Origin of the sequence: Rhodococcus sp. KRD175 (assembly GCF_017168275.1) — a bacterium.
GTDB lineage: Bacteria > Actinomycetota > Actinomycetes > Mycobacteriales > Mycobacteriaceae > Rhodococcoides > Rhodococcoides fascians.
In genome coordinates this window covers 114897-326437 of the sequence record NZ_JABFAQ010000005.1, presented here as the reverse complement: position 1 = coordinate 326437, position 211541 = coordinate 114897, and the positions used below count along the sequence as shown (strand labels likewise).

General features: G+C 65.2%; 197 protein-coding genes, 2 tRNA genes and 1 other RNA gene (1 of these 200 only partly in view). 126 read left to right on the top strand and 74 right to left on the bottom strand.

Features of this window, described 5'->3' with window-relative positions; all coding sequences use genetic code 11:
- Window positions 1–164: 164 nt before the first annotated feature.
- Window positions 165–1586 carry an FAD-binding oxidoreductase gene (locus J1M81_RS09675; RefSeq protein ID WP_206497978.1) on the bottom strand — a complete coding sequence of 474 codons (1422 nt, stop codon included), beginning with the start codon at window positions 1584–1586 and terminating at the stop codon, window positions 165–167.
- On the bottom strand, window positions 1583–3085 hold the full coding sequence (locus J1M81_RS09670; protein ID WP_206497977.1) for a gamma-aminobutyraldehyde dehydrogenase: 1503 nt from the start codon (window positions 3083–3085) through the stop codon (window positions 1583–1585). The genes J1M81_RS09675 and J1M81_RS09670 overlap by 4 nt, the downstream gene beginning before the upstream one ends.
- A 142-nt stretch (window positions 3086–3227) precedes the next feature.
- On the opposite strand from J1M81_RS09670, the gene J1M81_RS09665 reads away from it, so the two are divergent.
- Window positions 3228–3692: an Lrp/AsnC family transcriptional regulator gene (locus J1M81_RS09665; protein ID WP_027496424.1), complete on the top strand. Its 465-nt coding sequence runs from the start codon at window positions 3228–3230 to the stop codon at window positions 3690–3692.
- Window positions 3689–5056: an aspartate aminotransferase family protein gene (locus tag J1M81_RS09660; protein WP_027496423.1), complete on the top strand. Its 1368-nt coding sequence runs from the start codon at window positions 3689–3691 to the stop codon at window positions 5054–5056. The genes J1M81_RS09665 and J1M81_RS09660 overlap by 4 nt, the downstream gene beginning before the upstream one ends.
- Window positions 5057–5065: 9 nt before the next feature.
- Here J1M81_RS09660 and J1M81_RS09655 read toward each other — a convergent pair whose 3' ends face one another.
- The gene (locus tag J1M81_RS09655) at window positions 5066–6349 is read right to left on the bottom strand and encodes a thymidine phosphorylase (RefSeq protein ID WP_032408072.1); all 1284 of its coding nucleotides are present in this window, start codon (window positions 6347–6349) and stop codon (window positions 5066–5068) included.
- Window positions 6342–6755, bottom strand: coding sequence for a cytidine deaminase (locus J1M81_RS09650; protein ID WP_027496421.1), 414 nt, complete (start codon window positions 6753–6755; stop codon window positions 6342–6344). The genes J1M81_RS09655 and J1M81_RS09650 overlap by 8 nt, the downstream gene beginning before the upstream one ends.
- A gap of 265 nt (window positions 6756–7020) precedes the next feature.
- Between J1M81_RS09650 and sdhC the strand changes: the two genes are divergently transcribed.
- From sdhC to J1M81_RS09630, 4 genes are read left to right on the top strand one after another with little or no spacing between them, the layout of a single operon-like run.
- Window positions 7021–7431 carry a succinate dehydrogenase, cytochrome b556 subunit gene (sdhC, locus tag J1M81_RS09645; RefSeq protein WP_072692119.1) on the top strand — a complete coding sequence of 137 codons (411 nt, stop codon included), beginning with the start codon at window positions 7021–7023 and terminating at the stop codon, window positions 7429–7431.
- A complete protein-coding gene (locus tag J1M81_RS09640; protein ID WP_027496419.1) occupies window positions 7431–7883 on the top strand; it encodes a succinate dehydrogenase hydrophobic membrane anchor subunit in 453 nt (150 codons plus the stop codon). The genes sdhC and J1M81_RS09640 overlap by 1 nt, the downstream gene beginning before the upstream one ends.
- 16 nt (window positions 7884–7899) lie before the next feature.
- Complete coding sequence (sdhA, locus tag J1M81_RS09635; RefSeq protein ID WP_027496418.1) at window positions 7900–9651, top strand: succinate dehydrogenase flavoprotein subunit; 1752 nt, start codon at window positions 7900–7902, stop codon at window positions 9649–9651.
- A 1-nt stretch (window position 9652) separates the two neighbouring features.
- Window positions 9653–10435: a succinate dehydrogenase iron-sulfur subunit gene (locus tag J1M81_RS09630; RefSeq protein ID WP_027496417.1), complete on the top strand. Its 783-nt coding sequence runs from the start codon at window positions 9653–9655 to the stop codon at window positions 10433–10435.
- A gap of 62 nt (window positions 10436–10497) precedes the next feature.
- Here the strand turns inward: J1M81_RS09630 and J1M81_RS09625 are convergent, their stop codons facing one another.
- The 4 genes from J1M81_RS09625 to J1M81_RS09610 all read right to left on the bottom strand — a co-directional run bounded on the left by J1M81_RS09625 (window position 10498) and on the right by J1M81_RS09610 (window position 14664).
- Window positions 10498–11736 carry an acyl-CoA dehydrogenase family protein gene (locus tag J1M81_RS09625; protein WP_206497976.1) on the bottom strand — a complete coding sequence of 413 codons (1239 nt, stop codon included), beginning with the start codon at window positions 11734–11736 and terminating at the stop codon, window positions 10498–10500.
- Between the two features lie 85 nt (window positions 11737–11821).
- On the bottom strand, window positions 11822–12625 hold the full coding sequence (locus tag J1M81_RS09620) for an ATP-binding cassette domain-containing protein (protein ID WP_032371015.1): 804 nt from the start codon (window positions 12623–12625) through the stop codon (window positions 11822–11824).
- Window positions 12626–12627: 2 nt separating this feature from the next.
- Window positions 12628–13686 (bottom strand): ABC transporter permease, encoded by a 1059-nt coding sequence (locus J1M81_RS09615; RefSeq protein ID WP_032366677.1) that lies wholly within the window; start codon window positions 13684–13686, stop codon window positions 12628–12630.
- Between the two features lie 27 nt (window positions 13687–13713).
- Window positions 13714–14664: a sugar ABC transporter substrate-binding protein gene (locus tag J1M81_RS09610; protein ID WP_032400171.1), complete on the bottom strand. Its 951-nt coding sequence runs from the start codon at window positions 14662–14664 to the stop codon at window positions 13714–13716.
- A 260-nt stretch (window positions 14665–14924) separates the two neighbouring features.
- On the opposite strand from J1M81_RS09610, the gene J1M81_RS09605 reads away from it, so the two are divergent.
- Window positions 14925–16241, top strand: coding sequence for a D-alanyl-D-alanine carboxypeptidase family protein (locus tag J1M81_RS09605; protein WP_032374652.1), 1317 nt, complete (start codon window positions 14925–14927; stop codon window positions 16239–16241).
- Window positions 16242–16284: 43 nt separating this feature from the next.
- Here the strand turns inward: J1M81_RS09605 and yhjD are convergent, their stop codons facing one another.
- The 8 genes from yhjD to cofD form a co-directional block, all read right to left on the bottom strand.
- On the bottom strand, window positions 16285–17304 hold the full coding sequence (gene yhjD, locus J1M81_RS09600) for an inner membrane protein YhjD (protein ID WP_027496411.1): 1020 nt from the start codon (window positions 17302–17304) through the stop codon (window positions 16285–16287).
- A gap of 86 nt (window positions 17305–17390) precedes the next feature.
- A complete protein-coding gene (trpS, locus tag J1M81_RS09595) occupies window positions 17391–18431 on the bottom strand; it encodes a tryptophan--tRNA ligase (RefSeq protein ID WP_032366680.1) in 1041 nt (346 codons plus the stop codon).
- Between the two features lie 139 nt (window positions 18432–18570).
- Entirely contained in the window at window positions 18571–19377 is an 807-nt protein-coding gene (locus tag J1M81_RS09590; RefSeq protein WP_206497975.1) for an exodeoxyribonuclease III, read from the bottom strand.
- A gap of 52 nt (window positions 19378–19429) precedes the next feature.
- Complete coding sequence (gene yidC / locus J1M81_RS09585; protein ID WP_052061439.1) at window positions 19430–20332, bottom strand: membrane protein insertase YidC; 903 nt, start codon at window positions 20330–20332, stop codon at window positions 19430–19432.
- Between the two features lie 63 nt (window positions 20333–20395).
- Window positions 20396–20785 carry a DUF6412 domain-containing protein gene (locus J1M81_RS09580; protein WP_052061440.1) on the bottom strand — a complete coding sequence of 130 codons (390 nt, stop codon included), beginning with the start codon at window positions 20783–20785 and terminating at the stop codon, window positions 20396–20398.
- Between the two features lie 61 nt (window positions 20786–20846).
- On the bottom strand, window positions 20847–21131 hold the full coding sequence (locus J1M81_RS09575) for a DUF6412 domain-containing protein (protein WP_032366681.1): 285 nt from the start codon (window positions 21129–21131) through the stop codon (window positions 20847–20849).
- A gap of 41 nt (window positions 21132–21172) precedes the next feature.
- Window positions 21173–23182: a coenzyme F420-0:L-glutamate ligase gene (locus J1M81_RS26800; protein ID WP_308051255.1), complete on the bottom strand. Its 2010-nt coding sequence runs from the start codon at window positions 23180–23182 to the stop codon at window positions 21173–21175.
- A 23-nt stretch (window positions 23183–23205) separates the two neighbouring features.
- Window positions 23206–24195, bottom strand: a complete 990-nt coding sequence (gene cofD / locus J1M81_RS09560; protein ID WP_032366289.1) for a 2-phospho-L-lactate transferase — start codon at window positions 24193–24195, stop codon at window positions 23206–23208.
- Window positions 24196–24988: 793 nt separating this feature from the next.
- On the opposite strand from cofD, the gene J1M81_RS09555 reads away from it, so the two are divergent.
- The gene (locus J1M81_RS09555; protein WP_027496498.1) at window positions 24989–25222 is read left to right on the top strand and encodes a WhiB family transcriptional regulator; all 234 of its coding nucleotides are present in this window, start codon (window positions 24989–24991) and stop codon (window positions 25220–25222) included.
- Window positions 25223–25265: 43 nt separating this feature from the next.
- Here J1M81_RS09555 and J1M81_RS09550 read toward each other — a convergent pair whose 3' ends face one another.
- Window positions 25266–25751 (bottom strand): metallopeptidase family protein, encoded by a 486-nt coding sequence (locus tag J1M81_RS09550; protein WP_027496499.1) that lies wholly within the window; start codon window positions 25749–25751, stop codon window positions 25266–25268.
- 72 nt (window positions 25752–25823) lie between these two features.
- Between J1M81_RS09550 and J1M81_RS09545 the strand changes: the two genes are divergently transcribed.
- The 14 genes from J1M81_RS09545 to secA all read left to right on the top strand — a co-directional run bounded on the left by J1M81_RS09545 (window position 25824) and on the right by secA (window position 44602).
- Window positions 25824–26234: a DUF3499 domain-containing protein gene (locus J1M81_RS09545; protein ID WP_027496500.1), complete on the top strand. Its 411-nt coding sequence runs from the start codon at window positions 25824–25826 to the stop codon at window positions 26232–26234.
- A 205-nt stretch (window positions 26235–26439) separates the two neighbouring features.
- Window positions 26440–27822, top strand: coding sequence for a phosphomannomutase/phosphoglucomutase (locus J1M81_RS09540; RefSeq protein WP_206497974.1), 1383 nt, complete (start codon window positions 26440–26442; stop codon window positions 27820–27822).
- 71 nt (window positions 27823–27893) lie between these two features.
- Complete coding sequence (locus tag J1M81_RS09535) at window positions 27894–29036, top strand: tobH protein (RefSeq protein ID WP_206497973.1); 1143 nt, start codon at window positions 27894–27896, stop codon at window positions 29034–29036.
- Window positions 29036–30271, top strand: coding sequence for a mannose-6-phosphate isomerase, class I (gene manA / locus J1M81_RS09530; RefSeq protein WP_027496503.1), 1236 nt, complete (start codon window positions 29036–29038; stop codon window positions 30269–30271). Before J1M81_RS09535 ends, manA begins: the two co-directional genes overlap by 1 nt.
- Window positions 30272–30408: 137 nt before the next feature.
- Entirely contained in the window at window positions 30409–31920 is a 1512-nt protein-coding gene (locus tag J1M81_RS09525) for an amino acid permease (protein WP_027496504.1), read from the top strand.
- 299 nt (window positions 31921–32219) lie between these two features.
- Entirely contained in the window at window positions 32220–33323 is a 1104-nt protein-coding gene (locus J1M81_RS09520) for an alkane 1-monooxygenase (protein ID WP_080729302.1), read from the top strand.
- Window positions 33324–33443: 120 nt separating this feature from the next.
- Window positions 33444–34928 (top strand): adenosylhomocysteinase, encoded by a 1485-nt coding sequence (gene ahcY, locus J1M81_RS09515; protein ID WP_027496506.1) that lies wholly within the window; start codon window positions 33444–33446, stop codon window positions 34926–34928.
- Window positions 34929–34945: 17 nt separating this feature from the next.
- A complete protein-coding gene (locus J1M81_RS09510) occupies window positions 34946–35611 on the top strand; it encodes a dTMP kinase (RefSeq protein ID WP_032370710.1) in 666 nt (221 codons plus the stop codon).
- 4 nt (window positions 35612–35615) lie between these two features.
- Window positions 35616–36293, top strand: a complete 678-nt coding sequence (gene mtrA / locus J1M81_RS09505; protein WP_206497972.1) for an MtrAB system response regulator MtrA — start codon at window positions 35616–35618, stop codon at window positions 36291–36293.
- Complete coding sequence (gene mtrB, locus J1M81_RS09500; RefSeq protein WP_032366296.1) at window positions 36290–37972, top strand: MtrAB system histidine kinase MtrB; 1683 nt, start codon at window positions 36290–36292, stop codon at window positions 37970–37972. The genes mtrA and mtrB overlap by 4 nt, the downstream gene beginning before the upstream one ends.
- A complete protein-coding gene (gene lpqB / locus J1M81_RS09495; RefSeq protein ID WP_371129014.1) occupies window positions 37969–39750 on the top strand; it encodes an MtrAB system accessory lipoprotein LpqB in 1782 nt (593 codons plus the stop codon). Before mtrB ends, lpqB begins: the two co-directional genes overlap by 4 nt.
- Window positions 39751–39791: 41 nt before the next feature.
- On the top strand, window positions 39792–40475 hold the full coding sequence (locus tag J1M81_RS09490) for a ComF family protein (protein ID WP_206497971.1): 684 nt from the start codon (window positions 39792–39794) through the stop codon (window positions 40473–40475).
- 233 nt (window positions 40476–40708) lie between these two features.
- Window positions 40709–41377, top strand: coding sequence for a ribosome hibernation-promoting factor, HPF/YfiA family (hpf, locus tag J1M81_RS09485; RefSeq protein WP_027496511.1), 669 nt, complete (start codon window positions 40709–40711; stop codon window positions 41375–41377).
- Between the two features lie 321 nt (window positions 41378–41698).
- A complete protein-coding gene (gene secA, locus J1M81_RS09480) occupies window positions 41699–44602 on the top strand; it encodes a preprotein translocase subunit SecA (RefSeq protein WP_206497970.1) in 2904 nt (967 codons plus the stop codon).
- A gap of 45 nt (window positions 44603–44647) precedes the next feature.
- Here secA and J1M81_RS09475 read toward each other — a convergent pair whose 3' ends face one another.
- A complete protein-coding gene (locus J1M81_RS09475; protein WP_141215098.1) occupies window positions 44648–45244 on the bottom strand; it encodes an Rv3235 family protein in 597 nt (198 codons plus the stop codon).
- A 174-nt stretch (window positions 45245–45418) separates the two neighbouring features.
- Between J1M81_RS09475 and J1M81_RS09470 the strand changes: the two genes are divergently transcribed.
- The 5 genes from J1M81_RS09470 (at window position 45419) to J1M81_RS09450 (ending at window position 51438) form a co-directional block, all read left to right on the top strand.
- A complete protein-coding gene (locus J1M81_RS09470; protein ID WP_027496513.1) occupies window positions 45419–46864 on the top strand; it encodes a wax ester/triacylglycerol synthase family O-acyltransferase in 1446 nt (481 codons plus the stop codon).
- 11 nt (window positions 46865–46875) lie between these two features.
- On the top strand, window positions 46876–47400 hold the full coding sequence (locus J1M81_RS09465; protein ID WP_032366300.1) for a hypothetical protein: 525 nt from the start codon (window positions 46876–46878) through the stop codon (window positions 47398–47400).
- Between the two features lie 138 nt (window positions 47401–47538).
- A complete protein-coding gene (locus J1M81_RS09460; RefSeq protein ID WP_206497969.1) occupies window positions 47539–48654 on the top strand; it encodes a ferredoxin reductase in 1116 nt (371 codons plus the stop codon).
- 108 nt (window positions 48655–48762) lie between these two features.
- Window positions 48763–50058 carry a fatty acid desaturase gene (locus J1M81_RS09455; RefSeq protein WP_027496516.1) on the top strand — a complete coding sequence of 432 codons (1296 nt, stop codon included), beginning with the start codon at window positions 48763–48765 and terminating at the stop codon, window positions 50056–50058.
- Window positions 50059–50187: 129 nt separating this feature from the next.
- Complete coding sequence (locus J1M81_RS09450) at window positions 50188–51438, top strand: fatty acid desaturase (protein ID WP_032372694.1); 1251 nt, start codon at window positions 50188–50190, stop codon at window positions 51436–51438.
- Between the two features lie 48 nt (window positions 51439–51486).
- On the opposite strand, the gene rsgA is transcribed toward J1M81_RS09450, so the two are convergent.
- Genes rsgA through ybaK form a run of 3 tightly spaced genes read right to left on the bottom strand, consistent with a single transcriptional unit; the run spans window position 51487 to window position 54287 of the window.
- Window positions 51487–52521 carry a ribosome small subunit-dependent GTPase A gene (gene rsgA / locus J1M81_RS09445; protein WP_027496518.1) on the bottom strand — a complete coding sequence of 345 codons (1035 nt, stop codon included), beginning with the start codon at window positions 52519–52521 and terminating at the stop codon, window positions 51487–51489.
- Window positions 52473–53789 (bottom strand): 3-phosphoshikimate 1-carboxyvinyltransferase, encoded by a 1317-nt coding sequence (gene aroA, locus J1M81_RS09440; protein WP_206497968.1) that lies wholly within the window; start codon window positions 53787–53789, stop codon window positions 52473–52475. The genes rsgA and aroA overlap by 49 nt, the downstream gene beginning before the upstream one ends.
- Before the next feature lie 6 nt (window positions 53790–53795).
- Entirely contained in the window at window positions 53796–54287 is a 492-nt protein-coding gene (ybaK, locus tag J1M81_RS09435) for a Cys-tRNA(Pro) deacylase (RefSeq protein WP_206497967.1), read from the bottom strand.
- Between the two features lie 91 nt (window positions 54288–54378).
- Here ybaK and J1M81_RS09430 point away from each other — a divergent pair, with 91 nt between their 5' ends.
- Window positions 54379–55155 carry a sigma-70 family RNA polymerase sigma factor gene (locus tag J1M81_RS09430; protein ID WP_230591196.1) on the top strand — a complete coding sequence of 259 codons (777 nt, stop codon included), beginning with the start codon at window positions 54379–54381 and terminating at the stop codon, window positions 55153–55155.
- Window positions 55156–55199: 44 nt separating this feature from the next.
- Entirely contained in the window at window positions 55200–55487 is a 288-nt protein-coding gene (rsrA, locus tag J1M81_RS09425; RefSeq protein ID WP_027496522.1) for a mycothiol system anti-sigma-R factor, read from the top strand.
- 69 nt (window positions 55488–55556) lie between these two features.
- Here the strand turns inward: rsrA and J1M81_RS27005 are convergent, their stop codons facing one another.
- Window positions 55557–55631 carry a 50S ribosomal protein bL37 gene (locus tag J1M81_RS27005; RefSeq protein ID WP_370878772.1) on the bottom strand — a complete coding sequence of 25 codons (75 nt, stop codon included), beginning with the start codon at window positions 55629–55631 and terminating at the stop codon, window positions 55557–55559.
- A 119-nt stretch (window positions 55632–55750) separates the two neighbouring features.
- Here J1M81_RS27005 and J1M81_RS09420 point away from each other — a divergent pair, with 119 nt between their 5' ends.
- Window positions 55751–55966, top strand: coding sequence for a biotin/lipoyl-binding carrier protein (locus J1M81_RS09420; RefSeq protein ID WP_027496523.1), 216 nt, complete (start codon window positions 55751–55753; stop codon window positions 55964–55966).
- A 21-nt stretch (window positions 55967–55987) separates the two neighbouring features.
- A complete protein-coding gene (locus J1M81_RS09415; RefSeq protein ID WP_027496524.1) occupies window positions 55988–57466 on the top strand; it encodes a sensor histidine kinase in 1479 nt (492 codons plus the stop codon).
- Between the two features lie 152 nt (window positions 57467–57618).
- Here J1M81_RS09415 and J1M81_RS09410 read toward each other — a convergent pair whose 3' ends face one another.
- Both J1M81_RS09410 and J1M81_RS09405 read right to left on the bottom strand, forming a co-directional pair.
- Complete coding sequence (locus tag J1M81_RS09410; protein ID WP_032366305.1) at window positions 57619–57873, bottom strand: WhiB family transcriptional regulator; 255 nt, start codon at window positions 57871–57873, stop codon at window positions 57619–57621.
- 266 nt (window positions 57874–58139) lie between these two features.
- A complete protein-coding gene (locus tag J1M81_RS09405) occupies window positions 58140–59093 on the bottom strand; it encodes a diacylglycerol kinase family protein (RefSeq protein WP_027496525.1) in 954 nt (317 codons plus the stop codon).
- Window positions 59094–59281: 188 nt separating this feature from the next.
- Here J1M81_RS09405 and J1M81_RS09400 point away from each other — a divergent pair, with 188 nt between their 5' ends.
- A complete protein-coding gene (locus J1M81_RS09400; protein ID WP_027496526.1) occupies window positions 59282–59713 on the top strand; it encodes a hypothetical protein in 432 nt (143 codons plus the stop codon).
- Here the strand turns inward: J1M81_RS09400 and J1M81_RS09395 are convergent.
- Together J1M81_RS09395 and J1M81_RS09390 are read right to left on the bottom strand one after the other, a co-directional pair.
- Complete coding sequence (locus tag J1M81_RS09395) at window positions 59710–60186, bottom strand: GNAT family N-acetyltransferase (RefSeq protein WP_206497966.1); 477 nt, start codon at window positions 60184–60186, stop codon at window positions 59710–59712. The genes J1M81_RS09400 and J1M81_RS09395 overlap by 4 nt on opposite strands.
- Window positions 60183–60842: an acid phosphatase gene (locus J1M81_RS09390; protein ID WP_048320261.1), complete on the bottom strand. Its 660-nt coding sequence runs from the start codon at window positions 60840–60842 to the stop codon at window positions 60183–60185. Before J1M81_RS09390 ends, J1M81_RS09395 begins: the two co-directional genes overlap by 4 nt.
- Window positions 60843–61038: 196 nt before the next feature.
- On the opposite strand from J1M81_RS09390, the gene J1M81_RS09385 reads away from it, so the two are divergent.
- Together J1M81_RS09385 and J1M81_RS09380 are read left to right on the top strand one after the other, a co-directional pair.
- Complete coding sequence (locus J1M81_RS09385; protein ID WP_206497965.1) at window positions 61039–62505, top strand: DHA2 family efflux MFS transporter permease subunit; 1467 nt, start codon at window positions 61039–61041, stop codon at window positions 62503–62505.
- Between the two features lie 56 nt (window positions 62506–62561).
- The gene (locus tag J1M81_RS09380) at window positions 62562–63356 is read left to right on the top strand and encodes a ParA family protein (RefSeq protein WP_027496529.1); all 795 of its coding nucleotides are present in this window, start codon (window positions 62562–62564) and stop codon (window positions 63354–63356) included.
- A 23-nt stretch (window positions 63357–63379) separates the two neighbouring features.
- On the opposite strand, the gene J1M81_RS09375 is transcribed toward J1M81_RS09380, so the two are convergent.
- Both J1M81_RS09375 and J1M81_RS09370 read right to left on the bottom strand, forming a co-directional pair.
- The gene (locus J1M81_RS09375) at window positions 63380–64633 is read right to left on the bottom strand and encodes a hypothetical protein (RefSeq protein WP_094622384.1); all 1254 of its coding nucleotides are present in this window, start codon (window positions 64631–64633) and stop codon (window positions 63380–63382) included.
- A 9-nt stretch (window positions 64634–64642) separates the two neighbouring features.
- Window positions 64643–66199, bottom strand: coding sequence for a DEAD/DEAH box helicase (locus J1M81_RS09370; RefSeq protein WP_230074291.1), 1557 nt, complete (start codon window positions 66197–66199; stop codon window positions 64643–64645).
- Window positions 66200–66612: 413 nt separating this feature from the next.
- On the opposite strand from J1M81_RS09370, the gene J1M81_RS09365 reads away from it, so the two are divergent.
- The gene (locus J1M81_RS09365) at window positions 66613–67347 is read left to right on the top strand and encodes a ferritin-like fold-containing protein (protein ID WP_241257832.1); all 735 of its coding nucleotides are present in this window, start codon (window positions 66613–66615) and stop codon (window positions 67345–67347) included.
- Window positions 67348–67485: 138 nt separating this feature from the next.
- Window positions 67486–67713 (top strand): DUF3107 domain-containing protein, encoded by a 228-nt coding sequence (locus J1M81_RS09360; RefSeq protein ID WP_027496533.1) that lies wholly within the window; start codon window positions 67486–67488, stop codon window positions 67711–67713.
- Window positions 67714–67796: 83 nt separating this feature from the next.
- Here J1M81_RS09360 and J1M81_RS09355 read toward each other — a convergent pair whose 3' ends face one another.
- Window positions 67797–68450, bottom strand: coding sequence for a TetR/AcrR family transcriptional regulator (locus tag J1M81_RS09355; RefSeq protein ID WP_027496534.1), 654 nt, complete (start codon window positions 68448–68450; stop codon window positions 67797–67799).
- Between the two features lie 336 nt (window positions 68451–68786).
- On the opposite strand from J1M81_RS09355, the gene J1M81_RS09350 reads away from it, so the two are divergent.
- From J1M81_RS09350 to J1M81_RS09340, 3 genes are all read left to right on the top strand, one after another.
- Window positions 68787–69815 (top strand): DUF3152 domain-containing protein, encoded by a 1029-nt coding sequence (locus J1M81_RS09350; protein WP_374223897.1) that lies wholly within the window; start codon window positions 68787–68789, stop codon window positions 69813–69815.
- Between the two features lie 76 nt (window positions 69816–69891).
- Entirely contained in the window at window positions 69892–71058 is a 1167-nt protein-coding gene (gene moeZ / locus J1M81_RS09345) for an adenylyltransferase/sulfurtransferase MoeZ (protein ID WP_080729269.1), read from the top strand.
- Between the two features lie 68 nt (window positions 71059–71126).
- Complete coding sequence (locus tag J1M81_RS09340; RefSeq protein WP_027496537.1) at window positions 71127–71981, top strand: TIGR02569 family protein; 855 nt, start codon at window positions 71127–71129, stop codon at window positions 71979–71981.
- On the opposite strand, the gene J1M81_RS09335 is transcribed toward J1M81_RS09340, so the two are convergent.
- Window positions 71971–72663, bottom strand: coding sequence for a FadR/GntR family transcriptional regulator (locus J1M81_RS09335; protein WP_027496538.1), 693 nt, complete (start codon window positions 72661–72663; stop codon window positions 71971–71973). The two genes, J1M81_RS09340 and J1M81_RS09335, sit on opposite strands and share 11 nt — an antisense overlap.
- A gap of 98 nt (window positions 72664–72761) precedes the next feature.
- Between J1M81_RS09335 and J1M81_RS09330 the strand changes: the two genes are divergently transcribed.
- The 6 genes from J1M81_RS09330 (at window position 72762) to J1M81_RS09305 (ending at window position 80625) form a co-directional block, all read left to right on the top strand.
- Window positions 72762–74003, top strand: coding sequence for an MFS transporter (locus J1M81_RS09330; RefSeq protein ID WP_308051245.1), 1242 nt, complete (start codon window positions 72762–72764; stop codon window positions 74001–74003).
- 224 nt (window positions 74004–74227) lie between these two features.
- Window positions 74228–75631, top strand: a complete 1404-nt coding sequence (locus tag J1M81_RS09325; protein ID WP_032407092.1) for a NarK/NasA family nitrate transporter — start codon at window positions 74228–74230, stop codon at window positions 75629–75631.
- A gap of 59 nt (window positions 75632–75690) precedes the next feature.
- Window positions 75691–78186, top strand: a complete 2496-nt coding sequence (gene nirB / locus J1M81_RS09320; protein ID WP_032366317.1) for a nitrite reductase large subunit NirB — start codon at window positions 75691–75693, stop codon at window positions 78184–78186.
- 128 nt (window positions 78187–78314) lie between these two features.
- Window positions 78315–78692 (top strand): nitrite reductase small subunit NirD, encoded by a 378-nt coding sequence (nirD, locus tag J1M81_RS09315; protein WP_027496542.1) that lies wholly within the window; start codon window positions 78315–78317, stop codon window positions 78690–78692.
- Between the two features lie 20 nt (window positions 78693–78712).
- Window positions 78713–79894 (top strand): uroporphyrinogen-III synthase, encoded by a 1182-nt coding sequence (locus tag J1M81_RS09310; protein WP_206498054.1) that lies wholly within the window; start codon window positions 78713–78715, stop codon window positions 79892–79894.
- Window positions 79891–80625, top strand: a complete 735-nt coding sequence (locus J1M81_RS09305; RefSeq protein WP_052067022.1) for a sirohydrochlorin chelatase — start codon at window positions 79891–79893, stop codon at window positions 80623–80625. Before J1M81_RS09310 ends, J1M81_RS09305 begins: the two co-directional genes overlap by 4 nt.
- Here J1M81_RS09305 and J1M81_RS09300 read toward each other — a convergent pair.
- The 6 genes from J1M81_RS09300 to J1M81_RS09275 are packed head-to-tail and all read right to left on the bottom strand — an operon-like array spanning window position 80582 to window position 85466.
- Window positions 80582–82363 (bottom strand): NTP transferase domain-containing protein, encoded by a 1782-nt coding sequence (locus J1M81_RS09300; RefSeq protein WP_308051244.1) that lies wholly within the window; start codon window positions 82361–82363, stop codon window positions 80582–80584. The two genes, J1M81_RS09305 and J1M81_RS09300, sit on opposite strands and share 44 nt — an antisense overlap.
- A gap of 13 nt (window positions 82364–82376) precedes the next feature.
- A complete protein-coding gene (locus tag J1M81_RS09295; protein ID WP_228139195.1) occupies window positions 82377–82823 on the bottom strand; it encodes a PaaI family thioesterase in 447 nt (148 codons plus the stop codon).
- Window positions 82820–83161 carry an MGMT family protein gene (locus tag J1M81_RS09290; RefSeq protein ID WP_206497962.1) on the bottom strand — a complete coding sequence of 114 codons (342 nt, stop codon included), beginning with the start codon at window positions 83159–83161 and terminating at the stop codon, window positions 82820–82822. The genes J1M81_RS09295 and J1M81_RS09290 overlap by 4 nt, the downstream gene beginning before the upstream one ends.
- Window positions 83162–83938 (bottom strand): alpha/beta hydrolase, encoded by a 777-nt coding sequence (locus J1M81_RS09285; RefSeq protein ID WP_236253823.1) that lies wholly within the window; start codon window positions 83936–83938, stop codon window positions 83162–83164. It abuts the gene before it with no gap.
- 23 nt (window positions 83939–83961) lie between these two features.
- Window positions 83962–84738: an ABC transporter permease gene (locus J1M81_RS09280; RefSeq protein ID WP_206497961.1), complete on the bottom strand. Its 777-nt coding sequence runs from the start codon at window positions 84736–84738 to the stop codon at window positions 83962–83964.
- Window positions 84735–85466, bottom strand: a complete 732-nt coding sequence (locus tag J1M81_RS09275; protein ID WP_094653065.1) for an ABC transporter ATP-binding protein — start codon at window positions 85464–85466, stop codon at window positions 84735–84737. The genes J1M81_RS09280 and J1M81_RS09275 overlap by 4 nt, the downstream gene beginning before the upstream one ends.
- Window positions 85467–85602: 136 nt before the next feature.
- On the opposite strand from J1M81_RS09275, the gene J1M81_RS09270 reads away from it, so the two are divergent.
- From J1M81_RS09270 to J1M81_RS09255, 4 genes are read left to right on the top strand one after another with little or no spacing between them, the layout of a single operon-like run.
- A complete protein-coding gene (locus J1M81_RS09270) occupies window positions 85603–86724 on the top strand; it encodes a sensor histidine kinase (protein WP_167328709.1) in 1122 nt (373 codons plus the stop codon).
- Window positions 86721–87365 carry a response regulator transcription factor gene (locus J1M81_RS09265; RefSeq protein WP_206497960.1) on the top strand — a complete coding sequence of 215 codons (645 nt, stop codon included), beginning with the start codon at window positions 86721–86723 and terminating at the stop codon, window positions 87363–87365. Before J1M81_RS09270 ends, J1M81_RS09265 begins: the two co-directional genes overlap by 4 nt.
- Before the next feature lie 55 nt (window positions 87366–87420).
- Window positions 87421–90747: an ATP-dependent helicase gene (locus tag J1M81_RS09260; protein WP_371831406.1), complete on the top strand. Its 3327-nt coding sequence runs from the start codon at window positions 87421–87423 to the stop codon at window positions 90745–90747.
- Window positions 90744–94151, top strand: coding sequence for an ATP-dependent DNA helicase (locus J1M81_RS09255; protein WP_206498066.1), 3408 nt, complete (start codon window positions 90744–90746; stop codon window positions 94149–94151). The genes J1M81_RS09260 and J1M81_RS09255 overlap by 4 nt, the downstream gene beginning before the upstream one ends.
- On the opposite strand, the gene J1M81_RS09250 is transcribed toward J1M81_RS09255, so the two are convergent.
- Entirely contained in the window at window positions 94114–94500 is a 387-nt protein-coding gene (locus J1M81_RS09250; protein WP_032370928.1) for a membrane protein, read from the bottom strand. The two genes, J1M81_RS09255 and J1M81_RS09250, sit on opposite strands and share 38 nt — an antisense overlap.
- A 139-nt stretch (window positions 94501–94639) precedes the next feature.
- On the opposite strand from J1M81_RS09250, the gene J1M81_RS09245 reads away from it, so the two are divergent.
- On the top strand, window positions 94640–95707 hold the full coding sequence (locus J1M81_RS09245) for a TrkA family potassium uptake protein (RefSeq protein WP_027496550.1): 1068 nt from the start codon (window positions 94640–94642) through the stop codon (window positions 95705–95707).
- Between the two features lie 23 nt (window positions 95708–95730).
- Window positions 95731–96633: an NAD(+) diphosphatase gene (nudC, locus tag J1M81_RS09240; RefSeq protein ID WP_032391659.1), complete on the top strand. Its 903-nt coding sequence runs from the start codon at window positions 95731–95733 to the stop codon at window positions 96631–96633.
- A 7-nt stretch (window positions 96634–96640) separates the two neighbouring features.
- On the opposite strand, the gene J1M81_RS09235 is transcribed toward nudC, so the two are convergent.
- Window positions 96641–96910 carry a mycoredoxin gene (locus J1M81_RS09235; protein ID WP_283348073.1) on the bottom strand — a complete coding sequence of 90 codons (270 nt, stop codon included), beginning with the start codon at window positions 96908–96910 and terminating at the stop codon, window positions 96641–96643.
- 122 nt (window positions 96911–97032) lie between these two features.
- On the opposite strand from J1M81_RS09235, the gene J1M81_RS09230 reads away from it, so the two are divergent.
- From J1M81_RS09230 to J1M81_RS26280, 3 genes are all read left to right on the top strand, one after another.
- The gene (locus tag J1M81_RS09230) at window positions 97033–99147 is read left to right on the top strand and encodes an ATP-dependent DNA helicase UvrD2 (protein ID WP_206497958.1); all 2115 of its coding nucleotides are present in this window, start codon (window positions 97033–97035) and stop codon (window positions 99145–99147) included.
- Between the two features lie 143 nt (window positions 99148–99290).
- On the top strand, window positions 99291–99602 hold the full coding sequence (locus tag J1M81_RS09225) for a hypothetical protein (protein WP_206497957.1): 312 nt from the start codon (window positions 99291–99293) through the stop codon (window positions 99600–99602).
- Between the two features lie 153 nt (window positions 99603–99755).
- Entirely contained in the window at window positions 99756–100076 is a 321-nt protein-coding gene (locus tag J1M81_RS26280; RefSeq protein WP_283348074.1) for a WhiB family transcriptional regulator, read from the top strand.
- Window positions 100077–100110: 34 nt separating this feature from the next.
- On the opposite strand, the gene J1M81_RS09215 is transcribed toward J1M81_RS26280, so the two are convergent.
- The 3 genes from J1M81_RS09215 to J1M81_RS09205 form a co-directional block, all read right to left on the bottom strand.
- A complete protein-coding gene (locus J1M81_RS09215; protein ID WP_032366327.1) occupies window positions 100111–101421 on the bottom strand; it encodes an AarF/ABC1/UbiB kinase family protein in 1311 nt (436 codons plus the stop codon).
- A gap of 94 nt (window positions 101422–101515) precedes the next feature.
- Complete coding sequence (locus J1M81_RS09210; protein ID WP_032372873.1) at window positions 101516–102403, bottom strand: hypothetical protein; 888 nt, start codon at window positions 102401–102403, stop codon at window positions 101516–101518.
- Window positions 102404–102526: 123 nt separating this feature from the next.
- Window positions 102527–103930 carry a zinc-dependent metalloprotease gene (locus tag J1M81_RS09205; protein WP_032366328.1) on the bottom strand — a complete coding sequence of 468 codons (1404 nt, stop codon included), beginning with the start codon at window positions 103928–103930 and terminating at the stop codon, window positions 102527–102529.
- 144 nt (window positions 103931–104074) lie between these two features.
- Between J1M81_RS09205 and J1M81_RS09200 the strand changes: the two genes are divergently transcribed.
- The gene (locus tag J1M81_RS09200; protein WP_032387460.1) at window positions 104075–105100 is read left to right on the top strand and encodes a PDZ domain-containing protein; all 1026 of its coding nucleotides are present in this window, start codon (window positions 104075–104077) and stop codon (window positions 105098–105100) included.
- 15 nt (window positions 105101–105115) lie between these two features.
- Here the strand turns inward: J1M81_RS09200 and J1M81_RS09195 are convergent, their stop codons facing one another.
- A complete protein-coding gene (locus J1M81_RS09195) occupies window positions 105116–105682 on the bottom strand; it encodes a PPA1309 family protein (protein WP_094653128.1) in 567 nt (188 codons plus the stop codon).
- Window positions 105683–105970: 288 nt separating this feature from the next.
- Here J1M81_RS09195 and J1M81_RS09190 point away from each other — a divergent pair, with 288 nt between their 5' ends.
- Window positions 105971–108931 (top strand): UPF0182 family protein, encoded by a 2961-nt coding sequence (locus tag J1M81_RS09190; protein ID WP_206497956.1) that lies wholly within the window; start codon window positions 105971–105973, stop codon window positions 108929–108931.
- A gap of 142 nt (window positions 108932–109073) precedes the next feature.
- On the opposite strand, the gene J1M81_RS09185 is transcribed toward J1M81_RS09190, so the two are convergent.
- On the bottom strand, window positions 109074–109637 hold the full coding sequence (locus J1M81_RS09185; protein ID WP_027496561.1) for a transglycosylase family protein: 564 nt from the start codon (window positions 109635–109637) through the stop codon (window positions 109074–109076).
- A gap of 501 nt (window positions 109638–110138) precedes the next feature.
- Between J1M81_RS09185 and J1M81_RS09180 the strand changes: the two genes are divergently transcribed.
- Both J1M81_RS09180 and J1M81_RS09175 read left to right on the top strand, forming a co-directional pair.
- Window positions 110139–110215 (top strand) — tRNA-Met (locus J1M81_RS09180).
- Between the two features lie 106 nt (window positions 110216–110321).
- The gene (locus J1M81_RS09175; RefSeq protein ID WP_206497955.1) at window positions 110322–110834 is read left to right on the top strand and encodes a putative immunity protein; all 513 of its coding nucleotides are present in this window, start codon (window positions 110322–110324) and stop codon (window positions 110832–110834) included.
- A 2-nt stretch (window positions 110835–110836) separates the two neighbouring features.
- Here the strand turns inward: J1M81_RS09175 and J1M81_RS09170 are convergent, their stop codons facing one another.
- The gene (locus J1M81_RS09170; protein WP_204879572.1) at window positions 110837–111457 is read right to left on the bottom strand and encodes a hypothetical protein; all 621 of its coding nucleotides are present in this window, start codon (window positions 111455–111457) and stop codon (window positions 110837–110839) included.
- Window positions 111458–111462: 5 nt separating this feature from the next.
- Entirely contained in the window at window positions 111463–111654 is a 192-nt protein-coding gene (locus tag J1M81_RS09165) for a hypothetical protein (RefSeq protein WP_206498065.1), read from the bottom strand.
- A 73-nt stretch (window positions 111655–111727) separates the two neighbouring features.
- Between J1M81_RS09165 and J1M81_RS09160 the strand changes: the two genes are divergently transcribed.
- Window positions 111728–112267: a GNAT family N-acetyltransferase gene (locus tag J1M81_RS09160; RefSeq protein ID WP_094663228.1), complete on the top strand. Its 540-nt coding sequence runs from the start codon at window positions 111728–111730 to the stop codon at window positions 112265–112267.
- Here the strand turns inward: J1M81_RS09160 and J1M81_RS09155 are convergent.
- From J1M81_RS09155 to J1M81_RS09140, 4 genes are all read right to left on the bottom strand, one after another.
- The gene (locus J1M81_RS09155) at window positions 112240–113520 is read right to left on the bottom strand and encodes an RNA polymerase sigma factor (RefSeq protein WP_283348075.1); all 1281 of its coding nucleotides are present in this window, start codon (window positions 113518–113520) and stop codon (window positions 112240–112242) included. The two genes, J1M81_RS09160 and J1M81_RS09155, sit on opposite strands and share 28 nt — an antisense overlap.
- A gap of 16 nt (window positions 113521–113536) precedes the next feature.
- The gene (locus J1M81_RS09150; protein WP_027496565.1) at window positions 113537–113881 is read right to left on the bottom strand and encodes a YciI family protein; all 345 of its coding nucleotides are present in this window, start codon (window positions 113879–113881) and stop codon (window positions 113537–113539) included.
- A 184-nt stretch (window positions 113882–114065) separates the two neighbouring features.
- Window positions 114066–115286: an acyl-CoA dehydrogenase family protein gene (locus J1M81_RS09145; protein WP_032366333.1), complete on the bottom strand. Its 1221-nt coding sequence runs from the start codon at window positions 115284–115286 to the stop codon at window positions 114066–114068.
- Between the two features lie 44 nt (window positions 115287–115330).
- Window positions 115331–116740: an acyl-CoA dehydrogenase family protein gene (locus J1M81_RS09140; protein ID WP_032366564.1), complete on the bottom strand. Its 1410-nt coding sequence runs from the start codon at window positions 116738–116740 to the stop codon at window positions 115331–115333.
- A 144-nt stretch (window positions 116741–116884) separates the two neighbouring features.
- Here J1M81_RS09140 and J1M81_RS09135 point away from each other — a divergent pair, with 144 nt between their 5' ends.
- Window positions 116885–117253, top strand: coding sequence for a DUF1304 domain-containing protein (locus J1M81_RS09135; RefSeq protein ID WP_206497953.1), 369 nt, complete (start codon window positions 116885–116887; stop codon window positions 117251–117253).
- Window positions 117254–117298: 45 nt separating this feature from the next.
- On the opposite strand, the gene J1M81_RS09130 is transcribed toward J1M81_RS09135, so the two are convergent.
- Complete coding sequence (locus J1M81_RS09130; RefSeq protein WP_206497952.1) at window positions 117299–118090, bottom strand: inositol monophosphatase family protein; 792 nt, start codon at window positions 118088–118090, stop codon at window positions 117299–117301.
- A 59-nt stretch (window positions 118091–118149) separates the two neighbouring features.
- Window positions 118150–118641, bottom strand: coding sequence for a carbonic anhydrase (locus tag J1M81_RS09125; protein ID WP_027496570.1), 492 nt, complete (start codon window positions 118639–118641; stop codon window positions 118150–118152).
- 202 nt (window positions 118642–118843) lie between these two features.
- On the opposite strand from J1M81_RS09125, the gene prfB reads away from it, so the two are divergent.
- The 19 genes from prfB to J1M81_RS09030 all read left to right on the top strand — a co-directional run bounded on the left by prfB (window position 118844) and on the right by J1M81_RS09030 (window position 136586).
- Window positions 118844–119956 carry a peptide chain release factor 2 gene (gene prfB, locus J1M81_RS09120; protein WP_027496571.1) on the top strand — a complete coding sequence of 371 codons (1113 nt, stop codon included), beginning with the start codon at window positions 118844–118846 and terminating at the stop codon, window positions 119954–119956.
- 3 nt (window positions 119957–119959) lie between these two features.
- A complete protein-coding gene (locus tag J1M81_RS09115) occupies window positions 119960–120859 on the top strand; it encodes a mechanosensitive ion channel family protein (protein WP_027496572.1) in 900 nt (299 codons plus the stop codon).
- Complete coding sequence (locus J1M81_RS09110; protein ID WP_206497951.1) at window positions 120856–121302, top strand: hypothetical protein; 447 nt, start codon at window positions 120856–120858, stop codon at window positions 121300–121302. The genes J1M81_RS09115 and J1M81_RS09110 overlap by 4 nt, the downstream gene beginning before the upstream one ends.
- Window positions 121303–121388: 86 nt before the next feature.
- Window positions 121389–122078 (top strand): cell division ATP-binding protein FtsE, encoded by a 690-nt coding sequence (gene ftsE, locus J1M81_RS09105; protein WP_027496574.1) that lies wholly within the window; start codon window positions 121389–121391, stop codon window positions 122076–122078.
- 66 nt (window positions 122079–122144) lie between these two features.
- Complete coding sequence (gene ftsX, locus J1M81_RS09100; RefSeq protein ID WP_032366335.1) at window positions 122145–123050, top strand: permease-like cell division protein FtsX; 906 nt, start codon at window positions 122145–122147, stop codon at window positions 123048–123050.
- 83 nt (window positions 123051–123133) lie between these two features.
- Window positions 123134–123607, top strand: a complete 474-nt coding sequence (smpB, locus tag J1M81_RS09095; protein ID WP_027496576.1) for an SsrA-binding protein SmpB — start codon at window positions 123134–123136, stop codon at window positions 123605–123607.
- 8 nt (window positions 123608–123615) lie between these two features.
- Complete coding sequence (locus tag J1M81_RS09090; RefSeq protein WP_072692108.1) at window positions 123616–124470, top strand: DMT family transporter; 855 nt, start codon at window positions 123616–123618, stop codon at window positions 124468–124470.
- Window positions 124471–124501: 31 nt separating this feature from the next.
- Window positions 124502–125962 carry an SDR family NAD(P)-dependent oxidoreductase gene (locus J1M81_RS09085; RefSeq protein WP_241257830.1) on the top strand — a complete coding sequence of 487 codons (1461 nt, stop codon included), beginning with the start codon at window positions 124502–124504 and terminating at the stop codon, window positions 125960–125962.
- A gap of 65 nt (window positions 125963–126027) precedes the next feature.
- Window positions 126028–126398: a transfer-messenger RNA gene (gene ssrA / locus J1M81_RS09080) on the top strand.
- 116 nt (window positions 126399–126514) lie between these two features.
- Window positions 126515–127207: an alpha/beta hydrolase gene (locus J1M81_RS09075; protein ID WP_206497949.1), complete on the top strand. Its 693-nt coding sequence runs from the start codon at window positions 126515–126517 to the stop codon at window positions 127205–127207.
- Window positions 127186–128472 carry an NAD(P)/FAD-dependent oxidoreductase gene (locus J1M81_RS09070; RefSeq protein WP_204857511.1) on the top strand — a complete coding sequence of 429 codons (1287 nt, stop codon included), beginning with the start codon at window positions 127186–127188 and terminating at the stop codon, window positions 128470–128472. The genes J1M81_RS09075 and J1M81_RS09070 overlap by 22 nt, the downstream gene beginning before the upstream one ends.
- Complete coding sequence (locus J1M81_RS09065) at window positions 128463–129242, top strand: DUF1365 domain-containing protein (protein WP_204857489.1); 780 nt, start codon at window positions 128463–128465, stop codon at window positions 129240–129242. The genes J1M81_RS09070 and J1M81_RS09065 overlap by 10 nt, the downstream gene beginning before the upstream one ends.
- On the top strand, window positions 129239–130540 hold the full coding sequence (locus J1M81_RS09060; RefSeq protein WP_204857490.1) for a cyclopropane-fatty-acyl-phospholipid synthase family protein: 1302 nt from the start codon (window positions 129239–129241) through the stop codon (window positions 130538–130540). The genes J1M81_RS09065 and J1M81_RS09060 overlap by 4 nt, the downstream gene beginning before the upstream one ends.
- The gene (locus J1M81_RS09055; protein WP_206497948.1) at window positions 130537–131862 is read left to right on the top strand and encodes a cyclopropane-fatty-acyl-phospholipid synthase family protein; all 1326 of its coding nucleotides are present in this window, start codon (window positions 130537–130539) and stop codon (window positions 131860–131862) included. The genes J1M81_RS09060 and J1M81_RS09055 overlap by 4 nt, the downstream gene beginning before the upstream one ends.
- Before the next feature lie 56 nt (window positions 131863–131918).
- Window positions 131919–132650: a DUF1295 domain-containing protein gene (locus J1M81_RS09050; RefSeq protein WP_094622506.1), complete on the top strand. Its 732-nt coding sequence runs from the start codon at window positions 131919–131921 to the stop codon at window positions 132648–132650.
- An 89-nt stretch (window positions 132651–132739) separates the two neighbouring features.
- Window positions 132740–134380, top strand: a complete 1641-nt coding sequence (pgm, locus tag J1M81_RS09045; protein ID WP_027496584.1) for a phosphoglucomutase (alpha-D-glucose-1,6-bisphosphate-dependent) — start codon at window positions 132740–132742, stop codon at window positions 134378–134380.
- Between the two features lie 77 nt (window positions 134381–134457).
- Window positions 134458–135615 (top strand): MFS transporter, encoded by a 1158-nt coding sequence (locus J1M81_RS09040; RefSeq protein WP_045841964.1) that lies wholly within the window; start codon window positions 134458–134460, stop codon window positions 135613–135615.
- A 25-nt stretch (window positions 135616–135640) separates the two neighbouring features.
- Window positions 135641–136387, top strand: a complete 747-nt coding sequence (locus J1M81_RS09035) for a DsbA family protein (protein ID WP_032372668.1) — start codon at window positions 135641–135643, stop codon at window positions 136385–136387.
- Window positions 136388–136513: 126 nt separating this feature from the next.
- Window positions 136514–136586, top strand: a tRNA-Ala gene (locus tag J1M81_RS09030).
- A 114-nt stretch (window positions 136587–136700) separates the two neighbouring features.
- Here J1M81_RS09030 and J1M81_RS09025 read toward each other — a convergent pair.
- Window positions 136701–137045, bottom strand: a complete 345-nt coding sequence (locus J1M81_RS09025) for an Lsr2 family protein (RefSeq protein ID WP_027496587.1) — start codon at window positions 137043–137045, stop codon at window positions 136701–136703.
- A 590-nt stretch (window positions 137046–137635) separates the two neighbouring features.
- Here J1M81_RS09025 and J1M81_RS09020 point away from each other — a divergent pair.
- Window positions 137636–138679 (top strand): N-acetylmuramoyl-L-alanine amidase, encoded by a 1044-nt coding sequence (locus tag J1M81_RS09020; protein WP_206498050.1) that lies wholly within the window; start codon window positions 137636–137638, stop codon window positions 138677–138679.
- An 11-nt stretch (window positions 138680–138690) separates the two neighbouring features.
- On the top strand, window positions 138691–139749 hold the full coding sequence (locus tag J1M81_RS09015; RefSeq protein ID WP_206497947.1) for a GTP-binding protein: 1059 nt from the start codon (window positions 138691–138693) through the stop codon (window positions 139747–139749).
- Between the two features lie 5 nt (window positions 139750–139754).
- Here J1M81_RS09015 and J1M81_RS09010 read toward each other — a convergent pair whose 3' ends face one another.
- From J1M81_RS09010 to glp, 3 genes are read right to left on the bottom strand one after another with little or no spacing between them, the layout of a single operon-like run.
- The gene (locus J1M81_RS09010) at window positions 139755–140168 is read right to left on the bottom strand and encodes a molybdenum cofactor biosynthesis protein MoaE (RefSeq protein ID WP_027496591.1); all 414 of its coding nucleotides are present in this window, start codon (window positions 140166–140168) and stop codon (window positions 139755–139757) included.
- Complete coding sequence (gene moaCB, locus J1M81_RS09005) at window positions 140161–141168, bottom strand: bifunctional molybdenum cofactor biosynthesis protein MoaC/MoaB (RefSeq protein ID WP_027496592.1); 1008 nt, start codon at window positions 141166–141168, stop codon at window positions 140161–140163. Before moaCB ends, J1M81_RS09010 begins: the two co-directional genes overlap by 8 nt.
- A complete protein-coding gene (gene glp, locus J1M81_RS09000) occupies window positions 141165–142355 on the bottom strand; it encodes a gephyrin-like molybdotransferase Glp (protein WP_032401384.1) in 1191 nt (396 codons plus the stop codon). Before glp ends, moaCB begins: the two co-directional genes overlap by 4 nt.
- A gap of 179 nt (window positions 142356–142534) precedes the next feature.
- On the opposite strand from glp, the gene moaA reads away from it, so the two are divergent.
- Both moaA and J1M81_RS08990 read left to right on the top strand, forming a co-directional pair.
- A complete protein-coding gene (gene moaA / locus J1M81_RS08995) occupies window positions 142535–143587 on the top strand; it encodes a GTP 3',8-cyclase MoaA (protein ID WP_230593582.1) in 1053 nt (350 codons plus the stop codon).
- Window positions 143588–143618: 31 nt separating this feature from the next.
- A complete protein-coding gene (locus J1M81_RS08990; RefSeq protein WP_032401382.1) occupies window positions 143619–143864 on the top strand; it encodes a MoaD/ThiS family protein in 246 nt (81 codons plus the stop codon).
- Between the two features lie 30 nt (window positions 143865–143894).
- Here J1M81_RS08990 and nadE read toward each other — a convergent pair whose 3' ends face one another.
- Window positions 143895–144740: an ammonia-dependent NAD(+) synthetase gene (nadE, locus tag J1M81_RS08985; protein ID WP_032366345.1), complete on the bottom strand. Its 846-nt coding sequence runs from the start codon at window positions 144738–144740 to the stop codon at window positions 143895–143897.
- A gap of 66 nt (window positions 144741–144806) precedes the next feature.
- Between nadE and J1M81_RS08980 the strand changes: the two genes are divergently transcribed.
- Window positions 144807–145589 carry a fructosamine kinase family protein gene (locus J1M81_RS08980; protein WP_283348076.1) on the top strand — a complete coding sequence of 261 codons (783 nt, stop codon included), beginning with the start codon at window positions 144807–144809 and terminating at the stop codon, window positions 145587–145589.
- A gap of 10 nt (window positions 145590–145599) precedes the next feature.
- Here J1M81_RS08980 and J1M81_RS08975 read toward each other — a convergent pair whose 3' ends face one another.
- Window positions 145600–146199 carry a TetR/AcrR family transcriptional regulator gene (locus J1M81_RS08975; RefSeq protein ID WP_027496598.1) on the bottom strand — a complete coding sequence of 200 codons (600 nt, stop codon included), beginning with the start codon at window positions 146197–146199 and terminating at the stop codon, window positions 145600–145602.
- 104 nt (window positions 146200–146303) lie between these two features.
- On the opposite strand from J1M81_RS08975, the gene J1M81_RS08970 reads away from it, so the two are divergent.
- From J1M81_RS08970 to nrdF, 7 genes are all read left to right on the top strand, one after another.
- Window positions 146304–146870, top strand: a complete 567-nt coding sequence (locus J1M81_RS08970; RefSeq protein ID WP_032366346.1) for an NAD(P)H-dependent oxidoreductase — start codon at window positions 146304–146306, stop codon at window positions 146868–146870.
- 43 nt (window positions 146871–146913) lie between these two features.
- A complete protein-coding gene (ykgO, locus tag J1M81_RS08965) occupies window positions 146914–147036 on the top strand; it encodes a type B 50S ribosomal protein L36 (RefSeq protein WP_027496600.1) in 123 nt (40 codons plus the stop codon).
- Window positions 147037–147438: 402 nt separating this feature from the next.
- Window positions 147439–147672 (top strand): redoxin NrdH, encoded by a 234-nt coding sequence (locus tag J1M81_RS08960; RefSeq protein ID WP_027496601.1) that lies wholly within the window; start codon window positions 147439–147441, stop codon window positions 147670–147672.
- Window positions 147673–147696: 24 nt separating this feature from the next.
- On the top strand, window positions 147697–148158 hold the full coding sequence (nrdI, locus tag J1M81_RS08955; protein ID WP_027496602.1) for a class Ib ribonucleoside-diphosphate reductase assembly flavoprotein NrdI: 462 nt from the start codon (window positions 147697–147699) through the stop codon (window positions 148156–148158).
- Window positions 148159–148192: 34 nt separating this feature from the next.
- Window positions 148193–150358 carry a class 1b ribonucleoside-diphosphate reductase subunit alpha gene (gene nrdE / locus J1M81_RS08950; protein WP_032370748.1) on the top strand — a complete coding sequence of 722 codons (2166 nt, stop codon included), beginning with the start codon at window positions 148193–148195 and terminating at the stop codon, window positions 150356–150358.
- Between the two features lie 91 nt (window positions 150359–150449).
- Complete coding sequence (locus J1M81_RS08945) at window positions 150450–151544, top strand: type IV toxin-antitoxin system AbiEi family antitoxin domain-containing protein (protein WP_206497945.1); 1095 nt, start codon at window positions 150450–150452, stop codon at window positions 151542–151544.
- 48 nt (window positions 151545–151592) lie between these two features.
- A complete protein-coding gene (gene nrdF, locus J1M81_RS08940; RefSeq protein WP_027496604.1) occupies window positions 151593–152558 on the top strand; it encodes a class 1b ribonucleoside-diphosphate reductase subunit beta in 966 nt (321 codons plus the stop codon).
- A gap of 24 nt (window positions 152559–152582) precedes the next feature.
- Here the strand turns inward: nrdF and J1M81_RS08935 are convergent, their stop codons facing one another.
- From J1M81_RS08935 to J1M81_RS08920, 4 genes are all read right to left on the bottom strand, one after another.
- The gene (locus J1M81_RS08935; RefSeq protein WP_027496605.1) at window positions 152583–152780 is read right to left on the bottom strand and encodes a hypothetical protein; all 198 of its coding nucleotides are present in this window, start codon (window positions 152778–152780) and stop codon (window positions 152583–152585) included.
- 3 nt (window positions 152781–152783) lie between these two features.
- On the bottom strand, window positions 152784–153701 hold the full coding sequence (locus J1M81_RS08930) for an SPFH domain-containing protein (RefSeq protein ID WP_032401381.1): 918 nt from the start codon (window positions 153699–153701) through the stop codon (window positions 152784–152786).
- A gap of 98 nt (window positions 153702–153799) precedes the next feature.
- Window positions 153800–154273, bottom strand: coding sequence for an NUDIX domain-containing protein (locus J1M81_RS08925; protein WP_032401380.1), 474 nt, complete (start codon window positions 154271–154273; stop codon window positions 153800–153802).
- A 4-nt stretch (window positions 154274–154277) separates the two neighbouring features.
- Entirely contained in the window at window positions 154278–155291 is a 1014-nt protein-coding gene (locus J1M81_RS08920; protein WP_052061728.1) for an iron-siderophore ABC transporter substrate-binding protein, read from the bottom strand.
- Window positions 155292–155664: 373 nt separating this feature from the next.
- Here J1M81_RS08920 and ctaD point away from each other — a divergent pair, with 373 nt between their 5' ends.
- The 3 genes from ctaD to J1M81_RS08905 all read left to right on the top strand — a co-directional run bounded on the left by ctaD (window position 155665) and on the right by J1M81_RS08905 (window position 159638).
- A complete protein-coding gene (ctaD, locus tag J1M81_RS08915; RefSeq protein WP_027496609.1) occupies window positions 155665–157455 on the top strand; it encodes a cytochrome c oxidase subunit I in 1791 nt (596 codons plus the stop codon).
- Between the two features lie 150 nt (window positions 157456–157605).
- Window positions 157606–158832: a phosphoserine phosphatase SerB gene (serB, locus tag J1M81_RS08910; protein ID WP_027496610.1), complete on the top strand. Its 1227-nt coding sequence runs from the start codon at window positions 157606–157608 to the stop codon at window positions 158830–158832.
- On the top strand, window positions 158829–159638 hold the full coding sequence (locus J1M81_RS08905) for an aminoacyl-tRNA hydrolase (protein WP_204879617.1): 810 nt from the start codon (window positions 158829–158831) through the stop codon (window positions 159636–159638). Before serB ends, J1M81_RS08905 begins: the two co-directional genes overlap by 4 nt.
- Before the next feature lie 665 nt (window positions 159639–160303).
- Here J1M81_RS08905 and glgX read toward each other — a convergent pair.
- On the bottom strand, window positions 160304–162409 hold the full coding sequence (glgX, locus tag J1M81_RS08900) for a glycogen debranching protein GlgX (RefSeq protein ID WP_308051243.1): 2106 nt from the start codon (window positions 162407–162409) through the stop codon (window positions 160304–160306).
- 112 nt (window positions 162410–162521) lie between these two features.
- Between glgX and J1M81_RS08895 the strand changes: the two genes are divergently transcribed.
- Genes J1M81_RS08895 through J1M81_RS08875 form a run of 5 tightly spaced genes read left to right on the top strand, consistent with a single transcriptional unit; the run spans window position 162522 to window position 167352 of the window.
- A complete protein-coding gene (locus J1M81_RS08895; RefSeq protein ID WP_027496614.1) occupies window positions 162522–163343 on the top strand; it encodes an ABC transporter ATP-binding protein in 822 nt (273 codons plus the stop codon).
- Between the two features lie 47 nt (window positions 163344–163390).
- Entirely contained in the window at window positions 163391–164206 is an 816-nt protein-coding gene (locus J1M81_RS08890; protein WP_032390078.1) for an NUDIX domain-containing protein, read from the top strand.
- Window positions 164207–164230: 24 nt separating this feature from the next.
- Window positions 164231–165010, top strand: a complete 780-nt coding sequence (locus J1M81_RS08885; protein ID WP_032366354.1) for an enoyl-CoA hydratase/isomerase family protein — start codon at window positions 164231–164233, stop codon at window positions 165008–165010.
- 56 nt (window positions 165011–165066) lie between these two features.
- A complete protein-coding gene (locus tag J1M81_RS08880) occupies window positions 165067–166125 on the top strand; it encodes a class I SAM-dependent methyltransferase (protein WP_032370757.1) in 1059 nt (352 codons plus the stop codon).
- A gap of 54 nt (window positions 166126–166179) precedes the next feature.
- Complete coding sequence (locus J1M81_RS08875) at window positions 166180–167352, top strand: class I SAM-dependent methyltransferase (protein ID WP_206497943.1); 1173 nt, start codon at window positions 166180–166182, stop codon at window positions 167350–167352.
- Here J1M81_RS08875 and J1M81_RS08870 read toward each other — a convergent pair.
- Window positions 167340–168668, bottom strand: a complete 1329-nt coding sequence (locus J1M81_RS08870) for a PQQ-binding-like beta-propeller repeat protein (protein WP_052068886.1) — start codon at window positions 168666–168668, stop codon at window positions 167340–167342. The two genes, J1M81_RS08875 and J1M81_RS08870, sit on opposite strands and share 13 nt — an antisense overlap.
- A 151-nt stretch (window positions 168669–168819) precedes the next feature.
- Between J1M81_RS08870 and J1M81_RS08865 the strand changes: the two genes are divergently transcribed.
- Complete coding sequence (locus J1M81_RS08865; protein WP_206497942.1) at window positions 168820–169581, top strand: acyltransferase; 762 nt, start codon at window positions 168820–168822, stop codon at window positions 169579–169581.
- A gap of 53 nt (window positions 169582–169634) precedes the next feature.
- On the opposite strand, the gene J1M81_RS08860 is transcribed toward J1M81_RS08865, so the two are convergent.
- Genes J1M81_RS08860 through J1M81_RS08850 form a run of 3 tightly spaced genes read right to left on the bottom strand, consistent with a single transcriptional unit; the run spans window position 169635 to window position 173257 of the window.
- Window positions 169635–170882 (bottom strand): glycosyltransferase family 4 protein, encoded by a 1248-nt coding sequence (locus tag J1M81_RS08860; RefSeq protein ID WP_032372654.1) that lies wholly within the window; start codon window positions 170880–170882, stop codon window positions 169635–169637.
- Window positions 170883–172394, bottom strand: a complete 1512-nt coding sequence (locus tag J1M81_RS08855; protein WP_052061558.1) for a glycoside hydrolase family 57 protein — start codon at window positions 172392–172394, stop codon at window positions 170883–170885.
- A gap of 23 nt (window positions 172395–172417) precedes the next feature.
- The gene (locus tag J1M81_RS08850; RefSeq protein ID WP_032366359.1) at window positions 172418–173257 is read right to left on the bottom strand and encodes a bifunctional 2-polyprenyl-6-hydroxyphenol methylase/3-demethylubiquinol 3-O-methyltransferase UbiG; all 840 of its coding nucleotides are present in this window, start codon (window positions 173255–173257) and stop codon (window positions 172418–172420) included.
- 173 nt (window positions 173258–173430) lie between these two features.
- On the opposite strand from J1M81_RS08850, the gene J1M81_RS08845 reads away from it, so the two are divergent.
- The 10 genes from J1M81_RS08845 (at window position 173431) to ligA (ending at window position 184304) form a co-directional block, all read left to right on the top strand.
- The gene (locus J1M81_RS08845; RefSeq protein ID WP_027496624.1) at window positions 173431–174231 is read left to right on the top strand and encodes an electron transfer flavoprotein subunit beta/FixA family protein; all 801 of its coding nucleotides are present in this window, start codon (window positions 173431–173433) and stop codon (window positions 174229–174231) included.
- 43 nt (window positions 174232–174274) lie between these two features.
- A complete protein-coding gene (locus J1M81_RS08840) occupies window positions 174275–175231 on the top strand; it encodes an electron transfer flavoprotein subunit alpha/FixB family protein (RefSeq protein WP_032370761.1) in 957 nt (318 codons plus the stop codon).
- 153 nt (window positions 175232–175384) lie between these two features.
- Window positions 175385–176203 carry a GNAT family N-acetyltransferase gene (locus J1M81_RS08835; RefSeq protein ID WP_206497941.1) on the top strand — a complete coding sequence of 273 codons (819 nt, stop codon included), beginning with the start codon at window positions 175385–175387 and terminating at the stop codon, window positions 176201–176203.
- Window positions 176200–177129 carry a 1-acyl-sn-glycerol-3-phosphate acyltransferase gene (locus J1M81_RS08830; protein ID WP_206497940.1) on the top strand — a complete coding sequence of 310 codons (930 nt, stop codon included), beginning with the start codon at window positions 176200–176202 and terminating at the stop codon, window positions 177127–177129. Before J1M81_RS08835 ends, J1M81_RS08830 begins: the two co-directional genes overlap by 4 nt.
- A gap of 82 nt (window positions 177130–177211) precedes the next feature.
- Window positions 177212–178450 (top strand): cysteine desulfurase family protein, encoded by a 1239-nt coding sequence (locus tag J1M81_RS08825; RefSeq protein WP_094653032.1) that lies wholly within the window; start codon window positions 177212–177214, stop codon window positions 178448–178450.
- Window positions 178450–179538 carry a tRNA 2-thiouridine(34) synthase MnmA gene (gene mnmA, locus J1M81_RS08820; RefSeq protein ID WP_048318234.1) on the top strand — a complete coding sequence of 363 codons (1089 nt, stop codon included), beginning with the start codon at window positions 178450–178452 and terminating at the stop codon, window positions 179536–179538. The genes J1M81_RS08825 and mnmA overlap by 1 nt, the downstream gene beginning before the upstream one ends.
- On the top strand, window positions 179535–180554 hold the full coding sequence (locus J1M81_RS08815; RefSeq protein WP_032407036.1) for a methionine synthase: 1020 nt from the start codon (window positions 179535–179537) through the stop codon (window positions 180552–180554). Before mnmA ends, J1M81_RS08815 begins: the two co-directional genes overlap by 4 nt.
- 155 nt (window positions 180555–180709) lie before the next feature.
- A complete protein-coding gene (locus tag J1M81_RS08810) occupies window positions 180710–181897 on the top strand; it encodes a GGDEF domain-containing protein (RefSeq protein WP_094643045.1) in 1188 nt (395 codons plus the stop codon).
- A 25-nt stretch (window positions 181898–181922) separates the two neighbouring features.
- The gene (locus J1M81_RS08805) at window positions 181923–182105 is read left to right on the top strand and encodes a hypothetical protein (RefSeq protein WP_027496631.1); all 183 of its coding nucleotides are present in this window, start codon (window positions 181923–181925) and stop codon (window positions 182103–182105) included.
- 54 nt (window positions 182106–182159) lie between these two features.
- Window positions 182160–184304, top strand: a complete 2145-nt coding sequence (gene ligA / locus J1M81_RS08800; RefSeq protein ID WP_370878680.1) for an NAD-dependent DNA ligase LigA — start codon at window positions 182160–182162, stop codon at window positions 184302–184304.
- Window positions 184305–184334: 30 nt separating this feature from the next.
- Here ligA and J1M81_RS08795 read toward each other — a convergent pair whose 3' ends face one another.
- On the bottom strand, window positions 184335–184985 hold the full coding sequence (locus tag J1M81_RS08795) for an amino acid-binding protein (protein ID WP_027496633.1): 651 nt from the start codon (window positions 184983–184985) through the stop codon (window positions 184335–184337).
- A 292-nt stretch (window positions 184986–185277) separates the two neighbouring features.
- Here J1M81_RS08795 and gatC point away from each other — a divergent pair, with 292 nt between their 5' ends.
- Genes gatC through J1M81_RS08780 form a run of 3 tightly spaced genes read left to right on the top strand, consistent with a single transcriptional unit; the run spans window position 185278 to window position 188135 of the window.
- Window positions 185278–185577, top strand: a complete 300-nt coding sequence (gatC, locus tag J1M81_RS08790; RefSeq protein WP_027496634.1) for an Asp-tRNA(Asn)/Glu-tRNA(Gln) amidotransferase subunit GatC — start codon at window positions 185278–185280, stop codon at window positions 185575–185577.
- Window positions 185574–187046: an Asp-tRNA(Asn)/Glu-tRNA(Gln) amidotransferase subunit GatA gene (gene gatA, locus J1M81_RS08785; RefSeq protein ID WP_206497939.1), complete on the top strand. Its 1473-nt coding sequence runs from the start codon at window positions 185574–185576 to the stop codon at window positions 187044–187046. Before gatC ends, gatA begins: the two co-directional genes overlap by 4 nt.
- A 6-nt stretch (window positions 187047–187052) precedes the next feature.
- Complete coding sequence (locus J1M81_RS08780) at window positions 187053–188135, top strand: esterase family protein (protein WP_206497938.1); 1083 nt, start codon at window positions 187053–187055, stop codon at window positions 188133–188135.
- Window positions 188136–188170: 35 nt separating this feature from the next.
- Here the strand turns inward: J1M81_RS08780 and J1M81_RS08775 are convergent, their stop codons facing one another.
- Both J1M81_RS08775 and J1M81_RS08770 read right to left on the bottom strand, forming a co-directional pair.
- The gene (locus J1M81_RS08775; protein WP_206497937.1) at window positions 188171–189565 is read right to left on the bottom strand and encodes an alpha/beta-hydrolase family protein; all 1395 of its coding nucleotides are present in this window, start codon (window positions 189563–189565) and stop codon (window positions 188171–188173) included.
- On the bottom strand, window positions 189565–190206 hold the full coding sequence (locus tag J1M81_RS08770) for a hypothetical protein (RefSeq protein WP_241257828.1): 642 nt from the start codon (window positions 190204–190206) through the stop codon (window positions 189565–189567). Before J1M81_RS08770 ends, J1M81_RS08775 begins: the two co-directional genes overlap by 1 nt.
- Before the next feature lie 220 nt (window positions 190207–190426).
- Here J1M81_RS08770 and J1M81_RS08765 point away from each other — a divergent pair, with 220 nt between their 5' ends.
- From J1M81_RS08765 to gatB, 4 genes are all read left to right on the top strand, one after another.
- A complete protein-coding gene (locus J1M81_RS08765; RefSeq protein WP_206498048.1) occupies window positions 190427–191614 on the top strand; it encodes a sensor histidine kinase in 1188 nt (395 codons plus the stop codon).
- A 10-nt stretch (window positions 191615–191624) separates the two neighbouring features.
- Complete coding sequence (locus J1M81_RS08760) at window positions 191625–192287, top strand: response regulator transcription factor (protein ID WP_027496637.1); 663 nt, start codon at window positions 191625–191627, stop codon at window positions 192285–192287.
- 101 nt (window positions 192288–192388) lie between these two features.
- Complete coding sequence (locus J1M81_RS08755) at window positions 192389–193420, top strand: ATP-dependent 6-phosphofructokinase (protein WP_032366581.1); 1032 nt, start codon at window positions 192389–192391, stop codon at window positions 193418–193420.
- A 70-nt stretch (window positions 193421–193490) separates the two neighbouring features.
- A complete protein-coding gene (gene gatB / locus J1M81_RS08750; protein WP_206497936.1) occupies window positions 193491–195002 on the top strand; it encodes an Asp-tRNA(Asn)/Glu-tRNA(Gln) amidotransferase subunit GatB in 1512 nt (503 codons plus the stop codon).
- A 72-nt stretch (window positions 195003–195074) separates the two neighbouring features.
- On the opposite strand, the gene J1M81_RS08745 is transcribed toward gatB, so the two are convergent.
- The gene (locus tag J1M81_RS08745; RefSeq protein WP_094717612.1) at window positions 195075–196223 is read right to left on the bottom strand and encodes a sorbosone dehydrogenase family protein; all 1149 of its coding nucleotides are present in this window, start codon (window positions 196221–196223) and stop codon (window positions 195075–195077) included.
- 93 nt (window positions 196224–196316) lie between these two features.
- Between J1M81_RS08745 and J1M81_RS08740 the strand changes: the two genes are divergently transcribed.
- A complete protein-coding gene (locus J1M81_RS08740; protein WP_032383431.1) occupies window positions 196317–197264 on the top strand; it encodes a DoxX family protein in 948 nt (315 codons plus the stop codon).
- Between the two features lie 73 nt (window positions 197265–197337).
- On the opposite strand, the gene ilvD is transcribed toward J1M81_RS08740, so the two are convergent.
- Complete coding sequence (gene ilvD / locus J1M81_RS08735) at window positions 197338–199179, bottom strand: dihydroxy-acid dehydratase (protein WP_032370767.1); 1842 nt, start codon at window positions 199177–199179, stop codon at window positions 197338–197340.
- 59 nt (window positions 199180–199238) lie between these two features.
- The gene (locus tag J1M81_RS08730) at window positions 199239–199778 is read right to left on the bottom strand and encodes a PH domain-containing protein (RefSeq protein ID WP_179274019.1); all 540 of its coding nucleotides are present in this window, start codon (window positions 199776–199778) and stop codon (window positions 199239–199241) included.
- 257 nt (window positions 199779–200035) lie between these two features.
- Between J1M81_RS08730 and J1M81_RS08725 the strand changes: the two genes are divergently transcribed.
- From J1M81_RS08725 to J1M81_RS08705, 5 genes are all read left to right on the top strand, one after another.
- A complete protein-coding gene (locus tag J1M81_RS08725) occupies window positions 200036–201994 on the top strand; it encodes an acetolactate synthase large subunit (RefSeq protein WP_032366369.1) in 1959 nt (652 codons plus the stop codon).
- On the top strand, window positions 201991–202494 hold the full coding sequence (gene ilvN, locus J1M81_RS08720) for an acetolactate synthase small subunit (RefSeq protein ID WP_008717436.1): 504 nt from the start codon (window positions 201991–201993) through the stop codon (window positions 202492–202494). The genes J1M81_RS08725 and ilvN overlap by 4 nt, the downstream gene beginning before the upstream one ends.
- Window positions 202495–202556: 62 nt before the next feature.
- Window positions 202557–203558, top strand: a complete 1002-nt coding sequence (gene ilvC / locus J1M81_RS08715) for a ketol-acid reductoisomerase (protein WP_170944858.1) — start codon at window positions 202557–202559, stop codon at window positions 203556–203558.
- A 184-nt stretch (window positions 203559–203742) separates the two neighbouring features.
- Complete coding sequence (gene serA, locus J1M81_RS08710) at window positions 203743–205338, top strand: phosphoglycerate dehydrogenase (protein ID WP_027496645.1); 1596 nt, start codon at window positions 203743–203745, stop codon at window positions 205336–205338.
- Between the two features lie 43 nt (window positions 205339–205381).
- On the top strand, window positions 205382–206392 hold the full coding sequence (locus J1M81_RS08705; RefSeq protein ID WP_032370768.1) for a 3-isopropylmalate dehydrogenase: 1011 nt from the start codon (window positions 205382–205384) through the stop codon (window positions 206390–206392).
- Window positions 206393–206475: 83 nt separating this feature from the next.
- Here the strand turns inward: J1M81_RS08705 and J1M81_RS08700 are convergent, their stop codons facing one another.
- Entirely contained in the window at window positions 206476–207711 is a 1236-nt protein-coding gene (locus tag J1M81_RS08700; protein WP_032372854.1) for an MFS transporter, read from the bottom strand.
- Window positions 207712–207843: 132 nt separating this feature from the next.
- On the opposite strand from J1M81_RS08700, the gene J1M81_RS08695 reads away from it, so the two are divergent.
- Genes J1M81_RS08695 through J1M81_RS08685 form a run of 3 tightly spaced genes read left to right on the top strand, consistent with a single transcriptional unit; the run spans window position 207844 to window position 211157 of the window.
- Window positions 207844–208617 carry a fumarylacetoacetate hydrolase family protein gene (locus J1M81_RS08695; protein WP_027496648.1) on the top strand — a complete coding sequence of 258 codons (774 nt, stop codon included), beginning with the start codon at window positions 207844–207846 and terminating at the stop codon, window positions 208615–208617.
- 7 nt (window positions 208618–208624) lie between these two features.
- Window positions 208625–210100 carry a glutamate--tRNA ligase gene (gltX, locus tag J1M81_RS08690; RefSeq protein ID WP_032390085.1) on the top strand — a complete coding sequence of 492 codons (1476 nt, stop codon included), beginning with the start codon at window positions 208625–208627 and terminating at the stop codon, window positions 210098–210100.
- A 46-nt stretch (window positions 210101–210146) separates the two neighbouring features.
- Entirely contained in the window at window positions 210147–211157 is a 1011-nt protein-coding gene (locus J1M81_RS08685) for a YihY/virulence factor BrkB family protein (RefSeq protein ID WP_179274248.1), read from the top strand.
- On the opposite strand, the gene J1M81_RS08680 is transcribed toward J1M81_RS08685, so the two are convergent.
- Window positions 211109–211541, bottom strand: partial view of a bifunctional 3'-5' exonuclease/DNA polymerase gene (locus J1M81_RS08680; RefSeq protein WP_032387212.1) — the 3' portion only. It continues 1139 nt past the right edge of the window; 433 of the gene's 1572 nt are visible here — the last part of the coding sequence; its start codon lies beyond the right edge, outside the window; it ends in the stop codon at window positions 211109–211111. The genes J1M81_RS08685 and J1M81_RS08680 overlap by 49 nt on opposite strands.

Sequence of the window (211541 nt, the reverse complement as noted above, 5' to 3'; positions counted from 1 at the left end):
TCGGCCACTTGCACCTGAACACCGACAAGCGCTACCAAGGACAACTCCACCGCCCCGCAGCCTAGAATCGTGTCTCACATGTATCGAGACACCCGTGTCCCACATGTATCAAGACAGCACACGTAGCAGAGCCCGAGTTTCCACTCACGTGCGGCGCAGCCGCTCTAACTGTCGAAGCCCAGACCCAACGCGTCCATTCCCTTCAGCCACAATCCCCGCCGTCCCTCGTTGCGGTCTGCACGAGCGAATTGCGCACGAGTGATGTTGATCCCGATCGACTTGAGGGGCTCGGGTGGAAACGGCAACGGCTTGGTACGCACCATCTTCAGGCGTGTCCGTTCGGTGTCCTTGCCGTCGAGTAGGTCGAGCGCGGTGCGGGCCCCGAAGTGCGACGCGCCTACGCCGAGGCCGGTGAACCCGGCCACCGACGCCACTCGCCCGTTCATACCCAGATCCCAGAAGGCACTGAACCGCGAGCACGTGTCGATCGATCCGCCCCACGCGTGGGTGGCACGGATTCCCTCGAGGGCTGGGAACATCTGCAGCAGATGTTCGGCGAGCAACGCGAACTCTTCTGGATGTTGGGTTCGGCGTGGGTCGGTGTCGCTACCGTAGAAGTAGTGCGCGTCCCACCCGCCGAACAGGATGCGATCGTCGGCCGTCAACCGGAAGTAGTGGAATCGATTGCCGGAGTCGGCCAATCCTTCGCGGCCGGACCAGCCGATTACGGCGAGCTGCGCAGACGTCAGTGGTTCGGTCATGATCACGTAGTCCCACACCGGGACTATCCAGTGACGGAGCTTGCGGCGCAACGATTTCGATGCCGAGGTGGCCAGCAGAACCTTGGCGGCCTCGATGGTGCCGTAGCCAGTCTTCACCCGAATACCGTTGCCGGACTTGTCGATCGACAAGGCCTGAGTGTTCTCGTGGATACGCACGCCGAGCGACTCCGCCGCGTCGGCCAGGCCCCAGGCCAATTTGGCAGGATCGATCATCGCGACGTCGGGGTCGAACAGGGCACCGCGCGCCATCGGTGAGGTGATTTTGGCTCTCACTGCAGCAGCGTCGAAGTATTCCATCGGTTGCGACAGTCGTCTCCCCTCGTCGCCGAGCTCACGCAGGTCGTCCACCTGCCAGTCGAAATTGGCGATGTCGAGCTCGCCCGTGCGTTCGATGTCGGCGTCGATTCCGTACTTCTTCGCAGCCGCGCAGATCGCGTCGAGCGTCTCGGTTCCCATCCGCAGCAACTCGGGTAGTTCGTCGGCATACCGGTCGAGTCCGTTGCCCAGTCCGTGCGTCAGGCTGGCCGCGCAGAAGCCGCCGTTGCGTCCGGTGGCGCCCTCGGCAATGCGGTCGCCTTCGAGCAACACGATCGATCTGTCGGGGTTCTCCTCTGCCGCCTGCAGAGCCGCCCACAATCCGGTGAACCCGCCGCCGACGATCACCAGATCCGCAGACGTCGAACCGGAGTGCCGCGGCCTGGGCGTCGGTCGTTCCGGTCGGTCGAGCCAGAAGGGCTGCGGCGCTGCTCCGAGAACCATCGCCACGCCGCGATCGGTGGGTTCGGTAGCCCAGGATGCGCTCATCGTCGTAGCTCCTGATCCTCGGGTCCTGCGCTAGCGAAAACGGTGCGATGCCAGGACTTTCGGGCCACACCGGTGATGTCGGTCATCACGTGTTTGACGGTGAGGTACTCGTCGAGCGAGTAGCTCGACATGTCCTTGCCGAACCCCGAGGCTCCGAATCCGCCGTGCGGCATCTCGCTGATGATCGGGATGTGGTCGTTGATCCACACACAACCGGCGGCGATCTCCCGCGACGCTCGGCCCGCGCGGTACACGTCGCGGGTCCACGCCGAGGCCGCCAGTCCGAACGCGGTGTCGTTGGCCCGCCGAATCGCATCGTCGTCGCCGTAGTGCCGCGACACCGTGAGCACCGGTCCGAACACCTCGTCGCGGTAGATCTCGTCCTGCTCACCCACATCGGCGATCAACGTCGGAGGGTAGAAAGCACCCCTACCGTCCGGGACACGGCCTCCGGTGACGATCCTCGCTCCGGTATCGCGAGCCCGATCCACCATGGCCGCAACCCGATCCCGATGCGCGATCGAGATCAGCGATCCCATGTCGGTCGCCGGATCCGTCGGATCTCCCATGACGACGCGTTCCATCACCTCGGCAACTCCGGCGACGAAATCGTCGTACAGCGAGTCCGCGACGATGGCGCGGGTGGCTGCCGTACAGTCCTGTCCGCCGTTGATCAACGAACCGGCGACGGCACCGTGAATCGCAGCCTCGAGGTCGGCATCGTCGAACACCACGAAGGGTGCCTTGCCGCCGAGTTCGAGCTGCACCCGGGTGCCGTGCACGGCTGCCTGCGACATCACCTGCCTCCCGACGGGAGTGGAACCGGTGAAAGTCATCAGGTCCAGGCCCGCATGCGAGGACAACGCGACTCCGGCCTCCGCTCCGGTTCCGGTGACCACGTTGAACACCCCGTCGGGCAGGCCGGCCTCCGAGGCGAGACGCGCCAGACGCAGCGTGGTCAGAGGCGTGAGTTCACTGGGCTTGAGCACGATGGAACACCCGGCCGCCAACGCCGGGATCGCCTTCCAGACGGCCATCTGCAGCGGATAGTTCCACGGCGTGATCGATCCGACCACGCCGACCGGGTCGCGTCGGATGGCCGAGGTGTGTTCGCGCGAGTACTCGGCCGCCGCCTTGCCGTCCAGATGTCGGGCAGCTCCGGCGAAGAACTCGATGTTGTCGACGCTGCCCGGAACGTCGAACTCCGTTGCCAGACGCACGCTTTTGCCGGTCTGGGCCACCTCTTCGGTTGCGAATTCGGCGTCGGCCGCCACCGATCGCGCCAAGTCGGCAAGCACCGCGCCGCGCTGGGCCGGCGTTGCGGTGGCCCACTGCGGTAGCGCCGAGCGCGCTCGAACGAGAGCCGCTTCGACGTCCTCTGCCGTGGCGAGACCGAACTCGGACACCACGGTTCCGGTCGCCGGGTTCTCGACGCCGCAGCGGTCGCCGCTGCCGTCCACTGCGCGTCCGTCGATCCAACAACCAGGAATGTTCGCCATGACTGCACGATACCGACCGATCCACGGATTCGCCCGGTTTCCGATCCCGCAACAACCGATTCTGTCGTCGAAACAGATATTTATTGCGAATTTCATCGCCTATCGCTTGTGTCGGCGGCGGTGTCGGTGACAAGATCGACCGATGCCGGATCAGTCACCCATCGCACTCGACGACGTCTCCAAGGCGATCATCGAACAACTTCAGGAGGACGGGCGACGCTCCTACGCCGCGATCGGCAAAGCCGTCGGGTTGTCGGAAGCTGCCGTGCGGCAACGTGTTCAACGCTTGACGGACTCCGGTGTCATGCAGATCGTCGCCGTCACCGATCCGGTACAGGTCGGATTCAAGCGGCAGGCCATGATCGGCATCAAGTGCACCGGAGACAGTCATGCACTGGCCGAGCAACTCTCGGCGATCGACGCGATCGACTACGTGGTCCTCACGGCAGGCTCCTTCGACATCGTTGTCGAAGTGGTGTGCGAGGACGACGAACAACTACTACGGATTCTCAACAAACAGATCCGCAGCCTCGACGCGGTCACCAGTACCGAAACCCTGGTCTATCTGAAACTCGTCAAGCAGCAATACAATTGGGGAACACGATGACGCGAACCACATCCGAGCTCGACGCCTCCGCGGCAAAGCATCTGTGGGGCCACTTCACCCGTCACGGCGGCGGGGTCACTCCCCCGATCATCACCCGCGGCGAGGGTTCGACCATCTGGGACTCGAACGGCAAGAGCTACATCGACGGACTGTCGGGCCTCTTCGTGGTGCAGGTGGGGCACGGCCGCGAAGAACTGGCCGAGGCCGCAGCGAAGCAGGCCAAGGAATTGGCGTTCTTCCCACTGTGGTCGTATGCCACCGAGCCTGCCATCGAACTCGCCGAACGGCTCGCCGGATACGCCCCTGGGGACCTCAATCGAGTTTTCTTCACCACCGGCGGTGGCGAAGCAGTCGAGAGCGCATGGAAGCTGGCCAAGCAGTATTTCAAGAAGGTCGGCAAACCAGGTAAGCACAAGGTGATCTCGCGTGCCATCGCGTACCACGGCACCCCGCAGGGCGCTCTGGCCATCACCGGTATCCCGGCACTCAAGGAACCGTTCGAACCGTTGACCCCGGGCGCATTTCGGGTGCCGAACACCAATATCTATCGGGCTGCGGCCCCCATGGACACCGATCCCAAGGCGTTCGGAATCTGGGCGGCCGACCGCATCGCCGAGGCCATCGAATTCGAGGGCCCCGACTCGGTGGCCGCGGTGTTCCTCGAACCGGTCCAGAATGCGGGTGGCTGCTTCCCTCCTCCACCCGGATACTTCGAGCGGGTCCGCGAGATCTGCGATCGCTACGACGTCCTGTTGGTCTCGGACGAGGTCATCTGCGCGTTCGGGCGCATCGGATCGATGTTCGCCTGCAACGACTTCGGCTACGTGCCCGACATCATCACCTGCGCCAAGGGAATGACCTCGGGCTACTCCCCCATCGGCGCGATGATCGCCTCCGACAAGCTCTTCGAGCCGTTCGACGACGGCACGTCGAGCTTCGCCCACGGCTACACCTTCGGCGGGCACCCCGTCTCCGCAGCCGTCGCGATGGCCAATCTCGACATCTTCGAACGCGAGGGGCTCAACGCCCACGTTGCGGACAACGCACCCGCGTTCCGCGCGACGCTCGAAAAACTGCACGATCTGCCCATCGTCGGCGATGTGCGCGGCGAAGGGTACTTCTACGGCATCGAGTTGGTGAAGGACAAGGCCACGAAGGAAACGTTCAGCGACGCCGAAGCAGAACGCATCCTCCGCGGGTTCCTGTCCACCGCCCTGTTCGACGCCGGGCTGTACTGCCGGGCCGACGATCGCGGCGACCCGGTGGTACAGCTGGCTCCGCCACTGATCTGCGGGCAGAAGGAGTTCGACGAGATGGAACAAATTCTGCGCAGCGTGCTGACCGAGGCGGGCAACCTGATCTGATCGCCGGTGCTACTGCCCGATACGGTCGATGACGAGGGGGGTCGGCTGCGCGGCGGTGGTGCCGATCTCCCAACTGCCCTCGAGGGCCTGCTGCGCGTAGTCGAACTTCTCCGGGGTGTCGGTGTACAGGGTTGCGAGCCGATCCCCGGCCCGCACCCGATCGCCCGGCTTGGCGTGCAGACGCACCCCGGCTGCGCTCTGTACCGGCTCGCCCTGCCGCTCCCGGCCCGCGCCGAGCCGCCACGCCGCGAGGCCGACTCCCATCGCGTCCAAGCCGGTGACGACGCCGTCCTGCGTCGCAGTGAATTCCTGGCTCTCACGGGCGACGGGCAGCGCGGCGTCGGGGTCGCCGCCCTGCGCGGCGATCATCGTGCGCCAACGGTCCATGGCGGACCCGTCGGCAAGCTTGTCGGCCGGATCGATGCCCTCGATCCCGGCCGCGGCGAGCATCGTGCGTGCCAGCGTGATCGTCAGCTCCACGATGTCCGCCGGCCCGCCGCCGGCCAGTACCTCCACCGACTCCTGCACTTCGAGCGCGTTGCCCGCGGTGAGGCCGAGCGGTGTGTCCATCGCCGTCAGCACCGCCAGGGTCCGTACGCCCGCATCCGTTCCGAGTTCGACCATCGCCGTTGCCAGTTCGCGTGCATCGTCGACGTTCTTCATGAACGCGCCCGCCCCGACCTTCACGTCGAGCACCAACGCGCCCGTGCCCTCGGCAATCTTCTTGCTCATGATCGAACTGGCGATCAACGGAATCGACTCGACGGTTCCGGTGACGTCGCGCAGGGCGTAGAGCTTCTTGTCGGCCGGAGCCAGATCTGCGCCTGCCGCGCAGACCACCGCGCCCACGGCCGGGTCGGCAAGAATCCGGTGCATCTCGTCGCCGCTGAGATCAGCTCGCCATCCGGGGATGGACTCGAGCTTGTCCAAAGTGCCCCCGGTATGTCCCAGCCCGCGGCCCGACAGTTGCGGCACCGCCGCTCCGCACGCAGCGACCAAGGGTGCGAGCGGCAGCGTGATCTTGTCTCCGACGCCACCGGTCGAGTGCTTGTCCACGGTAGGGAGCGGCAACGCGGAGAAGTCCATTCGCGTGCCCGACGCGATCATGGCGTTCGTCCATGTGCTCAACTCCCGGCGCGACAATCCGCGCAGCAGAATTGCCATCGCCAACGCCGACATCTGTTCCGGCGCGACGCTTCCGCGGGTGAACTCGGCGATCACCCACTCGATCTGCTCGTCGTCGAGAACGCGTCCGTCGCGTTTGGCGCTGATGATCGATACGGCGTCAGGCATGGTTGTTCACGCGTCCTTCGTCGAGGTTGTCGGGGCCGAATGCGTCCGGGAGCAACTCTGCCAGTCGACGCGGCCCGGTGGCGGTATCGACGAGCAGATCCGCGCCGCCGAACTCGTACAGCAACTGCCTGCACCGCCCGCACGGCATGAGGATCTCGCGTCGGGAATCGCAACAGGAAAAGGCAACGAGCCTGCCCCCGCCGGTCGAGTGCAGGTTCGACACCAACCCGCACTCGGCGCACAGGCCCAAACCGTATGAGACATTTTCCACATTGCACCCGGTGACAATGCGATTGTCGTCCACCAGAGCTGCCGCGCCCACCGGAAAATTGGAGTACGGGGCGTATGCGTGCCTCATGGCCCCATGGGCATTGTCGCGCAACGCATTCCAGTCGATTTCGTTCATGGTCACCCATCCAATCACGCTGTCTGAATTGATGCAGAAATCTACCCGAAACCGCCCGATTGAATTGGGAAGGCAAACCTAACACGGGATTTCGGCACCATACGAACCTCGAGTCGAATTAGTTCCGTGTTTCGAATGGGTTTACAGTTTCTATCAAGCGGCTAGTACAACCAGCACTAGGGCCGAATCGCGACAAATCGAGCCAGGTTAAGCCCGGCCACCGGGCTCGACGCGTCCACCAACGACGTTGGAGGCATTGCACTCGATGAGTAGCACGACGGAAGCCGCTCCGGTCAAGGAGCGCAAGCGGTCTCTGTACCGCGGGGACCCGGGAATGTGGTCCTGGGTCCTGCACCGCATCACAGGCGTGTTGACGTTCTTCTTCTTGTTCGTCCACGTTCTCGACACGGCGATGGTTCGGGTCAATCCCGAGACGTACGACGCCATCATCGAAACCTACAAGACCCCGCTCGTCGGACTGATGGAACTCGGCCTCGTCGCGGCAGTGCTGTACCACGCGTTGAACGGCATCCGAGTCATGCTGATCGACTTCTGGGCCAAGGGACCGCAGTACCAGAAGCTGATGCTCTGGGTCATCGCAGTCGTCTGGCTCGTCGTCATGATCCCGGGCGCGGGACGAATCTTCTACAACATGTTCACGGCGGGTGGTCACTGATGTCGACGCAGGGTCCCGAGGCGAAGGTCCTCGGCACGAACTACGACCGTCCGGCCAGCCTGGCCAACCCGCGTTCGCCGCGGCGTCAGAGCAAGGGCAACTTCGAGCTCTACGCGTGGCTGTTCATGCGGTTCTCCGGCCTGGCACTAGTCGTGCTGGTCCTGGGCCACATGTTCATCATGCTGATGCTCGACGACGGCGTGCACCGCATCAACTTCGCCTTCGTCGCCGGCCGTTGGGCCAGCCCGTTCTGGCAGTTCTGGGATCTGACGATGCTGTGGCTGGCACAGCTGCACGGCGGCAACGGTCTGCGCACCATCATCGCCGACTACTCCCGCAAGGACTCGACGCGATTCTGGCTGACGACCTTGCTGGTGCTGTCGATGATCCTCATCATGGGCGTCGGCACCTACGTCATCTTCACCTTCGATCCCAACATCTCGGCGAGCTAAGGACACTGACGCTTACATGCAGGAACATCGTTACGACGTACTGATCGTCGGCGCAGGCGGTGCCGGAATGCGTGCTGCGATCGAAGCCGGACCCCGTGCTCGGACAGCCGTATTGACCAAGCTCTACCCCACCCGCTCCCACACCGGAGCAGCTCAGGGCGGCATGTGTGCCGCCCTGGCCAACGTGGAGGAAGACAACTGGGAATGGCACACGTTCGACACTGTCAAGGGCGGCGACTACCTCGCCGACCAGGACGCGGTGGAGATCATGGCCAAGGAGGCCATCGACGCCGTCCTCGACCTCGAGAAGATGGGTCTTCCGTTCAACCGGACACCCGAAGGAAAGATCGATCAGCGACGCTTCGGCGGCCACACCCGTGACCACGGCAAGGCACCCGTTCGCCGCGCGTGCTACGCAGCCGACCGCACCGGTCACATGATTCTGCAGACGCTGTACCAGAACTGCGTCAAGCACGACGTCGAGTTCTACAACGAGTTCTACGCGCTCGATCTCTGCCTGACCGAGACGGACGACGGGCCGGTTGCCACCGGCATCATCGCCTACGAACTCGCCACCGGCGAACTGCACATCTTCCACGCCAAGTCGATCATCTTCGCGACCGGCGGCTCGGGACGTATCTACAAGACGACCTCCAACGCGCACACTCTGACCGGCGACGGCATGAGCATCGTGTTCCGCAAGGGACTTCCCTTGGAGGACATGGAGTTCCACCAGTTCCATCCGACCGGCCTCGCAGGCCTGGGCATCCTCATCTCCGAGGCCGTCCGCGGCGAAGGCGGCATTCTGCGCAACGAGTCGGGTGAACGCTTCATGGAGCGGTACGCCCCGACCATCAAGGACCTCGCTCCGCGCGACATCGTGGCGCGGTCGATGGTGCTCGAGGTTCTCGAGGGACGCGGCGGTGGTCCCAACAAGGATTACGTCTACATCGACGTCACCCACATTCCCGAGGAAGTTCTCGACGAGAAGCTCCCCGACATCATGGAGTTCTCGCGCACCTACCTCGGTGTCGACCCCGTCAAGGAGCCGGTGCCGGTCTACCCGACCTGTCACTACGTCATGGGCGGTATCCCCACCAAGATTCGCGGTGAGGTGCTGCGCAACAACGAGGACATCGTCCCCGGCCTGTACGCGGCAGGTGAGTGCGCCTGTGTGTCGGTGCACGGCGCAAACCGTCTGGGAACCAACTCGCTGCTCGACATCAACGTCTTCGGTCGTCGTGCGGGCATCGCCGCGGCCGAGTACGCCAACTCGGTGGACTTCACCCCGCTCCCCGAGGAGCCGGCGAAGATGGTGCAGGACTGGCTCGAGCTGATCCTGTCCGACCACGGTCACGAGCGGGTGGCCGACATCCGTTCCGAGATGCAGCAGTCGATGGACAACAACGCGTCGGTCTTCCGCACGCAGGAACGCCTCGAGACGGCGCTGAAGGATGTGCGTGCCCTCAAGGAGCGCTACAACCACATCACCGTCGCGGACAAGGGCAAGCGCTACAACAGCGACCTGCTCGAAGCCATCGAACTCGGCTTCCTGCTCGAGATGGCCGAGGTGACCGTCGTCGGAGCGCTCAATCGCAAGGAATCGCGCGGCGGACACGCTCGCGAGGACTTCCCCGATCGCAACGACGCCGAGTACATGAAGCACACCATGGCCTACAAGGAGGGCGAAGGTTTGCTCACCGAGATCCGCCTGGACTACAAGCCGGTAATCCAGACCCGCTACGAGCCGATGGAGCGGAAGTACTGACATGAGCGCACCCACACTGGACAAGAAGTCCGAACAGAACGATCTGCCTCCCGTGCCCGACGGCGCGGTCATGGTCACGCTCAAGATCGCTCGTTTCAACCCCGAGAGCGGCGACGGCCAGTACTGGGACACCTTCCAGGTCCCCACGCTGCCCACCGACCGTCTGCTCAACCTGCTGCACTACGTCAAGGGCTACCTCGACGGAACTCTGACGTTCCGTCGCTCGTGCGCCCACGGCGTCTGTGGCAGTGACGCGATGCGCATCAACGGCGTCAACCGTCTCGCCTGCAAGGTGCTGATGCGCGACATGCTGCCGAAGGATTCGTCGAAGACCCTCAACATCACCATCGAGCCCATCCGTGGCTTGCCGGTGGAGAAGGATCTCATCGTCAACATGGAGCCCTTCTTCGACGCGTTCCGCGCCGTGAAGCCGTTCCTCATGACGACGGGCAACGAGCCGACCCGCGAGCGCATTCAGTCGGCTGCGGACCGCGCCCGTTTCGACGACACCACCAAGTGCATCCTGTGTGCGTGCTGCACCACCTCGTGCCCGGTGTTCTGGAGCGACGGAAGCTACTTCGGTCCGGCGGCCATCGTCAACGCGCACCGGTTCATCTTCGACAGCCGTGACGAGGGTGCCACCGAGCGTCTGGACATCCTCAACGACGTCGAGGGTGTGTGGCGCTGCCGCACCACGTTCAACTGCACCGACGCATGCCCTCGTGGCATCCAGGTGACCAAGGCCATCCAGGAAGTCAAGCGCGCACTGCTGTTCGCTCGCTGAATCTCCACGGCTACGACGAAAGCGCCCCTTCGCAGACGCGAAGGGGCGCTTTCGTCTGTCCGTCACACGAACGCGCTGTAGCCCGTCACGCCGCGACCGACGATGAGATTGTTGATCTGAGCGGTGCCCTCGTACGAGTACAACGCCTCGGCATCGGAGAAGAACCTGATGACCTCGTGCTCGATGAGAATTCCGTTGCCGCCCATGATCTCTCGGGCCCATCCGACCACCTCGCGCAGACGCGTCGTGCAGAACGTTTTCGCGAGCGCCGCATGCTCGTCGTGATGGACGTCGTTGCCCTGCAGTTGTGCGACGCGAACGGCCATCCCGAGGGACGCAGTGATGTTCGCCGTCATACGCGCGATGAGATCGGCGATGAGCTGGAACGAGGCGATCGGGGCCCCGAACTGCTCCCGTTCGCGCGCGTAGGCGACGGCTCGCTCGTACGCGCCCATCATGACGCCGACGGCTTGGAACGCCACTCCCCCGCGGGTCAGCCGCAGCACCTTGGCGGTGTCGGCGAACGAGTTGGCCTCGGCCAGCTTGTTGGCGACCGGGACTCGGCAGTTCTCGAGATGGACGTCGGCGTTCTCCACGGCGCGAAGCGAGTACTTTCCTTCGATCTTCTCGGCCCGGAATCCCTCGAATTCCTTCTCGACCACGAAGCCCTTGACCTCGCCGTCGGCCTCGTCCTTGGCGAAGACGATCGTCAGGTCCGCGAAGGTCGCATTACCGATCCATCGCTTGCTTCCGTTGAGTATCCAGTGGTCTCCATCGAGGCGAGCCGTGGTCTCCAGCCCGCCGGCGACGTCCGATCCGCCGTGCGGTTCGGAGAGTCCGAACGCCCCGATCGTCTCCATCCGCCGCATGCTGGGCAACCAGCGCTGCCGTTGTTCCTCGGAGCCGAGGATGGAGATACTGCTCATGGCCAGCGAACTGTGCACGCTGAACATCGTTCCCGTCGATGGGTCGACCCGCGCGAACTCCATTTCGAGCCAGCCGGTGAGTAGCTTGCGGGAGGCCTTGCGGTCCACAGGAGTGGAGCCTGCGGAACGACCCGGTTCCTTGAAGGCGTATCCCAGACCCGCGATTTCGAGGTCGGCGATGGCCGGCATCAGGTGTACCGGTGAGACGGCCTTCTCCCAGAACTCGTTGGCTCGCGGCGCAACCTGCTCCTGGAGGAACCGGCGGGTACGCAGCACCACGTCGACTTCGGCCTCGTCGAGCAAGCCCTGATACCCGTAGAAATCCGATTCGAGGAAGTCCGGCGACAGTGGCCCGAGGGGCTCGTGCTTGCTCATGGTCGACTCCTTCGTCCGGTGCCGCGCTCGGGCACCACTACTGCTCTTCTACCCGCCGCGCCCCTGTCTCACCCATCGCGGGTCGTCAGCGACCGAGTTCGTGGGTGAGGGTTGCGAGCTCCTGGCCCCCGGCCATTTCGGTCGTGAGCTCGTCGAGCGAGATGTCGTCGTAGGTGCAATCCAATTTCTGGCGGCCGCGGTCGAGCAGGACGAAATGATCGCCCACCAGGTACGCGTGGTGAGGATTGTGGGTGATGAACACGACGCCCAGTCCCTGCTCTTTGGCGGCGGAGATGTAGCGCAGCACCATCCCGGATTGTTTGACTCCCAGCGCCGCGGTGGGCTCGTCGAGAATCAGCACACGGGCTCCGAAGAAGATCGCGCGCGCAATTGCCACGCATTGCCGCTGACCGCCGGACAGCGCCCCGATGGGGGCATCGACGTCGGGCAGATCGATGCCCATCTTGCGCAGCTCTTCGATGGTCGTCGCGCGCATGGCGTTCGTGTCCAGAGTCTTGAAGAATCTGCCCTTCGTGAGCTCCTGGCCGAGAAAGAAGTTGCGCCACACCGGCATCAGCGCGACCACGGCAAGATCCTGGTACACCGTCGCGATACCCAGGTCGAGAGCATCCCTCGGCGAGTCGAACGTCCTCGGTGTGCCGTCGACGAACAGCTCCCCCTCGGACTGCTTGTGCAGGCCCGCCATGATCTTGATCAACGTGGACTTGCCTGCGCCGTTGTCACCGAGAACTCCGGTGACCTCACCGGCACCGACGCGTAGGTCGATTCCGTGCAGCGCAACGATGTTGCCGTAGTTCTTACCGACGTTCTTCAGCTCGATGAGCGGCGCCGACGGCGACTGGACGGGCTGGTCCGAGGAGGTAGTCATGCTCACCTTTTCGCCGCGTAGTTACGGAAGGAGTTGTTGGCGATCACGGCGAAGAGAAGCATCGCGCCGAGAAAGAACTTGAACCAGTCGGGATTCCACCCGGCGTACACGATGCCTTGGTTGGTCATTCCGAAGATGAACGCACCGATGAAGGCTCCGACGGCGGTGCCGTACCCACCCGTGAGCAGACACCCTCCGATGACTGCCGCGATGATGTAGAGGAATTCGTTGCCGACGCCTTGGCCGGACTGCACGGTGTCGAACGCGAACAGCAGGTGCATCCCGACGAACCACGCGCAGAACCCTACGAACACGAACAGGCCGATCTTGACCTTGGTCACCGGAACACCGACGGCCCTGGCCGATTCCTGATCGCCGCCGACAGCGAAGATCCAATTACCGATGCGAGTTCTCATCAGCACCCACGTGGCCACGAGTGTGAACACGACCCACCACACGACGGTGATGCGGATGGAGACCCCGAACAGCGAGAACGACGAGGAGAACACTGCCTTCGCCGAATCGAAGCCCTGCATGTCCGAGATCGACGGGGTCGCAACCTGTCCGGTGACGAGTTTGGTGACGGCCAGATTGATGCCGGTGAGCATCAGGAACGACGCCAGCGTGATCAGGAACGACGGAATTCTCGTCTTCGTCACCAGATACCCGTTGACGAAGCCGACCGCCGATGCCAGGCCCAGCGCCAGCACAGCTCCGGTCCACACGTTGAGATGCAGGTTGTAGGCGAGCATCGAGGCCATGATCGAGGAGAACGTGACCGCGACCCCGGTGGACAGGTCGAACTCGCCGCCGATCATCAGCAGCGCGACACCGATCGCCATGATTCCGATCGTCGACGACGCGTACAGCACGGTCGCCAGTGCTTCGGGAGACCGAAACGGCGGCGCGACGATGCAGAAGAAGACGAAGATGGCGATCGCACCGAACAGGGCACCCATCTCTGGGCGGATCAGCAAGCGCTGCAACGGTTTCTGTTTCTTCACCCGCTCGTCCAGGATCACGGCGTGCGTTCCCGAAGCCGGGTCGGCCTGTGTTGGCATGATGTTCCTTCCGCGTCCGGACGACGCTCAGCGAGTTCCGTTGCGGGCGTACTCGGCGATGGCCTCGATGTTGGTCGAGTCGACGAAGGCCGGGCCGGTGAGCACCGGGGTGCCGCCGCCGATGGTGTTGCCGTTGTTGAGGTACAGCCACAGGGAGTCGATGGCGAGATAACCCTGCAGATAGGGCTGCTGATCGATGGCCCAGGCGACGTCGCCTGACTCGATCGCGTCGACGAGGGCCGCGTTGGTGTCGAACGTGACGACGGTGGCGTCGCTACCGGCATTGGTCTTCGATTGCACCGCGGTCAGTGCGATCGGGGCTGCGAGCGATACCACGTGATCGATGCTCGGGTCCTGCTGGAGCTTCGCGGTGATCGTCGCCTCGACCGACGGCATGTCCTTGCTGTTGACGTTCAGAATTTCGGTGCTGCCCCCGGTGAAGCCCTGTCGAACTCCTGCGCAGCGCGCTTCGAGCGCTACTGCACCCTGCTCCTGGATGATGCACAAGGTCTTTCGCGCACCGTCTTCGGTGAGCCGCGCCCCGGCAGCCCTACCCGCGATGGTTTCGTCCTGACCGAAGTACTGCTGCACCCCCATTGCGCTCCATGCGTCGTAGCCGGAATTGAAGGCGACGACCGGGATGCCCGCTGCGGTTGCCGCCTCGACAGCCGGAGCCATGGCCTCGGGCTTGGCCAGTGTCAGAGCGATGCCGTCCACCTTCGAGTCGATCGCGCTCTGAACGAGATTGGCTTGATTGGGTGCCTCCGGATCGGCCGAGTAGCGGAGCTCGATGTTGTCCTTGGCGGCTGCGGCCTCGGCTCCCTTTCGGATGAGATCCCAGAACGTGTCGCCCGGTACCTCGTGCGTGATCATCGCTACCGTCGCCGCAGGCGTGTTCGCCACTCCCGCATTGCTGCCGTTGTCGGTAGATCGTGGAGCCCCACCGGTGCTCGAACAGGCCGTCAGCGTCAGCACCATCACCAACCCGAGTGCGACACCCGCCCCACCGGCGCGGCGTCGAACCGAGCGGAGCGAGCCGGTACGGGCCGCCTGTCGAAATGTCATCCGGGTTCCTCTCGGGCGACCGAGCTGTCGGTAGTACAGCTCGGCGGATCACTGTCTGTACAACGTAATGCCGATCACAGACGATGGACGTAGTTTGGCAGGGCCTTCGAACCGGCCCGCTCCCCGGTGGGTCGCGGCCTCGGTGACCTCTGCAGCGCCTATGGTAATTCGCGATGAAAAGGACTCGAAAGTTCGTAGCCGTGTGGGCGACAGCTCTCGCTCTCGCCGGCGTCGGCGGCGGCCCGGCATCGGCGCAGCCGGCAGTCGAGCCACCCGTCGTATCGACGACGCCACCGTTCACGACGCCGAACACCGACGCGTGCCCGTTCGCGGCCTCGCCGCCCCCGGCGATCGATTCCTCGGATGTTCCGGCTCCGGGTAGCACTGCGCCACAACCGGTTCCGATCCCGGCGGACCCGGTGGGCGGATCCCGACTGGCCGAGTGCGGCGCGATCGTGCCGGACGGCGCGCCCCCACTGCCCGCGGACATCTCGGCAACCGGGTTCGTGGTGGCAGACCTCGATTCCGGATCGGTGGTAGCCGCCAAGGATCCACACGGTCGGCACCGACCGGCGAGCACGATCAAAATACTGCTCGCCCTCGTCGCTCTGGACGAGCTGGACCTCGGCAAACAGATCACCGCGACGGCCGAGGACGCCGACGCAGAAGGCAGCGCCGTCGGCATCGGGAAGAACGGTGTCTACACCAATCTGCAACTGTTGCAGGGCCTGGTCATGGCGTCGGGAAACGATGCCGCGCATGCCTTGTCGGCTCAGCTGGGAGGTGACGCCGCGACCGTCGAGAAGATGAATGCCAAGGCAGCAGAGTTGGGCGCGCTCGACACACGGACCGCGACCCCCTCCGGCCTGGACGGGCCCGGCATGGCGAGCTCGGCCTACGACCTGGCACTGTTCTACCGGGAGGCCATGCGCAATTCGACCTTCGCGCAACTGATTTCGACCGAGAACGTGCAGTTTCCCGGCTATCCGAAGGATCCCACGATCCCCGACGACCAAGACCGCCCCGGTTTCACGCTGTCCAACGACAACCAGCTGCTCTACAACTATCCGGGCGCTCTCGGCGGCAAGACCGGCTACACCGACGATGCCCGGCAGACCTTCGTGGCGGGTGCCGAACGCAACGGTCGCCGTCTGGTCGTGACGCTCATGAAGGGTGACGTACTACCGATCCGGCCGTGGGAACAGGCGGCTCGGCTGCTCGACTACGGGTTCGCCCTGGATACGAGCAGCAGCGTCGGCGATCTGGTCGAACCGGATTCCACGTCGCCGGTGACGAGTACACGTGCCACCAGCGCGGTGCCAACCCTTGCTCAACCCCCTGCGTCGGCGTCGAGTGCCGAATCGGGTACCCGACAATCCGATCTGCAGGCGCAGGGCGACACGGTCGTGCGCATCGCGATCGGGGTCATCGGTGCACTGGTCGTGGCCGGTTTGCTGTGGGGCGCACGCACACTGTCTCGCCGCCCCTGAACTCCCCCGCCGCCTCTCACATTCGCAAGTAGGTTGCCTCGGATCAGCGTCGCCGATTGCGAAGTCCAGCGATACCCAGAGCGGCCAGAGCGCCCGCGCCCACCAAGGCCAGACCACCCTTGACACCCGGGCCGTCGCTCACCTCGACCCGGGTGTTGATCACCGCGGGGTCCGGCGCCGGCACATGGGCGTCAGCAAGGCTCTCCCGAGTGGTGGCTGCGAACGCAGTCGAGAACAGCACCAACCGCGACGTCGTGAACACGAACACCAACAGACCGATGATGGGACCGAACACGACTCCGGCGGGCCCGCTCGTGACGGACGCGAGGTAGATCGCGCCGAGTTGCTTGAAGATCTCGAAACCGACTGCGGCCAACAGTGCACCTTTGGCCGCACTGCGCCACGACACCGGTTCGCGGGGCAGACGTGAGATCACCCAGGTGAACAGCGCCCAGGTTCCGGCAAGCGCGAGCAGTATCGAGAAGACCCGCAGCGCCACTCCGACGCCGGGAACGGAATCGAGGTTCAACCATTCGAGAATGCCACGCATGACGCCGCCCCCGGCCAACGCGGACAGCCCGAGAGAAAGCACCAGTGCTGCTCCCAGGCCGAGCAGAGCCGCGAGGTCCTTGGCCTTGGTCGCAAGGAATCCGCCCGACTCGTGCTGGCTCTCCCACATCGCGGTCAGGGCCTCACGCAGATTGGCCACCCAACCGAGCCCCGCGTACAGCGCGCCGAGCAGACCGATGACACCGACACCGGTACGGGACTCGATCGCGGTATCGATCAGCGAGCTGATCGTCTCACCGAAGCTGCCCGGGACATTCTCCGCGATCTGCGACTGAATCTCGGCAAGCCATTCGGGCTGATTCACCAGTACGAACCCGGCAACGGCGAATGCAACCATCAGCAGCGGAAACAACGCCAGCACACTGAAATACGTCATCCCCGCGGCGTAGTAATCACCCTTCTGCCCCTGATACCGCTGCGCGGCAACAACAGTGTGATCCAGCCACGGCCACCGAGCACGCCGATCGTCGAGCATGGCCTTGAAATCGGGCATGGCACTCACCTTTTCGCTGTCGTCGGCGGCTGTTCGGGCCGTGTCCTCGAAATGTCGTGTAGCGCGAATATCGTGTACTGACAGGGCTATGCGCCGGGAGGAAGGAACCCCACCCTGTCGTACACCTGAGCCAGCGTTCTGCTCGCGACCTCCCTGGCTCGATCCGCACCGACAGCGAGGAGGCGATCCAATTCGGCTACATCGGACATGAATCCGTCCATTCGTTCGCGCAGCGGAACCACGAACTCGGTCAGCACGTCGGCAGTGTCGGACTTGAGATCGCCGTAGCCCTTGCCTGCGTAACCGGCGACCAGATCATCGATGCTCTTCCCGGACAGAGCGGACTGAATCACCAGAAGATTGCTGACGCCTGCCTTGTTCTCCGGATCGAAGACGATATCGCGTTCGTTGTCCGTCACTGCCGAACGAATCTTCTTCGCGGACAGCTTCGGATCGTCCAGGATGTTGACGATGCCCGCCGGATTCGACGACGACTTGCTCATCTTCGCCGTCGGATCCTGCAGGTCGAAGATCTTGGCCGTGCCCTTGATGATGTGTGCATCGGGAACCACGAAGGTCTTCTTGAACCGCGAGTTGAACCTCTGCGCCAGATCGCGAGTCAACTCCAGATGCTGACGCTGATCCTCGCCCACCGGAACGAGATTCGGCCGGTACAGCAGGATGTCCGCGGCCTGCAGAATGGGATAGGTGAACAACCCGACGCTGGTGTGATCGCGACCCTGCTTGGCGGACTTGTCCTTGAACTGCGTCATCCGGCCGGCTTCGCCGAACCCGGTGATGCAGTTGAGAACCCACGCCAACTGCGCATGCTCGGGAACCTGGCTCTGCACGAACAACGTCGACTTCTCGGGATCGATACCCACCGCCAACAGTTGTGCGGCCGCTATCCGGGTGCGCCGACGCAATTCCTTCGGGTCCTGCGGAACCGTGATCGCATGGAGATCGGGAACGAAGTAGAACGCATCGAACTCCTCCTGCAACTCCACCCAGTTCCGCACAGCACCCAGGTAGTTACCGAGATGGAACGAATCCGCCGTCGGTTGGATGCCCGAGAGCACCCGACGACGCGGACCCTGCGACGTGTCGATCGAGTCAGGAGAAGACATGCGGCAATCTTTTCACGCCGTCCCCGACCCGTACCGATTGCCTTGCCACACCAGTCGCTCCGCAGGCTCCGCTCCTCACCACACCGGTCACTCCGCAGGCTCCACTCCTAACACCCCGGTCACTCCGCAGGCTCCGCTCCTAGCGGTAGCGCACCGTCACCGGCGCGTGATCGGACCACCGCTGGTCGTACGCCTCCGCTCTTTCGGTGACAGCTTCTTTCGCACGCTCGGCCAGATCACCGGTGGCGAGTTGGTAGTCGATGCGCCACCCGGCGTCGTTGTCGAACGCCTTACCGCGGTAGGACCACCAGCTGTACGGCCCCTCGACGCCGGGGTGCAGCTCACGCACGACGTCGGTCCACAGTGACTTCTCGGCGAGCAATCGCGATACCCACTCACGTTCTTCGGGCAGGAAACCCGACTTCTTGCGGTTGGTCTTCCACGACTTCAGATCTGCTTCGGTATGGGCGATGTTCCAGTCGCCGCAGACCACGACGTCGCGCTCGGCGGACGTCGTTGCCTTGGCGGTCTTGGCGAGATACTTCGCGAACGCAGCCATGAAGCGTTCCTTCTCGTCCTGTCGGTCGGTCCCCACCTCGCCCGACGGCAGGTACAGGCTCGCCACGGTGACGTCACCGTAGTCTCCTTCGATGTAGCGACCCGCGTCGGCGAATTCAGCGACGCCGATGCCGGTTCTGATCGCCTCCGGCGCGGCCCTCGACAGCAGGGCTACACCGTTGCGTCCCTTTGCCGACGGTTCCGCCGACGCCAGATGCCATCCCGCATCGAGGGCCGGGGCCAGTGCTGTGGTCAGCTCGCCGTCGTTGGCGCGTGTCTCCTGAAGACAGATGACGTCGGCATCGGTGGCCTCGAGCCACGGAAGCATGCCCTTGCGAACAGCCGCGCGGATCCCGTTGACGTTGACAGTGGAAATAGTGATCGGCACGCCGACGACCGTAGCGGAGGCCACCGACAACCGGCAGGTGGCCTCCGCAGGCTCACCTTCTCTTCGGTTTGGCTCTTGGCTTCGGAGCCGTCACCGCCGAAGTCATCGACGGCACCGCGACCGGCTCCCGGTCGATCCGTCGGTAGACGATGTGCTGCTGGGCGTAGGTCCAGATGTTGTTGCTCACCCAATAGAGCAGCACCGCAACGGGCAGCACCGGGCCACCGATCAGCACCCCGGCCGGGAAGACCCACAGCGCGAGTTTGTTCATGATCGCGGTCTGCGGGTTCGCCGCGGCGGCCGCATCCTGACGCGCGATCGATGCCCGGGAGTTCAGGTGGGTAGCCACCGCGGCAACGATCATCAACGGCACCGCGACGACCGCGATGCTCCACACCGACGGCACCCCACCGAACGGACCGAACGCTTCGAGAACATCTCGAGAGCTACTGACGGCAGCGGAGATCGGTGCGCCGAACAGCCGCGCGTCGAGAAACGACTGCACATCGCCCGCACCGAACACGTAGTTGGCTGTACTCGCATTCTCCTGCGCCGACATACCGAGATGCCCGAACCCGGTTCCCGTCCGGTTGAACGAGCGCAACACGTGCAGCAGACCGATGAACACCGGTGCTTGCGCGAGCAGCGGGAGGCAACCCATCAGTGGGTTCACCCCGTGTTCCTTTTGCACTGTGCGGATTTCCGTGGCCTGTCGAGCCCGGTCACCGGAGTACTTCTTCCGTACCTCCTCGAGCCTGGGTTGGAGTTTCTTCATGGCGAGCTGTGAACGAATCTGACCGACGAACGGTTTGATCAACAGCGTTCGTAGCGTGAAGACCAAAAATACGACGGCCAAGGCCCAGGCGACGCCGTTGTCGGGGCCGAGCACGAAACCGAACACCCGGTGCCAGAACCACAGCACCGCGGAGACGGGGTAATAGACGAAATCGAGCATGATGGAGTGCCTCACTGAGAGAGAAATCGGTCGGATGACGTCTCGACCGGATCTCGCAGTGGCTCAGCGGAACTGGAGCCACCGATCCGGTCCGTGAACCGATCCGGGTGCTCTCGGCATAGGGCGGCCTGGCGTGTCGGGTTGCTCTTGTCTGCGGTAGGCCCCGCGGAGTCTGCCGCCGTCGGATCCGGCGGTTGTGGACGCGGGCGGCACCACGACGAGGACGTCGGCCGATGCACCCGTCACCAGCAGTGCCGCAGCCACCAACGCACCGAACATCGCTATCTGGGCCGCGGGCTGGGCATCGACGACGGCGAAGACGACCAGCAGGACTGCCGCCACCCCGACAAGGGTGACCACTGCGGCTCGCCACGGCGACACCGCACGCCTGGAAATTACGTCGAATGCAGCCGTCGAACCGACACGGCGGGTGGCGTTGTCGATGGACAACATAGTGATTCTCCCGATGAACCTCGTGGACCAGGGGCGCGTGAGGTGTGGGAGAGCTGTCGAACTACAGCGCTCCCACCAGGAGACCGGGTGCTCGCGGCTGCGGGCGACCGGGTGCGTCGGGGCGATGTTGACGTCGGAACGAGCCACGAAGGTGGCGCTCCTCCGCATTCGGTCCGACGTTCGACGGACGGTACAGAAGGCTCAGCGCCCCGGCACGATGCGCGTAGAACACCGCCGCCGCCAGAGCAGCGACGATGATCAGCGCGAGATCCGCCGGTCCGGCCGGAGTAGTCAGCAGCAGCGTGAAGAACAGCACCGACGTGACGACGAGGTTCTGATAGCCCATCGTGCACCTCCGTCCTTCGTCACCGATCGTCGAGTCGTTGCTCAGGGTACAGATACCGTCGGGTCTGTGCACTGGTACCAGCTGTCTCCCCACGAGACCGGGCCTCGGGCCTGAACACACTCACGAACACGTTGGGGTAGGCGATCGAGTTCGGGATCTGCGTCTGCCGACAACCCGCCAAGGTAGAACACGTCGATCCGCCCCGTCTCCTCGAACCGTTCGACGTTCTGCCGCGCGATGTACGCGTCCGGGTTCACGGCCGCGAGCGCGAGAACGGTCAGCACTGCTCCCACGCCGACTGCTCGCGGAAGCCAGCGACCCGACATCCGTACGCCCGCGACGAGCAGCAGTACGAACACCGAACCCAACCACCATTCGACCGCGGTGACGAACAGCCGCAGGGTGGTGTAGCCGTACTGCTCCTCGTACAACGACATTCGATGCAACGCCGACGCCACGATCACCACCGACAGTGCGCACAGCGCGCCGAGCAGAACCCGCAATGCAAGTCGGTCGCGTAGGTCCGTTCGTTCGGCCTTGGTCACGGTGACCGCGATGACGAGCAAGGTCAATACCGTCACCGTCAGCAACTGCCAGAAGCCCTGCCGTGCGTACTCGGCGTTGGTCAAACCTTCGGTGCTCAGAACGTGTCCCTGGCCGCCGAACAAGCTCGGAATCTGAAAGGCGACGAACACGCCGAACAGGCCGACGACAGCGCCGAGCGGTATTGCCCACTCCCACAACCGAAGTGTGCGACGCGGTGTTGCCGCCAGGCGGTCGAAGCGCGGCGGATGCACGGCCACGTATGCGGCGGCGAGCGCACCTGCAGCCGTCAGTACGAATACGACCACTCGCCCGACGATCGATCCGAGATCGAACTGCGGAGTGACCGAGCCCAGAGCATCCGCGAAACGTCGATCCGCCGCCCCGAACAGCGCGGCGAACACCACACAGAGCGCGACGGTGACGGCGGCGACCACGCCGATTCGGATCGGCTTGGGCCCGTCGAGATCGATGGTTCCCGCCCCTCGTCGCGTCCACCGCACGACCCGCAAGGGCAGCAGCAGCGGCAGCACGGCGCCGAGAGCGATGCCCGTCCAAGTCCAGGCCCGCGAGAGAACGACCGACCCGACGACGACCGCAAGGGCAACGGACAGAGCGACGATCCACTCCGCCTCTCGTAGCGCCGCGACGCTGGACAAGGCGAGGACCCCCGCCACACAGTCCGGGTCGACTGCGTCGGGGGAGAACGATCGAACCGACCGCCGGCGGAGCAGGGCCTCACGTCGACCACGTTCGAGTGCCTCGGCGGTTCCCAGCCAGAACAGATCGTCTTCGCCGCCGCGCAGCAGCGTGGCGGCGGTGGAGCCGTCGTCGACCGGTGACAGGCCGCGGACGACGGCTATCGGAACGCCACCCAGCTTGCCCTTCACGAGATCGCCTGCCGCAGCGAGCTCGTCGGCGATGGCGACTTCGGTGACGATCAGTTCGTTGCCCTGGCCGTCTTCTGCCCCGGCGTATCGATGAACGACCGCCAGGCCGGCAGACCCGATCGCGGCATCGGTCTGACCGATCCGCCAGGCCCGGCCCATCGTGTCGGTGATCACGACAGCCACGGTGACTCCGGCCGACTCGTGCAGTGCTCGCCGAAGAGCCGCCGCGCTGGCGTCGGGATTCTCCGGGAGCAGCGCCAGTTCGCTGCCGTCGACGTTGGACCCGTCGATACCCGACGCGGCTTGCACGATGCCGAGGCGGTTCTCGGTGATGAGCGTCCGGCCTTTTCGGGCGACGACGCGAACGGCCTCCTGATCGACGAGGACCCGGCGGGCCGCGTCCCGCTCCTCGGGGTCCTGCGGTGCGGGCACCAGACGTCCCTCGACCTTGGAGACGATCTTGCTGGTGACCACGAGGACGTCTCCGTCGCGCAGCCAGGGCGCTCGGTCGACGATCGCTGCGGCGAGATCGTCGCCCGGACGAAACTCGGGAAGTCCCGTGACCGGCAGGATTTCGATCGATCCGCCCGGTGCGTGGTCACCGGGAGCCTCCGGCATCGACGCCACGTCGCGTGGGGCGGTCACAGTTCGAGTCCGGCTGCGCGCAGGGCGGTGCGGGCCATCACCGCTGTGGTCTCCGGGTCGGTCATCAGCAACGGAATCGACTGCACGTCGACTCCGTCGACCACCGCCGAGTCGGTGCTGTGCACCAGCCAGGCGTCGAGAATGCCGGTGCCGCTTCGGCTTCCGTAGAGGCGGCCGACGGCCTCGGCCGTCGTCTCGACGCCGATGACCGAGAGGCACTCGTCTGCCATGCCGCGCAACGGTTTACCGTCCACCACCGGGGACAGGCCGACGACCTTGGCGGCGGTGGTGCGGAGTGCGCCGCGGATGCCGGGTACGGCAAGAATTGCGCCGACACTGACCACCGGGTTGGACGGGGCCAGGATCACCGCGTCGGCCTCGGCGATCGCTTCGGCGACTCCCGGTGCGGCAGTGGCCTGTTCGGCACCGATATGAGCGAAACTGTGCGTGGGAATCTGCGCGCGGTAGCGAACCCACCACTCCTGGAAGTGGATTGCACGTTGCTGCTCGCCGCTGGGGTCGTCGGGGTCGGTGACCACGACGTGTGTTTCCGAGCGGTCGTCGGTGACCGGCAGCAATCGGACCCCGGGCTGCCATCGGTTGCACAGTGCCTCGGTGACGGCCGACAGCGGAAATCCGGTGCGCAGCATGCGACTGCGGATCAAGTGCGTGGCGATGTCCCTGTCGCCGAGGCCGAACCAGTCGGGATCTGCTCCGTAGGCGGCCAACTCGTCGCGGGCGTTCCATGTCTCCGCGACCCGGCCCCAGCCTCGCTCGGTGTCGATTCCGTTTCCGAGGGTGTACATGCACGTGTCGAGATCCGGGCAGATGCGAAGGCCGTGCATCCAGACGTCGTCGCCGACGTTGACCACCGCCGTGATCTCGTTCTCGGGTTCGTCGCCGAGAAGGGAGTCGCCGAACAGGGATTTGAGCCCCTGGAGGAACCGTGCGCCACCGACGCCACCGACCAGAACAGTAACTTTCACAACATGCGAGCCTAGTGCGGTTGCCGCCCGCCCGGGTGAGCGCCCACCCGGACCGTCCGCGGGGCCGGGATCCGAGCCCGAGAACCGCCGCGACACGCACGGGACGCGCTCCGATTCGGGGAGACAGCCGATTTCGGGCATGGGATGGTATTGGATTTGTGCGATCGGCTTGACCGCGACACACCTGTACGTGTCTAATCACAGGTATGTCATTCAGCGTTCGCGGCACGAGTTCGACTGCAGCGAACCTGGTTTCGAACACTCGTTCCCTTCCTGTTCGTCCCTGAGTGGACGTGGAGTAGAGGTCGAGAGTTGGACGGGTGGAGAGCCGGCTCGGACGTACCAGCTCGATCGAATACCGGCGCGGGGCAAGGTATTCGAGATTACGAGGACCGAAAGTATCTGCGCTACCACAGGTGAGGAGGCGGAAGCGATGTATGACCAGCACGTGACACGTGATCAGCGGGGCGGACCCACTGCACACCTCAGCGCTGTCGACGACGCGCCGCAAACCGAGTCCGATTCCGGCGTGGATTCGAGCGTCTCCGTCGACGCCGGTTCTGCGTACGTGACCCCGTCGAACGATGCAGTCGACGGCGAACTCTCGAGTGACGCCGTCCAAATCGATCAGGACATCGACAGCCCTGATGTCGACAGCCCCGATGTCGACAGCCCGGATGTCGACGACGTCGATAACGACGACTCGGACAACGACGCCGATTCGATGCCGTTCGTGGCCGAATCGGTTCCACCCGCCAAGCCGTTCCTCAGTCTCGTGGCGGGTTTCGACGAGATGTTCGAGGAGATCGAGGATCAGTGGCAGGAGCGCGCCCTGTGCGCTCAGACCGATCCCGAAGCCTTCTTTCCCGAAAAGGGCGGCTCCACCCGCGAAGCGAAGCGAATCTGTCTCGGCTGCGAGGTCAAGGACGAATGCCTCGAATACGCTCTCGCCAACGACGAGCGATTCGGAATCTGGGGCGGACTGTCCGAGCGTGAGCGTCGTCGGCTCAAGCGCGGGATCGGCTGAGCCGAACGCGCTCAGGAGGATCCACCCACGAGCCGACGCTGCATCACGGCTCGGCGCTGGCGGGGTCCACCTCGTCGGGATCGATCCCCAAATATGTCGCTACCTGCTCGACCAGGACCTCGAACAGTAGGTCCTCCAAATCTTCCGGATGCTTGGCGCGCCGCTCGAGCGGACGCCGGAACAGCACCACACGGGCGCGTGTCGTCTCTCCGCGCTTGTCGATCCCTGCGGGGACCAGTCGCGACAGGGGTACCGGTCCTTCTGCGACCACCTCGGGCGGCCACGTGACCGATTCCGGGTCCAACGCCCTGATCTTGGGCACGTCGTCGACGGCGATGTCGAGCTTCGAGAGCTTGTCGTGCCACCGGTGGTCGATGCGCGCGAACGCGTCGAGTACCAGCCGGTCGAACTTCTCTGCACGTGATCGCCGGGCAGGTAGGTCCTCGGGCAGCACCGGTCCGCGGATGCCGCGGCCGTGCCGCGCAACGGACCGCGACGTGATCCTGCGCGCGGAAGAGAACTGAGGCATGGGGGCAGGTTATCGCGGCTGTCCGGTGTGTCGGTCGTTCGGTCGGTTGCACGTACCGGATACTCTGCACTCGTGAGATCACTGCGTGGCTGCTGCAGGCCTGGTTGCAACCGTTCTGCCGTTGCGACGCTCACATATGTCTACTCCGACTCCACTGCGGTCGTCGGTCCGCTGGCCACCGTGGACGAGCCGCACTCCTGGGACCTGTGCGAGGTCCATGCCTCGACGACCACGGCACCCAAGGGCTGGGAGCTCGTGCGGTACGAGGGTGGTTACTCGACATCGACCCCCGACGAGGACGATCTGACCGCCCTGGCCGAGGCCGTACGCGAAGCCGGTCGGGGAGACCGGACGCGCTCCGAGGAGCGAGACAGCGGTGACCGGTCGCCGGCTCGCCACCAGGACACCGAGCGACGGGCCACGCCTGCCGTCCGAACCGGCCGGCGCGGACACCTCAGAGTTCTACCCGATCCCACGTCCTAGACCCCCTGCGCAGAACGCCGCGGCGGGGCGCTGCGCTGCGTCCGCCCGAATGAACGACGGGTCGACTGGCCCGCCCACCGGGCGTCTGGCAAGGTTTGCAGCAGTACCGAAACGGACAAGCCGGTCTGCCGAGCTTCGGTGTTGATCGCCCCGTACCCAACGCTGGATGTCCGACGCCGGACGACCGACAATCAGGAGAATCTTCGTGGCCCGAACCGCAGAGTCCGTCAACGCCGTCATCAAGGCCTACGACGTCCGTGGCGTCGTAGGTGAGCAGATCGACGAGACGTTCGTCCGTGACGTCGGTGCATCGTTCGCCCGGTTGGTACGCGACGAGGAGGGCGCAGCGCGGACCGTCGTCGTCGGACACGACATGCGCGACTCCTCGCCGGGCCTGTCCCGCGCTTTCGCGGACGGCGTCACCGCGCAGGGACTCGACGTCGTGCACATCGGTCTCGCCTCGACCGATCAGCTCTACTTCGCGTCGGGCCTGCTCGAATGCCCGGGTGCCATGTTCACCGCAAGCCACAATCCGGCGAAGTACAACGGAATCAAGCTGTGCCGCGCCGGTGCCAAGCCGGTGGGACAGGACACCGGGTTGGCCACGATCAAGTCGGAACTGATCGACGGGGTGCCGGACTTCGACGGCCCGGCCGGTACGGCAACGTCGCGAGACGTGTTGACCGACTACGCCGGGTTCGTCCGCGATCTGGTCGATCTATCCGGCATCGGATCCATGAAGATCGCCGTCGACGCGGGTAACGGCATGGGCGGGCACACGGTCCCCGCGGTGTTCGCTCCGCTCCCGGTGACGATCGAACCGTTGTTCTTCGAACTCGACGGCAGCTTCCCCAATCACGAGGCCAACCCACTGGATCCGGCGAACCTGGTGGATCTGCAGCGCTTCGTCGTCGAGACCGGTGCCGACATCGGGCTCGCGTTCGACGGAGACGCCGACCGGTGCTTCGTCGTCGACGAGAAGGGCGATCCGGTCTCGCCGTCGGCCGTGACCTGCTTGGTGGCAGAACGCGAGCTGGCCAAGGAGCCCGGTGCGTCGATCATTCACAATCTCATCACCTCGCGTGCGGTGCCGGAGCTGGTCACCGAGCTCGGCGGCAAGCCTGTCCGCACCCGAGTGGGGCACTCGTTCATCAAGCAGCAGATGGCCGATACCGGTGCGATCTTCGGCGGAGAACATTCCGCGCACTACTACTTCCGCGATTTCTGGGGTGCCGATTCCGGCATGCTCGCCGCGCTGCACGTTCTCGCTGCCCTCGGCGCCCAGGATCGACCGCTCTCGGAGATGATGGCCTCGTACGAGACGTACAGCGCGTCGGGTGAGATCAACTCGACGGTCGACGACGCAGCCGAACGCACCCAGGCCGTGCTCGACGCGTTCGCCGATCGGACCACCGGAATCGACCGTCTCGACGGCGTGACCGTCGACCTCGAGGGTGGTGCATGGTTCAACTTGCGTGCGTCCAACACCGAGCCCCTGTTGAGACTCAATGTCGAGGCGCGCACCCGCACCGAGGTCGACGCGTTGTCGACCGAGATATTGAGCATCGTTCGCTCCGGACTGGAATAGTGGTTACCTAGAGTTCACAAGTGGGTATGCAGGCATTTCGAGTCGGTGACGTAAGGGAAGGTGCCGAGGTCATGAGGGCAGTGACGTCTCTGGTCGATCTCGACGACGCCGGCGCGATCGTGGCCGCCGATCGGGAGGGCGCGCTCCGCAGCGCCGCGCTCGCGGGTGCTCAAGTACGCGCCGTCGCCACTGCGGTCGAAGAGTCGGTGCTGGCGCGCCTGGCCGACCTGCGACCTCGCAGCGTGGTGATCGTGACCGGCGACGGCCGCAGCAGTCGTGCGGCGTCTCTGCTTGTCGCTGCTCTCGGAAACCATTTGGGCGTTCCCCTGGTTCGTAGTACCGGAACTCCGCCGTGGATCGGGCCACTGGATGTCGTCGTGGTGGCCGGCGACGATGCAGGCGATCCGCGCTTGGCCGAATCGGTCGACGCGGCAGCGCGGCGCGGCGCGGAGGTCGTCGTCGTGGCACCGGACGAGGGTCCATTGCGTGCCGTGCGCGGTGCCAGGGTCATGTGGTTGCCGCCGCGCATAGCGGTGCGTGACCACAATGCGCTGATGCGCTACCTCGCGGCGTTCGTGGCCGTCCTCGGCGCGGTTGCCGGTGGTTCGTGGAAGGCGCTGCTGCCCAACCTTTCTCGGCTCGCAGATCTGCTCGATGCCGAGGCTGTGCGCAACAGCCCGTCCAACGAGGTGTTCCACAACCCTGCCAAAGCGCTTGCCAGTGGGTTCAGCGGCAAACGTGTGGTGCTCAGCGGTGCCGGGCCGGCTGCCGTCGAGGTGGCGCGGCACGGTAGCGAGGTGTTGCTGCGGGTGGCCGGTCTGATCGTGGCTGCGGGTGAGCTCGGCGATGTCATCGCTGCGTCCATCCGTGCGTCCATGGTCGAGTCATCGGGGCCGGTCAGCACCTTCGACTCGATCTTCCACGACGAGGAGCTCGACGGACCGGCTCCCGAACAGCCGATGCGGGTATTCGTCCTGGCGTCCGAATCCGATCGCGCGCTGACCGAACGACGCATTGCCGGTGTTCCGAATTCCGAACTGGTACTGACCGAGTCCGGTGAGGCGACGTCCGGCGGGGAGTTCGTGAGTTCGGGTTTCGAGGCCCGCGCGGCGTCACCCGATCCGGTTACACTCTCGATGCTCGACACGATGTCGGTGTTGGCAACGCGGTTGGACACCACTGCCGCGTACTTGTCGTTGATGGGCGGTAGCTAGTGCAACTCCTGCGAGGCGCAGTCCGGTCCTACGCTTGGGGTTCGCGCACTGCTCTGGCTCGTATCCAGGGTAGGCCGGTACCGTCCGATCATCCCGAGGCGGAGATCTGGCTGGGTGCACACCCGGCCGATTCTGCGCACGTGGTTCACGAGGGTGGCAGCACGCCGTTGCTCACCCTCATCGACGGGGATCCGGAAACACAGTTGGGCGGCTCTGCAGAGGACTTCTCGTCGCGGCTGCCGTACTTGCTGAAATTGCTTGCCGCAGAAGAACCTCTGTCGTTGCAGGCACATCCGAGCAGCGCGCAGGCGCGTGAGGGCTTCGCGCGGGAGAATGCCGCAGGTGTTGCGATCGATTCCCCGGTGCGCAATTACCGGGACGCCAATCACAAGCCCGAGCTGATCGTGGCACTCACCGAATTCGAAGCACTGGCAGGGTTTCGGCAACCGGCCGAGACGGTCGAGTTTCTCGATGCGTTGGCCGTGCCGTCCCTCGCGGGGTATCGCACGTTGCTCGCCGCTCAGCCCGACGCGTCGGGCCTCCGGACGGTGTTCACCTCGTGGATCACGTTGCCCGGGCAGTCCCTGGACGACCTGTTGCCTGCGGTCGCCCAGGGCTGCATCGATTATCTGTCGGGGCCTGCCCGCGCCGACGGCGGTCGATTCGCCGCCGAGGCACGGACGTTGCTCGAGCTGGGGGAGTCGTATCCCGGTGATGCTGGAGTACTGGCGGCCTTACTGCTCAATCGGGTCACCCTGACTCCCGGCCAGGGCCTGTACCTGGATGCGGGCAATCTCCATGCGTACCTGCGCGGAACCGGTGTGGAGATCATGGCCAACTCCGACAACGTTCTGCGTGGAGGGTTGACGCCCAAGCACGTCGACGTGCCGGAGTTGTTGCGCGTGCTGGACTTCGAGCCCGCCGACATCTCTCCGATCACGCCGGGTGAGAACGATCGGCCCACCTACCGATACCCGACGCCGGCCCCTGAATTCGTCCTCAGCCGGACGGCGGTCGGTCCGGGGGAGACCGTCGAGATTCCTGGAACCGGTCCGCGAATTCTGTTGTGCACCAGCGGTTCGGTGCTGGCGACGACCGGTGACACACACGCGGGGCTCACCGTGCCCCAAGGTAGTTCGGCGTGGATTCCCGCTGCCGACCGATCGGTCACCGTCACCGCGGACTCCGACGGTGCCGAAGTGTTCGTGGCGGCGGTCGGATCATTGCAGTCGTAAGGCGCGGCAAGTCGAGTGGCCGAAGTGTCCGACACGGGTGCCCGCTACCAATAAGGTGATGTCACAGTGAATTCTGGGACGGGTGGGTCCGATCGGATCGGCCGTCTGCAGAAGCGACGTGGCGATACGGAGGTCCGATGACCAAGGCAGACCGGCCCAGGAAGCCCCCGCGTACGACGGGGTGGTTCCGGACCAAGTCGATCGAACAATCGATCAAGGACACCGACGAACCGGACACCAAGTTGCGCAAGGAGCTCGGTTCGTGGGATCTGACCGTGTTCGGTGTCGCGGTGGCGGTCGGAGCCGGCATTTTCACGCTGACGGCGAGGACTGCCGGAAACGTTGCCGGACCGGCTGTTTCGGTGGCGTTCGTGTTGGCGGCCATCGCCTGCGGGCTCGCTGCCCTCTGTTACGCCGAGTTCGCCTCCACGGTTCCGGTCGCCGGTAGTGCCTACACGTTCTCCTACGCCGCATTCGGTGAGTTCATCGCCTGGATCATCGGCTGGGATCTGATCCTCGAATTCGGACTGGCCGCGGCGGTGGTGGCGAAGGCCTGGTCGCTCTATCTGGGAGACCTGCTCGGCACGTCGGCCCCGGTACTGCAGATCGGTTCGCTGAATTTCGACTGGGGCGCACTTCTCATCGTGGTGGTGTTGACGGTTCTCATCGCCTCGGGAACCAAGTTGTCCTCGCGCGTGTCGTTGGTGATCACAGCCATCAAGGTGATCGTCGTGCTGTTCGTTGTCGTGCTCGGTGCGTTCTACATCAAGGTCGCCAACTACGACCCGTACATTCCGCCGTCCGAGCCCGCGTCCACGGGTGAGGGGCTTCATCAGTCCTTGTTCTCCTTCGTCACCGGTGCGGGCGGTAGCACCTTCGGTTGGTACGGACTGCTGGCGGCGGCGTCGCTGGTGTTCTTCGCGTTCATCGGCTTCGACGTGGTCGCGACCACGGCCGAGGAGACGAAGGAGCCGCAGAAGGCATTGCCGCGCGGCATCCTCGGATCCTTGGCCATCGTGACCGTGCTCTACGTGGCGGTGACCCTGGTGCTGACCGGGATGGTCAAGTACACGGATCTGGCCGGCGACAGTGCCACGCTGGCAACGGCTTTCGAGCTGAACGGGCTGACGTGGGCCAAGAACATCATTTCGTTCGGCGCACTGGCCGGTCTGACGACGGTGGTCATGGTTCTCATGCTGGGGCAGACTCGCGTCCTGTTCGCCATGTCGCGAGACGGCCTGGTGCCGCGCGGTCTGGCCCACACCGGAAAGAAGGGCACGCCGGTTCGGACGACGATCCTGGTCGGTGTGGTGGTCGGACTGCTCGCCGCGTTCGTACCTCTCGGCACGCTCGAGGAGATGGTCAACATCGGCACGCTGTTCGCCTTCGTTCTGGTGTCGGCCGGTGTGCTCGTCCTCCGCAAGACGCGTCCCGATCTCGAGCGCGGGTTCCGCGTGCCCTGGGTTCCGCTGGTTCCGATCCTGGCAGTGGCCGCGTGCCTGTGGCTGATGCTCAACCTGTCGGTCGAGACCTGGTTGCGGTTCCTGGTGTGGATGGCAGCGGGTGTCGTCATCTACGTGCTGTACGGCCGCCGTCATTCGGTGATGGGTCTGCGCGAGGCGAAGAAAGTCGAGTCGCGACCCGAGTGAGACGCGGCTGAGTCGTCTTGCGAGGCCGGCCCCGACCGTCGATTGTGCGGGCGGGGCCGGTTTTCTCGGATCCGACGTGTCCGGGGTATCCGTCACACCCCTCGGTCCGAACGCCCGGCATGTTATACCCTCGAAAACAAACTGATAGGACCGCAAACATTCGGTGAGAGGGTGTGGCAACTGTGCGCGTGGACGGCCGAATCACCTCATCGGACGATTCGGGTGTCGCTTTCGGGGAGCGGAATTCGGCCGGGGCTGCACCTGCGGTTCGGCGGTGGGACAACAAGCGCTACCTGTGGATGCTGGGTCTGCTGGCACCGGCATCGGCACTGTTGCCGTCCCAATTGGTGTACTGGACCGGCATGCCGGTGTTCTGGTGGAGCGGCGTCCTGGTGTTCTTCGTGATCATTCCGATCATCGATCTGCTCGCGGGCGAGGACGGTCACAACCCGGACGCGTCTGCGGCCGACAAGCTGCAGAACGACCGCTATTACCGCTGGTGCACCTATCTGTTCCTGCCCATCCAATTCATCGGTCTGATCGTCGCCTGCTGGATGTGGGCGTACGGGGGCCTGAGCGTGGTGGACAAGATCGGGCTCGCGGTGACGGTGGGCCTGGTCGCGGGAACCGGAATCAACGCCGCCCACGAGCTGGGCCACCGCGTCGAGCAGCACGAACGCTGGTTGGCGAAGGTGGCCTTGTCGCAAACCCTGTACGGACACTTCTTCGTCGAGCACAACCGCGGCCATCACGTGCGGGTGGCCACTCCGGAGGATCCGGCCAGTGCCCGGTTGGGAGAGAGCGTGTGGACGTTCGTGCCGCGCAGCGCTGTTCTCGGGCTGGCCTCGGCCTGGAAGCTCGAGGCTCGGCGGCTGCGCCGCAAAGGCCACTCCGTGTTTCACCCGTCGAACGCCCTGTTGCACACGTGGCTGCTCAGCGCCGTTCTCTTCGTCACGCTGATGGTCGTCTTCGGCTGGGCGATCGCGCCGTATCTGCTGATACAAGCCGTCGTGGGATTCGTGCTCCTGGAGATGGTGAACTACGTGGAGCACTACGCACTGCTGCGTGAGACGAACGAGCGAGGCAGATACGTGCGATGCGCACCGCGGCACAGTTGGAACAGCGACCGGCTGTGCACCAACATCTTTCTCTACCACCTGCAGCGACACAGCGATCATCATGCCAATCCGGGGAAGCGATACCAGACTCTGCTCTCGTGCGACGAGGCCCCGCAATTGCCCGCCGGGTACGCGACGATGGTTCTACTGGCAGCGGTACCGCCGCTGTGGCGTCGGGTGATGGACCCGCGGGTGCTCGACCACTACGACGGTGATCTCGTCCGGGCCAACATTCTGCCCCGAAAGCGCGATCGGATTCTGGCGCGAGCCCAGCAACACGGGTGACCGCGGGACCACTCGACGAGCCGTCTGAAGGGCATCGGACCGATTCGCCGGGCAGACGGTCGCCGCGCGCCGCGACCCGATAGCCTGGACGAAGACATTCAAGTCAACAGGAGAGGCAAGATGACGACCTCAGTTACGTCAGGATCGGCACTCACCGTGGAACACCGCGGTGGAATCGACTTCAAGGTCGCAGACCTGTCACTCGCAGAATTCGGCCGCAAGGAAATACGGCTGGCAGAGCACGAGATGCCCGGCCTGATCGCGCTTCGTCGCGAGTACGCCGACGTTCAGCCGCTCAAGGGCGCACGAGTATCCGGATCGCTGCACATGACTGTGCAGACCGCCGTGTTGATCGAGACGCTGGTGGCACTCGGTGCCGAGGTGCGTTGGGCCTCGTGCAACATCTTCTCCACCCAGGATCACGCTGCCGCGGCCGTCGTCGTAGGCCCGTACGGCACCGTCGAAGAGCCCAAGGGCGTTCCGGTGTTCGCCTGGAAGGGTGAGACCCTCGAGGAGTACTGGTGGGCCGCCGAGCAGATGCTCACCTGGCCCGAGCAGCCTGCCAACATGATCCTCGACGACGGCGGTGACGCCACGATGCTGGTGCTGCGCGGCGCTCAGTTCGAGAAGGCAGGCGTCGTTCCGCCGACCGACGACGACCAGGATTCCGACGAGTACAAGGTGTTCCTCGGCCTGCTGCGTCGCTCCCTCGAGGCGTCGACGACCAAGTGGACCGAGATTGCCGCATCCGTGCAGGGTGTCACCGAGGAGACCACGACCGGTGTGCTGCGGTTGTACCAGTTCGCTGCTGCCGGTGAGCTGTCGTTCCCGGCCATCAACGTCAACGACTCGGTAACCAAGAGCAAGTTCGACAACAAGTACGGCACTCGCCATTCGCTGATCGACGGCATCAACCGTGGCACCGACGTTCTCATCGGCGGCAAGGCCGTGCTGGTCTGTGGCTACGGAGATGTGGGCAAGGGCTGCGCCGAGGCACTCAAGGGCCAGGGCGCTCGCGTGACGGTCACCGAAGCAGATCCCATCAACGCCCTGCAGGCACTGATGGACGGCTTCGACGTGCGCACGGTCGACGAGTTCATCGAGCAGGCCGACATCGTGATCACCTCGACGGGCAACCTGAAGATCATCACGTTCGAGCACATGCGCAAGATGAAGCACCAGGCGATCCTGGGCAACATCGGCCACTTCGACAACGAGATCGACATGGCCGGCCTCGAGAAGGCTGCCGACGTCACGCGGATCAACATCAAGCCGCAGGTCGACGAGTTCCAGTTCAAGGACGGGCACTCGATCATCGTGCTGTCCGAGGGCCGTTTGCTGAACCTCGGCAACGCCACCGGTCACCCGTCGTTCGTCATGAGCAACAGCTTCTCCAACCAGGTCATCGCGCAGATCGAACTGTGGACCAAGCCGAGTGAGTACGACAACGAGGTCTACCGGTTGCCCAAGCACCTCGACGAGAAGGTTGCTCGCATCCACGTCGAAGCGCTGGGCGGCTCGATCACCAAGCTCACCAAGGAGCAGGCCGAGTACATCGGCGTCGACGTCGAGGGCCCGTACAAGCCCGAGCACTACCGCTACTGACCGAGAGAGTTCGGTTGTTGGGAAAGCTCTTCGTCATCGAGGGAGTCGACGGAGCGGGCAAGAACACGCTCGCCCGTCGGCTCGTCTCGGCGTGGGAACGCGACGGCCTGGCCGTCGTCAGGGTCGGGTTTCCCCGGTACGGCAGGTCGGTTCATGCCGATCTGGCGGCCGAGGCGCTGCAGGGGGAACACGGAGACACCGCGGGCAGCGTGCACGCCATGGCGCTGCTGTTCGCACTCGACCGCAAGGATGCGGCCGACGAGATCCGAAACTTGTTGTCCCGCAACGATATCGTGTTGCTGGACCGGTACGTGGCGTCCAACGCCGCCTACACCGCGGCGCGGTTGGAGCAGTCCGTCGACGGAGCGGCCGTCGAGTGGATCCGGTCACTCGAATTCGAGCGGTTCGGTGTGCCCGTTCCGGACGTGCAGGTGCTGCTGGACGTACCGGTGGCTCTCGCTGCGGAGCGCGCCGCCGCGCGTGAGAGTGCGGACGCCGCGCGCACCCGGGATGCCTACGAACGCGACGGCTCGCTGCAGACCCGAACCTCGGCCGTCTACGGCCGTCTCGCAGAAACGAACTGGGCGTCGCCCTGGCGAGTCGTGCGCGCCGACGTCGACCCCGATCGACTCGCCGCCGACATGTTCAATCAGCCATCCGCCGAGCCGAAAGTGACACGATAGAGCGATGAAGCCTCGGATTCTGGTTGTGGACGACGATTCGGCTCTGGCGGAGATGCTCACCATCGTGTTGCGCGGTGAGGGATTCGAGCCGTTCGTCGTCGGAGACGGCACCCAAGCGCTGGCGGCCGTCCGCGAGAATCGACCCGATCTGGTGTTGCTCGACCTGATGCTTCCCGGAATGAACGGCATCGACGTCTGTCGCGTGCTGCGAGCCGACTCGGTCGTCCCGATCGTCATGCTGACGGCCAAGACCGACACCGTCGATGTGGTGCTCGGTCTCGAATCCGGGGCCGACGACTACATCATGAAGCCCTTCAAGCCGAAGGAGCTGGTGGCACGCGTCCGGGCACGACTGCGTCGAACCGAGGACGAGCCGGCCGAACTGTTGTCGATCGCCGACATCGTCATCGACGTTCCCGCCCACAAGGTCAGCCGCGGCGACGAGCTGGTCTCGCTCACTCCGCTCGAATTCGATCTGCTGGTCGCGTTGGCCCGCAAGCCCCGTCAGGTGTTCACCCGTGAGGTTCTGCTCGAACAGGTGTGGGGCTACCGGCACGCCGCCGACACCCGCCTGGTCAACGTCCACGTTCAGCGCCTGCGCGCCAAGGTCGAGAAGGATCCGGAGAACCCGGAGGTGGTGTTGACCGTGAGGGGGGTCGGGTACAAGGCCGGACCGCCGTGATCGGTTTTTCCCACTCTCGGCGACGAATCAACGGCAAGTTCTCCCCGCTCCTGCGTTGGTTCAGGTCGCTGAGCACTTCGCTGGGTCATGCCTGGCGAAGGTCACTGCAACTGCGCGTGGTCGTCTCGACCCTGACGTTGTCGCTCGTGGTGATCCTGATTCTCGGCGTCGTTCTGACCAGCCAGATCACCGATCGGTTGCTCGAAGCGAAGCTGTCCGCAGCCACCGAGGAACTGGACCGCTCGCGCACCACGGTGGAGGGCAACCTCGCCGGTGCCGATGATTCGAGCGGCCTGTCCACCCGTCTCGAACGGGCGAGAGCAGCGTTGACGAACCAGGACCTCGACGCCGCGTCGACCACCGGGTCGGCAGGGTCCTTCGACCCTGTTCTGATCGTCGAGGGCGACGCGACCCGCGCGGAAGCGTCGGTCGGTCCGGTCGACCAGATACCGGCCAGCTTGCGCGACTTCGTCAAGAAGGGCCTGATCAGCTCGCAGTACGCCACTGTGACCGACAGTGACGGCGGATATTCCGGATCGGCGCTCATCATGGGATCGCCCACCGGTTCCGACATATCGGCGCTGCAGCTGTATCTCATCTTCCCGCTCGCCAGCGAAGACCGAACGCTCTCTCTGGTCCGCGGCACGCTGTTCATCGGGGCCGTGGTGCTGCTGGTACTCCTTGCCGCGATCGCGATGCTCGTCGCGCGGCAGGTGGTGCTACCCATTCGATCGGCGTCCCGCATCGCAGTACGTTTCGCCGACGGCAGGCTCAAGGAGCGAATGCCGGTTCGCGGTGAGGACGACATGGCGAGGCTGGCGATGTCGTTCAACGAGATGGCCGAAAGTCTGTCCAAACAGATCACCCAGCTCGAGGAGTTCGGCAACCTGCAGCGCCGGTTCACCTCCGACGTCAGCCACGAACTGAGGACTCCGCTCACCACCGTGCGGATGGCCGCGGATCTCATTCACGACGCCAGTGACGATCTCGAACCTGCCCTCAAGCGTTCCTCCGAGCTGTTGGTCAACGAGCTGGACCGGTTCGAGACGTTGCTCGGTGATCTGCTCGAGATCAGCCGCCACGACGCCGGTGTCGCCGAACTGGCTGCCGAGCAACTCGACCTCCGGATGTGTGCACGCGCCGCGGTCTCCACGGTGCGTCACCTCGCCCGCGAAACCGGCACCGAGGTGATCGTCGACATGCCCGAGACGGCGGTCATCGCCGAGGTGGACCCGCGGCGCGTCGAACGTATCCTGCGCAACCTTCTGGCCAACGCCCTCGATCACGGGGAAGGCAAGCCGGTGCTGCTGCGCCTGAGATCGGATGCCGACGCGGCAGCCTTCGTGGTGCGCGACCAAGGAATCGGTCTGCGCCCCGGCGAGGAGAAGCTGGTGTTCAATCGGTTCTGGCGCTCGGACCCCTCCCGCGTCCGGCGCTCCGGCGGTACCGGCCTCGGGTTGGCGATCAGTGTCGAGGACGCCCGGCTGCACGACGGTAAGCTCGAGGCGTGGGGTGCAGTCGGCGAAGGCGCATGTTTCCGGCTCACGGTGCCACTGGTCCGTGGTCACAAGGTGATCGGCTCACCTCTGCCGTTGAAGCCGAGCACCAAGAAATACGCTCAGGGACAACCGATCCCGGCTATCGGTGCGCAGCGGGCCGCGTCGGAGTCGTCGACGTGATTCGCTCGTCTCGTCGGCTGTCTCGCTCGCTTGCAGTCTGCGCCCTGATCGCCGCCCTCGTCTCCGGTTGTGCCAGCCTGCCCGAGTCCTCGAGCCCCCAGGCCATCGGCACGTTGACCGACGGTGCCGCGCCCACCAGCGCCCCGGCCCCCGAACCCGGACGTGAGCCCGACCGGCTGCTCGATGACTTCTTCGAGGCCAGCGCAGTGTCGGCCAACCGCCACCAGGCCGCCCGACAGTTCCTGACCGAGGACGCGTCGAACACGTGGGACGACGGCGCTCGTACCGTCGTCGCAGATCGGATCGACACCCTGTCGGGGCCCCGAACTGCAGACTCTGCGCAATTCACGATTCGGTCGACGACAGCGGGAATCCTGGCTCCCGGCGGGGAATATCAGGCCGGATCGGACACGTTCGACATCGCGATCGACATGACGCGCGTCGACGGCCAATGGCGCATCTCGAAGCTGCCACCGGGTGTGGTCATCGATCGCTCGGCGTTCATGGACACCTATCAGCAGCGATCCATCTACTTCGTCGATCCGCTCGGTGGGGTGTTGGTGCCGGATGTTCGGTGGACGAGCGGATCGCAGGATCAGCTCGCAAACCAGCTCGTCCAGCTGTTGATCGATGGACCCAAGTCCGCGCTGTCCGCAGCGGTGAGCAACGAATTGTCCGACGACGTCAGTATCCGGGGGCCCATCACCAAGGCCGACGGACAGACCACACAGGTCGGAGTCGGTCTCGGCGGCATCAGAATCGACTTCGGTGGTTTGCAGAACAAGGGCGACCGCGACCGGGAATTGCTTGCCGCACAGGTGATCTGGACTCTGGCCTCGGCGGAGGTGGCCGGGCCCTACGTGCTGCTCGCCGACGGACAACCCATCGACACGACCAAGCCGGACGGGTGGACGACGGCCGGGGTCGACTCCTTCGATCCACAGAGCTCCACCAACGAATCGGTCGGCCTGCACGCACTGGCCTCCGGTCGACTGCTCCGCGTCGAGGAATCCGCGACCACACCCGCCCCCGGGTACTTCGGGCAGGCACGGAATCTGCGCTCGGTGGCGTTGTCGAACGACGGAACACTCGTGGCCGGCGTCGCGGACACCGGTAGACCCGCTCCGGCACCGTCGAGCACATTGATGGTCGGTAGCTACGACGGTGGCGCGTTCCCGGTGGCCGAGGGGCAGTCGATCACGCGTCCGACGTGGGGAGCCGATGACAACGCCGCCTGGGCGGTCATCGACGGCACCAACGTCATTCGCGCGGCCCGTGACCCCTCGACCGGTCAGGTATCGGTGATACCGGTCGATGCCCGCGCGGTCACCACCCTGGGAACTCGCATCACCGAACTCCGGCTGGCCCGCGACGGCGTTCGGGCCGCACTCATCGTCGACGGCGTGGTATACGTGGCCACCGTGGTACGCGATCCGTCGGGCGTCTATTCGCTGACGGCCCCGCGCGCGGTTGCGATCGGACTCGGCAGTGACGCCACCAGCCTGGACTGGAGCACCGGCGAGGCTATCGTGATCGCACGGGTTGCCACCGATACACCGGTGGTCCAGGTGACGGTCGACGGCTCGAGGATGGACGCCCTGCCGTCGCGCAATCTCACCAATCCTGTTCTGGCGGTCGATGCGTCACCGGAGACCGAGTACGTTGCCGACGCCCGCGCCGTGTTTGCACTCAACAATGCCGATCCGGTCGGCGACAGGTACTGGCGCGAGGTCACCGGTCTGGCCGGGGTGAAGGCCGTGCCGATCCTGCCCGGCTGATGTCCGGCGGGTGTCGGTGGCTACCGGCACACTTCACGATCATGAGAACGCTTCTCGACCTCGTCCTGCCCCTCGAATGTGCCGGGTGTGGGGTGCCGGGGGAGCAGTGGTGTCGCCGTTGTGAACAGGCGCTGTCGGTGCCGCCTGTCCGGGTGCGTCCGCGGGTCGATCCGGGGGTGCCCTGCTGGGCGCTGGGCACGTACACCGGTCCTCGGCGCAACGGGGTGATCGCACTGAAGGAACGGGGCCGACGGGCCGTGTCCGTGCCGTTCGGCCGGGCGCTGGCGGGTGCGGTGCGCCAACTGCGTGCTGCGGGCGAGATCGATCCACCGGAGCTGAGTCCCCTCGTTCTGGTGTGCGCTCCGTCCCGGGCGCGCGCAGCGCGAGCCCGAGGGGGCGATCCGGTGCTGCGGTGTGCGAGGAACGCAGCGACCGAGTTGGCACCGGAGCGAGTATCGGTTCCCCAGCTGCTGAAGATGGCCGGGGGAGTGCGGGATTCGGTCGGGCTCTCAGCAGGTCAGCGTCAGCACAACGTGGCGGGCCGAATCGACGTGATCGGACAGTCGCGCCCGGGTATCGGCCGGCCGCGGCCGCGAACCGACGAACTGACCGTTCTTCTCGTCGACGACGTGGTGACCACCGGGGCGACCCTGGCCGAATGTGCAAGAGTGCTAACCGATTTCGGGATCTCGTTGGCTGGTGCGATCGTGGTGGCCAGCGCGTGAACGCGAGTCGACGAGACACGCCGACAACCAATTCGGGGTGAACGGTGGCACACGCGTCGATGACCGACTAACGTCGCGGACACGCTCCATCACGACGGAGCGGACCGGTAGAACGACCCGTAGAAACACGGACGTGAGGTGATGCCCCGGACTCGAGATGCCGGAAGGTTCCCCATTCGGCATGCACACCTGCCACGTCCAACAGTGGGCGTGGCCGATATCGGGAGGTACACGTGACGACCCCTTCACAAGCCTCGGTTTTCTTCGACGAGAAGCCTTCGGAAGAACCCGCCAAGAGCAATGCCGACGTTGTGGTCAAGGGCCGCAACGTCGAGATACCGGACCATTTTCGGATATACGTGTCCGAGAAACTGGCTCGCCTCGAGCGCTTCGACCCCTCCATCTACTTGTTCGATGTCGAACTGCAGCACGAACGAAATCGCCGTCAGGCCAAAGCATGTCAACGCGTGGAGATCACCGCGAAGGGCAAAGGCCCGGTCGTTCGTGCCGAAGCGTGCGCAGACAGTTTCTATGCCGCACTCGAAGCAGTGACCTCGAAACTCGAAAGCAGACTCAGGCGTACCAAGGATCGGCGCAAGGTCCACTACGGCGAGAAGAGACCCGTATCCGTCGCCGAGGCCACCGCTGAACTCGCCGAAGACGACACACTTGCGCTCGATCCTGAGACCAAGCTGGATTCGTTCGAGGACGATCAGACCGGCCCCGGGCACATCGTTCGCACGAAGGTTCACTCGGCGGCACCGATGAGCGTCGACGATGCGCTGTACGAGATGGAACTGGTCGGCCACGACTTCTTCCTGTTCCACGACAGTGCCACCGACCGGCCTTCCGTGGTGTACCGACGGCATGCCTTCGACTACGGCCTGATCAGGCTCACCTGACCGAGCGTGACGGCGAACGGGTCGTTCGCCGTCCGTGAAATATCCGACCACTGCAGGCTCGACGCCGGAAGACACGATCCCCACGTCGAGCCTGCAGTGCTGTGTCGGGGTTGTCCGAATGCCGGCGTGGTGTCGTTCGGGGACCGACAGTGGGACTGCCGTACCCACAGCGAGACCGCCTACCATGGACGCGTTCGGGTTACTGCCGCGCGGACGTCACGGTGACGAACCCGTGCGCTCGTGCAGGTAGCAGTAACGCGTCGAGTAACAGATTTGTTCGTGTCAGTACCCGTGAACCGAGGATCGAGGACGAGAAAACCCGTGCCGTCGCTGTCGTTTTCCAAGCTGCTCCGTGTTGGTGAAGGTCGCATGGTCAAGCGGCTCAAGAACATCGCTGACCACGTCTCGACCCTGTCTTCGGACGTCGAGAATCTCTCCGACGACGAACTGCGGGGTAAGACCGCCGAGTTCAAGGAGAGGTACTCGTCCGGGGAGACCTTGGATCAGTTGCTGCCCGAGGCATTCGCGGTCGCCCGTGAGGCATCGTGGCGGGTGCTGTCCCAGCGGCACTTCGACGTGCAGGTGATGGGCGGAGCCGCCTTGCACTTCGGCAACATCGCCGAGATGAAGACCGGCGAGGGCAAGACCCTGACGTGTGTTCTGCCTGCCTACCTGAACGCCATCTCCGGCGACGGTGTGCACGTGGTGACGGTCAACGACTACCTCGCCAAGCGAGACTCGGAGTGGATGGGCCGTGTGCACCGCTTCCTGGGTCTGTCGGTGGACGTGATCCTGTCCGGGATGACGCCGGTCGAACGCCGTGCAGCGTATGCCGCCGACATCACCTACGGCACCAACAACGAGTTCGGGTTCGACTACCTACGCGACAACATGACGCACTCGCTCGACGATCTGGTGCAGCGCGGACACAACTTCGCCGTGGTCGACGAGGTCGACTCGATCCTCATCGACGAGGCGCGAACCCCACTGATCATCTCGGGCCCCGCCGACGCGTCGAGCAAGTGGTACGGCGAGTTCGCCCGGATCGCCCCCATGCTGAAGGTCGACACCCACTACGAGGTCGACATTCGCAAGCGAACCATCGGTGTGCACGAGGCCGGCGTCGAGCTGGTCGAAGATCAGCTCGGTATCGACAACCTGTACGAGGCGGCCAACTCGCCTCTGGTGAACTACCTGAACAACGCCATCAAGGCCAAAGAGCTCTACACCAAGGACAAGGACTACATCGTCCGCGACGGCGAGGTCATCATCGTCGACGAGTTCACCGGTCGCATCCTGGTGGGACGCCGCTACAATGAGGGCATGCACCAGGCGATCGAGGCCAAGGAGAAGGTGGAGATCAAGGCCGAGAACCAGACCCTCGCCACGATCACTCTGCAGAACTACTTCCGCCTGTACGACAAGCTCTCCGGCATGACCGGTACGGCCGAGACCGAGGCCGCGGAGCTGCATCAGATCTACGGATTGGGCGTCATTCCGATCCCGACGAACCGCCCGATGGTCCGCGTCGACAACGGCGACCTGATCTACAAGACGGAAGAAGCCAAGTTCGACGCGGTGGTCGACGATGTCGTCGAGCGGCACGAGAAGGGCCAGCCGGTTCTCATCGGCACCACGAGCGTGGAACGGTCGGAGTATCTGTCGAAGCAGTTCACCAAGCGCGGCGTCGCGCACAACGTGCTCAATGCGAAGTTCCACGAGCAGGAAGCGACGATCATCGCCGAGGCCGGGCGACAGGGCGCGGTGACGGTGGCGACCAACATGGCCGGCCGTGGCACCGACGTCGTGCTCGGCGGCAACCCGGACATCCTCGCCGACCTGAAGCTGCGTAAGCAGGGCTTGGACCCGGTGGAGACGCCCGAGGAGTACGAGGCCGCCTGGGAGCCTGCTCTGGAAGAGGTCAAGGCACAGGTCAAGGCCGACGCGGACACCGTGCGCGAGGCCGGTGGCCTGTACGTTCTCGGAACCGAGCGCCACGACTCCCGCCGTATCGACAACCAGCTCAGAGGGCGCTCCGGTCGTCAGGGTGATCCGGGCGAATCGCGGTTCTACCTCTCGCTCGGCGACGAGTTGATGCGTCGATTCAACGGCGGCGCACTCGAATCGATCATGACTCGGCTCAATTTGCCCGACGACGTCCCGATCGAGGCCAAGATGGTGTCCAAGGCCATCAAGAGCGCACAGACCCAGGTCGAGCAGCAGAACTTCGAGATCCGCAAGAACGTCCTCAAGTACGACGAGGTGATGAACCAGCAGCGCACCGTCATCTACGAGGAGCGCAGGCGCATCCTCGAAGGTGCCGACATGGAGGGCCAGGTCGAGGGCATGATCACCGACGTGATCACCGCCTACGTCGATGGTGCGACGAGCGAGGGCTATGTCGAGGACTGGGATCTGGAGCAGTTGTGGACGGCACTGAAGACTCTGTATCCGGTCGGTATCGACCACAAGGTTCTCTCGGGCGAGAACGAGGACGGCGAAAAGGGTGACCTGAGCCGCGACGAGCTGCGCGAGGCGCTGCTCGAGGACGCCCGCTCGGCCTACGCCGCTCGCGAGGCCGAGATCGACGGCATCGCAGGCGAGAACGGAATGCGGGAGCTCGAACGTCGGGTGCTGCTGTCCGTCCTCGATCGCAAGTGGCGCGAGCATCTCTACGAGATGGACTACCTCAAGGAGGGCATCGGACTGCGTGCGATGGCCCAGCGAGACCCACTGGTCGAGTACCAGCGGGAGGGCTACGACATGTTCCAGGGCATGCTCGACGGCCTCAAAGAGGAGTCGGTGGGCTTCCTGTTCAACCTCCAGGTCGAAGCAACCCCAGCCCCGTCAGGTCCGGCCGCGTCCGCAGGTCTCGCGGTTGCCCCCGGGTTGGCCTCACCCGTCGGATCCGGTCGCCCGGCACCTGCGGCAACGTCGGCACCTGCGGCCACGGGCGGTCAGCCTGCGGCCAAGGCGGCCCCGGCCCCTGCCGCTCCAGCTCAGGCAGCTCCCACAGCTCTGCGTGCCAAAGGACTCGACGAGCGGGACGAACAGAGATTGACGTTCTCCGGCCCGGCCGAGGGGGGCGGTACGGCTGTGCAGCGATCGGATGCTGCAGCGAGCGCGGAGTCGGCGGCCGAGGGAACCCGACGCGAGCGTCGCGAAGCAGCGCGAGCGCAGAACAAAGCACCGAAGAAGTCGGCGCGCTCCAAGCGCAAGAAGTAGTCGGCCGGGTCGATCCGGCGCGACCTAGCCGGGCGACCCGTGTTCTCAACCCACTCGCAACGAGGTGACCGTCCATCCTGGCCGCCGTGGGTCGACCGCCTGCTCGATTCGGCCCGCGAAGGCGAAGGTGCGTGGGCCGCGGGTGTACGAGCCGAATATCTCGGCCGACGTGTCCGATCTATAAGCGACGTGCACGCGACGCACCGCGGCGAATCCGAGTCGCCGTCCCGGTGGGGGCGTGCGGACGATGGTGCGAATCAGGTCGATCACGGGCGCAGTGAACAACGAGGACAGTTGCTCGGCACTGCGCCTGCGGTCGATCACCTCGATGAGCAACCGCATGGCGCGTTCGGCGCTCGCCCGCGCATCGGCGGGCACCACTTGCACGATCGGTCGATGGGGTGCCTCGGCCCGGCGGCGGGGGCGAGTGCTGCGTACCGATGCCGGATGGCGTTCCGGTGGCCTTTGCGGGCTCTCACCCCGTCCCCAGGTGTGCACCGCGCCTGCCGAGAGTGGCGGCTCGAACTGGGTCGGCCGCGACAGAAAGCAATGGTGCTCGGCGCGCAGCCGAGAGTCCGCCGGCGACGGTATCGGGCTGTCGTCCCCGGTGTCCGGCGGATCGTTGGATTCGATGACGCTCACACCGACATTGACGGTCGCGATCGAATTTCGGTTCCCGAGATCGGCGACACGTCGGTGCCCACCCGGCACTGGGACTCACGTCGCGAACCCACGTACTCTGAGTTCGAGCACACCGCGCAACAGGCGGTATCGATCGGGGCGCACCACGTGCGAGGACGGGGACCGAGACACGCGATGGCGACCAGACTGACGGCGCAGGATGCGTCGTTCTACTTTCTCGAGGCCGGCAGCAGTCCCATGCACCTCGGCTCGCTCGCCGTCTTTCGGACCCCGCGGAGCGGTTTCAGTTACGACCGACTGCTGTCGTTGGTCGAACAGCGACTGATGCTGGTTCCGCGCTACCGGCAGAAGGTCCGCGAAGTCGCGTTCGGTCTGGCGCGGCCGGTCTGGGTGGACGACGCGGATTTCGACATCACCTATCACATCCGTCGTTCGGCACTACCCAAGCCGGGGACGGACGATCAATTGCACGACCTGATCGCGCGACTGACCTCACGGCCGCTCGATCGCACCCGACCGTTGTGGGAGATGTACCTGGTCGAGGGCCTCGCGAAGAATCGTTTCGCCATCTTCACCAAGTCTCATTCGGCCCTCGTCGACGGCGAGAATGCGCTCGACATCGGTCAGGTCATTCTGGACGCGAGCAAGAACCCCGCGCCGATGGCCGAGGAGCTGTGGATGCCCGCCCGTGAGCCCAAGGACTCGGTGTTGGTGCTCGACGCGCTCACCGAACTGGTGGTGCGTCCGGGCGAGAGCATCGAGACGTTGCGCGGCGCGGTCAACGGGGTTGCCGGTCTCGCGGGCGACGCATTGCGCGCCGCGGGCAAGGTCGCGGCCGTGCTGCGTACCGCGACACAGAGCGCCCCGTCCAGCCCACTGAACGCGCCGATCTCGCGAAATCGTCGGTTCGCCGTGGCCAAGACCGAGCTGGCGGATTACCGCAGGATCCACGACAGATTCGACTGCTCGATCAACGACGTCGTGCTCGCAGTCGTCACCGGCGCGCTGCGAAATTGGCTGCTCTCGCGCGGCGAACCCGTCACGGCATCGTCCACCGTGCGGGCCATGGTGCCGATGTCGGTGTACGTCTCGTCCGATCGAGTCGGCTTCGGTGAGGGCAGCGACATGTCCGGTGAGCCGGCAGAGGACGATCGCAGCGAAGTGTCCTCGTTTCTTGTCGACCTCCCGGTGGGGGAGTCGAACGCCGTCGTTCGGCTGTCTCACATCGCGCACGCAACCGAGGCGCATTCTCATCAGAGCCGCGGTGTGACGGCTCAGACGCTGATGCGGATCAGTGGGTTCGCTCCGGCGAGCCTGCATGCCATGGGTGCGCGGGCGGGTAGCCGACTCTCGCAACGAGTGTTCAACCTGATCGTCACCAACGCGCCGGGACCGCAGTTTCCGCTGTACGTCGGTGGTGCCCGGATGCTCGAGATGTACCCGGTGTCGCCGCTGTTCGAGAATCAGGCGTTGAGTATCGGGCTGACGTCGTACGACGGTTTCGTGTTCTTCGGGCTCAACGCCGACCGCGGAGCGATGCCCGATGTGGATGTGGTGACAGCGCTGTTGCACGAGGCGCTGGAAGAGTTGGTCGACGCCAGCAACGAATCGAGAGTGTGAGGTCTTCTGCAATGCGTGTCTACGTTCCGGCGACGCTGGAATTCTTGAAAGTGCTCGCAGCCGAGGGCGAGTTCAGTCCGGTCTCGCGCACCGCATTCGCGGTGACGCCCACCTTGCGTGAGGCGTACTCGTCGGGCGACGACGAGGAGTTGTCCGAGGTCGCGATGGGGGAGGCCGCGCGTGCCTCGCTGCGCCTGATCGCCGCGGCCGTCGACGACGAGGCGGACACGGGGACGGTGGCCGACGGCGTGGTCTACCGACGGGCGGTGATTGCCGCAGACGTCGACGATCCCACCCTGCGTCCCGATCTCGACGACGCTGTCGTTCGGCTGAAGGAACCGCTGCGAATGGATCAGGTCGCGTCGGTGCACGTCGATCTGGAAGGGGCCGAAGAAGCAGTTGCCAAGGCTGTCTCCGCCGTGGACGCAGCGGACATGGGCGATGCCGATGCAGAATTCGTTCTCGGTGATGCCGAAGACCACACGCTGGCGTGGTACGCCCCCCAGGAACTACCGTTTCTGCTCGATCTGCTGTGATCCTGCTCTCGGCCACGACCTGGCGATATCCGCGGTTGGGCTGCCTGCAGAGGTGACCAGGGGACTCAACCTACGGTAGCGTAACCTCGATGCCCGCACGCGGTTCGGTACGACGATCGAGGGGATGGGGAACACCCGATGGATCTGAAGAAGTGGTTGGAGGCCCCGGTGGCCGGTGTCTCGGCACCCAAGCGGCCGAGGCTGAACATGCTGCGTGGTGCTTTCACCCGCATCACCACTCCCTTACTGCCCGACGACTACTTGCACCTCGCCAACCCGTTGTGGTCGGCCCGTGAACTGCGCGGCCGCGTCGTACGCGTAGAGAAAGAAACCGCTACCGCGGTGACACTGGTGATCCAGCCCGGGTGGGGCTTCAATTTCGACTATCAGCCGGGTCAGTACATCGGAATCGGACTGCATCTCGGCGGTCGGTGGCACTGGCGCTCGTATTCACTGACCTCGCCGCCGAACTGGGAAGACAAGCTGATCTCCATCACCGTCAAGGCGATGCCCGAAGGGTTCCTCTCGTCACACCTGGTGGGCGGCGTGCCGCAGGGGACCATCGTGCGACTGGCGGCACCGAAGGGCAATTTCGCACTGCCCGTTCCGCCGCCCGCCAAGATTCTCTTCGTCACCGCAGGTAGCGGCATCACCCCGGTCATCTCGATGCTCAGAGCACTCGATCGCCACGGCGACATGCCCGATACCGTGCATATCCACTCGGCCCCCACCGAGGACGAGGTGATGTTCGCGGCCGAACTCGCAGCCCTCGAGAAGTCGCATCCCGAGTTCACCTCTCACGTGCAGCTGACGCGTTCCGATGGCAAGTTCGCTCTGTCCTCGCTCGACGAGCTGTACCCCGACTGGCGTACCCGCGACACCTGGGCCTGCGGTCCCGCGGCACTGCTCGAAGAAATCGAGAAGACGTGGAAGCGCGAGGGAATCGAGCACAAGCTGCACCTCGAGCGGTTCGAGATCTCACGCGCCGATACGTCCGGTTCGGGCGGAACCGTCACGTTCTCCAAGTCCGACAAGAAAGCGGCGGCGGACGGGGCGACCACACTGCTCGAAGCGGGCGAAAAAGTGGGTGTTCGGATGCCGTTCGGCTGCCGTATGGGTATCTGCCAGACGTGTGTGGTGCCGTTGACCGCAGGGCATGTGATCGACCTGCGTTCCGGTAAGGAACACAGCGAGGGTGACCGCGTCCAGACGTGCATTTCCGCGGCCGCGGGCGACTGCACATTGGAACTGTAGGTCTGTTTTTCGCACACTGCCTTCTCAGGCTGCTGGGTTACGCTCACGTAGGTTGCCCACGCTGAACCCCGGTATTTCGGGCGCCGCACACAACTGTTGGAGGACCCGGTGGCCATCACCGACATCAAAGAGTTTGCTCACCTGACCGAAGAAGACATGGAAGCGTTCGGGCGCGAACTGGACGCCATTCGCCGCGACGTCGAGGACAGTCGCGGTGAACGCGATGCCGCATACATCCGCCGGACCATCCGAGCTCAGCGCATGCTCGAGCTCGGTGGACGCGCCGTGCTGCTCGGTAGCAAGTACCGGCCGGCATGGCTCGTGGGGACCGCGATGCTCAGCGTCGCCAAGATCATCGAGAACATGGAACTCGGCCACAACGTGATGCACGGCCAGTGGGACTGGATGAACGATCCGGAAATTCACTCCACCTCGTGGGAGTGGGACCAGACCGGACCGTCGGAGCAGTGGAAGCGGGCGCACAACTACTCGCACCACACGTACACCAACATCGTCGGAATGGACGACGACATCGGTTTCGGCATCCTGCGGATGACCCGCGACGAGCCGTGGAAGCCGATCAACCTCGTTCAGCCGCTCGCCAACATCGTGCTGGCCACGACGTTCGAGTGGGGCATCGCACTGCACGACTACGACGCTCAGAAGCAGCTCGACGGGGAACACGAAAAAGGCCTCTTCAAGTCACCGGCGGCCCGCGCTTTCGCGCGCAAGATCGCCAAGCAGGTCGGCAAGGACTTCGTCCTGTTCCCGGCCCTGTCCGGCCCGGCGTGGAAGTCCACGTTGACCGCCAACGCCACGGCCAACCTGGTTCGAAACCTCTGGGCCTACGCCGTGATCTTCTGCGGTCACTTTCCCGACGGTGCCGAGAAGTTCACGATCGGTCAGTTCGAGAACGAGACCCGTCCCGAGTGGTACCTGCGGCAGATGCTCGGTAGTGCCAACTTCGAGGCCGGCCCCGTCATGGCGTTCATGAGCGGAAACCTCTGCTACCAGATCGAGCACCACATGTTCCCGGATCTGCCGAGCAATCGGTACTCGGAGATCGCCGAGAAGGTGCACGCGCTGTGCGACAAGTACGACCTGCCGTACACGACAGGGTCGCTCGGTAAGCAGTACCTGTTGGCACTGCGGACCATCCACAAGCTGTCGCTGCCCGACAAGTGGTTGCGCGCAACCTCGGACAACGCGCCCGAGACATCGTCGGAGCGGCGTTGGCGCGTCGGCGATTCTCCGACCGTGCACGCACTTCGGATCGACCCGCTCACCGGCCAGCGCCGTGGACTGCGCTCGGCGATGCAGGAGGCGCGAGGAGCTCTGCGCAACGCGAAGAAAGAAGCCAAACGACAGGCGAAGGCGCTCCGGCGATCGGACGTCACCGCCTGATTGTGAATCGTCACACAGATTCGCGCCCGTAACCTACGCGACCGTAAGTTACGGTACGGTAGGTGACGGAAATGCACACGGCTCACTACCGCACGCTGTGTGTTCACAACTGCCAGGAGGCTGTTTCCCATGGCGATTTCGGACATCAAGGAATACGCGCATCTGACCGACGCCGACATCGAAGCACTGGGCCACGAGCTCGATGCGATTCGGCGAGACATCGAGGCGTCCCGTGGTGAACGCGACGCCCGGTACGTGAAGAACACGATTCGGCTGCAACGCTCGCTCGACATCGGCGGACGTGCAGTCCTGTTCGCCAGTCGCCGCCGCCCGGCATGGCTGGTCGGTACCGCCATGCTCGGGGCCGCGAAGATCATCGAGAACATGGAGCTCGGCCACAACGTCATGCACGGCCAGTGGGACTGGATGAACGATCCGGAAATTCACTCCACCTCGTGGGAGTGGGACAACACGGGGCCCTCGGCGCACTGGAAGCAGACGCACAACTACATTCACCACAAGTACACCAACGTGTTGGGCATGGACGACGACGTGGGCTACGGCCTGCTGCGCGTCACCCGCGACCAGCGTTGGAAGCCGTTCAACATCGGCAACCCGGTCTACAACCTGTTGCTGCAGCTGTTCTTCGAGTACGGCGTGGCGCTGCAGCACCTGGAACTGGGCAAGGTGGCCAAGGGCCGCGTCCCACGTGAAGAATTCGAGCAGAAGCGTCGCGAGGTTCTCGAGAAGGTCGGCAAGCAGATGGGCAAGGACTATGTCCTGCATCCGCTGCTCACCGGACCTGCCTGGAAGAGCACGCTGACGGCGAACATCGTCGCCAACATGATGCGCAACGTGTGGACCAACACCGTCATCTTCTGCGGGCACTTCCCCGACGGTGCCGAGAAGTTCACCAAGTCGGACATGGAAGGCGAAACGCAGGGGCAGTGGTACCTGCGTCAGATGCTGGGCAGCGCGAACTTCAACGCCGGCCCGGTCATGGAGTTCATGAGCGGCAATCTCTGCTACCAGATCGAGCATCACCTGTTCCCCGATCTACCCAGCAATCGTCTGCGGGAGATCAAGGTTCGGGTTCTCGAGCTTGCGGAGAAGTACGACCTGCCGTACACGACCGGTTCGATCGTGCACCAGTACTTCCTGTCGTGGCGAACGATCGCCAAGCTGTCGCTTCCGAACAAGTACTTGAAGGCGACCAGCGACGACGCGCCGGAAACCGCGTCCGAGCGTAAATGGGAACAGGCGCCTGCAGGTCTGTTCGCCGTCGACCCCGACACCGGAAAGCGGCGTGGCCTCCGTACCGCGATCGCAGAAACCAAGAAGCGCAAGGGAATTCGCAGACTGGTCGGCAAAGCAGCCTGACCGACTCCGATTTCGAGCAACGAAGCCTGGTACAGACCCCGTGGGTCTCTACCAGGCTTCGTTCGTTCGAACCGCTTCCAGCAGGAGCCGTACGGCAGCCACCCGTCGTGCTGCATCCCCGGTGAGCGTGTCGAGGGCGCACTCGGGATCTGCCGGGGGGCCCAGATGAGTGCAGCCGCGGGGGCAGTCCTCGATGGTCTCGGCGAGGTCGGAGAATGCGGCCACGACGTTCTCCGGCGAGATGTGCGCCAATCCGAACGATCGGATGCCGGGAGTGTCGACCACCCATCCGCCGCCCGGTAGCGGCAGCGCCACCGACTGCGTCGACGTATGGCGGCCCTTGCCGACGCCCGAGACCACCCCGGTCGCGCGATAGGCGTCGGGCACCAGTCTGTTGACGAGTGTCGACTTGCCGACACCGGAGTGTCCGATGAGCGCGGTGACCTTGTTCGTCAGCATGGCGGTCAGTTCGGTCAGGTCCTCGGACTGGCCCGCCAGTACCACCGGGACGTCCAGATCGGCGAACGACGCGGTGAACTCGTCGGGTGCAGCGAGATCGCTCTTGGTTAGGCACAGCACCGGTTCGAGTCCGCCGACATACGCCGCGACGAGAGCGCGCTCGACGAAGCCGGTGCGGGGAGGTGGATCGGCAAGCGCTGCGACGATGAGCAGTCGGTCGGCGTTGGCCACCACGACGCGTTCGAACGGGTCGGTGTCGTCCGCGGTGCGGCGCAGCACCGTTCGCCGCTCGGCCACGCGCACGATTCGGGCCAGAGTGTCGACCTTGCCCGACAGATCTCCGACGATACCGACTTCGTCGCCAACCACGATCGGGGTTCGCCCCAGCTCGCGGGCCCGCATCGTCACGACCGGCCGAGACGGATCACCGTCGAGTACGCAGCCCCAGCGGCCGCGGTCCACGGACACCACCATGCCGGCTTCGGCGTCGTTGTGTTCGGGTCGAGTTTTGGTGCGCGGACGCGAACTCTTGCCCGGCCGGATGCGGACGTCGGACTCGTCGTAGCGGCGCGCGGTCAGGATCCGACCCCGCTGGGTGTGGAAGCGGACAACATCGTGTCCCACAGGTTCTCGAAGCCGGGGAGAGTCTTGGCGGTGGTGCCGATGTCGTCGACCTCGACGCCCGGGACGAGGAGCCCGACGATCGCGCCGGCAGTGGCCATGCGGTGGTCGGCGTAGGAGTGCCAGGTGCCGCCGTGCAGCGGTGCGGGATCGATGCGAATGCCGTCCTCGGTTTCGACCGCTCGCCCGCCGAGGCGCACTATCTCGGTCGTCAGTGCGGCCAGTCGGTCGGTCTCGTGACCGCGTAGGTGGGCGATGCCGCGCAGGATGGACGGCCCCTCGGCCAGGGTGGCGAGTGCTGCGACGGTGGGGGTCAGCTCGCCGACGTCGTGCAGATCGAAGTCGATGCCGCGCAACGTGTTCGGACCTTCGACGGTCAGCACCCCTGCGTGTAGTTCGACCACCGCGCCCATCTGCGTGAGGATCTCGCGGAACACATCACCGGGTTGAGTCGTCGACTCAGGCCAGTTCGGTACTCGCACAACACCTTCGGTGACAGCAGCGGCAGCGAGGAACGGGGTGGCGTTCGAGAGGTCCGGCTCGATGCTCCAATCGACGGGGGTCACCGAACCGGGATGCACGCGCCAGGTGTTCGCGTCTCCGCTCGATTCCGGGGTGTCGACTCGGACGCCCGCACGGCGCAGCATCTCCACGGTCATGTCGATGTGCGGCATGGACGGGACGGGCTTACCGATGTGATGGATCTCGATTCCCTCGTCGAACGCCGCGGCCGAGAGCATCAGACCCGAGACGAACTGCGACGACCCCGAGGCGTCGATCTCGACGGATCCACCACGCAGCGAACCGGTACCGCGCATCGTGAACGGCAGCGCGCTGCCATCGACGTCGGCGCCCACAGCGCGCAGTGCGTCGAGGATGGTGTCGAGCGGCCGGATGCGAGCCTGCTCGTCTCCGTCGAAGGACACCACGCCGTCGGCGAGCGCCGCCAGGGGCGGGACGAAACGCATGACCGTTCCGGCCAGGCCGCACTCGACGGATCCACCGTGGAGCGTTCCCGGTGTCACACGGAGAGACGTCGGATCGTTGCGGTCGGCGGCCACCTGCACGCCCAGTGTCTCCAGAGCATGGATCATCAAGTCGGTGTCGCGGCTGCGAAGCGCGCCGGTGACGGTCGACGGGCCGGATGCGAGCGAGGCGATGATCAGCGCGCGATTGGTGATCGACTTCGATCCGGGCAGAGTGACTGTCGCGTCGATGGGTCCATCGGCGGCGGGGGCTGTCCAAGTGCTCACCGGTCCATCTTCGCTCATCGGCGGTCAGTGTGCGGCGATGGGCGCGGTGACGGCGCGCGTGAGGCGAATGAGATCGGCCGGAGCGAGTTCGATCTCCAGGCCACGGCGACCCCCGCTGCACAGCACACGGTCGAACTCGAGTGCCGAGTCGTCGATGACGGTGGGCAGGGGTCTACGTTGGCCGAGCGGCGAAATTCCGCCGAACACGTAGCCGGACGACCGTTCGGCGGCGGTCCTGTCGGCCATCGCGACCTTCCGTGTGTCCAGAGCGGCTGCTGCCGCTTTCAACGAGAGCATTCCGGTGACGGGGACCACCGCGACGGCCAGCGAACGATCTGCGCGTTCGACGACCAGGGTCTTGAACACCTGCTCCGGGCGCACGCCGAGGCGCTCGCCCAGAATCTCGGCGGCCTCGCTGCCGAACGACTGCGTGCGCGAATCGTGCTCGTAGGTATGCACGGTATGCGCCACCTTTTGTGCGGTGAGCAGCGCAAGAGCGGGAGTCGACGCAGCCATTCGTCGGACTCTATCGACTGCGGCGGGAACACCGCGGCGCGCGGCAGTGTTGTGACAGGGCAGATACGGATGCAGGCGGAAGGAATGACGAATGGCAGTGCTGACCGCGGGACGTCCCTTGGCGATCAAGGGGGTGATCTCGTCGCAGAAGCCGACTTCGGGCGCGGTAGCCTGGGCGGTGGAAGCTACCGAAGGGATCAGCGTGACAGAAGCCAGGACTCCCACCGAAGCGGACGAGAAGGCGATCGCCGAGCAGCGGGCAGCCGAGACCGAGGCCCAGCTGACCGAACGCTTCGAGCGTGACGCGTTGCCGATGCTCGACCAGCTGTACGGTGCCGCGCTGCGGATGACGCGCAACCCCGCAGATGCCGAGGACCTGGTGCAGGAGACGTTCGTGAAGGCCTACTCGGCGTTCCGGTCGTTCCGTGAGGGCACGAACCTGAAGGCGTGGCTCTACCGAATCCTGACCAACACCTACATCAACTCCTATCGCAAGAAGCAGCGTCAGCCTGCGCAGTACCCGACCGACGAGATCAGTGACTGGCAGCTCGCCGCGACCGCTGAACACACGTCCACCGGACTGCGCTCGGCCGAGGTCGAGGCGCTGGACGCACTGCCGGACGACGACATCAAGGCCGCTCTGCAGTCGTTGCCCGAGGAATTCCGGATGGCGGTGTACTACGCCGACGTCGAGGGTTTCCCGTACAAGGAAATCGCGGAGATCATGGGAACGCCCATCGGAACGGTGATGTCGCGCTTGCATCGTGGGCGTAAGCAACTTCGAGGTTTGCTGGCGGGTGTGGCCCGCGACCGTGGATTCAACCGGGACGGCGCAGTCGACCGGCACGAGCAGGAGGTAGTCCAGTGACGCGCACCGGTGATTCCGGCGATGACATCATCGGCGGCGGTTCTGTGGGCGACGGCGGAGCCGACGCCGAATTCGAGCGACTGGATTGCTCGGCCGTGATCGCGGACGTATGGATCATGTTGGACAACGAGTGCGACGAGGCCAGCAGGCAACGGTTGCAGAAGCACATCGACGAGTGCGGATCGTGCTTCGAGGCGTACGGCATCGAAGAGAAGGTCAAGCGGCTGATCTCCCGTAAATGTGGCGGAGATCAAGCGCCCGCCGGGCTTCGCGAGCGACTCAGCGTGGAAATCCGACGTACGGTGCTGACCCGTAGCGTCGACTCCGAATAACCTGATCGTACCGACGACGAAGGGCCGAGAAGCAGTGCTTCTCGGCCCTTCGTGGCTGGTGGCAGAACGTCAGCTGTTGGGACGTTTGCCGTGGTTGGCCTTGTTGCCCTTACGAGCACGCTTCTTACGTCCACGCTTTCCCATGATGGGCTCCTCTCGTTTGTTCACTACAGTCTCCCACGTGTGATTGGCTTACTGTGACGGGCATGGTCTCCGGTGTGTGCCCGCCGCGGTTCGAGGTGTCGTGAGAGAGGGGTTCGCCGGTGTCCGAGGATGTTCGTGCGGAGATGGTGTCGACGGTGTTTCAGGTGGTCGTGGCCCGCGGTGATGCCGTCGAGGTCGGTGACACGTTGGTCGTGCTGGAGTCGATGAAGATGGAGATTCCCGTGCTCGCCGAGACCGCAGGCACCGTCACGTCCGTGGACGTCGCAGTGGGGGATGTCATTCAACAGGGCGACCTCATCGCTGTGGTGTCCTGACCGACGGCTGCGTGAGAACCCGTGTCGACCCTCAGTGACCTGCTGGCCGAACACACCGATCTGCCCGGTGCCGCGGTGGACCATCTGCAGCGCGTCGTAGGGGAGTGGCAGCTCCTGGCCGACCTGTCGTTCGCGGACGTATTGCTCTGGGTCGGTACCGACGATGTCTCGGACGGGTCGGCGGACGTGCTGTGTGTCGCCCAGTGCAGACCCACCACCGCGCCGACGGTGTTCACCCACGACATCGTGGGGACGACCATCTCCGAGTCCGAGCACCCCGAAGTGCTCGTCGCGTTGCAACAGCGAAAGATCGTGCAGGGTGGTGTTCTGACCCGCAGCGAGAGCATTCCCGTGCGATGTGGAGAGCACGTCATCGCCGTGCTGACCCGCGACACCAATCCGGCCCAGCTTCGTCCGCCGAGTGCGCTCGAGGTCGCGTATCGGGAATGTGCGGACGATCTGTGCCTGATGATCAGCGAGGGAACGTTTCCGACGCCGGAGGAGCGAACCGACGTCAACTCGTCGCCGCGGGCCGGCGACGGCTTCATCCGCATCGATACCGAGGGACGGGTGGATTACGCGAGCCCCAATGCGCTGTCGGCGTACCACCGGATGGGTTTGACGACGGAACTGTCGGGCCGTGACCTCGCGTCGGTGACGCGGTCTCTGGTGACCGACCCGTTCGATTCGCAAGAAGTGGCCGACCATATCCGGTCGTCACTGTCCGGCAACGTCGGGCACCGAATGGAAGTGGACGCCCGCGGCGCGACGGTTCTGGTGCGCACGTTGGCACTGCAGCCGCACGGTCGATCCGCGGGCGCAGCCGTACTCGTCCGAGACGTCACCGAGGTGAAGCGACGCGACCGTGCGCTGCTCAGCAAGGACGCGACGATTCGCGAAATCCACCATCGAGTGAAGAACAACCTGCAGACCGTGGCGGCTCTGCTGAGGCTGCAGTCGCGGCGGCTCGAGAACGAGGAAGCTCGCACCGCGTTGTCCGAATCCGTTCGCCGCGTGACGTCCATCGCGCTGGTGCACGAGATGCTGTCGATGTCGGTCGACGAAGAAGTGGATCTCGACGAGATAGTCGACCGGTTGGTGCCGATCATGCTCGACATCGCCACCGTCAACCCTCGGGTGCGGGTGGTCCGAGACGGCCAACTCGGTGTCTTCTCCGCCGAGCGGGCGACACCGCTGGTGATGGTGTTGGCCGAGCTGGTGCAGAACGCGATGGAGCACGGGTTCGACGCCGGATCGGTCGGCGTGGTGCGCATCGGTGCCGATCGTTCGTCGAAATGGCTCGACGTCGTCATCCACGACGACGGTCGCGGATTGCCCGCAGGGTTCTCGTTGGAGCGTTCGGACGGACTGGGGCTGCAGATCGTACGCACTCTGGTGTCGGTCGAACTGAACGGTTCTCTGGGCCTGCATCCGGCTCCTGGAGGTGGCACCGACGCCATGCTGCGAGTGCCACTGGGCCGTCGGGTGCCGCGAGCCTGACGGGCCGCTCGTGAACAGTGCGTTACGAACCGGCCGCACTGTGACGTGAGAACGCCCGATCCGTGGAAGCGCCCGCTATGCAGTCCGACATGCAGAAGGCCCGGTATCCGCTGAGCGGATACCGGGCCTACCGAGTGTTGTGTGCCTGCGTCCTAGACGGAGCTACGTGCGCGCGTACGTGCGTTGCGTCGCTTGAGTGCACGGCGCTCGTCTTCGCTCATTGCGCCCCATACTCCTGCGTCCTGGCCGGATTCGAGTGCCCAGGACAGGCATTCTGCGGTGACGGGGCACCGAGTACAGACGACTTTGGCATCGGCGATCTGCGCGAGCGCCGGACCACTGTTTCCCACCGGGAAAAATAGTTCCGGATCTTCATCGCGACAAATTGCCTTGTGGCGCCAGTCCATCCTCTGCTCCTTACCGGGCGCCGAAGCGCCGTTTCGTTTCTCTTCTGTTTCACGAGTGGGTAACCAATGTTTCCGCACTGTTGCTTGTGAATGCTTTCACGAACTCAGGTGAAGTCAAGGGATACGCGCGTGACCGTGGTCAAGCTCACTCTGTTAGGCTCGCTTTAGCCTTCTGCGCTCCTTTGTACCCCGACTCGGCAGATATTGCTCGTGATTTCGCAGGAAATTGCCCATCGAGCATCTTCGCGCGCAGGTCACAGTGGGTCTCACGTAACGGGCGCGACAACATCCAATGCGTCGGGAGTCGAGAAGAACTCCGCCTCGGTGCGTTCACCCAGATAGTCTCCGTCCATCTGCAGCCCCATCGGTTCTGCAGACGTAATTCGAACACTCGGGACGTCGTCGACTCGAATCAACTTGCGAGACTTCGGTTCTGCACCTTTGGCCAACAGCTGACGCGACACCCGCAGCGTGGGGAACAGTGCCGTCGAGCGCATCGCGAACACGCCGAGACCCGAATCGAAAGCGGTCCCGGGATTGGTATGGACCGGACGATCGTTCAAGAAGGTCCACGGACTCGAGTTCGACACGAACGCATAGTGCACGTTCTCGAACGGATCCCGCCCGGGAACCTCCACCGTCAACTGCGCCGGACGACGCTTGTGCTTGAAGAACTCCTGCACCGAGAACCGGAGATAACGCGTCGCCGACACCGGCGTACCGTCCTTCCGGCTCGCATCGATGGCCCGACACACTTCCGCGTCCAAACCCATCCCGGCATTGAACGTGAACCACCGGTTGTCGCAATGCCCCAGACCGACCGTCCGCCGCGCCCGCGCGTCCAGCAGACCGATCAACTGATTCGTGGCCGCTACCGGATCCGCCTCGATTCCGAGAGAGCGCGCGAACACATTCGCACTACCACCGGGAACGACCGCAATAGGCGGAATCGCGCCGATCGTCACCGCCTGCATCGACGTCGGCAACGGAACCCCGAGCAGACCGTTGATGACCTCGTTCACCGTGCCGTCACCCCCGTGAACGATCACCAGGCCCACCCCGTCCTCACGGGCACCCCGAGCCAACTCCGACGCATGATCACGATGCGTCGTCTGCGCCACCGTCACCCGCAACCGACTCGACAATGCATGAGCCAACAGATCCCGAGCTGCAGCCGTCGTAGAAGTCGCATTGGGATTGACGATCAGCAGCGCACGCACAGGAACAAACACTAACCGGGTGGCTCGGCGGACTCCACCGGCACCACCCGGGTCGTTCCGCAGGCTCCACTCGCGCCCCAGGGTCGTTCCGCGGGCTCCACTCCTGCCCCTTGGGTCGTTCCGCAGGCTCCACTCCCGCCCCCTGGGTCGTTCCGCAGGCTCCACTCCCGGTTGCCTAGGCTGGTCCCGTGTCCACCCAACCCGAGAACCTCACCCCACCGGCCACTTTTCGATCCGCCGGGGTCCTCGTCGCAGCACAAGGTGCCGTCTCGCTGGTCGCGGCCTTCGTTCTCGTCGTGCGCGCGGTCTCCGGAGAGGGCGACAACGCTGTCGCCAACGGGTACGGCACGGCCGGGTGGTTCGGCGTGCTGGGCCTCGGCGTCGGGGCTGCAGGCGTTGCCCTGATTCTCGGCAAACGGTGGGGGAGGGCACTGGCAACCGTCGTACAGCTACTGCTGCTTCCCGTCGTGTGGTCGCTGCTCACCGGTTCACATCAGACCGTCTACGGCATCGTTCTGGGAATCGTTGTGGTTGCGGTATTGGTGCTGCTGTTCAGTCCACCCTCGTCGCAGTGGATGGCGGCCGAGTACAGCGACGTCGACGACGAACCGCGTCTCTAGGACGCTTTCGCGGCCAGGTCCCTCAGGGCACCGTCGGTCAATCGGAATGTGGTCCACTCGTCCTGAGCCTGCGCGTGCAACGCTCGGTAGAACCCGATCGACGGAGTGTTCCAGTCCAACACCGACCAGGTCAGTCGCGTGTAGCCGTTGGTTTCGCACTCGGCCGCCAACGCTGCCAGCAGTGCGGTTCCGAACCCATGGCCGCGTGCGTCCGGCTGCACGTAGAGGTCCTCCAGATAGATTCCGTTGACCCCGTCCCAGGTGGAGAAGTTCAAGAACCACAGAGCGCACCCCACCACCACGCCGTCGTGCTCGGCGACGTGCGCGAACACCGACGGATTCTCACCGAACAGAGCCGACCGGAGTTGGTCGTCTCGGACCGTGCACAACGAGGACGCCTTCTCGTACTCCGCCAGTTCGTGGACCAACCCGCAGATGGCGGATACATCGTCTTCGGTGGCGCGGCGGATCATCGTGGACCTCCGGTCGGGTCGGTGCCGATCGAGCGATCGGTGGCTGCAGAGAGAATCGAGGGGTGAACATTGTGGGCGATGAGCTGTCGAAAGGAGTGCTCGAAACCGAGCAGTGAGTAGGCGGCCGGGGACAATGCGAAGCGCTTCCCTTCGGTGATGGACGCTTCCGTCCAGCCGGCGATCAGTGCTCTCGAGAAATGGCCGTGTCCCACCAGCACCACGTCCCGGCCTTCGAGCAGTGGAAGAACAACGGACAACACCAGTTCGACGCGAACAGCGATGTCACCGATCGACTCTCCGCCCGGGCACGGGTGCGTCCAGACGGTCCAGTGCGGCACTGTCTCGTGGATCTCCGACGACGTGATGCCCTCGTAGTCGCCGTAGTCCCACTCCGACAGCGCATCCCATGTTCGATCGACCTCGAGCCCCGCGAGATCGGCTGTTCGACGGGCCCGTTCGCGCGGGCTGCTGATGACCACCGGGTCTCGCAAATTCAGCAGAGTCAGCAGTGAGCCGGCCTCGACTGCCTGCTGCTCACCGTGGGCGGTGAGTGGAACATCGGTGTTTCCGGTGTGCTTACCTGCGAGGGCCCATTCGGTTTCCCCGTGGCGGAGTAGAACGACTCGGCCGGCCTCGACGGCTCCGTGGTTGGTCATGCACACGATCATGCCTGCCGGTCGGGTGTGTGCTTCGTCATACCGAACCGGTGGATGTGTCCGAAAACGCGATTGAGTCCAGACCTACCGGACGGTTATTCTCTTCTGGATCTTCACCGTCGCAGGCAACGCAGTCCTGCCCGTCAGTGTGCTCACTGCATTGACCTCGTAGCTCTTCTCATCGATCTGGAGAACAATGACCGACTTGCAGAAGCCCGCGCCCTCCGGTGCCCCGGAGAAGCTCGACGGAGCGTTGCTGAAGATCGCCGGTGTCGTCGTTCTCGGCGCGATCATGTCGATTCTCGACGTCACCGTCGTCAGCGTGGCCCTGAGGACGTTCACCGACGTGTTCGAGACCACGTATGCCAACGCGGCCTGGACGATGACCGGTTACACCCTCGCCTTGGCCACCGTCATCCCGTTGACGGGCTGGGCTGCGGACCGTTTCGGCACCAAGCGTCTGTACATCACGGCACTGGTGCTGTTCGTTCTCGGTTCGGTGCTGTGCAGTTTCGCCTGGGACATCACGTCGTTGATCGTGTTCCGTGTACTGCAGGGCCTCGGCGGAGGCATGTTGATGCCCCTGGGCATGACGATCATGACGCGTGCCGCCGGCCCCGAACGGATCGGCCGCGTGATGGCCGTGCTCGGTGTGCCGATGCTGATCGGGCCCATCGCGGGCCCCATCCTCGGCGGATGGCTGATCGAGGCCGCGAGCTGGCACTGGATCTTCCTCATCAACTTGCCGATCGGCATTCTCGCGCTGATCGCCGCAATCGTGATCTTTCCGCGCGACAATCCGACCCCGTCGGAATCGTTCGACTTCCGCGGCATGCTGATGCTCTCTCCCGGTCTGGCCCTGTTTCTCTACGGTGCGTCGTCGGTCGTCGAAACCGAGACCGTGTTGGCCGTCAAGGTGCTGGTTCCGGTCATCGTGGGCCTGGTGCTGATCGTGTTGTTCGTCTTCCACGCTCTTCGCGTCGAGCATCCGTTGATCGACCTGAGGCTCTTCCGGAACCGCTCACTCACCGTCGCGGTCATCACGACCACCTTCTTCATGGTCGCGTTCATGGGCGCAGGGTTGCTGTTTCCCAGCTACTTCCTGCTCCGCGGCGAGTCCACACTGTCGGCCGGGCTGCTTCTCGCACCGCAGGGTATCGGCGCGATGATAGCCATGCCGATCGCCGGAGTGATCGCGGACAAGACCGGTCCAGGACGAATCGTGCTGATGGGCATGGTCCTGATCACCGCAGGCATGGCGGTGTTCACCCAGGTCGGCACCAGCACGTCGTACACGTTGTTGATCGGAGCCTTGTTCGTCATGGGGCTGGGGCTCGGCTCGACGATGATGCCCATCATGACTGCTGCGCTGCAGACGTTGACGAGCGAAACAGTCGCTCGCGGTTCGACATTGATGAACATCGTCCAGCAGGCCGCCGGATCGATCGGAACCGCGTTGATGTCGGTGGTGTTGACCGCGCAGCAGAAGCCGGCGCTGACGGCCTCGAGCCAGCTCGAAGCATTCGACATCTCGGCGCGCGCGTTCGGGACCACCTTCATGGTCGCGTTGGTGCTCATCGTCATCACGTTCGTGCCCGCGTTCTTCCTGCCCCGAACCAAGCACGTTTCTCAGGAATCCGCGCCGCCGATCGTGATGCACTGACGCGCCCGGAACCGACAAACCTCGCTCGAGCGGCGAATCTAGGCAAGGATCAGGGCGTGACGACAATTCTTGCGGTAGCGAATCAGAAGGGCGGCGTGGCCAAGACCACTACGGTCGCCTCGCTGGCAGCCGCGCTGCACGCACTCGACCGACGCGTTCTGGTGGTCGATCTCGACCCGCAGGGATGCCTGACGTTCTCGCTCGGTCACAACCCGGACAAGCTCGACTCGTCGGTGCACGAGGTATTGACCGGGGACGCACAGGTCGAGGACGTGCTGATCGAGACGGCGGAGGGGATCGTGCTGTTGCCCGCCACGATCGACCTCGCGGGTGCGGAGGCGCTGTTGCTCATGCGCGCCGGTCGCGAGTTCGCACTCAAGCGTGCTCTGGCACCGATTCTGCAGGATTTCGACGTGGTCGTCATCGATTGCCCACCCTCGCTCGGTGTTCTCACGCTGAACGGTCTCACGGCCGCGCAATCGGTTCTGGTCCCGCTCCAGTGTGAGACGCTCGCTCACCGCGGCGTCGGACAACTACTGCGGACGGTGTCCGAGGTGCAGCAGATCACCAACCCCGACCTCGCACTGCTGGGTGCACTGCCCACCCTGTTCGATGCCCGTACCACCCATAGCCGAGACGTGCTCGGCGATGTTTCCGATCGGTACTCGCTGCCGGTCCTCGCTCCGCCGATCCCCAGGACGGTGCGTTTCGCGGAGGCGAGTGCATCCGGCGCAACGGTGCTGTCGGGGCGAAAGAACAAGGGCGCGCAGGCGTATCGCGAGCTGGCCGAGAACTTGTTGGCCCACTGGGAGGGCACAGCAGAACTGAAGACGTACGACCCTGCGGAGTAGCTCCTCCGATCGGCCGTCCTCGATCAACCCAGCGCGACCAGGTCGGAACCGCGCTGCTCGACGACGACATCGCCGATCACGGAGGTCTGCACCGGTCCGTCGTAGTCGCCGCGATCGATCGGAATCTCGGCAATCACCGTGCCGGTGGCGAGCTCGACCACCGCGATCGCGTCGGGCACGGGAACCAGTAGCCTGCCGGCCATGACGGCACCGCTGCCGAGGGCCCCGGGCATGGACCACGCCGGAGTCAGGTCGGTGGAGTTCAGTGCCTGCACTCCGGAGCCGGTGAACCAGGTGAACACCGAACCCTGTTTCGCTGCCGGCGAGGCGGGCGGTGCGGATGTTGGGCCGAGGCCCGCGGGGAGAGCGAACTCGGAGACGGCCGTGGCGGTGTCGTCGTAGAGCGCGATGCGCGCAGGGGCACCGTTTGCGGACGGAACATACAGCGCGACAAGGCTTCCCGTCAGAGCCAGGACGCGTCCGGATGTCGGCTCCTGCTCCGAGGTGACGAGATCCGGGACCACCGAGGATCCGTACTCCTCGGGTTCGCTCGCATCCTTGGGGGCAGGGTTGAGCAGAGATAGTCGTGCGGCCGGCTCACCCGGGCACTGTTCGAGTACCGCCGTCCGCGAATTGGACGACGTGGTGGACAGGAGCGTGCATCCGGTTCTCGGCTGAGTGCCCGGGTTGACCGGAGCATCGACGCGCCCGTATTCGAGTGTGCGCACCATGTCCGAGCGCCACAGTTCCATCCGAGTGTCACCTCGCGAGGTCACGTAGGTGCCGTCGGACGAGAGGTACACCGAGTCGTCTGCGTCGGACGTGCGCTGTGCTGTGCGGACGCCGGTCGATCCGTCGAGCGTGGTCACCTGCGAGCAACCGCGGTCGTCGCGGTAGACCGAGACGGCAGTGTTCCAGGAGGCGATCACCGAGCACAGGGGTAGGTCTCGCGAGTACGACCACGCCGGGTCGCCGGAACGGGGGTCGTGGCCGACCACCGAACCGCCATCGGCGGTCACGACTGCCGAACCGGTCACGACCGGAACCGGCGTATGCGCCGAATCCGTCGCCGAACTCGGTGCCCGCCACAACTCGGACAGGGCGGCGGGCACGGAGGCGGCCGCCTCGGACGGCGCGAGTGGATTGTCGGCCGTGACAGAGGTGGTGCCCCGAGCGTCACCCGTGAGCCAGGCGACGCTCGCGGCCACGACCACCGTCACCGCGATGACTGCCGCGACGACGAGATCGGTTCTCGACCTACGTTCTGGAGCCAGCACGGCTGGAGACTACTCCGACGCGCTCGCCGTCGAAGGTCCGGTCTCGGCGGACGATCCGCTCGTGCGGCGACGGCGTCGGCGACGAGGAGCGGTCTTGGTCGACGCTTCCGGTGTCGACGAATCGGTCGAATCCGACTGTGCCGCAACAGGGTTCGCGGTCGATGCAGAGGCGTTGGCCGAGTCGGTCGAGGTCGAGGCCTGGTCCCCGTCCTGTCCCGCGCGGGTGCGACGGCGGCTGCGTGAGCGGCGCGGCTTGCTCGGTGCGGACGCCTCTGCCGACGGTGCTGCGGACTCGGTGTCGGGGGCCTTGTCAGCGGCCTGCTCTGCGGCTCGCGCGGGTGCCGCCTTGCGTACGGTGCCGGTCGCATCGGTGGGGATATCGAGCTCGGCGAACAGATGCGGCGAGCTCGAGTAGGTCTCGACCGGATCCGGCATACCCAGATTCAGGGCCTTGTCGATCAGCTGCCAGCGCGGGATATCGTCCCAGTCGACGAGGGTGACGGCGATACCGGTGCGCCCTGCACGGCCGGTACGGCCGATGCGGTGGACGTAGGTCTTCTCGTCCTCGGGGCACTGGTAGTTGATGACGTGGGTGACGTCGTCGATGTCGATACCTCGGGCCGCGACGTCGGTGGCGATCAGCACGTCGATCTTGCCGGTGCGGAACGCCTTGAGAGCCTTCTCGCGTTGGACCTGCCCGAGATCTCCGTGGACCGCGCCGACCGAGTAGCCACGCTCGGCGAGCTCGTCGGAGACCTTCTGCGCGGTGCGCTTGGTGCGGGTGAACACCATCGTCGCGCCGCGGCCTTCCGCCTTGAGCACCTTGGCGACCATCTCGACCTTGTCGAGTGCGTGCGCCCGGTAGACGTGCTGGGCGGTGCGATCGTGCACGGCGGAGGACTCCGCCTCTTCGGCCCGGATGTGCGTCGGCTGCGTCAGGAACGTGCGCGCCAGCGTGATGATCGGGCCGGGCATCGTCGCGGAGAACAGCATCGTCTGACGCTTGTCGGGGACCATGCCCAGGATGCGTTCGATGTCGGGAAGGAACCCGAGGTCGAGCATCTCGTCGGCCTCGTCGAGAACCAGGACGCCGACCTTGCCGAGGATCAGGTGGTTCTGCTTGGCGAGGTCGAGTAGACGGCCGGGAGTGCCGACGACGACGTCGACGCCGTTCTGGAGCGCGCTGATCTGAGCTTCGTACGGGCGGCCGCCGTAGATGGAAAGAACCTTCACCGGGCCGTTCGCGCCGCTGAGGTACTTCGATGCATTCTCGAGGTCGGAGCTGACCTGAACACACAGCTCACGGGTCGGCACGATGATCAGCGCGCGTGGCGTGCCGTCGAGCGGGGTCGTTCCGGAATTCTCCGTGGCGAGACGATGCAGCAGAGGCACACCGAAACCGAAGGTCTTGCCCATTCCGGTCCTGGCCTGCCCGATGAGGTCGTCTCCCGCGATCGCCAGCGGAAGAGTGAGCTCCTGGATGGCGAAGGTGCGCTCGATACCCATGTCGGCGAGTGCACGAACGATGTCGGCGTCGACGTTCAACTCGGCGAACGTCGGCGGCACATGCGTGTCGTCCAGTTGGGCCGACAGGGTCGTGTCGCCGGTCTCGGATTCTTGGTCTACGACTATCTTGCTCAGGGGACTGGCCTTCCTCGTGGTCGAACGTACGCACAAGGAAGGGCACAGGCCTATTGCCGGCCGAAGTCGATGCCCTCAATCCGATGTGATGTCGCCGTCAGCCTCAGCGCGGCCGCGAACTGTGAAATTCGCTGCGGCGAAGCTCTCGAGGCGACCCGGATCAGGTGCGCACACATTATCGATGATCGCCGCATCGGCTTTCGGTCCGTGTGACAGGTCCGCGAGCAACGATCGACACCATGGTAGCTTGCCCGGCCCGATTCTCCACGGTCGACGGGTCGCGGCAGGTGTGACGCGCCCCGCGACGGGGCGTCGGACACGGGTCTACGATTCGTGGAATGGGAGCCCATTCGTCGGAGTCGTCGTCGCCCGCAGTTGCATCCACCGCCCTCGTCGGGTCGAGCGATCCGAACAGAGGGGAGCCCGCGATCGCACACGATCACCCGGGCGTTCCCGACTTGTTCGCCGTGCTCGCCTACGGCGAGATCTCTGCGTTCTACCGGTTGGCGGAGGACGCTCGAATGGCTCCGTCCATGGAAGGCCGGGTGGCGCTGGCGAGTATGGCCGCCGCCGAGATGAGTCATTTCGAGACGTTGGAACAGGCTTTGTCCAACCGTGGCCTCGACGTGTATTCGTCGATGGATCCGTTCGTGCGGGCTCTGGACGAGTACCACGCCTCCACCACGCCGTCGACCTGGTTGGAGTCGTTGGTCAAGGCATACGTGGGTGACGGAATCGCCGCTGATTTCTACCGGCAGATCGCGCACAGCCTCGCCCCCGACGTCGCGGAGATCGTCCGCGACGTGTTGGCCGAGACCGGGCATTCGGAGTTCGTCGTCCACGAGGTGTCCGAACGGGTCCGGGCGAGCTCCCAGGACAAGGCACGCCTGATGTTGTGGGGGCGTCGACTGCTCGGCGAGGCGATCACGCAGGCCCAGTTCGTGCTCGCGCAGCGCGAGTCGCTGACCGATCTCGTCATCACCGCGTCGGGCGACCTCAACGGGGTCGTCGCTCTGTTCGATCGCATGCAGGAGCAGCATGCCGAACGGATGTCCTCGCTCGGGTTGGACTGATCGGCTCGATCGGGCACCGGGCGGGGCGGGTCCCCGCCCGGTGTTCGCTGACAGCACAGGCCTGGAAGCGGCTGCGGCACGCGGGCTGCACTAGCCTGGCGAGAACAGCGTCAGTTGTCGAGAGTTCGGAGGTTGACCGTGGAGGTCAAGATCGGTGTGTCGGAGAGTTCCCGTGAGCTCGTCGTGAACAGTGCGCAGTCCCCGGCCGAGGTCGAAGCGCTCGTATCGACCGCCTTCGCAGGTAAGGACGGAGTGCTGTCGTTGGAGGACGAGAAGGGACGCAAGTTCTTGATCCAGACCGCCAAGGTGTCGTACGTCGAGATCGGCCCGTCCGATCCTCGCAAGGTCGGGTTCGCAACCACCTGAGACGGCCGGTAACACCACACGCCCCTCGTTCTTCTCGAACGAGGGGCGTGTGGCGTATGTGGGCGGGATGCCCGACCGGCTGGTTACGGAGACTGCAGCGGAACGTGCGACAGGCCGCCCCAGGCCAGTGAAACCGTGGTGTCGACGGCGTCTTCCTTGGAGATCGGCCGATCTGCTTCGAGCCAGTAGCGTGCGGTGAACTGGCTGGCACCGACGAGGCCGACGGCCAGCACTCGTGCTCGGTACGGATCGAGTCCGGAATCGTGGGCGACCAGGTCGAAGACGGCGTCGACGCATGCTTCGGTCGCCTGCTCCACGCGGGCGTTGACCTGAGGGTCACCCATCAGATCCGACTCGAAGACCAGGCGGAAACCCTGGGTGTCGGTGTCGACGAAATCGTAGAACGCCAGAACCGCAGCGCGGACGCGTTGCTTGTTGTCGGTCGTCGAACGCAGAGCCTGACGAACCCCGGCGATGAGGGTGTCGACGTAGCTCTGCAGTACCGCCAGGTACAGCTCGAGTTTGCCGGGGAAGTGCTGGTAGAGAACCGGTTTGCTGACTCCGGCGCATTCGGCGATCTCGTCCATTCCCGACGCGTGATAGCCGCGGGTCACGAAGATTTCGCTCGCAGCAGCCAGCAGTTGCGCCCGACGGGCATCACGCGGCAGCCTGGCGCTGCGGCGGTTGCCGGTGGTGGCCGGACGGTCGGAGGACCTCCGGTCGTCGAGATCTGTCATCAAATATGTTCCCATCGCGTCGACAGCTGCGCTCGTCTTGGTTCGACAACGTGCGGTCCGGCGTGAACTTCCGGCGGGTGGCCTTCGGTTCGGACCGCTCGTAGCGCAGATCACGGGCAACGATACTCGTGGCCGTCGGCACCGCTGGGATCCTGGGGGATCCTTGTCGGAAACGGGCGATCTCGAATCACATCGCATGGTTTGTTTGTACGATGTTTGTCGTACCGAGAGCCCGATAGATCCGTCCCCGGTATCGGCGTGCCGAGCGGCGAGCGAGCAGGATTGTGAGATCGTGAGCGAGTGACTGACCGAGGCGAGCCGCGAATTCGCGGCGGTGTGCAGTCCGGCGGGTTCGACGAGCGGTCGGACGATCTTCCACGAGGCGTGGGTGGTCGTGGGTCGCATCAGCCCTTGCGCGCGCAGTGGGACCCGACGCAGCGCGAGGTCAAGGACCGCAGTCGCCGCCCCGAGCGTGACGTGCGTAAACAAACCAAGTTGGGAAAGTTCGCCGCCACCTACGGCTGGCGGGCGTACGCGGTACCGATCCTGATCGCCGTCACCGCGCTCGTGGTCGTCGATGCCGTTAGGGCCGGTGACCCGGTCGTCGGCACCGCCTCTCAGGACACCTCCCAGGACCCAGGGTTCGGCACGCTGAGCTCCGATACGTCCGGAACCGGAATCATCGGGGTCCCGCCGCAGGCCGACGGCAACTTCGCGGAAACGATCTCGTCCGGTGAGCTGCCCGACGGTGGACCGTTCGCGGTGCAGGGGGCAGGCACCTGGCACACCGTCGCCGGCAGCACCGAGCAGGTCGGCCAGGGAACCGAGCGGGTGTTCACCTATACCGTCGAGGTCGAGGACGGTGTGGACACCGTCGGTTTCGGCGGCGACGAGTCGTTCGGCCGTCTGGTGGATCAGACGTTGGCCAACCCCAAGAGCTGGACCAACGACCCACGTTTCGCGTTCCGCCGTATCGATCAGGGTGACCCGGATTTCCGGATCTCCCTGACGTCGCAGATGTCCATTCGGCAGGCGTGTGGATACGACATCCAACTCGAGGTGTCCTGCTACAACCCCGGCATCGAACGGGTCGTGCTCAACGAACCCAGATGGGTACGCGGAGCGATCTCCTTCCAGGGAGACATCGGTTCGTACCGTCAGTATCAGATCAACCACGAGGTCGGGCACGCCATCGGCTACCAGCAGCATCAGCCGTGCGAAACCGACGGCGGGCTGGCACCGGTGATGATGCAGCAGACGTTCGGAACGGCCAACGACGACATCGCGCGGCTCGACCCCGAGGGCGTCGTGCCCATGGACGGCAAGACCTGCCGGTTCAACCCGTGGCCCTATCCGCGCGGGTGAGCGATCGCGGATTAGATTCGAAGGCGGCGAACGCAGTTATGTGGTCGCCCCGTCGAGTCGAGGAGTGTCGCTGAGCGTGGTCCACCTACCGCCACTGGTCGAAGCCACCGGTGAACTGACCTCCGAGGAGGTTGCCAGGTACAGCCGTCACCTGATCATTCCGGACGTCGGAACGGACGGCCAGAAGCGGTTGCGGAACGCCCGCGTGCTCGTGGTCGGAGCCGGCGGACTGGGTTCGCCTGCGCTGCTGTACCTCGCGGCCGCCGGCATCGGAACTCTGGGCATCGTGGAATTCGACGACGTCGAGCTGTCCAACCTCCAGCGACAAGTCATCCATGGGCGGTCCGACGTCGGACGACCGAAGGCCGACAGCGCACGGGACTCGATCCTCGAACTCAACGACGGCGTCTCGGTGGTGCTGCACAGGGTCCGCCTCGACTCGTCCAACGCGATCGACATCTTCGGCAATTACGATCTCGTTCTCGACGGCACCGACAACTTCGCCACCCGATACCTCGTCAACGACGCGGCCGCACTGGTCGGTATCCCGTACGTGTGGGGTTCGATCTACCGGTTCGAGGGGCAGGTCTCGGTGTTCTGGGATGCAGCTCCGGGCGGCGTCGGGATCAACTATCGAGATCTGTACCCCGAGGCTCCGCCGCCGGGAATGGTGCCCTCCTGCGCCGAGGGTGGCGTCCTGGGCGTGCTCTGCGCCTCGATCGGGTCGGTCATGGTGACCGAAGCCATCAAGTTGATCACCGGAATAGGCGAGACGCTGCTGGGACGGCTGATGATCTACGACGCGTTGGCCATGAGCTACCGAACCGTCGGACTGGCCCGTGATCCGCACCGAACCCCGATCACGGAACTGATCGATTACGACGCCTTCTGCGGGGTGGTGCCGGCCGTCGAATCCGACGACGCCTCGATCAGCCCCGAGCAGCTACGGGCGATGTTGGATTCCGGACGCGAGGTCGCCTTGATCGACGTGCGTGAGCCGGTGGAGTGGGACATCGTGCGGATCGAGGGCGCTCGGCTGATACCGCGCGGGCGAATTCTGTCCGGGGCGGCGTTGGCCGAACTGCCACAGCAGGTACCGATCGTTCTGTACTGCAAAACCGGCATCAGGTCCGCGGAGGTTCTCGACGCTCTCGTCGGTGCCGGTTTCACCGACGCAACCCATCTCGACGGCGGAATCGTGGAGTGGGCCAAGCAGATCGAGCCCGGCCTGCCCATCTACTGACGTGGCGGCTGGGCCGCATGCGCGCGTCGTCCGCAGAGCTCTGCCCGATCGGCGGTACCGTGGCGTTCGTGAGCTCTGTCGAACCTCCTCAGCACGTGATCTCTACGTTCGGGCTGCGCGATGTCGAACCTGCGCCACTGGGTGCGGACTGGGACGGAGGGTGGCGTCTGGGTGACGTCGTGCTCTCGCCCGTCGCCGATCACGCTCGCGCAGCCTGGTCTGCGAAGGTGCGAGAAACACTGACTGTGGACGGTGTGCGCCTCGCTCGACCGGTGCGCTCGACCGATGGTCGATACGTCGTGTCCGGTTGGCGTGCAGATACGTTCGTCGCAGGCGAACCCGAGCCTCGCCACGACGAAGTGGTCTCGTTGTCCATGCGGTTGCACGCAGCGACCGCGCAGTTGGAACGTCCCCGCTTCTTGGTGCAGCCACCCGTCGCCCCGTGGGCCGACGTCGACGTGTTCGTCGCGGCCGACCGGGCCGCCTGGGAGGCCGTTCCGCTACGGACCGCTCGCGGTGCGGGTGCGCCGGAGCCGTCGTCGAGTGACGGCAAGAGCAGCCTCGAATTGGTCAAACAGCTTGCGACACTGCGTAAGCCCGTCGAATCGCCGGACCAATTGGTACACGGCGACCTGTTCGGGACGGTGTTGTTCTCCGGCAGCGATGCTCCGGGGATCAGCGATATCACCCCGTACTGGCGTCCGGCGTCGTGGGCTGCCGGCGTCGCCGTGGTGGACGCGCTCTCGTGGGGAGACGCCGACGACGGTCTGGTGGGCCGGTGGGACGATCTACCGGAATGGCCGCAGATGCTGTTGCGCGCGTTGATGTTTCGTCTGGCTGTGCACGCACTTCATCCGCGGTCGACGTCGGAGGCATTTCCCGGCCTCGCGCGCACGGCAGATCTGGTGCGTCTCATTCTGTAGGTTCGGGCGCGTGGCCCGGAGGGGCGGAGAGTTCGCGGAACAGCGACCGGGCGGAGGCGATTGCCCGGGCCGAATCACCGTCCACGATCGCGTCGACGAGGGCTGTGTGCTCGGCGACGTAGTCGTCGTCGTGAGCAGTGGCGTGTTCTCTGATCGTCTCGTGGATCACCGGTAGCAACGAGTCGTAGAACTCCAGGTAGATCGCGTTGTGGCTGGCGGCGACGATGCTCCGATGCAGGCGCGCGTCGATTCGTACGGCGTCGGCCAACGGCACGTCGCCGCTCGACCAGGCGACATTGCGGTTCTCGAGGGCGTCGTTCATCTCTCGGATGTCGTGCTCGTCGCGTCGATCCGCAGCCAATGCTGCTGCGGTCACCTCGAGAGTTTCCCGGAGCTCGGTGACGTCGCGATAACGGGCGTCCGAGAAGTACTTGCCCAGGGTGCCGCCGAGGTCCGAGCAGGTCATGACGAACGTTCCCGACCCCTGCCGTCGCTCGACCATGCCGGCGTGGACGAGTGCCTGAACGGCCTCACGAACCGTGTTTCGCCCGGTGCCGGTCATCTCGCACAGCTCCGGTTCGGTGGGAATTCTGCTGCCGACCGGCCATCGTTTCGACGTGATCTCGTCGCGCAGGGCTGCAGTGACCTGGGTGATCAGGCTCGATCGGTGGACCTGGCGCACGGAGGCTCCTCGTTCTGGGGGCGGTGCAGTGCTCGGGGTGCTGCGCCGACGATGATACTGCGTTGCACCCGATGATCCGGTCATCCTATGATTACGCGGTGAGTGCGCCTACCGTTTCCGAGACCACCCAGACCGGTACATCACTCGTTCGCGGCCGACTGCTGGTGTTCGCCGCCATCGTTCTTTCTGCGCTGACGCTGCGCGCCGCCGTGACGTCCATCAGCCCTCTGTTCGGCAGGATCGCAACGGATCTGCAGTTCGGGGATGCCGTCATCGGCGTCGTCGGGATGCTGCCGCCGGCGATGTTCGCCGTGTTCGGGTTGGCGACACCGCTTCTCGCCAAGCGCGCCGGTCTCGAGCGCGCCGCCCTGCTCGCCATGGCGTTGACCACGATCGGGATGGCCACCCGGGCATTCGCGCCGAACACGGCGTCGTTACTGGCGCTGTCCGCGATCGCCCTCGCCGGCATGGGTATCGGAAACGTCGTCATTCCACCTCTGGTCAAGCGGTACTTCTCGGATCGACTCGCAGTGGTCAGCACCATCTACATCTGTGCACTCCAGATCAGCACCATGATTCCGCCGCTGCTCGCGGTTCCGGTCGCCGATGCCCACGGGTGGCGGCTCTCCATCGGGGTCTGGGCGATCGTCGGTGTTGCCGCAGCATTGCCGTGGCTCGGTGTCGTGATCGCCCGACGTGGTCGCGACGAGAAGGACGTCTCTGCCGAGGCCGGTTCGGCGGCCGTGCACACCCGATCCGGCGGCCGCATCCATCGATCCTCGCTCGCGTGGGGAATGGTGATGATGTTCGCGATGACGTCGCTGATCACGTATTCGATGTTGACGTGGCTGCCGACGCTGTTGATCGACTCGGGTATCGGCGAGGGGTTGGCCGGAGCCTCGGTCGCCGCGTTCGGAGCGATGGGCCTGGTCACGTCGCTGGCCACGCCGACCCTCTGCGCAAAACTGCGAAATCCGTTCGGCCTCGTCCTGGTCGCCGCGGTGTGCTACCTCTGTGGGTTCTCCGGCTTGCACTTCTCGCCTGCCGCCGGAACGGTGATCTGGGTGTGCCTGATCGGCCTCGGCACGATGACCTTTCCGATGTCGCTGACGCTGATCAATCTCAGGACCCGCACCGCGGTGGGCTCATCCTCGCTCTCGGGCTTCACCCAGGGGCTGGGCTACGTGGTGTCGGCCACCGGACCGATACTGTTCGGCTTCCTGCACACCGTGTCCGGCGGTTGGGGATTGCCGCTGACGCTGCTCACCGGATGCGTTGTGATTCTGCTGGTCGGCGGCTATCTGTGCTGTCGACCTCGGATGCTCGAAGACTCCTGGTGACCCGGCTCGTCGACGCGTTCGATCTCACGTACGCGCCGACGAGCGGGTGAGAACGAGTTAATCAGCGGGTCACCGCACGCAGCGCCGCTGCAACATGGCTTTCCTATCTTGGTGTCACTCACCGAACCAGGAGGCCATACGTGACCAGCCTTTCTCGCAGCGCTTCAGCCGAAACCGGCTCTGCTGCCACCGCACCCGTTCCGCCCGGGACCGTTCCCGTCTCGGTGAATCACCGGATCGCGCATTGGAATTCCGAGGACGTGCAGGCGTGGGAAGGCGGCGGTAAGCAGATCGCCAAACGAAACCTGATCTGGTCGGTCGTCGCCGAACACGTCGGCTTCTCGATCTGGTCGATCTGGTCGGTGATGGTGCTGTTCATGCCGTTGTCGGTTTACGGCATCGATGCCGCGGGCAAATTCTTCCTGGTGGCAGTCCCCACTCTCGTCGGTGCTGTCCTGCGTATTCCGTACACGTTCGCCACGGCGAAATTCGGCGGGCGCAACTGGACCATCTTCAGCGCTCTGGTGTTGCTGATTCCCACGCTGTTGACGATGTACTTCATGTTGAACCCGGCCTCGTACACCACGTACATCATCGTGGCGGCGTTCGCCGGAGTCGGCGGCGGTAACTTCGCCTCGTCGATGACGAACATCAACGCCTTCTATCCGCAGCGCGAAAAGGGTTGGGCCCTCGGACTGAACGCCGGCGGAGGCAACATCGGCGTACCGGTCATCCAGCTCATCGGTCTGCTGGTCATCGCTACCGTCGGCAACACCGCACCCGAGATCGTCTGCGCCGTGTACCTGGTGTTCATCGCGATCGCCGCCGTCGGTGCCGCGCTGTACATGGACAACCTCGACAACCAGAAGACCAACGGCCGCTCCATGATCGACGTGTTGAAGTTCTCCGACGCATGGTGGATCGCCTTCCTCTACATCGGCACGTTCGGATCGTTCATCGGCTTCAGCTTCGCATTCGGGCAGGTACTCCAGATCAACTTCCTGGCCGGATTGACCGACGGGGCACCCGCCACGGCGGCTCAGCAGGCCCAGGCCTCGCTGCACGCTGCACAGATCGCGTTCCTCGGGCCACTGCTGGGGTCGCTGTCGCGTCCGTTCGGCGGCAAGCTCGCCGACAAGATCGGCGGCGGAAAAATCACCCTGTACACGTTCGTGGCCATGACCTTCTCCACCGGAATTCTGGTAGCGGCCAGCACCTGGGACGACTCGACGCCCGGGGCGGCCAGCGGCACAGTGATGGTCCTCTTCGTCATCGGATTCATCGCACTCTTCTTGCTCTCGGGCCTCGGCAACGGGTCGGTGTACAAGATGATTCCCGCGATCTTCGCTGCGAAATCTGTTGCACTGCAGGGCATGACGGTCGAGGAACAGCAGCACTGGTCCCGCAAGATGTCCGGCGCACTGATCGGGATCGCCGGTGCCATCGGCGCACTCGGCGGTGTCGCCATCAACCTGGTGCTGCGGGCGTCGTACTCCGGTAGTGCGAAGTCGGCAACCACAGCGTTCTGGGTGTTCCTCGGCTTCTATGTGGTCTGCGCGATCGTCACGTGGGCGATCTACCTGCGCAGGACCGACTCCGCCGATGCCGACGCTCCGGTAGCCGTCTGACGCTCGGTGCAGGCGCGCTCGAAATATTCTGCACGGCAACGAAATCGGAAGGACCCGCAATGAAGAACGCGGTAGTGGTAGGGCACGGAATGGTAGGGCACAGGTTCGTCGAGGCGCTGCGGGCGCGCGACGAGGGTGCCGAGTGGAAGATCACGATCCTGTGCGAGGAAGCTCTGCCGGCGTACGACCGGGTGGGTCTGTCGTCCTACGTCGGTGCCTGGGACCACAAGGAACTTGCGTTGGCGGGCAACGACTATCCGGGCGACTCCCTCGTCGAGATGCGTACCGGGGTGCGGGCCGAACGCGTCGACCGTGACCACCGAACCGTCGTCACCTCGGCCGGCGACACCGTGGAATACGACGCGCTGGTCCTCGCCACCGGCTCCTACCCGTTCGTCCCGCCGATCGCCGGACACGACCTGCCCGCGTGCTTCGTCTACCGCACCCTCGACGACCTGGACAGGATCCGTGCACGCGCCGACGCCGCTGGACCGGGAGCCGTGGGCGTGGTCGTCGGTGGCGGCCTGCTCGGCCTCGAAGCGGCGAACGCGTTGAAGAAGATGGGCATGACGCCGCACGTCATCGAGTTCGCGCCGCGATTGATGCCGCTTCAGGTGGACGAAGGCGGCGGTGCGCTACTGGCCCGCCTCGTCACCGATCTGGGGTTGAACGTGCATGTGGGAGTGGGCACGTCGTCGATCACCGAGAACGACAGCGCCGGATTGACGGTCGAGCTGAGCAACGGCGATACGATCGACGCGGCGCTGCTGGTGTTCTCCGCGGGGGTACGACCGCAGGACCGGCTGGCTCGCGAAAGCGGCCTCGACGTCGGCGAGCGCGGCGGTATTCTGGTCGACATCGGCTGCACCACATCCGATCCCGACGTCTACGCCATCGGCGAATGTGCTGCGGTCGAAGGCCGATGCTACGGACTCGTCGCGCCCGGATATTCGACGGCCGAGGTGGTGGCCGACCGATTGCTCGGCGGCGCAGCGGAATTCCCCGGAGCGGACATGTCGACCAAGCTCAAGCTCATGGGCGTCGATGTGGCGAGCTTCGGTGACGCGATGGCCGCAACTCCGGGTGCGCTCGAGGTGGTCTTCAGCGACGCACCCAAGGGCACCTACGCCAAGCTCGTCGTCACCGACGACGCCAAGACGTTGCTCGGCGGCATCCTCGTCGGCGACGCATCGGCGTACTCGTTGCTCCGGCCGCTCGTCGGACGCGAATTGCCGGGCGATCCGGGTTCGCTGATCTCTCCGGCGGCCGAGCAGGTCGGCATCGGAGCGCTTCCCGACGACGCCGAGATCTGCTCGTGCAACGGTGTGACGAAGGGTGCGATCTGCTCGGCTATCTCCGACGGTGCGTGCGATCTGGCCGCGGTGAAGAGCTGCACCACGGCAGGCACCACCTGTGGAGGATGCTTGCCGTCGATCAAATCGCTGCTGGCGGCATCGGGAGTGGTGCTGTCGAAGTCGTTGTGCGAGCACTTCTCTCAGTCGAGGGCCGAGTTGTTCGAGATCGTGCGGGCGACGAACACCCGAACTTTCTCGTCGTTGATCGCCAAGTACGGATCGGGTGCCGGCTGCGACATCTGCAAGCCCGTCGTGGCCTCGATTCTCGCGTCCACCTCGTCGGATCACATTCTCGACGGTGAACTGGCGTCGTTGCAGGACACCAACGACCACTTCCTGGCCAACATCCAGAAGAACGGCACCTATTCGGTGGTGCCTCGGATGCCGGGAGGGGAGTGCACGCCCGAGCAGTTGATCGTCATCGGTGAGGTCGCCCGCGACTTCGGGCTGTACACCAAGGTGACCGGCGGGCAACGCATCGACATGTTCGGTGCCCGCGTCGAACAGCTTCCCGAAATCTGGAAGCGGCTCGTCGACGCAGGCATGGAATCGGGTCAGGCGTACGGAAAGTCGCTGCGTACGGTCAAGAGCTGCGTCGGGTCCAGCTGGTGCCGCTACGGTGTTCAGGACTCGGTGGGAATGGCCGTCGACCTCGAGAACCGGTACCGCGGACTGCGCTCGCCGCACAAGATCAAGTTCGGAGTGTCGGGCTGCGCACGTGAGTGCGCCGAAGCCCGCGGCAAGGACGTCGGCATCATTGCCACCGAAGGCGGCTGGAATCTCTACGTCGGCGGCAACGGTGGCCAGTCGCCCAAGCACGCCCAGTTGCTCGCGTCCAACCTCGACGACGCCACACTCGTCAGCTACATCGACCGCTATCTGATGTTCTACGTCCGCACCGCGGACCGCCTGCAACGCACCGCACCGTGGCTGGAATCGCTCGATGGGGGATTGGACCACCTCAAAGCCGTCGTCTGCGAGGACAGCCTGGGCATCGGCGCAGAACTCGAGGCAGACATGGCACGCCATGTCGCCGGCTACAAGGACGAATGGGCAGGGGTGCTCGAGGACGAGGAGAAGCTCGGCCGGTTCGTGTCCTTCGTCAACGCTCCGGCCGAGGCCGATCCGACCATCGCGTTCGACGAGTCCGGCGCACGCAAGGTGCCCGTGCTGATGGGGATGCCGCGCATCGGAGCGTGACGTGCTCGAGTGACGGGTTCCTGACAACCGACAGGTCACGAACCTGAGCGCATGTGCACAGGTGGGTAATCGCCGCTTAACGGCCAAGAAACACGGGCAGCGTCAAATAGCTGACCAGGAGGTACGCCATGACTGTCATCGATTCACATACTTCGGTACCGAACGATCTTTCGCGAGACTGGACCCCGGCCTGCACCCTCGACGCTCTCATCCCGGGTCGCGGGGTAGCGGTGCTGCTGCGCGGCGGCACCCAGGCGGCACTGTTCTTGCTCGACGACGGACGACTGTTCGCGGTCGGCAACATCGATCCCTACGGCCGCGCTGCAGTGATGTCGCGTGGTCTGGTCGGCGACCGCGGCGGCGAGCCCACCGTCGCGTCTCCGCTGCTCAAGCAGGTCTTCTCTCTCGTCGACGGACGTTGCCTCGACGATGCGGAGGTCTCGCTCGGCTCGTTCGAGGTCGCCACGGTCGAGGGTGTCGTGCTCGTGCGCGGCGGATCTACGTGACCGAAAATGCCGGGGCGGACATGCCTCTGGCCGGGTTCACCGTCGGGGTGACGGCGTCGCGTCGCGCCGAGGAGTTCGCGACTTTGCTCGAGCGGCGTGGGGCCAGCGTGATGCACGCGCCTGCGATCAGGATCATCCCGCTCGCCGACGACGCAGAGTTGGAACGCGTCACCGCGGCGATCATCGCTGCACCACCCGAGATCACCGTCGCCACCACGGGAATCGGTTTTCGTGGCTGGATCGAGGCCGCCGACGGTTGGGGGCGAGCCGAGGAACTCGGTCGTGCCCTGGGTGCGTCGCGACTGTTGGCGCGTGGTCCCAAGGCCACCGGTGCCATTCGAGCGGCGGATCTACGTGAAGAATGGTCGCCTGCCTCCGAGTCGTCCGCCGAAGTGCTCGAACATCTGCTCGCCGAGGGTGTCGAGGGCAAGCGCATAGCGGTCCAACTTCACGGCGCGACCACCGAATGGGAGCCGGTTCCGGATTTCTGCGAGGTATTGCGCTGCGCCGGAGCCGAAGTGGTGCCGGTGCCCGTGTATCGCTGGACTGCTCCCGACGACCAGAGCCCGATGGATCGCATGATCGAGTCGGTCGTCATCGGTGATCTCGACGCCATCAGCTTCACCTCGGCACCGGCGGTTGCGTCCATGCTGATGCGTGCCGACGAGAACGGCGTACTCGAGCCTCTGCTGCAGTCGATGCGTACGCGAGTGCTTCCGGTGTGCGTGGGGCCGGTCACCGCAGCCCCGCTCGAACAGCTGTCGGTTGCCACCACTGCGCCTGCGCGTGCGCGCCTCGGAGCGCTCGCCCGTCACATCGCCGAGGAGCTGCCCAGGAGAACCGGTCGCCTGCACGCAGGCGGGCATGTGGTCAGTGTTCGGGGACGGTGTGTGGTGGTCGACGGGGAGGTGCGGCCCGTGTCCCCGGCCGGGATGGCGCTGATGAAGACGTTGAGTCGTAATCCGGGGCGCGTGGTCTCCCGTGAAGACCTGTTGGCCTCGTTGCCCGGAGGGGGTGGAGATACCCACGCGGTGGAGACCGCCATGACCCGACTCCGTTCCTCACTGGGGGCACCCAAGGCGATCCAGACCGTGGTCAAACGCGGCTACCGTATCGCGTTGGACTATATAGAGACCGAATCCGACTGCGATACACACGAACCCGCGGGGGCTGTTGCCGTGAGCGAGGGGAGTAAGTACTGATGGAACCCACCTTGGTGTTGGTCGCACACGGCACTCGAAACCCGCGCGGTGTGGAGATGGTCGCCGCGCTCGCCGACGCCGTCTCGAAGCAGATCGGTACTACGCGTGTCGCCTTCGTCGACGTGCTGGGACCGTCCCCGTCCGAGGTACTGCGCGACACTCCGGAATCGGCGGTCGTCGTTCCGGCATTTCTGGCATCGGGTTATCACGTCCACACCGACGTGCCGCGCGAGATCACGGACAGTGCGCACTCGTCGGTCGCCGTCACCCGTGCCCTCGGGCCGGACCCGGTGCTCGCGCGAGTGATGGTCGATCGGCTCCGGGACGCCGGCTGGCGAGCCGGCCAGAGCATCGTGCTCGCGGCCGCAGGATCGTCCGATCCTCGTGCGTTGCAGGAACATCGGATCGCGGCAGCGATGCTCGCGGACGCGGCTCGGACACCGGTGAAGATCGGATACGTGGCCACCAGTACGCCGACCGTCGCGCAGGCGGTGTCCGGGCTGCGGCAAGCCGGGCACGATCGAGTGTTCGTGGCGAGCTATCTGCTGGCTCGTGGGCTCTTCCACAATCGGTTGGCCGACGTGGGAGCCGACGGCGTCGGTGCGCCGCTCGGGGTGCATCCGGCCATCGTCGATCTCGTCGTCGAGCGGTACCACGAGGGTGTTCGGCTGCTGGCCGGTTCGGAATTCAGTACGGCAACGGAAGAATTGTCACCGGCTCGTCGTCGCTGACGTCGGCGGGTATCACGGCGAGCGCATCACGGCCGACGAGGTGCGCCAGATGAGCTGTCCGGACCTTGACGTCGGCTCGCCAGCGGGTACCGTCGGCCACCACGGGAACGATTCGAGGGATCGGGGCTCGAACCTCGGATGCATTGGACAACAACCCCGTTCGCGGTGAACGCGGAATGCGAGCGGTGAGCGCGTCGACGATCGCCGGTGCGGTCAGCAGCGCCGTGCTCACTGCCGCGAGCGGATTGCCGGGGAGGCCGAGGACAACCGTACCGTCGGGCAGGGTCGCGGTGATCTGGGATCCGCCGGGACGCACGCGCACTCGCCCGACCACGGTTTCGGCACCGAGGGCGGCGAGCGTGGAGCGTAGCTGATCGGCGGCGCCTCCTCCGGTGGCTCCGACCACGACCACGAGGTCGATGTTCTCGGTACTTCCCAAGAGGTCGGCGAACGCGGTCGCCGTGTCGTCGAGCAGCAGTGCGTCCACGACGGCGATTCCACAGTGCGCCAGATACTCCGGCAGCGCCGATCCGAGTACATCCCTGGTCTCCCCGGGTGCCAGCGGACCCGATACCCGAATCTCGTTTCCGCTGATGACAATTCGAGCGCGAACCGGCCCCCGCGCATCGAGTTCGGTCACCTCCGCGCTCGCGGCGAGTGACCGAACAGCAGTGTCGATCGCGGTACCCGAGGCAACCAACTCCGTTCCGGGAAGCCAGTCCTCGCCGCGGCGACGCGTGTCGTCTCCCGACGTCGCCGTCGGTGCGCGTTCTACGACGCCGGCCGGTGTCGTGACCGCGTGTTCGTCGCGAACGACCGCAGTGGCACCGGGAGGAAGCGCTGCGCCGGTCGCGATGCGTACTGCGCTGCCGTCGGCGAGTCGGGCGATGCCGGACGTTCCGGCGTAGGCGATATCGGGTCTCAGCGTCCACGGAGGGGGGCCGCTCACGGCAAATCCGTCCATCGCGGAGATGTCGACCGCAGGCAGTGCTGTTGCTGCCACCAACGGTTGCGCGAGCACGGTCCCAGCCGTGTCCTGCAACGGTCTTCGATGAACCGGGAGGGCGGCTACTCGCTGTCGAATTCGTTCGTGCGCGGCGTCGATGTCGAGTACGTCCTCCGGTCTCGACGCGGCTGCGGCGCGCGCGGCTACCAGATCGGCAGGGGTATCGCAGTCCTCGATATCGGCAACAGTGACGACGCGGTGCTCGTTCGGTACGAGTGCGCGCATCGGGGCGCCCTCGACGGTATCGAGCGCCGCCACCGCCGAGCGCAGCGCGCTGTAGCGCCAGACTCCGAGCAGGAACTGGGTGCGGCCTGTGGCGTCGGCCGCGAACACTGCGTCGGTCTCGACTCGGTGGAAGTGATCGATCAGAGACTGCACCGCAGAAGCATTCAGCAGCGGTATGTCCGACGCTACGACTGCCACCAGATCGGCTGTCCCGTCCAGTGTTTCGAGTCCGGCGGCCAGAGCTGCCACCGGGCCGCCGCCGGCGGGGGACTCTCGGGTCTGCACAACCGAACCCGGTACTGCGTCGCGTGTGGGGCCCACCAGTACCGTTCGGCGACAGTCCGAGACGGCCGCCACTGCAATGTCGACCAGTCGTCGTCCGCCGACCGTGAGCGCGGGCTTGTCGACCTCTGCCGATGGCGAGCCGGCAATGCCTGCCATTCGCGAGCCGCGACCACCCGCGAGCACGATGGCGTCGCAGATCGGCTCGGTCGACGAGCCGCTCACCGGTGCGATCCCATCACGTCGGCAGCGGCACGTTCTGCAGTCGAACCTGGCCGCGCGCGATGGTCTTACCGCTGTCGGTCGCGGTGATCGTAACCAGCCAGAGTTGCTGAACGCGGCCCTGCTGCAACGGTTCCGCGAGAACATCCACCCGTCCGCCTTTGCTGGCGCGCAGGAAATCGGTTCCGTTGTGCACTCCGACCGCGAACTCGCCGCGATCCTTGACCGCCTCACTCGCGCCGATGCTCGCGGCGCTTTCCACAGCGCTGGTATAGACCCCACCGTGCACGACGCCCCAGGGCGTGAAATGTTCCTCGGTCAACTCGATGTGCCCCGCTACCCGCGTGCCCGAGACCTCGTCGATCACCAGGCCGGCCGCGGCGACGAAAGTGCTCGCCTTGGACAGGGCGAACTTCGCCGTAGGGCGTGGATCGAACTGCCCGAGCCGATCTCCGATGTTCATCCTTCGAGATTAGTGGTCGACGTCGAAGGTTGGGGGAGCGCCCCGAAGTCGAAGCGAACGGACTTCAGCGACACTCGCCCGTCGCGGATCTCGACACCTTCTCCGCGCAGCGTCTCGAGTTGTCTCGTCGCCAGATGCGCCGCAGGCTTTCCGCTTGCACCCAGGACACGGTGCCACGGCAGATCGGCGGAGTCGGTCCGCATGATCCACCCGACGATGCGGGGGCTGGACAGGTCGGCCGCCGCCGCGATGTCCCCGTAGGTGGCAACGGAACCGACGGGAATCGACGCGACCAACGCGCGTACCCGCTCCGCCTGCGCCTCGGTGATCGGAGCCATCTACAGCAGGGATCGCACCAGCTCGGCCACGTCGGCCGGCTTGGCCTGGCCGACCATGTGATCGCAGTCGAGTTCGACGGTGCGCAGGTTCTCGCCGAGCTTGCCTCGGAGCGCGGACACGAATCCTTCGGTCACATAAGGAGGTTCGACGCGCATGGCCCGCACCACGATGGTCGGGACGCTCTCGGCGGGCACCACGATCGGACGAGCGAGCTCGCCCCACGTCGCGACGATGGCCGGAATCGACATTCGCCACGCGACCTTCCCGCCGTCGGCGGGGACCAGGTGATCGGCGACCTCACGGTCGAGCAACTCGGTGGGCACGTCCGCCCAAGCCCCGTGAATCTTCTCCGAACGAGCCTCGTCGGCGTCGGTGTAATCGGGGGACTTCGCAGTGGCCTCGGCGACCTCGAGCAGCTCCTCCGGCGGCAAGGCAATCGCAGGATCGAGCAGCACCAGCGCGCGCACCACCTCCGGGAACCGCTGTGCGAGATGCACGGCCAACGCGCCGCCGTACGAATGTCCGAGCACCACGACCGGACCGCGCGCATGGGCGTCGAGCACGGCCTTCAGTGCGGTGACCTGAGCGTCGATGTCCCACGGTGGAACGGACGGAGAACGGCCGTGGCCGATCAGATCGGGAGCCAGGATGCGGGCCTCGGGCAGGTGATTCTCGGCGAGGTCCCACCAACGGGCACCGTGGCCGGTCACACCGTGAACGGCGAGGATTTCGGGACCGTCTGCGGGTCCGAACGTATGCAGATTCAACTCGGGCACGTGAACCACTATGCCGCATCTGCTCAGGACCAACGAAACAACCGGATTGCACACGCGGTTCCGACGACCACGGTGGCCCCCAGCCCGATCGGTCCGGCTATGTCGATCGGGGTTCCGGCCCAGGCAGACCCCAGCGCAGTAACGGTGGCACCGAAGGGAAGAAGCTCTCCGACGGCGATCAGCGGACCGGGCAGGTCTGCGACGGGGCCGAACAGTCCGCCGCCGGCACTGAGTATCAAGAACAGGGTGAGGCCGATCGCGACGGCAGAGTTCGCTGTGGGTGCGACGGCCGCCACCACGATCCCCAGCGAGTACATCGCCGCTGCACCCAGCACCAGAATTGCCGCAACCAGGATCGGGTTGTGCGGGGGAGTGATTCCGAACAGCAGGGCCGCAGTGGACAAAGCGATACCGATTCCGAGTGTCGCTTGCACTGCGCTGGTGATCACCTGCGCAGCCAGCACCTGCGTCGGCCCGATCGGTGTCGTCGACAGCCTCTTCAGCACGCCGGACTTCCGATAGAGCGCAAGAAAGCTCGGCATGTTCACGATTCCGATGACGGCGACGATCATGGTCAGGGCAAGCGGCAGGACGAACCGATCGAATGCTGTGATTGCGCCCGGCCCGACGATTTCGGCCGACGTACCGGATCCGTTCATTACCAGTACGAGAACCGGGAGGGCGATGGGGACGATCAGGCCGGCCGTGTCCCGGGTGACCATGCGCATTTCGGCCCCGACGAGTGCGCCGGTGGCGCGCAGGCCTGGACGAGGCGCAGCGTGGATGTCGCATGCGGTCATGCCGTCCTCCGTTCGGTCAGCGTCAGGAATGCGTCCTCGAGGGTGGCCCGGTGGTCGCCTCCGAGGCCGGCATCGGCGATCAGAGACTCCGGTGTGCCGGTGGCCGCGACGGCCCCTCGATCGAGGACGGTGATGCGATCGCACAGGCGGTGTACTTCGTACATGTGATGGCTGACCAGCAGGATGGTGACACCGTCTGCGCGGAGGTCCTCGATCAGTCGCCACACGGTGCGTCGTGCATCCGGGTCGAGTCCGGTGGTGAGCTCGTCGAGCATGACAACCCGAGGGGAGCCGATCAGTGCGAGGACCACCGACAACCGCTGTTGCTGGCCTCCGGACAACCGCTCGTACCGCACCCGGCGGTGCTCGTGCAGGCCCACCGCGCGGACGAGAGCGTCTCGATCGGCGGGTCGACGGTAGAAGGAGGCGAACAGATCGACCAGTTCCTCAACGGTGAGCGCGGTGTGAAGGTCGTTGGACTGCAGCTGTACTCCCAGAACCGCGCGTACTCGATTGCGGTCGGTGAAGGGGTCGAGTCCCAGAACTCGCACGGCACCGGAGCTCGGCTTACGAAGGCCCGCAATGGTTTCGACCAGGGTCGTCTTACCGGCGCCGTTGCGCCCGAGCAGGCCGTGCGTCTCGCCTTCGCGGACCGAGAGGCTGACGCCTGCCACGGCGGTGCGCTCTCGATAACGCTGGGTGATGCCTCGAACGTCTATCGCTGCCATCCGATGTTCCCTTCTCGATCGTGTCGATCTCGACGCTAGATCCGCCATGGCCTGCGCACAGGTGCCGATCGTCACCGAAGGGGATCGTGACTTTCGGCAGGGGCGTGCGGGTGGAGCGGGCGATAGGGTCGACAGAATGAGACGCCTCGGACCCGACGTTCTGGCCGGTGCGTTCGTGTCCGCGCTCGCGGTCGCGATGGGCGCTCTCGTCGTCTTCGATCGGTCGATCGCCGACGGTCTCTCGGTTCCGCGTTGGGCCTGGGCTGCGCTGTTCGCAGCCTTCCTGCTCGTGCAGACCGCGGGCATGTGGTGGGAAGACCGGCTGCCGGATCGTCTCGTCCGCGCGAGCTTCGCCACCCAGGTGATGCTGGCACCGGTTCTCGTGCTGACCGCCCCGACTGCAGGTTGGTTGCCCATTCTGTTGGTGTTCACCTCGACGTTCGCCGTGTATCGGGTGTCCGGCTCGTCGGTGGCGGTCATTGTTGCGGTCTACACCTGCTGTGTGGGGGTGTCGGTTGCGATTCGGGGTGGACGGATCTCGGAAATCGCGCTGATAATGTCGATCTACGGAGCGCTGCAGGTGGCCAGCGCGTTGTCGGTGACCGCACAGCTGCGACAGGCTCGGTTGCGCCGGGAACTTGCGGTCGCGCACGCCGAACTGCGCACCGCCAGTGCGTTGTTGAACGATTCCTCCCGTGCCGACGAGCGATTGCGCATCGCGCGCGAGCTGCACGATGTGCTCGGTCACCAGCTCACCGCACTGAGCCTCGAGCTCGAGGTGGCGTCCCATCAGGTCTCCGAGCCTGGGCGCGAGCATGTCGTTCGGGCCCGATCCATCGCACGTGACCTGCTCGGCGACGTTCGGTCGACCGTCGGCGAAGTGCGCAGCAGGACTCCGGTGCTGGGGGAGTCGCTCGATCGTCTGGTTGCGCAGCTGCCCGAACCGGTCGTGCATCTTACGGTCGACCCCGAGATCAGGGTCGACGAAGCTCGGGCGGTGGCGGTGGTCCGCTGCGTGCAGGAGATGATCACCAACACCATTCGCCATGCGAATGCCGATGAGATGTGGATCGAGTTACGCGCGGATTCGACCGGTGCGCTATCGGTCTCGGTGCGCGACGACGGCCGGGCGTCGGCCGACTTCGAGCCGGGGCACGGGCTGCAGGGAATCCGAGAGCGCATCGAAGGACTGGGCGGTACGGTCACCTTTTCGGTCGATCGCGGATTCACGGTCCACGCGACGGTGCCTGCCCCGTGATCACGGTCTTGATCGTCGACGACCACACTCTGGTTCGGCAGGGTATCCGCAGCCTGCTCGAACTGGATCCCGACATCGAGGTGACCGGTGAGGCGGACAACGGTGCCGCTGCGGTCGCGTCGATCGAACTCGATGCTCCAGATGTGGTGTTGCTCGATCTGCGCATGCCGCGCTTCGACGGCCTGTGGACGCTTCGGGTATTGCAGGACAGGGAAATACGGGTCCCGGTCTTGGTTCTGACGACGTTCGACGACGACGATTTGGTACTCGGGGCGCTGCGTGCGGGTGCGAAGGGCTATCTGCTCAAGGACGTGACCTTCGAGCGGCTCGGTGGTGCCGTACGCGAACTCGCGGCCGGGCGAACCTTGGCGCAACCTGCCATCACAGAGAGACTGCTGGACGCTTTTCGGACCGGCAAGCACGGCCCGAGCGACGTCGTGATCGCCGAAACACTCACGGCCCGCGAGATCGACGTACTGCGCCTGGTGGCAAGTGGATACACCAATAGAGCAATAGCCGACGCGTTGCATCTGGCCGAGGGGACCGTGAAGAACCACGTGTCGTCGGCGATTCTCAAACTCGGGGCCAGAGATCGCACCAGCGCGGTTCTGCGTGCGCTGAGCGGCGGGTTGCTCGACTGATTTAGAACGCATTCTTGTCATGGCGCAATTGGGTGTGTCGGTGGTTCGTGATTGCATGTCCCGCATGAGCACGGACGGCAGACACGGCGCGACGGTCACCCTCGTCCGTGCACCCAGGGTGGCGCAGCCGCCCCGCCGGTGGACCGATTCCGCTGCCCGGTTGCTGGCGTGGACTCCCGATTCGGCGGCGGAGGCGGCTCAGGGCGCTCCTCGATGGAACCCCTGGCAGGTGCTCGGCGGGCCCGGCTCGGGAAAGACAGCGCTCGTGGCCGACTACGCAGTCTCCCGAATCGTGTCCGGCGATCCGGAATCGGTCCTGGTGCTCACTCAGTCGAAGCGCGCGTCCATCACGCTCCGCGAGCAGATCACCGCCGGTCTGTTCAGCGGCGATCACGCGCTGCGCGCCACGCGCGAACCGCTGGTACGTACGGTGCACTCCTATGCGTTCGCGGTACTCAGGTTGCAGGCCTCCCTCTACGGCAATCCGCCTCCTCGACTGCTGACCGGTGCCGAGCAGGACGCGGTGGTCCGCGAGATGCTGCGGGGCGACATCGAGGACGGCGCAACCGACTGGCCGGATCGATTGCGCCCGGCTCTCGGTACCGCAGGATTCGTCACCGCGGTGCGAGACATGATGCTCCGATCCGCCGAACGCGGAATCGGGCCCGAAGATCTGGTCAAGCTCGGCCGCACGCACGGCAGACCCGAATGGATCGCCGTCGGCAAGTTCGCGGCTCGATACGAACAAGCCATGTTGCTGCGCGGCGCAGTCGGCGTCGAAGCCGCAGGGGCCACGGCACCGGGCCTCGACGCGGCCGAGCTCATCGGCAGCGCACTGATGGCGTTCGCCACCGACCCGGATCTGCTGCGCAGTGAGCGTGCCCGCATCCGGCATCTCGTCGTCGACGATGCGCAGCACCTCGATCCGCAAGCTGCGCAGCTGATTCGGCTGATCGGCACCGATACCGAATCGACCGTGATCGCCGGGGACCCCGATCAATCCGTCTTCACGTTCCGTGGAGCGGATCCCACGTTCGTGGCCGATCTGCTCGATGCGGACTCGCCTCGACGGGTGGTCCTGACGCGGAACTTTCGATCGGTGCCTGCAGTGGCGGAACTGACCGACATCGTGGCGGGGCGACTGCCCGGGCTCGGTCGGCACCGCAGTCCCGAGCCGGTGGCCACGGCTCGGTTCGGCGAGCCGGAGGCCCGGGTACACGTCGTGTCTTCGCCTGCCAAGGAAGCCGCGATCATCTCCGACGCCATGCGACGCGCGCACCTGATCGACGGAATGCCCTGGTCCGAGATGGCGATCGTCGTGCGGTCGGTCCCGCGTACCGTCGCGCCGCTGCGTCGCGCTCTGCACGCGGCCGGTGTCCCCATGATCACCCCGGCTTCGGAGTTGCCGTTGCATCGCCAGCACGGAGCGGTGGGCTTGCTGCTGGTGCTGCGGGCGATCTCCGACCCGTCGTTCGACGGAGAAGATGCGCTGGCTCTGCTGTCCGGCCCGATCGGGGGTGCCGATCCGGTAGGTCTGCGGCGGCTGCGCCGAGGTGTCCGCAGACTCGAACTGGCCTCGGGCGGCGAGCGCGATTCGGCCGAACTGCTCAGAGTCGTTCTCACCGGCGAGACGCGAGAGAAGTTCGGGTGGATCACTGGTCTGTCGGACGTGGAAGCGGCACCGCTGCGACGAGCACTGAGCGTCGTTCGTAAGGCGCGAGCGGTGGCTCGGGAGGGCCGCGGAGTCGAGGACGTGCTGTGGGCTGCGTGGCAGGCGTCCGGACTCGAGCGGCGTTGGGCCGCCGCGTCCGCGTGGGGTGGGTCCGCGGGTGCTCAGGCCGATCGAGACCTCGACGCGGTGGTCGCACTCTTCGACGCCGCGGCGGCCTACGTCGACAGGCTGCCGCGCGCGCAGCTGGGCGGATTCCTCGATTACATTGCGCAGCAACAGATTCCTACCTCGAGCTCGAATCGTTCGACTGCGCCGGCCGATGCGGTGACGCTGCTCAGCGCGCACTCGGCAGCCGGTCGCGAATGGGAACTGGTGGCGGTTGCCGGGGTTCAGGAGGGGCTGTGGCCGGGTCTGCGAGCGCGCGGCAGCCTCCTCGGAACCGACACGCTCGTCGATCTGGTGTCCGGCAAGGTCGACGCGGCTGCGGCCCTCGACGGACGACTGTCGAAAGCTGCACCGCTACTCGCCGAGGAACGCAAGCTCTTCCTCGTGGCGTGCAGTCGCGCGCGCTCCACTCTGCTCGTCACCGCCGTGGACTCGAGCACGGGCGATACCGATCTGGTCCGCTCCCGATTCGTCGACGAACTCCGGGGAGTCGACGGCGACGCAGATCCCGTCCCGCTGCCCGAAGGTTCCGAGCCGCCGACCCCGCACCGGGTGTTGGCATTACCGATGTTGGTCGCCGAGCTTCGCGGGGTCGTCTGTGATCCCGTTGTCGCCGAACACGATCCGGACAAGCGAGCGCGCGCCGCGCGGCACCTGGCCACACTCGCCGAGGCCGGCGTCCGAGGCGCACATCCCGACGAGTGGTTCGGAATTGCGGGCCTCAGCATCAGCGAGCCCCTGTGGCACCTCGGCGATGGGCCGGTCCCGCTCTCGCCATCGACGGTGGAACAGCTCACCACGTGCCCGCTGCGCTGGATGCTCGAACGTCACGGAGGAAACGACGGCACCAACACTCACGCCGTCACCGGAACCCTCGTGCACACTCTGGTGCAGGCGGTGGCAGGCCGGATTCCACCGGACCAGCTCAGGCGGGCACTCGAGACGGCGTGGGATGCAGTCGATCTCGGATCACAGTGGTTCTCGCGTCACGAGCTCGATCGAACCGGGGCGATGCTCGACACGTTCGAGAATTGGCTGCAGGGCACCCGAGGCGAGCTCACCGAGGCGGGCGTCGAGGTACAGGTCGACGGCATTCTGGCCGCCCGATCCGAGGACGAGCCTGCGGTCGCCCTGCGCGGCCGGATCGATCGGCTCGAACACGATCCGGACGGCCGCCCGGTCGTCATCGACGTCAAGACGGCCAAAACGGTGATGTCCAAGGAAGACGCGCGCAATCACCATCAATTGGCTACGTATCAGGTCGCCGCTGCCGCGGGCGCAATCGAGGGAGAGCCCGCGGGCGAACCCGGGGGTGCCCGGTTGGTGTTCGTGGCCAAACCGCACAACAAGGACGGCGCAACGCAGCGGATCCAGGAGGTGCCGACACCGGAGCAACTCGAGGAATGGCGAGACACCGTCCACCGGGCGGCCTCGGCGACGCAGGGTCCCGTCTTCGAAGCCAGAGTCAACGACGGGTGCAGACATTGCCCCGTCAAATCCAGTTGCCCGGCCCACGAGACAGGACGGCAGGTGACCGAGCAGTGACCGCCTCGGCGACGCGCAGCGCAACCGTGCGGGTCTCACCCGTCGAACTGTCCCGCGCCCTCGGGCAGAAGCACCCACCCACCGACGAGCAGGCGGCGGTGATCGCCGCCCCACCCGGTCCGACGCTCGTCGTGGCAGGCGCAGGGGCTGGGAAGACCGAGACGATGGCCGCGCGAGTGGTGTGGATGGTGGCCAACGGGTTCGTCGATCCGGATCAGGTACTCGGACTGACCTTCACCCGCAAGGCTGCGCAGCAACTGACGTCCCGAATCCGCGCTCGGCTGGCGCGGCTCGCCGGGTCGGATCTGGTGCGCGCGCTGGATCCGAGTCTGGCACTGCGCGAACGGATTCTCGCCGCCGAGCCGGAGGTGAGCACCTACCACTCGTATGCCGGGCGACTGCTCACCGAGCACGGCCTGTTGCTGCCCATCGAGCCCTCCGCGACGCTGCTGTCGGAGACCGAACTGTGGCAGCTCGCGCATCGTGTGGTCAGCACGTGGGACGGCGATCTCGACACCGACCGAAATCCCACGTCGGTGACCGAGGCGGTACTCGCCCTCTCCGGTCAGCTGGCCGAGCATCTGGTGGACCCCGACCAGCTGCGCGAGGCGCACGTGGAACTCGAGAAATTGGTGCACACACTCGGCCCCGGTCCGCGTCAACGTGGTGGGCCGACCAAGGAGCTGCTCAACATCCTCGATGCCCAACATCAACGAATCACGTTGCTGCCGTTGGTGGAACGACTCGCGCAGACGCTTCGGCACGAAGGGGCACTGGATTTCGGTTCGCAGATGTCGATGGCGGCGCGGGTCGCGGCCGAACATCGCGAAGTGGGAATCGCAGAGCGGCAACGCTTTCGGCTCGTTCTGCTCGACGAATACCAGGACACCGGTCATGCCCAGCGGGTGCTGCTGTCCTCACTGTTCGGATCCGGTAGCGATGCCACCCTGGCGCTGACAGCCGTGGGCGATCCGATGCAGTCGATCTACGGGTGGCGAGGGGCGTCGGCGGCGAACCTGCCGCGGTTCGCCACCGATTTCCCGCAGGCGGACGGCAGTCCGGCACCGCGGCTCGAACTCCTCACCAGCTGGCGCAACCCGCCCGAGGCACTCGCTCTCGCCAATCTGATCACCGACCCCCTGCGCCGCGTCGGTGTACCGGTGCCGACCCTGCGGGCCCGGCCGGGCGCGGTGCCCGGCGATGTACGGCTGGCCGTCACCGACACCGTCCTCGACGAACGGGAATGGATCGCCGACCGAATAGCCGAGCACTACCGCGACGCCCTCGAACTGGACCGGCCTCCGCCCAGTGCCGCGGTACTCGTGCGGCGCAACGCCGATGCCGAGCCGATCGCCGAGGTGCTGCGTAGCCGTGGCCTACCCGTCGAGGTGGTCGGGCTCGGCGGATTGCTGCATGTGCCGGAGGTCGCCGACATCACCGCGATGCTGCGTCTGGTGGCCGATCCGACTGCGGGCAGCTCGGCCATGCGCATCCTCACGGGCTCCCGATGGCAGATCGGGGCCGCCGATCTGCGGGCGCTCGCTCGGCGCGCCAAGGAGCTCGAGATTCGGGGCGGCTACGGCACCGCGGGCCGTGTCGACGACCCACAGGCGCTCGACGCCGCGCTCGGAAGTGCCCTGCCGGGGGAACAGTCGGAGCAGGCCGGTCTGGCCGACGCCATCGCCGATCCAGGTTCGGCCGAACGATATTCGGAGGCCGGGCACCGACGCATCACTGCGCTCGCCGGAGAACTACATCTGTTGCGCGACCGAATCGGGCAGCCGCTGACGGAACTGGTCGCCGACATCGAACGCATCATGGGCATCGGCGTCGAAGCGCAGGCGCGGACACCGTTCGGTGTCGATGGTGCAGTCGGGCGCGAGCATCTCGACGAATTCGCCCATGTGGTGGCCGATTACGCCGACAATCCAACGGCCACGGTCACCGGATTCCTGTCGTTCCTCGCGGCGGCAGAGACTGTCGAGGACGGGTTGGCTCCGGGCGAGGTCGAGGTCGCCCCGCATCGAGTACAGGTGCTGACGGTGCATTCGGCGAAGGGCCTCGAATGGGAGGTCGTGGCCGTACCGCACGTGGCGACCGGAGTGTTCCCGTCCTCGAACGCCTCGTCGACCTGGCTCGGGGCGATGGCCGAACTGCCGCCGTCCCTGCGCGGCGACCGCGCTCTCGACGGTGAAGGTTCCGAGGGGGTACCGGTACTCGAGCTCGAGGACCTCTACAACCGAAAGGACCTCGAGGACGCCGTCAAGCGGCACAAGGATGCACTCGCTCGGCGTCGGCTCGCGGAGGATCGTCGACTGTTCTACGTTGCACTCACCAGAACCGAACGGGTGCTGCTGGTCTCGGCGCATCAGTGGGACGAGACGTCCACGAAGCCTCGTGGCCCGTCCGAGTTTCTCGACGAGCTCCACCGGTACACCTCGACGGCAGGGGACGCCGTCGCGGTGGTCGAGCAGTGGGCACCGGCCCCCGAAGCCGGAGCCGTCAACCCGTTGGGGGCCGAGCCGCATACGGCATCCTGGCCGCGAGATCCGCTCGGGCCGCGGCGAGGCGCGATCGAGAGTGGTGCGGCCGAGGTTCTGCGGGCCCTGGCCGACAGGGCCGGCTCCCAACATGATTCGGACGAAGACGAGGACGAGGACGACCCGGAGAAGTGGGGCTTCGACGTCCGGACCTTGCTGGCCGAGCGCTCGGCGCGGGCCGTTGCCGGGGTCGATGTCGCACTACCCGAAAACCTGTCGGTGACTCAGCTGGTCGACTTGGCGGCAGATCCGGATGCGCTCGCCTCGCGATTGCGCCGGCCACTTCCGTTTCCCCCGAATCCGTTGGCGCGCCGTGGAACAGCGTTTCACGCGTGGATCGAGCGCCGGTTCGGCGCGACCCGACTGCTCGATCTCGACGAACTGCCGGGCTCCGCCGATACCGGTGCTTCTGCCGATGTGGACCTGGACACTCTTCAGCGGGCGTTCGAGGCCTCCGATTGGGCTCTGCGCAGCCCGGTGGAGGTGGAGGTGCCGTTCGAGACATCGGTGGCAGGAACGGTGCTGCGCGGTCGGATCGACGCGGTGTTCGCCGACCCGGACGGCGGCTGGACCGTCGTCGACTGGAAGACCGGAGCCGAACCGTCGGCGTCCGAGCAGCAGGCGGTGGCGATGCAGCTGGCGGCGTACCGGCTGGCGTGGGCGGAGTTGATGTCCGTCGGCCGTGCCGAGCCGGTACCGCTCGATCGCGTCCGTGCGGCGTTCCACTACGTCCGCAGCGGTCGTACCATCTCGCCCGAAAAGCTGCCTGACGCAACAGCTTTGGCGGCGCTGCTCGAAGGTCGATCCGTCGTGGACGACGTCGACACTACGGTGCCAGTCGACGAGCTTTCAGAGCCTCGGTGACCAGTGGGATCTGCAGGGGGAGACGAGCGATCATGGCGGCCTTCAAGGCCGGTGACGTCTTGGAGCTGCGTACGTACTTCCATGCGAGGTTGATGTTGGCGGGGAAGACCGCGACGAACAGGCCCGCTGCCAACGCACCGCCCACTCGACGGGTGCGGGGTGCGGCCAACGTGGCAGCCACAGCGAGCTCGGCTACTCCCGATACCTGGGTGTACGTCCGCGCCGAACCTGGCAGGGCGGTCGGTACCTGCGCATCGAAGAATTGGGGAGTGACGAAATGGAGTACTCCGGCGCCGGCGAGCAATCCCGCGAGACGCAGCGCTGCGGCCTGACTCGGTCTCTGTGTCATGCACACACCGTGCCACACGGTGCTGCATCCGCCCATCCGGTCCGCTCGAAGCGGTCGGTTGTCGACGCGGAAGCGCGGCATGGGGTTACGCTGCGTGCCGTGAATGATCTCGACTTCGGTGAGCACCTCGGTGGGCGACGTGGGAGGTAGGTTGCGCACGCGCCTGGGGGACAGCGGCGCGTTGACCGACAAGCCCGATTTCGCGCTGGTAGGTGTGCTGCGGGTTCCGGAAATCGAATCCAGCCCGTGGAGCGCGATCTACAAGCGGGTTCTGATGGCGTTGGGAATCCTCTTTCTCGCGGCGTTCGTCGTCTACCTCGATCGCGACGGCTACAGCGACAATCAGAACGGCGAGCTGTCGTTCCTCGACGCGTTCTATTACGCGACGGTGTCGTTGTCGACCACCGGATACGGTGACATCGCGCCGATGAGTCCGTCTGCGCGGCTGGTCAACATTCTGGTCATCACCCCATTACGAGTCCTGTTCCTCATTCTGTTGGTCGGCACCACGCTGTCGGTTCTCACCGAGCGGTCTCGACAGGCATTCAAAATTCAGCGATGGAGACGCAGCGTGCGCAATCACACCGTGGTCATCGGTTTCGGTACCAAGGGCCGAACCGCAGTCGACGCGATGCTCGGCGACGGAGTGTCGGCCTCGGACATCGTCGTGGTCGACACCGACCAGACCGTGCTCGACGCGGCCTCGGCGATGGGTCTGGTCACCGTCCACGGCTCGGCCACCAAGTCCGATGTGCTTCGGCTCACGGGCGCTCAACATGCCGCGGCCATCATCGTGGCGACCAATCGCGACGACACGGCGGTCCTGGTGACGCTGACGGCCAGGGAAATCGCTCCGAAGGCCAAAATCGTCGCGGCGATCCGAGAGGCCGAGAACACGCACCTGGTGCGCCAGTCGGGTGCGGACTCGGTGGTGGTTTCGTCCGAGACGGCGGGTCGGCTGCTCGGAATTGCCACGTCCACACCGTCCGTCGTGGAGATGATCGAGGATCTTCTCACCCCGGAGGCAGGCTTCGCCGTCGCAGAGCGAGAGGTGGAGCGGGACGAGGTGGGCGGTTCACCGCGTCATCTGGCCGACATCGTGTTGGGAGTGGTCCGCGGCGGCAAGCTGTTCCGGGTCGGATCACCCGAGGTCGACGCGATCGAGGCAACCGACCGACTGCTGTACATCCGTCGCGTGGCCGACTGAGCAGGCCCAGTAGGGTCGTGAGCGTGCCGAATTTTCAGCTCGTCCATCCACCTCGACTGTCTCGATCACCGCTCGACCGGGCCGAGGAATTGCGCCGCGACACAGCGGCACTGGCCGCCGGTTGGTCCACGGCTCGCATACTCGACGTGGACGGTCGCGGCAGATTCGCAGTGGACGACGGTGGTCTGGTCTTCGTCGACGCCGCAGACGTGGCCACGGAACCGACCGAGGACGTGGTCTTCCTCGGGATTCATGAAGATCGTCACCTGTGGACCCGGCGCGTAGAACTCGTCCAGGGCACGTTGGGAGATCTGCGCACCGACGGTGAGCGCCTCGACAGTGTGTCGCTGTCGATGGTCACCGGGGCTCTGGCCATCCTCAATTGGCACGCCAGTGCGCGGTTCAGCTCGCTCGACGGCGCTCCGTCCGTTCCGTCGGCTGCAGGCTGGTCGCGGACCAGCACGTCCTCGGGTCACGAAGAGTTTCCGCGCACCGATCCTGCGGTGATCTGCCTGGTTCACGACGGCGCGAATCGAGTGCTGTTGGCGCGCGCACCGATGTGGCCCGAACGTCGGTTCTCGGTGTTGGCCGGATTCGTCGAGGCCGGCGAGTCGCTGGAGACCTGCGTCGCGCGGGAGATCAAGGAAGAAGTGGGGCTGGACGTATCCGGCATCGAATATCTCGGCAGTCAGCCGTGGCCGTTTCCGCGCTCGGTGATGATCGGCTTCTCGGCCGTCGCCGACCCGGATCAGCCGCTCGCATTTCAGGACGGCGAGATCGCCGAGGCGCACTGGTTCGAGCGGACCGAGGTCGTCGCCGCCCTCGAACTGGGCGACTGGGGATCGGAGTCGACGTCTCGATTGCTGCTTCCCGGATCCATCTCGATCGCTCGCGGGATGCTGGAGGCGTGGGCAGCGACGACCTGACGCTCGATCAGAGCGACAGAGCGCGCTTGACCTCGGCGAGACTGGGGTTGGTTGCCGTCGATCCGTCCGCGAACTGCACGGTGGGCACGATGTGGTTTCCGTTGTTGACGCTGCCGACGAACTCGGCGGACTCGGGGTTCTGCTCGATGTCGATCTCGGAGTAGGCGATTCCGGCCTCGTCGAGCTGAGTCTTGAGCCGGCGGCAGTACCCGCACCAGGTGGTGGAGTAGACGGTCAGCGCGGCCAGGGTCTGTGGGGTGTTCTCGGTAGTGGTCACGGAGACAGTCAACAGCAGGGCGCAGGTGATTGTTCCGTGACGGCGGCCTCGGCGAGTCTCGGCGAGTCTCGGCGGCGTCGGGCCCGGACATCGCTGTCGGTAGGCACTGACACAATGGACCCATGGCTGACGACGCGATGACTGCCGGTCTCGATCCGGAGCAATCCGCGGCAGTGCTGGCTCCTCGTGGTCCGGTCTGTGTGCTCGCCGGGGCCGGAACGGGCAAGACTCGCACGATCACTCGACGCATCGCGCATCTCGTGTCCGCGGGGCACGTGTCCTCCGGCCAGGTATTGGCGGTCACCTTCACCGCGCGGGCGGCCGGTGAGATGCGCGGCCGTCTTCGAGAACTCGGCGTCGGGGGAGAGGGACCTCCGGTGCAGGCTCGTACCTTCCACGCTGCCGCGATGCGCCAGCTCAAATATTTCTGGCCACAGGTCGTCGGCGACACCGGGTGGCAGTTGCTCGACCGTAAGTTCACCGTGGTCTCGCAGGCGGCGAACCGAGCCGGCGTGTCCACCTCCACCGACGCCATCCGCGACCTCGCGGGCGAGATCGAGTGGGCGAAAGGCTCGTTGATCGCCCCCGAGGACTACCCGCGCATAGCGGCGAGCAACCGACGCGACGTTCCCATGGACGCAGCCAAGGTCGCTGCGGTGTACGCGGGTTACGAAGAACTCAAATCTCGCGGCGGCGACGGCATGTTGCTCGACTTCGACGATCTGCTGTTGCACACCGCCGCGGCGCTCGAAGAGCACTCCTCGGTGGCCGACGAATTCCGCGAACGCTATCGCTGCTTCGTCGTCGACGAGTATCAGGACGTGACGCCGCTCCAACAGCGGGTTCTCGACGCCTGGGTGGGCGATCGTGACGACCTCACCGTCGTCGGTGATGCGAATCAGACGATCTACTCGTTCACCGGAGCGTCCCCTCGCTACCTGCTCGACTTCTCTCGCAAGTATCCCGAGGCCACGGTTGTCCGTCTCGAACGTGACTACCGATCGACACCGGAGGTCGTGTCGTTGGCCAATCGCGTGATCGGTGCCGCGCGGGGTCGCATTGCGGGCACTCGGCTGCAGCTGATCGGTCAGCGTGATTCCGGTCCGGAGCCGGAGTTCTTCGAGTACGACGACGAGCCCGCCGAAGCGGACGGAGTGGCACGCGCGGTGAAGAGGTTGATCTCGAAAGGCGTCGAGCCTGCCGAGATCGCAATTCTGTACCGCATCAATGCACAGTCCGAGGCGCACGAGCAGGCCCTGACCGAGCTGAAGATTCCCTATCAGGTTCGCGGCGGCGAGGGTTTCTTCACTCGACCCGAAGTGCGGCAGGGAGTCAATGCACTGCGTCAGGCCGCTGGCCGAGACGATCTACCCGACGGTTCTCGTTCCGGGGACGGCCTGACCGGTCTGGTTCGGGCCGTGCTGGCTCCACTGGGGTTGACCGCTACCGAGCCGACCGGTGCGCAGGCGCGGGAGAAGTGGGCCTCCCTGGGAGGTCTCGTGCAACTCACCGAGGAATTGCTGGTGCACGACCCCGAACTGACCCTCGACTCACTTCTCGGTGAACTCGCGGCTCGCGCCGAGGCGCGGCATCCACCGACGGTGCAGGGCGTGACGCTGGCCTCGTTGCATGCGGCGAAGGGGCTCGAGTGGGATGCAGTGTTCATCGTCGGGCTTGCCGACGGAACACTGCCGATATCTCACGCGATCGGAAACGATCCCAGTGCGAACAATGAGGCCGCCGTCGAGGAGGAACGTCGCCTTCTCTACGTGGGTGTCACCCGGGCGCGGGTCCACCTGCACCTGTCGTGGGCCCTGGCCCGTAACGAGGGTGGGCGCAAGTCACGTCGCCGCTCCCGATTCCTCGTCGGATTGGTGCCCGAGGATTCGCCCGCGTCGCGCATCGCGGCACCCGCGGCCAAGAGGTCCGGGCCCAAGTGCAGAATCTGCGATAAGCCGCTGATCGGCACGTCGGCCACGATGCTCGGACGATGCGATAGCTGCCCGTCCAACGTGGACATCGCCCTGCTCGACGCGTTGAAGTCGTGGCGCTTGGACAAGTCTCGTGAACTCAAGGTGCCCGCATATGTCGTGTTCAGTGACAACACGTTGACTGCTATCGCGGAACAGCAACCGCAGGACGAGCGTGGGCTCGTAGCGATACCGGGAATCGGGGCCAAGAAGCTCGAGCGCTTCGGCGAGGACGTGCTCACGGTGGTGCGCTCTTCCGACCGGTAACCGTCCGTCGAACAGATGCCGTAAAACTGCTGGTCAAAAATAACTTGTGCAGATCTCGGCGGGGGGCTTAGTCTGTTTCTCGTGTCGCGGGAGACCGCACACTGCCCAGTCCGCCCACGAGACCAGAACAGGAGCTGAAGAACATGATCGATACATTCGACATCGCCGGTGCAAGAGCAACCGTCGTGCTCAGCCCTGTCTGCGGTGCAACGCCCTTCGGCGATGCACTGGTCGGTACGCCCGCTGCTGCGGCCGTAGCCGCCGGCTCAATTGCGCAGACGTGGATTCGTCCCACCGCTTTCGGCCCGATGCACCAGTCCGCATCGGAAGCCCTCGGGTCGAATTCCGCCCCCGGCGTCCTGGCGTTGGCAGCACCCGCTGTGTACACCCATCGACGTCACCGCGCACCACGCGCGTCCGTGTTCGACAGCAGATACCGACTTCACTGTAGGTAGACGCTTCGATTTGCCCACCAGGCCACGGACCCGCACTCGCGGACCGTGGCCTTTGTCGTTCAGGTAGATCCTCTACCCGAGCGTGAGGCCGACATGGTTCGCATTACCCCTCGAACCGATAACGACGCCGCACGAAAAGTAGAGGAGACCGACGTGTCAACCGCCACGATCCGGACGACATGCCGACCAGAGTCCGAAAGCACCTACGCAGCAACAAGTTTCGCCGAATCGGCGGAGATCGAGCTGTCGGTGCCTTGCCGAGCGGCGAACCCCGACATGTGGTTCGCCGACACCCCTGCCGAATTGGAGCAGGCCAAGGCGCTGTGCGCCGAATGCCCCATCCGCCGAACCTGCCTCAGCGCCGCATTGGATCGCGCCGAGCCATGGGGCGTATGGGGTGGCGAGATCCTGGAACAGGGTGTTGTCATCGCACGCAAGCGTCCTCGCGGACGACCACGTAAGAACGCGGCATGAAGCTCGATCCGGAAGTCCGGCTTCACCGAGTGATTCACTCGGTGAAGCCGGGCAACCATTCCGTCAGAATTGCCATGTACGGCGCATAGGCGTCGAGCTGCGCGCAGATTCCCACCAGGCCGCCCAGTACCCGGAAGATCATCACGTACTCCGGCGGCATGTTCAGCGAGCGAACGGTGCGGAACTGTGCGCTGTTGAAATCGGCTGCGGTGCCTGCCGCTTTCTGCAGCCACGCCCGAGTGAAGTGAAAAGACTCGGTGTGAATCGGGTCTGTGAACGGGCGAAGGTAATCGGCAATTTCCTTCTCCGTCACCGTGCGACCCGGCACCACGAAGCCACTTTCGGTGCACAGTTCGACCAGTTCGTCGAACTTGTCGTCACGAGCGAGTGCGACCATCCGGCCGAGGACCGGAGGCAGGCCGTCGGGCATCGGAGCACATGCCCCGAAATCGATGACGCCCATTCGGCCGTCGTCGAGCATCATGAAGTTTCCCGGATGTGGGTCCGCGTGCAACAACTTCGCGCGTGCGGGAGACTCGAACGCGAACCGCGCGAGTAGTTCGCCGGCTCGATTACGCTCGTCCGCAGTTCCGTGCGCGATCACATCGGCCAGGGGCCTGCCCGTCATCCATTCGCTCACAACCACTTTCGGGGCGCTGGCGACGATCTTGGGTACCGCGAACCGAGGATCGCCCGCGAATTCCTTGCTGAAGGCGCGCTGATTGGCTGCCTCGATGCGGTAGTCGAGCTCGTCCTCGGTGCGAGCCGTCAGCTCTTCGAGCACGGGCTTGACGTCCGTACCGGCGAGCACCGTGCTGAACAGATTCGCGAAACGAGACAGAGTCTTGAGGTCCGACCGCAAGGCGTCGTCCGCACCCGGATACTGGATCTTGACCGCGACGTCGCGCCCGTCCGCCCACGTGGCTCGGTGGACCTGGCCGATGCTGGCCGAGGCGATTGCGGTGTCGTCGAAACTCTCGAACCGTGATCGCCACGCCGTACCCAGTTGTTGATCGAGTACGCGATGCACTGTCTTGGCCGGCATGGGCGGGCCCTGAGCCTGCAGCTTCGTCAGTGCCTCACGGTAGGGCTCCGAATACTCCTCGGGGACGGCGGCTTCCATCACCGACAGCATCTGACCGAGCTTCATGGCCCCGCCTTTGAGCTCTCCGAGGACGGAGAAGAGTTGCTCGGCTGCTTTGGCGGCCATGTCCGCGTCGATCTCGTCGCGGTTTCCGCCGGCGAGCTTCTTTCCGAAGCCCATCGCGGCACGTCCGGCCATTCCCAGGGGAATGCTGGCTAGTTTCGCGGTACGAGTGGATCCACGGCGCGGTATGTCTGACACAGCTCCATCATGGCTGAACCTTCCGACAAATGCTCGGACCGGTGAAACCGTGGCCTCGACTGCCGAGGTGGGCGGGTGGTCAGTGACCGTGTCGTCAGTACCAGCAATCACAATGCGGATGTCGCGTCCACTGTCTTTTGTGCACGGACGTACCGGTTGCCGCGAAACTCAGCTCCATCGTGCAGTCGGTGGTTTCGGGCATCGTTCCGTCCGTGCGATCGATGAGGGTCTCGAGTTGCGCGAACGCGAACGCCGCCGTGGCCAACACCGTGGCGGTACTCGCCTGGCCCACCGTGCCGAGCAGATGTGCGGACAGGTGCGGCCACTCCGGGTCGAGATCACAGCGGGTGAGATCGGCGCAGCGCAGGCAACTCGTCTGTCCGGGCACCACGAACGGGCCGACGATTCCTTTCCCGTCCCGCAGTCGCACCTGCAGGTGCGGGATCCTTTTCCGCACCAGATCGGTCACCAGGCGAGGCTCGGCGACGAGGTCGTCGGTGAGCACGACCACGTCGTACTGCCACGAGTTCACGGCGAGGTGCGGATAGCGTGTCGGGGTCAGGCTCGTTCTGGTCACCGCGACACTGGTGCGCCGCAACCCGGCGGTCAGCGCATCCGAGAGCGGCCCGCGGCCCACGAGATGCACGGAACGAATGTCGCGCAGTTCACTCGACGGAGCGTCCGCGTTGCTCGACGCCGGGCCACTCGTGCCGTGTACGAGCAGGCCCGAATCGTCCAATTCGGCCAGCATCGACGACACTCGGTTCGCGGACAAACCCAACGTCATTGCGTGACAGACGATGTGAGGCCGGGAACGTCCTGCCGCGAGAAGCCGCAGGATCTCGAGTATCGAGCCCGGTTCCGCACCGGGAGGGGGAGTGACGACGACGCTGGTCTCGGGGCTCCACCCCAATTGAACGGTTCCGTCCCGTCGCGGCAGGATGGCCACCGCGGGATCGAGTCGAACGGTCGATGTGATCATGAACCACACTGTGACACTCGGTCCGACGGCAAACGCCCGCTCGGAGCACGTTATCCACAGGGGAAAATGGGCTTCGAGCAGGCGTTCGACGGGACCGACGGCATTGGTGTGCGCCGTCCGGGTTCAGGGTGTGGAAGAGCCCTTGTCCGGATGGTCGTCGCCGTCCTCCGAGGCGTCGTCCGTGCCGTGTTCCGCTCGTTCGGCGGCCTCCTTTGCCTCCATCGCCTCGAGTTGCGCGATGGGGTCGTCGAAGCTGGAGGTGCCGCCGCCGACGACTCGGTCGATGAACGCCGCCGGATTGTCCAGGTCGGATGCGTCGGGCAGGAGATCCGGGTGTGCCCACACCCCGTCGCGGCCCTCCACGTCCGCGGCGGCCAGTAGTTGGCGCCACAGATCCGCGGCCTCGCGCACCTTGCGGGGACGCAACTCGAGACCGACCAACGTCGCGAACGTCTGCTCTGCCGGGCCGCCGGAGGCGCGGCGACGGCGAATGGTCTCGGCGAGGGCAACCGCGCCGGGGAGACGGTCGCCGAGTGCGGCCGTGACCACGGTCTCCACCCAGCCCTCCACCAGCGCCAGCAACGTTTCGAGACGTTCGAGAGCGTGCTTCTGCTCGGGTGTGGTCTGCGGCTCGAACGAACCCTGCTGCAGCAGCGCTTCGATCTTCGACGGATCCGTCAGCGCCGACGGGTCGAGCCCTGCAGCGGCTTCCTCGATTGCCGAGAAATCCATGCGGATGCCGCGAGCATATTCCTCGACAGTGGCGAGAACCCGCTGGCGCAGCCACGGGACATGGCTGTACAGCCGCTGGTGTGCAGCCTCGCGAGCGGCCAGGAACACCAGCACCTCACGCTCGGGCTGTTCGAGGCCTTCGCTGAACGACGCGATCGCCGACGGTAGCAACGCGGCGGTGCCCGACGGGCCGAGCGGGAGACCGATGTCGGTGGAGGTGAGAACTTCCTTCGACAGTTGGCCCAGTGCCTGACCGAGTTGCGAGCCGAACGCCATTCCGCCCATCTGGGTCAGCATGCCCATCATCGGTCCGGCCATCTGCTGAGCCTCCGGCGGCAACCCCGAGGTCCACATGCCCGAAATCTGCTCGGCGACCGGATCGCACAGCCGCTTCCAGGTGTCGATGGTGTTGTCCAGCCAGTCGACCGGCGTCCACGCTGCAGTCTTGGTGGCACCGGCAGGCAATGTGGTGGCACCGTCCAGCCAGAGCTCGGCGAGGTGCGCGGCCTCGGTGATGGCCTCACGCTCCCCGGCCGACACCGGGCTGAAATCGCCCATCTGCTGTCGGGCCAATTGCTTGGCGAGGTCGTAATTGACCGGTCCGGCCGACGATCCGCCCGACCCCGCGGCACCCATGCCGCTGAGCATCTGGCCGAACTGGGTGAGCATCTGGCCCAGTTGTGCAGGGTCGAAGCCCTCGGCCCCGAACCCGAAACCGGCGGGGTTACCCGACCCGTCCGGATCCTTCTTCTTGTCCGGGTCGTCGTCGGAAGCACCGAAACCAAAATTGCTCATGGCTCAACGGTACAAGCCATGAGCACTCGGAGCGCGAAAGATCGTCACGCTGACGGCGAACAGAACGGCTTCGTCGCATCGTGCGTCGCGCTCCGGCAGGGGCGGTATCCACGCCGCCGCACGTTCGGATCTAGTGTCTACCGAGTGAACCGAAGGATCGCCACACTCGTCGCAGCGCTGGTACCGGTCGTGGTGCTGGGCGTCACCGGCTCGGTCGTCACCGTTCCGTTCGCGGCACTCGGCCCCGGGCCGACCTACAACACTCTCGGCGACGTCGACGGCGTGCCCGTAGTCCAGATCGACGGCACCGACGTCGACCCCACCGCAGGCCATCTGAACATGACGACGGTGGCCGTGCGGGATCAGCTCAATCTTTTCGAGGCTCTCGGGTTCTGGGCCAGTGGGCGTCAGGGACTGGTGCCTCGTGAGGAGGTGTACCCACCGGACAAGTCGAAAGAGGAAGTGCAGGAAGGTAATCAGGCCGATTTCGAGCAATCGGAATCCAGTGCCGAACTCGCCGCTCTGCATCACCTCGACCTCCCGGTGTCGCTGTCGGTGACGAGCGTGGCCCAGGACGGCCCCGCCGCAGGCGTGCTGAACATCGGAGACACTCTGGTTGCGGTGGGCGGCACCCCCGTCTCGACGGCCGGCGCGGTTCGCGAGGCCGTCAGCGCCAAGGCACCCGGCGATTCGCTCGACATCGACTACGTGCGTGATGGTGCCCCTCGTACGGGTTCCGTTGTGCTCGGGGCCAGGCCGGACGATCCGTCCAAGGGATATCTCGGTGTGACGCCCGAGGAGCAGCCCGACGTTCCGTTCGACGTGAAGTTCAATCTCGCCGACGTCGGTGGTCCGTCCGCTGGCTTGATGTTCAGCCTCGCGGTGGTGGACAAACTGAGTCCCGGCGAGCTGAGCAACGGCGAATTCGTGGCGGGAACCGGCACGATCGACGCAGCGGGAACGGTCGGCCCAATCGGCGGTATTCCCTACAAGCTGATAGCAGCTCGTGAGGCAGGGGCCACGACGTTCCTGGTGCCCGACGCCAATTGTGGTGAGGCGCAACAGAATGTGCCCGACGGTCTGCGCTTGGTGCGAGTCGAATCGCTGGACAACGCGATCGACTCGCTCCGAGCGATCGGGTCGGGCGAAGACGTTCCGACGTGTAGCTGACCCGCTCGGTCGTATTTATTCGTCGTCGACCACATCGAACGTCGCGTACAGACCGTGGACGATGTTGGGTGCCAGGTCCTCGGCGATGCGTAGGTCGATGGGAGCGAACGGATCGGCGTCCTCGTCCGGATGCAGTTGCAACAACGTCAACGACGGCCCGTCCTTGAGCACTGCCACGATCAGCCGCGCGTCACGCTTCTCAGGATGGTTCTCCGCGGCCGATCGCGCCGCGTTGTCGGCCGCGTCGGGATCTGCGAGAAGCGGCATCAGCGCATCGTCGAGTGCCGACTCCGCCGCCGGGGGGAGTACGACGATCTCTTGGACGAGTGCGCATCCCACGACGCCCTCAGGCCACGTCGACGTGGCGAGGAATTCGTCGAGGGCGGGGGAGCCGCCGGTGATGTCCTCGGGCAACGAATGCTGCTGGATCGGTGTGAGTGCAGCACCGTCCGCCAGATCGTCGAGCAGGCCGGGTTCTGCCGCGGCGAGGGCAGCGGTGGGCACCAGCGCGAACATCTGGGGCGATTGGCCCCACCCGCCCGCGTCGACGAAGTCCGCCACCTCACGCGCGCACCGAGCCAATGCCTCGGCGACGCCGGGTCCGCCCGACTCGGGGTCGAAGTCGTCTCCGAAATGTTCCTGGCCGGGCAGTCCGTCACTGTCGTTGCTCACCGCACTATCCTCGCATCCGAACGGTTCCACGAATGTCGATGCTCCTGACCTGCGGTCCGGCGGGGCCGCAGTACGGGCGTCACAGCCGTAGGATCAACGTACGTACAGTAGGGCGAAACGGACATGCGGCGCACGCGAGGTGCGCCGTGACAGTCATCTGCGGCGCCATCGGCGTCGCCCGAAGTTGGAGTGTGGCACGTGGGCATGAGGCCCCCCACCGGTATGCCGTCGTTGTCGCGGCGAAGCCGGATCTTGCTCGTATTGGCCTTGGTAGTAGCAGCTTTGCTGCTCATCGGTCCGCGGTTGATCGATATCTACACGAACTGGTTGTGGTTCGGAGAAGTCGACTTCCGCGGCGTCTACACCACCACTCTGTTGACCCGGTTGGTGATCTTCCTCGTCGTCTCGGTCGTCGTCGGGCTCATCGTCTTCGGCGCGCTGGTCGTCGCGTACCGCAATCGCCCGGTGTTCGTTCCGGTGGCCGGACCCAACGATCCGATCGCTCGATACCGCACCACGGTGATGAGTCGATTGCGGTTGTTCGGCATCGGAATCCCGGTCGTGTTCGGCTTCCTGTCCGGCATGATCGCGCAGACGAACTGGGTCACCGTGCAGCTGTTCCTGCATGGCGGCGACTTCGGCCAGACCGACCCGCAGTTCGGCCTGGACGTCGGGTTCTACTCGTTCGATCTGCCGTTCTACCGCTTCATCCTGAACTGGCTGTTCGTTGCCATCCTGGTCGCATTCTTCGCAAATCTGGTGACGCACTACGTCTTCGGCGGTATTCGTCTCGCCGGCCGAGAAGGAGCGCTCACTCGCGCGGCGCGGATTCAGCTCGCTGTGCTGGCCGGCACCTTCGTCCTGCTCAAGGCAATCGCCTACTGGTTCGATCGATACACGCTGTTGTCGAGCAGTCGCAAGGAGCCGACGTTCACCGGTGCCAGCTTCACCGACATCAATGCGGTGCTGCCGGCCAAGCTGATTCTGTTGGCTATTGCTGTCATCTGCGCGATTGCCTTCTTTGCGGCCATCTTCCTTCGTGACCTCAGAATCCCCGCCTTGGCCACAGCGCTGTTGGTGTTGTCGTCGATCCTGATCGGTGCCGTCTGGCCGCTGGTGATGGAGCAGTTCTCGGTTCGTCCGAACGCGGCCGACAAGGAGAGCACGTACATCGAGCGCAACATCGCGGCAACGAGATCTGCGTACGGATTGACCGATGACGTGGTCTCGTACCGCGACTATTCGGGTGAAGCGTCGTTGAGCCCGAGCGAAGTGGCATCGGAGTCGGCCACGATGTCGAACATCCGGTTGCTCGATCCGAACATCCTTGCGCCGACGTTCACTCAGCAGCGTCAGATCCGTAACTTCTACGGATTCCCCGACACACTGGCCGTCGACCGCTACCCGGACGCGGACGGCAACCTCCGCGACTACGTCGTCGCCGCGCGTGAGATCTCACCGCAGACTCTCGACGCGAACCAGCGTGACTGGATCAACCGCCACACCGTGTTCACGCACGGAAACGGCTTCGTTGCTGCTCCTGCAAACTCCGTCGACGAGGCTGTCGCCGACGAGTCCAGCGGCGGGCGTGGTGGTTATCCCAACTACCAGGTGAACTGGATCGAGAACAACGCCGAGGGAACCGTGCGTAAGGACGGCCCAGGTGACCTCGATCAGCCGCGCATCTACTTCGGCCCGGTCATCGCGAATTCCGACGCCGACTACTCCATCGTCGGCTCGGCCGGCGAACCCCGTGAGTACGACACGGACAGCAAGAGCTACTCCTACACCGGTGCAGCGGGTGTCGACGTCGGCAACTTCTTCAACCGACTCGTGTTCGCGAGCAAGTACGCCGAGCGCAACATCCTGTTCTCGAGTGTGATCGGTGACGAATCGAAGATTCTGTTCAACCGTGATCCCCGAGACCGTGTGCAGAAGGTCGCGCCCTGGCTCACCACCGACGGTTCGACGTACCCGGCGATCGTCGACGGCAAGCTCGTCTGGATCATCGACGGCTACACAACGCTGGACAACTTCCCGTATGCCCAGCGGATGTCGCTCGAGGATGCCACTGCCGACAGCATCGAGTCGACGACGACGCGCGCACTGCCGAGCCGGGAAGTCTCGTACATCCGGAACTCGGTCAAGGCCACCGTCGACGCTTACGACGGCACTGTCAAGCTGTACGAGCAGGACGAGAACGATCCGGTGCTCAAGGCATGGGAAGGCGTGTTCCCCGGAACGGTCATTCCGAAGAGCGAGGTGTCTCCGGAACTGCGGGATCACTTCCGGTACCCGGAGGACCTGTTCAAGGTTCAGCGTGAACTGCTGACGAAATACCACGTCAACGATCCGCGAGAGTTCTTCACCAACAACGCGTTCTGGGAGGTTCCGACCGACCCGACCGCGGAGAACACTGCCGCCAAGCAGCCTCCGTACTACGTCGTCGCGTCCGATATCTCCAACGAGGAGAACCAGGCCTCGTTCCAGCTGACCAGTGCGCTGGTGGGGTATCGCCGAGAAGTGCTGGGCGCGTATGTCAGCGCGGATTCGGATCCGGAGAACTACGGCAAGATCACCGTGCTGAGGCTGCCGACCGATACGTCCACTCAGGGCCCGAATCAGGTACAGAACCAGATGACGACCACGACGGATGTCTCCGAAAGCCTCGGCATCGTGCGCCGGGAGAACACTGTCGAGTTCGGCAATCTTCTGACCCTGCCTGTGGGCAACGGCGGTCTGATCTATGTGGAGCCGGTGTACGCCTCGCGCACCAACGAGGCGTCGGCGTATCCGCAGTTGATCCGGGTGTTGGTCTCGTACGAGGGTCGTGTCGGTTACGCCGCCACGCTGCCCGAGGCCATCGAGCAGGTGTTCGGGGCCGGTGCCGGACGGACCGTCACGGCGCCGGGGGAGACCGACGGCAGTACCCAGCCGGGTGCCGTACCCGAGACGACCCCGTCCGAGGGCGGTTCGACGCCGGCAAATCCGGCTCCGTCCACCGGTGGGTCGACCACCAGGGACGCCGCTGTCACCGGGTTGAACGACGCACTCTCCGCCGTGCGGACTGCACAGCAGAGCGGCAACCTGGCGCAGCTCGGCACCGCGCTGGAGAACCTGCAGACGGCTGTCGACGCGTACAACCGGGCCGGTAGCTGATCGGCACGGTTTCACCGGGCTGACAGAAACGACAGAGCCGCCTCACCGAATCGGTGAGGCGGCTCTGTCGTTGTTCGCTACACCGGATGCGCTGGGCATCGCGGCGAGCGGAACGAGGCAGTTTTAGCGAACTACCGGTGAATCAGCGTCCGATGGGTGCGAGCACTGGAGCGTTCGCAGCAGCGAAGTGCTGGAACTGGGTGCTCAGGCCGTACTGGTCGGCGAGCTTGGATGCTGCATCGAATGCGCCCTGAGCGGCCTGTGTAGCTGCTGCGACCTCGGGTGCGACGGCAGGCGCGGGGGCCGGTGCCGGTGCTGCCTGAGGAGCCGGTGCCGGTGCCGCTTCGGGCTCGGCTGCCGAGGTTCCGGTGGTCAGCTGCTGACCACAGACGGGCCATGCGCCCGGTCCCTGGCTCTGCAGAGTATTTTCCGCGACGCGGATCTGCTCGGCCTTGGAGGCGTTGGCGGGTGATCCGGTTCCGCCGTTGGCCGTCCAGGTGCTCTGCGAGAACTGCAGGCCACCGTAGTAGCCGTTTCCGGTGTTGATGTTCCAGTTGCCACCGCTCTCGCACTGTGCGACGCCGTCCCAGTTGTGGGGGGCTGCGTTGGCGGTTCCGGCAGAAACGCCGAGCGGAATGGCGACGGCTGCGCCGGCGATGGCGGCCAATCCGAGTGCGCGCTTACCGAAGTTGTTCTGAGTGGTCATGCGGGGTGAATCCTCTCCGCGCTCGACTGGCGCGACTGGCCTGCGAATCGTTACGCCGGTGGTGATGGCGATGACGACCAGGCACTTCGTATCGTCGCGGCTCTGCCCCCGTACGTATTGGGGACCACACCCGCGGGGCAGAGCGAAAGAAGCGGCGGGGTGGTGCAAGCCCAGCGGTTTAGGGCCGTCCGTGAAGGTAGTCGAGGATTCACTCACCGTCACTGAGCGGATATGGGATGCGACCCGTCCACATAGTGGGATCGCGCCCCCTGTTCGTGCAGCTCGAGCCGCATTGTGGCGGGAATGTTTCACCTTCGTGACCCGACCGTTATGTGACTCGAAACACGCAAGAAAAGAGACCCGGAGCACTATTTCGAGGGGCTGCGAACGTGCTGTTCGGGTCGGCTCGGCCGCGCGTCGAGCCTGATCGACTGGACCGAGCACCCCGTGGTCACGTGATTTGCATTCGTCGTACACGCAGGGGTAACTTCGTAGATGCAACGCGGGGTGGAGCAGCTCGGTAGCTCGCTGGGCTCATAACCCAGAGGTCGCAGGTTCAAATCCTGTCCCCGCTACCACTCGAAAAAGCCCGAGGCCACACGGTCTCGGGCTTTTTTGTGCTCTGATAGCCACCGTGCAATCACATTGGACTGCCCGATGCCCGTGCGAAGAGGGCGACCGAGGATGATCCTGCCCGCTGTTCGAGATCCCCGGCTCGTCACGGCCCGGCGCGGGGGACTGCTGTCCGATGACGATCATCGGGCCCTGGCACTCTGGGCTGCTGCCTGTGCCGAACACGTGCTGCCCCTGTTCGAGAGCTCGGTTCCGTCGGACGCCAGACCGCGGGAAGCCATCGACGGGATCGGCGCGTGGGTACGCGGTGAGCTGCCGATGATGGAGACCCGCGCCCTCGGCGGACACGCGGTGGGCGCAGCGCGTCCCCTTCGCGGAGCGGCTCGATTCGCCGCCTACGCCGCAGGTCAGGCCGCATGCGTGGCGCACGTGGCCGAACACGACCTCGGAGCAGCGGCATACGCCATCAAGGCAGTTCGAGCTGCGGCACCGTCGTCGAGCGCAACCGCCGCGGCGTATGCGGAAAATGAGTGGCAGAGGGAACAGCTGCCGGACAGCGTGCGGGCTCTGGTGTTGGAGGACCAGCACAGGAGAAACAGCATCTGCTGGTACGTGTTCGAGTAGATCTATAGAACCGTGACCGTGAAGGACTGGGTGTCGACGACCAGAGCACGAAGATCGTGCGGCCTCAGCTGATCTGCGGCGAGCAGTGAGGTATCGGGACGAAACCGGATCGTGGTACCGGTCCGATCCGTAGGGGCAGTCGACACCAATTCGGTGACGGGCAACCCGTGCTGGTATCGGCGGGTCCACGAGCCCTCACTGCGACGGTTGGTGTGCTCGAGCACCTCCGACAGCGCTGCGACAGTCGACATTCCGCGGCGGGCATGTCCGTCCGCCAACAGCACTGGCTCCAGCCGGTCGAAGAAGCGAACATCTGCAGTGCTCACAACGGGCTTGCGAATTGCGAGTCCGCGGTCGAACCGTGTGTCGGTACCTCGTCCGAGGTCCGTTACATCGATCGTGCCGTCCGAGTCGAACGTGATGGTCGCGTGACCGCCTCCCTGATCCTCGGCTTCGTCCACCGCATACGCGAGGACTTCGAGAATTAGGTGCAGCACTCCACCCGGCGCGTACTCACCGGGGCGGCTTCTGATGTGCGAGAGGTGATCTCGATCGACGTCCATCGACCAGTCGTGCGTCGTGGTGGACCAAGTGCTCCGACCGGACACGGAGGGGTCGGGCACCGACGTCAGTCCGAGACCTGCTCCCGTGCATCGTCGCTGGTGACGATGTCATCGTCGTCGTCGGTGGTCGCAGCATCCTCCGGCTCGTCTGCGGTGAGGTCGACGGTGTCCGCGCCCTCGAGAGCCGTCAGTTCCTGTTCTGCCTCTGCGATGAGGCCCTTGGCGTTCTCTTCGACCTTCTTGATCCACTCGGCCATGACTGTCACCCTTCGCTCGATCGTCTACCACCGGTCTACCAGACCCGAGCCCTCTAGGATCACCGGTGTGCGAATGCAGACCCCACGACTGGTTCTCGACGAGCCTGCAGATGCGGATCTCGACGCGTTGTACGAGATCTGCAGCGATCCGCAGTCGTGGACACACTTTCCGAGCTTGCGGCACACCGATATCGGTACGACCGAACGTATGGTGCAGAACTGGACTGCGCAATGGCGCCGAGATGGATTGAGTACGTGGATCGTTCGTGAGCACGGCAGCGACATGATCAGCGGCTACGGCGGGTGTTCCATCCGACAGAATGCCTTCTGGAATCTCGGCTACCGTCTCCATCCCGACGCGCAGGGCAAGGGGTACGCCGCAGAAATGTGTCGAACCGCAGTCGAGTGCGCGTACCGAACTCGGCCCGAAATGCCGGTCGTGGCATATCTTCTCGAACACAACCTCTCATCCGCTCGCGTGGCAGAGCGCGCCGGCCTGAAGCTGGTATCCCGTGGACCCGATATCGGCAACCCCGATCCCGAGGCCATCCGATTGGTGTACGCAGACCGACCGCTGACGGCCGATCAGGTGGATGCTGTGCTGTCCGCCTGATCCCGTGCGTCGGCAACCTCGGCCAGTCGTCTTCCCAGCAAACGCTTCTCGGGTGCCGTTCGCGCGAGATCCAGTGCTTTCCGGTAGTGCACGGCGGCCTCGTCCATCCGGCCCAGTCGGTGCAGCAGATCGGCCTTCGCCATCGCGAACGGGTGGTACCGGCGCAGGACCGGCTCAGCGGCGATGGCGTCCAACAACTCGAGCCCGGCCTCGGGCCCTTCGGTCATTGCGACGCCGACGGCCCGGTTGAGCGCGACGACCGGTGATGGTGTGAGTGCCATCAACACGTCGTACAGGGCCACGATCTGAGGCCAGTCCGTGCCCGCGGCGTCAGCAGCCTCGTCGTGTAATGCCGCGATGGCGGCCTGAACGGAGTACGGGCCGGCCGGCCCGCGGGTCAGGGCCTCGCTCACGAGTTCCGATCCCTCGGCCATGAACGCGGCATTCCATACGCGCCGGTCCTGATCGGCCAACAGCACGATCTCGCCGTGTTCGTCGATCCGGGCGCGGCGTCTGGCGTCGGTCAGCAACATCAGCGCCAGCAAGCCCGTCACCTCGGACGTGCCCGGCAGAGCCGCGTGCAGAACTCTGCCCATACCGATCGCTTCGTCTGAGAGATCGACGCGTCCGACTCCATCGCCGGATGTCGCCGAGTACCCCTCGGTGAAGATGGAGTAGACGACCTCGAGCACCATCGGCACTCTTTCCGCGAGCTCGTCCGGTCCTGGAACGCGAAACGGAATGCGAGCCGTGCGAATCTTGTTCTTGGCCCGCACTATTCGCTGTGCCGCCGTGGCAGGAGGGATGAGCAGTGCGCGCGCCACCTCTGCTGTGGACAGACCCGCGAGACACCTCAGCGTCAGGGCGAGTCGGTCCTGGGCAGCAAGAGCCGGGTGGGAGCACGTGAAGAACAGCTGGAGGCGATCGTCGGGCACACGATCGTCGAGCGCATTCGAGCCGGACGGGTTGTCGCGGTCCGAGTCGATCTGTAGTACGGCCATTTTCGCAGCCAGTGTCTCATCGCGTCGAAGGCGGTCGACTGCCTTGCGCCGGGCTGTGGTGAGCAACCAGGCCCCTGGCTTGGCCGGTATGCCATCGATCGGCCAATGCTTCAGGGCCGCCTCGATGGCATCCGACGTCACCTCCTCCGCGAGGTCGAGGTCACGGTAGCGCTGCACCAACGACGCGAGCAGCATTGAGCGCTCGGCACGGAAGACCGATGCGATCGTTCGACTGACGTCGACCTTGCTCACCGAACGATCCCGCGCGTCAGAATTCTGCGAGCGGGCGCACGACGACGGTGCCGCCGTCCTTAGAGCCGGGGCAGCGGGCCGCCCACTCGAGCGCGGCATCGAGGTCGGGAACGTCGATGACGTCGTAACCCCCGAGTACCTCGTGCGACTCGGCATACGGGCCGTCCGTGACGGTCCGTTCGCCCGTGCTCGGATCGACGCGTACCGCGGTAGCAGTGGTCAAGTCGGCCAGCGCGTGCCCGGCAACGTAGACGCCGGCCTCCTTCAGTTCCTTCTCGTACGTCATCCAGTCCTCCACACTGCTGCAGCCGGGTGCAGCACCGGGGGAGGTGTCGGCGTTGATCAACAGGATGTACTTCATGGTGCGCTCCTTGGCTCGGTACCTCGGTGTCGCGGCGCGATTCGCCGTACACGAAGACGACGATCGAGACATCACGATATCGACACCGACCCTCGACATTTCTTCCAAGCGCACGAAAGCGGCACCGGACGCACAGTCCGGTGCCGCTTGTCGACCACGTGCCGACTCGATGACGAGCCACTGCTTACTTCAGCTCGGCCGAGGACTTTCCCAGTACGCGACGGGCAACGATCAGCTGCTGGATCTGCTGCGTGCCCTCGAAGATGTCGAGAATCTTGGAGTCACGGCTCCACTTCTCGAGCAGCGGGCGCTCGGAGTAGCCGTAGGTACCGGCCAACTCGACTGCTTTGAGGGTGATGTCCACTGCGGAGCGTCCGGCCTTCGCCTTCGACATCGACGCCTGCAGCGAGTTGGGCTCCTTGTTGTCTGCCATCCATGCCGCGCGCAGTGCGAGCAGGTGCGCGGCTTCCCAGTCTGCTTCGAGTCGCAGGAATTCGGCGGCCGCCGCGTGCTGGTTGTAGGCGGGAGTCTCGTACGAGATGTCGACTCCGGCATCGACCAGGATGGACCGCAACTCCTCGAGTGCGGCACGGGCGACGCCGATCGCCATTCCAGCAACCAGAGGGCGAGTGTTGTCGAACGTCTGCATGACGCCCGCGAAGCCCTTTTCGACGTTGACCTCGGCGGTGCCGAGCAGGTTGTCCTTCGGGATGCGGCAATCCTCGAGCAGCAGGGCTGCGGTGTCGGAGGCCTTGATGCCCAGCTTGTGCTCGAGGCGGGCAACGGACAGGCCCGGAGCGTCACGCGGGACGACGAACGACTTGATGGCCGCGCGGCCGAGAGACTTGTCGACCGTTGCCCACACCACGATGTGGGTGGAACGCTCACCGGCGGTGACGTAGATCTTCTCGCCGTTGAGCACCCACTCGTCGCCGTCGAGGACAGCGGTGGTGGTGACTGCCGCGGAGTCCGAGCCGAAGCTGGGCTCGGTGATGGCCATCGAAGCCCACACCTTGCCGAAGCGCTCGAGCTGCTCGTCGGTGGAAACCGCGGCGATGGCCGAGTTGCCGAGTCCCTGGTACGGGATCGACAGCGTGAGGCCGACGTCGCCCCAGCAGGTTTCGATGACGTTCACCAGAGCGGACATGTTGCCGCCGTTGGAGTTGGCTGTCTTGCTGGGCTTGGCCGACTCGCTGTCCTTCTCGCGGCCACCAGCGGCTCCGCCGATTTCGCCACCGGCGTCGGACATGCCTTCGACCATGGACGCCATGGTGTCGAGTTCCACCGGGTACTCGTGCTCGGCGAGGTCGTACTTGCGGGAGATGGGGCGGAAGATCTCGGCAGCGACCTGGTGAGCCTGATTCGCCTGCGCCCGAAGCTTCTTGGGAAGTTCAAGATTGATCATCGTGTGTGTCCTTGGGTGAGTGCCATGGAATTCGGGTCGGCGAGCTAGATGAGAACGATGCCTTCGGCGACGCCGACGGACCGTAGATCGCGGTACCAGCGCTCGACCGGATGTTCCTTGGTGAAGCCGTGTCCACCGAGCAACTGCACACCGTCGGAGCCGATCTGCATTCCCTTCTCGGACGCGAGTCGGCGTGCGAGGGCCGATTCACGAGTGAACGACAGTCCCTGCTCGGCGCGAGACGCGCCACGCAGCGTGACCAACCGCATGCCGTCGAGCTCGATGGCGATGTTGGCGACCATGAAGGCCACGGCCTGGCGGTTACTGATCGGCTCGCCGAACGCAACGCGCTCGTTGACGTACGGAACGACGTAGTCGAGTACGGCCTGGCTCGTACCGACGGCCAAGGAGGCCCAGCCCAGACGGGCCAAACCGATGGCGGCGCTGTACTCGGCGGCGCGCTGGTCGGCGTCACCATCACCGAGCAGAGCCGACTCGGGCACTGCCACGTCGGTGAGGATCAGGCGACCCAGGCCCGCGGCGCGCAGACCCATGCTCGGATCCGCTTCGACGACGAGGCCCTTGGAGTCGGACTCGACGATGAAAAAAGTCGGGCGACCTTCGAGTTCCGCCGCGATGACGAACAGCTCCGAGCTGCCGGCCGCGGGTACGAGGCTCTTGACTCCGTTGAGCTTGTATCCGCTGGGCGAGCGCACCGCCTTGGTCTGCAGCGCATACGGATCGAACAGTGCGCGGGGCTCGTTGACGACCACTGCTGCGTTCGGCACCTTCTCGCCGACGAATGCCGGAAGGTACGTCTTCTGCTGCGCGTCCGTTCCCCACTGAGTGAGGGCGACAGCGACACCGCTGGGCGCGAGGATCGGCAGGGCCAGGCCCATATCGCCGTGGGCGAGAGCCTCGGCGACGAGGGAATTGGTGACCGCACCGCGCTCGCTGGCGGCACCGTCGAGTTCCTCGGGAACGTTGATGAGCGTGATGCCGAGTTCGGCCGAGCGACGAACCAGGTCCTCGGGCGAGGAGGCGTTGTGATCAGCCTCGAAGGCGGCCGGCCGGAGGATTTCCTCGGCGAACTCCTTGACCGTTTCGACGATCATGCGCTGCTCGTCGTCGGGCGTCAGGTCGAAGTAGCTCAGGTTTTTCGCGGCACCGTCGTCGAGACGCTTGGGCTTGCCGCCTCCGGTGACCTTGGCGAACGTACGGTTGGCGGCACCGAGAGTCTTGAAACCGGTTTTGGTGCTCTCGTACGTGACGCGGTCGATCGTCTGTCGGAGGTTGTACTTCTCCGCCAGTTCGGACCCGGTGATGGCCGTCAGAACGCGCATGGCGGTTCCGATCGCATCTCTCTTGAACGGGTTGAGGCCAACCGCAGAAGTATCGCGGGGCACCTTGGGGGCCTTCGCGTCGACCACACTGTCTTGCTTGCTCATGATCACCAGTTCCTCGGCGTCGGGCACGGACTTCACAGATCTTACTCCCGAGTAAGTTAGCTGTCTACTGTCGAGTAAGTACTGGTGGCGCACAACACCGTGGCGGGTCTTTCGTAGCCTGCGTCGTACCGATGTGACAGGCTGTTTCCTGTGCATCCGATAGCTCAGGTCTTCGCCGCCCTCGCCGCGGTACTCCATGTCGTCATCTTCGTCATGGAAAGCGTGCTCTGGTCCAAGCCGGCCGTGTGGGCGAAGTTCGGTGTCGCCAGTCAGAACGACGCAGACATCACCAAACCGATGGCCTTCAATCAGGGGTTCTACAACCTGTTTCTCGGCATCGGCATCGTGGTCGGCCTCATCGTGGGCGGTTCGGCCGGCGACGCGATCGTCTACTTCGCATGCGCCAGCATCGTCGGCGCGGCTCTGGTGCTCGCCACCGGCGGAACGAAGTACTTCCGGCCCGCGTTCGTGCAGGGAATCACTCCGCTCCTGGCCCTGGTCCTGGCCGCAGCCCTCTGACTCCGCGCTGCTCTCACGGTCCGTCTCCGGTGAGTGCCGACCGAATCACACAGCGGGGGAGAGGCGGCCGAGGATGTCCTGGTGCAGCAGCCCGTTCGTGGCTACCGCGCTCCCGCCGTGCGGCCCGACGCGTCCATCGAGCGAGGTGAACGTCCCGCCCGCCTCGCGCACCAGAACATCGAGTGCCGCCAGATCCCACAGGGAGACCTCCGGCTCGGCGGCGATGTCGAGGGCTCCTTCGGCGAGCAGGCAGTAGGAGAAGAAGTCGCCGTAGGCGCGGACTCGCCACACGTCATCGGTCAGTCCGATGAAGCGGTCTCTCGTTCCGAGGTCGGCCCAGCCGGACAGGCTGGAGAAGCTCAGACTCGACGCGGAAAGTGAGTCGACTTTCGACACGTTGATTCGACGGGCGGTTTCGTCGCCGACGCTCGTCCACGATCCCAGCTGGTCGGCGGCCCACCATCGGCGATGCAGCGCCGGGGCGCTGACCACTCCGACTGCGGGGACGCCGTCCTCGAGCAGCGCGATCAGCGTTGCCCACACGGGTACGCCGCGCACGAAGTTCTTGGTGCCGTCGATCGGATCGACGACCCATTGGCGGCCGCTGAACGTAGCCGTGCCACCGAACTCCTCGCCGAGCAGAGCATCGTCGGGACGCTCCGAACCGAGCTCCGCCCGAATCATCGTTTCCACGGCCAGGTCTGCGTCGCTGACCGGTGTGAGATCCGGCTTCGAGTCCACCGTCAGGTCCATGGCGAGGAATCGTCCACGAGTGATGACGTCGGCTTCGTCGGCGAGCCGGAGGGCGAGATGCAGATCGGCAGAGTAGTCGGTCACCGCAGAAGACTATCGCCGCGCACGGGCCTGCTCGTACGCGGCAATATGGGTGGCCGGGCCTATCCGGTGACTTCGTTCAACTTTCCGGTGGCAACATCGAAGACGAACCCGCGCAGCGACTCGTGCTTCGTGACGAACGGGCTGAGCTCGATGCGCGCCAAGGACTGCCGAACGTCGCGGTTCAGATCCGGGAACGACTCGGCAGCCCAGTTGGGCTTCAGACCGGTCTCCTCCTGGAGGTCGTTCTTGAACTCGTCGTCGGTGAACGTGAGCATGCCGCAATCGGTGTGGTGGATCAGGATGATCTCCTTGGTGCCGAGCAGCCGCTGGCTGATGGCCAGTGAACGAATCTCGTCGTCGGTGATCACCCCACCTGCATTGCGGATCACGTGTGCTTCCCCGTCTGCCAGGCCGAGAATCCGGTAGACGTCGAGCCGGGCGTCCATGCACGCGACCACCGCGACGTGCTTCGACGGCGGCAGCGGTAGAGGGCCGTCGAACTGGGCGGCGTATGCCTTGTTGTTCTCGAGGTACTGGTCGGTGACGGTCATACGAGACTCCTGTGTCCATCGAATGTCGCTGGCACCGTGCGGCGGCAGTGATGTCGACGTGCGCATATGTCGACGCGTCGAAAGCTAACAGCGGACGAGGTGCCCGAACAGGGTTCGAATCAGCACGGTTCGAACCCCTGGATGAGCATGCGTCTTCGGGGGCGGTCGGGGACGGGTTCGTGTGCCGGTAACCTTGACTCTCGTGCATCCCGACGTTTCTGCAGACCTCGCCGAGCTCGACACCACTCTGTCCACAGTCGAGTCCGTTCTCGACGTCGAGGAGCTGCGGCGACGCATCGACGAGCTGGAACATCAGGCCGCCTCACCCGACCTGTGGAACGACCAGGAACACGCTCAGCAGGTGACCAGTCAGCTCTCCCATGCGCAGGCCGAACTGCGCCGCGTCGAGGAGCTCCGGCAGCGGCTCGAGGACATGCCGGTTCTGTACGAGTTGGCCGAGGGCGAAGAGGGCGAGGCCGCCGCGTCCGCCACCGCTGACGCCGACGCCGAACGCGCCTCGCTCCGAGAGGACATCGCTGCCATGGAAGTTCGAACTCTGCTGTCCGGTGAGTACGACGCCCGCGACGCCCTTGTGAACATTCGCTCCGGTGCCGGCGGAATCGACGCCGCCGACTGGGCGGAAATGCTCATGCGCATGTACATCCGCTGGGCGGAGAAGCACGGGTACGGCGTCGAGGTCTACGACACGTCCTACGCCGAAGAGGCCGGAATCAAGAGCGCGACGTTCGCCGTCAAGGCCCCGTACACCTACGGAACGTTGTCGGTCGAGCAAGGCACGCACCGGCTCGTCCGGATCAGCCCGTTCGACAACCAGGGTCGACGCCAGACGTCGTTCGCGGAGGTCGAGGTGCTTCCGGTCGTCGAGACCACCGACCACATCGAAATCCCCGAGAACGACATTCGGGTCGACGTCTATCGCTCGTCCGGGCCAGGTGGGCAGTCGGTTAACACCACAGACTCCGCCGTCCGGTTGACGCATATTCCAACCGGAATCGTCGTGACCTGCCAGAACGAGAAGTCGCAGCTGCAGAACAAGGTGTCGGCCATGCGCGTGCTGCAGGCCAAGCTGCTCGAGGTCAAGCGCAAGGAAGAGCGGGCCGAGATGGACGCGCTCAAGGGTGACGGCGGCAGCTCCTGGGGTAATCAGATGCGCTCGTACGTGCTGCACCCGTACCAGATGGTCAAAGATTTGCGTACCGAGTACGAGGTCAACAATCCGTCTACTGTTCTCGATGGAGACATCGACGGCTTCCTGGAATCGGGAATTCGCTGGCGAATGCGAGGGGAGCAGTAACCGATGACGGCCTGGCTCAACGTGACGCCCGAGGTCAAGCTCAACGGCCTCGGAATCGTGCTGTACATCCTCGGTGGGCTACTGGCCGCGCGGTTCGTCACGTGGACCGGATCTCGAATCACTGCCCGCATCGACCAGAACTACCAGCACAGCGACGCGCTCGTCCGGTCGGAGGCCGCCAAACACCGTCATGCTCTGGCTCAGGTCATCACCTGGGTGCTGGTCACGCTCATCTACATCCTGGTCACCATCGAGGTGCTGCGCCGGTTCGGCTTCGGGGTCGGTGGACTCGTGGCACCCGCGACTGTCATCGGTGCAGCCCTCGGCTTCGGTGCTCAGCGCGTGGTGCAAGACATCCTGGCCGGCTTCTTCATCATCACCGAGCGCCAGTACGGCTTCGGTGACGTGGTGCAGATCGCCGTCAACGGCTCCGCCGAGGATGCCGAGGGCACCGTCGAGGACGTCACGCTCCGAGTGACGCGGGTCCGTAGCGTCGACGGCGAGGTCATCACCGTGCCGAACGGGCAGATCGTCAAGGCGATCAACCTGTCCAAGGATTGGGCTCGCGCCGTCGTCGACGTTCCGGTCCCCAGTACCGCCGATCTGACTCAGGTGAATGCGCTTCTGCGTGCGGTCGGCCGCGATGCGTTCGCAGATTCACACTTGCGTCCGCTCCTACTCGACGAACCGACCGTGATGGGTGTGGAGAGCATCGAGGTGGGGCAGGTCAACGTGCGCTTGGTCGCGCGGACGCTGCCGGGCAAGCAATTCCAGGTGGGACGAGAGCTGCGTGTGAGAGTCGCCGCTGCGCTGCAGCCCGAGGGCATCAACGTTGCCCCCGACGTCAGCACGGCCGGAGTTGCACCGGAATCATCGGGACGAGATCGAACGGAAGACCAGTGAGTACACCCGATACCGGAACCGAACGCTCGCAACGAAACTGGCGGCAGTGGCGCATTCCGGCCAAGATCTACGGCCGCGTCCGAACCTCCACCGTGGCGTTCGGAATCTGCTTCGTGCTCACCGCTCTGCTGTACGGGCAGGTCAGCGCAGATATCGCCGAGAGGAACGGGGAAGCGGTTCAGGGGCCGGTTGCGGTGAGCCCGGACGAGCTCACGCAACCGAGCGAATCGCAGACGTACGTACCGACCCCCTCACGTCTGTCGACCACCACACCCAGCACGACCACCGACCCGGAGTCGTCGACGAGCGCCGACGACACCGGTACCCAGTCGACGACGACCACCGCCCCGCCGACCACGACGACCGCCCCGTTCGGCGTGCCCATCCCGCCGGCGATTCAGTCGCTCATCCCGTCCCGGCCTGCACCGACCTCGTCGCGCTGAGGCACTCTTTACCGGCTCTCGGGACTCGCCGCGGCACCCGCTCGCTTCCGGCGGTTACCGACGGGTAAGGGCTACACTGGCGACCCGTGATCAGCACCTCGAATGTGTCCAAGTCCTACAAGACCTCGACCAGGCCCGCTCTGGACAAGGTGACGGTCTCCATCGACAAAGGCGAGTTCGTGTTTCTGATCGGGCCCTCGGGGTCTGGTAAGTCGACATTCATGCGCTTGTTGCTCAAGGAAGAGACGCCGACGTCCGGCGATATCCACGTAGCGGATTTTCACGTCAACCGGCTCGCTGCTCGTCGCGTCCCGCGGCTACGACAGAGCATGGGGTGCGTGTTCCAGGACTTCCGACTGCTGCAGCAGAAGACCGTGGTGGAAAACGTCGCGTTCGCGCTCGAGGTGATCGGCAAGCCTCGATCGATGATCAAGCGCACTGTTCCCGAGGTGCTGGATCTGGTGGGACTCGGCGGCAAGTCCGACCGTCTGCCCAACGAGTTGTCCGGTGGTGAGCAGCAGCGTGTGGCGATCGCCAGGGCGTTCGTCAATCGACCGCTGGTGCTGCTCGCCGACGAGCCGACCGGAAACCTCGATCCGGACACCAGTCAGGACATCATGCTGCTGCTCGAGCGCATCAATCGCACCGGAACCACCGTGCTGATGGCGACCCACGACAACCACATCGTCGATTCCATGCGTCGACGCGTCGTGGAACTGGACAACGGACGAGTCGTTCGTGACGAGGCCCGAGGGGTCTACGGCGTCGGCCGCTGACGCCGACCACCGAACTCGACCGCTCAGACTTCTCGACCGAACGAATCGAAGGGCTCGGATTCCGCGATGCGCGCAAGTTTCATCTTCAGTGAGGTCTTCACCGGGCTTCGCCGCAACATCACCATGACGATCGCCATGATCTTGACGACCGCTATTTCCCTCGGTCTGTTCGGCGGCGGATTGCTCGTGGTGCAGATGGCAGGAAAGACCCAGCAGATCTTCCTCGACCGGGTGGAGGTGCAGATCTTCCTCACCGACGACATCTCTGCCACCGACGCAGACTGTGCCCAGGAGACGTGCGCTACGTTGCGCTCGGATCTCGAGAACACACCCTCCGTGGTCTCGGTGCAGTACCTCAACCGCGAGGACGCGGTGAAGGATGCGACCGAGCGAGTGTTCAAGGACCAACCCGAACTGGCCGAGTTGGTCAGTGCCGACAGTTTCCCGGCCTCGTTCAAGGTGCGTCTGAGCGACCCGGAGCGATTCGGAGTGATCAACGACAACTTCGAGAACCGTCCGGGTGTGCAGAGCGTGCTCAACCAGCGAGACCTGGTGGAGCGATTGTTCAGCGTCCTGAACGGAGTACGCAACGCAGCGTTCGCGATTGCCACCGTGCAGGCGATCGCTGCGATCCTCCTGATCGCCAACATGGTCCAGATCGCTGCGTTCACCAGACGAACCGAGGTCGGAATCATGCGGCTGGTCGGCGCCACCCGGTGGTACACCCAGCTGCCGTTCCTCCTCGAAGCCGTGGTCGCAGCTCTGGTCGGTTCGGCGCTGGCGATTGCCGGGCTGTTCACCGCGAAGAACATGTTCATCGACGACGTCCTCTCCGACGTCTATCAAGCCAATATTCTGGCCCGGATATCGAACAGTGACGTGCTGTTGGTCTCGCCGTTCCTGGCACTCGTCGGAGTGGGAATGGCGGCGGTCACCGCCTACATCACATTGCGCCTCTACGTGCGCGAATAAATTCGGTTGCCGATCGGTTCTATGCTGGAGCGGTTGCCGATGAGGCGGCGTCACGCATCGAACGCTCGAGAAAGGGCCCTGCAGTGAGAGAGAAGGGCCGCAAGGCCATTGCGACCAATCGCAAGGCACGGCACAACTACTCCATACTCGACGTCGTCGAGGCCGGAGTCGCGCTCGTCGGCACCGAGGTCAAGAGCCTGCGCGACGGCAAGGCCTCCCTCGTCGACGCCTTCGCGACCGTCGACGACGGCGAGATCTGGCTGCGCGGGCTGCACATCGCGGAATACACACTCGGAAGCTGGACCAACCACGCGCCGCGTCGAAACCGCAAACTTCTTCTCCATCGTCGCGAGATCGACCGCCTGGCCGGCAAGGTCAAAGAGGGAAACCTGACGTTGGTGCCGCTGTCGATGTACTTCTCGGACGGCAAGGTCAAGGTCGAACTGGCGTTGGCCAAAGGCAAGCAGGACTACGACAAGAGACAGTCGTTGGCCAAGCGCACCGCCGAACGCGAGGTCACTCGTGAGCTCGGGCGTCGAGTGAAGGGCATGCGCTGACCGCTGTCCTGCTCGCTCTGGTAGCTGCTGTGGGCTACGGGGTGAGCGATTTCGTCGGCGGTGTCGCGTCCCGTCGAGTCGCAGCCCTGCGGGTGGTCATCGTGTCCTATCCGCTGTCACTCGTCATCGTGTTGCTCGTCGCTCCGTTCGTCGGCGGCACCATCGAACTCCCCGCGATGCTGTGGGGCCTGGCGTCGGGTGTGGCGGGCGGCGTCGCCGTGTGGTGGTTCTATCTCGCGCTCGCGGCTGGGCCGATGGCAGTGGTGTCCCCGGTGACGGCAGTGCTGGTCGCCGGAATCCCCGTTCTGGTCGGGTTGTCGATGGGTGAGCGTCCCGGCGTCATCGCCTTCGTGGGCATCGCCGTTGCCCTGGTGGCGGTCGTGCTGGTCAGCAAGGAGTCACCGGACGAGGTGACCGGCGAGGTCGCGGGCGGCCGCGACATGAAGTTCACCCGCACCGTGGCCTGGCTTACGGTCGGGTCGGGTGTGACGTTCGCCTTCGCCTTCATCTTCCTGCATCAGATCGGTGACGGCAGTGGGCTGTGGCCCCTCGCGGCGTCCCGCGCATCGGCCACCGCGGTGGTCTGGGCCGTGGCGTTGGCGTCGGGGCATTTCGCACCGCCCCACGGCAGCGTGCTCAAACTTGCCGCGTTCGTCAGCGTGCTCGACGTGGTCGCCAACGCCGCGATGATCTACGCGTACGAGGGCGGTCTGCTGTCGTTGGTGAGCGTCATCGCTTCGCTGTATCCGGCTGCGACGGTGTTGCTGGCGATGGTGATGCTCGGCGAACGGGTCGGCGCACTACAGAAGGTGGGAATGGCGTTGGCGCTCGGGGCAATCGCGATGATCGCGCTCGCGGGTTGAACTTGCCCTCGCACGGGTAATGAACCCGTTTATGACTGCTTCCGGTTCTACCTCCGATGTCCCCACGTCCGAGAACGCGTCGTCTCGGCCGCGTGTGCTGGTCACCGGTGCCACGGGATATCTGGGCGGTCGTCTGGCACCGCGTCTGCTGGAAGAGGGCTACCGGGTTCGCGTATTGGCCCGGACCCCGAGCAAGCTCGACAACGTTCCGTGGGCGGCGGACGTCGAGATCGTCCAGGGTGACCTGAGTGATCGGGAGTCGCTGAAGGATGCGCTCAGCGACGTCGACGTCATGTACTACCTGGTGCACTCGATGGGCACCGCGGGCCATTCCGATTTTGCCGACACCGAACGCGACAGCGCCGAGAACGTAGCCACCGTCGCTGCGGATTGCGGCGTCGGTCGCATCGTGTACCTCGGTGGCCTGCATCCGCCGACGGGAGAGCTGTCGCCACACCTGAAGTCACGCGCCGAGGTCGGGCGTATTCTGATCGAGTCGGGTGTCCCGACGATCGTGCTGCAGGCGGGCGTCGTCATCGGGTCCGGTTCGGCCTCGTTCGAGATGATTCGCCACCTGACCAATCGGTTGCCGGTGATGACCACCCCACGGTGGGTGCACAACCGTATTCAGCCGATTGCCGTACGCGACGTGCTGCACTACCTCATCGGGGCCGCGAGCGCTCCGGTCACCGAGTCCCGCACGTACGACATCGGCGGGCCGGACGTCATGCAGTACGGCGAGATGATGAACATCTACGCCGACGTCGCCGGTCTGCGGCAGCGTCGCATCATCGTGCTGCCGGTGTTGACGCCTCGCCTGGCCGGTCACTGGATCGGGTTGGTGACGCCGATTCCGCGCGGATTGGCGATGCCGCTCATCGAATCGTTGCAGTACGACGCCGTCGGTCACGAAATGGATATCGACGCCGTCGTTCCACGTCCGGCCGAAGGCTTGACGGGCTACCGAGATTCGGTGCGTCTGGCTCTACGCAAGATCGACGACGGCGAAGTCGAGACACGGTGGACCGACGCCACCGGAACTGCGGCCCCGTCGGATCCGCTTCCCTCCGACCCTGATTGGGCTGGAGAGGTCGTCTACACCGATACCCGGGTGGCCCGAAGCGGCGCGCGTTCGAGCACCATTCGGCCCGCGCTCGAACGATTGGCCGACGCCGAGGTGCTCGCCGGTTGGCACCGTGACGCCACGGGGCCGGATGCGTCCGCCTCGGGAACCGAACACACCACCCGGCTGAAGTCGTCGCGACGGCTGCCAGGAGAGGCGTGGTTGGATCTCACGGTCGGTGGCACCGCCAAGCAGCCGACGATCGAACAGCGACTCGTGTTCTTTCCTCGCGGATTGGCCGGGCGAGCCGTGTGGTACGCGTCGTTGCCCGTACGCAGGGCCGTTGCTCGTCGAATGCTGCGGACAGTAGTGGATCGAGTCGAGTCCGACGCCGGTGCAGCCGCGGCGCAGGGACCTGCCGGCCGTTAACGGGATGAATATGGCCGATCGACGCGTTACACTGAACAGCCCGGACACGGTGTTCGGGAACATACGGGGCTGAACGGTTTCGACTTTGTATGTTGAGTCAGGGGAAGCGTGTCGGTGCAGGCGAGAGACCACCGTAAGCGTCATCGCAACCTTATAAGCGCCGATTCCAATCAGCGCGACTACGCACTCGCTGCCTAAGTAGCGACTGCGTGTCTGTCAGTCCGGGCTTGCCCTCGGCCCGGGTACTGGCATCAGCTAGAGGGCTTACCGATTCATCCGGCCGCGGGATGATGAGGAACATCAAACAGTGGCTGGGATCGTCATCCTGACTTGTTCGCGAGATCGGGAGATCCAAGTAGAGGCATAGCGGACTGCACACGGAGAAGCCCTGGCAATGCAGCAGAGGACCCGGGTTCGATTCCCGGCAGCTCCACTGTGAAGGCCGGGCCGAGAGACTTTCTCTCGGCCCGGTCTTTTTTTGTGTCGGACACCTCACAAACACTGCTGTCGACCCGGTCCCACCCGCAGGGGGCTCGGTGCCGAATAGAGAGCATGAGCAACCAGCGGACCCCAGTTCTCTACACGGGGAAGCGGCTGTCGTCGCCGTCGATGGTGGTATTGGTTCTGAGCGGTGGCAAGGACGTGAGTCGCGCGCGCAGCAGGCCGTGGCACCTGGCGGGGTTGAGAATGTGGCCCTTCACCTGGACGCTTCGGCGGGCCGGACGTAGCCGCGACATCTCGGTCCAACAACTGCGATGTCGATTCCGCGGCTGGAACGCCCCCGAACGGACGCCGGTAGAGGACGCGCGGTGGGCGCTGCGCCGCATTCGTGACCGCAATCCCGGAGTTCCTGTGGTCGTGGTGGGGCACTCGATGGGCGGGCGCACAGCTGCTGCGCTGATCGACGACCCGTCGATCGCGGGTGTCGTTGCGCTTGCTCCGTGGTGGCCGCAGGGTACGGAGGCCGACGGATTCGACGAGAATCGCACGCTGCTCGTGGTGCACGGAACTGCCGACCGGTGGACCGACCCGCGAACCTCCCGTCGTGCGACCGAACGCGCAATGGCGAACGGTGCCGACGCCGAATATCTCTCGGTGCCTGGAGGCCATTTCATGCTGCGTGATCCGCGCGTGTGGTCGCGCGTCACTCGTGACTTCGTTCTCCGTATCGCCGACGAGTCAAGAGTGCGAACCGATTCGAGCGAATCCGGTGCGTCGACGGGCTGCAGGGGAGAATCGTCGTGACCCGCCGTGTTGCCGTCGTGGGCAGCGGGGTGGCCGGCCTCACGGCGGCATACGCGCTGTCCAAGAACTCGTCGGTGACGTTGTACGAGGCCGACTCTCGGCTCGGCGGCCATGCGGACACCCACTTCGTGGACGGCCCCGGTGGTCCGGTGGGCGTCGACACCGGGTTCATCGTGCACAACGACCGCACGTATCCGACGCTGCTCCGTCTGTTCGACGAGCTCGACGTGCCGACGCAGGATTCGGACATGAGCATGTCCGTTCGGTGCGACGGCTGCGGGCTCGAATACTCGGGCGGACAGGGAATGCGGGGCATTCTCGCGCAGCGGACCGCGGTCCTGCGGCCTCGCTTCGTCTCGATGCTGCTCGACGTCAAGCGTTTTCATCGTCTGGCGACCGAGCTACTCGAGCGCGAGGACGCCGCGGACACCGAGACGACGCTCGCTCAATTCTTGGAGCAGCACTCGTTCTCCGCATACTTCGAATCCCACTTCATGACACCGTTGGTGTCCGCGGTGTGGTCGTGCGATCCGGACACTGCTCTCGCCTACCCGGCTCGCTACCTGTTCACTTTTCTCCGCCACCACGGAATGCTCACCGTCACAGGATCTCCCACCTGGCGTACCGTCACCGGCGGGTCGATCGAATACGTTCGTCGGGTTGCGGAGCACATCGACGAGGTGTTGCTCGACAATCCGGTACATGCTGTCTACCGGTCCGGGGATTCGGTGCAGATCCGGGACGGCCACGACGACCTGCGCACGTTCGACGCCACCGTGATCGCAGTCCATCCCGGTGCCGCGCTGAAGATGCTCGCGGAGCCGACTGCGCTCGAACACAGCGTTCTCGGAGCTATGCCGTATTCGGTCAATCACACTGCACTGCACACCGACTCGTCGGTGCTGCCACGAAACATCAGAGCGAGAGCGTCGTGGAACTACCACCTCCCGTCCTGTAGCGCCAAACCCGATCGAGTTCTGGTCAGCTACGACCTGACGAGGTTGCAGCGATTGGGTGACAGCGATCGAAGGATGCTGGTCACCCTCGGGGGAGCAGATCGCATCGACCCGAACACGGTGCTCGACGAGATGACCTACGAGCACCCGCAGTACACCCCCGAATCCGTCGCAGCGCAGCGTCGGCTGCCCGAACTGGACACCGAGACGGTGTCGTTCGCCGGGGCATACCACGGGTGGGGATTCCACGAGGACGGTGCGTTGTCCGGAGCGCGCGCCGCGCAACGGGTGGGGGCCTCGTGGCTCTGACGTCGGTTCTGCCGAACACCCGGGCGCACGGGGCGGCGCTGTATCTCACTCGGATCGATCACGTCCGACGAGCACCGATACGAAATACGTTCTCGTACAAGAGCTACAGCTGGTTCGTCGACCTCGACGCACTTCCCGAACTGCCGCGGATCCTGCGGCCACTCGCATCATTCGATTCCCGCGACCACATGGGTGCCCCTGGTGCCACCATTCGCCAGAACGTCGATGCCTTCTTGGCAGAGAGTGGAATCGATCTCGGCGGCGGTCGCATCACGATGTTGGCCAGCGCGCGGGTGTTCGGGCACACGTTCAACCCATTGACTGTGTACTGGTGTCACGACCGCGACGGAGACCTCCGCTGCGTGGTGGCCGAGGTGCACAACACCTACGGGGAGCGATACCGGTACCTGTTGGACACCGGTCGTCACGGTGAGGCACGGACTACCAAAGAGTTCTACGTCTCACCGTTCAACGACGTCGACGGCGAGTACTCCATGCAGCTGCCCGAGCCGGACGCCACACTCCGGCTGTCGATCGTCCTCGAACGTCTCGGCCACCCTCCGTTCGTGGCGACCGTCGTCGGCCGTCGCCGCCAGGTGACGACGCGATCGATTCTTCGTACCGCACTCGAGATCCCGATGGCACCGCTGCGAGTGGTGATACAGATTCGCTGGCAGGGCATTCGGCTCTGGGCGCGGGGTCTGAAGATCGTGCAGAAACCTGCCCCTCCGGGGGCGCGGAGAGTTCAGAAGGAAGGAGCTCACAGATGACAACGGTGTCTCGAACCGATTCCGTGTCGCACCCGTCCGGTGCCGGGCCGCGCCCGCTCGTCGATCCTCGGGTCTGGCCCCAGATCGCCCACGTTCCCGGTGGCGTGAAAGTTGCGGTCGCCGCGCCCGTTGCCGACTTTCTCTTCCGTCGTGCGGTCGCGGGATTGCAGGTCCGAGTCGCGATGCCGGACGGCACAGTGATCGGGGCCGGATCGTCCGACGCACCGTTGATGACGGTCTATCGGCCACACGACTTCGCCGCGCGCGTCGGCGACAGCGGCCTCATCGGATTCGGTGAGGCATACATGGCCGGAGACTGGGATGCCGAGGATCTCACCGCTGTGCTCGAGGTCTTCGCTCGTCGAATGGCGTCGCTGATTCCCAATTCCTTGCAGCGACTCCGTGGGCTCTACGTCCCGAAACCTCCACGGAGTGAACGCAATACGACGAAGAACACTCGATCCAACATTTCGCGTCACTACGATCTGTCGAACGAGCTGTTCGAGCTCTTCCTCGACGAGACCATGACCTACTCGAGTGCGTTGTTCGCCGGATCGGGACCCGACGACAGCATGGAGCTCGCCGACGCCCAGCGCCGAAAGATCGACCGGCTACTCGATCGCGCAGGCGTCGGCGAAGGAACCAGGGTCCTCGAGATCGGCACCGGATGGGGCGAGCTGGCCATCCGCGCAGCCGCTCGTGGTGCGACGGTCCGGTCGGTGACACTGTCTGTCGAGCAGCAAGAGCTCGCGCGTAAGCGTTGTGCCGCTGCGGGTTACGCGGATCGAGTGCAGATCGATCTTCTCGACTATCGTCTGGTCGACGGGGAGTACGACGCCATCGTGTCGGTCGAGATGATCGAGGCCGTCGGGCATCAGTATTGGAGAACGTACTTCGAGACGATCGACTCGTTGCTCGCGCCGGGCGGTCGGGTTGCGCTGCAGGCGATCACGATGCCACACGACCGGATGCTGGCCACCCGAAACACCTACACCTGGGTACACAAGTACATCTTTCCCGGAGGTTTCCTGCCGTCGGTGCGGGCAATCGAGGAGGTGACCGAGCAGCACACCTCGCTCCGGGTTCGGGAGCGCCTGTCCATGGGTGACCACTACGCGCGCACCCTCGCGCTGTGGGACAGTCGATTCCGTGAATATCGCTGTGAGGCAGAAGCTCTCGGATTCGACGAGGTGTTCGCGCGTATGTGGCACTTCTACCTGTGTTATTCGGAGGCCGGGTTTCGATCCGGGTACCTCGATGTTCAGCAGATCGTGCTCGACCGAAGGGACAAGCGATGATTGCCTCGACACTTACCGCAGACCGGACCGAGCGCGGCGTCGGAGTCGCGCATCGGATCGCCGAGTTGATAGAACCCCTGGTGGGTGGTCCGCTTCCCGTTCGGCTGCACGCGTGGGACGGATCCGTCGCAGGGGATGCCTCGGCACCGAGAGTGCTGTTGCGAAGTCCGAATGCCCTTCGTCGATTGCTCTGGAGCCCGGGTGAACTCGGTGCTGCGCAGGCGTACGTCACCGGAGAGTTGGACGTCGACGGCGACCTTGCTGCAGCTCTCGATCACGTCTGGGGTGTGGTGCGTGAGCGTCGACTCGCGGCCGTTCGCCCGGGGCCGGCGTCGCTACTGCGGTTGGCGAAACTGGCCAAGGATCTCGGAGTGTTCGGCCGCCCATTGCCGCCGCCGGTGTCGCAGGCCTCGGTGAAAGGACGGCTGCATTCGGTGCTCCGTGACCGCGCTGCGATCAGCCACCACTACGACCTGTCGAACGACTTCTACGAACTCGTCCTCGATTCCCACATGGCGTATTCCTCCGGATACTGGACGTCCGACTCGGCCGACTACACGCTCGACGATGCCCAACGAGACAAGCTCGATCTCGTCTGTCGCAAGGTCGGTTTGGACAAGAAGCCAGGTCAGCGGTTTCTCGACGTCGGCTGCGGCTGGGGTTCCCTGAGTCTGCATGCGGCTCAGGAGTACGGCGCGCAGGTCGTCGGAGTGACCATCTCGCGCGAACAGAAAGCCTTCATAGACAAGCGAATCGCCGACCGGGGACTGCAGGACAACGTCGAGATCCGAATCCAGGACTACCGGGAGATTCCGGACGGTCCGTTCGACGCAGTGGCGTCGATCGAGATGGGCGAGCATGTGGGAGAAGCCAATTACCCGACCTACACCGCCGCACTGCATGCCAACGTGAAACCCGGCGGACGCGTACTGATTCAGCAGATGTCGCGGAGGGAGGGCGACAACCCCGGCGGCGGCGCGTTCATCGAATCGTTCATCGCGCCGGACATGTACATGCGACCGGTAGGGCGGACAGTGGCGATGATCGAGGAGGCCGGACTCGAGGTTCGCGACGTCCATGCTCTGCGCGAGCATTACGTGCGGACCGTCGATGTCTGGACGGAGCGCTTCGAGGCGCGGTACGACGACGTGGTGGCGATGGTCGGGGAAGAGGTCGCTCGCGTGTGGCGGCTGTACCTGATCGGCGGGGGAATGGCATTCCGGGACAACAGGATGGGCGTCGACCAGATCTTGTCCGTTCGCCCGGTCGAGGGGTCGTCCGGGATGGAACCGGTCCGCCCGGTGTGGGTGGCCGCGCGGTGAATTGGTCCGACTTCTTCACCGTGTCACTGGCGAGTCTCGGCGGTACTGCTGTCCTGATGATCATCACCGCCCTCGTCGGTGCCCGTATCGGACGACACAATGTCGTGGATGTGACGTGGGGTGGCGGCTTCGTTCTGATCGCGCTGATCTCGGCTGCGACCGGAACCGGTGATCTGTGGCGACGACTCCTGCTGGTCGTGCTCGTCGGAGTGTGGGGGCTTCGTCTTGCGCTGCACATGGTGCAGCGCTCACGCGGACACGGGGAGGATCCGCGGTACACCGAGCTGCTGTCCAAGGCCACCGGCAACAGAACCTGGTACGCCCTGCGGAAAATCTATCTGACGCAGGCGGTTGCGCTGTGGTTCGTGTCCCTTCCACTGCAGGTTTCCGCCGTTTCACACGGATCGGTTCTACCCGTCGTCGTACTCGGCGTAGTGGTCTGGCTACTCGGATGGACGTTCGAGGCAGTGGGCGACGCGCAATTGAAGGCGTTCAAGGCGGACGCGTCGAACAAGGGCAAGATCATGGACCGAGGTCTGTGGTCCTGGACGCGGCATCCCAATTACTTCGGCGACTCGGCAGTGTGGTGGGGACTGTTCCTCGTCTCGGCCTCGGCGTGGCCTGGGGTGTTCACGATTCTGTCGCCTGTCGCGATGACGTACTTCTTGGTGTTCGCCACCGGGGCTCGGCTGTTGGAACGGAGCATGGAGAAGCGTCCGGGGTATCGCGAATATCAGCAGCGAACCAGCTATTTTCTGCCACGGCCACCGAAACGGCAGAGCAAGTAGCTCGCGGGTGGGGCAGCGGCGTTAGGGTTGAACGAGAAATTCGGTTCGTCGACCGGATTCGGTTCGTTCGAGGATTGAGGAGGCGCATCGTGGCGCACGAGAGAGCTGGAACCACTGCACTGCCGGAGGATCTGGTCGATCTCTCGCAACTCGTCACGGCGTACTACTCGCGCATTCCGGACGTGTCGGAGCCGAGTCAGCAGGTCGTGTTCGGGACCTCGGGTCATCGAGGTTCGAGCCTGGATTCGGCGTTCAACGAGGCGCACATCGTCGCGACCACGCAGGCCATCGTGGAATATCGTTCCGCGCAAGGCATCACCGGGCCACTGTTCATCGGTCGAGACACCCATGCATTGTCCGAGCCCGCGTGGACGACGGCTCTGGAGGTGTTGGCAGCCAACGACGTCGACGTTCTGGTCGACTCGGGGGATCGCTACACCCCGACGCCCGCCGTCAGTCATGCCATTCTCCGGTACAACGAGTCGGGGCCGACCGCGAAAGCCGACGGCATCGTGGTCACACCGTCCCACAATCCGCCGCGTGACGGCGGGTTCAAGTACAACCCTCCGCACGGTGGACCGGCCGACAGCGATGCGACGTCGGTGATCGCTGCCCGCGCCAACGAGCTTCTGCGCGAGGGCATTACCGGTATCAAGCGTGTGACTCTCGCGCAGGCGTTCGCGGGAAGCGTCTCGCGGTACGACTTCCTCGGCACCTACGTGGACGACCTCCCGAATGTGCTCGATCTCGATGCGATCCGCGCCGCCGGAGTTCGCATCGGTGCGGATCCGCTCGGCGGTGCCAGTGTCGACTACTGGGATGCGATCGCCGAACGACACAACCTCGATCTGACCGTCGTCAATCCGTTGGTCGACGGCACGTTCCGCTTCATGACGTTGGACACGGACGGCAAGATCAGAATGGACTGCTCGTCGCCGAACGCGATGGCATCACTGATCGCAGCCCGGGATCGATTCGACATCGCCACGGGCAACGACGCCGACTCCGATCGACACGGCATCGTCACTCCCGACAGTGGTCTGATGAACCCCAATCACTACCTCGCGGTCGCGATCGACTATCTGTTCACCCACCGACCCGGGTGGTCACCGACCGCGGCAGTCGGCAAGACGCTGGTGAGTTCCTCCATGATCGATCGCGTCGTCGCCGGTCTCGGACGAAAGCTGCTCGAGGTCCCGGTCGGGTTCAAGTGGTTCGTGCCGGGCCTGCTGGACGGCGAGCTCGGCTTCGGCGGCGAGGAGAGCGCCGGTGCCTCGTTCCTGCGGCACGACGGGCGAGTGTGGACCACGGACAAGGACGGAATCATTCTGGCGCTGTTGGCCTCGGAGATCACCGCGGTCACCGGATCGACACCGTCGCAACGCTACGCAGAATTCACAGCCGAGTACGGCGATCCGTCGTACGCCCGAGTCGACGCCCCGGCAACCAGGGAGCAGAAGGCTGTGCTCGCCAAGTTGTCGCCCGACCAGATCACCGCCACCGAATTGGCGGGGGAGCCGATCACCGCGACGCTGACCGAGGCTCCCGGAAACGGGGCCGCACTGGGTGGGCTGAAGGTGACAACGGAGAGCGCCTGGTTCGCAGCTCGTCCGTCGGGAACCGAGGACGTCTACAAGATCTACGCGGAGTCGTTCCAGGGCAAGGAACACCTCGCCGAGGTCCAGGCTGCAGCACGTGAATTGGTCTCGTCCGCTCTCGAGAGCTCGTGACCGACTCACCGACACCCGACCACGACAGCCCGGCCCCCGAGCCGGCATTCCAACCCGGAGGCAAACTCCCACCGGAGATCTGGGTACTGGTCTCGGCAGCGTTCGTCATCGCCCTCGGATTCGGCATCGTCGCGCCTGCCCTGCCGCAGTTCGCTCGAGAATTCGGCGTCGGATACACGGCCGCGTCGGCAGTGATCAGTGCCTTCGCTCTCATGCGGTTGCTGTTCGCGCCTGCGAGCGGCGCTCTGGTTCAGCGGCTCGGCGAACGACCCGTCTACCTGATCGGACTGTTGATCGTGGCGGTCTCCACCGGTGCGTGCGCTCTGGCTCAGACGTACTGGCAGCTGCTGGTGTTTCGCGGACTCGGCGGGATCGGGTCGACGATGTTCTCGGTGTCTGCTCTCGGACTGCTGATCAGAATCAGTCCACCTACCAGTAGAGGCCGCATCTCCGGGCTGTACGCGACCGCTTTCTTGCTGGGAACCATCGGTGGTCCGCTCGTCGGCGGCGCGCTCGTCGGTTTCGGTCTGCGGGTGCCGTTCGTCATCTATGCCGTGGCTCTGGTGATCGCCGCTGCCGTCGTGTACTTCACCCTCGGCAATTCCGATCTGGTCAAGCCGGAGAAGGGAACTGCGCCGCCGACGATGTCGTTGCTCGCTGCTCTGCGAATCCCGTCCTATCGGGCCGCCCTGGCGTCGAATTTCGCAAACGGATGGGCCGTGTTCGGTGTCCGGGTGGCGCTGGTGCCGTTGTTCGTCGTCGAGGCAATGCAGCGGTCCGAGGTGTTCGTCGGGATTGCTCTCACGGTGTTCGCAGTGGGTAACGCACTGGTTCTCACCACTGCCGGTCGCCTGTCCGACGTACGCGGACGCAAACCGTTCATGCTGGGCGGTTTGGCGGTGTGCGGCCTGGGAACGGTCGTGATGGGCTATGTCCACGATCCGGTGTTGTTCCTCGCGGTGTCGTTGATCGCCGGAATCGGATCGGGCCTGATGAGTCCTGCCCAGCAGGCCTCGGTCGCCGACGTGATCGGCTCCAAGGCGCGTGGAGGACCCGTGCTGGCTGCCTTCCAGATGGCGTCCGACGTGGGCGCTGTGATCGGCCCGATCGTGGCCGGAATGATCGTGGAACGGGTCTCGTTCGGTCCGGCTTTCGCCGTGACGGGCGCACTGCTTCTACTGGCGGGATTGTGGTGGTCGCGCGTTCCGGACACCCTCGAGCGCGAGCGCAGCTGACGGATACGTCCGTAGTATTCGCTCTGTGAGCGAGAAGAAGACATCCAGCACGAAACACACTCCGCAGGCCTCGTCGAATACCGTGACGTACGTTCTGGGCGGTATTGCATTCCTCGTGGTGGTCGCGGTCGTCGTGGTAGCGATCCTGTGGCAGCGAGGCAGCGACGCGCCCCGGAACGACGGGTACGGATCGGTCAAGAATCCCGAGGTCGAATTGTCGTTGCCGGGAGACGGTGTCGTCGTATTGGCTCGTCCGGGCGCGCAGCGCGTCCTCGATATCTACGAGGACCCGATGTGCCCATTCTGCAGTGATCTCGAGGTGAAGCACGGCCAGGAATTGGCTCAGAAGATCGACGACGGCATTGTCTCGGTCAACTACCACCTGATCAATTTCCTCGATGCGAGCTCGGCCTCGGGTGACTATTCGACGCGGGCCGTTGCGGCGTCGCACTGCGTGGCCGCCACCGAGAATGCGCGGGTCTACTCGGCTTTCCACGCCGCGCTGTTCGACCCGGAATTCCAGCCGGAGGAAGGAAGCGACTCCGACCGAACCGATGCCGAGCTGGCGGAGCTGGCAACGTCGAACGGAGCGAGCGATCTTGCGGTGGAGTGCATCACCACGGGCGCTCAGCGTGACGCAGCGGTGGCGGACGCGACGACCGGTCGGGACGCCTTGGCCGCATCGGGCGCACGCGGAACTCCGGGTGTTCTGGTGGACGGACAGGTGGTCGACGCGCTGGGCGACTCGGAATGGCTGGCTACGGTCGGCTGATCGGGGTCGAGCGCGGGGGCCCGTACCGGAGCATCGAGTACGGGCCGCACCAGCTGATTTGTTGCTGCCGCGAGCGATGGTGTAACTTCGTTCGAGCAACCGCATGAGCGGGAGCACGCAGTACTCGGGGCTATGGCGCAGCTGGTAGCGCACCACACTGGCAGTGTGGGGGTCAGGGGTTCGAGTCCCCTTAGCTCCACCGAGAAAGCAAAAGCGCCGCCCATCGGGCGGCGCTTTTGTTGTGTCTATGGCTTCGGCCACCGAATCGGCGTCTGCAGCGTGAGTCCTGAGACGCCGATTCGGAAGGCGGGAGTCAGTGAGCTGCGTCGAACGCCTGCTCCACTTCGGCGGGTATTCTTCCGCGCGCAGAAATGTTGTGGCCGTTCGCCTTCGCCCATTCTCTGATGGCTTTGGTCTGATTGGCGTCGCGCTTCGCCCCGGTGGCCGGGGAAGTCGACTTCTTCTGTCGCTTTCCGCCCACCTTCGTCGAGTGCTCGATGTAATAGTCGAGCTTGCGGTGGAATTCTTTGGCGTTCTTGTCGCTCAGATCGATTTCGTAGCTGACTCCGTTGACCGAATAGGTTATGTGTTCGCCACCGGATTCGATCGGTTTTTCGTCGATGTCATCGACTAGTTGCACATAGACTTTTCTGGCCATGCTGAAGCTCTCCAATGGTGCAGGGAATGATGCGGGGGGATGTCCAGATCGAACTGTGTCGACTATACGGCCGAACAATGTGTATATCCATGCTGGCCGATCGATTGTTACCGGTTTCGCAGCATTGCCACAGAATCTGCAGATGTATTCGTCGAAACCGACGTGGCGCAGGCATTAAGTGTGTGCGCAGTGCGAGGGATCGCTGTTGCGGTGAACAAAGACAAACTGTCCGGTATTGATAGAAAATTCGTTCTCGGGGTCGGTTCGAGCCGGCGGCCGATTTCGGAGTTTTGCGGCACGTGTGTCGCCGTCGTGGGAAACATGAGAAGGCTGGCAGATCGCAACGGATCGATCACGAAATGCACTCCTTTGGCTAACGAAATTCGATCAGGGGCTCGAATGGTTCGATATCTGGTTCACTCGAGCAGCAAGTGTCTGTTGTGACGCACGGTAGCTCCTGATGTCAATGGGAACCGCGTGGCTCGACGGCGTCCGAGGTGCCGAGAGGGGAGTGGCGCGACCGGCTCCACCGGAGCGCCCACAAGTCGATGAAATCTTCACGAACAGCCGGGTCGGCTGCGGTGACGCTGATGTGCGCAGGTCTACTGGGTGCTGGAGCACTCGTCGGCGCACCGGTATCGGCCGACCCGTCCGCGCCCGCCACTGCGCCGTCGGCGACACCCGGCACGGCATCGGCCGGACGAGAGTTGACGGGAAAGACGGTCTTCCTCGATCCGGGTCACCAGGGCACAGCTCACTCGGAGAATCTGCAACGGCAGGTCGACGACGGGCGCGGCGGTACCAAGGATTGCCAGACCACGGGCATGACCACGGTGGACGGGGTGCCGGAGCACGCCATCAACTGGAAGGTCTCGGAGCTGGTTCGGTCCAGTCTGGAGAGTCTCGGTGCGACGGTGAAGACCAGCCGCGTCGACGACGCCGGATGGGGCGGGTGCGTCGACGATCGGGCTCGCGCTGCCAGCGCGTCCGGAGCCGATGTGGCCGTCAGCATTCATGCGGACTCGACGAGCACGACGACCGACACCGACAAGCACGGATTCCATCTGATCGTGCCGACACTGCCGATTCCGAATGCGGCGGCCGATGCGGCTCAGTCCGAGGGCGGGCGCTCGGCCTCGAAGCTGATGAGAGATTCCTACGTTCGCGCCGGGTTCGATCCCGCCAATTACTCGGGCGTTGTCGACGGGATCCAGGAACGATCCGACGTCGCGGGGCCCGCACTGACGACTGTTCCGTTGGTGTTCGTCGAGATGGGCAATGGTTCCAACCCGGACGACGCGGCGGTGCTCGAGGGCTCGGACGGTCAGGTGAAGCATGCGATCGCCATCTCCACCGGCATCATCGACTATCTTCTCGGAGCCGAGGCTGCCTCGTCGCCGGACGTCGCAGTTCCCACCGCCTCTGCGCCGACGCCGACGAGCGCGACTGTCCCCGCAGCTACGTCGACGTCCGTAGCGGGTCGTAGTGCCTTGTCTCGACTACTCGAAAGCGTCTCGCCGTATGTCGAATCGTTCGGTGTCGACGGGTTGAAGGGATTGGTGACCGACGAGAACGTCAGCAGCGTCTCCACCTTCGCTCGAGGCCTCCTGAATCGAATTCTCGCCGCCCGGTAGTCTCGACCGGCGTGGCGCGTCGACGAATTCCGGTGGTGATCGTTGCCGGCTTTCTGGGTGCCGGCAAGACCACTCTGCTCAATCATCTGTTGCGCAACGATGCGGGAATTCGGATCGGCGTCGTGGTCAACGATTTCGGTGCGATCAACATCGATTCCATGCTCGTTGCAGGACAGGTCGATTCGATGGTGTCACTGGGCAACGGATGCATCTGCTGTGCGGTGGACATCAGTGACATGGACGCGATGTTCGATGCGCTGGCACACCGCCGTTCGGCCATAGACGTGATCGTGGTGGAGGCCAGCGGATTGGCGGAGCCACGGAATCTCATTCGAATGGTGCGCGGCAGTGAGAACGAGTTCATCGTGTACGGCGGATTGGTGGGAGTCGTCGACGCGGTCGAATTCGCGGTTACCCGCACCCTGCATCCCGAAATCGATCAGCATCTGCAATTGGCGGATCTGGTGGTACTGAACAAGTCCGACGCCGTCGAGGATTCGGAGCGCTCTGCGGTGGTGTCGACGGTTCGGTCCATTGTCGGCGACGTCCCTGTCGCAGCGGTGTCGTTCGGACGCGTCGATCCTCTGTTGTTGTTCGACCGGCCCCAGAACGGGCCGGTCGAATCCGCACTACCCGTGCAGTTGTCCTTCGACGAACTTCTGCGCGAGCACCTCGACGACGACAGCTGCCACGAGCACGGACACCACCGACACCTGCATGCGCAGTACTCGCATACCGAGTTCGTCAGCACAGCAGCGATGGAGCCGCGTCGGCTGATCGAATTTCTGGAGAACCCGACCGGAAACCTCTACCGCATCAAGGGTGTCGTGCATTTCGACCTGCCGGGACACCAGCAGAAGTTCATCGTGCAGACGGTGGGGCGACACATCCGGTTCGAGAGTGCAGCGTGGTTACGGGGTGAAGCCCAGCAGACATCACTGGTGCTGATCGGCACCGAACTCGATGCGGACGCGGTAGATCATCGACTGCGGGCCTGCGTGCGCGGCCCTGACGACGCAGTCGACGCCTCGGCCATGTTGCCGGTCCATCGATACCTCGAGCCGGCGTAGGTCTTCTACAGTCCGACCCATTCGGTGCGCCCGCCTTCGAAGCCCTGCCGTTTCCAGATGGGTACCTCGGCCTTGATGCGTTCGACCAGTCGGGCGCACGCCTCGAACGCCTCGGCGCGATGAGCCGATCCGACTGCGGCGACGAGCGCGAGATCGCCGACCCGCAAGTCCCCGACGCGATGCACGGCAGCGACCGCAAGACCGGTTTCGGACGAGACTTCCGAGCAGCATCGGCTCAAGAAGCGTTCTGCATCGGGGTGGGCGCGGTATTCGAGAGTTTCCACGGCGTGGCCACCGTCGTGGTCACGAACGATTCCGCTGAACAGCACCACGGCACCGTGGTGCGAATCCTGTACCGCGGCTTCTACTTCGGCGGTCGTCAGCGGCTCGTTCGAGATGCGGGCGACGAGTTCAGTCATCGTGGGGTCCTCCTCCTGAGATCTGGGCGAGTACATGATCGAGGAGCGGATCGAGAACGGCCAAGCCGTCTTTCACGCCTCCCGGTGATCCGGGCAAATTGACGACGAGGGTACGTCCGATCAACCCGGACACTCCGCGACTCAGCACCGCGTGCGGCGTCGCGGAGGTTCCCTTGGTGCGGATCTGGTCTGCTATTCCTGGCATCTCGATGTCGAGCAGTGCCGCCGTGGCCTCCGGAGTTGCATCGGTAGGGGAGACGCCGGTTCCGCCGGTCGAGATGATCAGCGACGGCTCGCCGCGTAGCGAGTCGCGCAGCCCGGCCTCGATGTCGGCATCGGCGTACACCAGCGGGCCGCGCACCGCGAAGCCCCGATCGGTCAGCCAGGATGCGATGGACGGGCCGGTGGTGTCCGGGCGGGTCCCGCGAGCACCGCCGGTGGAGGCCACGAGCACGACCGCCGACTTCGTCCCCTCCGACGGCCGAGCGTCGTCGTCGGGGGCGGTCGCCTTCGCGTCACGCTGCCAATGTCCATGCTTACCACCGTCTTTGGTGATCAGCCGGACGCCGTTCATCGTCGCACCCGGGTCGACTGCCTTGACCATGTCGTGCAGGGTCAACCCGGCAACCGCGACGGCGGTGAGGGCTTCCATCTCGACGCCGGTTCTACCGGTCGTGCGGGCGGTGGCCTCGACCGTGATCGAGGTGTCGGTGAATCCGAAGGAGATTTTCACCGACGAGAGCGCGAGTTGATGGCACAGCGGAATCAGGTCGGACGTGCGCTTGGCAGCCGAGATACCGGCGATCCGAGCGGTCGCCAGGACATCGGCCTTCGGCATGCCGTCCGCCTGCACCAACCCGATGACCTCGGGCGTGGTGACGAACTCGCCGGCCGCCACAGCCGTTCGGGAGGTCTCTTTCTTGTGCGCCACATCGACCATGCGGGCGCGGCCCTCGTCGTCCAGGTGAGACAGGGGGTTCTGCGGGACTTCGGTGGTCACAGCGGCCATACCTCCACGGGGGATCCTGCAGCGAGTTCGGTTGTCTCGGCGGCGATGTCGATGAGCACGTCGGCGCACGCCAGTGCGGCCACCAGGTGGGACCCCGGTCCGGCGACCAGTTCGACCCGGCCGTCGTCACGCAATTTTCCGCGGAGCAGTTGACGCCTGCCCGGCGGCGAGGTGATCGACTGGAACAGAGTCGCAGGGCCAGACAGGACCGGTGGCAGGCCGGCAGATCGCCGAACGATGTTGCGCGCGAACATGATGTACGACACCACGGTGCTGACGGGGTTGCCGGGGAAACTCAGGACCGGGGTGCCGTCGAACATCGTGATGCCCTGCGGTCCACCCGGTTGCATCCGAACCGATCCGAACTGTCCACCCAGCGGCGCGAGAACGTCCTTGACCACCTCGAAGTCGCCCATCGACACTCCACCGGAGGTGATGATGAGCTCCGCCGATGCGGCTGCGGAGGTGAGGATGCTTCGGAAGCGTTCCGGATCGTCGGTGCTGCGTGCGACGGTGACCACGTCGGCACCGCTCGCGCGCAGGTGCGCGGCAAGAGTGATGCCGTTCGAGTCGAAGATCTGACCGGGCGAGAGCGTCTCGCCTGCGTCGGCCAACTCTGCTCCGGTGGTCACCACGGCCACCCGAGGACGCGACCGTACGTCGACGGTGGCCAGTCCGACGGCCGCGAGAACCGAGATGTGCCGGGGCTCGAGCACTCTGCCCGCGTCGATCAGGACCGTTCCCGCGCGTACGTCGCTACCCTGTTCGCGCACGAATTCGCCTGCGACGCGGGCTCGTTCGACGGTCACCGCACCTGCGGTGGTCCCCGTGGTGTCCTCCACGGGGACGATGGCGTCCGCTCCGTCGGGTATCGGTGCGCCGGTCATGATCTTGGCTGCGCTACCGGGCGTGAGCGTCGAGGGTCGGGTGGGTCCGGCAGCGATGATCGTCGATACCGGAAGCGTCACGGGCGCAGACTGCACCGAGCGAGAATCGACCGCATAACCGTCCATCTGCGAATTCCGGAACAGAGGTAGATCGACGGGGGAGGTCACGTCGTGGAATGCCACCCGCCCCAGTGCGTCGGTCAGCGGCACTCGTTGGGCTGCTCGGGTGCCCAAGTCTGCGAGCAGCGACTCGATCGCTGCTGCGTGCTCCTCGACGGATACGGCGCTCACAGTGCAGGTCCGGTGATCGCTCGAGTGTGCTCAGCCGTCATGGCTGCCAATCCTAGGCACGCCGACACGACGGGCGCGTGTGGGCTGCGGCATACTGGGTAGACAAGCCGATGTGAGACATGCAGGAACAGACGGATTCGAGGTGTGAGGTGACGGTGGACAGTGTCACGTCCCTCGGGATCCCACGTATAGGTGCAGCTTCCTCGGGGTCGTCGTTCGGCCCGGTCGACGATCGTCCCGACGTGCCGCATCTGATCGATCGATTCGGGCGGGTGGCACGCGATCTGCGCATCTCGATCACCGAGAAGTGCTCGCTGCGGTGCACGTACTGCATGCCGGAGGAGGGGCTCCCGGCAATCCCCACAGCCGACCTGCTGACCGCTGGCGAGATTGCTCGGGTCGTCTCGGTTGCCGTGCGCCTGTTGGGAATACGCGACGTGCGTTTCACCGGCGGCGAGCCTCTGATGCGTCGAGATCTGGACGAGATCCTTCGTTCGTGCTCCGCTGTGGCGGACGGCGTTCCGTTGTCCATGACCACCAATGCCGTCGGTCTCGAACATCGCGCGCAGGCTCTCGCCGAGGCCGGTCTGACGCGCGTCAACGTGTCGTTGGACTCGGTCGATCGCGAACAGTTCGCGCGCTTGACTCGACGCGATCGTCTGCCGTCGGTGCTGGCCGGCATCCGAGCGGCCAAGAAGGCGGGCATCGGTCCGGTGAAGGTCAATGCCGTACTGATGCGAGATACCCTCTCCGGCTCCGTGGATCTGCTCCGGTGGTGTCTGGACGAGGGGGTCGCGCTTCGATTCATCGAGCAGATGCCACTCGACGCCGATCACGAATGGGCCCGCAACAACATGATCGACGCCCAGACGTTGCTCGACGAGCTGACCACTGCGTTCGATCTACGTGAAGTGGGTCGCGCCGATCCGTCCGCTCCTGCCGAGGAATGGAGCGTGGACGGTACGGAGGCGACCGTGGGAATCATCGCGTCCGTCACGCGCTCGTTCTGCGGCGACTGTGATCGAACGAGGCTCACTGCCGAGGGGACCATCAGGTCCTGCCTGTTCAGCGACGACGAGACGGATCTTCGCGCGGCGCTGCGGGGCGGTGCCACCGATGACGAGTTGGCAGCAGTATGGCGCGGAGCCATGTGGAACAAATGGGCCGGGCACGGCATCGACGCCGAGGGCTTCGTGCCACCGACCCGCAGTATGGGAGCAATCGGTGGTTGAGATACAGCCCAGCACGACCGGTAGTCGAACGATGCAGGTGGAGGTGCGGTACTTCGCGGCCGCCGTCGACGCGTCCGGCTGCGAGTCGGAACACCTCACTCTGCCGGTCGGTTCGACGCTGGGAGAATTGCGCGAGGCCATCCGTTCTCGGTACGGAGCCCCGATGGAACCGATTCTGCGGGTGTCGGCATATCTGGTCGGAGACGAGTTGACCCGCGATCTGGGTCGGTCCGTAGGCCGCAGAGTCGACGTACTGCCGCCGTTCGCCGGCGGCTGATCGTCACCGATCGCCGCCGACGAAGGTCGGTCAGTGACCGTTCTTCCACCAATCGTCGAACGGTGTCACCGGAACGGTTCGCTTGTGCCGCGTCGCGGCGAACATCTTCTCGAGCTTGTCGGCCACTTCCTCGGTGACGTCCTTGCCTTCGAGGTAGTCGTCGATCTGCTCGTATGTCACGCCGAGGGCCTCCTCGTCGGGTAGAGCCGGTCGGTCGTCTTCGAGATCCGCGGTGGGGACTTTGCGCCAGGTACTTTCGGGCGCACCGAGCTCGCGCAGCAGCGCAGCGCCTTGACGCTTGGTCAGGCCGGTCAGTGGCGTCAGATCCACCCCGCCGTCGCCGAACTTGGTGAAGAAGCCGGTGACCGCCTCGGCCGCGTGATCGGTGCCGACGACCACATATCCGAGTTCGCCGGCGATCGCGTACTGGGCGACCATGCGTTGGCGAGCTTTGATGTTGCCGCGCACGAAATCTCGGACCTCGCCGGTTCCCAGAGCCTCTGCGGTCGCAGCGGCTGCGGCATCGGAGGCCTCCTTGATGTTCACCGTCACCGTGCGGTCGGGATCGATGAACTTCAGTGCGATCGCCGCGTCGTCCTCGTCGGCCTGCACACCGTAGGGGAGCCGTACGGCGACGAATTCGGCCTCGTGCCCGTCGGCTCGTAGTTCGGTCACCGCCCGCTGTGCGAGCTTGCCGGTGAGCGTGCTGTCCTGTCCGCCGCTGATCCCGAGTACGAAACCGGAGGCCGGGGTCGACGCGAGGTAGTCCTTGAGGAAGTCCACGCGCCTGCGGACCTCCGTCACCGGATCGATGGTCGACTGTACCGCCAGCTCACGCATGATTCCGGAGCGCAATTCCGAGTTGATGTGTCCCATCCGATCATCCTAATGACGAGTGCGGGTACGCGTTCGGGTCGAGAAGGATGCGTAGTGTCGTTCGACGTGAGCGGGTCCACGGATACCTTCGTCAAGCGAGATACCCGCGCGCACCCGGACTTCTTCGAGGCCGAGGCGACGGGACTCGCGTGGCCCGGTGAGACAGGGGTGCCTGTCGTCGGTGTTCTCGATCGCGGACCGACGTTCATCGAACTCGAGCGGTTGACGGCCGCGCGTCCCACCGAGATCGCGGCCCGTCGATTCGGGCGCGCACTGGCCCGGATGCACGACGGCGGCGCGGCCGGATTCGGGGCTCCGCCGAATCGCCCGGACGGCACACCGTTTCCCGGGCAGTTGTTCATCGGCTCGCGGCCCATGACCAACACTGTCCACGCCACGTGGGGTTCGTTCTACGCCGCCGAGCGAGTGCTGCCGTTTCTGCGGATCGCGGTCGACACCGGAAACGTGACGCAGTCCGAGGCGGCGACCGTCGAGGTGGCGTGCGAGCGGGTGGCGGACGGCGAGTTCGACGACGGTGAACCGCCCAGTCGAATCCACGGAGACCTGTGGAACGGCAACGTCTTCTGGACCGATGCGGGTGTCGTGCTGATCGATCCCGCGGCACACGGCGGCCATCGCGAAACGGATCTGGCGATGGCGGCACTGTTCGGCTGTCCTCATCTGGACGCCATGGTCGACGGCTACGAGTCCGTGCACCCGCTGCGGACGGGGTGGCGCGACCGGACCGCCCTGCACCAGTTGCATCCTCTGGCCGTACATGCGGCCGGACACGGCCGTTCGTACGGAACTGCCTTGCATTCGGCGGCACTGTCGATACTCGCGACGTGACCGACAACCGCTATGGGACGCGAGTTGCTCTGCGCACCAGATCTTCCCACCCGTCGGCCAGACGATCCATCGTCATTCCGAGGTCTCGGTACTGGTGCAGCACCAACGTGGCTTCCAGAGGGGTGAGCAGCCAATAGGTGAGAAGTTCCAGGTCTCCCTCCACGCCGGCTGCACGGAGCAAAGACAGAACGTGTGTGAAATTGACCATGTGCGCCGGAGCCGAATACCGAGCGTCGGCCGAGCTTTCCGCGGCCCGCAGCACCTCACCCTGAACCCTGACGAATTCCAGCCGTGCCCGACCGAACGCGACGAGGCGGTCGATGGGATCGGCACCGGGCCCGAGCGGCGGTTCGCCGAACATGAACGAGCTCTGCAACATCTTCTCGGTGTGATCCAACAGGGCTCGCATCAACCCGGCGCGGTTGCCGAAGCGCCGGAACACGGTGCCTTTGCCGACGCCGGCCCTCGTTGCCACGGCCTCCATGGTGACGGCGTCGGCACCGAGGGTCGCCACCAGCTCCGTCGCGGCGTCGAGGAGCAGCCGGCGGTTGCGGGCAGCGTCACAGCGTTCGGAGTCTTCGCCTACTACGGGCAGCATCGGACCGGTCACCTGTTCAGGGTACCTCGCTGAGGAATACAAGTGGACCGCGGTCCGTTTGGATGGTATGAATTGACACGACGATCACGTCATCCGAACTTTCGAAGGAAGATTTCATGTCAGACGCACACGTACTCGTTCTCGTCGGAAGCCTGCGCGCCGAATCGGTGAACAAGCAGATTGCCGAGACTGCAGTCACCGTCGCACCGGCCGATGCCGAGATCGTGGTCTACGACGGGCTGGGCGACGTTCCCTTCTACAACGAGGATATCGACGTCGATGGCTCCGTGCCTGCGGCCGCCCTCGCTCTGCGCGCCGCTGCCGAGAAGGCTTCTGCGCTGCTGTTGGTCACGCCCGAATACAACGGCACCATTCCGGCCGTGCTGAAGAACGCCATCGACTGGCTCTCACGTCCCTACGGTGCCGGTGCCATGGTGGGCAAGCCGGTCGTGGTCATCAGCGCATCGCCGAGCGGCAACGGTGCCAAGTGGGCCCACGAGGACACGAGCAAGGCCGTCCGCATCGCCGGCGGATCCGTACTCGAGGACGTCCAGCTCTCCATCGGCGGCACCATCGACAAGTTCGGGACCGCTCACCCGCGTGAGAACGCCGAGGTGTCCGGTGAGATCGGCCACGTCGTGGCCGAGTTGGTCAAGGCGTCGAAGGAACTCGTCAGCGCGTGACCGCTTGATGGTATCGGGAATCGTTTTCATGTAGCCTGGTCTCATGAAGGTGAGAAATTCTCTGAAATCGCTCAAGAACAAGCCCGGCGCCCAGGTGGTTCGCCGCCATGGGGTCGTGTTCGTGATCAACAAGAAGGAGCCGCGGTTCAAGGCGCGTCAACGCTGACACTCGCGTGATCCACGTGACGGCCCCTCGGAGCAATTCCGAGGGGCCGTCGTCGTGCGCGGGCGTCTTCGGTGATCGTCACCGTCGGGGCGACGGTCGGTAGTGACGAAAGACACCTCGTTTTGTGACGTCCGACACGCCGATGTGGGGTGGACGAGCAACGGTCGCACGGCCGTGACCAGCGAATACCACGCATGTTGTTCGCAACATCTCGTGTTCTAGGCAGATGGGGGACACTAGGTGTAGTGTTTGACCCGCCGAGAGACCACAACTCGAAGAGCCCGAACGACGTGGGTTCGAGCAGGTCGCAGTCGCCCTGAGCGGGAGATGTTCTCGGTGCCACACGCAGAGCACATCGTCGCCATCGGTGCACCCGACGGCGACAACGGAAAGAGGGACACCATGAGCATCACCGTTTACACCAAGCCCGCCTGCGTCCAGTGCAATGCCACCTACCGCGCCCTCGACAAAGCGGGTATCGAGTATTCCGTTATCGACATCTCGCAGGACCCCGAGGCACGTGACTACGTCATGGCGCTCGGTTACCTGCAGGCCCCCGTCGTCGTCGCCGGTGACGACCACTGGTCCGGTTTCCGCCCGGATCGCATCAAGACCCTCGCGACGAACGCTGCTTGAACAGATCGAGAAGGTGAGTGAGCGGTGAGTTCACAACAGCAGTCCTCGAACTCACTCGTCTACTTCTCCAGCGCGTCGGAGAACACGCACCGTTTCGTATCGAAGTTGGATATCCCCGCGACGCGCATTCCCTTACGAGATCCGGACGGCACGTTTCGCGTCGACTCTCCCTACGTCCTGATCGTGCCGACGTACGGCGGAGGAACGACGTACGCCGGTCGCGACACCAACTACGTCCCCAAGCGTGTGATCAAGTTTCTCAACGACAAGCACAATCGATCGTTGATCAGAGCCGTCATCGCTGCCGGAAACACCAATTTCGGTGACTCCTTCTGCTTTGCCGGAGACGTCATCTCGCAGAAATGCGCGGTTCCGTATCTCTACCGCTTCGAATTGATGGGCACCCCCGAGGACGTAGTGCGAGTCCGTGAGGGACTCGAAGACTTCTGGGAACGGGAAGTCCGTCGCGCTGCCCACACGCACTGAGCATCAACCACCACAGACCAGTAGGAGCACCGCCGTGGCACCGACCATCACCGACGCAGCACCCGCACCCGCGACCGTTCGCAGCGACGGTGACATGGACTATCACGCGCTCAACGCGATGCTCAATCTCTACGGGCCCAACGGTGAGATCCAGTTCGAGAAGGACCGCGAAGCTGCCAATCAGTACTTTCTGCAGCACGTCAACCAGAACACCGTGTTCTTCCACGACCTGGACGAGAAGCTGGACTACCTGGTCGAGGAGAACTACTACGAGCCCGAGGTTCTGGACCAGTACTCACGTGAGTTCGTGAAGTTCCTGATCAACCACGCGTACTCGAAGAAGTTTCGATTCCCGACCTTCCTCGGTGCGTTCAAGTACTACACCTCCTACACGCTCAAGACGTTCGACGGTAAGCGCTACCTCGAACGCTTCGAGGACCGTGTGTGCATGGTGGCATTGACGCTGGCGGCCGGTGACGAAGCCCTGGCCACCGATCTCGTGGACGAGATCATCGCCGGCCGATTCCAGCCCGCGACGCCCACCTTCCTCAACTCGGGCAAGAAGCAGCGCGGCGAGCCCGTCTCGTGCTTCCTGCTCCGCATCGAAGACAACATGGAGTCCATCGGACGATCCATCAACTCCGCGTTGCAGCTGTCCAAGCGCGGCGGCGGAGTTGCATTGCTGCTGAGCAACATTCGCGAAGCAGGTGCGCCGATCAAGCGGATCGAGAACCAGTCGTCCGGTGTCATCCCGATCATGAAGCTGCTCGAGGATTCGTTCTCGTACGCCAACCAGCTCGGGGCACGCCAGGGCGCGGGCGCGGTATACCTGCACGCGCACCACCCCGATGTGTACAAGTTCCTCGACACCAAGCGTGAGAACGCCGACGAAAAGATCCGCATCAAGACGCTGTCCCTCGGAATCGTCATCCCGGACATCACGTTCGAGCTGGCGAAGAAGAACGAGGACATGTACCTGTTCTCGCCGTACGACGTCGAGCGCATCTACGGAGTGCCGTTCGCCGACATCAACGTCTCGGAGAAGTATTACGAGATGGTCGACGACAAGAGGATTCGCAAGACCAAGATCAAGTCGCGTGAATTCTTCCAGACCCTCGCCGAGCTGCAGTTCGAGTCCGGCTACCCGTACATCATGTACGAGGACACCGTCAATCGTGCGAACCCGGTGAAGGGCAAGATCACTCACTCCAACCTGTGCTCGGAGATTCTCCAGGTCTCGACGCCGTCGACGTTCAACGACGACCTCTCGTACAGCCATGTGGGCAAGGACATCTCGTGCAACCTGGGCTCGCTGAACATTGCCAAGACGATGGATTCGCCCGATTTCGGTAAGACCATCGCGGTGGCGATCCGTGGTCTGACTGCGGTGTCGGATCAGACCCACATCTTCTCGGTACCGTCGATCGAGCAGGGCAACAACGACTCTCACGCGATCGGCCTGGGTCAGATGAACCTGCACGGCTACCTCGCCCGCGAGCGCATTCACTACGGCTCGACCGAGGGAATCGACTTCACCAACATCTACTTCTACACGGTGCTGTTCCACGCCATCCAGGCCTCGAACCAGCTGGCCAAGGCTCGCGGCCAGTACTTCAAGGGTTTCCCGGATTCCAAGTACGCGTCGGGAGAGTTCTTCGACAAGTACACCGACCAGGTGTGGGAGCCTGCGACACCGAAGGTCGCGAAGTTGTTCGCCGACTCCGACGTCGCCATCCCGACCCAGGCCGACTGGGCCGCGCTGAAGGCGTCGGTGCAGGAGTACGGAATCTACAACCAGAACCTGCAGGCCGTTCCGCCGACCGGCTCGATCTCGTACATCAACAACTCGACCTCGTCGATTCACCCGGTGGCGTCGAAGATCGAGATCCGCAAGGAAGGCAAGATCGGCCGCGTCTACTACCCGGCACCGTATCTCGACAACGACAACCTGGATTACTACCAGGACGCGTACGAGATCGGCTACGAGAAGATCATCGATACCTACGCTGCCGCAACGCAACACGTCGATCAGGGCCTGTCGTTGACGCTGTTCTTCAAGGACACGGCCACCACCCGCGACATCAACCGCGCACAGATCTACGCATGGCGTAAGGGCATCAAGACGCTGTACTACATCCGTCTGCGTCAGATGGCCCTCGAGGGCACCGAGGTCGAGGGCTGCGTTTCCTGCATGCTGTAGGGCTTCGCCGTCGTGCGCGTTTTGCGTACCTGGAGGGGCGCAAAACGCGCACGACGGAAGTTGTCGTACCCACTGGGCAGGATGGCCGGCCATGGAACATGGTCGGGGGGACGGTCGAGAACTTCAGGTTCTGATCGACACGCAGTGGGGGCTGTTCACGCAGTCGCAGGTCACGAAGTTGGGGTACAGCCGAAATCGAGTCCGCAAGCTAGTGGAGAGTGGCGCGTGGATCGTTGTTCTGCGCGGCGTCTACTCGATCTTCACCGGGCCGTTGACTCGGGATCGGATCCTGATGGCAGCGCTTCTGTACGGAGGTGGGCACGCAATGCTGAGCCACCGCTCCGCAGCCGAAGAATGGGGATTGCGACGGCCCGATCCCGATTCGGCCGTCCACGTCACCGTGCCGTACGGAAAGTCTGCATGCAATCAGCGCCCGACGCTGCGCTCGGTCCCCAGGGTCGGAACGAGGCTGGTGGCGGGCATCGGACTATCGCTGCATCCCGGAGTGGTGGTGCACCGATCTCGTGCGCACCGGCACATCGGCGTAACAGGGGATATGCCGCGAACGACGCTGGTGGACACTGCACTCGATCTGGCGGTGTCGGAACCTACGCCGAGGCAGGCTTTCCACAGCTTGGTGTCGTCGGTGACTCAGCGGCGAATTCGATTGACGGACGTTCGGAAGCAGATCGCTGTCCGCAGGCCGTACCGGTATCTCACAGCGCTGACCGAAGCCGTCGACTTGCTCGCGAACGGCGTTCAGTCTGTTCTCGAACTCGAATATGCGACCAACGTCGAAGAGGCTCACGGGCTCCCTGCTACCGAACGGCAGAGCGAGATAAAGGTCGACGGGCGGACACTCTACGAGGACGTCGTGTACCGAGTTGGATCTCGTACGCTGACCGTGCGCCTGGACGGTCGTCGGTTCCATTCGATGCAAGAGGTCGCATTCCGCGATCGGCGACGTGACAATGCTTCGGAACTCGCCGGGCGTGCGCGACTCGTTTTCGGGTACGAGGAGGTCAGCAGCGATCCGTGCGGCGTCGCAGGAGACGTGGCGCAGGTTCTTCGACGTGAGGGCTGGGAGGGCGAACTCACGTCGTGCGCGTTGTGCGCCCCTCCAGGTACGCAGAACGCGCACGACACAGATCTTGTGTTAGCTATTGATGTCGGACACAACGGGTAGTGTTCAAGCAAGCCAATATTCGGCAGATTCTCTCGGTAGATAGGACACATGGTGAAGCTGATCGATCGCGTTTCCGCAATCAACTGGAATCGGGTCCAGGACGACAAGGACTCCGAAGTCTGGGAGCGTCTCACCAGTAATTTCTGGCTGCCCGAGAAGGTGCCGGTGTCCAACGACATCCCGTCGTGGGCCACTCTGACCGCCGTCGAGAAGCAGCTGACGATGCGCGTGTTCACCGGACTGACCCTGCTGGACACGATTCAGGGGACGGTCGGTGCCGTCAGCCTCATTCCCGACGCCATCACTCCGCACGAGGAGGCGGTGTACACCAACATCGCGTTCATGGAGTCGGTGCACGCGAAGAGCTACAGCTCCATCTTCTCCACCCTCAGCTCCACCCGCGACATCGACGATGCGTTCCGCTGGTCCGAGGAGAACGTCAACCTTCAGCGCAAGGCCGAGATCGTGCTGAACTTCTATCACGGTGACGACCCGCTCAAGCGCAAGGTGGCGTCGACTCTGCTCGAGTCGTTCCTCTTCTACTCCGGCTTCTACCTGCCGATGTACTGGTCCTCGCGGGCCAAGCTCACCAACACGGCAGACCTCATCCGGCTGATCATTCGTGACGAGGCTGTGCACGGGTACTACATCGGATACAAGTACCAGAAGGGCCTCGAGAAGGTCAGCGAGGAGCGGCGTGAGGAACTGAAGAACTACACCTTCGAGTTGCTGTTCGAGCTGTACGACAACGAGGTCGAGTACACCCAGGATCTGTACGACGAGATCGGTCTGACCGAGGACGTCAAGAAGTTCCTGCGCTACAACGCCAACAAAGCACTGAACAACCTCGGCTACGAGGGCCTGTTCCCCAAGGACGAGACGGATGTGAACCCGGCAATTCTGTCGGCTCTGTCACCCAACGCCGACGAGAATCACGACTTCTTCTCCGGGTCGGGCTCCTCGTACGTCATCGGAAAGGCCGTCAACACCGAAGACGAGGACTGGGACTTCTAGAAACCCATCCTCGCGCCGTGCCGCTCACTCCTTCGGTGGGCGGCCCGGCGCGCGAATGTCTTTGGCCTCCTTCGGCATTCGGCCCTGCTCGCTCAGTGCTCGACGCAGTAAAAACTCGATCTGAGCGTTGGTGCTTCGGAGCTCGTCGGAGGCCCAGCGGGCAAGAGCGTCGTGCACCGCTGGGTCCAGCCGAAGCAGAATTTTCTTACGCTCGACGGCCATGGCTCACTGGTACAGCGATCCGGTGTTGACGACGGGCTGGGTATCGCGATCGCTGCACAACACGACGAGCAGGTTCGACACCATCGCCGCTTTCCGCTCCTCGTCGAGTTCCACGACGTGCTTCTCCTCGAGCTTCGAGAGTGCCATCTCCACCATTCCCACCGCACCTTCGACGATCTGTTGACGCGCCGCGATGACAGCTCCGGCCTGCTGGCGTCGCAGCATGGCCTGCGCGATCTCCGGAGCATAGGCAAGACGGTTGATGCGGGTCTCGATCACCTCGACGCCTGCCGATCTCACCCGCGCGTGTACTTCCTCAGACATGGCGGCGGTGATCTCGTCGGCGTTCTCGCGCAACGACATTCGTCCTTCGGCGTCGTACGGGTAGCTGCCGGCGATATGACGGACGGCCGATTCGGTCTGGACGGCGACGAACTCCTCGTAATCGTCGACCTGGAACGACGCCAGGGCGGTATCGGCGACCTGCCAGACGACGATGGCAGAGATCTCGATCGGATTGCCGTCGGCGTCGTTGACCTTCGACTGGCCGGTCTCGTGGTTGCGAATTCGCGTCGAGATGGCCCTGCGGTACGTCAACGGATTGGTCCAGCGTAGCCCCGGTGTGCGCAGCGTTCCGCTGTACGAACTGCCGAGTAGCTGCAGAACACGAGCTTGATTCGGTTGCACCAGAGTCAATCCCATGAGTGCCGGCAACGACAGCACGAACAGCGCGACTCCGACGGCCATCAGCGCCACGACGGAAAAGGCGAGTCCGAGAACGAACGTGGCGATTCCGCCGAGGAACAACACGAGACCGACGCCGAGCATCGACCAGCCGGGTAGATCCCAGCCGGTGCGCTCGGCGATGGTGGTGGTCGGAGTACCCGTCGGCTTCTCGGCGACGGTAGTGGGTACGGACATCGGAACCTCCCTCTCGTGAGTGATACTAAAGTGATATCACATTATCGACCGAGTGGGGGACGATTCGACGGAGCTGCGGTCTCGGGATGGTGGGGGAGTCAGCGTCGGAACCACGCCGACGGGTCGTCGGCGATGGCCTTCTCGATCCGCAATCGTGATGTGGCCGTCAGGTTTTCGGGTAGGCCATCGAGCTCGAACCAGGCCACGTCGAGGTTCTCGTCGTCGGCGACATGAGGAGTGCCGCCGGTGTAGCGAGCCAGGAACGTGATGTCCAGATACTGCGCGACGTCGCCGTTGGGGTACGTGATGGGCTCCGTCACGTCGACGCTCGTCAGGCGCACGATCGTGGCGTCCACACCGGTCTCCTCACCGATCTCACGCAGCGCGGCGGGTGCAGGTTCCTCGCCGGGCTCGAGGATTCCGGACACCACCGCCCAGGTGTTGTTGTCTGCCCGCAGAGTCAGCAGCACGCGCCGATGGTCGTCGAGAACGACTGCGCTGACGCCGGACAGCCACAGCGGAGACGTGCCGACGACGCTGCGCAGCGCCTGAACGAAGTCCGGTATAGGCATCGCGTCAGGACACGTAACCGTTCAGAGAAGCGGACAGGTCGGCCAGAACGGCCCGCGCCGCGACGACCCCGCTGCCCGACCAGACCGTGTCGTTCACCACGAACACCCGCCCGTCGGTGACCGAGCCGAGAGCGTGCCACGCGTCGCCGTCCATCACCTCACGGCCGAAGGTCTCGCCGTCCGGACCCGCGAATCGCACGTAGACGATGTCGCCCTCGACGGGCTCCAGGTTGCCGGGCTCGACCGAGAAACCGGTGTCACGCTGATTCTGTGGCCGTGCAACGCCGACCTCGGCGAGCACCTGGCCCGCGAAGGAATCCTGGCCGTCGACCTCGACGGAGTCGGCATCGAATCGGACGACCGACGCCTGCGTCTGGGTTGCATCGATCTCACGCCCGACGCGTTCGGCATCCGCGGAGAACGACGCGAGCTGTTCGAATCCTGCCTGGCCTCGACCCAAGGCGGCTGCGGACTGCAGAAAAGTGTCTTTCCATCCCTGTCCGGTCGCGGTGAACACGGTCGGCGCGATGGCAGTCAGCGAATCGTAGGTATCGGATCCGAGAGAATCGGCCCCCAGGATCAGGTCCGGGTCGAGGGCGGCGATCGCATCGAGGTCGGGGGCACCGACCGGGCCGACCGACGGAACCGACGCCAGGCCGGTGCCCAGGTACAGCGGTTGGTCTCCGTCTCCCCGGAAGTCGGGGTCGAGCGTGGCCGCGCCTACGACGCGTTCCCAGATCCCGACCGCGCAGCTGGCGTCGAGGCCTGCAGCGTCGAGGACGACGATGCGCTGTGGATCGGCCGGGATGGCACTGATTCCCTCGGCGTGCCCGACGGGGCGCGTATCGCCCTCGACTCCCGTCGGGTCGAGTGGGGCAAGTGCGGGACACAGTCCGACGGTGTCCCGGTTGTTACCGACCACCCCCGCTCCGGCAATGTTCGTCGTACTGCGAACGATGGTGGATGCGTCGTCCTCGGTCGCGGAGTCGGAGCATCCGGTCAACGCCACGGCTGCCATCAGACAGACAGCGGCCGCCGTGCCCGTGGTGTGTGGCGCGAACCGGCGGGGGAGTCGTGGTCGAAGTGGCAACGCGGAACTTCTTTCTGCGGGTCGGGTGGTCTCACACAGTAACGGAAATCGCCTCGCGCAGAGCACTGCCGCGGACCCTTCTCGGCCATCTGTTCGCACGGTGTTCCGGGGTGTGCCGGCGGGCTCGTAAAGGCCGACGGCGCAGGCAGATCGCACCCCGAACCATGGTTCGATCGAATCCAATACGACACACGGTAGGACCGGTTCGGCAAGCGTCGGTCCGACGGTCTACGATTCGAGTAGCGCACGACTAGTGACGTCGCCTCGTGATTCGGGGTCGGACGCGCAATCAGGAGGATCTGTGACTGCCCTAGCGCCTAGGCCCGCTCCCGCGGTGGATGCTGCTCGGCCTTTCCCGCCGCGGATGGGACCGAAGGGTTCGTTCATCCACAAGGCGGTGACCACAACCGATCCCAAGGTTCTCGGGATCATGTACATCGCGACGTCGTTCGCCTTCTTCCTCGTCGGTGGACTGATGGCGCTGTTGATGCGCGCCGAGTTGGCCGTGCCGGGGATGCAGTTCCTGTCCAACGAGCAGTACAACCAGCTGTTCACGATGCACGGCACCATCATGTTGCTGCTGTACGCAACGCCGATCGTGTTCGGCTTCGCCAACTACATTCTTCCGCTGCAGATCGGCGCGCCGGACGTGGCGTTCCCGCGTCTCAACGCGTTCTCCTACTGGCTGTACCTGTTCGGTGCGCTGATCACCACGGCCGGCTTCATCACCCCGGGCGGCGCAGCCGACTTCGGATGGACGGCGTACACGCCGCTCACCTCTGCTCTGCACTCGCCCGGTGTCGGTGCCGACCTGTGGATCATGGGCCTCGCCGTCGCCGGTCTGGGAACCATCCTCGGTGGCGTCAACATGATCACCACGGTGATTTGCCTCCGCGCCCCCGGTATGACGATGTTCCGGATGCCCATCTTCACCTGGAACATCCTGGTCACGTCGATTCTGATCCTGCTGGCGTTCCCGCTGCTGACCGCCGCACTGCTCGGCCTTGCCGCCGACCGCCACCTGGGCGCGCATCTCTTCGACCCGGCAACGGGCGGAGTGCTGCTGTGGCAGCACCTGTTCTGGTTCTTCGGGCACCCCGAGGTCTACATCATCGCGTTGCCGTTCTTCGGAATCGTGTCCGAGGTGTTCCCGGTGTTCTCCCGCAAGCCGATCTTCGGTTACTCGGGTCTGATCTACGCGACGATCGCCATCGCCGCACTGTCGATCGCCGTGTGGGCCCACCACATGTACGCCACCGGCGCGGTACTGCTGCCGTTCTTCTCGTTCATGACATTCCTCATCGCTGTTCCGACCGGTGTGAAGATCTTCAACTGGGTCGGCACGATGTGGCGCGGACAGGTCACGCTGGAAACGCCGATGCTGTTCTCGATCGGCTTCCTGATCACGTTCGTGTTCGGCGGGCTGACCGGTGTGCTGCTGGCTTCGCCTCCCATCGACTTCCAGGTCACCGACACGTACTTCGTCGTCGCCCACTTCCACTACGTGGTGTTCGGCACCGTGGTGTTCGCGACGTACGCAGGCATCTACTTCTGGTTCCCGAAGATGACGGGCCGGATGATGGACGAGGCTCTGGGCAAGTGGCACTTCTGGCTGACGTTCTTCGGATTCCATGCCACATTCCTGGTGCAGCACTGGCTCGGTAACGAAGGCATGCCGCGTCGCTACGCCGACTACCTGCCGTCCGACGGGTTCACCGAACTGAACATCATCTCGACCATCGGTGCTTTCATCCTCGGTGCCTCCACGCTGCCGTTCGTCTGGAACGTGTTCAAGTCGTACCGATACGGTGAGGTCGTCACCGTCGACGATCCTTGGGGTTACGGAAACTCGCTGGAGTGGGCCACCTCGTGCCCGCCCCCGAGGCACAACTTCACCGAGCTGCCCCGGATCCGTTCCGAACGACCGGCGTTCGAGCTGCACTACCCGCACATGGTCGAGCGGATGCGGTCCGAAGCGCACGTCGGTCCGGGTGCTCACGGTGGCAAGACCACCGCGGTACTCGAACAAGCCCGCCGGGCTCCGATCGCTACCAGCGATCACGAAGGTTCGGGCGACCCGGATCCCCGGTAGTCCACAGCACAGCGAGAGCCCCTCCCGGCTACCGGGCGGGGCTCTTCGCTTGCGACAATCTTTCCTGCGCGTCCCGGCCCGTTCGGCGGCAGTCGCGGGACACGAGCAGGGCACACCAGTAATGGGGGGACAGTGCGAAAGGGAGATTCGGTGAGATCGAGCGACACTGCGGTGTTGGTAACGGTGACGGGACCCGACAAGCCAGGTGTCACATCGGTGCTGTTCGCGGCCCTGTCACGGCACGACGTCAGCCTGCTCGACGTGGAGCAGGTGGTCATCCGCAACAGGCTGACCCTCGGTGTGTTGCTGACCTGTCCACGCGATCCCGAGGCGCTCCAGGAAGAACTCGAAGACGCGATGGCCACCGTGGGCGTCCATGTCGATGTCGAGATCGACGCGGCACAGAACGGTGGACGCACGTTGGCCACGCATGTCGTCGTCGTGCTCGGCCGTCCGGTCACTGCTCGAGCGTTCAGCACCATCTCGAGAGAATTGGCCCGGCAGGGGACCAACATCGATTCCATCCGTGGGATCGCGGACTACCCGGTGACGGGCCTCGAACTTCAAGTCACCGCCACCGACACCTCGCCTGAGGCAGACCTCCAGCTACGCACCGGCCTCGCCGCGATCGCAGCGGGAATCGGCGTCGACATCGCGGTGGAACGAGCCGGCATCGCACGGAGGTCGAAACGACTCATCGTGTTCGACGTGGACTCGACGTTGGTCCAGGGCGAGGTCATCGAGATGCTTGCCGCCCGGGCCGGGCGCGAAGACGAGGTACGTGCCGTCACCGAGGCGGCGATGCGGGGGGAGATCGACTTCGCCGAGTCGTTGGAACAGCGTGTCGCCGCGCTGGCCGGCCTCGACGCATCCGTCATCGACGACGTCGCCGACAGCTTGGAGCTGACGGCAGGGGCTCGAACGACCATTCGGACGCTTCGGCGTCTTGGATTCGCCTGCGGTGTCGTATCGGGTGGGTTCCGCCAGGTGATCGAGGGATTGGCTCACGAACTCGAACTCGACTATGTGAAGGCCAACACACTCGAGATCGTCGACGGGAAGTTGACCGGTCGCGTCATCGGCGACGTCGTCGACCGTGCTGCGAAGGCGACCGCACTGCGGGAGTTCGCCGCCCAAGCCGGAGTGCCGATGGAGCAGACGGTCGCGGTCGGCGACGGTGCCAACGACATCGACATGCTCACCGCGGCCGGGCTCGGCGTTGCGTTCAACGCCAAGCCCGCGCTACGCGAGATCGCCGATACTGCGATCTCACACCCGTACTTGGACGCCGTCCTGTTCATTCTCGGGGTCACCCGAAACGAGATCGAAGCCGCGGATGCCGTCGACGGGGGAGTCCGCCGCGTCCCGATCCCATGACCGACGCCCCCGCCGTCGGCGACTCCGTCGATCGGGACCGTGCCGGGTCGACGTCCGATACGGCTGAACCCGAGCAGTTCTCGGACGCCAACACGTTCGCCTCGCGTCACGCCGAATTGGCCCGCGGCTACGGCGGTGCCGACGATCCCGAGGACCCGTCGGAGGTTCTGGCGATGCCCATGGTGCTGCACATACCCAAGGCCGATCCGCCGGTGCGCAACGACCTACTCGAAGCCGCCGCCCGCGCCGTCGTGGCACTGTGCCTCGACCCACGGGTCGGTGTCGACGCCTCGTGGCACGAGCCTTTCGTTGCGTGGACCTCGGCGCGGATCAGGAAGGTGGCCCGCCGTGCCCGCGGCGCGCAATGGACTGCGGCGCAGGAAGTTCCGGGTGTCACGGTCGAGGTCGGGAACGCTTCGGCCCGTGCTTTCGTGCCGGGCCGCGTCGGCGATCTGGATCCGCGCATCAAGCGTCTTCAGATCGGCGGCACCGACGTGCCGGCCGAAGAAGAATCACCGCCGAGCGCCGGTCCGGTGCTGTGGATCGACGCGTCCCTGTCGATGACGGTGGGCAAGGCCGCGGCGCAGGTGGGTCATGCGTCGATGTTGCTGGCCGGTGCGATGAGCCTCGACGACTGTCGAGCCTGGGCCGATTCCGGTTTCGCCTGTTCGGTTCGATCGGCGGATCCGGAGCAGTGGACTCACGCGCTGGACGAGGTCCGCGCGGGTCGCGCCGTCGCAGTTCGAGATGCTGGTTTCACCGAAGTGGCTCCCGGTTCGACGACCGTGATCGCTGTCCGGACATAACACAGCATCGGTCGGGGGTCCACTGTCGCATAACTGGCTATCGAACGAGGTATCCAGCGGCCGGACACTGAAACCATGCCTTTCTCACCGCCACTCGTCGCCGGCCGTCGTCTCCCGTCTCGCCTGACGGCGCTCTACGTCGGGCTGTGGCTGTACGGCGCGTCCATGTCGCTGATGATCGCCGGTGGGCTCGGCGTCAACCCCTGGGATGTGTTCCACCAAGGTCTGTCGCGGCACCTGTCGCTCAGCTTCGGAACCATCACTGCCATCACCGGCGTGGCGGTGCTCCTGATGTGGATACCGCTGCGGCAGCGTCCGGGTTTGGGGACCGTGAGCAACGTGATCGTCATCGCTGTCGCCGTGGATACGACGTCGGCGATTCTGCCCCATCTGGACGGGCCGATCGTTCGGACACTGGCAATGGTGTCGGGCATCGTCGTCAATGCCTTCGCCACGGCGCTCTACATCGGTGCGGGAATGGGCCCGGGCCCCCGAGACGGTTTGATGACCGGGTTGGTGGCGCGCACCGGATGGTCGATTCGCCTCACTCGCACGGGAATCGAACTGACAGTGGTACTCACCGGCTGGCTGCTCGGCGGAACTCTCGGTGTGGGTACGGTGCTCTACGCGCTCGGGGTAGGACCGCTCGTGCAGCTGTTCATGACTCACCTACCGGCGCTGCGGAACACGAGAACGGTGGAGCCGGTCACCGAAATCTTCGAACCTGCCTCGAGTGCAGTGGTATCGGGTGGGACGCCGTCCACGCGAGAGGAATCGAGGACGGGCACGAATCGAGACGACGACCAACTGGGGCATGCCAGCGTGATTTCGGCGGAACCGCCGGAATGCAAGATCAGCAACGAACTCGCGTCGTCCACCTGCCCGCCGTCGGAGGCGTAGGAACGCACGTCGGACCCGTCGACCCAGGCGGAGATCGTGCGCACCGAATCGTCGTTCCATCTGTCGTGATCGAATTCGATTCCGGCGGAATCGAACCAGACGAGGTCCGGTCGACCGGTCGGCGTCGCCCGGCCGGTGAAGAACTCCTGCTGACGCAGTGTCGGGGCGCTCGCACGTACGCGCAGCAGGCGCGCCACGAATCGAATCAGGTTCTGATCCGCGCTGTCCCAGTCGACTGCCCAGGCGTCGGATGCCGGTGCATCGTGAGATACGCAGTACGCGTTGTTGTTGCCGCCCTGGCTGTGGCCGAGTTCGTCACCTGCGAGCAGCATCGGTGTTCCGGTCGACAGCGTCAGGGTGGCAAGCAGAGCACGGACGTGTCGCCCACGGTCGTCGAGGACGGAGGGATCGTCGGTCGGACCCTCGACGCCGTAGTTGACCGAGGAGTTGTTGTCGGTGCCGTCTCTGTTCTCTTCGCCGTTGGCTTCGTTGTGCTTTCGTTCGTACGAGACCAGGTCGTGTGCGGTGAATCCGTCGTGTGCGGTGACGAAATTGATCGACGCCCACGGCAGTCGACCGCTGCCGGCATAGAGGTCCTCGGAACCGGCCAGGCGGGAAGCCAATTCGCGCACTCCGTGATGGCCTGCCCAGAATCCTCGCACGGTATCTCGGTAGCGGTCGTTCCACTCGGACCACATGACCCCGAAGTTGCCCACCTGATATCCGGCACCGGTCGCATCCCAGGGTTCGGCGATCAACTTGACGCCCGACAGCACCGGATCGGTACCGATCGCCGTCAACAGCGGTGCACGAGAATCGAATCGCCAACCGCCCGGTCGGCCGAGCGTACTGGCCAGGTCGAATCGGAATCCGTCCACGCCCATGTCCTGCACCCAGTACCGCAGGCTGTCGCACACCATGCGGACCACGGCGGGAGACGCCGAATCGAGTGTGTTGCCGCAACCGGTCAGGTCGACGTCGGATCCGCGACCGTCGAGCAGGTAGTACCCCGGCGCGTCGAGACCCCGCCAACTGATCGACGGCCCGTCGACCGCGGATTCGCACGTGTGGTTGTAAACCACGTCGAGAATCACTTCGATCCCTGCGCTGTGCAAGGCGTCGACCATCGTCCGGAACTCGTCCACTTCGTTGCCTCGTACGGCGGCGAAACGCGGATCGGGAGCGAAATACGCGCCCGTGGAGTAGCCCCAATGGTTTCGCATCCCTCGAGCGCGTACCCCGGGTTCGGTGAACGTGGTGTGGACCGGCAGCAATTCGACCGACGTGATGCCCGTTCGAGCCAGGTGTTCGAGTACGGCCGGTTGCGCGAGCCCGAGGTAGGTGCCACGAAGGTGTTCGGGTACGCCGTTGTGGCGCGCGGTGAACGACCCGACGTGCAATTCGTAGAGCACGGTTCTGTCCCAGGGAACGGCAGGCCTCACCGGTCGGTCGCCGTTGTCCGACGGTCCGCGGACGACGCCGAGCGGGAGGTGGCCGAGGGAATCGCGACTGCTGGGGGCTCCGAACGGGTCGTCCTCGTAGGCCAACAGGGCCGCGGGATCCCCGAAGTCACCGGACACCTGGCGGGCGGACGGGTCGAGCAGGATCTTGGCCCCGTTGAATCGTCGGCCCGAGTGGGGATCCCAGGTGCCGTGCGCGCGAAAGCCGTACCGCACGCCTGGCCCGACGTCGGGGACGAAGGCATGCCTGATGCCGAAGGTCCGGTTGGTCAACTCCATGCGCCGCTCGCCGCCGTCCGGGTCGATCAGACATACCTCGACGCCATCCGCACCGGGAGCGTGGACTGCGAATTGCGTACCAGTGGGGTGCGCAGTGGCACCCAGGGGGAACGGCTGCCCGGGCGGGTTCACGCGAGTGACCCCGTCGACAGGACGGCGGGAGGTGCGAGGTACATCGTCAATGGGCGACACGCGTGCACATCCTGCCGTGTCTGCGCGGGGAGTGTGCGGGAGGATAGGAGCCGTGTCTGAACCGGATCCCGACCTGCTCGTAGATTTCACCGATGTCGTAGTCCGCCGAGGTGGCGTGACGTTGGTGGGTCCCGTCACCTGGAAGGTGGAACTGGACGAACGGTGGGTCGTACTCGGGCCCAACGGTGCAGGGAAGACGTCGCTGCTCCGTATCGCTGCCGCCGAGATCCATCCCACGTCCGGTGTCGCTCACGTCCTCGGTGAGGTGATGGGCAGAACCGATGTCTCGGAACTGCGTCCTCGAATCGGCTTGTCGTCGTCCTCGTTGGCGCACCGAATTCCTGCCGACGAACTGGTCTCCGATCTGGTCGTATCCGCCGGCTACTCCGTGCTGGGGCGCTGGCGGGAGAAGTACGACGCGATCGACACCGAACGGGCCGTCGAGATGCTCGAGAGCCTCGGGGCCGAGCATCTGGCGACGCGGACCTACGGCACCCTGTCGGAGGGTGAGCGCAAGCGTGTACTGATCGCCCGTGCCCTGATGACCGATCCCGAACTGCTGTTGCTGGACGAGCCCGCTGCCGGCCTCGATCTCGGTGGCCGCGAGGAACTGGTAGCCCGGTTGGCCGATCTGGCTGCCGACCCCGACGCTCCCGCGACGGTGCTGATCACCCACCACGTGGAAGAAATCCCGCCCGGCTTCAGCCACGCACTGCTCCTCAAGGAGGGCGGCGTGGTTGCGCAAGGCCTGGTCGACGACGTCATCACGGCGGAGAACCTGACCGAGGCATTCAGCCAGTCGATCACCCTCGATCGCGTCGACGGTCGCTACTTCGCGCGGCGCACGCGCGCTGCCGGGGCGCACCGCCGCTAGAGCGGACCCCGTGCTCGGGCGCACCGGCTCAGCGGTACGTTGCGGAGATGAGCTCGAGCACCGCCGCCGATCCCGTTCCAGCACGTGATGCGTCGACCGTCATCCTGATCCGTGACGGCCGATCACAACCCGGCATCGAGGTGTTCCTTCTCGAACGCGTCGGCGGGATGGCGTTCGCGGGCGGCATGACGGTATTTCCCGGTGGCGGTGTGGATCCGTCGGATGCGGCCGCGGACATCGAGTGGGCAGGTCCGCCGCCGTCGTGGTGGGCCGACCGGTTCGGTACCGACGAGGGGAAGGCGCAGGCGCTGGTGTGCGCAGCGGCACGCGAGACGTTCGAGGAGTGTGGCGTGTTGTTGGCCGGTCCGACGGCGGATTCGGTGGTCGCCGACACCGCCCCGTTCTCTGCGGAACGCGGTCGACTGGAACGCCGGGAGCTGTCGTTCGCCCAGTTTCTCGCCGACCACGATCTGGTTCTGCGAGCAGATCTGCTGCGGCCGTGGTCGCACTGGATCACCCCGATCGGTGAAGCCCGACGGTACGACACGAGGTTCTTCGTTGCCGTGCTCCCCGAGGGGCAGAATGCCGACGGGGAGACCAGCGAGGCGGCGTCGGTGAGCTGGCGTTCGGCCGAGGACGCGTTGACGGACTGGCGTTCGGGGACCACCGTCCTGCTGCCACCGACGTGGAGCCAGCTCGATGCGCTCGGCCGATTCGACACGGTGGCCGACGTTCTCGATCACGAGCAGACGATCGCGACGGTCCTGCCCGTCCTGACCCGGGAGAACGGCACCGTCCGAGTGGAGTTCGACGGCGAGGACGCGTACTACGCGGGCACGGTCCATCCCTGGTCGGATCGCTGAACTCGGGCGCGGTAGCCTTCGGCCATGGCTGAGTTCGTGACTCTCGAAGTATCCGACGGTATCGGCACCATTCGCTTGGATCGCCCACCGATGAACGCGCTCAATCGTCAGGTGCAGGAGGAGATCCGGGCTGCGGCACGCGAAGCCACCGTGAACTCCGACGTCAGAGCGGTCATCGTCTACGGCGGCGAAAAGGTGTTCGCGGCCGGTGCCGACATCAAGGAAATGGCGGCAATGTCCGTCGTCGAGATGACCGATATCGCGGCGGAACTGCAGTCCGCCCTCGGCTCGCTCAGCACGATTCCCAAACCGGTCGTGGCCGCAGTGACCGGATACGCACTGGGCGGTGGACTCGAGGTCGCGCTCGGCGCAGACCGACGCATCGCCGGAGACAATGCCAAGCTCGGCGTTCCCGAGGTGCTGCTCGGAGTCATTCCCGGGGGCGGCGGCACGCAGCGCCTGGCCCGTCTGATCGGGCCCAGTCGCGCCAAGGACATGGTCTTCACCGGCCGTTTCGTCGGAGCCGAGGAGGCCCTGCGCATCGGTTTGGTGGACGAGGTGGTTGCGCCGGACGAGGTGTACAACGCGGCACGCGCATGGGCGGGGCAGTTCACGACCGGAGCGTCACGCGCTCTGGCTGCGGCCAAGGCGTCCATAGATCAGGGGTTGGACGTCGACCTGACCAACGGACTGCGCGTCGAGGCACAGCAGTTCGCGGCCCTGTTCGCCACCGAGGACCGCACCGTCGGGATGGAATCCTTCATCGCGAACGGACCGGGTAAGGCCGCTTTCACCGGGCGTTGAGCATCGAGGTCGGTGGACGAACTTGTTCCATGGCTACCGGATAGTAGGCTCGCCTCATGACTGCAAGCCCCCACGACGGTGCGAATCGACCGACTGCTTCTGTGACGCCTCTCGTCTCGGCCGAGGCGCGAGACCGCGAGGTCGATCCGGCACCGAATCCGCACGCCACGGCCGAGCAGGTCGAGGCAGCGCGGTCGGACACCAAACTGGCGCAGGTGCTCTACCACGACTGGGAAGCCGAGACCTACGACGACAAGTGGTCGATCTCCTACGACGAGCGCTGCATCGATTACGCCCGAGGCAGGTTCGATCAGGCGGTGTCCGGTGACGCATCGGCCCGAGCGGCTCTGCCGTACGGTCGTGCGCTCGAATTGGGTTGTGGCACAGGTTTCTTCTTGCTCAACCTGATGCAGGCCGGGATTGCCGACAAGGGCTCGGTCACCGACCTCTCACCCGGAATGGTCAAGGTCGCGCTGCGCAACGCCGAGCACCTCGGACTCGATGTGGACGGCCGGGTGGCCGACGCAGAAACGATTCCGTACGACGACGACACCTTCGATCTGGTGGTCGGTCACGCCGTGCTTCACCACATCCCGGACGTCGAGCAGTCTCTTCGAGAAGTTCTGCGCGTTCTCAAGCCGGGTGGACGCTTCGTCTTCGCAGGCGAGCCGACCACGGTGGGCAACTTCTACGCTCGCTGGCTGGGCCGTATCACCTGGGAAGCGACCACTCGTGCCACCAAGCTGCCGTTCCTGGCGGACTGGCGCAAACCACAGGAAGAACTCGACGAGTCCTCGCGAGCTGCAGCACTCGAGGCCGTCGTGGACCTGCACACGTTCGATCCGACCGACCTCGAGAACATCGCGTTGTCGGCAGGTGCCGAGGCCGTTCAGGCGAACACCGAAGAATTCGCTGCCGCTCTGCTCGGGTGGCCGGTGCGCACGTTCGAGGCTGCCGTTCCGGCAGGCAAGCTCGGCTGGAACTGGGCCAAGTTCGCGTTCAACGGGTGGAAGACACTGAGCTGGGTCGACGAGAAGGTCTTGCAGCACGTGGTACCGCGAGGCATGTTCTACAACGTGATGATCACCGGAACCAAGCCCGCGCCCCGCGCTTGATTCGTTCCACCACCGTCGGCCGTACGGCCGACGCTGCATCGATCGGTCCCAACCGTGGGCTATGACTTCACCGGCACCGACCTCGACTTCCTGCGAAGCGAGGCCGGTGCCGAGGCACTCGGTGCAGTCGACCGACTCGAGCTCGACGCGCGAACTTCGCTGCGCGATATCGCCTCGGTACGTGCCCGCTACCCCGAGCACGTTGCGGCCCTCGTCGAGACGGTGACGGTGCGGCGGAAAGCGCGGGCGAAGCTGCTGGGGTCCGACGGCTGGCTCGTCACCGACGACGCGGTGCAGCAGGCGACGCCGACGATCGTCGCTCGCAGGCGCGCGGACCGCCTGGCCGGACGGCGGGTGCACGATGTCACCTGCTCCATCGGCAGCGAGCTGGCGGCGTTGGTCGACACGACCGAACTTGCGGTGGGAAGTGACCTGGACCCGATTCGGGTGCGCATGGCTGCCCACAACGTGCCCTCCGCGACGGTGCTGCGCGCCGACGCACTGACCCCGACGACACGGGGGACCGTGATCGTGGCCGATCCCGGACGACGCGTCGGTGGTCGTCGACGGCACGATCCCGCAGCGCTCGAACCTCCGTTGCCGGATCTCCTCGACGCGTATCGGGGGCGAGATCTGGTCGTCAAATGCGCTCCCGGGCTGGATTTCGATGCCCTCGATTGGCCCGGTGAGATCGAGGTGGTCTCCCTCGACGGGGGAGTACGCGAGGCGTGCCTATGGTCGGAAGGTCTCGGCGACAGCGGAATTCGGCGACGTGCCGCGGTCCTGCGATCCGACGGAAGTGCGCTCGAGATCACCGACGCCGAGTCGGACGAGATTCCCCTTCGGCCGCCCGGTGAATACATCGTGGATCCGGACGGTGCGGTCGTGCGGGCCGGACTGGTGCGGCACTACGGTGCCAAATTCGGCCTCTGGCAATTGGATCAGAGGATCGCGTACCTGACTGGCGACGCCGTACCCGTCGGAGTGCGTGGTTTCCGAATCCTCGAGCAGTCGAAGTTCTCGGAGAAAGTGCTTCGGCAGCAACTGAATCGACTGGGGTGTGGCGCGGTGGAGATCCTGGTGCGCGGAGTCGACGTGGATCCCGCGTTGCTCAGGCCCAAACTCAAGCTGCGGGGCCGGGTCTCGCTGTCGGTCGTCATCACTCGCATCGAGCGCTCGGCCGTGGCGTTCGTCTGCGAGCCGGGCGCGGTCCGTCAGCCGGTGTAGGTGAAGATCTCGCCCAGGTAGCTCGCCGTGACGACCTGCCCGTCGGGACCGACGGACGTGCCCACGGTGGTGCCGACGACATCGGGTAAGGGCTGCGAATCGATGCTGTCGCCCGTCGCCGCGTCGAACGTGAGCAGAGCCAGCCCGTCGCCGTCGCGAACGACGGTGTGGCCGCGCCCGTCCGCGGATTGTGCTGCTGCCCCGGCCTGTTCGACGTCGTCGCGAACCCACACGCGCTCGGCCGAGTCGCCGTTGTCTCGAAGTCCCATCAGGGTGCCGTCGCCGCCGGCCGGGACGATGGTGCCGTCCGAGGCGATCGATGGACTGCCTCCGATTCCGAGTCCCGTGCCCTCGGTCCACTTCTGTTTCCCGTCCGAGGTGTCGAATGCGGTCAGTCGCCCGTCGACGTCGGCGATGTAGACCGTCGATCCGTCCTCGGAGAGCACCGGGCTCGATGCGACGCCGGCAGGGAGGAGGTCCGAGGACCACCGTTCGACGAGTCCAGGTGCGCCGTCGCGGGAGTACTGCAGCGAGACGAGTTGCGGCGCAATCGAACCCGGTCGCCACAGGGTCAGGTAGATGGCGTCGCTGGCGCGGTCCACCGCGGGCGCGGCAGGCACAGCGCATTCGGATTCACCCGAACTGCACTGGGCGAGTCCGGTGTCCATCGGCTCGAAGTCCGCATCGGGGTCGGTCAAGAAGTCCGGGGCCGGAACGAGATCGAGAATGGGTACTCGCAGTTGGCCGTTCTGGGAATCGAGGACACTGACCTGACCCATCTGGGTGATCGACAGCACGCTGCCGTCGCCCAAGAACTGGGCGGATTTCGGAACACCGTATACCGGTGTACGCCAACGTAATTGCCCGTGATCGTTGTACGAGTTCAGCCCGCCTTCGTCGCCGATGTAGACGTTGATCGCAGAATCGACGGTGGGGGTGGCGGTCACCACGGAAGGGCCGATCCGGTTGCACCAGCGTTTGCGGGCGGACTCGATCTCGAACGAGAACAGATTGCAACCCGATTCCGTTGCGGCAGTGACGAACATCTGACCGTTCGAGCCGATCGATACCGGTGACGTCACGGTGCCGCCGGTGGGTCGAGTCCAGTCCCGCGTCAGTGGAGCACCGACCGATACGTCCGTCGAGCCACTGTTGCGGAGGTTCGCGTGCGCCGCGGGCCAGGAGTCGGGCGAGAGCGGTTCGATGGCAGCAGGTTCCGTGCTGCACCCGGCAAGGGTCAACAGGACCGTCGCAGCCACTGCAGTCAGACCCTTGCCTGCTCCGGACGTCGAACCTGCACCGAACCCGACACGCATTCGAGCACTCCCCATGATGTCCGTTGTGCCCTTTCGATCGGCGGTCACTCGGCCTGCTGCGCCGATGCCCGGGCATCGGTCGAGAGACAACACTAGCCCGCTGACGGGTGCCGGCAGAGAGCGGGCGAGCGAGAAACTAGGGTGAACGTCCATGACGAGTATGTGGAACGCGCCGCTGCGAACACGCTGGCGCGGGTCGAGACGACGCGACAGCGAGCAGGCGCGGTTTCTCACGCGGGCGTCCCTCGACTGGGTGCTCGCCAACAAGGCCTACACCCCCTGGTACCTGGTTCGGTACTACCGTCTGGCCAAGTTCAAGCTCGCGAACCCGCACGTGATCCTGCGGGGCATGGTCTTCCTCGGCAAGAACGTCGAGATTCACTCCACCCCTGAACTGTCTCGCCTCGAGATCGGTCGGTGGGTCCACATCGGCGACGGCAATGCCATCCGGTGCCACGAGGGTTCGCTCCGCATCGGAGACAAAGTGGTGTTCGGCAAGGACAACGTCGTCAACACCTACCTCGACATCGAGATCGGCGCGTCGACGCTCGTGGCCGACTGGTGCTACATCTGCGATTTCGACCACCGGATGGACGACGTGAACATGCCCATCAAGGACCAGGGAATCGTCAAGGGCCCGGTACGAATCGGACCCGACACCTGGATCGCCGCCAAGGTGACGATCCTGCGGGAAACCAGAATCGGGCGAGGCTGCGTCCTCGGTGCCCATGCCGTCGTCAAGGGTGAGATTCCGGACTACAGCATCGCCGTCGGTGCCCCGGCCAAAGTCGTCCGCAATCGCAAGACGGCCTGGGAGGCCGGCGCAGCCGAGCGAGCGAAGTACATCGCGGCGCTGGAAGACATCGCGCGCAAGAAGGCTCTCGGTCAGGCCGAGGTGGCGCGGGAGAGCTGAGACCCATGTGAGTGGAACCTCGTAGTGGACTACGAGGTTCCGCTCACATGGGGTCAGCTGCGATCGGGCAGGGCGCGTTCGACGATGTGCGGGCGACCCAGCGGATGGCGAACCTTGCGCTTGGCTTCGAGGTACACCCGAGCCGTCGACTCCGCGACGTGCTTCCAGTCGAAGTCGACGGTGAGACGTTCCCGAGCGGCGACGGCTCTCTCCTGCGCCGCATCGGCGTTGTCCAACACCCGCCGCACCGCCGCCGTCAGCGCGGCCACATCACCCGGCGGAAAGGACAGCCCGGTGACGCCGTCGACGATCGCCTCGCCGAGTCCGCCGGCCGTCGATGCCACCAACGGAATGCCTGCTGCCGCGGCCTCGAGGGCGATGATGCCGAAGGGTTCGTACCGGCTGGGAAGGACGATGGCGTCGGCGCCGTGCAGCCATCCGAGCAGATCGGAGTGGTTCAGGTTGCCGAGGAACGACACCGACCTGGCGACGCGGTGGGTGCGTGCCAGACCTGCCAGCCACCCGAACTGAGTGCCTTCGCCGGCGATGTGCAGCGTGGTGCCGGGGTGACTTCGTCTGACGCGTGGCAGAGCGGCTATGGCGTCCTGGATGCCCTTCTCGTATTCCAGACGACCGACGAACAGCAATTTCGCGGGCTCGGAGCGGGGCTGTCGGCGTCGGAAACTCCACGCGGATCCGTCGATGCCGTTGTGAATGACCGAGACCGTCGACTCGGCGACGTCGAACAGGGCTGTGACCTCGTCCTTCATCGACGCCGAGCACGCGATGATCGCGTCGGAATCGTTCGCGAGCCACCATTCGATCGAATGGACCTGGCGGTTGACGGTGCCCGAGATCCAGCCGCTGTGGCGTCCGGCCTCGGTGGCATGGATGGTCGAGACCAGCGGCACGTCGTAGAACTCCGCCAGAGCGATGGCCGGGTGCGCGACCAGCCAGTCGTGGGCGTGGACGACATCGGGCTGCCAGCCGTCGCCGAGGCCGGGTTTACCGAGGGCGACCCCTGCCCGCACCATGGCGTGCCCCATCGCCAGAGTCCACGCGAGCATGTCCTCTCCGAACACGAAGTGCGCCGGATCCTCGGCGACGGCGACCACCAGTACGCCGTCCTCGATGTGGTGGGAGGTGGGATGGGTGGACGCGTCGGTGCCGGTGGGTCGGCGAGAGAGAACGACGACCTCGTGCCCGCAGCGCACCAGCTCGGTCGCCAGGTGATGAACGTGGCGACCCAGCCCGCCGACCACGACGGGTGGGTACTCCCACGACACCATCAGAACTCTCATCTACGCCCCCCCTGGGCCTTCTCGGCGTGCACCGGGCAGTCTGCGTGCGTCCAGCGCCGCGAACAGTCCGTCTGCGTGATTCCATTGCCGTGCCAATTCTTCGGCTCGGGCCGGGTGCTGCTGCGCGGCAGCGATTTCACGTAGCGCATGTGCGTGGACGTGAGCTCGCTCTCGGGCGTATCCGGCCGCGGAGTCCTTGCTGACCATGAACGCCCAGTCGCTGGCCACGGCCATGAGTGTCTCACGCAGAATCTGATCGTCGACTCGATTGCGCAGTTCGGGGCCACCCGCCCGGCTTCGGACGGCACGGGAGGCGTCGACGGCATCGAGCGCGGTCCGGGACACCTCGGCGTTGAGCTTCACCAGGTCGGCGACGTCGTCGCCCGCCCACACGCGCCAGTCCTTGCCCGATCCCCAGGAAGAATCCTGCAGTTCGAGTGGGGCTCCGACGTATCCCCGTTCCCGGGCATCGTTCAGCGTTCCGACGGTGACTCCCGCGGCGGGCAGGGCGCGCATCAACTTTTCGAGCCACTGTGGCCCCTCGTGCCACCAGTGTCCGAACAGTTCGGTGTCGAACGCGGCCACCACCACGGCATCGCGGCCGATCCGCTCGGATTCGGAGATCAAGCGCCGACGCACCACGTCGACGAAGTCGGCGACGTGACGATCCACTGCTGCCGTGGCACGCTCGGGTTCGTAGGGAGCCTTGTCGTTCGAGTCGACGGTGCGGCCGGTCACCCGGGCCGGTTTGAGTCCGGTCGCGTGGTCGTAGGTGTGGAAATCCCGGTAGGCACCGTGGCCCGGGTAGCCGGACTTCGGTGACCAGACGCGGTAGCTGACCGGGAGATCGCGCCCGAACGCGACGACGTCCGAATCCCACACGGGCCGGCCGAGGGAGGTGTCGCCCCGCATGGCGGGGCCGTCGACCATGAAGTGCGAGACGCCTGCGGCCGCGTATTCGGTTTCCATACCGGGGGTGAATCCGCATTCCGGTGCCCAGATGCCGCGGGGAGTGGTGCCCCATCGGGCGGCGGCGTCGCGTAGGCCCTCGCTCAGGGAGAACCGCCGCAGTCTTTCGTCGAGCAACGGTTGGAACGGGTGCGCGAGCGGCCCACCCAGCAGTTCGACGATGCCCGTGTCGATCAGCGGACGAAGTACTGCCGAGCCGCCGTGTCGCCATCGCGTCTCGAAGCGGTCCAGAGCTGCGGCGGATGCCCGGTGTTCACGTATCGAGAGCGCGGGGTCGGTTGCCTCGTGCGCGCGTAGCTGCCAGTTTCCGAGCCAATGGTGCATGCCGGCCAGGCAATGTGGATCGTCGAGCTGGGCCGCGAGTACCGGGGTGACGCCGAGCGAGAGGACGTCGGCGTAACCGTCGTCGGCCAGCCGTTCCAGTGCCGCGGTCAGTGGGAGGTAGCAGTCGGCCCAGGACTGGTACAGCCATTCCTCGCCGACGGGCCACCTGCCGTGATTGGCCAACCAGGGCAGGTGGGAGTGCAGCACGAGGGAGAACATGCCCGGCACGGTGGCACCGGATGTCACCCGATCACCGCAGCCGAGCTCTTTCGGGCGACGGCGACCAGGTCGAGGCTGTCGTCGATTCGATCGGCCGCGATGTCGAAGTCGGCGATGGTGATCGCGGCGACGTCCTCGGCGAGTTCGGCAGGCCAGGGTTCACCGGCGAGTGCTCGTTCGATCTGTGCGTCGATGAAGGATCCGCCGTGTTTGGCGTCGAGGGCGGCCAGCGTGCTGCCGTGCCGGACTCCGGTGAGCTCGGTGACCTCGAGGCGGGCGGCGACGAGCAACTCGGTCAGTTCTGCCGCGTCGAGTTCGCGGGTGTGGAAGGGGTTGAGGGGAGTGTCGCGTCCGGGCGAGAAGGTGATGCGGTTCGGTGTGCTGATCAACAGCGTGCCGCCGGGCTCGAGGACGCGGTGCACTTCGGCCAGGAACGCTCCTTGATCCCAGAGGTGTTCGATGACCTGGAAGTTGACGACGACGCCGACCGAGGAATCCGCGAACGGAAGGCGGTCGAGATTGCCGCGCACCATCGTCACCGCGGGGTAGCGCGCGTGGACGTGCGTCGCGGCCGAGACGTCGTAGTCGAGGCCGACGACGCAGGCCGCAACCTCGGCAATCATGTTGGCTCCGTAGCCTTCTCCCGATCCGGCTTCGAGCACCGTGCGGTCGCGGCACCGCTCTGCGAGGGCACGGTAGACCACCTCGTGACGGCGGAACCAGTAGTTCTCCTCGGCGATGCCGGGCACAGTCCGCTCGCCGGTGAGGGGGAGTGGTTCCGGTGCCGGTGTCCGAGCCGATGAATCGTTCACCGACGGAAGGTTAGTGCCTCCGGCGATGAGGTAAGCCAACGTGGTCTCCATAACAGTCGGGGTGCGGATGTATGGTCGACCGGGCAGGGAGGTAAGTTACCCACCAGTAACTACGGTGGGGTAACCTCGTAGCGGAACGTAGAACTGCACCAACCGTTCGACTTGCAGCAACCGTTAGAACACTCACGATCAGCAGAACATGACCAGGAGGTCGACGCAGACCCATGACGAACATCGTTGTTTTGATCAAGCAGGTTCCAGACACATGGTCCGAGCGCAAGCTCAGCGACGGTGACTACACCCTCGATCGCGAGGCTGCAGACGCCGTTCTCGACGAGATCAACGAGCGGGCCGTCGAAGAAGCCCTGCTCATCAAGGAAGCTCAGGGCGGTGAGGTCAAGGTTCTGTCCGCAGGCCCCGATCGCGCCACCGACGCGATCCGCAAGGCTCTGTCGATGGGCGCGGACAGCGCGGTACACCTCAACGACCCGAGCCTGCACGGCTCCGACGCCATCCAGACCGGGTACGCCCTGGCTGCGGCACTGGGCAACGTCGCGTTCGAGAACGACGAGCCTGCCGATCTCATCATCGCGGGTAACGAGGCCACCGACGGCCGCACCGGCGCAGTTCCGGCGATCATCGCCGAATACCTGCAGATCCCGGCCTTGACGCAGCTGCGCAAGCTGTCCGTCGCAGACGGCAAGGTCACCGGCGAGCGCGAGACCGACGAGGGCATCTTCGGACTCGAAGCCACGCTGCCCGCCATCGTGAGCGTCACCGAGAAGATCAACGAGCCGCGGTTCCCGTCGTTCAAGGGAATCATGGCCGCCAAGAAGAAGACGGTGCAGACCATCACTCTGGCCGACATCGGTGTCGAGGACGGCATCGTCGGCGTCGACAACGCCGGAACGACGGTCACCTCGTCCACCCCCAAGCCTCCCAAGACTGCCGGCGAGCGGCTCACCGACGAGGGCGACGGCGGCGACAAGATCGCCACCTACCTCGTAGGCCAGAAGATCATCTGATCCCGCCCCACCGAGCAATCGAAGACCAACGAGGAGCAAAGTCATGGCAGAAGTACTCGTGCTCGTGGAGCACGTCGAAGGAACACTGAAGAAGGTCAGCTCCGAGCTGATCACCGCGGCCCGCGCACTGGGTGAGCCGTCCGCGGTCGTCACCGGCCCGGTCGGTACCGCCGACAAGGTCGCCGACGCGTTGACCGAGGCCGGTGCCGAGAAGATCTACGTCGCCGAGTCCGACGACGTCGACGGTTTTCTCGTCACGCCGAAGGTCGACGTCCTGTCGTCCCTGGCCGAGTCGGTCTCGCCTGCGGCGATCATCACCGCAGCGACGATCGAGGGCAAGGAAGTTGCCGGCCGCCTCGCCGCCCGTCTGGGCTCGGGCTACCACAACGACGTCGTCGCTATCAACGGCGACGGCAGTGCCGTCTACTCCATCTTCGGTGGTGCGTTCACCGTCGAGGCCAAGGCCAACGGCGACGTCCCCGTCCTCTCGCTGCGCCCCGGCGCAGTCGAGGCAGAGCCGAAGGCCGGAGCGGGAACCCGCGAGACCGTCGACGTCCCGGCGCAGGAAGAGGGCACCGTCAAGGTCACCTCGCGTGACCCGATCGTCGGCGGCGACCGTCCGGAACTGACCGAAGCAACGGTCGTCGTCTCCGGTGGACGTGGCGTCGGCAGCGCCGACAAGTTCACCGTCGTCGAGGATCTGGCAGATTCGCTGGGTGCCGCAGTGGGTGCCTCGCGTGCCGCCGTGGACTCCGGTTACTACCCGGGCCAGTTCCAGGTGGGCCAGACGGGCAAGACCGTCTCCCCGCAGCTGTACGTTGCACTCGGCATTTCCGGAGCCATCCAGCACCGTGCCGGCATGCAGACCTCGAAGACCATCGTCGCGGTGAACAAGGACGAGGAAGCACCCATCTTCGAGATCGCCGACTACGGCATCGTCGGTGACCTGTTCAACGTCGCGCCTCAGCTGACCGAGGCCGTCAAGAAGCACAAGGGATAGCCTCTCGGCGAAAATCTCTGCTCGACGGGCCCTCATCGCGATTGCGGTGGGGGCCCGTCGCGTTTCGACGGGCGCAATCGTGTTCATGCAAACTCTTCCGACACTTCTCCTCGGCGATGCCCGGTAGTCTTCCCCGCTCGTTAGACACACCTCATGACCACTTCCGTCATGAGCTCGACCGCATCGATCGTCCCGGCCACCGACCGCTATTCGCTCGTGTTGTCCACCGACCCCGAACACCGACTCGCGGCGCAGCGCCTGCGCTACGACGTGTTCGCTTCCGAGCCCGGCTTTGCCATACCCGCCGACACGGACGGTCTGGACGCCGACCGGTTCGACGATTTCTGCGACCACCTTCTCGTTCGCGACCAGTGGACCGACACGTTCGTCGGTTGCTATCGCATGTTGCCGCCGCAGGCCGCGGTGTCGGCAGGCGGCTATTACACCGCAACCGAATTCGACATCTCCGCGCTCGATCCGGTCGGGATGAACATCGTCGAAATGGGCAGGGCTGCTGTGCATCCCGACCACCGATCGGGGTCGGTCCTCGGCCTGATGTGGGCGGGAATCCTGCACTACCTCGACGTGACGGGATACGAGTGGGTGATGGGTTGCGTGTCGGTTCCGATGCAATCGGCTCCCGGGGAAGCGGTCGGGGCCAACGTGCGTGGTGTTCGCGACCGGCTGTTGGATCGACACGCGACAGCGGTCGACAGGCGGGTCGTGCCCTACAACCCCGTGGTCGTCGACGGCGTCGATCTCCTCGACATTCCGGCGGCGAAGCGAGCGACCATGCCGCCGTTGATGAACGGTTACCTCCGGCTCGGTGCCTCCATCTGCGGTGAGCCCGCCCACGACCCGGAATTCGGAGTGGCGGATTTCGTCGCGCTCCTCGGCCTGCACGAGGCCAACACCAGGTATCTGGACCGTCTTCGTTCTGCAGCAACGACATTCGAGTCGGGTGCCCGATGACGCAACCCCTGGTTCGCGCACACGCCTGGATGCCGTCCTCGCCGTGCAGTGACGGGTGTCTGCCGAAGAATCCGCCGACGGTGCGTCGAATCGTCCTCGTTCTGCGCATCGTTGCGGCAATCGCGGCCTTCGCGCTGTTGCCGCTGTTGGTCGTCCTGGGGGTGCCCTTTCCCCGGGTTCGGCATGCATTGACGCGGCTGGGCGCTCGGATGCTGCTATCGGCCATCGGCATCGATCTCACCGTGCTCGATACACGCTCGGAGCGAGAGCGGTCGCGTACGGCAGGTGGTGCCCTGCACGTCTCCGGACACATTTCGTGGACCGACGTCGTCGTCCTCACGGCAGTGCGCCCGTCGACGTTCGTTGCCCGAGCCGATCTGGTGGACTGGCCGCTGCTCGGGCGACTGGCCCGGGCGATGAAGGTGCTTCCCATCGATCGCGCGCGACTGCGTGAGCTCCCGGCCGTTGTCGACCAGGTTGCCGACCGAATCCGCGCGGGCGCTTCGGTCGTGGTGTTCCCCGAGGCCACCACCTGGTGTGGGTTGGCCTACGGATCGCTTCGCCCGGCTCTGTTGCAGGCTGCCATCGATTCCGAGACGTGGGTGCAGCCCATCCGGCTGCGCTATCTCGATCGACACGGCGAACCGACCACCGCGACGTGCTTCGTCGGAGACGAGACGATCGGAGCGTCGATCGGCCGCATCTTCCGGCTCGCCGGACTGCGCGCCGAGGTCGAGTTCACCGCCCCGGAAGCGCCCGGCGGCGATCGACACGACCTCGCGCGGCGCTGCGAGGTGGCGATTCGACGCGACGACGGAGTGGAGCCTGCGGAACGACCCCGGAAGGACGTCTACGACCCGACGGTGCACGAAGTGATGGCCGAAGCCGAGCGAAGCCCCAGCGCGCCGACGGTTGCAGCCGCCTGATTCGCAGCTGACCCGGGCGACCGTGGACCCACCTCGCGCAGGTAGGTCCGCGGTCGCTCGACCGGGTATCGTCGAGCGCGTTATGCCTTCTGTGCGCAGTACGCCTGCCCCCACCCCGCCGCAGCCATCGGTGTACCTCGATCACGCCGCGACCACTCCCATGTTGCCGTGTGCGATCGAGGCGATGAACTCCGTGTTCGGCACCGTCGGGAACGCATCGTCGCTGCACACCTCGGGCCGGTCCGCCCGTCGCCGGGTCGAGGAATCTCGCGAGTCGATCGCCGCGGACCTCGGTGCGCGCCCGTCCGAGGTGATCTTCACCTCCGGTGGTACCGAAAGCGACAATCTCGCCGTCAAGGGCATCTTTTCGGCCCGTCGAGACTCGAACGCCGCACTGACCAGGATCATCGCCAGCTCGGTGGAGCATCACGCCGTGCTCGACGCGGTGGAGTGGCTCGTCGCGCACGAAGGGGCGAGTGTCACCTGGCTCCCGGTCGACGACGAGGGCCGGGTCACCCCCGATGTGCTGCGCGCCGAGCTGGCTCTGCACGCAGACGAGACCGCGCTGGTGACGGTCATGTGGGCCAACAACGAGATCGGCACCGTCATGCCGATCGCCGAACTCGCATCGGTGGCCGCGGAGTACGGCGTTCCGATGCACAGCGACGCAGTGCAGGCCGTACCGCACCTACCAGTGGGATTCGCCGACAGCGGTCTTTCCGCCCTGAGTATCGCTGCGCACAAGTTCGGGGGCCCGCAGGGCGTCGGAGCCCTGTTGCTGGGCCGTCAGGTCCCGTGCGTGCCGCTGTTCCACGGTGGTGGTCACGAACGTGACGTCCGGTCCGGCACGCCCGACACGGCCGGCGTCGTCGCGATGGCGGCCGCACTGCGATCGACGGTGCAGAACCTGTCGCTGCACGGGGAACGAACTCGCGCGTTGCGTGATCGACTCATCACCGGGGTTCGCGAGGTGGTGCCCGACGCCATCCTCAACGGCCCGGAGGGCGACGGGCGGCTCGCCGGAAACGTGCACTTCACCTTCCCCGGGTGCGAGGGGGATTCGCTGTTGATGCTTCTCGACGCCGCGGGCATAGAATGTTCGACGGGATCCGCCTGCACGGCGGGTGTGGCGAGCGCGAGCCATGTTCTGATCGCGCTCGGGTGCGATCCGGGCGTGGCCCGCGGATCCCTTCGGTTCTCTTTGGGAACCGGCTCGTCCGATTCGGACATCACCACTGTGCTTGCGGCCCTGCCGCAGGTCGTCGAACGTGCTCGTGCCGCCGGACTTGCTGGCGTCGGAGCTCGAGGAGGAAATCGCTGATGCGTGTTCTTGCTGCCATGAGCGGGGGAGTCGACTCCGCAGTCGCCGCGGCTCGAGCCGTCGACGAGGGGCACGACGTCGTGGGCGTTCACCTGGCGCTGTCCACCGCTCCCGGGGCGCTGCGGACCGGCTCTCGCGGGTGCTGCTCGAAAGAAGACGCCGGGGATGCACGCCGAGCTGCCGACGTCCTCGGAATACCGTTCTACGTCTGGGACTTCGCGGATCGGTTCAAAGAAGACGTCATCGACGACTTCGTCGCCTCGTACGCCGCGGGGGAGACTCCCAACCCGTGCCTGCGGTGCAACGAGAAGATCAAGTTCTCCGCGCTCGCGGACCGCGCGTTGGCACTGGGCTTCGACGCCGTCGCGACCGGGCACTACGCGCAACTGCACGACGGAGTTCTGCGGCGTGCGGTGGACGCCGACAAGGATCAGTCCTACGTGCTGGCCGTCCTGAACCGAGGACAGCTTTCGCGTGCGATGTTCCCCATCGGCGACACCCCCAAGTCCGAGATTCGCGAGGAAGCAGCCGAGCGGGGTCTCGCCGTCGCCGACAAGCCGGACAGTCACGACATCTGCTTCATTCCCTCGGGCGACACCCGGGCCTTCCTCGGCGCACACATCGGTGTTCGTCCCGGCAAGGTCGTCGACTCCGAGACCGGAGTCGAGTTGGCGGACCACGACGGTGTGCACGGCTTCACCATCGGCCAGCGTAAGGGTCTCGGGGTGGAAGGACCGGCCGTGGACGGCCGTCCGCGCTACGTCACCTCGATCGAACCGGACACCGGCACCGTCATGGTCGGTTCGGCGCAGAAGCTGGACGTCTGGTCCATCACCGGAGACCGCGCAGTGTGGACCGAGGGCACCGCGCCCACCGGGCCCATCGAATGCGTCGTACAGGTTCGGGCGCACGGCGGGCTGACCGACGCGGTTGCCGAGGCCGTCGGCGACGGGATGGAGATCCAGCTCCGGGCACCCTTGACCGGTGTCGCCAAAGGGCAGGCAGCGGTGTTGTACCGCAAGGACATTCACGGTGACATCGTGATCGGCAGCTCGACCATCTCGGGCACCCGATCCGAGCGCGAGTGACCCCGAGCACGTTCGGAGGGCTGGCGACCGGCATAGGTTCGTGGCCCGGCACCGACGTTCGTGAGGCCGTCGCCATCGTCCTCGGCGAGCTGGGTGAACTGCCACACGTGGTCGAACTGCCAGGGCGCGGGCTCGGTGCCGACATGATCGGCCGCACCGGAGCCATCATGGTCGACGTCGAACTCGACGTCCGGACGTCGGGCTACCGCGTCGTACCGCGTCCGATGCTGGCCGGTCGCCGTGCGACCGACTTTCTCACCGAGGATCTGGACGTGCTCGAGGAACTGTGGGAGGTTGCGGGACTACGCGGTGCCGGCCGGACCATCAAGGTGCAGGCTGCAGGACCGTTCACCATGGCCGCGCAGGTCGAATTGCGGCACGGACACCGCGCGCTGACCGACCGCGGCGCTCTACGGCACTTCGCGGAATCCCTCGGCGAAGGGCTGCGCCTGCACTGCGCAGAAGTGGCACGCAGACTCTCGGCGAACGTGGTGGTCCAACTCGACGAACCCAGTCTCGCCGCCGTTCTCGCGGGCAGTCTGACCGGGATCACCGGTATCGACTCGGTGCGCGCGATCCCGGAACCGGAGGTTCTGGACCTGCTCGACTCACTGATCGACACCATCGCGTTACCGGTCGCTGTGCACTGCTGTGACGGGGGAGCTCCCGTCGATCTGCTGCGCCGAACCCGAGCCGTCGCGGTGGCCGTGGATGCACACGAGCTGCGCCGAACCGACCTCGATGCGCTGGGAGAGCTGCTCCAGGCCGGCAAGACCCTCGTACTGGGATCGGTGCCGTCGGCAACCCCGGACCGACCACACTTGTGGCGCGAGTGCGCCGAGCCCGGTGTGAAGTTGGTCGACAGCCTCGGCTTCGATCGTTCGATACTCGCTTCGCAGGTGTCGGTGACGCCGTCCTGCGGCTTGGCCGGAAGCACGCCCGAGTGGGCTCGTCGAGCAACGGCTCTCACCCACGAGGTTGTCGCGGCTTATCGGGACGCACCCGAATCGTTGTGACCACGGACCGGGACATTGTGACGAAACACAGTGTGCCGAGTCGGAATGCCTGGAGCGTCCTGCGGCTCCGTCCCGGGTCGTTCGGGACGTACAACAGGTGTGACATCATTCACACGGCCGTCGGGGGTCTGCTTTGAATCGGTGGGAGTTCGTACATGGCATCAGGTGGTCGCGGCTTCGATGAAGTCGCCTCCCTCCGACGTTCCGGCCGGCATCGACGCGGAGTTCTGGCCAAACTCGCCGCCGCCACGTCGGATTGGTACCGGGCTCCGCACGACTTCGAATGGATCCTCAACCACCGGTCCACTCGTCCACTGACGGGAATCATCCGGGTCGTCTTCGGCACCGCCGTCCTGATGTATGCCCTCACGTCGATTCTCATGTTGTTCAGCGATCTCGGCCCCACCGGCTCGCCGGCAATCGGGTGGGTCTTCTTCGTCCTGTTCATGCAGGTACTCGTTGCCGCACGGTGCGTGTTCGGCCCGATCCCCGGGAAGAAGTTCTTCGTCGGGTTCCTGGCGTTCGGCGACATTCTGACCACCTCGGTGCTGGTGTTGTACGCGCCGGTCGCGTCCCTGATCGGAACGGTGCTGTTCGCCGTCACCGGAGCGTTCTGTACGTATTTCCTCAGCCCTCGATTGCTCGTCGCCCACCTGGTGTGGACGGCGACGTTCATCATCGGCTTCGGTATTCGCACGTTCCTCGCTGTGATGGACGGCGAGGTGGTTGCCGTCGACGGACCGGCGGTCGCGACGGCGACGGTGGTGCTGTTGCTGGCAACGGTGGCGGTACCGGTGTTCGCGCAGGTGGCGTGGACGACGTTGTCCAACGACGCCAAGCGGTCGGTACTCGACCCTCTGACCGGGGTGTACAACCGCCGCGGTATCGACAGTGAACTGCTCGACCTGTGGCAGCTCGCGAACAAACGCGGACTGTCGATGGCGTTCCTGGTGGTCGACATCGACAAGTTCAAGGCCGTCAACGACCGCTACGGCCACAGCCGGGGCGACGAGGTCATCGTCCGGGTCGCGGATCGGCTGCGCAGACTCGCCCGCCACCACGGCGGAGTGCTCGCGCGAACCGGTGGCGAAGAATTTCTGCTGGCCGTCGTCGGACATGCGCAGAGCACCGTCGACCTCGGCGTCGATGTGGTGCGCGTGCTGTGCGACCACCGGGACGACATTCCGGTCACGGCGAGCGTCGGTATGGCACTGCTGCGTGAGGACTCCGCGCTGTGGGACGTGGGCACCTCCGTCGTGGGACGAGCGGCTCGCACGGCGGACGCGGCGATGTACCGGTCCAAGCAGTCCGGCGGGAACAGTGTGGTCGTCGACGAGATCTGACACGGGGATCTGCGATGATCGAGACATGTATCGACTCTCGGACGCCCAGCGGCGCGGTCTGCCCGCCGGTGTCCTGCTCTCGGTGATGGCCTCCGTCCTCGGCGGTATCTACTCCGACGACTTCCTGACCGGATTCGCGCTGACTGCCGGAATTTGCGCGGTGGCGTTGATCGCCGCCACCCTGCTGCTGGGCCTGATGGGCAGATAGCCTTCCGGACGCAGGATCGTTTCGATGTCGGTGCCGTCGGATAATCTTCGTCACGTGCCTGAGCCGACCGAACTGCCTGCAGGAACCGACGATGCCGCCGAGGCTGCCGGAGTCGAACTCGATCCTGCCACCCCTGCCGACCGCGAGCGGTGGCAGACACTGGCCGAGGAAGTACGTGGACATCAATTCCGCTACTACGTACGTGATTCGCCCATCGTCTCGGACGGTGAATTCGATGCCCTGCTGCGCGAACTGAACGATCTCGAACAAGCCCACCCGGACCTGCGTACGGCCGACTCACCGACCCAACTCGTGGGCGGTGGTTTCGCGACGGAGTTCACCGCCGTCGACCATCTGGAACGAATGCTGAGCTTGGACAACGTGTTCGATCACGACGAGCTCCGTGCGTGGGCCAAGCGGGTCGAGACCGAGGCCGGTCCGGATCTGCACTACCTGTGCGAAGTCAAGATCGACGGTGTGGCGTTGAACCTGGTGTACGAGAACGGCACTCTCGTGCGCGGTGCGACCCGAGGTGACGGGCGGACCGGCGAGGACGTCACGCTCAATGCTCGGACGATCGACGACATCCCCGATACCTTGACCGGCAGCGCCGAATATCCGATTCCGGAGCTGCTCGAGGTGCGCGGTGAGGTGTTCTTCCGGCTCGAGGACTTTCAGGCGCTCAACGCGGCGCTCGTCGAAGAGGGCAAACCCCCGTTCGCCAATCCACGGAACTCGGCGGCGGGCTCGCTGCGCCAAAAGAACCCGGCCGTGACCTCGAAGCGGCGTCTCGGCATGATCTGTCACGGATTCGGACGGATGGTCGGCTTCACCCCCGATTCGCAGTGGCACGCCTACGAGGCTCTGCAGGCGTGGGGTCTGCCGATCTCGACCCACACGACGCGCGTGCAGGGCATCGATGCCGTCGTCGAGAAGGTCGAGTACTGGGACAAGCACCGCCACGACGTCGAGCACGAGATCGACGGCCTGGTGGTCAAGATCGACGAGATGTCGTTGCACCGTCGGCTCGGAACGACGTCGCGAGCACCGCGGTGGGCCATCGCGTACAAATACCCACCTGAGGAAGTCACCACCACCCTGCTGGACATTCGCGTCAGCGTCGGCCGAACCGGTCGAGTGACTCCGTTCGCGTACATGACGCCGGTGCTCGTCGCGGGGTCCACGGTGTCTCTCGCGACCCTGCACAACGCGTCGGAGGTCAAGCGCAAGGGTGTTCTGATCGGTGACACCGTCACGATTCGCAAAGCGGGAGAGGTCATTCCGGAGGTGCTCGGCCCGGTCGTCGACGCCAGGACCGGCGACGAGACCGAATTCGTCATGCCCACCGAATGCCCGGAATGCTCGACGCCGTTGGCACCGGCGAAGGACGGCGACGCGGACCTGCGCTGCCCCAATTCGCAGTTCTGCCCGGCGCAACGCCGTGAGCGTGTGTTCTTCGTGGCCGAACGGCAGCGTTTCGACATCGAGGGTCTCGGATACGAAGCGGCGACGGATCTTCTGGCCACCGGTGCGATCGAGGACGAGGGCGATTTGTTCTCGCTCACCGAAGAAGACCTGATGAAGACTGCGATCTTCCGCACGAAATCGGGCGCATTGTCGGCCACCGGGCGCAAACTGCTCGACAATCTGTCCTCCGCCAAGAATCAGCCTCTGTGGCGAGTGCTGGTGAGCCTGTCCATTCGCCACGTCGGCCCCTCAGCTGCACGAGCCCTCGCCGGAGAATTCGGCAGCCTCGAGCGCATCGAAGCAGCGTCCGTCGAGGAGTTGTCGGCGGTGGACGGGGTGGGCGGCACCATCGCGGCTGCTGTGTCCGAATGGTTCGAGGTCGACTGGCACAGGGCCATCGTGGAGAAATGGCGGAATGCCGGTGTGCGGATGGAGGACGAGCGAGACGCCTCCATCGAGCGAAATCTGGAAGGCCTGTCGATCGTCGTCACCGGTTCGCTCGACTCCTACTCGCGCGACGAGGCCAAAGAAGCGATCTTGCTGCGGGGTGGAAAGGCCGCAGGTTCGGTTTCGAAGAAGACGGCGTTCGTCGTCGTCGGTGAATCGCCCGGTTCGAAGCACGACAAGGCCGTCGAGCTCGGCGTACCGGTCCTGGACGAGGCAGGGTTCACGCGTCTGTTGACCGAGGGCCCGGACGCAGTGTCGGAGCCGACGACGGACACCGACGCGTAGCAGTAGGGGAGACCGGGCGAGTTCCGGTGATCAGGTAAGGACGGTTGCGACGATCCCGGCGAGGTAACCGAGCCGGGCTACCTCCGACGGCCTGAACTCGGGCCCTCCCGGCCGGCCGAGCATCAGCACGGTGCCGGTGGTGCCGAGGGGAGCGGCAGCGATCTTGGTGTCCATGTCCCGCCACACCTGAGGTACCCAGTCTGCGTCGGAGTCGAGTGCAGCGGGAGAGGTCAACGGGAACCAGGGCAGTTCGGCGGCGTGTGTTTCGGGTGCGCCCGGGCTACCGACCAGGCGGAACGGACCGTGCGCGTTGGTGGCCACCACGGTGCTCCAGCCCACGCGCAGAACGCGGGGAGCGCCGTCGACCAGAACTTGCAGACGGTCGTCGGATGCCGCTGCGACCCGGTCGATCAGTTCCAGTTCGCGATGGGTGTCGAGAACGCCGGTGTACGGGCGGATCGAGTCGACGCGGACGTCGGTGAGGTTCTCGGCTGCAGTGATCAGTGTGTCGGGAAGCGAACCGGGCGCAACGTCGACCACCAGGTCGTCGACCGCGTAGCCGTCGCCGCGTTCGATGACGTCGAGCGAGAGGATGTCCGCTCCGACCGAGCCGAGGGCCACGGCCAGCGATCCGAGGCTGCCCGGCCGGTCGGGCAGCTGCACGCGGAGCAGGTAGGACATGGCACGCTCCCTTTCGACGTCTGGCGTAGTTCAGGGAACACTGTGCACCCCCGGCGCGAGCAATCTTTGCATCTTCGACCTGGCCGGCTCGACACGCAACGCGGGACGTGACAATTCTGACACTCGTGCGGGCGAGATCGGCGGCCGATCGAGACCGCTGACCGGGAGTGAGGTCGGCGAAACGGTGCGCACTAGGCTGGACCGCGTTCGCGGACCTGTGCGGTTCGCTCTGCGCAAATACGGGGCCGGTTCCTGCAGGCCCCACTCCTACTGTGTGAAAGGGGTCTACGCGGTGCCCGATATCTCCCGCGACGAGGTCGCTCACCTCGCCCGGCTGTCGCGCTTGGCTCTCAGCGACGCCGAACTCGACGAGTTCGCCGGCCAGTTGGATTCGATCCTCCATCACGTCAAGACCGTCGCCGAGGTGGCGACGGACGACGTTGCGCCGACAGCCAACCCCAGCGACATCGTCAATGTGACGCGTCCCGACGTGATCGTTCCCGGTCTGACGCCGGAGCAGTCGCTGTCCGGAGCACCGAATGCCGAGGAGGGCCGTTTCGCGGTGCCGCAGATTCTGGGAGAGAGCGAATGACCGACCTGACCAAGCTCGACGCGTCCGAGCTCGCCGACCGTATCCACTCGCGTGACGTCAGTGCGGTGGAGGTGACCCGGGCACATCTGGATCGGATTGCCGAGGTCGACGGCGACCTTCACGCTTTTCTGCATGTGGCGAGCGCGCAGGCGCTGGCCGCGGCCAACGACGTCGACGCCGGGCTGGCCGCGGGCTCGGCACCGGCCTCACCGCTCGCCGGGGTGCCGTTGGCGCTCAAGGACGTGTTCACCACCACCGACATGCCGACCACCGCCGGCTCGAAGATTCTCGACGGGTGGGTGTCGCCGTACGACGCGACGCTGACCTCGAAGCTGCGAGCCGCGGGCATTCCGGTTCTCGGCAAGACCAACATGGACGAGTTCGCGATGGGCTCCTCGACCGAGAACTCCGCGTACGGACCGACCAAGAACCCCTGGGACACCACCCGGATTCCGGGCGGCTCGGGAGGCGGAAGCGCGGCTGCGCTCGCCTCGTTCCAGGCACCGTTGGCCATCGGCACCGACACCGGTGGATCCATCCGGCAGCCCGCGGCACTGACCGGCACCGTGGGAACCAAGCCGACGTACGGCAGCGTCTCGCGGTACGGACTCATCGCCTGCGCCTCCTCGCTGGATCAGGGTGGACCCTGTGGTCGTACGGTGCTCGACACCGCGTTGCTGCACGAGGTCATCGCGGGTTACGACCCGCGGGATTCCACGTCGGTCGACACCCCGGTTCGTCCCGTCGTCGAGGCGGCCCGAGAGGGCGCTCGCGGCGACCTGACCGGAGTGAAGGTGGGTGTGGTCAAGGAGTTGCACTCGGACAACTATCAGTCCGGTGTCATCTCGTCCTTCGACGCCGCCGTGGCCGCATTGACCTCACTCGGTGCCGAGGTGGTCGAGGTGTCGTGCCCCAACTTCGTCCACGCATTGGCTGCGTACTACCTGATTCTCCCGTCCGAGGTGTCGTCCAACCTGGCTCGGTTCGACGGAATGCGGTACGGCCTGCGTGCGGGCGACGACGGCCACCACAGCGCCGAGTCGGTCATGGCCACCACCCGCGCTCAGGGGTTCGGGCCGGAGGTCAAGCGCCGCATCATGATCGGCACCTACGCGCTGTCGGCCGGTTACTACGACGCGTACTACGGGTCGGCCCTGAAGGTCCGCACCTTGATCGCGCAGGATTTCGACGCGGCATACGAGAAGGTGGATGTGCTCGTATCGCCGACGACCCCGACGACGGCATTCCCGTTGGGCGACAAAGTCGACGACCCGATGGCGATGTATCTCAACGATCTGTGCACCCTGCCCACCAACCTCGCCGGCCACTGCGCGATGTCGGTGCCGTCCGGTCTGGCGTCCGAGGACGGTCTGCCGGTGGGTCTGCAGATCATGGCTCCCGCGTTCGCAGACGAGCGGCTCTACCGCGTCGGCGCTGCGTACGAGGTTGCCCGCGGCGATCTGCGGTAGTTCGAGGTGTTGCATCGGTGGGCCGCCCGGTTGGCGCATCTGCCCTTGCTCGGTGGAGCGGTCCCGGTCATCGGATTGGCGGCGGCCACGGTGCTGGCGATCGTGGCCGCCGGTGCGATCGTGGTTCGCATCCGCCGTGGCCGTCCGCTCGGCTCGCCCGTCGGTGGGCTGAGCGCACTGGGCCTGGCAGCGGCGCTCCTGGTGGCGACCGCCGTACTGACCAACCTGACGGTGACCCGGTACCCCACGGCCGCGTCGGCACTCGGGCGTGCGCCGGTCGTGCACGTCGAAGGACACGGCCGGTTGTTCGACGTGGAGGTGCCCGGCACGGTGTCGCAGTTCCGTGCTCGTCCGGCGACGGTCTATCTCCCGGCCGCGTACGACGACGGAGCGGACGACCTCCCGGTACTGGTGTTGCTCACCGGACAGCCCGGCCACGTGGTCGACTGGATCGAAGGTGGTCGACTACCGCAGACGATGGACGCGTTCGCGGCACGGCACGGCGGCGTCGCCCCGGTTGTCGTCGTCGCCGACGGACTGGGGGACACCGAAGCCAACCCGATGTGCATGGATTCGGACCTCGGTAATGCTGCGACGTATCTGACAGTCGATGTCCCGCAGTGGGTTCGGTCGAACCTCCACGTGTCCTCGGACCCGCGATCCTGGGCGGTCGGCGGGTACTCCTACGGCGGAACCTGCGCCCTTCAGCTCGCGACGATGGACCCGTCGGCGTACCCCACATTTCTCGACATCTCCGGTGAGGACGAACAACGTCGTGGCACCAGAGCGGAGTCGGTCCTTGCTGCGTACGGGGCGGACACACCGGCCGACGAGGATCGGTTCGATCGTTCTACGCCGCTGAACGTGCTCTCCCGCAACAGCTTTCCCGACTCTGCCGGTGCCTTCGTCGTCGGAGCCGACGACGAGGAGTTCAGGCCGCAGACCGAGCGGTCCTACCGGGCAGCCGCCGCCGCGGGCATGGATGTGCACTACAGCGAGCTGCCGGGAGGACACTCGATGCAGGTCTGGGCTCCGGCGCTCGATCAGGAGATGGACTGGCTCGGCAATCGGCTCGGTCTGCTCGGCTGACGGACCAGCACTCCCTTTTCCGGCGGCCCCTCTCGTTAGCGGCAGCGAGCCATGGCCTCGCCTTGGTCGGTCCCGTATCGATGGCCGTGGCCCGACGTGACATCCAATGCGGCGAGCAGGTCGACGGACGTCTGCAGGAAGCCGACGACAGGCAACCACGGCGGCCGTGGGGCGTCAGTCGTGAACGTCGTCGTATCCGGCGGCGACCACAACAGATCGAGAGACCATCGCGCGACGGGGTCCGAGGAGTTGGCCAGGACGGCGGCACCGTCGGTGTCGACCGATCCCGCGGGCGGGCCGGCCCAGACAGCTCCGCAGAGTGACGAAATGTTCTGTTGCACGGCAAGGTACGCATCACTTCCTGCAACCGAACCCAGGCTCTGGCCGTACACGACGACTTTCGGTGTGGTCGGCTCCGCCGCCGCTCGTGTGGCGACCGCTCGAACCACGGCGTTCGCGGACCGGCGGGCGTCGTCCTCGGCGAACAGGAAGGTCGCCCAACTCGGCTTGTCGGAGTACTGCACCGCCACCGTCGCGACGTCACCGCCGAACGTTCTTTCGGCCCCGGTGATCGCATTCTCGTCCACCCAGCCGGACCCGGTGGGAATCGCGACCACGACGACGCTGCGTTCGAAGGCTCCAGCCCGTTCCATCTCGGAGACGGCCAGTGCCACACGCTCGTCCGGTGTCGCGGCCGACTCGAGTCCCACGTACGTCCGTACGGTGTCGAGATCCTGCCCTCCCGACGCGAACGCGCGGCCCTCGCGTCCCAGCGTGCGCCACGGTGCCGAGGATCCGGGACCGCCGGATCTCGTCTCCGATGTCGGGGCGGCCACTGCGTCGTCCATCGCAGAGTTCGAGGCCGAGTACGAGGCCGACAGAGTGGACCGCACGAACGGAACGGCCAGGGTGTATAACAGCGCAGCGACCGTGACGAGCATTGCCACGCAACGGTTCCGGCCCAGAGTGGAGCAGATTCGCCGTAGCGCGCTACCGGCTCCGCACAGTACGAGCGCAACGCACAGGGCACCCCCGGTAACGTCGACGGCGTAGCTCCAGCTCACCGGCTCGACGTCCATCGCGGCTCGTAATCGATTCTGCCAGTGCATGTTCGAGGCCAACGCAACGCTCGAGATCAGTGCAGCAGTGACGACGGTCCACGCTCGTAGTCGTAGCGACGCGGGCCGTCGTCGCCCGAACACCCGTCGGCCCGCCCATGCGACCGTCAGAGCGAGTGCCACCATGATTCCGGTGAACAGGGCTGCGGTGGCGGTGGAGCGGGGCAGAAGTGACGGAGCCGAGGAGATCGCCACAGCCGCTGCAACGGACACCGACGTGCCGAGTCTCGGCAAGCGAATACGGTTGGGCGAGAGGATATCCGATGCGACCGGGGTCTCGACCCCACGGTTCGGGATGGCCGTGGTGGACATCAGCGTCGGTAGGTGAGGGTCGGGGTCATCGACACACGCCGGTACCGCGCGACAACGAGTGCGATCAGCAGCGTCAGCGCCAGCACGGCTCCGAACAGTGTCAGGGGCATGGCGGGTTCGGCGACCGGTGCACCGAACGATTGTCGCCAGGAATTGAGGTCGACTGCCGTGGCCGCCACGACCGCAGCTGCGTCGCAGATCTGCCGGGCCCCCTCCTCGGTGCGATGGTCACAGGCGTCGTGCATGCGACTGTCGAGTTGGGCGTCGATCGCCCTGCGCCATTGTGGGTCGACGGTCGTTCCCGTCGCGCTCGCGTACCGGAGCAGGTCGTATCCCAGGTCGTGGGCTCGGCACGCAGCCTCGAACTCGGGTGGCAGTGGGATCGGGGACGAGCAATCCCCGCCGGGATTGCTCGCCATCCCGTCCTGCACCGCGGGCCGGTAGCCCATGACGTCTGCGAAGTCGCTCGGGATGGTCGACGCAGCGTCCTCGGCGGGTTCGGTGACCAGTGCACGAACGGTCGGTGCCACGGGGGAGCGACGGTCCTCGGTGGGTGACGACGTTGCTGCTCCCGTCGTGGCGGTCACGACGACGATGGCAGCTGCCACGCACATCAGGGTGCGAGATATGTTCCGGCTCATGAGGATCGACGCTAAGTTCGGCCGGCCGAGGCGAGCATCGCTCCGAGGTTCGGCTGTGGTGAGTGCCCCCGGGACCGGTTCGACGCGGTCCTGATACCTCCGAGCCATGCCGAACCGATACCCCGGTACGAGGACGCCGGCGGTCGATGCTGCCTAGGCTCGAGACGTGCGAAAGAAAAGGTCGACGAGTCTCGAACTCGGGGTACGTGCTCGGCGCCGGGTGCCCGAGCAGATCGGCGGCGTCCGTTCGGTCGACGTGCTGATCATCGCGGTGACGGTAATTCTGTACTCGATCGCGTGGCCGACACTGACGGTCACGCATCAGGTTTCGGTTCCGTTGCTACCGTTCGTCGCAGCGTTGGCGGCGTTTCCGTTCGCTCTGATCAGACTCAATCCCGCGATGGGGTGGGCGGTATCGGCGCTGTCCGCGTTGGTGATTCCGGCGGCGTTCGACCGCGTTCCGGATTACGACTATCCGTGGCAAGTGGTGCACATCCTCGTCCTGTTGGCGTTGCTGTTCGCGGTCGCGCTGCGTTCTCCGGCGCAGGTGCTGTTGGTGGCGTGGTTGGCCAGCATGCTGGTGTTCTTCGCGTACATGCCGAGCTCCGACGGAATCGGGTGGTCGGTTGGCCTGACTGCCGTGGTCGTGTTCGGGCTGCTGATCCGGTGGCTCGTTCTCTCGCGCAGGCAGCTCGCGCAGCAGGAGGAGGTCAGCGAACTCGAACGCACTCGCCGCACGATTCTCGAGGAGAGGGCGAAGATCGCCCGCGATCTGCACGACGTCGTGGCACACCACATGTCGATGGTCGTCGTTCAGGCCCAGAGCGCGCCGTACCGACTGGACGACGTGTCACCGGCCGCGGCTCGGGAATTCGAGTCGATCGGCGCGAGTGCACGCGAGGCGCTCAACGAGATCCGGGGGATGCTCGGGGTACTGCGTAGTGATGGAGCGCAGATGCAGGACGCGCCCGCGCCGAGTGCACTGGATCTCGAACGCACATTGCAGGCAAGTCGCAGAGCGGGCATGAATGTGCGGTGGGCCATCGCCGGTACCGTCGAATCGGTCTCGGAGACAACAGGACTGGCCCTGTTCCGTATTCTGCAGGAATCGCTGTCCAATGCCGCGCGCCATGCGCCCGAAGCCGAGGTGGAGGTCAATATCGCGATCGGCCCTGCCGTCGTGGACATGACGGTGGTCAACGCACCGGCTCCGAACCCGAGCATCTCCCGCACTCCCGGAAGCGATTGCGGCGGGCACGGAATCGCGGGAATGCGCGAGCGAGCGCAGGCCGCACACGGCCGGCTGCATGCCGCCCCTCTGCCCGGCGGTGGGTTCGAGGTTGCGGTTCGTGTGCCGACCGGAATGTCGACTCCGCCGGCAACGGCTGACGCCGGCGACGCGGTTTAGGCTGTCACGCGTGGTTACAACGGTGTTCATCGCCGACGATCAAGCGATGGTGCGGCAGGGGTTCGGTGCACTGCTCGGCGCGCAGGACGACATCTCGGTCGTCGGCGACGCCGACAACGGTCGTACCGCCGTCAGGGAGGTAGCGCGGCTGTTGCCGGACGTGGTGCTGATGGACGTGCGCATGCCCGAGATGAACGGGCTCGACGCGGCCCGCGCGATCCTGTCCGCGTCGCACGCGTCGCCGGTCCGCGTCCTGATGCTGACGACCTTCGACATCGACGATTACGTCTACGAGGCCCTGGCTCTCGGGGCCAGCGGATTCCTCCTCAAGGACGCGCCGGCCGAGGAACTGATCAGAGGCGTACGAGTCGTCGCGGCCGGCGATGCGCTACTGGCACCGTCGGTGACCCGACGCCTCATCTCCGACGTCACGACCCGTCGCGGAGCGCGGAGGAACACTCCTTCCCGCCTGGCCGATCTGACGCCGCGCGAGCGCGAGGTTCTCGAACTCATCGCGACCGGCATGTCCAATGCGGAAATTGCAGGTGCGCTGTTCTTGGCCGAACAGACGGTCAAGACCCATGTGGGCAAGGTGCTGAGCAAGCTCGGGCTACGCGACCGCGCGCAGGCGGTCGTGCTGGCCTACGAAACCGGTGTCGTCACGCCCAAGTGAGGCCGACCGGTACCGGCGCGCGCGGGGACCCACGCCCGATTAGGCTGATGTTCGTCACTTCGGTCCGGTCCGCGGGCCTGCGAGCAGAGAGGCCAAAATCGATGCGCATCGGAGTTCTGACCGGAGGCGGCGATTGCCCAGGGCTCAATGCGGTGATCCGCGCTGTCGTTCGCACTGCCGACGCGCGATACGGCTCCACGGTCGTCGGATTCCAGGACGGGTGGCGCGGGCTTCTCGAAGACCGTCGGGTCCAGCTGCGCAACGACGACCGCAACGACCGGCTGCTCACCAAGGGCGGCACCATGCTCGGGACGGCTCGAACCAACCCCGACGTGTTGCGGGCCGGTCTCGACCGAGTCAAGCAGACCCTCGAGGACAACGGCATCGACGTGTTGATTCCGATCGGCGGTGAAGGAACTCTGACGGCAGCTGCGTGGCTGTCCGAGGAGGGCGTACCGGTGGTCGGTGTCCCCAAGACGATCGACAACGACATCGATTGCACCGACGTCACATTCGGCTTCGACACGGCGCTCACCATCGCCACCGATGCGATCGACCGACTGCACAGCACCGCCGAATCGCACCAGCGAGTGATGCTGGTGGAGGTGATGGGGCGACACGCAGGCTGGATCGCGTTGCACGCGGGATTGGCCTCGGGCTCGCACATGACTCTCATCCCGGAGCAGCCCTTCGACGTCGAAGAGGTATGCACGTTGGTGCGCAAACGTTTTCAGCGGGGCGACTCCCACTTCATCTGCGTCGTGGCCGAGGGGGCCAAGCCCGTCGAAGGTTCGATGCAATTGCTCGACGGCGGTATCGACGAATTCGGTCACGTCCGATTCACCGGAGTCGCACATCAGCTCGGCGTCGAGATCGAACGTCGCATCAACAAAGAGGTACGCACCACGGTGCTCGGTCACGTGCAGCGCGGCGGCACTCCCACTCCGTACGACCGTGTGCTCGCAACGCGATTCGGTGTCAACGCCACCGATGCCGCGCATTCCGGAGACTTCGGAAAGATGGTGTCGCTGCGCGGTGCCGAGATCGGCCTGGTGTCGTTGGCCGAGGCCACCAAACAACTCAAGCGGGTCCCTCAGACCCGGTACGACGACGCGGCAGCGTTCTTCGGCTGACCCCGAGGCGATCGGTGCCCGAGGACACGTGGTTACTCGGGTGGCGAATGCAATGCATAAACTACGGAGCATGACTGCTGCAACCGTCGATCTGATCGATTACGACGATGTGCTCGCCACGTTCGACCCCGTGCTCGGCATGGAGGTCCACGTCGAGTTGGGTACGGCCACCAAGATGTTCTGTGGTTGCCCCACCGCGTTCGGTGCGGAGCCCAATACGCAGGTGTGCCCGGTGTGCCTGAGCCTCCCCGGCGCACTGCCGGTGGTCAACGCTGCTGCGGTGGAGTCGGCGATCCGTATCGGGCTGGCGCTCAATTGCTCGATCACTCCGTGGGGACGGTTCGCGCGGAAGAACTACTTCTACCCGGATCAGCCTAAGAACTACCAGATCTCGCAGTACGACGAGCCGATCGCCACGGAGGGTTACCTCGACGTCGTGCTCGACGACGGCAGTACGTTCCGCGTCGAGATCGAGCGTGCCCACATGGAGGAAGACACCGGCAAGTCGACGCACGTCGGTGGCGCAACCGGACGAATCGAGGGCGCGTCGCATTCGTTGCTCGACTACAACCGCGCCGGTGTGCCCCTGGTGGAGATCGTGACCAAGACCATCACCGGTACCGGTGAGCGGGCACCGGAGGTGGCGCGGGCGTACGTGACCGCATTGCGTGACCTGTTGAAGTCGTTGAACGTCTCGGACGTGCGGATGGATCAGGGTTCGTTGCGCTGCGATGCCAACGTCTCGTTGATGCGGAAGTCGGCCACCGAGTTCGGTACTCGCACCGAGACGAAGAACGTCAACTCGCTCAAGAGCGTCGAGGTCGCCGTGCGCTACGAGATGCGCCGTCAGGCTGCGGTGCTCGAATCCGGCGGCGAGGTGACGCAGGAAACCCGACATTTCCAGGAGTCCGACGGCACGACCACGGCGGGCCGGAAGAAGGAGACCGCGGAGGACTACCGCTACTTCCCGGAACCCGACCTCGCTCCCGTGGCCCCGGATGCGGCGTGGATCGAGGAGCTGCGAGCCACTCTGCCCGAGCTGCCGTGGTTGCGCCGCGGGCGAATTCAGAAGGACTGGGGCGTCTCCGACGAGGAGATGCGCGACTTGGTCAACTCGGGTGCTCTCGAACTCGTGGCGGCGACCGTCGACGCGGGCGCGTCGGCGCAGGCTGCGCGGTCGTGGTGGGTGTCGTACCTGGCGCAGCAGGCCAACATCGCCGGCGTCGAATTGGGGGATCTGGCGATCACTCCGGCTCAGGTGGCCGAGGTGGCAGCCTTGGTGGCCGACGGCAAGGTCAACAACAACGGTGCCCGTCAGATCGTGGACGGCGTCTTGGCCGGTGAGGGCGAGCCCGCAGAGGTGATGTCGGCGCGGAACCTGGTGTTGGAGAAGGACGACACCAAGCTCCAAGCCGCCGTCGACGAAGCACTTGCCGCGAACCCCGGTGTGGTGGACAAGATTCGCAGTGGCAAGGTCCAGGCCGCCGGTGCCATCGTCGGCGCGGTGATGAAGGCGACGCGGGGACAAGCCGATGCCGCCCGAGTCAAGGAACTCGTGCTGGCGGCGTGCGGTCAGTCCTGATCGACGCATGAGCAGGGCGGCCGGGCAGCGATTGCTGCCCGGCCGCCCTGGTCGTTCGAAGGAGCTGTCGGATCAGTCGAAGCCGCCACCACCGCCGGCAGGGAACGGCACCTTGACGACGCGGTCGTCGGTGGGGCCGACGGCAGTGCCGTTCTTGTTCACCGTCCCCACCAGAATCTGACCGTCGCTCGTGCTGGTCGCCCCGTTCAACTGCCCGTACTTGTCCTGGATCAACAGGGTCGGCTCGGCGGACACCGCTCCGGTGTTTGGGTCCGTGGCCAGTGCTGCAACAGCTTTCGCTGTGGTGAGAGCAACCGCGACGCCGCTCTGACCGGCGGCGCACCCGGCCACACCCGGACGGTCGGGCCAGGTCCACACCGGGGAGAACACTGCTCCCAGCTTGTCGATGCGCTGCAGGCGATCCTCGGTGGCGGTGCGGTCGGTGACGTAGATGTTCCCGCTGCCGTCGGTGCACACGTCGCCCGCTGTACCGATGCCACTGAGCGCGATACCCGGACGCGGGGGAGTGGGAGTGGGCGACAGTGATGTCACGCGTAACAGCTTGCCGGACAACGAGTTCGGGTTGGCGGCGGCGACGGGATCGCCGTTGTCGCCGGTCAACACCAGAAGTTCGTTCGGCGTGTAGAACTCGAGGGAACCTCGAACTCCCGCGGCCCCGCGGGGGATTCCGGTCAGGATGTCCTTGGGTACGTCCCCCTGCGCGAGCCGAACGACCCGCGTATCCGACGCCGTCGTGATCAGCGCGTAGAGCAGTTTGTCCTCGGCGTACGTGGGCGAGAGTGCGATGTCCAGCAGACCTCCGTCGCCCGTGCCGTCGACGGGGATCGTGGCCACCTGCTGTGGCGTCCGGCCTGCGGTGACCTCCATGATGCGGCCGGTCCTGCGTTCTGCCACGAGGCTGCTCTGTCCGTCGGGAAGAGCTACGAGTCCGCCCGTGGTGTCGAGGCAGGTGGCGATCACTGCCGGGTCGGGATCCACGCACGGTCCCGAGACGGGCTGCGGGGCATTCGGACCCGCCGGGGGCGAGGTCTCGCTGGGTGTGGTGGGTTTGAGTTCGGCAGCTCCGACATCCGGCGCGGGGGTGAACGGGGACGAGTTGGAATCGTCGAATCGGGCGCACCCGGCGAGCAGAACAGCCGTCGTCGACAGGGCGACCACAGCCGCGCGGGCAGTTCGTGACGATGCTCCGAGCGGCTTCATGGTTCGAACGTTACGGAACGTCGAGTCCGACGCGCCACGCGGCCGTGAGCGTCAACGTCGGTGGCGCGGGGTTGTCGGCCTTAGTGTGGGGAGGTGACCGATACACCGCGTGACCCCAACCAGCAGGATCCCTCGTACGAACCGGCCGAGAGCCCGTACGACAACCCCACCGAGAAGATTTCGCCCACGCGTTCGGGTTCCGACGCGTCCGGTGCATCGACCACAGCGTTCGGTGCGCAGCGTTCGGATCGTCTGCCCCGAACCGACGACGAGTTGGACTTCCCGAATTCCTCCGCATCCGACAAGCGGAGCACCGATGCGGCACCGACAGAGAAGATCCCGACGTACCGTCCGTCGGCCTTCGCCGACTCGCCGACCCAGACGCCTACGACGGCTACGACGGCCGGTGCCACCTCGAACGCGTACTCGGATCGTCCGACGGAGTATCTCGGTGAGTCCTCCGATTCGGCAGTCGCCGCCCCGGCAGCCCCGGTGCGCACCGAGACCGTGGAAGTTCCGGCCCGACGCGGCACCACCGATCTGGGCCTGTTCGTCCTACGCGTCGCCATCGGAGCAGTGTTCCTCGGGCACGGCTTACAGAAGCTCGTCGGATTGTGGAACGGTCCCGGGCTGGACGGATTTCAGAATCTCCTGGAGGAGTCCGGGTTCCGATACCCGGAGATCCTCGCCATCGCGGCCGCGGCCGGCGAAACCCTCGGCGGCGCACTGCTGATCCTGGGGCTGGCGACGCCGCTGGCCGGTGCAGCTGTGTTGGCGACCATCATCAACGCCTGGTGCTTCAAGCAGGTGGCAGAGCCGGGGCTGCAGTTCTCCGGTGCCACCGGCGTGGAGTACGAAACCGTTCTTGGCTTCGCGGCCGCGGCCATCATTCTCACCGGACCCGGAAAGATCGCGTTCGACGGCCGCCGCGGCTGGGCGACCCGCCCGCGCATCGGATCGTTCCTCGCACTCGCGGTGGGAATCGCTGCGGGCGTGTGCATCTGGATCTTCCTCAACGGAGCGAACCCGGTCGTCCGCTGATCCGGTCGACAACCAACCATGTGAGTGGTTCCTCGTACCCTGCTACGAGGAACCACTCACATGCTTTTTCTGCTCAGGGCACGTAGCGCACAGCACCCTTGTCCGCGGATGTCGCCAGTGCGGCGTAGGCGCGCAGCGCCGTCGTGACCGTGCGCTGTCGATCGACCGGCTGCCACGGCCGCTCGGACGCGAGCATCTTCGCGCGTCGAGTTTCCAGAGTTTCCTCGTCGACGAGGATCTCGAGCGTGCGCGTGGCAACGTCGATGCGGACCTGGTCGCCGTTCTCGACGAGGCCGATCACGCCGCCGGCCGCAGCCTCGGGGGAAATGTGTCCGATGGACAGGCCCGACGTACCACCGGAGAACCGTCCGTCGGTGATCAGGGCACAGACCTTGCCCAGACCGGCACCCTTGAGGAACGCGGTCGGGTGCAGCATCTCCTGCATTCCCGGTCCACCCTTGGGTCCCTCGTACCGCACGACGAGCACGTCACCGGGTTGGATCTTCTTCTGCAGGATGGCCGAGACGGCTTCTTCCTGAGACTCGACGACCAGCGCAGGTCCCTGGAACGAGAAGAGGTCCTCGTCGATGCCCGCGGTCTTCAGAATCGCGCCGTCGACGGCGATGTTGCCGCGCAGCACCACCAGACCGCCCTCGACCGTGTAGGCGTGTTCGAGATCGCGGATGCAACCACCCGCGGCGTCGGTGTCGAGGGAGGACCAGCGATTGCTCGTGGAGAACGGTTCGACGGTTCGGACACCGCCGGGAGCGGCATGGAACAGCTCGATCGCCTCGTCGGATGCGGCACCGGAGCGGATGTCCCACGTGTCGAGCCACTCGTCGAAGCTCTTCGTGTGGACGGTCGAGACGTCGGTCTCGAGCAGATTCGCACGCCGCAGTTCACCCAGCAGGGCGGGAATTCCACCCGCCCGGTGCACGTCTTCCATGTGGTAATCCGAATTGGGGGACACCTTGGCCAGGCACGGCACCTTGCGGCTGATGCCGTCGATGGTGTCGAGATCGAAATCGACCTCGCCCTCCTGCGCCGCCGCGAGCGTGTGCAGCACGGTGTTGGTCGAGCCGCCCATCGCCACGTCCAGTGCCATCGCGTTGCGGAATGCCGCCGGGGTGGCGATGTTGCGGGGCAGCACCGACTCGTCCTCGTCCCGGTAGTACTTGATCGCCGCCTCGACGATGGTCGTGCCGGCCCGGGTGAACAGGGCGCGGCGGGCCTCGTGGGTGGCCAGCGTGGAGCCGTTGCCGGGCAACGCCAGCCCGAGCGCTTCGGTGAGGCAGTTCATCGAGTTGGCGGTGAACATGCCCGAGCAGGACCCGCATGTCGGGCACGCGCTGCGCTCGACCTCGTCCAGGCCCTCTTCGGACACGGCATCGTTCGCGCTGGCAGAGATCGCGGTGATCAGGTCGGTGGGTGCCTGCGCGACCCCTCCGACGACCACAGCTTTACCGGCCTCCATCGGCCCACCGGAGACGAACACCGCCGGGATGTTCAATCGCATGGCCGCGTTGAGCATGCCGGGGGTGATCTTGTCGCAGTTGGAGATGCACACGAGTGCGTCCGCAGTGTGGGCGTTGGCCATGTACTCGACCGAGTCGGCGATGATCTCGCGGCTGGGCAGCGAGTACAGCATGCCCCCGTGCCCCATCGCGATTCCGTCGTCGACGGCGATGGTGTGGAACTCGCGAGGGACTCCGCCTGCCGCGCGGACGGCGTCGGCGACGATCTCGCCGACGTTCTTCAGGTGAACGTGGCCGGGTACGAACTGGGTGTACGAGTTCGCGATGGCGACGATCGGTTTACCGAAATCCGAATCGGTCATTCCGGTGGCGCGCCACAGCGAGCGCGCGCCCGCAGCATTGCGTCCGACAGTGGTGACCCGTGAGCGTAGCGGCGGCATAGTGCAGTTCCTCGTTCGTTGCAGCGGTGATCGCAACGAGGAGATTACTCGGCCGCTCGTCAGCGATCCTTCGGTGCCTGTTCGTCGTCGTGCTCGGCATTCTCGGCCTCTGCGCGTGCCTGATCCTCCGCCGCAGCTGCCGCGGCATAGGGGTCGGTGATGCGACCGCCGCTGGCGGCCGCGAGTTGGGGGAGCCGATCGAACCGCACGAGCGGAAGTGACTTCTCCGTCTTGTCGGTGAGCACCACGCGTGCCCAGCGGCGATCGGGGAAGTGCAGTCCGACCACGGACTCCCACTCGATGACGTCGGAGCCGATGAAACGGCGGGCCGTGATCGCCTCGGGAGTGATGACGGTGCGCACACGCAGCACCCAGATGCACGCGACGATCGGCAGAATCAGCAGCCAACCCAGTGCGGCGGGCCAGCTCGCCGCCGGCAGAGAGGTACTGAACAGGAGCAACCCGACGCCGATCAGGGCCAGACGCGGGAGGCGGATGACCTGCCTGCTCGACGGCGGTGGCCCGTCGGCACTGTTCGGTTGCTCGGAACCGGTGTGGGATGATGGCCGAGGTGGTTCGGACTGCTGCGAAGACGACACCCATTCATCTTCGCATTGCATCTACGCGATCTCACATAATGGGATTGCGTCGTGACGAGTTTGACTCTTCCCTGTGCGCGCGCCTACCGTTCAGTGCGTGAAGCGGAATTGGATACTCGTAATCGGCCGGCGCGTCAACGCCTGAGCCGGTTGTTCAAACTCGCATCGACGCGCCACCCTCGTACAGCTCACGCTGACGGGGGTTTTTTCTTGCCCAGAGATCGCCCAGCAATTTCACATTCCTGAGGAAGCAATCAGTGAGCGCACCAACCGCACGCCCAGGGCCCACGACACGTAAGTCGGGGACAGCCACGAGCCCGTCGACCAGCAACCCGTCCGCAGACGCGGCGACCAACGGATCGCGACGCCACGTCGCACCCGAGAAGGTCAGCGGCGCACAGTCGGTCGTACGAGCTCTCGAAGAACTCGACGTCGACACCGTATTCGGCATTCCCGGTGGCGCGGTTCTCCCGGTCTACGACCCGCTCTTCGACTCCGTCAAGGTGCGCCACGTGCTCGTTCGCCACGAGCAGGGTGCGGGTCATGCCGCCACCGGCTACGCCCAGGCGACCGGCAAGGTCGGCGTCTGCATGGCGACGTCCGGCCCGGGCGCGACCAACCTCGTCACCCCGTTGGCCGACGCGCAGATGGACTCGGTTCCCATCGTCGCGATCACCGGTCAGGTCGCCCGCAGCCTCATCGGTACCGATGGGTTCCAGGAAGCCGACATCTCGGGTATCACGATGCCCATCACCAAGCACAACTTCCTGATCACCGACGGTGCGGACATCCCGCGCATCATGGCCGAGGCGTTCTACATCGCCGCGTCGGGTCGTCCCGGTGCCGTCCTCGTCGACATCCCGAAGGATGTGCTGCAGGCGCAGACCACGTTCTCGTGGCCGCCGGAAATGCGTCTGCCCGGCTACCGCCCGGTCACCAAGCCGCACGGCAAGCAGGTTCGCGAAGCGGCACGCTACATCGCCGATGCCAAGCAGCCGGTGCTGTACGTCGGTGGCGGCGTCATCAAGGCCAACGCCTCGGCAGAACTGCTCGAGCTCGCAGAACTGACCGGCATCCCGGTCGTCACGACGCTGATGGCGCGCGGGGCATTTCCCGACACCCACCAGCTGAACCTGGGCATGCCCGGTATGCACGGCACCGTCGCGGCGGTCGCCGCTCTGCAGCGCAGCGACCTACTGATCACGCTCGGTGCCCGGTTCGACGACCGCGTCACCGGTCAGCTCTCGTCCTTCGCTCCCGATGCCAAGGTCATCCACGCCGACATCGACCCGGCCGAGATCGGCAAGAACCGATACGCGGACGTGCCGATCGTGGGCGACTGCGGCGAGGTCATCACCGAGCTGATCGAGGCCCTGCGGGCCGATCGCGCCACCGGAACGACTCTCGACCTCGAGCAGTGGTGGGTCTACCTCGACGGCATCCGCAAGACGTACCCGTTGAGCTACGACCGTCCGTCCGACGGTTCCATGTCTCCCGAGTTCGTCATTTCCTCGGTCGGCAAGTTCGCCGGTCCCGACGCGATCTACTGCGCCGGCGTCGGCCAGCACCAGATGTGGGCCGCGCAGTTCATCAACTACGAGAAGCCGCGCACGTGGCTCAACTCCGGTGGTCTGGGCACGATGGGGTACGCGGTTCCGGCCGCCATGGGAGCCAAGATGGGCCTGCCCGACGCCGAGGTGTGGGCGATCGACGGCGACGGCTGCTTCCAGATGACCAACCAGGAGCTTGCTACCTGCGCGGTCGAGGGAATCCCGATCAAGGTCGCGCTCATCAACAACGGCAACCTCGGCATGGTTCGGCAGTGGCAGACCCTGTTCTACGAGGAGCGCTACTCCAACACCAATCTCGGAACTCACGGTGCCGTGCGCATCCCCGATTTCGTCAAGCTGGCCGAGGCTTTGGGCTGCGTCGGTTTGCGATGCGAGCGGGAAGAGGACGTGGATGCGGTGATCGCCCAGGCACGCGCCATCAACGATCGTCCGGTCGTCATCGACTTCATCGTCGGTGCCGACGCCCAGGTGTGGCCGATGGTGGCCGCCGGAACGGGTAACGACGAGATCATGGCCGCCCGCGGCATCCGTCCGCTGTTCGACGAGGACGAGACCGTGGGCAGTGAGCCAGGACTCGACGACGCGATGGAACGCGAGCAGGCGCCGCACCCGATGAACAACGACGCGAAAGGCACGGACCTGTGAGCACGAGCCATACCCTCAGCGTTCTCGTCGAGGACAAGCCAGGTGTGTTGGCGCGCGTGGCCGCGTTGTTCTCGCGCCGCGGCTTCAACATCTCCTCACTCGCGGTCGGCGGCACCGAGATTCCCGATATCTCGCGCATGACGATCGTGGTGACGGTCGACGAGTTCCCGCTCGAGCAGGTGACCAAGCAGCTCAACAAGCTCATCAACGTCATCAAGATCGTCGAGCAGGACGACGATTCCTCGGTGGCGCGCGAGTTGGTCCTGATCAAGGTCCGCGCCGATGCCAGCGTTCGGAGCGAGGTCATCGAAACGGTGAATCTGTTCCGCGCCAAGGTCATCGACGTCTCTCCCGAGGCGGTGACGGTCGAGGCGACGGGCACCCGCTCCAAGCTCGACGCGTTGCTGAAGATGTTGGACCCCTATGGAATTCGAGAAATAGTTCAGTCGGGAGTCGTTGCCGTCGGACGTGGACCGAAATCGATCACTGCGTCGCGTTAGCGGCCCCGGTGACGAACATGCGTAAAACCCAAGAGGAAAGGTAACAACCAGTGGCAGTCGAGATGTTCTACGACGACGATGCTGATCTGTCGATCATCCAGGGCCGCAAGGTCGCTGTGATCGGCTACGGAAGCCAGGGCCACGCGCACTCGCTCAGCCTGCGCGACTCCGGCGTCGATGTTCGCATCGGCCTGGCGGCAGGCTCGAAGTCCCGTGCCAAGGCGGAGGAGCAGGGCCTGAAGGTCGGAACTCCCGCAGAGGTGTCCGAGTGGGCCGACGTGATCATGGTGCTCGCACCCGATACCGCTCAGGCCAAGATCTTCTCCGAGGAGATCGAACCCAACCTGAAGGACGGCGACGCGCTGTTCTTCGGCCACGGCCTCAACATTCACTTCGACCTGATCAAGGCACCGGAGTTCGTGACCGTCGGCATGGTTGCCCCCAAGGGCCCCGGCCACCTCGTGCGTCGTCAGTTCGTCGACGGCAAGGGTGTTCCCGCGCTCATCGCCATCGACCAGGACCCGAAGGGTGAGGGCCAGGCCCTCGCGCTGTCGTGGGCCAAGGGCATCGGCGGCACCCGCGCAGGCGTCATCAAGACCACGTTCAAGGAAGAGACCGAGACCGACCTGTTCGGTGAGCAGGCCGTGCTGTGCGGCGGCACCGAAGAACTCGTCAAGACGGGCTTCGAGGTCATGGTCGAGGCCGGCTACGCACCCGAGATGGCGTACTTCGAGGTGCTGCACGAGCTCAAGCTCATCGTCGACCTCATGTACGAGGGCGGCATCGCCCGCATGAACTACTCGGTGTCCGACACCGCGGAGTTCGGTGGGTACCTCTCCGGACCGCGCGTCATCGACGCAGGCACCAAGGAACGCATGAAGGCCATCCTGGCCGACATCCAGTCGGGCGAATTCACCCGTCGCCTCGTCGCCAACGTCGAGAACGGCAACACCGAGCTCGAAGGCCTGCGCAAGGCCAACGCCGAGCACCCCATCGAGGTCACCGGCAAGAAGCTGCGCGACCTCATGAGCTGGGTCGACCGCCCGATCACCGAGACGGCCTGATTCTCATCGAATCGCGTTGTCACGCAATCTGATCGAAGGGCACCCCTGGATTGCCGGGGGTGCCCTTCGGTGCGTGAGTCCGGTGGCGTCACCGTGTGACGTCTCGGACCTCTAAACTGTTCGTGCTGCACAGCCCGCCGAATTTTTCCGACCACGTCTCGAACCGATATAGGGAGTTTTTCACGTGAGCCAGCCAGGCCGTCCTGTCGTTCTGATCGCCGACAAACTTGCGCCGTCCACCGTCGAGGCACTGGGCGACGGCGTCGAGGTTCGCTGGGTCGACGGTCCGGATCGCCCCGCGTTGCTCGCTGCAGTTCCCGAGGCCGACGCCATTCTCGTGCGGTCCGCGACCACGGTCGACGCCGAGGTGCTCGCTGCCGGGACCAACCTCAAGATCGTCGCCCGCGCCGGTGTCGGCCTGGACAACGTCGACGTACCCGCAGCCACCGAGCGCGGCGTCCTCGTCGTCAACGCACCGACCTCCAACATCCACACGGCCGCCGAGCATGCGGTGACGTTGCTTCTCGCGGCCGCGCGCCAGATCCCCGCTGCCGACGCCACTCTGCGTCAGCACGAGTGGAAGCGCAGCAAGTTCAACGGTGTCGAGATCTTCGGCAAGACCGTCGGCGTCGTCGGACTCGGCCGTATCGGCCAGCTGTTCGCGCAGCGTCTGGCCGCGTTCGAGACCCACATCATCGCGTACGACCCCTACGTCTCGGCAGCGCGCGCGGCGCAGCTCGGAATCGAACTGGTGAGCCTGGACGAGCTGCTCGAGCGGGCCGACATGTTCTCGGTGCACCTGCCGAAGACGCCGGAGACCAAGGGCATCATCGGCAAGGAAGCCCTCGCCAAGACCAAGCCCGGGGTCATCGTCGTCAACGCCGCACGCGGTGGACTGGTCGACGAGCAGGCACTGGCCGACGCCATCACCTCCGGTCACGTGTTCGCCGCGGGCATCGACGTCTACGCCTCCGAGCCGTGCACCGACAGCCCGTTGTTCGAGCTGCCGCAGGTCGTCGTCACTCCCCACCTCGGGGCATCGACCACCGAAGCGCAGGACCGAGCGGGCACCGATGTGGCCAAGTCCGTATTGCTGGCTCTCGCAGGCGAATTCGTGCCCGACGCGGTCAACGTCAAGGGTGGGGCCGTCGGCGAAGAGGTATCGCCGTGGCTCGAAATCGTGCGTAAGCAGGGTGTGCTGCTCGGAGCCCTGTCCGACGAACTTCCCACCTCGTTGTCGGTGGACGTTCGCGGCGAACTCGCCAGCGAGGACGTGCAGATCCTGAAACTGTCCGCGCTGCGCGGACTGTTCTCGGCCGTCATCGAGGATTCGGTCACGTTCGTCAACGCTCCGTCGCTGGCCGAGGAGCGCGGTGTCACAGCAGAAGTGACCACCGCTCCCGAGAGCGAGAACCACCGCAGTGTCGTCGACATTCGCGCCGTCTACGGTGACGGATCGGTCCTCAACGTTGCCGGCACTCTGACGGGCACCTCGCAGGTCGAGAAGATCGTCAACATCAACGGCCGCAACTTCGACCTCCGCGCCGAGGGCAAGAACCTCATCGTCAACTACGCGGATCAGCCCGGCAGCCTGGGTCGAATCGGCACTCTGCTCGGCGACGCCGGAATCGACATCCAGGCCGCAGCACTGAGCCAGGACTCCGAGGGCGACGGCGCAACGATTCTGCTGCGCGTCGACAAGGACGTTCCGGCCGAGCTCAGTGCGAGCATCGCTACCGCCGTGGGTGCCTCCACCATCGAGCTGGTCGACCTGTCCTGATCGCTCGCAGCCGATCGGACCGACACGAACTACGAGGAGTGAAATGAAGCTGGCCGTCATCGCCGGGGACGGAATCGGACCGGAGGTCGTCGCCGAAGCGCTTGCCGTTCTCGACGTGGTCGCACCCGGAGCCGAGAAGACCGAGTACGACCTCGGGGCGCGGCGTTACAACGCCACCGGAGAGTTGCTGCCGGATTCGGTGTTGGCAGAACTGCGTGAGCACGACGCAATTCTGTTGGGAGCCATCGGCGATCCGTCGGTGCCCAGCGGTGTGCTCGAGCGTGGGCTGTTGCTGCGGGCGCGATTCGAGCTCGATCACCACATCAATCTGCGGCCGGCCAAGTTGTACCCGGGCGTGGTCGGTCCGCTGGCCGGGGACAAGCAGATCGATGTCGTCGTCGTTCGGGAGGGTACCGAGGGGCCGTACACCGGCAACGGTGGTGCACTGCGCGTCGGTACACCGCACGAGGTGGCCACCGAGGTCAGCGTCAACACTCGTTACGGCGTGGAGCGGGTGGTGCGCAACGGTTTCGAGCGGGCGCTGACCCGCAGGAAGCACCTGACGCTGTTGCACAAGACCAACGTGCTCACGTTCGCCGGTAGCCTGTGGGCCCGCACGGTCGAGGCAGTCTCGGCGGACTTCCCGGACGTCGAGGTCGCGTATCAGCACATCGATGCCGCGATGATCCACCTCGTCACCGATCCCGGCCGGTTCGACGTGATCGTCACCGACAATCTGTTCGGCGACATCGTGACCGACCTCTCGGCTGCCGTCACCGGCGGAATCGGTTTGGCCGCAAGTGGAAACATCGACGCCACCGGTACCAACCCCAGCATGTTCGAGCCGGTGCACGGTAGCGCGCCCGACATCGCGGGACAGCAGAAGGCCGATCCGACCGCTGCCATCCTGTCGGTGTCCTTGCTACTCGATCATCTCGGCGACGCGGCGGGGGCCGCGCGAGTAGAAGCCGCTGTCGCAGCGGATCTCGCCGAGCGGGGAACCACGACCGCGTCGACGAAAGAGATCGGCGCTCGGATCGCCGCTCGCCTGTAACTCTCACGCCACGACATGCCACGGTGGGCCGACAGCCCACCGTGGCATGTCGTGTATCACGGGCAGGTCACCCCTTGGGCACGTCAGCGGGCGCGGTCTGCACCGGTGTCGGACGTCTCGTCCGTGGGCTCGGGTGCCGGATCGTCGGGCACGATCGGTACGGAGAGCGCGGGAAAGACCGCCGAGACCAGGAACGCCACGGGGAAGCTGATGGCCGCGATCGCCCCGAACACCGGCGGTACAGCCGAGGCGAACACGTACTGGCTCGTGTTCTGTACCCCGAGAGCGCGTCCGCTCCAATACGGTCCCGAGATTTCCGCGACAGCAGTGAACGCGAGGCCGTTCGGGGCAACGGTGGCGACGGACGCGACGACGAGCAGGACGATGGCGGCGGGGGAGTCGAACCAGTCGGCGATGCCGAGCCCGAGCATGCTGGCAGCGGCTGTCACGGCCACCCACCGCAAAGGCCGCATGCGGCTACCGACACGATCGGACAGCGCGCCCACGCTCATCCGACCCAGTGCGCCGAGAATCTGGGTCAGCGTGACGAGGACACCCGCGGCCGCGGCCGTCCAGCCTCGGTCGGTCATCAGCCACACGAGCGCATACGTCCACACAACGTACTGCGGCACCACCAACAGGATGGACGTGGCGTGAATGCGCCACAGTTGGCTGCTGTTGCGGTACGGATTGTCGAGCAGACCCTGCGCCGCCGCATCGGTGCGGTTCGGACGGGGAGGGTCGACCACGGCCAGGCACAGCAGAGCGCTCGCAGCGCAGACGGCAGCAGGCACGAGCAGGGCCGCGCCGACGCCGTGGTCACGCGCGACAGGCGGGATGGTCAGTGCCGCGACGGCCACGCCGAGGGGAACCGACATCTGTCTGATGCCCATGGCCAGCCCACGACGGTGCGGCGGAAACCAGCCCACCACGACGCGTCCGCTCGCGCTGTTCGCGCTGGCCGCAGACATACCGCCGATCAACAGCAGGGCGGCGAGCGCCGGAATGGACGTGCTGACCACCGCAGCCAGGCTCGCGGCAGCGGTGAGCCCGAGCCCGATCACGAGAACGAGACGTTCGCCGATGCGGTCGACGAGCACGCCCCATGCGATGAGGGTCAGCATGATGCCCACGGTCGGCATCGCAACCACGAATCCTGCGGTCGCAAGTCCGAGTCCCCGGTCGTCGTGCAGGGCGGGAATGAGAAATGCAGCACCGTTGATGAAGACGGCACCGGCAGTCTGCGCGAGCATCCCGAGCACGAGCATGAACCACCGTCGCGTCTCGCCGATACTGGACAGCTGCTTCGTGGCGCTCATTCCGGCCTCTCGTCTCACTATGTGAACCCATAATCTTGCTATCTGGATACAGATCGAAACATTACACCGGCGAAAGATCGACGGACAGGACGGCATCGGCGTGCGGAGAACGGCGGTCGATAGACTTTCGACATGCGTCTCGGTCGAATTGCAAGTCCTGATGGTGTGGCATTCGTGAGTATCGAAGGTGAGGGGGATGCCCGGACGGCGAAGGAAATTGCCGAACATCCTTTCGGCACACCGACGTTCACGGGTCGATCGTGGCCACTGGCCGACGTGCGACTGCTCGCACCGATCCTCGCCAGCAAGGTGATCGCCATCGGTAAGAACTACGCCGCGCACGCCGCCGAGATGGGTGGTGAAGCGCCGGAGACTCCCGTCATCTTCATCAAGCCGAACACCTCCATCGTCGGTCCGGGTGCGGCCATCGTGCTGCCTCCGTCGTCGAACGAGGTGCACTACGAAGGCGAACTCGCCATCGTGATCGGTCGTCCGTGCAAGGACGTGCCCGCCTCCAAGGCGTACGACGTGGTGCTCGGATACACCGTCGCCAACGACGTCTCGGCACGCGACCATCAGAAGCACGACGGGCAATGGACCCGGGCGAAGGGGCACGACACGTTCTGCCCCCTCGGGCCGTGGATCGAGACGTCCCTCGATCCTTCCGACCTCGAGATCAAGACCGAGGTCGACGGCGTCGTCAAGCAGCAGAGTCGTACTTCGCTTCTACTGCACGATATTCCGAAGATCATCGAGTGGGTGTCCGCGGTGATGACCCTGCTGCCCGGAGACGTCATTCTGACCGGAACGCCCGAGGGTGTCGGCCCCATCACCGACGGAGACAGTGTGTCGATCACCGTCGAGGGAATCGGTACCTTGACCAACCCAGTCGCAGCGAAGAAGTAGGACAACGATGACCACAGCAGCAGATGTCCGCGTTCGGTTCTGCCCGTCGCCCACCGGCACACCGCACGTCGGTCTGGTCCGCACCGCCCTGTTCAACTGGGCGTTCGCGCGACATCACGGCGGCACCTTCGTCTTTCGGATCGAGGACACCGACGCCGCTCGCGATTCCGAGGAGTCCTACGCAGCGTTGCTCGACGCGCTGCGATGGCTCGGTCTGGATTGGGACGAGGGCCCCGAGGTGGGCGGTCCCTACGAGCCCTACCGCCAGTCGCAGCGACGCGACCAGCATGTGGCTGTCGTACAGCAACTGCTCGATGCAGGCGAAGCCTACGAGTCGTTCTCGACGCCCGAGGAAGTCGAAGCGAGGCACAAGGCCGCCGGGCGTGACCCCAAGCTCGGCTACGACAACTTCGACCGCGACCTGACGCCGGAGCAGCGGCAGGGATTCCTCGACGAGGGACGCGGGGCCGTCGTGCGGCTGCGCATGCCCGATCACGATCTGACGTGGAACGACCTCGTACGCGGCGAGACCACGTTCAAGGCGGGGACCGTACCGGACTTCGCCTTGACTCGCGGCAACGGAGTTCCACTGTACACGTTGGTCAATCCGGTCGACGACGCACTGATGAAGATCACGCACGTGCTGCGCGGCGAGGACCTGTTGTCGTCGACGCCTCGACAGCTCGCACTGTACGAGGCCCTGATCCGAATCGGTGTGGCCGACCGCACCCCGGAGTTCGGACATCTGCCGTTCGTGATGGGCCAGGGCAACAAGAAGCTGTCCAAGCGTGACCCCGAATCGAACCTCTTCATCCACCGCGACCGAGGCTTCGTCCCGGAGGGGCTGCTGAACTACCTGGCGCTTCTCGGGTGGGGCATCTCCGACGATCACGACGTGTTCTCGCTCGACGAGATGGTGGCGGCGTTCGAGATCTCGTCGGTCAATTCCAACCCTGCGCGCTTCGACCAGAAGAAAGCCGACGCGATCAACGCCGAGCACATCAGGATGTTGGCTGCAGACGACTTCGCGGCACGGTTACGCGAGTTCCTCGTTGCTCGAGGGCATCTTGCCGAGCCGGTCGACGAGAAGATGTTCGCTGTCGCGGCGGATCTGGTGCAGACGCGCATCGTCGTGCTGTCGGATGCGTGGGGCCTGCTGAAGTTCCTCTTCGTCGACGACGCGGAGTTCGAGATCGATCCTGCGGCGGCGGCCAAGAATCTCGGCGCAGACGCGGCGCCGGTACTCGACGCCGCCATCGAAGCGCTGACCGCAGTGACGGATTGGTCGACAGCCGAGCTGGAAGTCGCCCTCAAGGACGCGCTCATCGAGAAGATGGAACTCAAGCCCCGCAAGGCCTTCGCGCCGGTTCGGGTGGGAGTCACCGGCTCCCACATCAGCCCGCCGCTGTACGAGTCCATGGAACTTCTCGGCCGCGAGAGGACACTCGCTCGTCTGACCGCCGCACGTACCCTTATCGCGTGACGGCGGTGCGACGTCGGCCGTCGAGGTCGGTCGGAGACTCTCGCACATGAGCGTCGCCGACCGACTGGATCGACTGCAGCGCAGGCGTCCGGTTCTCGGATTTCCGATTGCGGTGGTCTACAAGTTCGTCGACGATCAGGGTGGTTACCTGGCCGCGCTGATCACGTACTACGCATTCGTCTCGCTCTTTCCTGCGCTGCTGCTCTTCTCCGTGATTCTGGGCATCGTGTTGATGGGCAACCCGGAGTTGCAACAACAGATCCTGAACTCGGCACTCGGTCAGATCCCGGCGATCGGGGAAGAACTGGGGCGTCCCGAACGGATAGGTGGCGGCACGGTCGGTCTGACGGTGGGTATCCTCGGGTCGCTGTACGGCGGACTCGGCGTGTCCGTTGCGCTGCAGAACGCGATGAACACCGCATGGGCCGTACCGAAGAATCTTCGGCCCGATCCCATTCGAGCCCGAGTGCGGGGATTGGGTTTGCTGAGCACCGTGGGTCTGGCGGTAATGGCGATCACCGCACTCAATGTGCTCAGTGCCGCAGGATATTTCGGTCCGGAATCCGGTCTCGTCGTGTTCGTGATCGGAACGCTGCTGTACGTCGGGGTGTTCGTCGTTGCGTTTCGGCTCGCCACAGTGCGAGCGGTGTCGATCGGACAGGTACTCCCGGGAGCCATAGCAGCCGGTCTGACGTGGCAGCTGCTGCAGACCTTCGGCGGTGTGTACGTGAAGTACGTCGCTGCAAGTGCGACGGTGACGAACGGTGTCTTTGCGGTCGTGCTCGGGCTGTTGGCCTTTCTGTACGTGACCTCGGTATCGATCGTGATCTGCATCGAGATCAACGTGGTTCGTGTCGACAGGCTGTTCCCGCGGGCCCTTCTGGCCCCGTTCACCGACGACGTCGACCTGACCGAAGGTGACAAACTCACCTACACCGGACAGGCAGAAGCGCAGCGCAGTACTGCGTTCGAGGAAATAGACGTGACGTTCGAGGACCCACCGAGCGCTCAGTCGGACTCCGGCCCGAACTCCGGCTCGGCAGCCGGGGCACCGTAGAAGCGGTCGATCCTGGTCTCCATCGGGAAGAGCACTGCCGTGTCGCCGAACATCAGACGCGTAGCCGACTCTGCCGCCGCCGCAACGGCCTCGGACACCCACGGTGCGTCTCCGAGTGGACAATGCACGACTACTTCGTCGTGCTGAAAGAACACCAACTCACTTCTGCTCGACCGCAATCGCCCGCGCAGATCTGCCAACAGGCACAGCGCCCACTCGGCTGCGGTCGCCTGCACCACGAAGTTGCGCGTGAATCGGCCACGCGCGTGGGCGTCACCGGTGGACCACCATTGCGGCGTAGGGGGAGGGCACGCTCGGCCCAGCCACGACCGGACCACCTCGCCCCGCTCACCGGCCCGCGCCGCCTCTTCCACGACCGCCACC

Excerpts from the sequence above, each read along its gene's own strand:
- J1M81_RS09675 (WP_206497978.1), bottom strand. The coding sequence starts at position 1,586 with ATGAGCGCATCCTGGGCTACCGAACCCACCGATCGCGGCGTGGCGATG.
- J1M81_RS09670 (WP_206497977.1), bottom strand. The coding sequence starts at position 3,085 with ATGGCGAACATTCCTGGTTGTTGGATCGACGGACGCGCAGTGGACGGC.
- J1M81_RS09665 (WP_027496424.1), top strand. The coding sequence starts at position 3,228 with ATGCCGGATCAGTCACCCATCGCACTCGACGACGTCTCCAAGGCGATC.
- J1M81_RS09660 (WP_027496423.1), top strand. The coding sequence starts at position 3,689 with ATGACGCGAACCACATCCGAGCTCGACGCCTCCGCGGCAAAGCATCTG.
- J1M81_RS09655 (WP_032408072.1), bottom strand. The coding sequence starts at position 6,349 with ATGCCTGACGCCGTATCGATCATCAGCGCCAAACGCGACGGACGCGTT.
- J1M81_RS09650 (WP_027496421.1), bottom strand. The coding sequence starts at position 6,755 with ATGAACGAAATCGACTGGAATGCGTTGCGCGACAATGCCCATGGGGCC.
- sdhC (WP_072692119.1), top strand. The coding sequence starts at position 7,021 with ATGAGTAGCACGACGGAAGCCGCTCCGGTCAAGGAGCGCAAGCGGTCT.
- J1M81_RS09640 (WP_027496419.1), top strand. The coding sequence starts at position 7,431 with ATGTCGACGCAGGGTCCCGAGGCGAAGGTCCTCGGCACGAACTACGAC.
- sdhA (WP_027496418.1), top strand. The coding sequence starts at position 7,900 with ATGCAGGAACATCGTTACGACGTACTGATCGTCGGCGCAGGCGGTGCC.
- J1M81_RS09630 (WP_027496417.1), top strand. The coding sequence starts at position 9,653 with ATGAGCGCACCCACACTGGACAAGAAGTCCGAACAGAACGATCTGCCT.
- J1M81_RS09625 (WP_206497976.1), bottom strand. The coding sequence starts at position 11,736 with ATGAGCAAGCACGAGCCCCTCGGGCCACTGTCGCCGGACTTCCTCGAA.
- J1M81_RS09620 (WP_032371015.1), bottom strand. The coding sequence starts at position 12,625 with ATGACTACCTCCTCGGACCAGCCCGTCCAGTCGCCGTCGGCGCCGCTC.
- J1M81_RS09615 (WP_032366677.1), bottom strand. The coding sequence starts at position 13,686 with ATGCCAACACAGGCCGACCCGGCTTCGGGAACGCACGCCGTGATCCTG.
- J1M81_RS09610 (WP_032400171.1), bottom strand. The coding sequence starts at position 14,664 with ATGGTGCTGACGCTGACGGCCTGTTCGAGCACCGGTGGGGCTCCACGA.
- J1M81_RS09605 (WP_032374652.1), top strand. The coding sequence starts at position 14,925 with ATGAAAAGGACTCGAAAGTTCGTAGCCGTGTGGGCGACAGCTCTCGCT.
- yhjD (WP_027496411.1), bottom strand. The coding sequence starts at position 17,304 with ATGCCCGATTTCAAGGCCATGCTCGACGATCGGCGTGCTCGGTGGCCG.
- trpS (WP_032366680.1), bottom strand. The coding sequence starts at position 18,431 with ATGTCTTCTCCTGACTCGATCGACACGTCGCAGGGTCCGCGTCGTCGG.
- yidC (WP_052061439.1), bottom strand. The coding sequence starts at position 20,332 with ATGCTCGATTTCGTCTATTACCCCGTCTCCGCGGTGCTGTGGTTCTGG.
- J1M81_RS09580 (WP_052061440.1), bottom strand. The coding sequence starts at position 20,785 with ATGTTGTCCATCGACAACGCCACCCGCCGTGTCGGTTCGACGGCTGCA.
- J1M81_RS09575 (WP_032366681.1), bottom strand. The coding sequence starts at position 21,131 with ATGGGCTATCAGAACCTCGTCGTCACGTCGGTGCTGTTCTTCACGCTG.
- J1M81_RS26800 (WP_308051255.1), bottom strand. The coding sequence starts at position 23,182 with ATGCCGGAGGCTCCCGGTGACCACGCACCGGGCGGATCGATCGAAATC.
- J1M81_RS09555 (WP_027496498.1), top strand. The coding sequence starts at position 24,989 with ATGTTCGAGGAGATCGAGGATCAGTGGCAGGAGCGCGCCCTGTGCGCT.
- J1M81_RS09550 (WP_027496499.1), bottom strand. The coding sequence starts at position 25,751 with ATGCCTCAGTTCTCTTCCGCGCGCAGGATCACGTCGCGGTCCGTTGCG.
- J1M81_RS09535 (WP_206497973.1), top strand. The coding sequence starts at position 27,894 with ATGAGGGCAGTGACGTCTCTGGTCGATCTCGACGACGCCGGCGCGATC.
- J1M81_RS09525 (WP_027496504.1), top strand. The coding sequence starts at position 30,409 with ATGACCAAGGCAGACCGGCCCAGGAAGCCCCCGCGTACGACGGGGTGG.
- J1M81_RS09520 (WP_080729302.1), top strand. The coding sequence starts at position 32,220 with ATGCTGGGTCTGCTGGCACCGGCATCGGCACTGTTGCCGTCCCAATTG.
- ahcY (WP_027496506.1), top strand. The coding sequence starts at position 33,444 with ATGACGACCTCAGTTACGTCAGGATCGGCACTCACCGTGGAACACCGC.
- mtrA (WP_206497972.1), top strand. The coding sequence starts at position 35,616 with ATGAAGCCTCGGATTCTGGTTGTGGACGACGATTCGGCTCTGGCGGAG.
- J1M81_RS09490 (WP_206497971.1), top strand. The coding sequence starts at position 39,792 with ATGAGAACGCTTCTCGACCTCGTCCTGCCCCTCGAATGTGCCGGGTGT.
- J1M81_RS09470 (WP_027496513.1), top strand. The coding sequence starts at position 45,419 with ATGGCGACCAGACTGACGGCGCAGGATGCGTCGTTCTACTTTCTCGAG.
- J1M81_RS09465 (WP_032366300.1), top strand. The coding sequence starts at position 46,876 with ATGCGTGTCTACGTTCCGGCGACGCTGGAATTCTTGAAAGTGCTCGCA.
- J1M81_RS09460 (WP_206497969.1), top strand. The coding sequence starts at position 47,539 with ATGGATCTGAAGAAGTGGTTGGAGGCCCCGGTGGCCGGTGTCTCGGCA.
- J1M81_RS09450 (WP_032372694.1), top strand. The coding sequence starts at position 50,188 with ATGGCGATTTCGGACATCAAGGAATACGCGCATCTGACCGACGCCGAC.
- aroA (WP_206497968.1), bottom strand. The coding sequence starts at position 53,789 with ATGAGCGAAGATGGACCGGTGAGCACTTGGACAGCCCCCGCCGCCGAT.
- ybaK (WP_206497967.1), bottom strand. The coding sequence starts at position 54,287 with ATGGCTGCGTCGACTCCCGCTCTTGCGCTGCTCACCGCACAAAAGGTG.
- J1M81_RS09430 (WP_230591196.1), top strand. The coding sequence starts at position 54,379 with ATGGCAGTGCTGACCGCGGGACGTCCCTTGGCGATCAAGGGGGTGATC.
- J1M81_RS09410 (WP_032366305.1), bottom strand. The coding sequence starts at position 57,873 with ATGGACTGGCGCCACAAGGCAATTTGTCGCGATGAAGATCCGGAACTA.
- J1M81_RS09395 (WP_206497966.1), bottom strand. The coding sequence starts at position 60,186 with ATGATCCGCCGCGCCACCGAAGACGATGTATCCGCCATCTGCGGGTTG.
- J1M81_RS09390 (WP_048320261.1), bottom strand. The coding sequence starts at position 60,842 with ATGACCAACCACGGAGCCGTCGAGGCCGGCCGAGTCGTTCTACTCCGC.
- J1M81_RS09385 (WP_206497965.1), top strand. The coding sequence starts at position 61,039 with ATGACCGACTTGCAGAAGCCCGCGCCCTCCGGTGCCCCGGAGAAGCTC.
- J1M81_RS09365 (WP_241257832.1), top strand. The coding sequence starts at position 66,613 with ATGGGAGCCCATTCGTCGGAGTCGTCGTCGCCCGCAGTTGCATCCACC.
- J1M81_RS09355 (WP_027496534.1), bottom strand. The coding sequence starts at position 68,450 with ATGACAGATCTCGACGACCGGAGGTCCTCCGACCGTCCGGCCACCACC.
- nirB (WP_032366317.1), top strand. The coding sequence starts at position 75,691 with ATGAAGAACGCGGTAGTGGTAGGGCACGGAATGGTAGGGCACAGGTTC.
- nirD (WP_027496542.1), top strand. The coding sequence starts at position 78,315 with ATGACTGTCATCGATTCACATACTTCGGTACCGAACGATCTTTCGCGA.
- J1M81_RS09310 (WP_206498054.1), top strand. The coding sequence starts at position 78,713 with ATGCCTCTGGCCGGGTTCACCGTCGGGGTGACGGCGTCGCGTCGCGCC.
- J1M81_RS09295 (WP_228139195.1), bottom strand. The coding sequence starts at position 82,823 with ATGAACATCGGAGATCGGCTCGGGCAGTTCGATCCACGCCCTACGGCG.
- J1M81_RS09290 (WP_206497962.1), bottom strand. The coding sequence starts at position 83,161 with ATGGCTCCGATCACCGAGGCGCAGGCGGAGCGGGTACGCGCGTTGGTC.
- J1M81_RS09280 (WP_206497961.1), bottom strand. The coding sequence starts at position 84,738 with ATGACCGCATGCGACATCCACGCTGCGCCTCGTCCAGGCCTGCGCGCC.
- J1M81_RS09275 (WP_094653065.1), bottom strand. The coding sequence starts at position 85,466 with ATGGCAGCGATAGACGTTCGAGGCATCACCCAGCGTTATCGAGAGCGC.
- J1M81_RS09270 (WP_167328709.1), top strand. The coding sequence starts at position 85,603 with ATGAGACGCCTCGGACCCGACGTTCTGGCCGGTGCGTTCGTGTCCGCG.
- J1M81_RS09260 (WP_371831406.1), top strand. The coding sequence starts at position 87,421 with ATGTCCCGCATGAGCACGGACGGCAGACACGGCGCGACGGTCACCCTC.
- J1M81_RS09250 (WP_032370928.1), bottom strand. The coding sequence starts at position 94,500 with ATGACACAGAGACCGAGTCAGGCCGCAGCGCTGCGTCTCGCGGGATTG.
- J1M81_RS09230 (WP_206497958.1), top strand. The coding sequence starts at position 97,033 with ATGGCTGACGACGCGATGACTGCCGGTCTCGATCCGGAGCAATCCGCG.
- J1M81_RS09225 (WP_206497957.1), top strand. The coding sequence starts at position 99,291 with ATGATCGATACATTCGACATCGCCGGTGCAAGAGCAACCGTCGTGCTC.
- J1M81_RS09210 (WP_032372873.1), bottom strand. The coding sequence starts at position 102,403 with ATGATCACATCGACCGTTCGACTCGATCCCGCGGTGGCCATCCTGCCG.
- J1M81_RS09205 (WP_032366328.1), bottom strand. The coding sequence starts at position 103,930 with ATGAGCAATTTTGGTTTCGGTGCTTCCGACGACGACCCGGACAAGAAG.
- J1M81_RS09185 (WP_027496561.1), bottom strand. The coding sequence starts at position 109,637 with ATGACCACTCAGAACAACTTCGGTAAGCGCGCACTCGGATTGGCCGCC.
- J1M81_RS09175 (WP_206497955.1), top strand. The coding sequence starts at position 110,322 with ATGATCCTGCCCGCTGTTCGAGATCCCCGGCTCGTCACGGCCCGGCGC.
- J1M81_RS09165 (WP_206498065.1), bottom strand. The coding sequence starts at position 111,654 with ATGGCCGAGTGGATCAAGAAGGTCGAAGAGAACGCCAAGGGCCTCATC.
- J1M81_RS09160 (WP_094663228.1), top strand. The coding sequence starts at position 111,728 with ATGCAGACCCCACGACTGGTTCTCGACGAGCCTGCAGATGCGGATCTC.
- J1M81_RS09150 (WP_027496565.1), bottom strand. The coding sequence starts at position 113,881 with ATGAAGTACATCCTGTTGATCAACGCCGACACCTCCCCCGGTGCTGCA.
- J1M81_RS09145 (WP_032366333.1), bottom strand. The coding sequence starts at position 115,286 with ATGATCAATCTTGAACTTCCCAAGAAGCTTCGGGCGCAGGCGAATCAG.
- J1M81_RS09125 (WP_027496570.1), bottom strand. The coding sequence starts at position 118,641 with ATGACCGTCACCGACCAGTACCTCGAGAACAACAAGGCATACGCCGCC.
- J1M81_RS09115 (WP_027496572.1), top strand. The coding sequence starts at position 119,960 with ATGACGGCCTGGCTCAACGTGACGCCCGAGGTCAAGCTCAACGGCCTC.
- ftsX (WP_032366335.1), top strand. The coding sequence starts at position 122,145 with ATGCGCGCAAGTTTCATCTTCAGTGAGGTCTTCACCGGGCTTCGCCGC.
- J1M81_RS09085 (WP_241257830.1), top strand. The coding sequence starts at position 124,502 with ATGACTGCTTCCGGTTCTACCTCCGATGTCCCCACGTCCGAGAACGCG.
- J1M81_RS09075 (WP_206497949.1), top strand. The coding sequence starts at position 126,515 with ATGAGCAACCAGCGGACCCCAGTTCTCTACACGGGGAAGCGGCTGTCG.
- J1M81_RS09060 (WP_204857490.1), top strand. The coding sequence starts at position 129,239 with ATGACAACGGTGTCTCGAACCGATTCCGTGTCGCACCCGTCCGGTGCC.
- J1M81_RS09055 (WP_206497948.1), top strand. The coding sequence starts at position 130,537 with ATGATTGCCTCGACACTTACCGCAGACCGGACCGAGCGCGGCGTCGGA.
- J1M81_RS09050 (WP_094622506.1), top strand. The coding sequence starts at position 131,919 with ATGATCATCACCGCCCTCGTCGGTGCCCGTATCGGACGACACAATGTC.
- J1M81_RS09025 (WP_027496587.1), bottom strand. The coding sequence starts at position 137,045 with ATGGCCAGAAAAGTCTATGTGCAACTAGTCGATGACATCGACGAAAAA.
- J1M81_RS09020 (WP_206498050.1), top strand. The coding sequence starts at position 137,636 with ATGTGCGCAGGTCTACTGGGTGCTGGAGCACTCGTCGGCGCACCGGTA.
- J1M81_RS09010 (WP_027496591.1), bottom strand. The coding sequence starts at position 140,168 with ATGACTGAACTCGTCGCCCGCATCTCGAACGAGCCGCTGACGACCGCC.
- J1M81_RS08990 (WP_032401382.1), top strand. The coding sequence starts at position 143,619 with ATGCAGGTGGAGGTGCGGTACTTCGCGGCCGCCGTCGACGCGTCCGGC.
- nadE (WP_032366345.1), bottom strand. The coding sequence starts at position 144,740 with ATGGGACACATCAACTCGGAATTGCGCTCCGGAATCATGCGTGAGCTG.
- J1M81_RS08970 (WP_032366346.1), top strand. The coding sequence starts at position 146,304 with ATGTCAGACGCACACGTACTCGTTCTCGTCGGAAGCCTGCGCGCCGAA.
- ykgO (WP_027496600.1), top strand. The coding sequence starts at position 146,914 with ATGAAGGTGAGAAATTCTCTGAAATCGCTCAAGAACAAGCCCGGCGCC.
- J1M81_RS08960 (WP_027496601.1), top strand. The coding sequence starts at position 147,439 with ATGAGCATCACCGTTTACACCAAGCCCGCCTGCGTCCAGTGCAATGCC.
- J1M81_RS08945 (WP_206497945.1), top strand. The coding sequence starts at position 150,450 with ATGGAACATGGTCGGGGGGACGGTCGAGAACTTCAGGTTCTGATCGAC.
- nrdF (WP_027496604.1), top strand. The coding sequence starts at position 151,593 with ATGGTGAAGCTGATCGATCGCGTTTCCGCAATCAACTGGAATCGGGTC.
- J1M81_RS08935 (WP_027496605.1), bottom strand. The coding sequence starts at position 152,780 with ATGGCCGTCGAGCGTAAGAAAATTCTGCTTCGGCTGGACCCAGCGGTG.
- J1M81_RS08930 (WP_032401381.1), bottom strand. The coding sequence starts at position 153,701 with ATGTCCGTACCCACTACCGTCGCCGAGAAGCCGACGGGTACTCCGACC.
- J1M81_RS08925 (WP_032401380.1), bottom strand. The coding sequence starts at position 154,273 with ATGCCTATACCGGACTTCGTTCAGGCGCTGCGCAGCGTCGTCGGCACG.
- J1M81_RS08920 (WP_052061728.1), bottom strand. The coding sequence starts at position 155,291 with ATGGCAGCCGTGGCGTTGACCGGATGCTCCGACTCCGCGACCGAGGAC.
- J1M81_RS08905 (WP_204879617.1), top strand. The coding sequence starts at position 158,829 with ATGACCGACGCCCCCGCCGTCGGCGACTCCGTCGATCGGGACCGTGCC.
- J1M81_RS08890 (WP_032390078.1), top strand. The coding sequence starts at position 163,391 with ATGAGCTCGAGCACCGCCGCCGATCCCGTTCCAGCACGTGATGCGTCG.
- J1M81_RS08885 (WP_032366354.1), top strand. The coding sequence starts at position 164,231 with ATGGCTGAGTTCGTGACTCTCGAAGTATCCGACGGTATCGGCACCATT.
- J1M81_RS08880 (WP_032370757.1), top strand. The coding sequence starts at position 165,067 with ATGACTGCAAGCCCCCACGACGGTGCGAATCGACCGACTGCTTCTGTG.
- J1M81_RS08870 (WP_052068886.1), bottom strand. The coding sequence starts at position 168,668 with ATGCGTGTCGGGTTCGGTGCAGGTTCGACGTCCGGAGCAGGCAAGGGT.
- J1M81_RS08865 (WP_206497942.1), top strand. The coding sequence starts at position 168,820 with ATGACGAGTATGTGGAACGCGCCGCTGCGAACACGCTGGCGCGGGTCG.
- J1M81_RS08860 (WP_032372654.1), bottom strand. The coding sequence starts at position 170,882 with ATGAGAGTTCTGATGGTGTCGTGGGAGTACCCACCCGTCGTGGTCGGC.
- J1M81_RS08855 (WP_052061558.1), bottom strand. The coding sequence starts at position 172,394 with ATGTTCTCCCTCGTGCTGCACTCCCACCTGCCCTGGTTGGCCAATCAC.
- J1M81_RS08850 (WP_032366359.1), bottom strand. The coding sequence starts at position 173,257 with ATGGAGACCACGTTGGCTTACCTCATCGCCGGAGGCACTAACCTTCCG.
- J1M81_RS08845 (WP_027496624.1), top strand. The coding sequence starts at position 173,431 with ATGACGAACATCGTTGTTTTGATCAAGCAGGTTCCAGACACATGGTCC.
- J1M81_RS08840 (WP_032370761.1), top strand. The coding sequence starts at position 174,275 with ATGGCAGAAGTACTCGTGCTCGTGGAGCACGTCGAAGGAACACTGAAG.
- J1M81_RS08835 (WP_206497941.1), top strand. The coding sequence starts at position 175,385 with ATGACCACTTCCGTCATGAGCTCGACCGCATCGATCGTCCCGGCCACC.
- J1M81_RS08830 (WP_206497940.1), top strand. The coding sequence starts at position 176,200 with ATGACGCAACCCCTGGTTCGCGCACACGCCTGGATGCCGTCCTCGCCG.
- J1M81_RS08825 (WP_094653032.1), top strand. The coding sequence starts at position 177,212 with ATGCCTTCTGTGCGCAGTACGCCTGCCCCCACCCCGCCGCAGCCATCG.
- mnmA (WP_048318234.1), top strand. The coding sequence starts at position 178,450 with ATGCGTGTTCTTGCTGCCATGAGCGGGGGAGTCGACTCCGCAGTCGCC.
- J1M81_RS08810 (WP_094643045.1), top strand. The coding sequence starts at position 180,710 with ATGGCATCAGGTGGTCGCGGCTTCGATGAAGTCGCCTCCCTCCGACGT.
- J1M81_RS08805 (WP_027496631.1), top strand. The coding sequence starts at position 181,923 with ATGTATCGACTCTCGGACGCCCAGCGGCGCGGTCTGCCCGCCGGTGTC.
- J1M81_RS08795 (WP_027496633.1), bottom strand. The coding sequence starts at position 184,985 with ATGTCCTACCTGCTCCGCGTGCAGCTGCCCGACCGGCCGGGCAGCCTC.
- gatA (WP_206497939.1), top strand. The coding sequence starts at position 185,574 with ATGACCGACCTGACCAAGCTCGACGCGTCCGAGCTCGCCGACCGTATC.
- J1M81_RS08775 (WP_206497937.1), bottom strand. The coding sequence starts at position 189,565 with ATGTCCACCACGGCCATCCCGAACCGTGGGGTCGAGACCCCGGTCGCA.
- J1M81_RS08770 (WP_241257828.1), bottom strand. The coding sequence starts at position 190,206 with ATGAGCCGGAACATATCTCGCACCCTGATGTGCGTGGCAGCTGCCATC.
- J1M81_RS08755 (WP_032366581.1), top strand. The coding sequence starts at position 192,389 with ATGCGCATCGGAGTTCTGACCGGAGGCGGCGATTGCCCAGGGCTCAAT.
- gatB (WP_206497936.1), top strand. The coding sequence starts at position 193,491 with ATGACTGCTGCAACCGTCGATCTGATCGATTACGACGATGTGCTCGCC.
- J1M81_RS08745 (WP_094717612.1), bottom strand. The coding sequence starts at position 196,223 with ATGAAGCCGCTCGGAGCATCGTCACGAACTGCCCGCGCGGCTGTGGTC.
- ilvD (WP_032370767.1), bottom strand. The coding sequence starts at position 199,179 with ATGCCGCCGCTACGCTCACGGGTCACCACTGTCGGACGCAATGCTGCG.
- ilvC (WP_170944858.1), top strand. The coding sequence starts at position 202,557 with ATGTTCTACGACGACGATGCTGATCTGTCGATCATCCAGGGCCGCAAG.
- J1M81_RS08705 (WP_032370768.1), top strand. The coding sequence starts at position 205,382 with ATGAAGCTGGCCGTCATCGCCGGGGACGGAATCGGACCGGAGGTCGTC.
- J1M81_RS08700 (WP_032372854.1), bottom strand. The coding sequence starts at position 207,711 with ATGAGCGCCACGAAGCAGCTGTCCAGTATCGGCGAGACGCGACGGTGG.
- J1M81_RS08695 (WP_027496648.1), top strand. The coding sequence starts at position 207,844 with ATGCGTCTCGGTCGAATTGCAAGTCCTGATGGTGTGGCATTCGTGAGT.
- gltX (WP_032390085.1), top strand. The coding sequence starts at position 208,625 with ATGACCACAGCAGCAGATGTCCGCGTTCGGTTCTGCCCGTCGCCCACC.
- J1M81_RS08685 (WP_179274248.1), top strand. The coding sequence starts at position 210,147 with ATGAGCGTCGCCGACCGACTGGATCGACTGCAGCGCAGGCGTCCGGTT.